We start from the raw sequence: 223,955 nt of genomic DNA, 5'->3' as shown, positions 1-223,955 counted from the left end.
GTTGTTGTGAATCCGGCTAACGATTGGGTGGATCATTTAACGGCTGAAGAATTAAAGTTAATTTGGAACCCGGAGAGCACCGTAAAGAACTGGTCTGATGTGCGTCCTGAATGGCCAAACGAACCAATCAAACTCTATGGACCGGGTACAGATTCCGGAACGTTTGATTACTTCACAGAAGCGATCATGGGAAAATCCGGACAGAGCCGTGCCGACTATACAGCTTCTGAGGATGACCATGTATTAGTTCAAGGGGTTTCTCAAGATAAATATTCTTTAGGCTACTTTGGTTTTGCTTACTATGTGGAGAACAAGGACAAGATGAAGATCGTGCCAATCAAAGCCAATGCGGATGCTCAAGCCATAGTGCCAACGCCTGAAAGCATCAATGACGGATCCTATACTCCGCTGTCTCGTCCGATGTTTATCCATGTAAATACCAAGGCTATGGCTGAAAAGCCACAAGTAAAGGCTTTTGTTGAATTTTATTTAGAAAATGTGCCTGAGCTTTCCGAGACTGTTGGCTATATTAAACTTCCGGATAATATGTATCAAGAAGCGGTTAAGTTGATTCAATAACCGACAAAGAAATAGACGCACCTTCGCCACAGGGTGCGTCTTTTGCCCATTTTAGACAGGGTAATCGATCTTGGAGTTGGCGTAAATGGTTAAGCGCTTGGTGGCGTGGTCATACTCCACGGAACCATCTCGCGTGTAGTACCAAGACTTTTGATTGGCCTGACCTTGTGCGACTTCAAAGATGTTCAGTTCATCACGATGCTTCAAAATATCGTGGGCTAAGTGATCATCCGGCACATGAATATGAAATTCCCAGCAACCGTCCTTTTCCACGATTTCGTAGCTAGCCTGGTGCAATTTCGTATCCAGAAATAATTTTCCACCTACGGTATGACGAATATACAGATGATTCATGGGTGCCCCTCCTATTCTTCAAGGAACTTGACAAAGCTAAGTATAGCACATTAAGATACTTACATAAAGTTAGTTATCTGGAAAGGGGAAAGGATATGATTAAACTATACCCTGCTGCTTCGAGGTATTCTGCCAATCATGGTTGGCTGCAATGTAATTTCAGCTTTTCTTTTGCCGATTATCATGATCCCACGAATATGAACTTTGGTCCCTTGCGTGTATTTAATGATGATTTCATTCAACCGGGGGAAGGCTTTGGCACCCATCCACACCGCGACATGGAAATTGTAACCTTTGCCTTGAAAGGTCAATTACAGCACAAGGATAACACCGGCGGGGAAGAGGTGCTTCGACCGGGTGAAGTTCAGCGTATGACGGCGGGGACGGGAATCTTGCATTCGGAGATTAATTCATCCCCAGATGAGGTGGCCAATACGCTGCAGCTCTGGTTTTTGCCATGGGAAAAAGGGCTCAAGCCATCCTATGAACAAAAAGCCTATAATGTAGAAGCAACGAAAAATCAACTGCTCCCTGTGGTGTCTAGCCGGATTAAGTCGGACGAGATTACCTATATCCACCAGGATTTGACCATTTTTATGGCTTCACTCGAAGCAGGAAACACTATCACCTTTCAGCAAGAGGTAGGCAGAAAAATCTACCTTTTTGTGACAGAGGGTCAACTGGAGCTAAACGGGGAGTATACGTTGAATAATCGTGACGCAGCCAGGATTACAGACCTAACGGAACTTACTATCCGTTCCCATGCAGGCGCATCCTTTATGCTGATGGATCTGCCCTAAACGTACATAATTGAGGAGGTTAACATGGAATACCGGAAATTAGGAAAAAGCGGTCTCGTGGTTTCCGAGCTTTGCTTAGGGACGATGACCTTTGGAAGAGAAGCGGACAAGGAAGAGTCTTTGAAAATGGTGGATTCATTTCTAGGGCAAGGTGGGAACTTCATTGACACCGCGGATGTGTATAACCGAGGGGTGGCGGAGGAGATCGTGGGAGAGGCGATCCAAAGCAGAAGATCGGAAGTGGTGTTGGCGACCAAGGTACGAATGAAGGTCGGACCGCATCCGAATGATGTTGGCTATTCCCGCAGACGGATCATGGAAGGAGTAGAGGCCAGCCTTCGCCGACTGAAGACGGACTATATTGATCTGTATCAATTGCACGTATGGGATCATATTACGCCGATCGAAGAGACGTTAAGAACGCTTGATGATCTTGTGTCTTCCGGAAAAGTCCGATACATCGGCTGCTCCAACTTTTTGGCTTGGCAGATGATGAAGGCTCTTGGCATCAGCGATTTCCGTAATTATGTCCGGTTCATCTCGATCCAGCCACAGTACAGCCTTGTCAATCGCGAGATGGACAGGGAAGTCATTCCTTTGTGTTTAGAAGAAGAAGTCGGCATTTTGCCATGGGCTCCGCTTGGCGGCGGTTTTCTGACCGGCAAGTATGAACCAGGGGATGCCCCTTCCTTTGGACGTTTTTCCATGGGCTTTACTGGAGAGTATGATTGGGAAAATAAAGCGCTAAGGAAGAATTTTGAGATCTTGGACAAAGTCAAGTCGATCGCGGCAGCCAATCAAAAAACGCCGGCCCAAGTCGCGTTGAACTGGTTACTGGAGCGAGAGGGCGTTACTTCTCCGATCTTTGGGGCTTCCACCATGGAACAGCTCGAAGAAAATATGGGCAGCGTGGGCTGGAGACTAAGTCAGGAACACTGGAACGAGCTTCATGAGACGAGCAAGCTGCCATCGGAATACCCGCAACGCTTTTTAGAAAAGTTCCGACGTCAAGTTTAATAAAAACGACTTTAAAGGTTGATTGCCTTTGAAGTCGTTTTTTTGTTTCAAAAAACGATGTAAGATTATGTAACACAAACTTAACTGATTTTGGAGAGAGTGGCTATAATTAAAAAATGTTAGTGAATATTACATAACTGTATAAAGGTGGAAGGGGGAGTTGGAAGATTATTTTTCAAGCTGGATGAATGTTAACAAAGATAAAGGGGGCTTCTACATTGTTAAAGGTAGTCAAAAACCGAATTGCACTTTCTATGCTCACCATTTCCCTTTTGCTGACGGCTTGTGGAGGGAAGGAGCCAGCATCCAATGCAGGAAGCTCAGAGCCAGCGGCACCCGCAGATACAGTAAAAGTTGGGATTCTTCACTCACTAAGCGGGACGATGTCGATCAGTGAGGTCTCCTTGAAGGATGCTGAGTTAATGGCGATTGAGGAAATCAATGAGGCCGGCGGCGTATTGGGCAAAAAAATTGAGCCTATTATCGAAGATGGAGCATCGGATTGGCCAACGTTCGCCGAGAAGGCGAAAAAGCTTTTACAAAAAGATCAGGTAGCGACCATCTTTGGCGGATGGACTTCTGCAAGCCGGAAAGCCATGCTGCCCGTTGTGGAGCAACAAAATGGACTGCTGTGGTACCCGGTTCAATACGAAGGAATGGAATCATCCCCTAATATCTTTTACACCGGGGCGACCACCAATCAGCAAATTGTTCCTGCTGTCACCTGGTTACTTGAGAATAAAGGAAAGAAGTTCTTTTTAATTGGGTCGGACTATGTTTTCCCTAGAACCGCTAATAAAATCATCAAGGCCCAGTTGGATGCGGAAGGCGGAGAACTGTTGGCAGAAGAATATACGCCGCTTGGTCATACGGACTACAATACGCTGATTAGTAAGATTAAGAGTGCCAAGCCCGATGTGGTTTTTAACACCTTGAATGGGGATAGTAATGTCGCTTTTTTCAAGCAATTAAAGGATGCAGGGATTACGCCTGACCAGTTGACGGTATTGTCTGTCAGTATCGCTGAGGAAGAGATTCGCGGGATTGGCGGAGATATTCTGGCAGGACACTTAGCCGCTTGGAACTACTTCCAAACCACAGATACTCCAGAAAACAAGGCCTTCGTAGAGAAGTATAAAGCCAAATATGGTCAGGACCGTGTCACCGACGATCCGATTGAAGCAGCCTACAATGCCGTTCATCTTTGGGCAGCTGCGGTAAACAAGGCTGGATCGTTTGAAGTGGATAAGGTGAAAGAAGCGGCTCCTGGCATTGAATTTAACGCACCAGGCGGAACCATCAAGATTGAAGGAGCCAATCAGCATGTATGGAAAACCGTTCGCATTGGAGAGATTCAGGCAGACGGTCAGTTTAAAGAGCTTTGGAACTCTGGTGAGGCGGTAAAGCCAGATCCTTACCTAGAGAGCTACCCATGGGGAAGCGGCCTTAGCCAAACAAAGTAGATAAAAAGGAAAGAGGGATATGGGGTCCCTCTTTCTCCTGATTAAGATAGGAAAGGAAGGTCAGAAACGATGGAAACGATCCTTACTCAAGTTTTTAATGGTATCAGCCTAGGTTCCATCATGCTGCTGATCGCATTGGGGCTAGCCATTACGTTTGGACTGATGAATGTGATCAATATGGCTCATGGAGAGCTGATTATGGTGGGTGCGTATATGACGTATGTTACCCAGATCATCTTTTCGCAATATTTACCCTCCTCCTTATTCGGAGCTTACTTCCTCGTTGCTATTCCCATTGCTTTTATCGTTGCTGCACTCATCGGACTTTTATTAGAACGTTACTTAATTCGCTATTTATATGGCCGTCCGTTAGATAGCTTACTCGCTACATGGGGTATCAGTTTAATATTGCAGCAGGTGGCCCGCAGCATTTTCGGTGCGTCGAATGTCGCCATCACTTCCCCAGAGTGGCTCAATGGAGGGCTGACGGTCATGGGAACCGTCACGTTCCCCTATAAGCGATTATTTATTTTATTTCTTGTTTTTTCCTGTCTCGCAGCCTTGTATCTGTACTTGTACCGAACTACAGCAGGACGTCGCATGCAGGCGGTCACCTTGAACCGAGGGATGGCTTCATGCTTAGGAATATCCACCCGAAAGGTGGATGCTTATGCGTTTGGCCTAGGATCGGGCCTTGCAGGGGTTGCCGGTTGTGCTTTAACGTTGATCGGTCCTATCGGGCCCATGATTGGATCCTATTATATTGTAGACTCCTTCATGGTCGTGGTCTTGGGTGGTGTCGGAAAATTAATCGGTACGGTGGCGGGAGGATTAAGCATGGGCTTACTTGGTACCTTCTTCGAATACACTACCAGCGCTACACTAGCTAAGGTCCTTGTTTTCACCCTGATTATTGCTTTTTTGCAATGGAAGCCATCCGGCATTGTCAGCGTGAGAACAAGAACATTAGATTAACAGGGGGAAACAGAACATGAACCGAGTATTTTCGTTTGGCTCTCGTGGTCAATGGTTGGCTTACGCTGCTGTGGTGTTGGTGCTTATGCATGCCCCGCTGTTCTTATCTGAATTCCGATTGAACCTATTAGGGAAGTTTTTATCCTTTGCCATTCTCGCGATCGGAATCTCGATGATCTGGGGGTATACGGGCATTCTGAGTCTGGGGCATGGTGTGTATTTTGGGCTAGGAGCGTATTGCATGGCCATGTACCTGAAGCTCGAATCGTCAGGAGGACGGCTACCTGACTTCATGGAATGGAGCGGTCTTACGGAATTGCCGTGGTTCTGGAAACCGTTCAGCAGCTCCATTTTTGCCTTAGCGGCTGCGGTTATTGTTCCTGTTGCACTCGCAGCGCTTTTAGGGTATTTAACCTTCCGCAATCGAATTCGCGGCGTTTATTTTTCTATTATTTCGCAAGCACTGGTGATTATTTTCGTGACCCTCTTTATCGGTAAGCAAGAATTAACCGGCGGAACCAATGGATTGACGAACTTTTCGACCCTGTGGGGGTTACCCATCGCGTCGACTGATGTTCAAAGAGGAATTTATTGGATCACGCTCGCCACCCTTGCTGTGTTATTTGTTTGCTGTTCTTGGCTCATTCACAGCCGGCTGGGCCGGGTGCTAATCGCCATTCGCGACGGGGAGAATCGAGTTCGTTTTACCGGCTTTAATCCTACTGTCTATAAAGTTTTTGTGTACTGCTTATCGGCGGCGTTGGCTGGAATCGCCGGTGTTCTCTTCGTTTTGCAGGTTGGCATTATTTCTCCTGCGATGATGGGCATTATCCCGTCGATTGAAATGGTGCTATGGGTAGCTGTAGGTGGACGACAATCGCTGAGCGGTGCCGTGCTTGGAGCGGTTTTAACGAACAGTGCCAAAAGTTATTTTAGTGAATCCTATCCGGAGATTTGGTCCATTTTCCTAGGTGCTTTGTTTGTGATTATCGTTTTGTTCCTACCTAACGGCATAGTTGGAATGGTAGAGAAATTGAGGGATAAGTTTTCACTGAAAAGAGAAGGGAGATCGAAGGATGAAAAATCAGCCCATACTGTCGTGTCGTGATGTAGTTGTGGATTTTGACGGCTTCAAGGCGATTCAAGGGGTTAATTTAACGATAGAAACGGGTGAAATTCGCTTTTTGATCGGACCCAATGGAGCAGGAAAAACGACGATGCTGGATGTGATTTGCGGGAAAACCAAGGCAGCCAGCGGGCAGATCCAATTTAAAGATCACCCGGATATTAGCGGCAGTCAAGAGCATGAAATCGTCAACTTAGGTATCGCGAGAAAATTTCAGGCCCCCTCTATTTTTTCTAATTTGACCGTATCCGAAAACCTCGAGCTGGCCCTCAAACAAGATCGCGGTTTATGGTCTCTTCTCCGCGCCAAATTAGGAGGGGCTGAGAGGGATAAGATGTGGGCGGTGATGGAGCAAACGGGGCTTCTGTATCACCGTGACGAGAAGGCAGGCTTATTATCTCATGGACAGAAACAGTGGTTGGAAATTGGCATGCAGCTCATGCAGGAGCCCGAGCTGTTGCTTCTTGATGAACCCATCGCCGGGATGACGGGAGTAGAGCGAGAAAAAACAGGGGAACTCATCCATGAAATTGCGGCATCTTGCTCGGTCGTGGTTGTCGAACATGACATGGATTTTGTTCGCCAATTTTCTAAGACGGTGACCGTGATGCATGAAGGCCAGATCCTCTGCGAAGGAACGATGGACGAAATTCAACAGAATCCTATGGTAGCAGAGGTCTATTTAGGAAGGAGGAAGGACCATGCTTAACATCTCTCAACTGGATGTCGGTTATGACGAGAGCATGGTATTGCGCGACATTGATCTAAGGGTCGAACCCGGAACCGTGGTGGCTCTACTGGGACGCAATGGGGTGGGAAAGACGACCCTGCTCAAAAGCATGATGGGATTGCGCCCTCCCCAAAAAGGGTCCATTCACTTCATGGGAGAGGAGATTACTTCTCTCCGGCCAGAGGAACGGGCCAAACGAGGTATCGGGTATGTGCCTCAGGGGCGAGACATTTTTTCGACGATGACCGTAGAGGAAAATCTCTTGCTAGGTCTGGAGGCTTTGCCTGGAAAACAACCGAACGGGACCATTCCAGAAGAAGTTTTCGATATGTTTCCGATTCTGCGGGAAATGCTTCATCGCAAGGGCGGGGATCTGAGCGGCGGACAACAGCAGCAGCTCGCCATTGCCAGAGCGTTAATTGGTAAACCCAAGCTGCTGCTGCTTGATGAACCAATGGAAGGCATTCAGCCTTCCATCGTGATGCTGATCGTGGACGTGATTAAACGGATTGCTGCGAGCAAAACGGTTTCTATTGTCCTTGTTGAACATAGCCTAGACTTGGCGCTAGAGTGTGCCGATTATTATTATGTTTTGGATAAAGCTCAGATTGTAGCGGAAGGTACAGCGGCAGATTTGAACCAGCAGGCCATTACGCAGCACCTCGTCGTTTAATAGTTGGAAGGAGTAAAAAGTATGAAATTATCCCCTCGAGAACAAGAAAAGCTACTGATCGTGGTAGCGGCCGATCTGGCCCGCCGCCGCAAAGAACGCGGATTGAAGCTGAACTATCCCGAAGCGGTAGCCATCATTACCTATGAAATAATGGAAGGTGCGCGGGACGGAAAGTCCGTGGCCGAATTAATGAGAGACGGTACCCAAATTTTAACGAGAGAAGATGTTATGGAAGGGATCGCTGACATGATTCCTGATATCCAGGTGGAAGCCACCTTCCCGGATGGAACCAAGCTGGTCACTGTCCATGAACCAATACGGTAAGAAAGGAGAAGAAAGCATGATTCCTGGAGAATATCGCTTAAGAAAAGAAGAAATTACCTGCAATGCAGGAAAAGCTGCCATCACGTTGTCCGTCCTCAATCGTGGTGACCGGCCGGTGCAAGTGGGCTCGCATTTTCACTTTTTTGAGGTGAACGCAGGGTTGGAGTTTGCAAGAGATCAGGCCTTTGGCATGCGTTTAAATATTCCAGCGGGCACGGCCGTTCGGTTTGAGCCAGGCGATGCTAAGGAAATTGAGCTGGTGCCATTTTCGGGTCGGCGAGAAGTGTATGGTTTAAATAATCGAACGGATGGACCATTGGACGGAGGGAAAAACCACCATGAGCTTTAAAATGTCAAGAAAGCAGTATGCCGATATGTTCGGTCCTACGACCGGAGATGCGATTCGGCTAGCCGATACCGAGTTATTCATTGAAATTGAAAAGGATTATACGGTCTATGGAGATGAGGTAAAGTTCGGCGGAGGAAAAGTCATTCGCGATGGCATGGGGCAGCATCCTTTAGCTACTCGGGCAGAGGGCGCGCTTGATCTGGTTTTGACCAATGCGGTGGTGGTCGATTATACAGGGATCTACAAAGCCGATATTGGCATCCGCGATGGCCGGATTGCTGGGATTGGAAAAGCGGGAAATCCTTTGCTGATGGACCATGTCGATTTGGTGATCGGCGCTTCAACGGAAGTGATTGCGGCAGAAGGAAAGATTGTCACTGCAGGCGGAATCGATGCCCATATCCATTTTATTTGCCCACAGCAAGTGGAAACCGCGCTCGCGTCAGGAGTTACCACGATGATTGGCGGGGGTACAGGTCCTGCGACCGGGACGAATGCCACGACATGCACACCAGGAGAATGGAATATCCATCGCATGCTGGAGGCGGCGGAAGCTTTTCCTATGAATCTAGGGTTCTTGGGGAAGGGAAATGCTTCAGCGGAAGAGCCTTTAAAGGAACAGATTCGGGCAGGGGCGATTGGACTCAAGCTGCACGAGGATTGGGGAACCACGGCCTCTGCCATTGATCATTGTCTTCACGTGGCGGATCAATATGATGTGCAGGTTGCGATCCACACCGATACGCTAAATGAAGGGGGATTTGTTGAAGACACCCTGGCAGCGATTAATGGCCGGGTCATCCATACCTATCATACCGAAGGAGCGGGAGGCGGGCATGCTCCAGACATTATCAAAGTGGCCAGCTACCCGCATATTTTGCCTTCTTCGACGAATCCCACTCGTCCTTATACCAAGAATACGCTTGATGAGCACTTGGACATGCTGATGGTCTGTCATCACCTGGATCCGGATGTGCCGGAGGATATTGCCTTTGCAGATTCCCGGATTCGAAAAGAAACCATTGCTGCCGAAGATATTTTGCATGATTTAGGGGTCTTTAGCATGATTAGCTCGGACTCCCAAGCGATGGGACGGGTCGGGGAAGTCATTACTCGTACGTGGCAGACCGCGGACAAGATGAAAAAGCAAAGAGGCAAGCTTCCGGAAGACACAGGGGTCGGAGATAACTTCCGAGTGAAGCGGTATGTGGCTAAGTACACGATTAATCCGGCCTTCACTCATGGAATTGCCGATGAGGTAGGCTCAGTCGAAGTGGGAAAATTAGCCGACTTGGTGCTGTGGGATCCCGCTTTCTTTGGGGTGAAGCCCGATCTCATGTTGAAGGGCGGGTTGATCGCCCACAGCTTGATGGGGGACCCCAATGCGTCGATTCCAACACCTCAGCCTGTTTTATATCGACCGATGTTTGCTTCGTTCGGTCAGGCAAGATACAAGACCTCCGTAACCTTCCTGTCTCAGGCCGCGATTGAGGAAGGCGTTCCGGAAAAATTAGGTTTAAAAAAGATGATTAAGCCCGTTAAAGGGATTCGCAAGTTATCTAAACGAGACATGAAATTCAACGGGGAAACCCCTTCCATTGAAGTGGATCCACAAACATACGAAGTTAAGGTGGAGGGGGAACTCATCACCTGCGAGCCTGTCGATATCGTACCGATGGCACAGAGATATTTTTTATTTTAGGGGGAGAAGAACGTGATTATTGAACGCATCGTAGGAAACCTAGCAGAGGTAGATTGCACAAAACGGCATATGGAAAAGGTTTACTTGGCTAGTGATGATCTCGTGAAGCGAATTCAACGAGTCACTACTGACCACGGTAAGGAAATTGGGATCCGTCTAAAGGAACCTAAAGATCTACTGGATGGAGATATTCTTTATATGGATGAACGAAACGTCATCGCCATCCAAGTTCGAGCAGACGATTTGTTGGTCATTCGCCCCACCTCCATCCGACAAATGGGCGAAATTGCTCACCAATTAGGCAATCGGCATTTGCCTGCACAGTTCGAGGGGGAAGAAATGCTGGTGCAATATGATTATCTAGTGGAGGAGTTGCTTTTACAGTTGGGGATTCCTTATGAGCGATCGAACCGAACGGTGAAGCAGGCGTTCCGCCATATCGGACATCACCATGGATAGGCCATTACTGACGCTTTTGCAACTTTGTGATTCTAACTTCCCATCTGGGGCGTTTTCTCATTCTTTTGGTCTCGAAACGTATATCCAAGAGGAGGCAGTCGTCAGCAGAGATTCGTTTGGCATGTGGTTGAGGGCTTATCTGTCAAGACAACTGGTGTACACAGACGGATTAGGGTGCCGTTTGGCTTATGAAGCGTTGGAACAAGGAGTAGTTGCAGAGCTCTGGTCCTTGGATGAGCAGTTGACCGTGCAAAACATTCCGCGTGAATCTCGTGAAGCTAGCAGAAGAATGGGGGAACGGCTCGTAAGGCTGGGATGGGATCTGTTCCAGATTCCGTTGCTCGAAGAATATCTGAAGCGAATCAAAGCAAAGGCGTCGTATGGTCATCCTTCCGTCGCATTTGCCATCATTGCCCATCATGTAGATATTGCGAGAGAACAGGCGCTCTTAGCTTTTCTTTATTCAAATCTAGCATCCCTCGTTCAAAATGGAGTCCGCGGGATTCCTTTAGGCCAAACCGATGGACAGCGGCTGCTGCTAGAGCTGCAGCCTAAATTACTAGAAGCTGTTCGAAAGATTGAGCTGCTGGATAAAGAGGACCTTGGGGCGGTATCTCCTGGGCTGGAATTGGCCCAGATGCGCCATGAGCGTCTTCATGTCCGGCTGTTTATGTCTTAAATATAGAAAAGGAAGGATATGAGGAGAATGGAACCCATTCGTATTGGTATAGGAGGTCCGGTGGGAGCCGGCAAAACGATGTTAGTGGAACGGTTAACAAGAAAGATGCATCAGGAATGGGACATGGCGGTGGTAACCAACGATATTTACACCAAAGAAGATGCCCAGTTTCTGATTAAAAATAGCGTCCTGCCTGCCGATCGCATTATCGGAGTGGAGACCGGCGGGTGCCCGCATACAGCCATCCGGGAAGATGCTTCGATGAACTTCGCGGCGATCGAGGAATTAAAGGAAAGGCATCCTGATCTCGATATCATCTTCGTGGAAAGCGGCGGAGACAACCTAGCAGCCACCTTCAGCCCGGAGTTGGTTGACTTTTCCATTTATATTATTGATGTAGCCCAAGGCGAAAAAATACCCCGTAAAGGGGGGCAAGGGATGATTAAGTCCGATCTCTTTATTATTAACAAGATTGACTTAGCACCCTATGTAGGGGCGAGTCTTGAGGTCATGGAAGCAGACACCAAGGTGGCGCGGGGAACAAAGCCCTCCATCTTTACGAACCTAAAAGAAGACACCGGTCTTGATCAGGTTGTAGACTGGATTAAGAAAAACGCCCTGCTGGTGGGCTTGAATTAGGATGAAGGGTTGGACCGGTTATTTAAAAGCAAGTTGTGAGAAAAAAGGACAGAGAACGATTTTGAAAGATTCCTACTATGAAGGGGCCTACAAGATTACCCGCCCCGTCTATCTGGATCAAACCGGCCAGGCTTGCCTGTATGTGATGAACCCTGGCGGTGGTTATGTGGACGGAGATACTTATCACATGGAAGTGGAACTGGAAGAAGGGGCTGAGGTTCTTCTTACGACGCAATCTTCAACTAAAATTTATAAGACAATGAAGCAGCCTGTTCTTCAATCGATGGAGGTGCATCTGGGGCAGGGGAGTCTTCTCGAGTATTTTCCGGATCCGGTCATTGCTTATCAACATGCGAAATTCAAGCAAGAGTTGGTGGTTCGGATGGAGAAACGAGCTGCTTTTATTGGTAGTGATATTTTTACGCCTGGGTGGGCTCCAGATGGCTCCTTGTTTCGCTATGACTTGCTTCAATCACGGATGAAGGTGTTGATCGAGGATAGGCTCGTCCTGCATGATTTGCTTCGCCTCGAACCAGATAGTGAAATCCACGGCCTAGGGAATATGGAAGGTTATACGCACTTAGGCTCGATGATCGTGATCCAGGAGTCAATGGATCAGGGGTGTGTGGATGAAATCTATGAGATACTATCCTCTTTATCCGGGATTCGAGTGGGAATCAGTTTGCTAGGTGTGCCGGGCGTGGTAATTCGGGTTATGGGACATCGGACGCAAGATATTGAAGCCGCCTTTGGGCGATGCAGTGGGTGGATAAGGGAAAATAAGTTTAATAGGGAAAAACTTTTTTTAAGAAAATATTAAGTCTGACAGTAAGACTCTCTACTCGGGAGTCTTTTTTTTCAGTATGGTTCAACTTGGAGCTATATTTTTATACCCCTTATACATTATTATAGGTATATACAGAGAGTACAGTGTTTGAGATGGAGAGGATTCGTTTGGCCGGTACAGAACAATTACTTCTGAATATATTAATTATTGTGTTATCTATACTTATTTATTTTTCACTAGGGCCCCAATACAAGTACAAAAAGGCAGTGGCTGTTTTATTGCCTGGAACAGCGATGCTCCTGTGCATGACCTTTCCGTTTAATGTATTAGGAGGCTATAAGTACGATCTGCGCGTCATTCCCTTATTGCTTGGCATACTATACGGAGGGTACGCCAGCGGCATTCTGCTCAGTACGGTGATGATTGGTTATCGATACTATCTAGGAGGACCAGGATTTATCTTAACGTTATATTCCTTCCCTCCAGTTATTTTGCTGGCATTCGCCCTGCTTAGAAGATTTGACCAAATGCAGAGTAAAACGAGATATTTAGTCGGAAGTGGATTGGCGCTATTATGGGCGTTTATTTGTACTCTAATCTCGTTTTTTGGGTCTAAGGGAGTTCCCGTTACGCAGGAAAACATTTTATTTTATGTTGCTTTTTGCTTTCTTCATGCCTTAGCTATGTGGATGTGCATGTATCTCATGGAAACCTTGAGAGAGAATGAACAGATGAAGGTAGAAATCCAGAGAACGGAAAAGTTAAATGCACTTAGTCATTTAGCGGCGTCGATTGCCCATGAAGTTCGAAATCCTCTAACCGTCGTCAGAGGTTTCATGCAACTATTAAAAGAAAAGAAAACCGATGAATCCGAACAAAGATATATCCGCTTGATGATCGATGAATTAGATCGAGCAGAGGAAATTATTCATAACTTCCTTACCCTGGCCAAGCCACAAAATGAAGATGTAAAATGCTTCGATGCGGCCGTTGAAGTACGCCATGTGGTGAGCGTAGCTTCCGCTTACGCTTCTCTGCGAAATGTGGAAATCCAATTAGATCTAGGCGCTCCCTTAATGATTAAAGGTAACCCCGCAAAATTTAGTCAGGTATTGCTAAATATCATTAAAAACGGAATTGAAGCCATGCCGAAAGGTGGGACCCTTCAGATTATCGGACTGCAGGAAGAAAACTCAGCTATTATCGACGTCATCGATATGGGAGTAGGAATGACGCAGCAGGAAGTTAACCGCCTAGGAACCCCATTTTTCTCCTCCAAAAGCGAGGGTACTGGGCTGGGGCTATTAACTAGTTTTCGTATCGTCCAAATGATGAATGGAACCATAAAAGTGACGAGCAAAAAAGGCAAGGGAACCCATTTTTCCATTCGCATCCCTATGGCTTCTTAGAGTGGGAGGAGGGGGATCGTCAACGCAGGTAGGTCATAATGCCCTGAAATCTGATTCTCTAGCTGTTCCTCTAAAGCCTGCTGAAGCCCCGATTAGGGCACCAAAGTCGAGGTTTGATGCCCTCCAAACGTGCCGCGGCCCGGATCAGGGCACCAAACCCGTCGTTTGATGCCCTCCAAGCGTGCTGAAGCCCGGATTTGGGCACCAAACCCGTCGTTTGATGCCCTCCAAGCGTGCGAGGGCGTGGATCAGGGCACCAAACCCATCGTTTGATGCCCTCAAAGGCTGCTGAAGCCCGGATCAGGGCACCAAACCCGTCGTTTGATGCCCTCCAAACGTGCTGAAGCCCGGATCAGGGCACCAAACCCGTCGTTTGATGCCCTCCAAGCGTGCTGAAGCCCGGATCAGGGCACAAAACCCGCCGTTTGATGCCCTCAAAGGCTGCTGAAGCCCGGATCAGGGCCCCAAACCCGCCGTTTGATGCCCTCCAAGCGTGCGAGGGCGTGGATCAGGGCACCAAAGTCGAGGTTTGATGCCCTCCAAGCGTGCTGAAGCCCGGATCAGGGCCCCAAACCCGTCGGTTCTCCGTCTTCGACCCCATCATCATGACCTTGATAGACCGTTGTCGAGAGAAGCATCCACCTCTACCATGACCTAATTCTCACTTTTGTGTATCTAGAGTTCCCTTCACACACTCAATCTCTCTATTCCATCACTCACGTACGTTTAGCCCCAATGATGTTATCATTGGGGCTAAAGTGCATATGCGTACCCTCATTCTATTAGCCTCCCACCTGGCCAGCGCCGGCCCCCAACGCCCAGCCCTCCATCCCCTTCCATCACTTACACCGATCAATAAAGTGCCTAAAAAGCGGGAGGTACGAAGCATCATGATGGACCATCATTTCAGGATGCCATTGGACTCCGATAATGAAGCGCTGTGGATCCAACCCTTCGATTCCTTCGAGTACACCATCAGGAGATGTCATGGTAACGCGCAAGTTTTCCCCGAGCTCCTTGATGGCTTGGTGATGGAAACTATTCACACGCAATCCAGTCTCATTGTAGATCCCATGGAGGATGGATCCCTCTACAATCTCTACTGGATGGGTGGGATGATGCTTGGGCGAATGTTTAGGAGCATGATTGAGGCTTCCGGCTCGTTCTCTTTCAAGGTCTTGGTATAGAGTTCCGCCATAAGCGACGTTTAGTAGTTGACAGCCGCGACAGATCGCCAGGATTGGGATAGTGGTTTGCTCGATTACCAATCTAAGTAACTCTAATTCATGGTGATCTCGCTCAGGGTCTGTAGCACCCAATCCGTAGCGGGGAAGTTCGCCGTATGTTTGAGGGTCTAGATCATGCCCACCGGAAAAGAGAATGCCATCTAGCAGAGGCACCAATCGAGCTGCTGTAGCTGGATCTCGCGTAATCGGAAGGATGAGTGGAATGCCTCCTGCTTTTTCAACCGCTTGGATATAGTCGTCTGCAAGAATTTGCCACTCTTGATTTTTAGCACCTATTCCTTCGTTTGTTCCAATCTGTTCATTGGTTGAATAGTTGGCTGTAATGCCAATGATGGGTTTCATAGTAGAGCCTCCAAAGCCGTGGTGTAGCAAACATTGAACTTATCATACCACGGCTAAGAAAGGACTTGAACAGCTTCGTTAACTTACTTACCAGTCCACTTTTTTTCGACCATTTCGGCCAACCGTTCCTTATGCTTTTGGGAAAGCTTTTCGATGAGCTCCTCTTTGCTGATTCCTTTTTCTGCGGCAATTTCAACCAGGCTCTTTCCTTCCTTGAGCTTAGCGCGCAGTTCGTCCACTTTCATGCCGAGTAGGGTTGCTGTATCTTCAATATAATGGTGCCCCTTATGCTTATGTCCTTTTCCTTTATGACCCAACCATCCTTTTTGCTCTACATGTTTCGGAATGTGCTCCCCTAGGTATGCTTTCTTCTCATTGGCCTGTTCCTGCGTTATCTTCCCTTCTTTTACGGCCTCATCTATACGACTGGAAGCTTCATTGAGGAGAAGGTCGATGACCTTTTGTTTCTCCACGCCTTGAGCAGCGGCAATATCAGTTAGGGATTTTCCGGCTTTAAGCTCCTGATGGAGAGTAGCACCATCCATCTTAAGTAACCTTAGCAGCTCTTGATTATCCTGGATATGGGCTTTATGCCCGTGAGGGTGCTCAAAAGCTACTGCCTGACCACTGTAATGAGTTGTTGAAGCCAAGCCGGACGTTGCCATCACAAGAACGGCAAATCCAGCCAAGCTAAGTGACACTAATTTTTTCATACGTTTTCACTCCTTATCAAAATGATGTTTGCTACACCTTTAATGTTCACAGGAAAAATGAAAATTTGGTGAAAAATAACCTGTTTTTGACATTTTTTATATGATGGGCAAAAAACTATGGTTTTCATTCTTTTTTCACCAAAGTCAGTTATGATGTAATATTAAAGAAAGGGGGCTTTTCGCATTGAATATCTTGTTGGCTGAAGACGATATGAGACTAGGTGAATTAATCGCTCATTTATTAAAGAAAAAAGGTGGCTATTACGTAGAGTGGTTGACTAAAGGGGATGAGGTTTATGCGCATGCCATGGAGTCCCACTATGATGTCTTGATTCTAGATTGGATGATGCCGGGTGAGGAAGGAGTTGCGATTTGCAGCAAGCTTCGCAGGAGGGGCTATAGCGGTGCCATTTTAATGCTGACTGCTAAGGATTCTTTAGAGGATCGCATTATTGGCTTGGATGCTGGTGCAGATGATTATTTAGTCAAACCCTTTGAGATGGATGAGCTTCTTGCGAGGGTACGGGCACTATCTCGTCGCAATTTTGCCCCTTTACAAGAACAAATGGTAGAACTCGATACGATGAAGGTGAACCTCACGAATCGAACCGTCGTTAATGGTGAAGAGGAAGTGGCGCTTACCCCGCGTGAGTTTCAATTGTTGGAGCTCCTGATACGTAATAAAGGACAGGTGTTATCTCGTGAGATCATATATGATCGCATATGGGGGTATGACGCTGATGTATCCATGAAAACCATTGATGCAACCGTAAAGCTATTGCGCAAAAAGCTTCAAGGTAATCGTGAGAAAGACTGGATTCAGAGCATTCGGGGAGTAGGTTATAAGCTTGAAATTTAAAAAGAGAGACTTATTTATTCGTACACAGAACCGATTAACCTTGCAATATAGTGTCTTGATCATGATCTTTATTACGCTATTTATTGTTATCGTTTATTTTTTAATGAGAATGATGGTTAGCTTTGAACAAGAGCGCCTTCTGTTTTCTAATACAGATCAACAACTTAAGGTGATTCAAGAGGTGTTTAAAGACAAAAAGGTGAATCAGCAGGAACTAGAGCAGTTAAGCACCATAAGGGAAAGTGGCAATCAATTCTTTTACCTTGTCCTGGCACCCAACGGCAGCCTACTGTTTGGAGACTCTTCGATTCCCCGAATTCAGCCGCGAATTGCGCGTCTCCTTGAGGGATGGGCACCTGAACCCTATGAAATACGATACGATAAACTCATCCTCTCTGCTCCTCCTCGAAGAGGACCCCAACCCGTTCCTCCTGAACGAGAGCTGCGTTTCATGATGATGGGCGTGCCCATCGTAGAAGGTGGACAGGTAGTCGGATATTTTTATACAGGAAGAGATATTACTTTTGTTTACGAGCTATTGAATCGGCTCATGATTATTCTCGTTGTGCTCGGCATCCTGTTTTGGGGAGTAGGTCTCCTGCTCAGCTACTTTATGTCAAAGAAAGCGATGGTCCCTATTCGAGGCTCTTTTCTACGACAGCGTGAATTTGTCGCCGACGCATCGCATGAGTTGCGAACACCCTTAAGTATTCTGCATACGTCTTTAGATGTTTTAGAGATGGAGGACGGAGAAAAGCTATCCGATTATTCACATAAAGTCCTGGACAATATGAGGGACGAAACGAGACGGATGACCAGCATGGTAGGAGATCTGTTGACACTAGCCCGTTCAGACTCTGGATCCCTGGGGCTTTCTTTTACAAGGTTTGATTTAATTCCCCGGATCCAGCAGCTGATTCAATCCGCCAACACACTGGCAAAAACGAAAAAGATTGACTTACAGTTAGAATCGCCTGTTTCCTTTATGGTACAAGCAGATGAAGAAAGGCTAACGCAGCTACTCTATATTCTTTTGGACAATGCCATTAAGTACACTCCAAATGGGGGGAAAGTCAGCTTGAGGGTTACTCCTGAGCCGCAGCATGTGAGACTGATTATCAAGGACACGGGCCTAGGGATCCCAGAAGAGGAACAGTCACGCATCTTTGAACGATTTTATCGTGTAAATAAAAATCGTTCACGAGAGATGGGGGGTACGGGCCTGGGGTTAGCGATTGCCAAATGGATTGTTGAGGCTCATGAGGGAAGCATTGAGGTTTCCAGCCAGCCAGGTGAAGGGGCAACCTTCACCGTGAGACTGCCGACGGCCAAGTAACAGGAAAAACTCCAGTTCATCCGCTTGGGATGTTAACTGGAGTTTTGTTTTATGCCCCTAACTCTCTGTCACCCAGTCTCGCTGCAAGGTTAACAGCTCCTTCAATTCTTCTCCTGAAAGCTCAGTAATCCACTGATCCCCAGAACCAATAATTTGCTCGCTAAGTCCCTTTTTTCGCTCCATCATCTCATCGATTTTTTCTTCAAGGGTACCGAGAGTAATAAATTTGTGTACCTGAACGCGACGAGACTGGCCAATCCGATAAGCGCGGTCTGTCGCTTGGCTTTCGATGGCCGGATTCCACCAGCGATCAATATGAAATACATGGTTGGCTGCGGTTAGGTTCAGCCCCGTCCCGCCGGCTTTTAGGGAGAGGATAAAAACAGATGCGCGCTCTTCTGGAACCACATCTGCTTCCTGAAAACGCCGAATCATCTCATCTCGCTTTTCTTTAGGAACGCCTCCGTGCAGGAAGAGAGCCCTTTCTCCCAATTCTTGTTCTAAGCTTTGCTGCAGCAGGTGACCCATTTCAACGTACTGAGTGAAAATGAGGCATTGGTCACCTTCCTGGCGGAGTTCATCGACCATCTCGAGCAATCGCTGGACTTTAGGTGAGCGGTCATCCTTCGCCCGTTCGCGTTCTTCTTTCAGAAATAGACTCGGGTGGTTACAAACCTGCTTCAGCTTGGTAAGAGAAGCCAGGATCATGCCTCTTCGCTCCATCGGTGTCGCGGTTTCAAGCTTCTCGAACATTTCTTGCAGCACGGTTTCATACAGAGAGGCTTGTTCCACAGTTAGGGCTAGGTATTCTTTCATTTCTAGCTTATCCGGCAGGTTGAGTTCAATGGCAGGGTCCGTCTTGACACGACGAAGTAGAAAAGGGCGGACCATACGCTGGACCTGTTCAATTAGACTGGTGTTCTGCTCTTTTTCAATGGGACTCACGAATCGCTGAGTGAACTCGCGAAGAGAGCCCAAGTAACCCGGGTTAATGAAATCAAAGATAGACCAAAGCTCGGTGAGCCGATTTTCGATCGGAGTTCCGGTCATGGCAATTCGGTGGTGGCTGTTGAGCTGGCGTGTTGCCATGGCTTGTTTCGTATAGGCGTTTTTAATGTTCTGTGCCTCGTCTAGGCCGATTGCATTCCACTCGATAGACTGAAGCTCTTCTTGGTCCAGATGGGTAAGCGTATAGGTAGATAAGACCACATCAACACCAGCTAGGGCTTGTTGAAATTCTTCGCCTTTTTTGCGCCTGGAACCATAATGGGCGTACACCTTTAAGGATGGTGCAAATCGCTTTAATTCCTTTTGCCAGTTGCCCAACACGGACGTCGGACAAATTAACAAGGAAGGAGGGGAATTCGGTTCATTTTGTTTAACGGCTAGGAGGTAACTAATCATTTGTACTGTTTTACCTAGCCCCATATCATCAGCTAAGCACGCCCCCAGTCCGAAACGACGAAGAAACATGAGCCAAGAAAATCCTTCCACCTGATAAGGCCGAAGGGTAGCTTGCAGAGACGCAGGCGGTTCGAGAAGAGGCAGAGACTGGATGCTTTGCAGTTGATGGAGCATAGATAGAATCGAACCATTCAGCTCGACCTGCAGCTCATTATCAGGCTCTTCTTCCTTCTGGAGAAAATGGGCTTCCAGAACCTCTCCAAGGGTAATACCTTGCTTTTTTTCGACTCTGCGCACAAGGTTTTGCAGCTTTTCAAGCATGGAGGCGTCCAGTTGGATCCATTGTCCATCGACCTGGATCAGCTGCTTTTTCTGTTTTAGGATCTCGGCGAACTGCTCTTCCGATAAGGATTTATTTCCAATCGACAGCTTCCAGTTGAAATCCATGAGCTGAGAAAGACCCACGGAACTTGGCCCGACCGTTGATTGAATGTTCGCAACTAAACGGGGCTTACGCTTCTCAACATGCGCCCACCAGGAAGGGAGGAGTACGCAAACACCTGCTTCTACGAGGCGAAGACTTCCTTCCGTCAAAAAAAACCAAGCCTCTTGATGGGTTAACGAACGATCCAATTCCTCCCAAGGGAGCAGCTCCTTCATTTTTTGCACCGCTTGTTCAGCGCGGCGCAAATATTCATTCCATTCTGGTGGAACATAAGGCAGTTCATCGGGGTAAGCATAGAGCTGCTCTGCTACCTGTCGGTTCGAAAGAACGACGCGAAGCTTCCAGTGGTCCTGTTGATCCGGTTCAAGCAATTGAAGCGCAGGACGAAAAGGGGCAGGATCTTCTTTCCACCCGATCGCAATCTGCCACTCTTCTTCCGTCCAAGCCTCCCGCTGGTCGAGACTGATCTTGAGAAGGGGATGTTCTTTGAGCGCTTGCCATTCACTTGGATTGGTTTCCTGCAGCCAGGCTTCTCCCCATTCTTGAATAAAGGGTGGTGCTGACTCCACGGATACAGGAAAAACCCACCCCCATTTTCCTTCCTGCCACTCCTTGAAATGAGGGTAGTAGGATTTTTCCTCTAGTATATTTCTTAATTCCGGTGCGATGGCTCGGATGCTTGATGCTTCCTCGTTCCATTGAAGATCCTGGTGGGCAAGCGGAGTGGGAAAAGAAAAGTAGTCAAGCGCCATCGCAGGAGAGAGCAGAATACCTTCCCATCCTCCAAAATTATGAATATCCAGGAAGGTCCCGTAAAAAGAAGCTTCATGCCAACTAAATAACCTTGTTTTCAGTTCGAAGGGATCGACGGCATACCCTCTCTCATCTCGGGCCCAGACAGCGAGTCCTTCTCCCGATAACCATTGGGCATGTAAGATTATGGTGCGACTGCTTCTCATGGAATTAACTTTCCTTTCCGTAGTTCTTCGTGCAAAGCTCGCAAGCGCTTATGTCGATCGGCGAGCTGAGAGATAAAACTCTCAAAGCGCTCTTGTTGCTTTAACCGTTTATAATAAGTCCGAAGCTTCTTTAGGAGTCTTACGGCATCCTTATATCCTGGACGGTTCTTTTCTCGTATCGATCCTTCCACAGCTCGGTGATAGAATGGGAGTAAGGCCGGTAAGTCGGCTCCTTCAATTTGCTTGAGCGTTTCCTTCGGAACCTGGAAAGGGGTGAACCCTTCCGCTAAGTGAAAATCAATCCAAGCCGCGTATTGCTGTCGACGAAGAAGGTAGTCCGTATAATAGCTTAGACTGCCTGGCAGGAGAGATAACAGGACCTCCAGCCATCGCTCATCATCAGGATGTTCATCAGCCCATAGGGACCAGTAACGTAAAATAAGATGCAAATCACGACGAGAGGCTTCCTTTAGGTAGGGATAAACCCAGTTCAGCCACTCCAGCATGCGTACCCAATTCTGCTCATCCACCATCATCCTGAGGTAGAAGTGAAACATCTCAAGGTCCTTTGCCGTCATGATCGGAGAAAGGTACCGGCGCGCGGTTTCATCATGTTCTTCTATTAGCTCGAGATGGGCCAGCGCAAAGCGTAAGGTCCGCTTCTGCAGAAGGGGCAAGGAGGGATGGTTCCATAAGCTTTCTAAGCGCAACCGCTCCTGCTGAAAGGATTCATTATCCTGCAGGAAATGTGACCAAGCAAAGCGATAAACCGTGAGCCAGTCCACATTGACTAGGTCCGAGGACAGCATTTGCAAGGTCAGTTGGGAAGCCCATTCTCTTCTTTCATCTAACGTAAGCAAGCTCTCTGGGCTACCAATGTCTTCTATTAAGATCTTGGTAAAATAACGAGTGGCATCTTGCACATAGCGATTGTTGGCATAAGATGCACGAGAGCCTTGCTCCTCAATTTTTTGTAGACAGAAAAAAAGCAGGTAAAGTCGATACAGATATTGATTAGATGAGGACCATCCTTCTGCGTGAAGAATCATCTTGTCATAGAATCTTTGGTACTGAGCGGTAAGATCATAGGAATAGCCTGAGAAGATCTGTGAAAAAGATTGCTCATAGGCTTGCAACCAATGGTCCGTTGTATCCTTCTCCGCAATGACCTCAACTTCAGAAAAAGGGATGGCGCTTGCATTATGGCCATTCCCTGACAAAAAGAATTCCAATGGATCACCTTCAGCGGATAAGGCTTGACAAAGTGTTGCTATGATATGTTTACAGATTACGCCATAGGGGCAAGAACATTCGCTGTTGAAAAAGTGATTCAGGTCAAGGAAAACCCGATAGGATTTCGTCCCTTGAACCACGGCTTCCACCGTATGGTCAGGATGCGACCACAACTCGGTGACTTTCCCGCGTTGGTAGTAGTTGAGACCCCTCTGTAAAATCACTTCATCGACCGCTTCGAGGGCCATTTCAGCGGTATGAAAAATTTTATCTTTGTCTAGTTCATGATTTATCATGGTTTCTTCCTCCACAAGGAAAAAGGTGCGTCTTATTACGTATACTTTATCAGAAAAAAGCAGGGCATGGAAAGGTAGAAGCGTTTCGAGCCGTTTTTAATATGGTAAAATAGGAAAAAAGAAGAAAAGAGGAATGATACATGGAGTTTATATGGAATCAATTAGCTTTTGTCCGAGGCGCAACACTAAAGGCCGTCGAAGACTTGGAAGAAGGTCAGGCAGACATTATTCCTCAAGGATTTAATAATCATATTCGCTGGAACTTAGGTCACATCTATCTCGTACAAGAAAAGTTTGGCTTGGGTTTTGCTGGAGAACCTATGCGGTTGCCAGAGGGTTTTGAGAGCTTGTTTGGCAATGGGACGAAGCCTGCCGATTGGAGGACTCCTGCACCACCTCTTTCTCAAATCGTGGACTTGCTCCAGGAACAGCCTAGGCGTATGGAGGAAGCCTTAAAGCATCGCCTAGCCGAACAAGTAGCCCAACCCTTTACTACCCGGAGCGGTTTAACCTTGTTGACGATTGGTGAGTGTGTGAATTTCACCCTCTATCATGAAGGGATGCATTTTGCCTCGATGAAAGCTATTCGGCGCTTAATATAACGGGAGGGGGTTACAGATGAGCATATATTCGTTCTCAGCCAAAACTCTACAAGGACAGGATATGTCGTTAGTCCAGTTCCAGGGTAAGGTCATCTTAATTGTCAATACAGCGAGCAAATGCGGCTTTACCCCGCAATACAAGGGACTTCAAGAGCTTTACGAGCAATATAAGGATCAGGGATTCGTTGTTTTAGGCTTTCCCTCCAATCAGTTTGGGGCCCAGGAACCGGGCAGTGAAGACGAAATCGCCCAATTCTGTGAGCAGAATTATGGTGTTTCTTTTCCAATGTTTGCAAAAGTAGAGGTAAAAGGGGACCAAGCACATCCTCTGTTTACCTACTTAAGTGAGAGGGCACCCGGCATTCTTGGAACGAAGCAGATTAAATGGAACTTTACAAAATTCCTTGTGAATAAACAAGGAGAAGTAGTTAACCGTTTTGCACCCAACACGAATCCACAGTCGCTGCAAAAGGAGATTGAGTCTTTATTATGATTAAAAATGAGAAAATCAAAGCAAGTGAAGTTCAACTAACCGGCTTGAACGGAGAGGATCTAGGAATTGTACCAACGAAAACGGCCCTTCAAATGGCAAAGGAACAACGTGTCGACTTGGTTTGCTTATCCCTAAACGCCAGTCCGCCTCCATGCCAGCTTGTGGGTTCAGCAGAGTTTAAAAAACAACAGGATCAAGACAAAAAGAAAGAGCGGGTAGCTGAAAAAGGGATTAAAACAAAGGAAATACGGTTAACCGCCTTTATTGAAGATCATGATTATGATACCAAGAAAAGACAAGCAGAGCGGATTTTAAAAGGTGGAGATGCCGTCCAGTTTGTGGTTCGTTTGGAAAAAAAGGAGAGCAAGGAAGCAACAGCCCTCGTCGAGCATCTTGTACAAGATTTAAAGCATTGCGGCAAAAAAGAAAAAGGAATTCAAGTCAGCGGTAAACAGGTGGCTGCTGTGTTATTGCCATTGTAGATGTATACAAGTTCAGCTGTTGATGCTCGTCGACAGTTTTTTATTTTTCTAAATTTTTTGACACATAGTTCTTCTAATTTTGCTATACTGGAATTAGTATCTAATTTTCTTTAGGCAAGAAAGGAGCCCCAATGCCGATCTACAATAAACTCGTACGGGATCGTATTCCAGAGATCATTGCCAGGTCAGGAAGAACATTTACGTTGAAGGTATTAGATGAAGAGGAGTATAGACGAGAGCTGCAGAAAAAAGTCCGGGAAGAGCTTGCCGAATATATGGGAGCTCTCTCCAACCAAGATGCATTAGAGGAATTGGCTGATATGTTAGAGCTCGTTCATGCTTTAGCTTCTGTACATGGGTTTACTGTAGAGGAGCTAGAGGAGGTTCGCAACGAAAAAATGGAGAAGCGTGGCGGGTTTCAGGAACGGCTGTATTTGATTGATGTAGAGGATAGATAGAATCATCTAATATCATGCACTCCTCCATTGAGAGGAGTTTTTTTGTCTTGGGGTGATCGTTATCACTGAATACTTTTATCATCTCCCTTACACTAAGATTATAAATCGTTGAGGAGGGATAAGGATGAATTCAGTATTTGGTTGTGGACATGCAGTGGAAAACCAAGAAGTAACGCTTTGTAAAGCACTACAACAGTTAAAAAATGAACATGGACCCTTACGGCAGCAGATGGATGCATTCTTTGTTAAGGCTAAGCAAGTAGTTGAGCTAGAGGAATCCAACAGCAGCATCCTAGGGGAAATGACAGAACTAAGAAAACTAGTGGTGGAATTCGAAAGGCAGCTGGGGCCTCATTCTGAGCGTGAAGAGGGCATTTTATTCCCGGCTATGGTGAAATACATTGGACGAGAAACAGGTCCCATTGCTGTCATGGAGTATGAGCATGACCAAGCGAAGAACAACTTAGCTTGTTTTCTAGCAAGTACGGAGGAACTAACCGCAGGTATGGATTATCGAAATGTCGCTCATTACGCCATCCAAGCCTATTTGATTTTAACCGATCATTTTATGAAGGAGGAACGTGTCCTCTTTCCCATGGCTCAGCAAATCTTAAGCCACGAAGAGAAAAAAGAGCTGCTACATCAGTTTGTCAAGAGCTAGAACCCATTAGTTTTGGGTTCTTTTTTATTTATTAGGGCATTGAGACTAGCGCAACAAGTCATTACACAAAAAGGAAAGATAAGGATATAATTGAGATGACATAACTTAAGGAGGGATTAGAAATGACATTACAAGCGTGGTTTGAAAAGGGCATGACCTTCGAACAATATCGCTCAAGCATGAAGGTAAATCAACAAGAGCTGACAAGAGTTTATGAGGGCTTGGAGCTTCTGCAAAAAGATTTAGCTTTTTTACAGGAACTGCGTGAGCGCAATTGGCGAGGAGTTGTACTTACCGCTGACTGGTGTGGAGATGCTGCGCTCTGCGTTCCAATCCTGCAGCGGATGGCTGAGGAAGCGAAGCTCGAATTGCGATATCTCATCCGTGATGAGAATCTGGAGCTGATGGATCAATATCTTACCAATGGAACAGCCCGCTCGATCCCGATGTTTATTTTCATCAACCAGGACGGAGAGGAAGCCCGAGTGTGGGGACCCAGATCTCCTGAGGTGCAAGCCATGGTGACAGAATTGCGTGCAGGACTTCCAGCCGCAGATGCACCTGATTTTGCCGATAAGCAACAGGCAATGTATCGCCAGTTTAGAGAAAAGATTACGTCCGAGCCAGCAATTTGGGAAACGGTTGTAAACAGTGTGAAAGAGAGATTAACTTAAATATTAAGCAGCCGATCTAATACAGCATGAGATCGGCTATTTCTTCTTTCTGAAATAGGGCATACTCTTTCTGATATCAAGAAGTAGGAGGCTAGTTTATGAGCAGCGTCAAGTTGACTCCATCCGATATTGAAATAGCATCCAATGCGAAGATGAAACCGATTACAGAAATTGCACAGGAGATCAAGCTAGAAGAAGTGGAGTGGGAGCCGATTGGGCGTTATAAAGCCAAACTAGATTTGGAATTATTGAAAAGACGGAAGGATCAAACAGATGGCCATCTCATTCTCGTAACGTCTATTAATCCTACCAGTGCTGGGGAAGGGAAGACGACGGTGACGGTCGGTTTAGGTGACGCTCTTCAACAGCTGGGCAAAAAATCCGTTATTGCCTTGCGGGAGCCGTCTTTAGGACCTGTTTTTGGGATGAAGGGAGGAGCGGCTGGTGGGGGGTATGCGCAAGTCGTCCCAATGGAAGATATCAATCTTCATTTCACAGGGGATTTTCATGCCATTTCAAGTGCACATAACCTATTGGCAGCGCTAATTGATAATCATATCCAGCAAGGAAACAGTCTAGGAATCGATCCGCGCCGCGTGGTTTGGAAACGTGTCCTAGACATCAACGACCGGGCATTGCGGGATATCATTATAGGGCTGGGTGGAAAAGCAAACGGGGTGCCGAGAGAGGATGGCTTTGATATTACCGTAGCCTCAGAGATAATGGCCATCTTATGCCTCGTGGAAGGGGTGGAGGAGCTAAAGCAGGCATTATCCCGCATGCTTATCGGATACACCAGTGAACAGACACCGGTGCACGTTAGGGATCTTAAAGCAGAGGGGGCTCTTACGGTCCTTCTGAAGGATGCCATCAAGCCCAATCTTGTGCAAACCCTGGAAAATACGCCAGCACTCATCCACGGTGGGCCGTTCGCTAATATTGCGCACGGGTGCAACAGCTTGCTCGCAACGAAAATGGCGTTGAAGCTAGGGGAGTATGTAGTTACGGAGGCCGGATTTGGGGCGGATCTGGGTGCGGAGAAATTTATACATATCAAAGCTAGAAAAGGGAATTTGCGTCCTTCGGCCGTTGTAATTGTAGCAACGATCCGTGCGCTTAAGCTGCATGGCGGGGTGGCTAAGAGCCAATTGGCTCAAGAAAATTTGGCCGCATTGGAGGGCGGGTTTGAGAATTTAGTGAAGCATGCAGAGACGATAAGACGCTTTGGCTTGCCTTTTGTTGTGGCCTTGAACCAATTTCCAACAGACACAGACTCAGAATTACAACGTTTTCTGAAGTTGTGCCAGCAACAGGGGATTCTCGTAAGTCAAACGCAGGTCTGGGAACAGGGCGGGGCCGGGGGAAAGGATCTAGCTGAGAAGGTGGTCCAATTGGCGAAAGAAGGAGGATCTGTTGCGGATTTCCGTTTTCTGTATGGGACGGAAGATTCAGTGGAGGCCAAGATGGCGGCCATCGCCAAAGAGGTTTATGGCGCAGAAGGTGTGATTTTTAGCGATAAAGCCCAAAAGCAGATACTAGAATATGAGCAAAGAGGCTGGAGTGACCTACCCATTTGTGTGGCCAAAACCCAATACTCTCTATCGGATGATCCACAAAAAGGGGGGAGACCCGCAGGATTTTATATTACTGTACGTGAATTTAAACCTTCTTTGGGAGCGGGTTTTTTAGTAGCATTAACTGGCTCCATCATGACAATGCCGGGTTTGCCTAAAGAACCGGCCGCACTTTACATGGATGTGGATGGGGATGGAAAGATTAAGGGGTTATTTTAAGTCGCCACGCTAAACCTCCTTTAGCCGTAGAAAAAACTCCCCACGAAGTTCGTGGGGAGTTTTACTACACATACATATTATTTTCATGTCTAGCCAAATACCGGATAGACAAACACCAGCTCATGAGATCTTCTCGCTCTTTGTCTGTTTGGGCCAAGAGGATAAAGGAAGGGAAGGTACATTGATAGCGTTCTTCCATGAGGGATATCGTGCGGCGATGGAGGTTTGCGGAGTCTTCACGACGTGCCTCTTCGTAGTCTTCTTCATCCAAGTATTCGATCTCATAATAGCAATCATCATCGTAATACATGCGTGAATCCTCTCCTCATCTTAAAAGATCTGAATATAAAATCATTTTATTACAAAGGGACTAAAAATGCAAGTATGGACTTTTTTTGTCCCGAAAGAGTATTCATCAACCTTCTTTCCTTGCATCCGAGGCCTTAACCAAGTATATTTTGGGGAGCAAGGATTTCTGTTAGGGGGAAATTTGATGAGTAATAAGCTGCCTCCAGGGCAATTTGAAACCGATTCATGGCCCATTCTCCATGAAGGTGATGTATATCGATTTGAGGAGGACCAGTGGAGCTTCCGGCTTTTTGGGCAAGTAAAGGAAGAACGCGTCTTGTCCTATTCTGAGGTAATGACTCTTCCGAAGACGACATCAACGATTGATATGCATTGTGTAACCACCTGGTCAAAATTCGATACCCATTTTGAGGGAATCGCCTTCAGGGAGTTTTTGAATCTGGTCGAGTTAAACCCAGGTGTAAAATATGTAAAAATATATGGTTACCTAGAAGGACATCGTTTCGGGTACTCAGCGAACCTGCCGCTGGCCCCGTTACAAGGAGATGACGCCTTGTTCGTTTACCGATGGAAAGACGAGAATCATGAGTGGCAAGATTTATCGCCGAAGCATGGCTATCCGCTTAGATTTATTCCTCCTGCCAGCTTTTACCTATGGAAAGGCTCGAAGTGGGTATCGGGAATTGAGTTTTTAACCGAAGATGAAGCAGGGTATTGGGAAGAAAGAGGATACTCAATGACCGCTGATCCGTTTAAAGAAGAACGCTTCTCTGATCCAAGAATGAGTTTCTAGCACACTTAACAAACCCATCGACTAGCAGATGGGTTTTATTTTGTGTATGATAGGACAATATCCTAGAAAAAGGAGAGGGAAGCCTTGCTAAGATCGATGGGAAGGATGCTATTAATATTAGCCGTAGTCGTATTAACCGCGTGTGGAAACTCGAATGCAACGGATGAACCGAAGAAGGTCTTCCAGCTAAAAACGCACGAGAATCAGGAAGTGACGATACCAGGGGATAAGCCTGTTCTATTATTTTTCTTTACGACTTATACCTGAGGCACCTGCCAACAGCAACTCGTGGAGTTGCATCACCATTTAGATCACTTAGCCGAGTTTAATACTGATATCTATGCTATAAGTGTGGATGAGCCAGATGAGCTTAAGCTTCTGTCAGATGCGATTAAGAAGGAATACCCTAGAACAGACAATCTTGAAATTCAATTTTTATCCGATCCCCAGTTCCAATTGATTGGTCACATGAATATGAAAAATGTGGACGTCGCCCATCGCGGGTACGGATTGTTAGATGCATCAGGTAAACCTGTCTTTGTCCAAATTAACGACCACTTTGGCGAGGAATTTGACCAAACCGCAGAACGAATTCACAAAGAACTTGAAAGGCTACAGAAATAAATCATTCCAAAGTAGGTGAAGACTTATGAAGCTAACGGACAGGCAGTATGAGAAATTGGCCGAAGGCGGGTCCAGACGACTTTTTGATTTTGAAGGCTACCGTTTACTCGATACGATGGATGCAGAAGACAACCAGTCTTACATCATGATTAACTATGATGAGGATGAGTTCTATTCGATTTCTTTACAAGAGGCTTATGGTTTATTGGCTTTATACGTAACGGCACAAAATGGGGAGATCCTCGAGGTAGCCATAGCAGAAGCTATTGAACAAGTTTTAAAAAAGCATAAGGAATAAAAGGAAAAGCTGTCCCTTGATGAATAGGGGCAGCTTTTTAATCATATGTACAACAAAGGAGGCGATTACAGACATGATTTTCCTGGGGGCGATCGGGATTTTACTTGTGCTCGTCGGTATTTACACTTTATTTCGAGTAGGCAGGCCGGCAACAAGCAGTAGTCAGGCGATGGCAGGAACGGGATTAGCTGGTGGAACACCCTCTTTATTAAAGGATGATGGATCAGCGGACCTTGGAGAATGATGAGTATTCTTACTTACCTGGGAGTATCTGTTGGGAATTGTTTATCTCTAGGAGGTGAGTAGCTCTCTGCATTCTATACCCTTAATCCTCCTTGTTAATCGTGCCTCAGGCAGTTTGCTCAAAAGTGCTCTAGCATGGGAAAATAAAGGGAACAAAAGAAGGAGGCGATTCACATCGGATTCAGGAAAGAAAAGACGACCCCCATGTTAGAAGCTTCTCTTTTTCGGGCACGTGGAGTAGTTTATGCGGAGTATGCAGCAGATTTTGAAAAAAAGCTGCAGGTAGCGAAAGAACGCGAGAAGGAATATTATGAGCTTAAAGCCAAGGGCTTTGCATAAGTCAAAAAAGAAGAATCGGGTTCTTTCGATTCTTCTTTTTTTAATTGCCTACTACCTACCGGTTTCCATTTGCAAATTATAAGATAGGATTTCATTCGGTGTCGTGAGCTTAAAACCGAAGGATCCGTAATCCATGGTCACTTGTTCTCCGAGGACTGCTCGCGAAGGTCCGTCAATCATGAGGACGACCCCCTCTTCTTCTGCAACTACTTCTTCTCTATTGGGCTCATCCAGAGCCAATGTCAGCCGAAGCCCTCCACCTCAGCCATTAGTGAAAATCGCTGTTAGTCGAACCGCAAGTCCCGAGTTTCCTATTTTATCCTTCAATTTCTGAATGGCGGCCTCTCTTAGGTTAAATTTCATAACAACCACCTACCCTCTTATTTCTTTTTGTTATGGTAGCAGGAAAAAAAACAAGCGTCAAATGATGAAATCAGAATATGGTTGGAAGATAATATGCCACATTTGTAGTCGTAACCTAATAGGTGTCGTAAAATATGGTAAATCCGAACGTGTTTTATGGAATTTGGAGGGAGAATTCACCCCGTGAGTAATCTACTAATCAAGCAGGGCCACATTGTCACTGGAGATAACCAAGAAAAATGAAAAAGCTAGAGACTTGTCCTCTGTGCCAAGCCCCACTTGTGAGCCATACTTTACTAGATAAAAAAGACAAGGTGAGATATTTATGGTGTTCCAAGCAGCCATTGCACTTCCGCTGGGAGTATCCTGTTGAGCGCTCACAGAAAGAAGGGGGAGGAGGAAAAAGGTGAATCCCATTTACGATTTGTGAACCATCGAAAAAACCGATGCATATCATCCGAAACCTCTATTTTTTAGATGGAGAGCGAGCTGATATGATAAGTGTAATCACACTTATTGGAGGTTTGAAAGGATGTTTCTCTCGAAAATGGCTGCACTCATCATTGTTGATGTACAAAAGGCGTTTGACGATCCGTCTTGGGGGCAACGCAACAACCCTCAAGCGGAGACGAATATTAAGCAACTATTAAAGAAGTGGAGGGAGACGGAACGGCCTGTTTATCATATTCAGCATGTTTCGAAGCGGAGTCCATCCTCCCTGTTTTATTTTGAAAAAGAGACCTGTGAGATCAAAGAAGAAGCGAAGCCATTAGAGGGTGAGCCCGTTCTAACGAAAAGTGTTAATAGCAGCTTTATTGGGACTCACCTAGAAGAGTTTCTTCGAGAAAGAGGCTGTGACACTGTGGTGGTCGTGGGATTAACCACCAATCACTGTGTGGAAACCACAACGCGCATGGCGGGTAATCTAGGTTTTAATACCTATCTGGTATCAGATGCAACCGCTACATTTGATCGGGTGGGTCCGGATGGACGGAAATATCGAGCCGCCGATATTCATCAGATGACGCTTGTGAACCTTCATGAGGAATTTGCAACGATTGTAGACACAAGAAGCATAATCGAAATGCTCTAAAAACCAAGGAAAGGCTAGCTCTCGTAAAAAGAGCTAGCCTTTCCTTGACTCTCATTTTGATTTAAAGTGTTCCTTCAGAATCTCCAGAAAGTTTTCAGCGCGTTCTTTATAGCAGAGCTTGCCGTACTGTTGATGCAGTTTGATGTTTTCATTATAAGAATCTAAAAGTGAGTCAATTAATGAGTACCTTTCATCATCTAGTTTTAGCTTTTCCATACTAATCGACCTCCTTTTATTCCGCGGTTTACCTTATTAATTCCATATTACGATAAGAACAAGCTATAATCAATCAGAATTATTAGATAATTAGTTACAAGAATCGAGGAAAATACCCAAAATAATAGAGTATAGGACAACAAGGAGGAATATTCCTCCTTGTTGTTCAATTTAATTTAATAATCTCATCAGGATATGCTCAATGATTTCTGCATCAGAACCTTCGATAGATAGTTTTAGCTGATCCTCGGGGTGTAAAGATAAGGTGACTAACCCCATGAGATTTCTTCCATTCACTATATAATCATCCTTCACGATCAGAACTTCCGATTCAAAGCGGGAGCATTGAGAAGCGATCTCCTCTAACAGGTGATATGGGATGGACTTATGAAGGGTTACAGACATCATCTTCATCTACTCCTTTCGAAGAATAGGTTTAATTTAGTAATTTAAATATATAGCATGGAAAGAAAGGATACATGGATTGTGGAATATAATCTAACATAGAAGTTTGGAGAGTTGATACCTAAGTGAGAGATTATTTTACATGTCAAAGGTAGAGCTTTTTCACCAAAGGATTCGACACCGCCTGATGTCGAATATATTAGAAGAGGCAGATATCTAACAAAGGGAGGAATCAATTCGATGAAACGTGTGGTGTTAACAGATGAACTCCTAGAACAATGGGCTTCGGATTATTATGATCACTTGGTTCGGATTAGCTCAAAGGGTATCACCTTTGAACAATTTATTGAGCGTAAGCTAGGTCAACTGCGAAAAAGGCTGGTTTGTTTTTAGTTCTGACAAAAAAATGCGTGCTTTCCAGCAGGAAATCCTATATATTGAGGTCATCTAGACTAGACAAGAGGACTGGAGAGAGGCATAACATGATTTTCTGGAATGTGGGGAAATTAGCGGAGCAGATAAAACAGGGGGATCTCTCCTCGAAGCAAAAGGTTAAGTATCTCATAGTAGTATTTGTGTTTTTGGGTATTACCCCTTATGCCTATTTGGGTGAAGCCTACAGTTCGGCATACGGATTAGAGGTCCTGGTGGTATTATTTGCAACGATATGGGGCATTTTATATTGTCATGAAGCGAATGAAGAAGGTGACGGCAAAGATTTTTTTGAACGATTTATCTGTATTGGTGTGCCGGTAGGGGTAAGGATCATGGTATTTAGCTTGCCTTTCTATCTCATTTTATCTAGCCTATTTGCTTTTTTTACGCCTATTGAGTATGATACAGCCTTTCAATATGATTATGGGGACGTCCTGTTTACGGTTATCATTGAAGTCGTGTTTTATTTGCAGGTTAGGAAATGGATCTGCTTTATCTCAACACCCCAAAAGACCAATGTCGAGTGACGTTGGTCTTTTTGTCAACAGTTTTCTCACCGTCCATTAGAGGTCCTAGCGTGTCTTTTAAGATTTTCAAATGGCTTCATAGTGGGCACTCCAAGAATTAGATTTTGGTTTTAGAATGAACCTTTTTATTTCTAGCTATACATATGATGTGGGAGAGAATAGAGGGGAAAGGAGGAGAAATTCTTACCATAATCCTGACGTAATCGCTTAAATCAACGGAAATAACTTAACATAGCATTTGAAATATTTCCCTTTTTTGTTTATATTTAAGCAAAGATCATCTTCGCTTGCATTCAAATAAGAGGGAGGAGGGCGCATGTGATCTATTGGTCGTTGCCGTTTGTGGTGATCATTAGCCAGTCCCTATATGACCTTGCGAAGTATTATAGCGAAAAAGGAATCGACGACTTTCCATTATGGTATAAGATCTATTTTGTGTTAGGAACGGTTCTCATAATTGGAATACCAAATTTTCTTGTGTATGACGTTTATATGCATTCCAATGTTTCTTTCTGGCGAGTATTTATCCTTATCCTGTTCTTGAATACCATCATTTTTTACTGGCTAGTAAAGCTATTTAGCTCCTGTCGGATATCAAGAGATGAATATAATGAGGACTAAATCGAAGGGTACTTAAAGCTAGTACCCTTTTTCCATCTGCAGAATCCATTCTACGCATTCCTTCCCGAAGCTTTGTTCAAGAAGTTCTTGACTCCAGGTCCATGCTGGTTTGAAATTTTTTAAGGAGAAAAGCTCAGGGCTCAGCTCAGCTTCCTTCCTTTTTTGGTAATTCACGCAGAAAAAGTGTTCATAGTCTTTGCCCCACCGTGAAAAAGGAGCCGTTTCTGGAGTAATCGCTGTGATCAGGAGTTTCTCCCCATCTTCGATGATATCAAGAGGAAAAAGAGAACAGCTAAAAGGCTTGAGAAGCCATGGGCTCAGTTTGTTCTCCAAGGCGTAGCGATGGATGCTGCAAAAAGATTGACTTTCTTGCTTGCCAAGGAAAAAGCAGTCCCCCTCGCAGTCTTTGATGGTTGGGGAGAAGGTTTCAGATACTGATTCAATATACCCTGTTTCCTGCGCTTCTTTTTGCCGTTTGGGATCTAAGTGAGTCTGGATAATCTCCTGTGCATGCAAATGGAGGCGGTTGAGGTTATCTGGTTTCATGGAGTAGGGCTGACCGCCTTCACAACAGGTCGTTGAATGAACGAGCTTGCAATTAAGACAATCCAGGTTCACTGGAGTGAATAGCACGGGGTCAAAGTGGAAGCGGCCCATGGTTTGGATGTTCGCCCGTTTCATGTACTTTTTGTAGTGGTAGGCCTCTTTCGAGGATAGGGCATCGTTTGTGCCATAATAATTAAGGGATGGCATAAAACCTCCTGAATGTTTTAAGAGGGTGTCCGATAAGCCTTAAGCCTACGGACACCCTCTTCGATTTATTGTAAGTTTTTTTATTTTGCTAGGCTTAGAAAAGAGCGTTCAACCACTTCAAATTCGCCCGTACCACGGATCAACTTTTTAGCATGGGTTGTTTCCGGCTTAAGAACGCGTACCATGTATTCAATCGCTACTTCTGGATCCACGGTTTCCCCACAGGTATAGCAATCTAACGCAGCGAAGCCGCGCTCAGGGTAAGTATGGATAGAAAGATGGCTCTCGGATAAGAGGACTAATACTGTTGCCCCTTGAGGGTCGAATTGCTGGGCTTGTACGGAAAGCACTGTTGCGCCACAGGCTTCAGCTGCTTCAACCATCTGTTTTTGAAGACGCTCTGCGTTGTTAATAAGTTGGAAATCTACACCCCAGCAATCGATTGCTACATGTCTTCCAAAAGTTGAATATTCCATCTTTCTATCTCCTCTCTGAATATCTTAATGAACGAATCATTTTTCACAACGTTAGTAACTATAGCATGTTTCGACACGGTCTTCAATCGTAATTTTTGCATAAAAAAATAAATACCCCCAACCGCAGTTGGAGATATTATTTTTTATATAGTTAAAGAGCCTCTAGGACAAATAATTCATGAGATAGAGCTTTTAGCTTTTGATCAATTTCGGCAACGAACTCTCCCTTCAAGCGCTGGTCAAGCAGTTGATTGATCTGCAGCTGGATCCATGCAATTTCATCCTCAACGGTGCGATCCGCATACATGCGTGTGATTTCACCTAAGGTGTCCTTATACTCATAAATCAGACGGGTATGCTCGCCACGACATTCTTGAATTTTCGTGACATTACCATAAGCATAGCAATATTCCATATGATAGCCTTCATACATCCTGCGGACCTGTGCATGTCCCTCGAATTGCTGTACAGCAGCGCGGAAAGTATTGGCTAGCTTTACGTCCTTTAGGATAAAGGATCCCTCAAAGACATAGCGCTGACCATAAGGATGGAAGGTCAAAGGTATCTCAAGCCCTTGATCTTGGATGATAAGCTCCTGATCTCCGTTCTCTAATACAAGAACTTGAGTAGGAGTTTGTTGTGTGTCAAAAAGCTTTAAAAAAGATTGCACCTGGGACCGTGTTAAATCTAGCTTCAAGAATAAGTAATGAGTGGCTAACCGCTTAGCCATAGTATCTCTCTCCTAATTAACCGGATATCTATATTATATATCATTTGCCCAAGAACTGCTTGTGAACAGAGTGTGTGGATTTGCAAGGAGAGCGAATCTAGGAACAAATTTTGTGAGGAGCTCGTGGAGATAAATAGAATCCTCGCGATTTCTTTGTTTTGCTCTTGATCTCTCGATAAATGAAGAAACCAGCACATTACCTCGTCCATGGATTTATAAACTTTCCGAATTACGATGACGCGTGTGTATAGATTGCCTCTCTTTTTATTCGTTGTTGGAGCATGATGACATAGAGGATATCAAAGAAGAATGTAGCGACATAGAGAAAGGTAAGCAAGGAGGAGGCTGGATAGAAAGAGTAGCTCACAATGGAAGCAAAAATCGTCCCGATTAGCTTAAAGACGGCAATATACATGGATTGTCCTCTTATATCATCCCTGCGAAGAAGCATGAAAACAAAAAGAATCGACATGAGGAGGTTCAAGCCATAGGCTGAGTAACCGCCATCCTGATTGGCGAACTCGATGGCGATAAAATAATGCAAAGAGAAGGCAATCACAAAAGCGCTAACGAGTGTAGGCAGAAACCAACGATCGGATAGAGGGTTTGGGAGATCATCTCTGGAATAAAGAATAAATTGATAAAGAATGATCATATCGAGTCCTAGCCATAGATAAATAATGTAGTTAGCGGGTGGGGCATGTGGAAAAAGAAAAGAATAGATATATTCCCATGTGACATTTCCGCACAAAGCAGCAAAGGGCATTCCACAACGCTTATCAATAAACCCTCTGTAAATAATCATCCCATACGTTAGGATCCAAAAAATCCCAACCATGATCGTGAACAATAACTCCAATTCCGGCGGGAGCAGATGCTGTCTAGTCAACCCCATAAAACCCCTCCTTATTGTTCATGAAGAAGCAATTACTCCAGTATACAAGAGAAAATAAGGAAATATGTTCATCCTTGTCCTAAACTTCTATTTTAAGAATAGATTGGTGGGAGGAGGGGAGAGTATGGATTGGAAAAGAGTATGCTATTGTGGGCTTACGATCGCTGCTGGGGGAATGGTTTATGTTCTGACGGATTCCCTCCCAGTAGCTATCCGGATTACGCTTGGTATTTTTACAATTGCCTTGATCTTATGGCTGACGGAGTGGGCTCCTTTTTTCGTCACTTCGTTTCTTATCTTATTTTTGGAAGTCGTGTTTCTCCAGCCCTCTCTCCATAATAAAGGCAGTGAATTGTTTTTTGAGCCTTTTTTTAGTCCGGTAGTAACTCTTTTCCTTGGCGGATTTTCCCTTAGTTATGCAATACATAAGTACAAGCTTGATCATGTGCTGGCCGTGTGGTTGCTTAAAAAAAGCGAAGGAAACCCAGAGAGGCTCCTAAGCTTTCTCCTTGTGTTCAGTGCAGCCGTTTCGATGTGGTTTTCGAACACAGCCACGACCCTTTTACTCATGACGCTCATGCTCCCAATTATCAAGCAAGGCCTTTCCCCGATGCTGATACGATCGATTCTACTGGCCATACCGATTGGATCCACGGTTGGTGGTATGGCCACTCCCGTGGGCACACCGCCCAATGCCATTGCAATGGGCGTGCTGGTAAAGTATCAGATCTCGTTCTCCTTTTTGGAATGGATGGTTGCAACGGTACCCATTTGTGTAATCACCTTACTTCTGGTGAGGCTTGGATTGAGTGTGCTGTTTCCCCTAGAGAAAGGGGCGTCCTTACGAATTGAGCTTACCCAGCCTCCTCGTTTGGCTATTGAAGCATGGGGAGTATTGGTGATTTTTCTGATTACTGTCGCCTTATGGTTAAGCGCTCCTTTTCACCATATATCTGAAGGGGTGGTTGCCCTGGTACCGTTTATCCTTCTGTTCCTGTCCGGTCTATTGCAACCAAGGGAATTTAAAGAAATGGGCTGGGATACGTTGTTTTTAGTCGGGGGTGGAATGAGTCTTGGAGTGGCGATGAAGGAATCCGGCCTAGTGGATTGGGTGGTTGTCGTTGTATCCGATGGACTTCTTCCTTTTTCTATGCTTATTGTATCCCTAGGTGTGCTGACGCTTGTCTTATCAACGGTGATGAGTAATACAGGAGTTACAAGCTTAGTCATTCCCTTAGCCATCGTGCTAGGTAACGAGGGAACGATTTTATCTAGTGTCATTTTTATTGCACTTTCCTCTTCTCTCGCCTTAGCTTTGCCTGTTTCCACACCTGCTAATGCCATTATTTTTTCCACGGGCTACGTAAGATCGATGGACATGATGAAAATGGGAGGATTGGCTTCGCTTGTCGGATTGCTCACTTTATATTTGGCCTCCGTTCTCTATTGGCCGTGGTTGTGATAAGAGAAAAGCGGAATATGGTACAATAGGTAAGAGAATCTCCAACAAATTTAACAACGGAGCGAGACAGAATGGACGAGCAAAGAACGAAAGAGATGGTGGAACCCATCGAGGAAGAGGATGATCTAACCCAGGAACTCCTTGAACGAAGCCAGCGTCGGAGAAGGCGCGTAAGACAAGTGGTATCGGTGGTGTTAGTATTCGCTCTTACCATCAATATTCTTGCTATATGGCCGCATGTCCTCAAGTGGGAAGCCGTAGAATTTCTTCGAATCTCATACGGGCTATACCAGGATGAGCAGATGCAAGCCAAAAAGCAAGCCGTGGTATCCGTGGTTGGACGTGACCGCAAGGGAACCGGATTTGTAATCGATCCTTCCGGGATCGTTATAACGAATCATCATGTGATAGAAAATGAGTCGGGGCTCTATCTGAATTTTGCTAATGGAACTACACTAGTACCAAAGATAGAGCAGTCATTACCTGAGCATGATTTAGCGATCTTGCGCATAGAAGAATCCCACTTGCCTTCTCTAACACCAAATTACGAGTATGTATGGGAAGAGGGGGAGCCAGTCACGTTTATTGGAAATCCGCTGGGCTTTCCTTGGGTGGCGAATGCGGGAGAGCTGATCGGTGAGATTAGAGTAAGAGACATAGAGCATCCGGTCATGATGATCAGAGCTCCTGTTTATCAAGGCAACAGCGGCAGTCCTGTCTTTAATCGAGAAGGAGAAGTAATTGCTGTCCTTTTTGCCACGTTGCCTCAAGGAAAAGAAACCGTGGGATTAGCGGTTTCTATTCGTCATTTAAGAGGCAAGTTAAAGTGAAAATAAGATCATCGATTCTGAAGGCCCATAAGAAGTTCGTAGGATCGCAGCCTGTCCTGATGATCATAGATGTGGCTGGCGACCATTAGTTCATCAGCCTGAGTATCGTCTAGAAAGGCTTGCAATTTTTCCTGCACCGTGGCGGGGCTTCCCGCAATCGTGGATTTTAGCTGCTTATGGACAATGTATTTTTCTTGTTCATTCCAAAGGTCGTCCATTCCTTTTACAGGAGGCTGTAACAAGCTAGGTCTGCCTCGAATAAGATTTAAAAAACTTTGTTCTAGTGAGGTGGAGAGCCAAGCTGCTTTCTCGTCCGTGTCTGCCACGATTACATTTAACCCTACCATCGCATAAGGTTCTTGGAGATAGGCTGATGGTTTGAAGCTTCTGCGGTATTGGGCAAGTGCGGGAAGGGTGTAATCGGGTGAAAAATGGCTGGCAAAAGCAAACGGTAAACCCAATTGTCCTGCTAATTGGGCGCTGAAGTCGCTTGAGCCTAATAACCAAATCGGGATAGATAGACCTTCTCCAGGTATCGCCCTGACTTGCAGATGTGCCTCCATGGCTGATGGGTTAAGATAGGAGCGAAGCTCATGCAGAAGTTCCGGGAATTCCTCTCCTCCACTCATGAAGTCGCGGCGGAGCGCACGAGCGGTGGTGGGATCTGAACCTGGAGCCCTTCCGAGTCCAAGATCGATTCGACCAGGGAACATAGATTCCAATGTTCCAAACTGTTCAGCAATCACTAAAGGAGCATGGTTAGGAAGCATAATACCCCCGGCTCCAATTTGAAGGGTTGAGGTACCTGCAGCTAAATAGCCGATTACGACTGAAGTGGCTGAGCTAGCAATTCCAGGCATATTGTGATGCTCGGCTACCCAGTAACGCCGGTACCCCCATTTTTCCGCATGCTGGGCGAGATCTAGACTATCTCGGAATGTGTCCGCTGCCGTCCCGCCTTCCACAATGGGACACAAGTCCAGGATGGATAATGGAATGTCTTGTAGCCGATTGGTATTAGACATAAGTTACCTCCGTAACGTGAATTCAAGATCTATATTATTATAATCCTAGAGGCGCTATGTTAGTAAGAAAGGATAGAGAACTGATGCAAGTAGGTCAAAAATTGTTGTAGGGAGTATGTGTGATGTCAAAGATAGCCAAAACCAATGCCATGCGTATATTGGATCAGAAAAAGGTTGTGTATCAAGTTTTAACCTATGATTCTGAAGATGGAAGAATCGATGGTCTAGCTGTGGCTGAAAAAGTAGGGAAAGATCCTGATCAAGTATACAAAACTCTCGTCGCTCATGGGATAGGTGCAAATATTTATGTATTCGTGATTCCCGTTGCCGATGAACTCGATCTAAAAAAGGCAGCGAAGGCTTGTGGGGAAAAAAAGCTTGAGATGCTCCCAGTAAAGGACATTTTAAAATGGACAGGCTATATCCGCGGGGGATGTTCTCCGGTTGGCATGAAGAAGCTGTATCCTACTTTTGTTGATCGAAAGGCGGAAGCTTTAAACGTGATTATTGTTAGCGGCGGGAAGATTGGAGTTCAAGTGGAGTTAAGTGTACAAGACCTCTGTCGCATCACGGATGCGAGGGTGGGGGACGTGGTGAAGGAGTGACGGGGGCCTTCCGAAGTATTCATAATCATCATGAGCGTCAGAAAAACGCTCATGATGTGAAAAAGTTGGCATCTACAAATCCGTCACTGCCCCTTGAGACGCCGATGATACAAGTCTTGCGTATTTATTGAGCACCCCTCTTGGATAGCGTAGGGGAGGTTCTTTCCAATCTTTGCGCCTATTGGCCATTTCCTCTTCCGAGACGTCCATGCTCAGTTCCTGGGTTTCGCTGTCAATGGTTATGAGATCCCCGTCACGAAGAAGGGCGATCGGTCCGCCGACCTGAGCTTCTGGAGCAACATGGCCAACCACTAAACCGTGGGTTCCGCCGGAGAAACGGCCATCGGTGAGTAAGCCAACTTTTTCCCCAAGTCCCTTTCCGACAATAATGGCCGAGATGGAGAGCATCTCCGACATACCTGGGCCGCCTTTAGGGCCTGCATAACGAATCACCACGACATCCCCAGGCTGGATGTTGTCTTTTAAAACGGCATCTGTTGCTTCTTGCTCGGAGTCGAAAACGCGGGCTGGTCCCGTAATTTTCTTGACTTTTAAGCCAGACATCTTGGCGATTCCGCCCTCAGGAGCCAGATTTCCTCTAAGCACGTAAAGCGGTCCTGTTTCGCGGATCGGATTGTCCATGGGTCGGATAATGACCTGGCCTTCTTTTAGTGGAGCTACTTCTGTCAGGTTTTCTTCCAATGTTTTTCCGGTTACGGTTAAACAGTCTCCATGGAGTAAGCCGGCCTCAAGAAGCTGTTTCATGACCGCGGCAACGCCGCCAACATGGTGGAGGTCCTGCATGACATAGCGACCGCTCGGCTTCAAGTCTGCCAAGTGCGGGACCTTAAGGCGGATGCGCTCAAAGTCATCGTATGACAGCTCTATACCCACGGAATGCGCCATGGCGATAAGGTGAAGAAAAGCATTCGTTGAGCCTCCTAGCGCCATGACTACCGTAATGGCATTTTCAAACGCTTTTTTTGTCATAATATCTTTTGGATAAATCCCTTTTCTGAGAAGTTCCACGACGGCTTTTCCTGCTTTTTCACAGTCCTCTAGCTTAAGTGGGGTTTCCGCGGGATTGGAAGCACTACCAGGCAAACTCATCCCCATGGCTTCAATGGCTGAGGCCATCGTATTGGCTGTATACATTCCTCCACAGGAGCCCGCTCCTGGACAAGCGTGGCATTCAATATCCTTTAACTGCTCTTGGTCAATCGTACCTGCACTATACTGACCTACGGCTTCGAAAATAGAGACAATATCAATATCTTTTCCTTCTCTTGACTTTCCTGGGGCAATGGTTCCCCCATAGACAAAGACTGCCGGCACATTCAGTCTACCGATAGCAATCATGCAGCCGGGCATGTTTTTATCACAGCCGCCAATCGCCACGAGGCCATCAAGCCGCTCAGCACCCATCACGGTTTCAATCGAATCAGCGATAACCTCCCGACTTGGCAAGGAGTAGCGCATTCCCTCATGGCCCATGGAGATGCCATCTGATACTGTAATGGTGTTAAAGATAATGGGAGCACCCCCATTGGACTTTGCGCCTTCTTTGGCCTTAGTCGCTAAAGCGTCTATATGTACATTGCAAGGGGTTACTTCGCTCCATGTACTTGCGATGCCGATCATGGGCTTTTTGAAGTCCTCATCCTTGAAGCCTACGGCTCGAAGCATTGCTCGATTGGGGGCGCGGTGCTCGCCTTCACTAATATCGATACTGCGAATTCTTAAATCCTTGTTTTCTTGATCAGCCAATTAGAACCCTCCAGTTGGATATTTTTACCTCTCACTTGTATAGTATCCACTTAATTCAATGGATTTAAAGCATCCTGTAAAAGAAATTAACGTGAAAGGAGGGGCCCAGTCGGGCCCCTCTGCTTCTTATCGATAAACTCCCCATGGTGGTCTTGGTCCCCATGGCGGTCTACCCCACGGAGGTCTATGTCCCCACGGAGGCCTAGGGTAGCCCCACCCTGGAGGATAGGCCCCCCAAGGCGGCGGATAGCCTCCCCACGGCGGAGGCGGGGGATAATAACCACCCCAAGGAGGTGGTGGCGGATACCCACCCCAAGTTGGAGGGGGATAGCCGCCAACCTGTGGACTAACGCCTGCTTGCTGCCTGACACTTTCCTTTTTCCATTGGCCCATTCGCATTCTCCTCTCTTTAACTTCAAAGACAGGATATTCATCTAAAGTGGGTTTTGATTTAGACGATCGCCTGTTTATTCATCACTGTTAGATTCGTTCACTAGAGTAGTGTGAGATTATATAACCATAAAAAGGTAAAATTACACTCGAAGGAGAGATCACTCTTTAAACGGGGATGTAATCGTTTAATTGATGTTAATTTAACTGCCATAAGTTTTGTTGTTTTTTCCAAAATGTTCTATAGTTGAACTTATCAAAGAACATGGAGGGATGATATGAAGCTTTTATTTGAAGTTCTCATCCTCAGTGTTTTATATCAGGTTAGTGTTTCGATTACTAATCTGCTTAACCTGCCTATACCTCCAGTCCTTGTTGGGATGGGATTATTGTTCATTCTGCTTGCGACTGGGATCATTCGTCCTAAACACATGGATCGGTCTAGCCAATTTTTCTCCAGGCACCTCTTCTTCTTTTTTATACCGGTGGTCGTGGGAATCTTGCCCTACTGGGAGGTCATGAAGCAAGGAGGATGGTATCTGCTCATTACGGTGATCATTAGTACGACTGTTGTACTTCTTTCCACGGCTTTCGTTACCATGCTGTTTAAGAAAGGGGAGAAAATGTAGATGATGGTTTATCTGTTTTGGTTGATTGTGACGCTGATTATCTATATAAGTGTTGTTCTTCTAAAAAAACGATATCCTAATGCATGGCTTAATCCCATTGTCGTTTGTCCGATTGCGCTCATCCTTTTGCTATGGTTAACACACACTGATTATCTCGTGTATCATTCGGCTACGCAACCCATTACTTTTTTTCTAGGACCGGTGGAAATTGCACTCGTCATCCCATTGTATAAGTACCTTTCGGTGTTAAAACGGCATTTTTTTCAGGTGATTACAGGGGTTTTAGTTGGTACGGTTGCTGGCGTTTTTATTGTCATTTGGGTGGCAAACTTTTTTGACTTGAGTCCGTCCACGGTGGTTTCGCTGGCCCCTAAATCCACCACAGCACCCATGGCCATGTCGGTATCTCAATTCATAGGAGGATATCCTGAGCTAACGGCTATTTTTGCTATGATGACAGCCTTGATAGGGATGATGATTGGGCCGCCTCTTATTAGTTGGTTGGGTATTAAGAACAAGGTTGTTAAGGGCTTGGCTATGGGTACAGCGGCATCGATGGTCGGTGCTGTCAAGGCTGCGCAATGGGGTGAACTCGAAGGAGCCATGGGCGTATTGGGCATGACCTTAGTAGCCATCATCATGCCGATCATTGCGGGACTACTATTTGTATATTTATAAAAGCAAAAAGTACATCGTTAGGATGTACTTTTTTCATGAGCAACTTTAGGAATCGATCGTAAAGTCAAAGTAGGGATGCTTATAGACCCGAATAAACTCAGGGTGTTTTTCCAGGGTGACTTCCAAATCTTCAGGGGAAAATAGGAAGTGATCGTTTTCTAGTTTAATCTTAGGTCCGTAGGCATAAGCGATCCAAACCAGCTTAGAGCAATAGGTAGATCTCCGAAGGTCATCTAGCGGGATACTCTCGGAAAAGGAGAACGAAGGTCTTTCAATTCCTTTTTTGCGATTCCTTCGATAGTAATTTAGGTACTTTTCTGCAGTGTTCCTAGCGATTAACCCAACTTTCGGATCCTTGGGCCGATAGTGGGCATGTAAGGGATGCTCTTCGAGAAAACTAGCGACAGAATATTTACGAATGTACGGCTTGGTAGAGACGGCTTCAATTATTGTTTTCTCATCATAAACAATGGCGGAATGTCCCATCAGACCAGGAGGAAGGGATCCTACGTTGTCGCAGGCGACTAAAACATCTCCTGGTAAAAAAGTACGATCTCCAGGCTCGATATGATCCCCCTGTACGATAAATTCTCTGGTTAGGGTCGATTCATCTTGCAGAACTCCTTTACAGAGAACCTTGCTTTTTTGATTTTGCGGTAAGCTTAAGGGAAATTGAAAGGTCCGCGCCGTGCCAGGAAGCGCGCCAATATAACGTTCATCTAAATAAAATTCGACTCTTGTTAAAGGGGGATTGGTAGTATTAATGCTTACTTCCAGTAATCTTCCTTTTCTAGATATATCCACAAACATACTCGTCACTTTTATTTCACCTCCATTATAGCCTATTCCTAGTCAGGTGGAGGTGTGAGAAAGGAATGAGTACATGAAAACAGTATCCCTGCACAAAATATCCAAAAGGAGGCTTGATCTACAAATGGAATGGATTTGGAAGGCAGTTCTTATGGTGGTTGGAGGAACCATTCTTCTAAGAATAGCTGGTAGAAAATCGATTGCCCAGATGACCTTGGCTCAAACGGTTATCATGATCGCCATCGGTTCCTTGCTTATACAACCTGTTGCCGGAGAAAATATATGGATAACATTCGGAGTTGGAGCCGTGTTGGTTCTTACCCTCATTGTGTTGGAATATGCACAGATAAAATCAGATCTGTTGGAAAAATGGATCACCGGAAAGTCTGTCGTCTTGATTGAAAACGGCCAACTAGTTGTAAAGAACCTGAAAAAATATAGACTAACGGTGGATCAGCTTGAGATGCAGTTAAGGAAGTCAAGTATAGGGAAAATCAGTGATGTTCAGTGGGCTACGATCGAACCGAATGGTCAGCTGGGCTATATGCTCAAAGAGCCTAAGCAGACGGCGACGAAGGAAGATATTAAAAAAATAATGGATATATTGGAAACCCGCTTGCCTGCTATGAACTTTATGGCCACCCAGTCTCAAGCACAGACCCAAGCTCAAACACAGGCCTCTCTTTTTAGTGAGGTTGCCAACAATGGTCATAAAGATTCACCCCCTCAAAAATTGCAATAGAAGAGGTGCGTGTTACATTTCCTCTTCTTTTTTGTTATGCGGAAAGAGATGATGATTTTCTTCCCTTGCGAGGGGGTTCTTGCACTAGGATGACGGCAGTAATAACCAACACCACACCACCATATTGCCAGAATGTTAAAGTCTCTCCAAATAAAAGGAAGGACATGAATGCAGCGATAACCGGTTCAAGTGTCGCCATGATGGAGGCCCGGCTGGACTCAAGCATCTGTAAGCCTTTAGTGTAGAAAATAAAAGCTAACGTAGTCGAGAAAAAGCCAAGCCCTCCGATATAGAGCCAGACTTCTCCATTTAAAAGTAAAGGAAACACCTTCCATACCTCACTGAAAGGAGTGATGGCTATAGCTGCAAAAACAAAGGTGTAGACGGTAATGGTTAGTGAATCTAATTTGCGTAAGGCCATTTTTCCAAACACACTGTAGAGAGCATAGAACAGCCCTGAACCTAGGCCAAGAATAAGGCCATAGAGGGAAATGCCCTCGGTGGTATGAGGGAAGATTCCAATAACTAAGGTACATCCTAGTAAGGTCACGAAGAGTGCTATCATCTTTCTGGTCGTTAAAGCCTCTTTAAAGAAAAGCTTAGAAAACAGTGTCACAAACGCAGGTGCTGTATACAGCAGAATGGCGGCGATTGAAATTGAAGTCTCCTGTATCGCATGGAATAAGCACAAATTAAAGAAAACAATGCTTACAATCCCTGTGCCTACAAAATATTTGGCATCCGTAAGTTTAATTATTAGTAGGCTTCGATTTTTATAGAGAACATAGACAATAAGGAATAGGCTCGCAGAAAGGGCTCGAACGGACACGACTTGAGTAGGTGTAAAGCCTATTTCATACAGATAGGTTACGAATACCCCGATAATTCCCCAAAAAAATGTTGCGATCATAATATAGACATAAGCTAGGTTTTTATTCATTTCAATTCTCCTGTTTCAGTTATTCGTATAGGAAAGTGTAAAACGACCAGAGTGGTTTGTCCATCTGTATTTAAGGTCTTTTTTGTTGTAGCAGTTTGTGCTACTGTTTAAGTTATCTCAAATCAAAGGAAAAAGGAACATGGCTATCTATATTACGATCCTCATCAATACATTCCTTATGATAACTACAAGCGGCATCAAGCCGGTTGTTTCCCTATATGCTTTCACGCTAGGTCAATCTCCAGCAGAGATTAGTGTCATCATCGCCAGTTATGCTTTGCTACCGGCTTTCTTAGCCTTGCAAATTGGAAGGTGGGCAGACCATTACGGGACACGTCCGGTGGTGACAGTCGGTAATGGTATGTACATCATAGCTTTATATGTGAGCGCCTTGCATCCCGGTTTTATAACTTTTTTATTCCAACAAGCGATGTTAGGGGTTGCTTTTACCTGTATCGTTCTGTGTCTTCAAAAAAGGATGGGGAACTTTGGAGGGAACGTTGACCGTAATGTAGCTAATTTCACGTTGTTTGCCTCAGTAGGGACCATGATTGGACCGATTTTAAGTACCTATTTGTATGAACACTACGGGTACTTCATCTGCAGCACGGTGAATATGGTGTTTATGTGCATTGCTCTGGGAAGTGAGTTCCTAATAAAGAATCCAGATGGTGAAACAACTACCCCTCGTGCTTTAGAGCTTGAACAGGACTTAGCAAATCGGGATTCAATCTGGACATTAATGAAAGACCGTACCTTAAGAAATTCAATTTTAATCGGGGGACTGGTTCTAACAAATCGTGAGTTGTTTTCGGCGTACTTCCCGCTACTTGCCGATAATATGGGAATTAATCCAACAATGACAGGGCTGATCTTATCTTTTAGTGGACTCACGATGCTCTTAATTCGATTCAGCCAAACGAGACTGGTTGAATCCTTTGGACGAATGAAGGTATTAACCTGGTCCCTCTACATCAGTGGTATCGTCTATTTCCTTATTCCTTATTCTAACTGGCTTCTCGTTTTATTCGTATTAGTGGGGATATTAGGCGGAGGCTTGGGGCTTGGACAACCCTTGAGTATTGCCTCCGTGTTAGAAGTAAGCCCGCCTGAACGACGCGGGGAGGTGCTAGGCGTTAGACTTACGGTTAACCGGATCTCCCAATTCAGCATTCCCCTAGTGTTTGGCGGAATTGGCGGGGTGCTCGGTGTTTCTTTTATCTTTTGGGTCAGCGGCTTGGTATTAATGGGCTTTGGTTATTTTACGCGAGCGAAGCCGGTGATTGTCTCTTATGATTCTTCAGAAAAGCAGATACTTTAAATGATAGGGATAAATATAAAGAAAATGGGTTATCATAAGAGGGCAAGAATAATTTACCATCTAAACGTATGGGTACATCTTAGGAGGAAAGAAATGGAACACGGCAAGGTGAAATGGTTTAACAGCGAAAAAGGATTTGGGTTTATTGAGCGTGAAGGCGGAGACGATGTATTTGTTCATTTTTCCGCAATTCAAGGTGAAGGGTACAAGTCGCTAGATGAGGGTCAAGAAGTGACCTTTGATATCGAGCAAGGCCAACGTGGTCCCCAGGCAACTAATGTACGCAAAGCATAAGGATAAAAAAACAGACTCCTAGCGGGGTCTGTTTTTATTTACTTTACCTGGTCTTTTTAATACTTTTCTTGGTTAAAGGTTTCATGGTTGAATTCTGTCTTTTAATTTCCAGGATGCGACGAAGCATAGTCTTGTCTTCAAGCTTTCTGAACAAAGAAAGACCAGGATATACGTTGGCTTCAATCAGCCAGAGTCCTCCACTCTCATCTACGCCAATATCAAAGCCAATGATTACGATTTCGGGATAGTACCTTTCAAGAAGCTGTACGGCCTTGATGGCTAATGTTTCCATTCGCTCAATGACTGTTTCCTTCTTTGAAGGATTAATATTAGATCTCTCTACGGCTTCTTCTACAGGAACTGCGGTTCCGTTGCTTTGGCAATTATTTGTGACAAAGTAGCCTACTCCTGCAATTTTTGCTACTTTCCCTGTGACCTGCCAAGGTGTTTCCTTGGTTCGCTGAACCATGACTCGAAAATCAATTGGGCGGTCTTCAACGGTTGCTAGGGTAATATAACGTTGAATAATATAAGCTGTAGTCCCTATTTTTTGGGAGATCTTGTCGTAGGCTTTCTGGACCCCATTCACGATCACTTTCATATCATTATAATGTATCTCTAAAGCCTGTTTCCCAAGAGCCGCAACCTTGATGATACCTCGTCCTTTGGCTCCTCCTGTTGGCTTTAAGACAATAGTTTTATGCAATTGAAGCATGCTAAGGAAGTTTTGTTCGTTAAAAACGCGGGTATCTGGTAAACTTCCAGCAATCTGAGGATCTTGTTGAAACAAAGCATGCTTGGTCCACTTCGATTTATTTATTTTGCGCTGCATACCAATCCTCCTCAAAAGGTAAAATCTATCTCTTCCTAAGGTATGAGATGGTAGAGAGGATGGTTTGGATTTTGGGTAAAAATGGTTGAGTAACATCTAGGTATGTTTGGGGATAAGAGAGAAGGCAATGGAGGGATGTATGAGAGTCCTTCTATAAGAATAGGATTCCCATGCAAATTGACGATAAATAAGGAAAAAGTATCTATTCATTCCAATGATCAACTAATGCAATGGCCGAGACAGTATGATAAATTAAGTCTTGTCGCTAAGACAAACGTGAACAAACATGAGATGGTGCGTAGTTGCGCTAACCTGGATGTAGGTTGGTGAGGAAAGTCCAGGCTCGCATGACCTGAGATGGTTATAGTGATCGTGCCTGCCGCAAGGCAGGGCAATTCGGCGGAACGCTGAGTTGACGGCGGGAAAACAAGCCTAAGGCTCACGCTAAGGCTGGAGTACCCTGAAAGTGCCACAGAAACGGTGCAGCTTCCGAAAGGAAGCTGATGGAACGGGTAAACCCCACGAGCGAGCAACCCAAATATGTTCCCAGAATGGGAATTGGTAGGGGCATCATCCGGAGGGAACATAGAACTGATGGATGGCAGGGGAGTAATCTCCTGAGTCAAATGACTACACCTAACGTGCGAGGCCAAGGCGGTCGTAAGCAGCACAATAGGAACAAAACCTGGCTTACAGCCATTTCATGAAGCCTTTTGATTCACTACAACACTTGGCGCTTGTCGTTCAATGGATAGGACACCAGATTCCGGTTCTGGCAATGGGGGTTCGAATCCCTCCAAGCGCGCCACATAATTGTTTAACCAAAATTACATACCGTGCTAGATGGGGAGATGGCGGTGCCCTGTAACCTGCAATCCGCCTTAGCAGGATTGAATTCCCATCTAAGGTACAATGGTGTAAGGTCTGCCTTGTGCAGATTCGTGTTGACAGTCAGGTCCTGCGCAACAGAAACCCATTAACCTGGTCAGATCCGGAAGGAAGCAGCCATAAGTGGATCATTCTGTGTGCCGCAGGGCAGCCTGATTCGAGCGAATGCTCACAAGTAGCGCTTGGATCATTGGAATCGAAGGTGGGTGCACGGTGTTATTACATAGTATGTAGAAAAATGGATATGGAAAAAAGCCTCTTTTGGATGAAGGGGCTTTTTTTATGTAAAAAATCACTCAGGCCCTACGGGCAGGCGGTTCGCGGCGGGTTGAATTTGGGAAAATGGGTACCTTCATTCATACTGTTTCCAGCACGTCACATGGTACGGCCACCCTAATACGCCATAAATTTAACCTCCTTCCTTCGGTTTCCCATTCCGCCATCCATTCCCTTGGTACGACAGGGATATCCTCGTAGAGATGGAGGGAGTTTAAGATTACACACTGAAGCATATCATTGGAGGAAAAGCCAAATGTATATACAACAAGTTCAAGAAAATAACAATAATCAAAAGTTGGTCCCAAGTGCTGGATTGGCATTGGATGCAATGAAGTTCGAGATCGCCCAAGAGTTTGGCATTCAGTTGGGGGCTGAACAAACGGCGAGAGCGAATGGAGCGGTTGGAGGAGAGATCACTAAACGGTTAGTGCAGTTTGCTGAACAAGCACTTGCGAGTAGTCATATAGTTCACTAAAGGGGTGTGTTTTACCCCTTTTTGCTTTGTTTTAAAATGATGTAGATCGAATGAGTAAGAATGCCTTGTCCTACAATCATGGAGATCACAAACAAAATCCAGATGGTGATGACTACGGCTTGGCTTGGTCCGTTCCCAATGGGCCCAACCTTAGGGGCAAAGAAATGATGGAGTTTCCAGAATGAATAAGCCAAAAAAAATATCGCTGCGACGAGATTGATATAAGGATTCATAAAAGGTAAGACTCTCCTGACCGTTATTTTGTATAATTATAGCAAAATAATACCTGGTGGAGGACGGAGATTTCCGATTATTCCTAGACTCATTATTATCATTATTGATATTGATAATGATGAGTCTATGGTGTATACTAGAAATAATATCACTTTTGATAATGAAGGGGCTAACGATGAAAAAGAATGCTGATATTATCCTTCATCCGATACGTATGAAAATTATACAGGTGCTTGGCGGAGGAAAGGCGTTGAGTATCCAACAAATTGGTTCCGTACTTTCCGATGTGCCTCCCGCTACGCTATACAGACATGTAAATAAACTGCTTGAGCATGGGTTTCTAGAGGTTGTACAGGAAAATCAAGTACGCGGAACGGTGGAGAAGATTTTAAAGATCAACGATACCGCCTTTAGCAACCAAAACTTAGGTGAACTCTCGCCACAGGAACATCTTTCGCTATTTACCACTTTTATGACCAATCTTGTCGGCGAATTTAGTCAGTATGTAGAACACCCTGATTTTTCCCCCGTCGAAGACGGCGCGATGTACAGGCAAGCCTTGGTGCACTTGAACGAGACCGAGTGGCAGGAATTCTTGAGTGAGCTGACTCAGGTGTTACGAAAAGCGATAGAAAAAGAGCCGCGAGAGGATCGGAGCGTACGAACGATTTCAACTATCATTATCCCACAAAAGAAGAAGAAGGAAGGATCTAAATGAATAACTTTACCGAACTAGAGGTTATATTCGAAAGCAGTGTTGAGTTATACGGTACCATAACATTGCCTCAAGACGAAGACACAGAGCACCCTGCCGTCATTATAATCCCGGGGAGCGGTCCGGTGGATCGGAATGGAAATATTGGTCAGGGTAAGCTCACTACAAACCTGTATCAAGAACTAGCCCATTTGTTTGCCGACCAAGGGTATGTTACGCTCCGCTATGATAAGCGTGGAACAGGAAAAAGTGGGGGTGAATATCTAAGCACAGGATTTTGGGACCTGGTCCATGACGCAGAAGAGGCGCTATTGTTTCTCCAGCAACATCCCCAAGTAGACTCTTCCAAGATCGTATTAGCTGGACATAGCGAAGGAACCGTTATTGTGACTGCTGTTGCAGAGAGGAAAAGCCAGGTTGCCGGTATCATGCTTCTAAGCGGGGGAGTAGATAATCTGGGAGAGGCTCTTGTTCATCAACGCAAGCGATCCTATAAGGAGCTGAAAAGCAAGAAGGGCGTTATGGGCTGGTTTTTTCGGAGAGTCATTGATGAAGAAAAGCAAGAAAAAAAGGTGTTTAAGCAAATGAAGCCTGTCTTTGAATCGGATAAAGATGTAGTAAAAATCCAGGGGTTTTTTAAGCAACCGGCAAAATGGCTACGTGAACACTACGCTTACAATACAAGGGAAGCGTTATCCAAGATCAGCTGCCCTATACTAGCCATTCAGGGAGATAAGGATCCTCTTGTGGAAAATGAGGTGCTAAAGGAACTTGCTGAGCTTGCAGCAGGACCTTCTGAATACTACATTATTCCGGATATGGAGCATGCTTTGAAAGAGCAGCAAGAACCACGAACGATCTTAAACTATAAGAAAGTAGTGAAGGATACGATCAACAAGCCCATTCACCCCCTAGCCAAAGAGAAAATGTTAAGTTGGTTAGAACGAATCTAAAGAGTCTCTTCAGGACTCTTTTTTTGTATAGAAAAGAAGCGAATCGCACACCCTTTAATTGGAAAGAGGTGGCAGCATGGACTCTGGGGATTCTGATCGTGAACAGCATAAGCTTACCCATAATCTAAGAAAAAACTTGGAAACCCTTAAAGAGGTTTTTAAAGATAGTTCTGATTTTATCGTTCGAGAATTTACATTTGCTGAAGAAAGTCGTGCGTTTCTCGTTTATCTTGACGGTATGGTTAATTCAGACGCAATCAGTGACTATGCTCTAGGACCACTCTTGATGCGTTTAAGGCTGCCGTTGGATAATGGCTACGAACCAGATTGCCGACTGAAGAAAATGCTAGAAAACAATGTTTGGGTAACCGAAGTAGTCGAAACCGTGGATTTGGATCAAGTTACGGTGGGGATCTTAACCGGTAACGCTGCGTTGTTCGTCGAACGTTATGAAAAGGCTATTTTGTTGACCGTTCGGGGTGGGACAAGACGAGGAGTACAGGAACCAACCACCGAATCGGTTATTCGTGGCCCGCGGGAGGGCTTTACAGAAAATCTCCGAACCAATACGGCTTTGGTTCGCTTTAAGTTAAAGACGACAAAGCTTAAGCTCATTAACCACTCCTTAGGAGAGCACACCCAAACCGTGGTTACATTGGCTTACATAGACGGACTTGCCGACCCGAAAGTGATTGAAGAGGTTCAGAAGAGATTGCGTGACATCGAGATTGATGCTGTGTTAGAGACTGGTTATATTGAAGAATTAATTGAAGACAATCCTTATTCTCCTTTTCCTCAGTTGCAATATACAGAGAGACCCGATACCGTAACCGCACAGCTGCTAGAGGGACGGTTTGCGATTTTTGTAGATGGAACTCCGTTTGTTTTGATCGGGCCGGTTACATTTGGCCAATTCATGCAAGCATCAGAAGACTTTTATGAAAGATATATGATTGGAAACTTTATTCGTTGGCTTCGCTATCTTTTTTTATTTGTGTCGCTGCTCTTGCCTTCCATCTATATTGCGGTGATCACCTATCATCATGATATGTTGCCTACGAACTTGCTGTATAGTATAGCAGCAGCTCGCGAAGCGATTCCTTTTCCCGCCCTTATTGAGGGGTTGATTATGGAAGTATCCTTTGAAGCGCTGCGTGAGGCAGGTATACGACTTCCGAAAACCATCGGGCAAGCGGTAAGTATCCTTGGTGCGCTGGTCATAGGTCAAGCGGCAGTAGAGGCTGGCATTGTCTCTGCGCCGATGGTTATCATTGTTTCTCTGACAGGGATAGCTTCCTTTACCATTCCTCGCTATAACTTTGCCATATCTATGCGGATTTTGCGGTTTCCACTGATGATCTTGTCTGGAATATTTGGTTTGTTAGGCATCGTGGTGGGCGTAATGTGGGTGGTAATTCACTTATGCCATCTTCGTTCTTTTGGTGTTCCTTATCTTTCCGGTATTGCCCCCTATAGTCAATCTGCAATGAAGGATATCTTTATCAGAGTGCCGTGGTGGAAAATGATTCTGCGACCTAGATTTTACAGCCGTCAAGAAAATTATAAGAGAATGAAAAAAGGGATGAAACCCACACCTCCGGCAGAAGAGAATGGGGGTCTTTCATGAAAAGCCGAGTACGAACTTGTCTTATTTCTCTATGTCTGTTAATCATTCTTCCTGGCTGTTGGGATCGAGTAGAAATCAATGATGTGGCTTTAGTTGCAGGGACAGCTATAGATAAGCAGGGTGGGGAATACGAGGTCACCATTCAAATTCCTTTACCGGGACAGATGGGCGGCAGTTCGGGCGGCGGAGGCGGAGGAACGGCGGGCAGCGGTATGTGGTATGCCGAGTCTAGTCGTGCTCCGACTATTCGAGAAGCGAATGAACAGCACCAGAAGCGAGTTTCTCGAGAACTAAACTTTTCTCACCGGAGAATTTTTATTATTGGAGAAGAGGTAGCCAAAGAGGGAGTGGCCCCTATCATGGATGTAACGGTCCGGGTTCCTCAGAACCGGCTCAGCTCGCTCATTGCCGTTACTAAAGGAAAGGCGCAGGAAGTACTAGGTGCGGACGCTCCGATCGAAAACCTGCCATCGGAAATGATTCGGGAACTCACTCAGAATTCAATGGTTCACCCTCCCATTATTAAAAACTTTGTGCGAATCCTTTTAAGAGAAGGGATTGACCCCATCATTCCTTACCTTTCCGTCGTCCAAACCGCACCAGGAGCAGAAGGCAAGACACAAACCACGATCCAGTTGGAAGGTATGGCTGTATTTAATGGAGACCAAATGACAGGAGTATTAAAAGGTGAGCAGGCTAACGCATTAATGATGGTGATGGATGAGGCCCCCAACCCGAGTGTCAAGGTGAAGCCACCGAGAGGGGAGGGGGAAATTGTCATACAGCTGCAGGAAATAAAGGTGAAGCTGTTGCCGCAAAAAAAAGGTCCCCATTACCATATGAATATTCGACTCCAGGCTCGAGGTAGGATTACGGAAAATGAATCTAATTTTGTGATTTCCAACCACCGAGAAATGGAACAACTCTTTAACCAAACGATCCAGAAGAATATTGAAAAGAGCATAGACGTGCTACAGCATGAATATCATTCTGATCCCATAGGGATGGGCCAGTTGATACGCCATCGCTACAAAGAAGATTGGGAAAGCTTAAAGACAGACTGGAAAGAGCATTATGCAAGAGTCAAGACCAACGTGGACGTCCAGATTACCATCGAAAATACAGGATCGATTACATCGAAGCCTTTTGGGTACAAAGAAGGAGAATTGATACGATGACAGTGAGCTTGGCCTACGGCGTAGCAATCGCATTAGTAATCTTGGTGGCTCAATGGTCTTCTCTAAAAAAAGCCTCAAAGGCGACCCGCTGGATGTGCGGCATCTTTCTTGGTATCCACTTGCTGATTTGGGGATATCTTTCCTTGATGCAAGAGCATGTTCGACCTGCCCTTGTGCTTGAAGCTATTTTAAACTGGTTTAGTCCTGTTTAAGGAGGGAGGGATTCATGGAGAGAATTTCTTCAAGACAACTCATGATCATAGGCTCAGCAGTGGTCATGGATGCAACCTTAATCAGTGTTCCGGGCCAAATGGTTGGGGTCGCAGGCCAGGATGCTTGGATGGGATATTTATTTGCTCTAGCGGTCCCCGTTGTCATTTGGTGGACGATTACAAGGGTGTTGAAAAGATTCCCGGGGGAGGATTTATTCTCCATCCTGGTGAACCAGCTGCCTGTGTGGGGACGAATGCTCTCGGTCGCTTATCTTTTGTTTTTCTTTTTCATCCTTGTTCGGGATTTAAGAATGTTAACTGATTTTATTGATATCTCGCTTCTTCAGCGAACGCCAACTGTAGCAATCGCTCTTCTCATTATTGTCACTGCGATGTTTATTGCCCAAGGCGGAATCGAGATCATAGGTCGAATGTCAGAGATCTATCAGACGATACTCATACTTTTGGTTTTTAGCTTGCCTATAACGCTAGCACGAGATTTTGATCCGAGTGAACTGCTCCCGTTCCTGGAGAATGGGCTGCAACCTGTGGTTGTAGCCAGTTGGTATGCCTCTTCCTACCTAGGAGAAGTCGTTGTGCTTGGTTTTTTATTTGCTAGCCAGACCGTTCCTTTTCGCAAAGGGTTGCTTGGAATTTTTCTAGGTGTTGCTTGTCTGGAAACACTCATCGTCATGAATCTCTTCGTGTTAGGTGCTGAGCTGGCACCTCGGTTTGTTTATCCGAATTACGAACTGGTTAGGGAGATTAGACTGACAGATTTTCTTGACCGTCTGGACATTCCTATCGTGGGGGTGTGGCTCCCGGCGTTAATCATTAAAATTGGTATCTTTTTGTATGTGGTTATTCATGGAATCAGCAGGCTGTTGCCATCTTCCTCCCCTAAATTGCTGGCGGGGCCTGTTAGTTTAGTCGCATACAGCTGCTCTTTTTGGTTTTTTCCAGACACCAGTCAGATATTGAATTTTAATCGTCCCTGGCCGGTCATGGCTCTCTTCTTTGAGTTCGTTCTTCCTGTTCTTTTATACATAATCCTATGGTCTAAACCAATAAAGCAACAAAACGAAGGGCGTTCCAAAAGTGTCTGATAAACACTCTAGGAATACCCTTTTTTTAATTCTGTTCTGTGAGGATCAGGGGTCCATTGGAAGTAATGGCAATCGTGTGCTCATACTGGGCGGATAGTTGGCCGTCCAGAGTTCGAGCAGTCCAGCCATTAGAATCTAGCGATGACAACCAGGTTCCTACATTCACCATGGGTTCAATGGTGATGACCATACCTTCCTTTAAACGGAGACCTTTTCCTGGAAGACCATAGTGAGGAATATTGGGAGGTTCATGAAGGGTAGGACCAATTCCATGTCCAGCAAAATCTCGTACAACAGAATAGCCCTTCCCTTCTACGTAGGTTTGGATGGCGTGACCAATATCTCCAATTCGGTTCCCTACTTGTGCTTGTTTGATACCCAAATAGAGCGATTCCTTCGTTACTTTGAGCAAGTTCCTCGCTTGTTCTGATATAGTCCCTACGGCATAAGTCCAAGCCGAATCTGCTAGTCCGCCCTTGAGATTTACTACCATATCAATGGTAACAATGTCTCCATCTCTTAGAGGGGTAGCGGTTGGAAAACCATGGCAGATTTCATCGTTTAAGGAGGCGCATGTGGCATACTCGTAGCTCCGAAATCCTTTCTGCTCAGGGGTGGCCCCATTCTTGGCGAGATATTCTTCAACAAACGTATTGATTTCTAGAGTGGTAACGCCCGGCCTGATTCTTTTCGCGATTTCTCTATGACAAGAAGCTAATAACTTTCCAGCTTGGTGCATCAGCAAAATTTCACGTTCGCTTTTTATGGTAATCACAATGGGATTCGCTCCTCTGCACGGAATTTTTTATTTACTTGGGAAAGATTGGGTGTTAGTATGTATTTTATTATTCTATACGAACTATACGAAAAGGAGTGAGGAATATGCCTATCGCTCGGGTACGAGAATTTCTTAAGCCCCATGGACTAGAGCCGATCGTTTTTGATGAGAGGCTAAATACGTCTGAAGAGGCGGCTAATAAACTAGGGGTTGAATTAGGGCAAATTGCGAAGTCCATTTTATTTCGTTCCAATGAAGATCAGTTTGGTTTATTTGTAGCGGCAGGAGATGTTCGCATTCACCCGAAACAGGTAAAAGCTCTGATCGGTGGAAAAAAGCAAAAGATGGCGAATCCGGAAGAAGTAACAGCAGTGACTGGATTTCAAGTGGGGGCGGTTTGTCCTTTTGCGTTGCTGCAGGATATCCCTGTGTTTATTGATGAGTCCATCCAACGCTTTGACGTGGTTTATACAGCAGCGGGTATTGCCGAATCTCTTCAGCCCATTTCGTTCGATCAGCTAGTCAGCATTACAAGCGGCACTTTGTTTAAAGCAAGCGGGGAAGAATAGATGATAACCATTCATAAAATGTACGAGCACTTAACTTGGTCTAATCATCGGATCTTACAAGCTTTACAACAAGAAAGCCAACTCAATCTAGAGGTGTTACGTTTATTTTCTCATATCCTGCAGGCTGAGCAGGTATGGATCGCACGCATAAAAGGGAAGGACAGCTCTCGTTTGCCGATCTGGTCTGATAGCAATCTAGCCCATTGTGAACAGCTTATCGAACAAAATCAAAAAGACTTGCAGAACATTCTAGCTGGGATTACAGAGGTGTCGTTGGCGAGGCTCATACCTTATAAGAACAGTAAAGGTAGTGAATTCAGTACTTCACTCGAGGATATTCTGGTTCATGTTGCTCTACATGGTCAATACCATCGGGGTCAAATCAATTCCAAGCTTCGGTTGGCAGGACTGGAGCCGGTAAACACGGATTATATTACCTTTGTGAGGTGACAATAGGATGTTATCTTTGTATGTTTTGGGCATGGGTCTTATCCTATGTCTATCTTTTGTATGGGGAATTTTTCTACTTTATCGGCGCCGATGGGTGAGCGGGGGGATTACCGTGGGACTTCCAATTCTTGCCGTTGTTTCGGTCATGGGGTTGTACCAATGGGCGTTTTATGAGTCGGACCCTTCGGCCGTGGACCTGACGGTTCAAGAGGATGGTGACGAGTTCATCATTCAAGGAAAGTGGAATACGCGGTTAGAGCCCTATCAGTTTGGAACAGATTTTCTCGTGTTCTACACACCTAGCGATGAACCGGTTGAACCGATTCAATACAACAAAGGAGAATGGCAGCCTAACTATTGGAACTTCCAAGAGGAGATTGTAGCGGCGGTGAAGGAAAGTGCTCCTCTAGATCGCAAAGCCCAGCTGTTTGATATCAAGGCGGAGGAGGAGTTTCAATTCCGCTTCCGGGTGAATGAGAGGACCCCGTTAGACCTAGTGCAGATCCGTTATGTTCACGTTCATTCTGCACCGATGAGCTCCTTTACCTACTGGGTAAAAGAGGTGCAATAAGGAGCAAAATGCGATATATTGGTTAAGAGGTGATTGATCTTATGCGTCCCATTATCTTAGGGATCCTTGCTGCGTTCTTTTTTGCGTTTACGTTCGTACTGAATCGAGAAATGGAGTTGTCGGGGGGAAGCTGGTTATGGAGTGCTTCATTGCGCTACTTTTTTATGATCCCCTTTCTTGTGCTGATCGTTATGGGGCGCAAGAATCTTCGACCGCTCTTTCAAGAGATGAAAGGGAATCCTAGAGCTTGGCTGCTGTGGAGCTTTGTAGGCTTCGGTCTTTTTTATGCCCCCTTGTGCTATGCCGCGGCCTATGGTCCAGGTTGGCTGATCGCAGGAACCTGGCAAATCACGATTATTTCTGGTTCTTTGCTTATTCCCTTGTTTTTTAGAGGAAACATCCCGCTTAAGGGATTAGCGATGTCGATGATTATATTGCTAGGTGTGGCTCTGATGCAGTTGGAGCATGCAACCGATTTAGCACCTAAAGAAATCCTTTTAGGCGTGTTGCCTGTGGTGGTGGCTTCTTTTGCTTATCCGCTAGGCAACAGAAAAATGATGGAGTTGTGTGAGGGGCGTCTAGATGCCTATCAACGAGTCTTGGGAATGACTTTGGCTAGCTTACCCATTTGGTTGGTTCTTGCCGTCATTGCCTTGTCAACGGCCGGCTTGCCTAGCAGCGGACAGGTTACGCAATCGCTGCTGGTCGCGATATGCTCAGGTGTGATCGCAACGGTTCTCTTTTTCCAAGCTACGGATATGGCGAGAGGAAGCTTGGCCAAACTAGCAGCGATCGAAGCGACTCAATCGATGGAAGTATTATTCGCTGTTGCGGGCGAAGTATTATGGCTAGCGAGTCCTTTGCCAGCTGCGCTCTCTTGGCTGGGGATGCTCTTGGTGGTAGTCGGAATGGTCTTGCACAGCTATGTTTCTCATGTCAAGAAGCCGATACAGGCGTCGGCCCAGGATATCTCTTCTAGTGCAGCGCCTTAATCGTATCTAAAATAACCGGAATTCTCCGGTTATTTTATTATTTACGGACAGAGACCGAAAGGGCATCTTCCAAGTGGGAGTTGGTACTTTCTACACGAGATAGAAAAGAAGGATAAGTCCATTTTTAAAGCTGTTCTACTTAAAACATGAAGCACCACAATTTCTGTGTGAACCAAGAAGATTTGAAACTGAGATAAAAAATATGATTTATGTTTATTTGATGTTGTTCTCATGAAAAGAGTAATGGGGATAATAAGATCAACGCTAATTTAGGAGTGCGCACCATGGAAAAAAAGCATCCCAAACAAAGCTTTCTCAGAGCGGTGTGGGTCGAGATTAGGGATTCCTTGATCGCTTCCTTACTCTGGAATATGATATCCTTTATACCTAGAATTATTCTTCGTTTAATCAAGATGATGTTCTAACGATAGGAGTATAAACATGGAAGACGGAAAAAGAATTAGCTTTGACAGAGGTATAGAAATCCTTCAGGAGGTGCGTGAGTTATGTAAGGAACTTCCCCAAGTAGAAGAGATCATAGATGGCTTTGGTCACGTGAGCTTTAAAGTCAATCGTAAATCGTTTATTATCATGGGTGAAGATGAGCAAGGTCAACTTGGGCTATCTTTTAAATCTGACCTAGAAACACAACAGCTGCTCATCCAACAAGGAGGGTTCGTAAAAACGCCTTACATTGGACGACACGGTTGGGTTTCGGTGAAATCATCCGATCTAGATTTAGATAAGGATGGACTCTGTGATTTATTAAAAGAAGCTTATTACCGGGCTGCACCTAAACGGTTGAGGTCTAAGTGAGTCTTCATACGAAGTCAATGATGCCCTGAATACAGGAAAAACACGAGGTGAGGGAATCAAACGAGGTCAATGATGCCTTAACCACAGGAAGATTGCAAGGTGAGGGAATCAAACGAAGTCTATGATGCCCTGAACACAGGAAAATCGCAAGGTGAGGGAATCAAACGAGGTCTATAATGCCCTGAATACAGTAAAATCACAAGGTGAGAGAATCAAACGAAGACTATAATGCCCTGAACACAGGAAAATCAAGAGGTGAGGGAATCAAACGAGGTCCATGATGCCCTGAACACAGGAAAATCACGAGGTGAGGGAATCAAACGAGGTCCATGATGCCTTAACCACAGGAAAATCACGAGGTGAGGGAATCAAACGAAATCTTATTCGGTGCCACCTAGCTTTTTCACGCTCTGTTCCCATTCATCGCCTAATGCATCATACCCACGGATATGATAAATTAGTTCTTGTAAGCGAGACGACATAAACAACACAACATGAAATGGTGCGTAGTCGCGCCAACCTGATGAGGTTGGTGAGGAAAGTCCAGGCTCGTACGACCTGGGATGGTCGTAGTGATCGTGCCTGCCGCAAGGCAGGGCAACTTGGCGGACGCTGAGTTGACGGCGGAGAAACAGCCTAAGGCCTATGTGCTACGGCTGGAGTACCCTGAAAGTGCCACAGAAACGGTGCAGCGCCCGAAAGGGAGCTGATGGAACGGGTAAACCCCACGAACGAGCAACCCAAACTTGGTAGGGGCATCATCTGGAGGGAAAAAGGAACCAAAGGATGGCAGGAGTCTTCATGACTCTTGAGTTAAATGACTACACCTGAAGTGCAAGGTTAGGCGACCGAAGCAGCACGACAGGAACAAAACCTGGCTTACAGCCATTTCATGAGCCATATACATACCGTGCTAGATGGGGAGATGGCGGTGCCCTGTAACCTGCAACCCGCCTTAGCAGGATTGAACTCCCATCGAAGGTGTGTATCATGTAGGGTCAGTCTTAGTCAAGCGTGTGTTGACCAATCGGGTCCTGCGCAACAGAAATTCATGAATCTGGTCAGATCCGGAAGGAAGCAGCCATAAGTGAAACCTTCTGTGTGCCGCAGGTTCGCCTGATTCGAGCGAGCTTGCCTAAGAAACGCTTGGATGATCATATCGAGGATGGGTGCACGGTGTTTAAAAAACACTAACGAAAAATTTCGTTAGTGTTTTTTATTTGGGTTAGAAGCTCACGAAGCCCCCTGGCCACCGTCTCCAGTGAAAATTTCCTGCTTTCGTTTTCTCTCTAAGGGAATTTTCATATAAAACTCGATTAACTTGCTTTCAAACCGGTAATGATTCCAAGAAGTTGGAGCACTTGAGGTACCGCGAGCTTGCGGTTCGTGCCCTGAACCTAGCGGACCGCTCGTTTGAGGTACCGCAAGCCCACGGTTCGTGCCTTGAACTTGGTGGACCGCTCGAATGAGGTACCGCAAGCCCGCGGTTCGTGCCCTGACCCGGGTGGATCTCTCGGATGAGGTACCGCAAGCTCGCGGTTCGTGCCCTGACCCGGGTGGATCGCTCGTTTGAGGTACCGCAAGCCCGCGGTTCGTGCCCTGACCCGGGTGGATCTCTCGGATGAGGTACCGCAAGCTCGCGGTTCGTGCCCTGACCCGGGTGGATCGCTCGTTTGAGGTACCGCAAGCCCGCGGTTCGTGCCCTGACCCGGGTGGATCTCTCGGATGAGGTACCGCAAGCTCGCGGTTCGTGCCCTGACCCGGGTGGATCGCTCGTTTGAGGTACCGCAAGCCCGCGGTTCGTGCCCTGACCCGGGTGGATCTCTCGGATGAGGTACCGCAAGCTCGCGGTTCGTGCCCTGACCCGGGTGGATCGCTCGTTTGAGGTACCGCAAGCCCGCGGTTCGTGCCCTGACCCGGGTGGATCACTCGTTTGAGGTACCGCAAGCCCGCGGTTCGTGCCCTGACCCGGGTGGATCGCTCGGATGAGGTACCGCAAGCTCGCGGTTCGTGCCCTGACCCGGGTGGATCGCTCGGATGAGATACCGCAAGCTCGCGCTTCGTACCCTGAACCTAGCGGACCGCTCCGATGAGGTACTGCCTGGCCGAAGTTTTTTCAAGGTTTGGGTAATTTTAATTCTAGTTTTTTTGAGTGCTATCTAAACTTACGTTTAGAGCCTTTAATATGAAGCTGATTTTAAGTAATTACGCTCCTTTATTTTCCTGACCGAAATTCAGACCCATTCGCTTGCGTTCGCTCTGGATGCTCACGAAGAGGTACCGTCTCCAATGAAAATTCCCCTGTTTTCACCAGTTATAAGTATATAGCTTGTTATTAATGTCCATAGCCAATTTTTCTCTTCTGGGGGATTTTTATATAAAATCAAGCAACTTGATCCCCAACCGGTAATGACTCCAAGTAAGTCTAGCCCCCACTGCTCAATCTGCTTCTATCCAAAGTAGGGATCCCAACCATCATCTAGGAATTAATAACCATTTTTTTACATCGCGTGAAACATCCCATCCTTTCCCAACGTCAAACAATCAGAAGGCATGAGGAGGGAAAATGATGAAGGGTTATTGTCGTGCAGTTTATGTAGTTTGGTCTGTGTTGATCTTTACTTTTATGGTTATGGGGGCTGTTCATGCGAACCATGAAGCGGTTACCGGGATCACGTTGAATCCGGCTCAACTCACATTAACAGTAGGAGATGCACCTTATCCTATAACAGCTACTGTTACCCCTAACCACTCTAATCAGGAGGTGCGATGGACCTCAAGCGCTCCATCTGTAGCTACGGTAGATGAAACGGGTAAGGTAAAGGCTGTAGCAGAAGGAACAGCTACGATCATTGCATCTACCGTTCAGGGAGGAATGACGGCGGTAAGCACGGTTACGGTTAAACCGCAAGAGAAGAAGGTAACCGGATTAGCTTTAGAACAAACCTCCATCAGCTTAACTCTAGGGAAACAGACGGCAACGCTAAAACCAAAATTTACACCGACAGATGCAACGAATCAACAAATCAATTGGACCAGTTTACATCCGCAAATTGCAAAAGTAGACAGTAATGGGAAAGTCACAACTGTAGGTGTAGGGACAGCTACGATTATTGCTACCAGTGTGGACGGTGGGTATACGGCTACGTGTCAAGTCAAGGTGGTAGGTGTGGCGGTAACGGGCATCTCATTAGAACGTACGAAGATGACACTGTATGCAAATGGAGATGCGTTCACACTCAAAGCGACGATTACGCCAGCCGACGCAACGGACAAAAAAGTTTCGTGGCATTCCAGTGATACGGCGGTCGCAACGGTCAATGCAAATGGCGTGGTTACACCTAAAAAAGCAGGAACGGCAACCATAACCGTGACATCGGCAGATGGAGGAAAGAAAGCCACTTGCGTTGTGACGGTACTACCTCAATTTACCGATGTTTTCGTGGATCGGGATAGCGACAGCAAAGTTACGATTACATGGGAAGGTTCTTCAGGTTCAGTAAAGGCGGAGCTGAAAAAAGGCTCCACCCTCGTTCAGACGGCTTCGACCACCCAAAGAAAAGTGAGCTTCTCTAAACTAGATAAAGGCACAGAGTATAAATTGTATTTAGACGGTCAACATGTGAAGACCTTTGTCATTTCGCAATTGATCCATACTCAAGTAAAAGACTTGCAATATACGAAAGAAAGCTCAACAACAGTATCCATTACCTGGACGGGGACTTCAGGATCCGTGCCGGTTGACCTCATCAAGGATAGCCGAAAGGTGGATGCGCTCACGACGAGCCAGCGTACGGCTACTTTTTATAACCTTCAAGAAGGGGTAGAGTACAAAATCTACATCAGTGGAAAACTAGCAGGGACTTTTAAGATCGAAAACATTAATCAAGTGAAAAATTTTACAGTGGAAGAAAGAACGACTTCTACAATTAAGGTAGCATGGACGGGTACCTCGGGAACGGTCTATGTAGAGCTAAGAAAAGACGGACGCAGAATCGATGCGATGTCAACAAGCAATCGAAGAGCGAGCTTTACCGATCTAGACCGAGATACGGATTATGATGTATACATTGATGGTAGTTATATTCGAACCATCCGCACAGAAAAAAACCAAATCGTTCGGGATTTTACTGTTACAAGGAAAGCAAAAGGTTCAGTCGAGATGGGCTGGAGTGGGACGACGGGGCAAGTAGAGGTCACCTTGCGAAGAGAAGGGATCTACTTTGATTCCCAAACTACAAAGGATCGAAAAGTAACCTTTTCCGGCTTGGATGCGAACCGTGAATACGCCATCTACATCGATGGCCAGCACATTCGCTCGTTCACGTTGGATGAAAAAACGTTCCGAGATGTTCAGCAGCATTGGGCCCAAACGGCAATTGAGCGTTTGGCGTATTACGGGATCCTGAATGGATTTGCAGATGGAACCTTTAGGCCAGATCAGTCGGTCACTAGAGAACAGTTTGTAACGATGCTAATTTCCGCTAAACAAACGACCTTGAAAAAAGCGCAAAGTTCGTTCACGGATGTGCCTGCCAATCATTGGTCCGCTGCATTTATTACTACGGCAATGGAACAAGGCATCATTGTAAAGAGTGACTATGGCACTCATTTCCATCCGCAGCAAGCGATTTCTCGTGAAGAAATGGCGATTATGATTGCCCGTTCCTTGAAGCTTAAGGCTGATGCAAGTGTGATTCGATTTACGGATAAGCAACAAATCTCGAATCACGGTTTAGTCGGTGCTGTAGTGATAGAAGGGATCATTCTAGGATACCCAGACCAAACCTTCCGCCCGAAGTCTCCGTTAACTCGAGCAGCGGCCTCTGTTGTGATTAACCAAATCTTCAAGCCTTAACATGAGAAAAGACTCCCTCTCGGAGTCTTTTTCTAGTTTACATAGTGAATAAAATCATTCATCTTTGTCCACGGGTAAATCCCGTAACGAGGCATTTCAAACCGCTGAACTTTAGGAGTCACTTTGCTATTCTTTGTGGTAAAAGCCATTCGATATCCGCTTTCCTTGAGCAATTTCGTCGTTGTTTGGTTGTATTGTCCATACGGGTAGGCAAAATACGAAGCGTTTAATTTACTCTTTGAAAGGGCTAGGTCTGCTAGAATTTCTTGGTTAGGCTTAAAGAGTAAATATCCCTTCAGATTCACTTGCCGGTGCATATCGTAGGTATGACATTCAATGGAAAATACATCGCTATGTTGGTTAATCTCAGGCCAACTGATATAGTTTAACTGATCCGGATGAAAGCGCTCAGGCTGCTCGCGAATAAGAGAGGTAACAGCAAAAATGGTAGCAGAGAAGCCATAATTTTTTAGAATCGTGTATCCATAATGATAGTTGCTCAAGTATCCATCGTCAAAGGTAATGATCACGCTTTTTTGGGGGAGATGAATTTTTCCGTCTAGGTACTGCTCCAGTTCTTGTAAGGTAAAGGTGGAGAAACCATTTTCGTATAAATATTTCATGTGCTGTTCAAACATCTCTACGGAAGTGACAGCAGAGTTCGTGCGATACAGTTGATTTTCCTGATCACGCAGAAGGTGATGGTAGGTGAGCACGGGAACACTGTCTGCAAGGTGACGGTTGTAAATCTTAGAGGGAATCGGAGTTGGAGCTGTGTTCCGGTTTTTAGCAAAGGCTTGCTCATTGATAATAATATTTACGATTCTAGCGGATGAGTCCCAATGAATGGTACCGTTTAAATTTTCAACAATCGCACGTAGAGGGAGGTAGGTTCGTTGATGAGTTAGTTCAGCAGGTGCATCAATTCGGATAAAGTGTTGATTCAGCCCTAGGTAAGGACTTCCAATGTTTAAGTGCAACATATTAGCTGCTTGGATCACCACGAGTTTAGTCGCTGGATCCCAATGAATGTTTTCTTCCTTGACTCCCAATTGATTAGAGATAAATCTCAAGGGAACCATCGTCCGTCCGCTTTTAAGGTAATAGGGCTGAAGGTCTCCATCTGGAACGGTAAAGGGAACGCCGTTGATTTGGATGGTGAAGTCTGGTTGCGCGGCGTCTATGTCTTGGTGATAGCATAGAAAAATGAAAAAGAAGAATAAGAACGATCGATAGTAGGTATGCATTCTATACTCCTTGCTTCTATTAAAATAACTATTTTAGTATACATGAAGGATAATAGATTGACAGCGAAAATGTTTGGCAGAAAAAATAATCGGCCCGCTGAGGAGAGGGGGCCGATTCGTCATTCGCTTTGGGTACGTTCTTTTCCTGTATTAGTGACGGCAAATTTTCTAACCATAGTCTTGATATGTTCTACCTTTTTGAAGCGCAACGCAGACCAGTCTTCGTCAATGGCCACTTGGCGAACAGGCTCAAACCCTTCATTGGCAAGCATGCCGGCTACAGTGTCTCGGCTGCAGTCCGATCCTTTATAGACCTTGGATGATTTTTTAGGGTAACAGAGCCAGAGCAGCCCGTTTTCCTTTACCAGCTGGGAGGCCTTCCTTCCAAGTAGTTGAAGCTCCTCATTGGAGGTTCCAAACACTTGAACAAAATCATAGCTTTCCAGTTGAGGTTCTTGATGAACGTCCCCCTGGAAGGTGGCCATGATTTCCTCATATACTTTAGGGGCGTTTAAGATGAGTACCGGCTGCCCCTGATCTTTAAAGTTTAATTTCTTTACCACAGGATGGATTTCCATGGTTTACATCCTTTCAATTGAATTGTAATACCCTTACTATAGTAGACTTTTTTGGAGGTCTCAAGTATAGTCAAGGCATTAGATAAAAGAGATAGGAGTACCGATATGGAGTTGAGGGAGAAAACGGAAGTTCAACAGGAACGGAATGCAGGGTTGTTCGCCGATGTGACAATTCAGAGTGTGTCTACCGGATTGATTTCAGCCACGCTGCTTATTGCTGGGACCGCACTGATTATACTGGAAGCTGCTGCATATGGAGGCTTTACCTCTGAACAGACCATCAGCTGGATGTTTGCTGTTTACTTCTTCGGAGGATTATTTGGCGTGGTTATGCCCTTGTGGTTGCGAATTCCCATTACTGGGGGTCATTCTTTAACTGGGGTCGCTTTTTTAGCTACAGTAACGGCTCAATTTACCTACCCCGAGTTAATTGGCGGATATGTCATGTCGGGGTTGTTTATTTTTTTTGTTGGAATTTCAGGCCTTTTTACCAAGATGGTGGAGTGGGTTCCGAAGGAAGTCATCTCCGCTATGCTGGCAGGTTTGGTCGCTAGTTATGTGGTTCGTCTCGTTCCTTCCGTAAAGGAGCTTCCACTAGTGGGAGGAATTGCCCTCTTAAGCTACTTTATTTTTACTCGATATCGCAAGCGATTTCCTCCGGCATTAGGGGCCATTGTAATTGCCATTATCACTTGGTTGTTGACACAAGGAACTTTTGCGACGGAAACGTCACAGGTATCCTTTATGCCTTCTGTGCAGATACCAGAATTTTCTTGGCTATCCTTTGTGACGCTCGCGTTGCCATTGGCCATGCTGATCCTAAGCAACGATGCAGCGGTGGGAATAGGGGCATTAGAAAGCACGGGCTATAAGCCCCCGATCCGAAAAATCGTCACAATGAGCGGCGTTTTTTCTACCATTACTAGCTTGTTTGGAGGGCAATGTGCGAATATCGCGGGGATGATGACGGCGATTTGTTCAAGTAGAGATTCGGGGGAAAGAGCGAGACGTTATACAGCTCCGGTAGTTTGTGGAGTGGTAACGATGATCTTTGGCATCTTTGCGTGGAAGATTGTTCCGTTTATCCAATCGTTGCCGCAGGCGATGATTTCCATGCTGGCTGGCTTTTCCCTGATCGGCGTTCTATTGGCCAACTTGCAATTTTCTTTTTCGGCTAAGAATTATTCAATGGCGTCGTTGACCGCCTTCATTGTGGCTTTGTCCAATGTTTCTTTCCTGCACATTAGTGCGCCGGTCTGGGCGTTATTACTAGGGGCTCTGTTATCCAGAGCCATGCCAAAATGACCACCTCAGCTGAGGTGGTCATTTTACTTCCATCAGCCATTCTTCATCCGTTGCAAAACTGGAGCCAGGACGTGATTTCGCCAGTTTCTTGACTTTGGCGGCGAGAGCGGCTATTTCCGAGACATGGCGGAATTGCCCCGGTTCACATTGAATGCCTGCCATCGAAAGGGAGAGGCAAACGCGTTCACAATCAGTCTCTTCGCATACAAAATCCTGCATATGGAACATAAACTGCTCCTTTATCCGCTCTGCTAAATGATGCACAAGTGCTGGGCACGTGATAAACAGAAAATCGTCCCCTCCAATATGCCCTACAAAATCACGGGGATGACCGTGTTGAATGACGTTTCGTTGAATGAGATGAGCTGTCCGGAGGATGATCTCGTCCCCGCGCTCGAAGCCGTAGGTATCATTAAATAGCTTGAAATGATCCAAGTCACAATACACGATATGGAAAGGCTGCCCTTGCTGAATCCGTCTTTCCATCTCCCGTTCAATGAGGATATTGCCTGGCAGCTGGGTGAGGGGATTTGTTAATGTGGCCCACTCGAGTTTGGCTTGCGCAATTTGCTCTAGCAGCCGTTGGATCGTAATGGAACCGCAATAATCCCCTTCTTTTGTAATAATCACCGCATCATAAAGCTTCTGAGGGTCTCTTGCCATAGCGGCCTTGGATGCCTCCTCAATGGGGGTATACTGGTCTACCTTAAGCGGAGTACTGTCCATAATGGTGTGGATCTCCTTTTCCCGATAAAGAGGAACCCCATACTGCCCACCCAATAAACCATAGAGATGCTGCCTCATCACAAGACCTGCGGCTTTTTTTCCATCCAGAATGATGACGTGATCAAGCAAAGGTTGTTCCTCAAAAATCTGGTGTATTTTTTTGACTTTCGTGTCAATCGGAAACGTTGGCGGAAACATAGTGAAGTGTCTGACCAAATGTCTAGGCTCATAGGGATGATCTTGTTGTGTACGTGTTTCAAAAAAGGTCATGGCTTGTCCTGAAGCTTGACAGAGCTGATGAGCTGGACGGCCTAAAAAATAACCTTGTCCAATATCCACTTGAAGTTCGAGAAGTGATTCTAATTCGCTCTTGGTTTCAATGCCTTCCGCAATGATTTTACAGCCGACTTTTCGGGCAAAGGTTACGAAAGCCTCTACGATCGCTTTTTTCACGGGGTCAGCATCTACACTTCGGGTGAGAGACATATCTAGCTTGATGAAATCTGGATAAGTTTGCACAATCGTTTCTAAGCTTGAATAGCCGGCACCAGCATCATCAACAGCGATGAGATAGCCTAGCTTACGGTATGTCCCAATCAATTCTCGGAATCTAGTGAAGTTTGTAATGGCATGGCGCTCCGTAATTTCAAGTACAATATTCTGAGGTGAGAGTCCGTGCCGGTCAAGTTGGTAGAGGGCTTCCCTTTGGAAGAAGTTGGTATCCTCGATACTTCTTGGATCCACATTGATGAAGATTTTCTGATCAGCTGAGATTTCAGCAAGCCTTCCTAAAACTTTCCTCCTGCAGATGGAATCTAGCATAAGGCTTCGACCGGTTTTCTCCGCATAGTCAAATAGGCGGGAGGGTAAAAAGAACTCTGAATTTTCGGGCCCTCGGATCAAGCCTTCCCAACCGTAGACAGAGCCGTCCTTTAAAGTAACCAAGGGTTGATAGTAGCTATTTAGGTTTTCCGCCTGCAGGATCTGAAAAAAATGACGATGCTGTAGAAATTCTTTGGTCCTCACATCGTACTTTGCCATTTGACTCGCGGACTTCACTGCTTGGTAGATTTCCTTGTTCACATCTTTTCCCGTAAGCTTGGAGAAGCCGATATGGAGTCGTATGCTATCTTTGGCGGGCAAGGAAATTTGTTTGTTCAGGTGTAATTCTATACGATCTTTCAGTTGTATGCAGAGCTCATGGATTTTATCTTGCATGTGTTCCGGGGCATGATCAGCTTCCCATGACATACAGAGACAATAGTCATCCCCCCATAAGCGGTGATGGTGGATATACTTAATGGGATGAAAAGCCAAGCTGGAGACAGCGCGCGCAATGGATTGATCGAGTGCATGAATGATGTTGCTGGACTGATCAAAGCCGTATTGGAGCTCGATTTCGGAAAGCTTGGCGACATCTATATAAAATAGGAAAATGGGGTAGTGTTTAGTCATTTCTTTTTCAAGCAGATATTTTAATTTCATTCGAGGATCACGAATGAACCATTTTCGCATTATGTTATTCTTGAAGAATTTCATTACCTGTTCACACTCCAACTCTAGTTCTCTCTAACGATACCTAAATAGCAGGCTGTAAAGGTTAAGAGTGTGTAAATTTAATGTGAGATATTGGTATAATGAATTCATACAAAAACAAGTGGAGTTGAGCTTATGGAGTTTCTACAAGAAACGTTAAGAGAGTCCGTCCGGAAGCTAGCCAATATCGGGGAGAGTCATTTCTTAAAAGGTGCACTGTCCTTAAAGCGATTTCATGAACGGTTCGGCTGGAATGAGGAGATGCTTTCTGTTTTAAAAGCTCGAAGCAAGTGGCAGGAGTATCCTTTGGTACAAGGTCAATTTAGTCCTTTAGTCAACAAACAGGCCATCCAACCCACTCCCCAAATGGCAAAAAGAATGATAGGAAGAGGTATGTTCCCCCAAGCCTATTTTACTTCTTTTGCATGGTATCAACAGGAAGGTTTAGAAGCTATCATAATGAGCTTTAGGGACCGTGCCATTCATGAAATGAGCTATTTAGGCCATAGCTGGAGTGTCTGGTGCAGTTTCTTTGAAATCATTCAAGGAGATTTAACAGAGGAAGATCGTTTATATACCCTGGAGCGGTTCGTAGAATTTGCTGCAAAGACCTTTCCTGGCTATCCTACGTCTGACTCGAAGTGGGTACCACCTGTCCAAGAAGATCCAGGTCCATTGCACTTTAGTGAAGTACTCGATCAAGTGCTAGAGAAGCCAGGCTTCTATGGGCATCATTTATTAACCTTAGGCTATCTTTATCGTCATCAATCCCTTTTAGAGGAGAGGGAATGGAATGTTGGGCTTCATGAAGTGAAAAGGATGACAGAAAAGGTTTACATAGATAATGAAGATAATGTATGGGTTCCTCGAGATCAGGTGCAGATAACAGTGGTGACAGAAGAGGATTTGCTAGAGTCGATACAACAGCTGCTACAGAATGGCCCCAAGGATCTGCATGCTTTAACGGTGGCAGATATCTCCTATGACATCTGGCAAGTGGCTGATGATAGGCAACGAAACCATTTGCTAGCATTCCTTCAATCTTTAACTTAGGTATATCTTTCTTCTCCCCCCTTAAATCAAGCTATCCGTTCGAATTTATGGGTAAAGAGGGGGATATCAGATATGAAAACGAAACTAGGTTATATTAGTATTGGTATGGTCTTTACGCTCATTCTATCCTTTGCTTGGTTGACTTTTGCGGATAAAAAAGCTGATCCATCAACCGCGGAAGAACAGGTGGCAGACCCGTCAGTCCAAGCAGAACCACCCAAAGAAGTGGTGGGTCAACCGGTCTTTATCGATCAAGATGCAAATAAAATTGCAGTTTTTGATGGTGCAAAGAAGTGGGAATACACCATTGATTCTGGAACGACCATTTATAGGAACGATCAAAAGGTAGAGCTTGCCGATATCCAATTCACGGATGAGGTTCAAGTCATCTTAAACTCAGGGCAGCAAGTTCGGTACATTCGTGCGATAGGGGAAGCTCAGGCTGAGGTAGCTGCTGCGGCACCTGCGCCTACATCTGCCCCTGCGTCTGTTCAACCAGCAGTCCAAGCAGCGGCTCCAGTGCAGAAGACTAGTGTTGGTCAACACGGAGTCAAGCCAGAGGAGATTGAGGAATTAAAAATTAAATTAGAAATCGGAAACAAAAAATACAAGCTAGAATACAAGCAAGATGACGATGATATCGAAAGCGAAATCGAGATCGAAGAGGGCAAAAATAAAACCAAGATTACCGGATCTAGGGCCGTGTCCTCGGCAGAAGAAATACTGAGCAGAATGGTATTAACAAGTGATATGGACAGCCAAGCCATCCTACAAAGTATACTCGCGGCGATTGGCGAAGAGGATGGGCAGGTACGAAAAGTAGAGATCGAAATCGAATTTGCTAATGGGGCTAAACTTAAGGTGGATTCTGAAGGAAAGAAAGCAAAAGGGCTGTCTAGAGCCATGGAGAATGTGCAAGGAACACCGGCAGAGGCTGTGATTGCTGAGCTGCTGAAAAAGTAGAATGATAAGAGAGAAAAGACTTCTTCCGAAGGGAAGGAGTCTTTTGTTGTTTGCCCCCATTTTCCTCATTAGAGCACCTTGCTAAGTTTTTTGAGGTTTATGTGTGATATTAATTGAACCGTATGGCTACTATGAGGGACTGAATGCTGACAAAACTCCCAAGCCCTCCTGGCCACGTAGCCTGAACCTAACGGATCGCTAAGATGAGGTACCGCAAGCTCGCGATTCGTGCCCTGAACTTAACGGATCGCTAAGATGAGGTACCGCAAGCTCGCGTTTCGTGCCTTGAACTTGGCGGATCGCTAAGATGAGGTACCGTAAGCTCGCGATTCGTGCCCAGAACCTGGTGGATCGCTCGGATGAGGTACCGCAAGCTCGCGATTTGTGCCCTGAACCTAGCGGATCGCTCGGATACTCACGAAGAAATGACGTTTGCTCATGTGCCTGGTATCTTTCCATAAAGTAAAAATCCTTTACCTGGAAAAACTAACAAGGAACGTTCATTTTTCCACGAGGAGTTCCGAAAAAAATGAAAAAAGTGTTCCTGATGTTCACTCTGTTTTGTTTTCTGCTTGTTATGAGTGGCTGTGGGCTAGAACCACGACCTTTCCACATTCAGACTGAAGCAACGGGTTCGAAAAAAGTCATCCTTATCATTGTTGATTCTCTCATAAAGAACCCTTTGACTACGATGATGGAGGAAAGGAAGCTGCCTGCGTTCCGTTTCCTAAAAGAGAAGGGGTGGTATACGGATGAGTTGGTTAGCGTTTTTCCAACGATGTCGGTGGTCATTGAGAGCACCTTATTAACCGGTCATTATCCTAATCATCATGGTGTTCCTGGATTGCGCTGGTATGATGTTGAGGAGAGAAAGCTCGTTAATTACGGGGACGGTACTGTTTCTTCAATAAGAAGCGGGGCGGTTCAGACGGCCATGAATGGTCTTCTTCACCTCAATAATACGCATCTTAATCAGGACCTGCCCACGATCCATGAGGAATTAGCAAGCATGGGAAAGCCAACGGCTTCGATTAATGCTTTGGTTTATCGGGGAAGTGAGCAAAAGACTCTCCATGTTCCAGGAATGGCTCCCCTTGCGACGATGGCACCTCCTTATTTTGTGCTAGGCAGCTTTCATCATTATGTTCAAACCGGCTTTACCCATCGCTTTTTCCCTTCTTATGGTGTGAATGATCGGGTGTCGGTCGATCATCTGCTGGATCTTATTCAAAATAAAGCTTTACCCGACTTTACCATTATGTACATGCCTGATTTGGACAAGGAGTCTCATGAGGAGGGAATCAATACTAAGGACACCATTGTGAAGGTCGATCAGCTGCTTCAGGAAGTATTGCATGCTTTTGGTACATGGGAAGAGGCTTTGAGGGATCATGTATTTATTGTCATGGGGGATAGTGGCTTTTCGCGCATCGGGGAGGATAAGGCTAAGTCGGTGATTCCATTAGACACGTTGTTTCAACCTCTGAAGATTGCGGAGCCAGATCAAACCACTGCTGCTGATGACTTAGCGGTTGCTGTCAACTCCAGGATGGCTTATGTTTACCCTTTGCGGCAAGATCTTGATATGGATCAGGTAGTGGAGATGGTGAAAAAGGACGCTCGTGTGGATATGATAACGAGAAGACGCGGAGAATGGATAGAAGTGATGCACCCAGAATCCGGTCAACAGCTTCGCTACCGCCCAGGGTTATCCTTTACCGATGTCTACTCCCAAACGTGGGATATCGAGGGGGAAGAGAGTGTACTGGACTTAGATATCGATACAAGAAAGAAGCAGATTGGGTTTGGGAAATATCCAGATGCCCTTATGCAGTTGTATGCCGCGGCTCATTCTCATTCCGGTGATTATTTCATCATGACGACAGCTCCTGGTTATGAGATGGAGGGGGCCCATTCGCCTATTCACCCCGGGGGCGGAAATCATGGTTCGTTGCACAAGGAGGATCTATTGATTCCTATGTTTGTCGCGGGAACGGACAAAAGACCGAAGACGCTGCGCGTCGTCGATCTTAAGCCTTTTATCTTAGGGTTACTTAAACAAGAAGGCTAGGGATGCGGTCAAGATCCACGTTTCCGCCTGACACGACGGCAACGATTCGTTTGCCTTCCGGTGGGTGGGCTAAGGCCGCTGCCACGGCCACCGCCGCGGAAGGTTCGATGAGCTGTTTCATTCGGCTCAGCACAAGCGAAAACGCTTGTTTAATCTGATCTTCCGATACGAGTACGATATCATTGACAAAGCGCTGGACAAGAGGGAAGGTTAATTCTCCCGGTATGGAGGTTCTCAAACCATCGGCGATGGTTTGGGTAGGCGGTATAGAGGTCCTTTCTCCTTTTTGAATGGAAAGATAGGTATCTTGGGCAAGGGCTGGCTCCACCCCAATCACTTGAATGGTAGGTTTTAACTCTTTAAGCGCCACGGCTACACCGGAGATCAGCCCGCCGCCACCAACGGGAACATACACAATATCCACATCAGAAAGCTGTTCTATAATCTCTAGACCAATGGTTCCTTGCCCAGCCATGATAGCAGGGTCGTCATAAGGAGGGATAAAAACGGCTCCATTCTCCTCGCTAATTTGCGCGGCTCTTTGTAAGCGTTCCGGAGAGTTGGTGCCGAAGAGTTCCACTTTTCCCCCATAAGCTTGAATGGCTGCCTGCTTACACAGGGCGGCGTCCTCGGGAACCACGATAGTGGATTGCAGGCCCAGCTGACGGGCGATGTAGGCGACGGCCTGTCCATGATTGCCAGAGGAGGCAGCGACGACGTGCTGGGCACCTTCATTGGCTGTTAGTAAAACTTTATGAGTTGCTCCTCGAATCTTAAAGGAGCCCGTTTTTTGTAAGTGCTCTGATTTAAGGAAAAGTTGGTTGCCGTGCTCAGCTGAAATGGTTTGGGACGTAAGAAGGGGTGTCCTCACGACTAGACTGGCTATCCACTCTTGTGCCTTTTGAATATCGTTTAATGAGATCATTTTGGAACTCCTCATGTTTGTCGTAATGGGATTATTCCTATATAGTATAAGAGTTTCCATTATTTTTCTACAGCTAGGAGGTATTTATATGATTGAAGCAAGAATCGACGAATTAGGACTGAGCCTTCCTCCCGCAGCGGCCCCACTTTTTCAGTATGTTCCCGTGGTTGTTCATCAAGGGGTTGCTTATGTGAGTGGGCAGCTGCCAAGAAAAGATGGTGAGCTCCTTCATACGGGTAAAGTAGGGGAGGATGTCACGGTCGAACAAGCCCAAGAAGCGGCAAGGGTATGTATCCTAAATGGGTTGGCCAGCTTAAAGCAAGAGCTCGGCTCCTTAGACCGAATCGAGCGCATTCTTAAAATTACAGGGTTTGTGAATTCCGCGTCTGGATTTACTAAACAGCCCGTAGTCATGAACGCAGCTTCTGAGCTGTTGGTTGAGATTTTTGGAGAAATGGGGAGACATTCTCGTTCTGCCGTGGGAGTAGCCGAACTTCCAAGCAATACGCCGGTCGAAATTGAGATGATTGTGGCCGTAAAGTAGGAGAAGAAAGTCTGGGTCTTGATATCAAGGTGCAGACTTTTTTCCTATTTTTCAATTCTAGTATTCATCATCATTGCTCTTGTAATATATTTCTAGTAATATATTACCAATAATAGTTTAAGGAGGAAGATGATGGTTAAATTAAAGAGTTTTGTGATTGCTAGTTTTACCTTCTTCTCCTTGGTAACGCCAGCACTAGCTCACGTGCCAGGTGTAGATCCTACCATGGAGGCAGCTACGAAGGGAATTGTGGCAGTTGCTCATCCGCTAGCTGCAGAAGTAGGGAAGGAAATTCTAGCTAATGGAGGTAACGCGGTAGATGCTGCCGCGGCCATTCAACTATCGCTAATGGTCGTGGAGCCTATGATGTCAGGTATTGGCGGCGGTGGTTTTTTGATGGTCTACCTCAAGGATCAGAACAAAATCACCATCATCGATAGCCGTGAGATGGCACCTAAGGACGTTACGCCTAACTATTTCTTAGGGGAAGATGGGAAGCCTATTCCATGGTTTGAGCGTCATACTAGCGGAAAAGCAGTAGGAGTCCCGGGTACCCTTAAAGGTGTAGAGGTTGCTTTAGAGAAGTACGGAACAAAGAAGTTAGCTGAAGTGATCCAGCCAGCCATTGAACAAGCGGAGAAAGGGATTACTGTGAATTGGTCTATGGCTCAATACATAGGTGAAAACGCTGACAAGCTTAAGCAGTACGGTACAGCTGCCGAAGTGTTTTATCCAGGCGGGGTTGCGAAGAAGGAAGGTGATTTCCTCGTACAGCCTAATCTAGCCAAAACTTTAAAGCTGATCCAAGAAAAAGGGACGGATGTATTTTATAAAGGGGAAGTGGGAGAAGCCTTGGTTGCGGAAGTGCAAAAGCGCGGCGGCACGATGACGATCGAGGATTTGAACAACTATGTGGTCAAAGAAAGAGAGCCTGTTCTAGGAGAGTACCGGGGTTATCAGGTAGCCTCAATGTCACCACCTAGCTCTGGAGGTCTTACCGTTCTTCAAATCTTGCAATTAATGGAAGGCTATGATGTGAAGAAAATGGGGGTAAACTCTGCAGATTACCTACACCGTTTGATTGAGTCCATACATTTGGCTTATGCTGATCGCGCAGCTTACATGGCGGATGAGGACTTCTACCCGGTTCCGAAAAAGGGGCTGATTGATAAAACTTATATTGACGAGAGAAGGCAACTCATCAACCCTGCAGAAGCGAATGCGGTTGTTAAAGAAGGAAATCCGTGGAAGTATGAGGACGAAGATCTATCTGCTTTAGCAAAAGTGAAAGAGAAAGAAAACCCAACGGGTGAGACGACTCATTTTTCCGTAATGGATCAATGGGGTAATCTTGTATCTTATACAACGACCATTGAGGCTGTATTTGGTTCGGGGATCATGGTTCCGGGATATGGCTTCATGCTTAACAATGAGATGACAGACTTTGATGCGACACCTGGCGGTGTAAACCAAGTGGAACCAGGAAAGCGCCCTCGTAGTAGCATGACGCCTACGCTCGTAATTAAGGATGGTCAGCCTTTTATGGCTGTAGGCTCACCAGGCGGTCCAACGATTATTACGTCGGTAGCTCAGACGATTATGAATGTCATCGACCATGATCTAAATATTCAAGATGCTATCTTAACACCTAGAATCTATTCTAGTAATTATCCGGATGTTCGCTGGGAGTCGGGTATTAATCAAGACGTTATTCTTGAATTACTCGGTAAAGGACATCGATTTGACGAAGCACCACAAAATATCGGAAATGTACAAGCAGTCATGTATGACTTTGAAACAGGAAAAATGTACGGTGGCGCGGATAATACACGCGAAGGTTCGGTGTTGGGCGTAGATGCGGTGAAGATCGTGATGGATAAGCCAAAAGCCGCTGAACCAACAGAAAAAGGGTCATTTACTCTGAAGGTGAACGGTCTATCCTATCCATTTACAGCTTCTCAACTGCATATTCAAGATGGTACAAGCTATGTTGAAGCCGGAAAGCTTCTATTAGGTTTAGGTGCGGAAGCAAAGAATCTAGCAGTTGACTCTATCCAGGTGAATGGAATTGAGGTCTTGCCTGTAAGAGCGGTTGCGGAAGCTCTAGGCTATCAGGTTTCTTGGAACAAGGAAGAGCGCGCTGTACTCCTTGCCAAGGAAAAAGCACAAACGTCTACACCTGTTCAAAACCACTACAGCGAGGATAAGTTTAAGATTACAAATTAATAGTGCCTGTCACTCCCCGAATCTTGTCGATTCGATCGGAGTGACAGTTTTTTTGTATAGCTGAAACTTTACCTTTGATAGACTCGTCTATTGCAATAAGATAATAGGATAGAAAAGTTGAGAGTTTCATGTCACTAAACGCTTTGTTATTTGCAGTCGTCGCGGGAGTACTTTCGTTTCCTTGTATGGATGCTGTACTCATATTCAGGGAATCAAAGCCCTTGAATGATGCCCTCATTTTGCGAATATCCTGTTTCGGGTGCATCAAACCTCTGTTTGATTTTGTAGTTGGCAGTCAGCCGCGTGAGAAAGACCTGTTGCCTATACTATGAATTGACCTCCACGGAGGAGTTTTTGTGCAGGTGTCCTAAGAATGCAAAAACCAAGTAACCTCACGAAAGGCTACTTGGTTTTTTCTTTTTTGGCAAACAGACGCATAGGGGGAAAGGACGGTTGCTCTTCCTGCTGTCTGAAATGGATAAAAATATTGATGACCCACTTAGAAAGCACCACCCCGGAAAAATACCATAAAAAAATATGGAAAAAGGTGGTTCCCTCGAATATGACAAACAAACCGAGGACGGATAATAAGGGCTTCAGGCCGAAGGCGAAAACGACACTAAGAAGGGTTAAATAGAGGTAGTAGTTCTTATTGCGATTTAGTGTCCATTGATACGTTAACATAAAGGATACGGGGATTAAAACGGCATCTATAGAAAAGCTTGCGGGCAGCACAGGTACGGCTTTGTAAGGAAATCCCCAGAGACCCTTACTGGTACCGAAAGCATCAATATAAGCTGCAAGCATGTGCACGCAAAAACCGTAGAAACCTAAAAAATAAGCTTTCTTCCGATCAAGATAAAAATAGAGAACGACAAGGGGAACGATGATAAACGCGACGTAAACCCAGAATTGCCAAGTCCCTGCTACATATTGGAACCAGTAATCGGTCCACATGTCATAGGTCTTTTTTTGAAGTCCATATAGTTCCAAGAACTGTTTTTCTTGCCCACTGGTCATGAAAGATCCCTCGATTCCTGGTTACTAAAATGTTTATTTAGTTTGTGATTTGATAAGGAATATTATTCCGATGTGAAAGAATCAGCTAACGAGTCTCGTCGTAACTTCGGTGATGAAGAAATTTTTAATAAAAATCGAACGAAAAAATAAGATCCTACCAATATACAGTGAAACCGATGAGAGGAGGGAAAACAAGTTGGATCAGGCAAGTGATTTACATGAGCTTATTAACCGTGCGATATCCGGAAACCGGGCAGCTTTTGGTGAGTTGTATGAGCAAACAATAAAGCAAGTCTATCAGACCATTCATTTTCTTGTGGAAGAGAAATCAGAGGCGGAGGATATTGTTCAAGAAGTTTACATTCAATTGCACAAGTCTTTACCCAAATACGATGTTCAGCGCCCTTTCCAGCCCTGGTTAATGGGGATTGTAATGAAACAAATACATTCTTATCGCCGAAAGAGATGGATGAACTTCCGAATCTTGTATAAGTCAGCTGTTTATGAGAAGGAACCTGTTGCTGGTGATTTTTCGGAGAGGATCGTTGAAGATCTATCTCATGGAGACCTACTAGAAGGAATCTATGCACTGCCCTTTAAACTAAAGCAGATCATCATTCTTCATTATTTTAACGAGTATAAGCAAGACGAAATGGCTGAGATACTTGATATTCCGATTGGAACGGTAAAGTCACGCACTCATTCCGCACTAAAGAAGCTTCGTCAAGAGAACGAGGAAAAGAAGATTACGATTAGAAAGGTGGAAGAGCGGCATGAGTATTAATCACCAGATTCGCCAGGCTTTGCAATGGGAGGCTGAACGGGTGCAACCTAAACCTGAGATGAAAGAACGGGTCCTGCAAAATATAGACTTTTCATCTCCGACGGGAAAATGGAAACGAAGACTGGTTCCCACGGTGTTAGCCACATGTCTACTCCTTCCCACGGCGGCTTTTGCGGGTTATACTTACTTGTCTGATAAAGTTTGGGGATCTGTTGAAAATTTGGAACGGGTGGGTGGTACCCAGGAGGATTACCAACACTTTGAATCCAAATTAGTGCATGCTCAAGCTACGCTAGGACCAAAGGAGTTTGCTCAATTTCTTCTCTTACTCAAGGACTTAACCTATTATAATATTAAAATGGCGGATTTGAAGGGGAATCTACATCCCGAGAAGCTAAACCCTGAGGATAAAGTTGCCTATGAGAGGCTTTTAACTCAGATTCAGCCTTATTTCGATAAACTTAATGAAGCATTGTCTTCTGGTAAATAATTTTGAGCCACTGTTCCTTCATATGAGAACAGTGGTTTTTCACGTTATCTTATTTCTTTGCAAAAAAACTCATTATAGGATATATTATATTTAGATATTTATCTAAATATCTAAATAGGGGGCGCATGATGAACGATTCATTTAAGGCTTTGTCCGATCCTACGAGACGGGAAATGATCAATCTGCTCAAGGAAAAGAATATGACAGCGGGCGACATTGCGGCCCATTTCAACATTTCAAAACCGAGTATTTCGCACCATCTTAATATCTTAAAGCAGGCCAGACTTGTCATAGATGAGCGACAAGGTCAGCATATCGTGTATTCGCTAAATACAACGGTGGTTCAGGAGCTAATGGGCTGGTTTTTTGATATCTTGGATAAAAAAAAGGAACGGGGGAGTTAGCATGACGAAGATGAATCGGACGGATGGATTGATTATCTTGGTATCTGCGATACCTATCATCCTATTTTTGGTCTTTTTTGGTGACTTGCCTGATCAGATGGCTGTACACTTTGGTGTGGACGGAAGTCCCAATCGCTATCAAGGTAAAATTTCTTTCTTATTAATATTTAGTTTGTTCTTATTAGCTTATCCTTTTTTGTTTAAGGGATTTAGAAAGATTGATCCGAAAAGTGAGAATTACAAGAAGTTCGGTCGTACCTATGAAATCTTTCGATTTTCCTTATCTGTTTTGTTAAGCGGCGCTTTTACCTTTATCATTCTGTATAACTTAGGATATCCAATCAACATTCAACTGTTTACTTTATTGGGTATAGGACTCCTGTTTCTCATTATCGGGAACTATATGGGACAAATCCGTCCGACGTACTTTATTGGCATTCGAACGCCGTGGACCATGGCGAATGATGAAGTATGGAGGAAAACCCATCGAATTGGCGGTCCATTATTCATGGTGACTGGCGTCGTGTTTCTGGTTGCGGCTTTTTTGCCTGGGCCTGTGACAGTTTGGCTATGCAGTTTCTTCCTGTTTATAACGGTAGCTGTGCCTGTAATTTTTTCGTATATCCAGTTTAAAAAGGTAGAAGGGAAAGGTTAAGGCTATTCTCGTCGTGAGAATAGTTTTTCTTGTTGTTCAAAATTAAACACTTATTTCAGAAAAATAAATATGTACAAAGTTGTTTAATTCATTGTATAATCAAAATACAAAGAACAACAACGAGTTGAACAAACCAATAATGTTTAATTTTGAACAGGAGGATACCCTCATGGAACTATTAATGCGAAATATGTTTCAGGCGTTAGGAAAAAACCGTTCCGCCAACAAATGGGCGAAAAAATATGGGCTTAAATTTGGTGCAAGTCGCTTTGTAGCCGGCGAATCAATAGAAAAAGCGATCAACGCGGTGAGCCAATTGAATAAGCAAGGAAGAGTGGCAACCTTAGACCACCTTGGGGAATTTGTGTTTACGAAGGAGGAGGCGAATGAGTCGGCTTCCATGTGTATTCAAACGCTTGATGCGATTGCAAAAGCAGGAGTGAACTCCAACCTTTCCCTGAAAATGACTTCCCTTGGATTGGATATTAGCAAGGAGTTGTGTATGGCCAATATGCGACGAATCTTGGATCGTGCGAAAATGCACGGGAATTTTGTCCGCATCGACATGGAAGATTATGCTCACTGTCAGATTTCTTTGGATATCTACAGAGAACTTCGCCAAGAGTATGATAATGTTGGATTGGTTATCCAAGCCTACCTCTTCCGTACAGAACAAGATATGAAAGATTTAAACGAAATCAACGCCAATCTGCGTTTAGTAAAAGGAGCTTACAAAGAGTCTCCAGAGGTCGCTTACCCGGAGAAAGCAGATGTGGATGACAACTATAAAAAGATCATCAAGACTCATCTGTTAAACGGTAACTACTCCGCAATTGCCAGCCATGATGAAAGCATCATTAATTATACGAAGCAAATCGTTCGCGAGCATAACATCTCCAAGGAACAATTTGAGTTCCAGATGCTTTACGGAATTTGTGTGGATTTGCAAAAACGCCTGGTTGATGAAGGATATAAAGTGCGTGTCTATGTCCCTTATGGGATGGATTGGTTTGGTTACTTTATGCGCCGCCTAGCGGAAAGGCCAGCGAATGTTTGGTTCGTATTAAAGAATTTATTTAAATAAAATATTCAATTGAGAGAGGATAAACCGAAATGACAACATTAACTAAGATCACTCCATTTGTAAACGAAGCTTTTGTGGATTTTACTCAGGAAGCAAACAAGCAAGCTATGCTGGCGGCTCTTGATAAAGTAAAGAAAGAACTAGGCCAAGAGATCCCGTTACATATTGGTACAGAAAAGGTGATGACAGAAGACAAAATCGTCTCCATCAACCCTGGTCAAGTTGATATGATAATTGGCCGAGTGAGCAAGGCAACGCAAGAACTAGCTGAGCGTGCCATGCAGGTGGCGCTAGCTACTTTTGAAACGTGGAAAAAGGTTCCAGCTCGCGAACGTGCGGAGTACCTATTTAAGGCTGCTCAATTAATGAGAGAGCGTAAGCATGAGTTCTCTGCCACGATGGTCTATGAAGCAGGAAAGAACTGGGGCGAGGCAGATGCGGATACAGCTGAAGCCATTGATTTTATGGAGTTCTATGCTCGTGAAATGATCCGATTAAGCGAAGTGAATGAGCATCAGCCATTAGTGAAGATCCCTGGTGAAGACAATCAATTAAGCTACATTCCATTAGGAGTAGGGGTTGTGATCCCGCCTTGGAACTTCCCGCTTGCGATTACTGTAGGGATGGCAACAGCTGCGATTGTTTCCGGAAACACCGTGTTGCTTAAGCCAGCTTCCATTACTCCTGTAATTGCTTATAAGTTCGTAGCGCTAATGGAAGAAGTAGGATTACCTGGTGGGGTCCTTAACTTTATCCCCGGAAGTGGAGCGGAAGTAGGGGATTACCTCACGACACATCCGAAAACTCGCTTTATTAGCTTCACAGGTTCAAAAGAAGTAGGCTTACGCATCAATCGCTTAGCAGCACAAACAGCAGAGGGCCAGATCTGGATTAAGCGTGTCATTGCGGAAATGGGTGGAAAAGACGGAATCGTTGTGGATGAAACAGCGGATCTCGATGCTGCTGCAGCAGGAATTGTGGCGTCAGCCTTCGGTTTCCAAGGTCAGAAGTGCTCCGCCGGTTCTCGAGCGGTTATCGTGGAATCCGTTTACGATCAAGTGGTTGAAAAGGTAGCTGAGCTTACCAAACAGTTGCAGATCGGATTGCCTGAACAGAATTTTGCGGTAGGTCCAGTTGCAGAGAAGAACGCGTATGAGAAAATCCTAGAATACATTGAAATTGGAAAGTCAGAAGGACGTTTGATCGCTGGTGGAGGAAAAGCGGAAGGAAACGGATATTATATCCAGCCAACTGTTTTTGCCGATGTGGACGGGAAAGCTCGCATCATGCAGGAAGAAATTTTCGGACCCGTCTTAGCGATTGCTAAAGCAAAGGATTGGAAAGAAGCGATCGCGCTCTACAACGATACTGAGTTTGGTCTAACAGGGGCATTCTATTCGAACATAGAAGATCGTATTGAGTATGCTCTTGACACCATGCACTGTGGAAACCTTTATATTAATAGAAAATGTACGGGAGCATTAGTAGGCGTACATCCGTTTGGTGGATTCAATATGTCTGGTACCGATTCTAAAGCGGGTGGATATGATTATTTGCTATTATTTACCCAAGCCAAAATGACTTCTCGTAAAGTAAACTAGTATAATGACAGGATGACTCTCTTTTTTGAGAGGGTCATTCTTTGTTTCATATTTTTTGGAAGGAAAGAAAGCGCTTTACATCAGGAGGGAGATATGCAATGGATTATCAATTACTCATTTCGATTGTAATTTATATGTTGGGGATGTTATATATAGGATATTTCGCTTATAAGCGGACATCTAACTTATCTGATTATGTCTTAGGAGGAAGGACGCTGGGTCCTGCGGTTACTGCGCTAAGTGCAGGAGCCTCTGATATGAGTGGATGGCTCCTAATGGGATTGCCGGGAGCCATGTTCGCGCAAGGCTTGAGTGCATCCTGGATCGCAATTGGACTGGTGATCGGGGCATGGGCCAATTGGATCTATGTAGCCCCAAGATTAAGGGTGTATTCGGAAGTTACCAATTCGATTACGATCCCGTCATTTTTAGAAAATCGCTTTGGAGATGGGTCGAATATATTGAGACTTATTTCAGGGTTGGTTATCCTAGTATTCTTTACTTTCTATGTATCGGCTGGGATGGTATCCGGAGGCGTAATGTTCGAGAATACGTTTCAATTGGAATATCATACGGGTGTTTGGTTAATTACAGCGGTGGTTGTGGCTTATACCCTATTTGGAGGGTTTCTGGCCGTTAGCTGGACAGACTTTGTACAAGGACTTATTATGTTTATTGCCTTAATTCTCGTGCCTGCTGTAACGATCATGCATGTGGGTGGAATTGGACCTTCCTTTGAGACGATTCAAGCTGTGGATCCAGCTCTATTTGATATGTGGAAGGGAACAACGGCGATTGGAATTATCTCTTTGTTTGCTTGGGGACTTGGATACTTTGGGCAACCGCATATTATCGTCCGCTTTATGGCCATTTCTTCGGTAGGGGAGATTAAGAAAGCGAGACGTATCGGTATGGGGTGGATGATCTTCTCTATCATTGGCGCCATGTTTACAGGTCTAGTCGGAATTTCTTACTACAATCAGGGTGGATTGAGCTTATCCGATCCGGAAACCGTGTTTATTCAATTAAGTGAAATCTTATTCCATCCGATCATTACTGGATTTTTATTAGCTGCAATTCTCGCTGCAATTATGAGTACGATTTCTTCCCAACTGCTTGTTACTTCTAGTTCTTTAACAGAAGATCTGTACAAAACGTTCTTCCGTCGATCCGCATCCGATCGCGAGCTGGTGTTGATTGGTCGTCTATCGGTCTTATTGGTATCCCTGTTCGCCCTCTCATTGGCTTGGTCGAAAAACGGAACAATCCTATCGTTAGTAGGGTATGCATGGGCAGGCTTCGGTGCCTCTTTTGGACCGGTGATTCTACTCAGCTTATATTGGAAAAGGATGACAAGATGGGGGGCATTAGCTGGAATGTTGGCTGGGGCTGCTACGGTCATTATCTGGACTCAATTCCCTGCGCTAAAAGATATTTATGAAATGATCCCAGGCTTTGCCGCAAGCTTGATTGCTATCGTGATTGTAAGCTTGCTTACGCCTCAGCCGAAAGGATCCATACAAGAACAGTTTGAAAAATATAGCAAAGCGGCATAATAGCCCTAAAATAAAAAAGCGTGTGTTCTCCTTTCGGAAGAATACACGCTTTTTTACTGTTTAAGAAAGTTTAAGTTCACTAAAGCATTAAAGTGAACAATCTCTAAAGGCGGTCTGGCTACCCTGAAAATCGATAGAAGTTTTTTTATTATGATAAATTATAGTCCCTCATTTTGTTATATAGCGTTCCTCGAGAGATGCCTAGAAGCTTGGCAGCAGCACTTTTATTACCATAGGTTTTGCGTAAGGCTTCTTCAATAATGGAAGCTTCTTCTTCTGTTGACACCTTAGCCTTCAAAACAACTTCCTGAGGTTCAGGAGCAACGGCAGGGGCTTTGTCTGCGATGTTTCGCGGCAGTTGCTGTATTGTTACTCGGTCACTGTCGACTAATAAGATACAGCGCTCCATCACGTTGCGAAGCTGACTGATGTTGCCTGGCCACTCATAGTTCAGCAAAGCGGTCATGACTTCAGGTGGCAGGGTTGGCTGAGGTTTCTCGTATTTAATGGAGAACTCCTTTATAAATTGATGAACGAGCTCTGGGATATCTTCTTTTCGTTCACGTAGAGGAGGGATCTCTATGGTCATCATATTTAAATGGTAATAAAGATCATGATGGAATTCACCCTGTCCCACCTGCTTCTCAAGGGAAGGGGGAGCTGCAGCAATAATCCGCGTTTGCAGTGGTAAGGCTTCTGTACTACCAACCGGGTAGAAGGACTGTTCGACTAAACATTGAAAGAATTTGATCTGGACATCCATGGGCATGTGGTCAAGGTCTTCAATGAACAAGGTACCATTTGCGGCTTGCTCGAGTTTGCCTGCTTTACCAGAGGCTTCCCGACTAAAGGCCCCCCCCTGGTAGCCGAACAGCTCCGCTTCGAGGAGTCCAGAAGGAAGGGCTGAGCAATTTAACGTTAGAAAAGGACCATCATTTCGCATACTGTTGTAATGGATCGTTTGGGCAAGCATTTCTTTTCCCGTGCCGGGTTCGCCTAACAGCAACACAGGAATATCCTTGTTGGCTGTCATTTCGGCAATTTTTAATGCTTGTTGTATCTCGAATCCGACTCCGATATACGACGAAAAAGATTTATCTTGTTGGAGTTGATCCGGGAGGAAGGAATATAGCTCTTCGTTAAGTTTCACAATGCGCGTAATATCATGTTCCGTTGCAATACCACCGATAACGGAGTGTCCTTCAATAATGGGAGAAGCATTAATCAGCACATGGGTATCGGGAGTGGGCTGATGGTATGCTCCCCGGACGGGACGGCCTTCATCGAGGATTCGGTGCAATACAATCGATTCCATTTGAAAGTGTTCTCCGATTTTGCGGCCAATAATGGTGTCCCGCTTGATACCATACGTCTGCTCCGCGGCACTATTCCAGCTAATGACACGTCCCTCTTGGTCTACAGCCGTTACCGCATCATTAACGGTCTCGAGAAGGGTGTGAAAATAAGCCATTATTCGTTGATTTTCTAGTGCTAGGTGTTCAACCCAGGCTTCAGCTGTCACGACCCCGCAAATCTGATCTTGGTGGCTAATAATGGCAGGGCGCCGCCAATCAGCAAAGGCAAGTTTACTTTCCGTACACAAGGAAGAGGGTGGCCACTTGGTTTTCTCCAGCCATTCTTTTAAAGTGAGTTCCTCATGATCGAAGAGGAGCTCTTTCTCATTGGATTTGATAACATAGTGCTGTTGGTTGGTGATGATAACACATGATACCTGATCTAATTGTTTTTTTATTTCCGCTAAGGATGGAGTCGGAGGGAAGATCCGTATATCATCAATTATTTTCAGTTGTCCAAATTTGAACATCGTAAAAACCCTTTCCTGTATTCTCTTCCCTTACTGTATCATGTTTTGTAACGAATCGCTAATATGACGTTGTCTTGTACAGGTGTGTGCATAGTAATGTGACATTTTTTACATTCCCTCTCCCTTTTTCTTAGTAAGATATTCGTAGGAAGGTGGGAGACCATGAATATTCTATCTAGTGTAGTGGGCGGAATTGGCTTATTTTTGCTAGGGATGACGCTGATGACCGATGGATTAAAAGCCATGGCAGGAGAATCGCTAAAAAGATGGATGAGCCGATTGACGGGTGGGACGTTTTCCTCTATTGCTTCTGGGGCATTGATCACAGCCTTGGTTCAATCTTCAAGTGCCGCAACCTTAATGACGATCGGGTTTGTGAGTGCAGGAATACTTTCCCTGACACAAGCGATCGGACTCATCATTGGAGCAAACATTGGGAGCACGAGTACGGGGTGGATGGTATCCCTGCTCGGACTCAAGATAAATATTAGCATCTTGGCCATGCCTATGATTGGTCTTGGAGTCTTTATGAAGCTTTTTTCAGGAGGGAGGTATACGTCACAGGGCTTAACAGTGGCGGGATTTGGACTCATCTTTGTTGGGATTGACCTGATGCAAGCTGGAATGAAGGGACTGGCTGATGCCTTTGACTTAATCGGCCTGCAGGGAGATGCCTTAGGGATTCGCATCTTGCTTGTTTTTATTGGAATTGCCATGACGGTAGTCATGCAGTCATCGAGCGCAGCGGTGGCTGTTACGCTGACAGCGCTATATACACAAACGATAGATTTATCCCAAGCTGCTGCTCTCGTTATCGGTCAGAATGTTGGAACGACGGTAACCGCTGCTTTAGCGTCTTTAGGCGCTGCATTGACAGCCAAGCGTGCTGCATTGGCTCATATTTTGTTTAATTTGGTTACGGGTATAGTTGCCTTTCTCCTATTGCCATTATTCATCCTGAGTGTTCGAACGATGGCGTCCGCTTTTGGATTTTCAGATGAGGTGTCTTTAGCCGCTTTTCATACTTTATTCAATCTTGTTGGTTTAATCATATTTGCACCGATGTTAAAGGGATTTGCCAGGTTGATCATGCGCGTAATGCCAGATCGAGGGGATAATTATCTAAAGGATTTGGACCCGACAGTAGCCGCGGTAGTGCCGGTCGCACTTGAAGCGGCTAGGAGAACGGTTTTGCAATTGACTGCTGAGACTTACCGGGTCATTTACACAGAGATTCAAACCAGCAGTCATCGCCATGGTTTGAAAATCAGATTAGAGAAAGTGGAAGAAGCTATACGGAAAGTCCGTCAATTTCTAGCCACATTGCAAAATGATCCGAAGCAGCAGGAAACCTATGAATCGCATGTAGCTATTCTGCAAAGTTTAGATCACTTATCGAGGTTAATCCGTGTAACCAAAGAGGGCTTTTTGTTAGAGGGGTTGACAGAGAAGCCCAAGGTAGCCTGCTTAGTGACATCGGCTCATTCTGCGCTGTTAGAAGCAGAAAAAGAGCTTGCGTTCTCAAGAGTCGGTGGGCATGTAGGCAAGCTAGAACAGCTATCCACCTCTATTGCAGAGGTTCGCCGGACTCAAAGACGGGAAGCATTAAAAGAGATGGCACAAGGCAGGGAAGACGTAGAAGAGGGGTTAAGGTATATCGACTTCTTATTGTGGATTGATCGGTTAGTGTTTCACGCGTGGAGAACACTACATCATGTGTCTGTTGGGAAGGAAGCTCCCAAGTCCTCACACGAGGACTTGAGAAAGAGATAACTAAGCAGGTGGAAATAAGCTCTTGAGATCTTCCCTAAACTCAGGAGGTATTTTTACCTGAGGGCGTATAGCTTGAATCATGGCTTCCGCTTCGTCAATTGAATGTGCCTTTTTAAGGGCAAGCAATACACCCGCTGCCACGCTACCTGCGCGGCCTGCTCCGCCTTTTCAATGAAGGACGGCTTTTTCTCCTTTATGATAGGCATCAACAAGCTGATCAATGGCTTGTTTTAATTCGTGGGATTGGTGGGTTTTGCCGCTTTCAAGTGGGATATTTACCCAATTGCCGCTACCTGAACCTGCGCTCTGTTTAGCATCGGCTCTCACGTCCACAATGAGGGTTGCTTTTTCATTGGCTTGAACAAGAGGGACATCGGCCTCCCCGCAAATAAATAATCCTTCTAGAAATGATTGATATGATTGCAAAATTTGTCACTCCCATTCTTTTGAAGATCATCCTTATGATAGCGAGTTTAAGGGTGAAAAGCTAGGGTGTATAAATTCGACAGATAAGTAGGAAAATAATACTTGGATTTGTGATGTTGGTACGAAGGGTGCGAAATTGTAGATTTAAAGAAGCTATTGAAACCACCTACCAAGGTGGTTTTTTCGAGATCGCAAAAAATTAGTCGTTTTATGCGCAAAATTGATTTGCAGCGCAAAGGTTTTAAGCACCTAAATACAGTTAAAAGAACCGGAATGCAACTCTTTGTGGTTTGGTATGATTCTTGCTTTAAAATACAATGTATACGCTATCAAAGGAAATGTCATCGAGATGGAGAGGGTGGGTATAACTCATGGGAGCACCACAAGTAAGAGTAAAACAAGATCACAAAGAGCAGGCTTATGGCTTGCGAGATTATTTAAAGTTTATCATACCTTCGCTTATCGGAATCTTTCTCTTTATGATTCCTATTCCCTACCAAGACGGATGGACGATTCCGGTTGCGATCATGGCTAAGGAGCTAGAGGGAGCGCTGTCTGGTATTCTAACGGGACTGGTAACCTTAGTCATGGGTTTGGCTTTGGCTGGGACTATCTTAAGTAAGGGATTTAAATGGCGAGTCATTCAAAAATCGGGCTTTTTGTCTAAATTGTTTGATGTTGATGCCATATTTGTTGTATCACGTATTCTGGGCTTTGTCTTTGCTTTGTTAACGTATTTACAGTTCGGTCCAGAATGGATCTGGTCTGAAAATACAGGTGGCCTTCTCCTGACAAGCTTAATTCCAGTTTTGTTTACGGTGTTTTTATTTGCAGGCTTATTTTTGCCCCTATTATTAGATTTTGGTTTGCTCGAGCTTACTGGAGCCTTGTTTGCTAAAATTATGAGACCTATCTTCACTCTGCCTGGGCGTTCCTCCATTGACTGTTTAGCTTCCTGGCTGGGTGACGGAACAATCGGGGTTTTGCTAACCAACAAGCAGTATGAGGATGGATACTATACGAAGCGTGAGGCTGCTGTGATTGGGACCACGTTTTCAGTCGTTTCCATTACCTTTTCCATCGTTGTCTTAGCCCAGCTTGGACTTAGTCATATGTTTTTTCAATATTATTTAACGATCCTGGCAGCGGGATTAGTACTGGCTATCGTCATGCCTCGGATTCCGCCACTCTCACGGAAATCGGACAGCTATTATCAAGGGAAAGAAAAGCAAGAGGAGTCCATTCCTCCTAATGTTACCCCATTCCGTTGGGGAGTACGTCAAGCTGTTACTCAAGCAAGTCGTAACGAAGGAGCAGGCGGATATTTTCGGAATGGTTTTCAAAACGTTGTTGATATGTGGCTTGGTGTTCTCCCTATTGTAATGGCGATTGGAACCCTCTCGCTGTTGATTGCCGAGTACACGTCCTTCTTTACCTGGTTAGGAACGCCCTTTATTCCTCTTCTTACTTTATTGCAGGTACCCGAAGCAGCAGCTGCAGCACCCTCCGTCGTTGTAGGTTTTGCCGATATGTTCTTGCCGGCAATTCTAGGAAGTAGCATTGAGAGTGAATTGACGCGATTTGTTATCGCTTGTCTTTCGGTTACTCAATTAATTTATATGTCAGAGGTTGGAGGGTTATTGCTTGGATCTAAGCTTCCCATTAGCTTTAAAGATTTAGTGCTGATTTTCCTGCTTCGTACCTTTATTTCACTTCCTATTATTGTATTTATGGCGCACTTGTTTTTCTAAATGAAAAAGCCCTGCTTTTAGCAGGGCAGGCATTTACCTCTAAGCCCATATGCTTGTCATTTGGGCTTCTTATATTTCTTCACAAGCTCAGGTAAGTGTTTCACGCTTCGAATCGTCGGTCCATTACACAAAGGACAGGCAGGTGAGGGAGAAGCAGCCAGCTCTTCCCGCACGAATGCCTTACATTCGCTGTTTCTGCATCGCCAAATGGGTACTGGCACCAGGTTTTGCTTAGGTTCCTGCGTAAGCAATTCAAACACCCCCCGCTTTAATCTGCCCGGGAAAATCCCTCTTCATGCCAAGAGAGACAATTAGGATTCCGCTCTTGTATAACCCCGATGACAGACCATTCTTTTCCCTTATAAGCGTTGTAGCCTTTGGTACGGCAAAAGGCGAAAATCTTTTCCCTGCCAGCCTGTCTTTCAATGGTATAGCCAAACTTCTCGCCTATGAGAAGTTTTTTTACTGCTCGTAGCGAGCTTAAGTCTGTTTCCAGTATGCCTTTTTTGGTTCTAGAACCCTAATCCTTTTATATTGTGGAATCATATCATAATTCGCTAGACCATTGCGAGGTTTGTGAGAAAGTCTAACAACTTATAGTCTGTACAAAGGGAAGATAGCTAGGCTAAAATGAGTCTTGAAAAATTTATGCGGCAAGGAGACAAAGTATATCAAAATGAAATTCGTTTCTTGGAATGTAAATGGACTGCGGGCATGTGTGGCGAAAGGCTTTTTGGATTATTTTAAGGATGTAGATGCAGATATCTTCTGCCTGCAAGAAACCAAATTGCAAGAGGGACAGATCTCTCTCGATCTTGAGGACTACTTTCAGTTTTGGAACTATGCGGTTAAAAAAGGATATTCCGGCACAGCGATTTTTACGAAGAAAGAGCCAATCTCGGTTCGGTATGGGATAGGCTCTGAGGAATATGATGCTGAGGGAAGGGCTATTACTTTAGAGTTTGAGGATTTTTACATGGTAAATGTGTATACTCCAAATGCCCAAAGAGACCTAGCCAGGCTCCCTTATCGCTTGAGATGGGAAGATCTATTTCGTAACTATTTGCTTGAACTGGACGCGAAAAAGCCTGTAATCCTTTGCGGGGATCTTAATGTGGCCCATCAGGAGATCGACTTGAAAAACCCAAAAACCAATAGAGGAAATTCAGGTTTTACGGAAGAAGAGAGGGGGAAAATGACCCACCTGCTGGAGTCCGGATTTACAGACACTTTCCGTTATCTGTATCCAGACCGTGCAGAAGTTTATTCCTGGTGGTCCTACATGGCCAAAGTTAGAGAGCGGAATATAGGCTGGCGCATCGATTATTTTATTCTATCTGACCGCTGGAAAGAAAAGGTGAGGGATTCCCACATACACTCGCAGGTGATGGGGAGTGATCATTGTCCTATTATGCTTGAATTGGAGTTGGAGTGTGGCAGCGGCCGAGAGGAGTCTGTTTGATACACTGAAATTGCTCATATCTTAATGTCAATTGTTTGCCCAACTATAGAATTAGCAACTTTGAGCTGAAATAGTGAAGAAGCAGCTTGATTGGAAGTCTTGGGGATATGTCGTGGTGGTTTTGAATTGGATTGGCGTGGTTTAGATAATGAATCCCAGAGATGGGGTATACGATTTACTGGTGGTACCATAGTGATCCCCTTCCTTGTTTGTTGTTAGGATAAGATTCGATGGCTCGGATGGGGGAATGTCCGTCTACTGCCAGTTTGTCCATAAAATGGTATGATAGAACTATGTGGGACTTTAGAATCGGGTGCAGCCATGCAAGACATATTAAGGTTAATCCCTATCGAAGAATGGTTTGGGACGGTGTCTGTACCGAAGCTTAAAAAGGAGGATCCAATGCCAAAAAAGAAAGTGGAAGTAGATGTCCGGCTTGAAGAGGACAGAACTTGGGATGTTGAGGTTTATTCCTCAGATAAAAATGAGTGGGTACTCGATGAAGATTTGTCGGATGCCCACTTCCCGACGAAGGAAGCAGCGTATCGTTACATAGACGACTTAAAGAAAAATCCTACGATAGAAGTAGGCAAAATATCAGAGACAAAATAAAAAAATAAAAAACTCATGAGATTGGCTCATGAGTTTTCACATCTATATCGGGTATTAATTTTCTTGGCAGCAGGAACACTTACCATAAAGAGTAGCTACCTTTTCATCCTGCATAAAGTCAATGGTTGTTTCGCATTCTTGGCAGATTAAAATTGTCATGGTTTGAGCTCCTTTTTTAAATTAGTATCGTTTATTTACCGTTTAGTATGTCATATTTGTATTATAAAGGGGATCTATTAAGCTGCACAGACTGCATTTTATGTCTTGGTTGGTCAATTTTCGTCCACTCTGAAAGTCTTGTATCTGGATGGAGGAAGATATGGTAAAATCAAGAAAATGCTTAGGTGTGGAGGCGATGGAATTGATCCCTAAAAAAGAGTTAATTGCCCATTTCGAAGGAGTTCGGAAACGCACCTTGAATTACGCGAGAGAAATACCGGAAGAGCTAATAGACTGGCGGCCGGGGGAAGATAAGTTTTCGATCGGCGATATCATTCGTCACCTAGGCTCTGCAGAGCTTATGTTTTTACATGCTATCACCGAGAAGGAGTGGAAGTATCCTGGACATGGTCTAGATAAGGGACGAACAAAGCAAGAGGTCCTACACTATCTTCAGGCCTGTCATAGCGCGGTTATGAGCGGACTCCATGCATTGGAAGAAGAACATTTAACAGCCAAGGTAAAGAATGGCTTAGGCTACGAAATTAGTGCTTGGCGTTTAATTATGGCAATGGCAGAGCATGAAATTCACCATCGAGGGCAGCTTTCCGCGTACATGCAAGCCAATCAGGTAAATCCTCCGCAGATCTTTGGGTTAAGGATTGAGCAGATTCCTCAATAAAACAAATAGCCCCCGTCTATTCAATAGGCGGGGTTGTTTTGTTTGTTCTTAAGTATAGAAAATAGAGTAATGGTACTTACATGTGCACAAATAGCAATGACCGAAAGGACCTTTTGGTCATGATTCATCAAGAGAAACCCCAGTCCAATCACTAGAAAATCTAGAATAAAAATAATGAGGCCGAGATTGACATTGAGAGAATGGGAGATGAACAAGGCAAAAAGATCAAGGCTATCTGTGCTGATATTAAATAGAAACATCAGTCCGACTCCGCATCCTAAGAGCAATCCACCTAAAATGGCCGACAACAAAGGAGAAGGATCGAAGGGGAAAGGAACATCATGGAGAACATTGACCATCAGCGAAGTCATGGAAATGCCTAGAACTCCCTTATAAACAAAGGACTGTTTATAAAACCAAACGATAATAAAGATAGGAACACTAAAGACTAAGAGTGCACTCCCTATTTTGACATCCCAGATATAGTTAAGAATTAAGGCAAGCCCAATCATCCCGCCATCTACAAGTTGGCTGGGGACAATGAAGAAGTTCAGTCCGATACTAATCAGGGTACTTCCACACAATAATAGAAGGAGAATTTTGATTAGGTGCATAGTTATCCTCGATTGATTTGATGTTTATATTTATGTGGTACAAGGCCAAATTAGACATGAGAGAAATTTGCAGGATCAGTATTGACGGAAACTAATCCCATTAGTTATAATAAAACTAATAGGATTAGTTTTTGTGGGGAGCGTGTTAAATTTATGAAAGTAACAAAAAACGGAATGGTTTATCAGCTCGCTTTTCTGCCGCGTTTTTTCCCAGTGAATTGTTATTTGGTAGAAGAGGAGCATACTCTTACGCTTGTGGATGCAGCTCTACCTTATAGTTCAAAGGCCATCCTCGCCACAGCTGCTGCCATCGGAAAGCCCATTACTGAAATTCTTTTGACACATGGGCACCAAGATCATGTGGGTGCTCTTGATGAATTAAAGAGATCTTTGCCTGAAGTTGTGGTTCGTATTTCCGCTAGAGATGCACGATTGTTGGCTGGTGATCGGAGCTTGCTTCCCGATGAAGGGGAAGCGCCTATTCGCGGTGGGGTTCCGAAACGAGTTCAAACCCGCCCCGATTGTTTGTTACAGGAAGGCGAAGGAATCGGATCCTTGCAAGTGATCGCGTCGCCTGGTCATACACCTGGGTCTATGGCTTTTTTGGATTTGCGCAGTCGAGCACTTCTAGCAGGAGATGCATTTCAAACAAGAGGAGGTACAGCAGTTTCGGGGACGTTCAAGCTATGGTTTCCGTTTCCAGCAATGGCGACATGGGATAAGGAAAAGGCAATGGAAAGTGCGGAAAAATTGCTTGCGCTTGAACCTTCTTTACTTGCAGTCGGTCACGGAGCGATGCTCAATCAGCCTCAATCGGTGATGCAACATGTTATTGAAGAAGGAAGGAGAGGGGCTTAAGATGTCACCAAGAATGGGTCTGGACTTAACAGGATTACTGCAAACTGCTGCCGAATTGGTGGATGAGCAAGGGATAGATTCGCTTTCGCTAGGCGAGCTGGCAAAAAAGCTGAACATCCGAACGCCTTCTTTATACAACCACATTGACGGTTTGCCTGACTTGAGGCAAAAGCTAGCGCTGCATGGGCTTCATAAACTTTACGATCGGATGTCGGAAGCAGTACGCGATGTGACAGGGGACGAGGCTGTTCGTTCGCTGAGCTATGCTTATGTGAATTTTGCCAGACAGCATCCTGGGTTGTATGATGCCACCTTTCGTGCTCCCCGCTCTGCTGATCCTGAACTTCAGGCTGCCCAGCGACGTGTGGTTGAGATAGTAGTCGATGTGCTGGCAGCCTATGGATTGAAGGATGAGCTCGCACTTCATATGGTGCGTGGTCTGCGGAGTCTGCTGCACGGATTTGCGGCCATTGAGCAAGCGGGAGGCTTTGGATTACCTTTAGACTTGGATATCAGCTTTCGTCTATTGGTCGACACTTTTCTTGCAGGAGTCCATGCAAAATGATGATCCTTCAAATGAGCAATATTGCCCTGCGATTTGCGATAGAGTTAGTTGCATTAGGGATTTATGGCTACTGGGCGGCCCAGATCGGAAGTACGTGGTTTAGTAAGTTTCTATGGGGCTTAAATGTGCCCCTTGGGATTGCCTTACTTTGGGGAGTATTTGGCTCGCCCAAAGCGATGGTCCTTTTATCAGGAGGGTTGCACATGGTATTGGAACTTATGGTGTTTGGACTCCCGGCACTTCTCCTGTGGACGGTTGCTAAGCCGAACTGGGCGATTGGGTACGGTGTCGTCGTTATGCTCAATAAGGTGTTGATGACGATTTGGCAGCAATGAACTCGGCTCATTACCTGAAATAAAACATGCCCCAGTGACCAATGTCTTGAAATCCTAGTCGCTTATAGATGGCCCCTGCTAAGGGGTTATCGTAGAATAAACATAGGGTTTTCCCCTCGGAAAGCAAGTCATGGCATAGCTTATTCAAGCACAAGCTAGCGAGACCTCTATTTCTTGCTTGAGTAAGAGTACAAACACCAACGATCATGGCTGAAAAAGAATTTTCTGCAGTTGTTGAGGCACTAGAGAGCACTTGTCCCTCCTCTTCATAGAAGTACGTTCGCCCCGTTCCGGAGCCGATGGTTTGGCGGAAGCTCGCGCGGGCGGTCTGGCTCAGGTTGAACTCCTCTATGCTTTCCTGGAGTTGGAAGACTCGATCACAGTTTTCTATAGTAGCTTGTTGAATTGGTGCGGACTCTGAAACGCTCTGTAAGCTTTGTGGTTCGGTTAACTCCGCGAAAAAAAGCTGCTTTCTGTTGGAGAAGGACAGTGATGAAGAAAATTGGTTGAGTACTTCTAGCTTTCCGGAGAGCATTTCTGCTTCCTCATTTCCTAAAATGATCTGGCTAAAGGCTTCGACATCGAAGTTTCCTTTCGTGTAAGGAAGATAGCTATTATAGTAGCGAAGGAGAACGGCCTGCAGCTCCCCTTGTTCATTAAATTGACCCCACAGTTCTTGAAACTCCTGCTCAAACCCAAAGTTTTCGATATCCCCGATGATAAAAAGATTAAAAGAAGCTTCTTCTCCTAGGTAGGAAAGCAGGGGCTCCCTGTCCTGCTCGAATAGTTTTCTAATCATGTGACAAAATCCTCCAAAAAATGAATTTGTCTATTAGACGCGACTATAGTCTAAAAGGTTTCTATTGCTAGGAATGTGCATTTCACTATAATTAAAGTTATATTAATACGAAGGCGGAGTATCATGAATTTTCAGGATTACTTTGTAAACCTCGCTGTTTTTTCTCTGTTGGTCAGTACACCTTTAGTCATTCGATCTTTTGTAGCCCCTAAATCTATTGATCTGAAACCCAACCATATCGTTTGGATTTCATTGTATACAGGGTTTATTGCCTTTATTCTGATGCATTTTTCTATCCAGTCCGAGGGATTCGTTTATGATATTCGCAGCATGCAGAAGAACTTTTAAGAAGAACAGAAAAATTTTCGGTAGTGGGGGAGTTGGCAGCGGGCATTGCCCATGAAATTCGGAATCCTTTGACTACGCTTAAAGGCTTTATTCAATTGCTCAAACAAGAACACCCTAGCATGTCCCACTCCAAACTTTTATTGGAGGAGCTTGAACGTATTGAAGGAATCACTAATCAGCTGCTATCTCTGGCCAAGCCACAAGCAATTCAACTGATGCGGACTGACCTTGTCATGCTACTGCAAAACACGATTGAGATCTTGACTCCACAGGCCCATTTGAATAATGTTCTCGTAAAGATAAACTTAGGAGAAATGGATGAGTCTCTGTATATCTTATGTGAAGCGAATCAGCTGAAGCAAGCCTTTATCAATCTGCTAAAGAATGCGATCGAGTCCATGCCAAACGGGGGATTAGTACAACTTACTCTTAATAAGGAAAGCAATACGCATGTACGGCTTACGATGCAAGATCAAGGCTGTGGTATTCCTCAAGAGCTCTTGCCTCGCTTAGGCGAACCGTTTTATACCCTAAAGGAAAAAGGGACAGGCTTGGGATTAATGATTTGCTATAAGATTATTAAAGAACACCAGGGCACCATTCTTTTAGAAAGTAAAGTCGGAGAAGGAACGAAGGTTCGAATTGAGCTTCCATTACTAGTGTAAGAGGCTGTTTCCCAAAGGTCAATTACGATCGACTCTTCGGGAACAGCCTTTTTATTATTACTTCTTGCTCTTGAACTCCTTAATGACCTCGTTTAAGCGATCAGGGTAGTTGGTGAACATTCCGTTCACGCCCCATTCCAATAGTCGTCTCATGTCTTCTTTTTCGTTCACCGTATAAGGGTGGATCATAAGCCCCATGTCCCGGACTTGCTTAACATAATTTGCGTCGATCTGTTTAAAATTGGGACCGACTCCAATGGCATATTGCTGCACTTCCGCTAACTGTCCGGGTTGTACAACTCCTAGTTGAACGAGTGGGAGGGTTGGGTTTAAGGCGTGAAGCTTTTTCAGGCTTGCAGGGCTGAAGGACTGTAATAGAACATGTCCAGCACGGGCATTTGGCCCAATGAGTTTGTAATGAGACAAGACTTGAACCAGCTTTTCTTCCATACCCTCCACTGTGGTGTTTCCAGCATTCTGGGCTTTCGTTTCGATATAGTAGTGTGTGTTCAGTCCAAACTCCTCAATTATTTCCTCCAAGGTTTGTACCTGTAAACCGACATAGGAAGGGTTGGCATATTCAGGGTATGTGTTGTTAAACCATGTTCCCACATCCAATTGCTTAAGCTCCTCTAACGTCATATCCTTGACTAGCTTGTCGACGCTACCCGTACGTTTAACATTCGTATCATGGAAGGAGACAAGATGTCCGTCTTTCGTCATCTGCAGATCCAACTCAATATAATCGGCCTTCATTTCCTTACCCAACTGGTATGATAGGAGGGTATGCTCCGGGGCATATCCCGAAGCTCCGCGATGGGCAACATTAACGATTTTTTGTTCAGATACGGGGAGATGGGATTGATTTTTGGCTTGTGCAGGTGGAACTGCAGTTAACATGAAGGCTCCAAGCGTTAATGAGGCAAGAGAAAGCGTAATGCCTTTGAATAAAGGTTTCATTTTACCACTCCTATTTGATAGACTTATATTTTCATAACCAAATATAAAATAGTAGTTTTAAGCTGAAGTACAGATTGTGTAAAAAATGGATAAATACTCTAATTGATACTTAGGGCCTATTGAAAAATGATTTATTGAAAAAAGAATTCATAGTAAGTCTTTTGGATTAGAATATTCGTTGCGTAAGGGGAAGTAGGGCCTGACTCGAGAGAGTTGTGAAGATCTCGATAGACCTATTTTTATGGATTAATGAAAAATTAATAATTGGTCTTCTAGAAGCGAACGTAGTATCATGATATCGATAGCTTTTGACCGTGAAAGGATGAAATGGAATGGTTGATACAGAACAACTTTCCCTTTTTGGAGGAGAGGACGAACCGATAGAGGAGAAAAAAACAGAAGCTAAAGTGGCTCCCATTGTGGAGAGGAAATCTACTGGCTGGCATGCTGTAGATATTCTGCTGGAGAACGGTCTGCAGAGTGCAAGAGAGATATCAGAACAGCTCTTAAGGGATGCTGGATCATCGGAGGATCGATATGTGACGGGGAAACCCAGGGTATTTGTAAAGGTATGCCGATATCTAGATAGCAGGGAAGACCTAACGGTGTTGGAAGCGAAAGAGGACAAGAGTGACCGTGTGTATAAGGCGAAGTTTGTTTAGCGCCAGTTTGGGGAAAATAAATTCTATATTTACATTTTCAGGAGGCAATATCTATGGAAACAGGCTTACCTTATCGAATTCTTCTTTATTATAAATTTGTACCGATTGAGAATCCGGAGGAGTTTGCAGCGGAGCACTTAAAGTTCTGCAATGAATTGGGGTTAAAAGGTCGGATCTTGGTGGCGAGTGAAGGGATTAATGGGACGGTATCCGGGACGATTGAACAAACGCAGAAATATATGGACCATATGCATGCGGATCCTCGTTTTGCTGATCTGTGGTTTAAAATTGATGAGGCAGAGGAGCCTGCCTTTCATAAGATGTTTGTTCGTCATAAGGAGGAGCTCGTCACGTTTCGCGTGGAGGATGCTCCCAAGCCTTTTGAAAAAACAGGAAAGTATCTTAGTCCCAAGGAATTTCATGAAGCCCTCCAAAATGAAGATGTGATTGTGATTGACGGGCGTAATGATTATGAATATGACATTGGCCATTTTCGAGGAGCGATTCGTCCAGACGTGAAGTCGTTCCGGGAGTTTCCAGAATGGATCCGTGAAAACCTAAGTCAATATAAGGATAAACCGATTATTACCTATTGCACGGGCGGCGTTCGTTGCGAGAAGCTGACGGGATGGATGATGGAAGAAGGTTTTGAGAATGTGGCTCAGCTGCATGGCGGAGTCGTTACTTATGGAAAAGATGCTGAGGTTCAGGGACGCTTATGGGATGGAAAGCTGTATGTATTTGATGAGCGAATTTCAGTCCCGGTGAATCGCACAGAAGAAGACAAGGTGATTGGAAAATGTCATTACTGTGGCGATCCCGAGGATCGGTATATCAATTGTGCTTATCCGAAGTGTAACCGCAAAACGATTGCCCACACGCACTGTGAAGAAGAACATCGCGGCTATTGCTCCGAGGAGTGCGAAAAGCATCATGCGGCACAGCAAGATATGGAAGAGGTAGTGGGTTAAGATGACCAACCCTTTGTTCGACAGGAACAGAGGGTTTTTTTTATGCAAAATAGAGGAAGGTATATCCATATCTCCTAGCGAATAGTAATTAATACTAAAATTAGGTCCCGTAAGTGGAGGAGTCTATGACGATGTCTGTCCCGTTAACCAAATCGTTGAAGGTAAGTCAGGGATCCCATATCCTGTATTTTTATAACTCGTTGGAAGGATATATCGAGAACGCTGTATCTTATATTTTAACCGGAATCGAATTGGGTCATCATATTGCCTTCATTGACAGTGAAGAGAGATACCATATGATCCTAGAGAAGCTCGGTCCTGTGGATATGAGCCAGGTGCATTATGTGAGCAACTATGACTTTTATGAAATGTATCAAGACTTTCACTTTGAGCGGATCCTATCGAACCTAAAGAGTATTGTTGAACCTTATCTTTTAGAAGAACGAATGGTGCGTATCTGGGGTCATGTAGATTGGATCGAGCAAGACAACATGGTATGTAAGCTACATGCCTACGAAAGCAAAGCGGATATTTCCTTAGCTGGGCTAGGTTACACCACCGTATGCGCTTATAACGGGGAAACGGTACCCTCAAATATCCTGATTCAGATGACTAGATCTCATGAATATCTAATGACGGACGAGGAGCTTGTTCGAAGTACCTTATATAAGACTTCAAACCAATTCAATCCCACAGTATTTCCATCGCTTTCTGTACAGACCTCCATAGATTCCGAGATGGATTTGTATAAGAAGAAACTTGACTTTGTCCATGTGGTGTCGCACGAGGTGCGAAATCCTCTAACCGTAATTAAGGCTTATGCTTCGCTTCTCATGAAGGAAGAATGTGGAGAAGAGCAAAGGAAGAGGCTTGAGGCGATCCGGAATTACGCCGTTGTTATCGATAATGAGATCTCGCACATCATTAATACGGAACAAATGCTTTCTACGGATGCCCTGTGGCAAAAAAAGCTGATCTTAGTGAGCCCAGCTGTTGCTGAAGTGTTTGATATAATGAAGGTCAAAGCGCATACGCAAAACATCGAGCTAGTAGCTGATATTCAGCTTAATGGTAAAGAAATTATACTGAGCAATTTAATGGGCTTTAAGATGGTTCTTTCCAACCTGTTAAGCAATGCGATCAAATATAGTTTAGAAGGCCAGAGCGTTTACTTGAAAGTATATAAGGAGCATGATTTTTTATTCTTGCAGGTTCAAGACGAAGGGGTAGGCATGTCCGAAGAACAGCTGGAAAAGTTGTATCAGAAGTATGAGAAAATGAACCAAGAACAAAGCGGTCAGGGAATTGGATTGTTTATGGTAAAGAAGCTGGTGGATCATTTTGATGGGGAGATTGAGGTGCAAAGTCAGATAAATAAGGGAACCACCTTCCTCGTTAAGCTTCCAATCCATCCGTAGAGAGTAGGGTTGCAGATCGGTTTAACTGGAGTATAATAGGAATGAATTGCCAAATTATCCACTCTAGGAGCTGTTAATATGACGTTGCGAATGAACCCCTATCTTATCATGGATGGTAATGCGAAGGAAGCGATTGACTTTTATCAAAAGGCGTTGGGGGCTACCATTTTTGGTATTCAAACCTTTGGGGAAATGCCCGCGAATCCGGAGTTCCCGATTCCTGAAGAGGCCAAGGCTCGTGTTTCTCATGCGATGCTAAAGGTTGGAGAAACGGACTTGATGCTTTCGGATACCTTCCCAGGTCAACCGTTGCAGGTCGGTAATCATGTCACAATCTGCATTACAACGGCAGGAGCGGATCACTCAATGGAAATCTATGGGGCTCTGCAGGATGGAGGTAGTGTCGTCATGCCGCTTCAAGAGACGTTTTGGAGCCCAGCCTATGGGATTGTTACGGATAAGTTCGGCGTGACGTTTCATATTACTACGGAAACGAAATAAACTAAAGAAAAAAAGCCTGACAGGGAGTCAGGCTTTCTCCTATGTATTAAGCGTTCAAAGCTGCTTTAGCTGCTTCAACGGCTGCTTCATAGTTAGGATGGTTCGTTGCTTCAGATACATATTCCGCATAAGTCACTTTATCATTTTTGTCAATGACGAAGACAGCACGAGCAAGCAAACGCAATTCCTTGATGGCTACACCATAAGCTTCGCCGAAGGAAAGATCACGATGGTCAGACAAAGTTTGGACCTTATCAATGTCAGCAGCACCGCACCAGCGCTTCTGGGCAAACGGTAAATCTACACTAACGGTAAGAATGGTAGCATTCTCTAGGTTAGCCGCTTCTTCATTGAATCGACGAGTTTGCTGGTCGCAAACGCCGGTGTCGATGGAAGGTACCACACTGATGATGCGAACGGTTCCTTTTGAATTCTCAAGCGTAACAGGAGACAGATCGTTAGCCAAAACCGTGAAATTTGGGGCTTGATCTCCTACCTTGACTTCATTTCCTAGAAGGGTAATTAGGTTTCCTTTAAACGTAACTTGTGCCATGTGGATAAGACCTCCAGATTAGGAATTATTATTGATGCCATAAAGTTACTTTATCACATTATCTATAGGGTTTAAAGGGAGAAAGCACATTTCTGTTTTGATTTTTGGAGGGAATTCGGCGAAAATAATGGTAAGGAACTTCTGGAAAGGTGCTCGATGGAATGAAATCGATAGAGTTAGAAAAGGTTCAACTCGCCTTGGATGGGTTTGTCGGGACGGCTTGCTATATTCACTTAGAGACGACGCAAGGGGCCTATGTGAATCGACCAACAGGTGCATTCATCCGCAATGCACAAGTACAGATCGAACGCGCTCAAATTCGTGGGTCAGATCCATATCGGGTCGGGTTAAAAATAACTTTGGGCTGGATTTATGCCGAGGGGTTAAATGTTTATGATCTCGATGAGCATGGACGGTTGCTGTTAGAAGGTCATGATGAAGATGGAAAGCTGCAGGTCGCTCTTCATCTAAGCCATCAGCCACTGTAGCTAAAGGGAGGGCTCTATGAAGAAGGAACACGTTATACTGGTATTCCCTCATCCTGATGATGAGGCTTTTTTCTGTTCAGGTACGGTGATGGATTTTGTGAGTAGAGGGGTCCCGGTCACTTATGTCTGCTTGACTATGGGAGAGTTGGGAAGAGGCTTAGGGGGAGCGAATCGGCAGACTCTGCCCGAGCTCCGGTTGAAGGAGTTTAAGAAATCCTGTAGTATTCTTGGGATTACCGATATTCGGCTTTGGGGGTATCTGGATAAGACGATTGAATTTGAAGAGCCTGAGCGGATTCTTCAGCGTCTTCTAAGGCTTATGGAAGAGGTGCAGCCGACCCTTGTGATTACGTTTTATCCGGGTCACAGCCGTCATCCGGACCACGATGCTACGGGAGAACTGGTGGTGAAGGCGGTGAGGCGTCTGCCTGAGGAGTTGCGCCCTACGGTCTATGGTTCTGCCATTTTCAAGAAATTTATCGAACATGTAGGGGCCGCTGATGTCGCCAACGATGTTACGCCGTATCTTGATCGGAAAACGGCCTCTATTAAGGCTTATCCCTCTCAGTTTATGAAGTATATCAAGAGCATCGATGCAGGGCATATGGAAGGTGTGCCAGATTATCGGATCGAAAGATTTTGGATTTTGGAGTAGATGGGAGACTGAACATGAACATCATGAATACAACGCATTGTGACGTACTTATTCTCGGGGCGGGCTCCATGGGGATGGCGGCAGGGAATTATTTAGCGAGAAAAGGGATTCGGACGATCCTATTGGACGCTTATGATCCGCCTCATATTCATGGGAGTCATCATGGGGATACCCGTTTATTCCGTTACGCTTACTCCGAGCATGATCCTTATGTTCCGCTCGCCTTGCGAGCGTTAGAGCTGTGGAAGGAGCTTGAAGAGGAGAGTGGGATGTCCATTTTCGAACAAACGGGTGTTCTGAGTATTGGAATTGATGGGCCGGATTCACTGGAAGATAAACTGGAAGCGGCAAGAATTTATTCCCTTCCGGTAGAACGCTTTTCAAGAGAGGAGCTTATTCGCCGGTGGACTGGATTGGTGCTGCCAGATGGAGCGGAAGGGTTGCTAGAAACGAAGGCGGGGATCTTATCTCCGGAGAAGGCCATCCGAGCTTATCGACAGCTAGCAGTGGAAGCAGGGGCCATACTATATACGAATACAGTGGCAGAAAAAATAATCTATCATCAGGATGGGGTCACAGTCCAAACCAAGAATGGGAAATTTACGGCAGGCAAATTATTAGTTTGTTCCGGGGCAGGCAATGCAACCTTATTTCCAGAGTGGCAACTCCCGTTGAGGGTAGTACGAAAAACGGTAGGATGGTTCGAAACCAGAGGTGATCAATTCCGCTCACCGGCTTTTCCTGGCTTTGTCATAACGAAAGGGAGTATCGACTACTATGGCTTTCCTGATTTTGAGGGAGGAGGACTAAAAATTGGGCGCCATGATGGTGGACAAGAAGTGAAGTGGGGCGAAGAGATTGCGCCGTTTGGAAGTTATGCGCAAGATGAGCACGAGCTACGTGACGCCCTGGATTGCTACATGCCACAAGCATCTGGTCAGCTGCTGCGTGGGTCAACATGTCTCTATACCGTAACGCCAGATGAGGATTTTATTATTGATCATCATCCTTCCTTTCCTCATGTGTTGATTGCAGCCGGTTTTTCTGGGCATGGATTTAAATTTGTCAGTTCGCTGGGTGAAGTACTAGGTCAGCTTCTGATAAATGGGAAATCAGATATCAATCTTCATCGGTTTAAGTTGAACCGATTTAAGTAATCGAAGAGCCTTCTCAAGGGAGAGAAGGCTCTTCGACATGTTTCGAGCAATTTCGGGGAGTGACAGGCACTCTAGGTGGTCCACTCGTCGTGTATGATGCCGACTACAAACCATTGTCCGTTGTATTGTTCAAGTACAATTCTCAGGCTTCTCCAGTCCATGCCCTCATACTGGGGATCAAAGCCAGAAAAGTGATATTCAATGATCGTGGCATTAGGGTAGAACTGAGCACTATTGTCGATGGAATTGCCCTGGCCGAGGCGCTGGTTCGTAGATATCTGCTCGGGTTGAGCATAGTCTTGGTCATAGATGAATCTGGCAAAGTAATCGGCAAAGGTTAAATCCAGGGGGTCTCCACTACCATCGTACTCCCCCCAGTGATACAGCGTAGAGTCGCTCATGATGACGGCGATCTGCTGTGAGCTGAACGTTAAGTCGGTGCTCTGAACATAACTATAAGGGGTAAAGCGGACACCCTTGGATGGATGAACAGATTGAGAAAACTGGTTCATATCCTGATTTTTCAACGCATGAACAACTAAATTTGCAAACTCCTCAGGGCTAGCAGCCTGTTGATCTTCATCTGGGAGTTGGATTGGTTCCTGGTTTGGCTCTTTGACCGGCTCTTTTACCGGCTCATCGATTGGCATTCCAACTGAATTTTCAGCGGGAACTTCAACTGGATTGACAGGGGGCGAAGCAGGTTGGTTTACCTGACATGCTGATAGGACTAAACTCGCCATCAGAACGAGACACGTAATTAACTTTTTCACTTTTACAACCTCCCTTATATACATATAAACGAACAAAAGGAGGGAGATGTTGCGCCTAAAAAAAATACCTTCCAGTTAAGCTTGGAAGATAAACCAAGACTGGAAGGTAAACGCTCTCAACCTAGTACTTATGTACTGGTCACACCATTATATACTAAGTTTAATATACTGTCATCTAGCACTTATTAAATTGTGGATACCGTGGTATAATGTGGATAACTTCTTGGAAACGGTTTATGTGAGAGTTAAATTGACGATCCTTTACAGGATCGTCAATTTTTTGGGTGAATTCATAAGGCATTTACTCTGAATTTTCCTCCCGCCACCAATCATAACAAGCATTATGGAATAAAAGAGAGGGATTCTCACCATGGGTTTCGTAGTATTCATCTGGTTTAAATGTGGCATTACAGTAGGTGCATTTGTTTGAAGAGTTAACATCGAGTGGCATTGGACTTCCCCCTTTCATGGTATGTTTCTATTTTACCATTTTCTTCAAAATTTTGCTCTACATCCCTCAGAATTTGGGTAAATTATTATTATTGTATAACCTACTAAAATGATCTTAGAATTATGTTCATATTTTGAATAAAAAATAGCATGTCCAACCCGATATCAGAATAAGTATAAAGGTAAAGCTCACCCTAGGAAGGCGGTGCAACAATGGGACTAGTAAGATGGATGGTAGTTTTACTGTGTGTATTGTTTATCCCCATTTCGAATGTCCAGGCGCAAAGCCAGGATTGGGATGTTCAGCCGTTTATCGACATTCAGAGTAAACGTACAATGGTACCAGTGCGATTTATTAGTGAAGCGCTAGGTGCCGAGGTGAAATGGGATGCGCAAACTCGAATTGTCACACTTGAGGCCTCAGGGAAATCAATTCGCCTCAAGATTGGCGACCACCAAGCATGGGTGAACGAGAAGCAAGAGATGTTGGACTCTAAAGCGATCATTCGAAATGATCGAACATTCGTGCCTCTACGGTTTATTAGTGAAACCTTTGGGGCCAAGGTAGATTGGATCGGTACAGAAAATAAGGTAGTAGTTAAAACCGAAAAGAAAACGATTGAAATGGTTATCCGCCAATGGGAAGCAACGATGGCAGGACAAGTGATAGGTCAAATTGATCCTCATTCCATCGAAGTAGAAACCAGTGAGGGTACCAAGGTTATTCAGCTTTCGTCGGATGTAATGAAGCAGATGCCAACCTGGCGAGAAGGAGCTATTATTTTCTTTAAATCTTATAAAGACTCCCACAATAGACAGATCATGACTGAATTGATTCAACGGATCCTACCTGAGAGTCTGAGTGAGAAGGAGAAAAACGATCGTTTTTCCCATGTTCATGTCCTGCAATATGAAGGTCAGTATTGGGTAATGGGGAAGGCTAGAGTATTTGAAGCGGTGTTAGGCTATGTAGTGGAGGATGGTCATTACGAGCTGGCAGAAGGCTTTGCGAACGCTAGCCAAGGCGCACCGGGATGGGGTTTTTTCCTTTTCAGCCTGGACGTGAAGAAAGTGAACCCTAACTCCACTCTGATGCTCATCTTATTTGAGTCCAGTCCAAAGGACGGTAGTCGTCAGCATCAGCTGTTTAAAGTGTTACCATAACAAAAAGTTCGTCACGACCTCAAGGGGCTCTTGCTGATATGCATAATTATTTCCTTTAGTGGAAGGTTAATACTAATTTCTCTAAAGGAGGCAATACCCATGCAACAGCAAAACAGAAATTCTAATCAAAAGCTGGTGCCAGCGGCAGCAAGCGCCTTAGATCAAATGAAGTTTGAAATTGCACAAGAATTTGGAATTCAGCTTGGTGCGGATCAGACTTCTCGTGCGAACGGCTCCGTGGGTGGTGAAATGACAAAGCGCTTAGTGCAATTTGCTGAACAGCAACTAGCTGGTATGAATCGAGTACAATAAAAGCCCGTATTAACGGGCTTTTCTTTCTGTTTGGGTCATGAGGGCAGGCAGCTTTAATTCTACTAGTGTGCCTTCTCCTTCTTTGCTTTCAATCTGGATTAACCCATTATGTCCTTCCATGATCTTAAACGTCATCATCATGCCTAGACCCGTTCCTTTTTCCTTAGTGGTGTAGAAAGGTTCTCCTATTTTCTGAAGACGTTCCTCGGAAATTCCACAGCCTTTATCTTGAATGGCTATCGAGATGTATTGTTCTTGTTGAGTTAAAGTCACGGATATTTTTCCGCCATGCTCTTCCATGGAATCACTCGCGTTACGGAGGATATTAATAAAGACTTGCTTTAATTGATTTGCGTCTCCCTTCACAAAAGCAGAGGAGGAGTCACCGACCCAATCCACATCCACGTTTTTAAGGAGGAATTGGGGTTGAAGAAATTGAATCACTTGTTGGCTCACTTCTGCAATATTAAGAATCTCTTCTTTTTTCTCCTGAGGCGGTCTGGCCAAAAAAAGAAATTCGCTTACAATTTCATTGATTCGGTCGAGTTCATTTAACATGATGATAAATGAGGGGTGGGTGTGCTCTGGGCAGTCGGCTTGAATAAATTGTAGAAATCCGCGAATAGAGGTCAGCGGATTCCGAATTTCATGGGCGATACCAGCGGCTAAATTGCCTGCAAGAGATAGCTTTTTTGTTTTTTTCAATTGATTCATAGCCCATTTGGTTTCGCTGATATCCCGAATGACGGCCGAATACCCTATGATCTCACTTGCTTGATTGCGTATGACTGAAAAGGTAATACTAGCATCTATTATTCTTCCATCCGAAGTTTCTAGAGTCCGCTCGATATTCCCTACAGATTCTCCCTTATTGACTCTATAGACGAAGTTTGTAAAATCCTGTGCCTGCTCAGAATCTAGTATATTTCTACCGATGACACTCTCTGCTTTACAGCCTAATATCCTTTCGAAAGACGGATTGGCCTGAGTGATCATTCCATGCTGGTCTGTTAAGATCACGATATCCGCCGTATAGCGAAAAAAGGATTCAAACAGGTCTTTGGTATAAGAGTACTGTTTCTCTTCTTCTTTTTGCTTCGTGATGTCTTGGGCCATGCTAAAAATTCGAATTTCACCGTCTTCATTCGATATCGTAGAAGCGGAAAAGGTCACATGAATCTCTCGGCCATCCTTTGTCAGGCCAATGGTATCAACGTTGCGAAAAGATTCTCCCGCCACCAAACGCAGGTTCCATTGCTTTACATCAGGGTGCATCGTAGGAGGAACCATGGGCAAGACTTTGTCTCTTGCTTCCTCAAGGTTAAAGCCATAGATTTGGGTAAACGCAGGATTAACATCTAACACGCGGCCTTCAATATCCGTCACTGCTATCGCATAGGGACTGTTATTGAAAATGGAACAGTACCATTCTTGACTTTTATGCAGAAGCTGCTCCATCTTCTTGCTTTGGGTAATATCTCGACCAATTGTAAGCATCGATTGTAGGGAACCATCCTTGTTCCATAAGGGGGCTTTAATGATATCATAACAAATCTCTTTCCCATTTCCCGATGGAAAGCTGATTTCGGTTCGTTCAAGGCTTCGGGATGCTATGGCCTTAGCTTCTGCCGCCAGACAACTAGGGGTAAGCGGAACCTTAAATGGAGTGGTTTGCGATATCTGAAACAGATCGAGTGCAACCTTGCTTCCACTGATCCACTGGTTATCAGCATCCTTAATTACGAGCAAATCGGGGAACGTATCAAGAATCGTTTGTAGTTCCTCCGCTTTTTTTTGCCATTTCAGTTTCTCTAATTCTACCTTTCTTAAATATGAGTAAGTGAGAAGGAACAGGCTTAAGCCAGAAAAGACGATGAACGTCCCTAGGTTAGATAGCCAAGTGATCCAGGCCCAAGCGATTATAGAATATGCAAGAGGTATCCAAATATATGGCTTGATATATTGCATCATGAGTATAGTCCCCTATGTATAAATATGAAGTACAACTTTAATGATATACCAATTATCGTAATATTAAAACATTATTTTGCAAAGGAAACAAACAGCCCTTCATAAGGCCTAGAGCTTACCTGGCCTTTATTGTGTTGAAAAAATATTAAATTTTTCAAAACATATAATGTGAAAGAAAGGGGCGTGTAGTGAATGAAAGAGAAGGTGTTTTTGATAACAGGAGGAAGTAGTGGGATGGGGTTAGCAATGGCTAAGAAATTTGCCATTGAGGGTTCTTATGTTGTCATAACGGGGCGCAACAGGGAAAGACTTGAGAAAGCGAAGGAGGATGTGCAGCAATTTAACGGTCAGGTTCTTTCCATTTCGATGGATGTCCGCGAGCCGGATCAAGTTCAAAAAACGGTATGTCAAACGCTAGAGAGGTTTGGCCGAATTGATGGATTAATTAATAACGCTGCCGGAAATTTTTTGGTTCGGGCGGAGGAACTGTCGATCAATGGGTGGAATTCGGTGGTGGATATTGTCTTGAACGGAACCTGGTACTGCTCTCAGGCCGTAGCCAAGGAATGGATTAAGGAAGGATTTAAGGGATCGATTGTCAATATCATTGCTACCTATGCTTGGACAGGTTGTCCTGGAGTGGTGCATTCGGCTGCAGCTAAGGCAGGTGTCCTAGCCATGAGCAAGTCATTAGCGGTCGAATGGGGCAGAAATTATGGGATTCGTGTGAACTGTATTGCTCCCGGTTTTGTAGAGGATACAGGAGGAGCAAAAAAGCTGATACCTGATAAGCAAACCTTTGAACAAGTTGTCAAAATGATTCCTAATAAACGATTCGCCAGAAGTGCGGAAATTGCTGATGTTGCCTATTTTCTCCTTTCTCCACAGGCGGAGTATATCAATGGAGAAGTCATTACGGTGGATGCAGGAGCAAGCCTAGGGCAAGGGTTATTCTAGGGATGCAATAAAAAAACGAACGAAAAATCGTTCGTTAAAAATCTTCTTCCGTTGGGAACATACTAGGGTGTTCAAGGGTATCCGGAAGATCTTTTCCCACTCCTCTACGAAGCAGTTCTTTCATGATTTCAAAATTTTCGTGCTCATAGTAAGCACTCAGTCTTTCAAGCTCTTCGATGGTTTGCTGACGATAATCCTGCATTTTAAGCCCACCTTACCATAAGATATTTGTTACTATAACCGAAAAACAAGAATCAAATGAGTTGGTTTTTATTGGAATGAGAAAAACCGGCGACATTAGTAGCCGGTTCTTTCTCAATTTAACTGTAAGAACGAATCACGTTATGAAGACGAGTAGCCGTCGCTGAGACGCCCTGGTTAATTTCATCAAAAGAAAGGAATAAAGATACCTTGGATTCATCAAGGTCTAGACTCTCAGCAAGAAGAGAAACAAGGCCGCGAGCCTTACGGTCAATTTCCATCATGATTCGAATCCCACGTGGTTCAAGAAAGAAAACCAATTCCATCTCATCGAGCTTCCCTCTGAAGGACCCGCTTGTTGGTACAAACTCAAACTCTTGGATTAATCCAATCGGACTGCGCCGATAGGGTAAGTTCTCAACTTTTCTTAAAACAAAACCAAGGGAACGTGTGGCTTCCAATAAAGTATGAACAGCAGGGTGAGGTTTAATCGTGATAAAGTCCTGGTCTGTTGGATCTAATGCGAGTGAGATATCTAAAGCAGTCTCCAGCCAAATTTTACTATTACCTAGAGTAATGGGTGTGTCAGTAGGTATCGGAAAGGAGAAGGGCAACTGCTTTTTTTCACCTTTTCGAATCAGGAAGCCGGAAGCAACTCGATAGGTTACAAAGGATGTGTGCTGTTTGACCTTTTTGTCATCGACTTCCCGGATCACTTCCGTAACAAGGTGAAGATCGATTCCATTTATCTCTTGTTCAATAGTTCCACCCTGAATAAGCAAAGTGCCTGTTAGGTTTTCCCCTGCGGTGAATGAACTTTGATCTAGCTTCGCATCCACTTTAGCCGATCCAATTCCGATACTCGCTTTAACCTTATCAAATAACGACATGCTTTTGTTCCTCCCCGTTGCTATGGAATCTTCTTCCTTTTGATAGTACCATTTTGCGTTGCTTTTCGTCACTAAGTTTCACGATCGAGCTTTCGGTAGATCCAGGCTTTCTCCTCGTCAAGGATTAATCTTTTCTTCCATAAATGATCCATGATGACCTTTAGGTCGTTTCCCCTGACATTTACCCCATTGAAGCGAATGCGTTTGATTCGGATACGTCTCGAGACGGAAAGCAAAAGTTCCCGAACGTAGTCTAACTCCTCTGGGGTTAAGCTTCGTCCGTTCCAGTGAATATCTTCTTGTATCGGAAAAGGTATAACTTGTCCCATCTTACCTACCTCTTTATGCATGGTTGTATTTGAATTGTACAATAAGAAGGCTAAAGCTGTTAAGCCTAGATGCTTTTTTTCGTTAGCGAAATCACCTTTAGAGTCACCGGTGAATATACCTATTCCAGTAAGATTTCAAAGGGAAGAAAGTGGGTATGCATATCAATTGAAAAAAAATTCCGACTTGACAGATAAGAATAGTGCAAATAAGATGGTAACAGGAGTAGTAATTGGTTTTTTTTCTTAAATCTTGACTGGTTCACTCGGGTTTAAAGGAGGAGGAAAGGGTGAAGGTATCAAGTAGAGGTGAATATGCCCTACGGGCACTCTTGGTTCTAGGTCAACATGAAGGGCAAGTCATTTCTATTAGCGATATTTCAGAGAAGACGCTAATTACAGTAAGCTATCTAGAACAAATTCTTCTTCAGCTTAAGAAGCTCGGTTATGTCAAGAGTAAACGAGGAGCACAAGGGGGTTACAGTTTAAAGCTAACCCCAGCAGAGATTAATATTGGAGAGGTAATCCGCAATATTGAAGGTCCGCTTTCACCGATGGGCTGTGCCAGTATTACTGCCTACGAGCCATGCTCGCTTGAGCCCAAGTGTTTATTGAAGCCTCTATGGACGCTGGTGCGGGATACGATTAGCCATGTGTTGGAGCAGACGACCTTACACGATTTACTTAATCAGAATATTGGGGAGTGGAATGGAGGAAAATTCCTTGTCAAAACGTAACATTGATGAGGCCTTAGTGGAGAAAATAATACGCTCTCTTGAAGGGCTCGAATATGGCTCAGTTCATATTACCGTACATGATTCCAACATTACTCAAATTGAAAGAGTGGAAAAACAACGCTTTCCTGTGGAGAAGAAGGTGTTGAAAAAGGAAGTGTAAGCTATTATTATTCTAAACTCATACAGTTGCCGATCGGGTCACCGAAGATTCCTTTAACTTAGCGATAACTCGTCGCGGGATTATAGGAGTCTTTTTTGTTGTGACGGCGAATTAATTTGTAAAGGGAAAAGGAAAGTAGCCCTTCCGTTGGAAGGGCTACTTCTCGGTTTATCCACGGCGTTGTTGTTGCATACGAGTATATATAGCATCTTGTATGCTTTTGGGGGTAAATATCAGATACCGAATGATAATAGCCGGGGGAAGAAGATAGCCAATAGTGGCCTCTAAGATGGCAACGGCTTTAGATAAACCAAAAGGGGTAACATCTCCGTACCCTACGGAATATAAGGTGATAAAACTAAAATACAGGGAGCGGGTAAATCGGTCAAGGGGTTGTTGTTGATGGTTTGCTGAAGAGTTGTGGTCAATAATAGGACCAAGCTCATAATAATCCAGGATCATATAGGCGATGGAAAAGAAAAAAGCGACTAATACATAGATAAGAGATATAACCACGAGATTAGAAAAAATAATTTTCCCCTTTTGTCCCAAGACAAGTCATCTCCCTCATTTTGGGAATGCTTGTATCAACTATATGCGAAGAGGAGTCATTTCATTACGATTGGATTTACCTCCAAACATGGTGAAATCCAAAACAAAAGAGACAGCATGGACTGTCTCTTTTTGTTCAAGGTACAAGCGAACTCATATTTTTTAATGTCCGGAAGGAGCAGATAATCCTACTTGGTTGACTAGCTGCTGACTCTCTTCGTTTAATCCGATAATCTTAACGTGCTTATTAAGCTTCTGATATTTATATATGACCTTTGCGATGGCAGTAACGGCCGAGTGATCCCATATATGGGATCTGCTAAAGTCAATGACGATACGCTCAGGGTCTTCGCTAAACTGGAACTGGTCAACAAAGTGGCTCATTGTTCCAAAAAACATCTGACCAGAAACTTGATATATTTTTGATCCATTGTCTATGCGAGTGGTTGTCTTCATTCGAGCCATCTTCCAGCCGAAGATTAAGGCACTTAAGATTACCCCAGCAATAACACCTTTAGCTAGGTCATGCGTAGCAACGACGATGGCTACCGTCACGATCATCACAAGAGCATCAGCTCGTGGGGTTTTTGGAAGACTTTTGAGTGATTGCCAGTCAAAAGTTCCAATGGAAACCATAATCATGACCCCGACTAACGCTGCCATTGGAATCTGTCTCACGATATCACCTAAAACCATAATCAGGAATAAGAGGAAGACTCCGGCGACGAGAGATGACAAGCGTCCTCTAGCTCCAGATTTAACATTGATAACCGACTGACCGATCATGGCACAGCCAGCCATCCCCCCGAAAAATCCCGTGATTACATTGGCAATCCCTTGACCTTTCACCTCTTGGTCCTTAGAGCTCTTGGTTTCTGTCATTTCGTCGATGATAGTCGCTGTTAATAGGGATTCTAGTAAGCCGACAATAGCTAGTGTTACCGAATAAGGAAGGATAATCCATAACGTTTGGAGGGACAATTCAATATTAGGTAGATGGAACACAGGCAGTGCTCGCGTAATCTCTCCCATATCTCCAACCGTGCGTCCATTGAAGCCGCCATAGATGGCAATTACGGTCATCACGATGATCGCAATAAGAGGGGAGGGCACGGCTTTGGTGAAGCGAGGCAAGATATAGATAATCGCCAGAGTCGCTGCAACCATGACATACATCTGCCAGGACTCTCCCACAAAGTGTGGAAGTTGCGCCATAAAGATGAGAATCGCTAAAGCATTCACGAATCCAATCATGACGGAGTGAGGCACAAAGGTGATGAATCGGCCCACCTTCAAGGAACCGAGGATCAATTGAATAATCCCTGTTAAAACCGTAGCGGCAAGGAGATACTCCAGGCCGTGTTCCTTAACGAGGTTCACCATTACGAGTGCCATCGCGCCCGTCGCGGCGGAAATCATCGCTGGACGACCACCTACAAAAGCAATCACAACCGCGATACAGAATGATGCGTAGAGTCCCACCATGGGGTCTACGCCAGCAATGATGGAAAACGCAATCGCCTCCGGGATCAAGGCTAATGCGACAGTTATTCCTGCCAATACATCACCTCGAATATTGGAGAACCATTCTTGTTTGTAAGTCATAAATAACCTCTTTCTATTCAATTTTAATTGTGACTTTCCTCTCTCAGAAAAGTCGGAGCCGTTGTACCTAATTGTGAATTATACGTGAACATTTAGAACTTGGCTACATAAAGAAAACGGGATGTAAGCATATTCATTAGGGGGAAGGTCTCTATTGCTGTTAAATTCTCTGGTATTAACCAACTTAAGATCTGATTAGTGCGCATGTAAGATGGATAAATCCGTAATACGAGTTCTCATATGATTTGCCACTCGTAAGGTGTGCTCATGGTCCCAATCTAGCGGAATGAGCTTGAAATTCTTCCAATTCTTATATTGGGTTAACGTAGGAATGAAAAAAGGATCCTTCAGCTCGATCGAGACATTTCCCTCGAGTTCCGTTTTCACCACATGGATCCCGCCGATTCCACCCAGTAAGCGGTCAATGCCTTGTTGAGCGGATATAAAATTTCCTAAGGAATACATGACATAGGTTGAGTGTCCTTTGGCGTTCGTCACCCATGCCGGAGGCTGAAGCACATGGGGATGGTGCCCGATAATAATATGAACGCCTAAATCAGAGAGTCTCTGAGCAAGGTCCTGCTGCAAGGTATTAGGATGAAGTTCATATTCATTTCCCCAATGCATGGAGACGACAATGACATCAGAGATCTGTCTCGCTCGCTCAACATCAAGTTGGATTTGTTTCCAATCTATTAAATTGACATAATAGGGTTTGTCTTTAGGTATGGGAATTCCGTTGGTTCCATAGGTATAGCTAAGGAATGAAAAGACAATGCTATTTCTTGTCAGTGTTCGAATGTGGTCTCTGTCCTCAGTAGAAGCGTAGCTACCGGTATAAGGGATTTCAATTTGGTCCCAGTAAGCTAAGGCTCTCTCAATGGCCCCGTCTTTATAGCGATCAATCGTATGATTATTAGCCAAGGTGACAAGATCGAAGCCTGTATCTTTTAGAGCATCTGCCACTTCAAAAGGGCTGTTAAAAAGAGGGTAGCTCGACAGTCCAATTTCTTTTCCGCCAATCATTGTTTCCTGGTTGGCGATAGCCAGATCCGCTGATTCAATGAAGGGCTTTACTTGTTCAAACATGGGAGTAAAGTCAAAGGTACCATCGGGCATAGCAGCATCTTGATAAACCGAACTGTGAACAAGGATATCACCTACGGCAACCAATTTAGCGGTTGTAAGGGTAGGCACGGGTGCTGGTTCTGTTTCTGGTGGCGGAGGTTCAACTGTCACTTCAGTCGGTTCCGTAACGACAGCTTCTGCAGTCGGTGGTGTAATCTCGTACTGGCTGAGCTCTTGTTGGAAATGGCGGATAGAAAGTATGAGGACTAGTAGAATGCTAAGAGAAAGTAATAGTTTATATCTCATAGATGACTCCTTTGTTTACAGTAAATTACTTATTATATTATATCTGTAAATAAAGGAAAATGGGGAAAAACTTCGAAAATTGTTTCATAGGGAAGATAAAAAGCCGAAGGAACCTTGACATTACGACTGTTTTTATGTTATTAAAATAGATGTTAGCACTCTCTTTATAAGAGTGCTAATCTGTAGGCTTCGTTTTACATATCATTTCAATATAGAAATAAGAAGGGAGAACCATCCATATGGCGATCAAACAAGAATTCAAAGCCGAATCGAAACGTTTGTTAGAAATGATGATCAACTCCATCTACTCACAGCGAGAGATTTTTTTACGAGAATTAATTTCCAATGCAAGTGATGCCATTGATAAAATCTACTACCGCGCTTTAACGGATGACAGCTTAACTTTTGATAAGGACAGTTATTTTATTAAGGTAGTTCCCGAGAAGGAAAACCGCACTTTGAAGCTTATTGATACAGGGATTGGGATGACCCAAGAGGAATTAGAGACCAATCTGGGTGTGATCGCCAAGAGCGGTTCTTTAGCCTTTAAAAAAGAAAATGAAATTAAGGATGGCCATGATATTATTGGTCAGTTTGGTGTAGGATTCTATTCTGCATTTATGGTGGCGGACCAAGTCACAGTCATCAGTAAAGCGCTAGGGCAGGATCAAGCGTACAAATGGGAATCGCAGGGAGCCGATGGGTACACCATTGAGCCGGTAGAAAAGGATTCCGTTGGAACGGAAATTATTCTTAAGATTAAAGAGAATACCGAAGATGAAAGCTTCGATGAGTATCTAGATGAGTATCGCTTAAAGGGAATTATTAAAAAGTATTCTGACTTTATTCGTTATCCAATCAAAATGGATATAACCACCAGCAAGCTCAAGGAAGGCACGGAAAATGAATTCGAGAGCGTGAAAGAAGAGCAGGTTATCAACAGCATGGTTCCGATCTGGCGAAAGAATAAGAGCGAGCTGACTCCGGAGGATTACGAGAACTTTTATATGGAAAAGCATTACGGCTTTGATAAGCCGATTAAGCATATCCACATTAGTGTGGATGGGGCCGTTCGCTACAATGCCATCCTCTTTATTCCGGAGAATATTCCGTTTGACTACTACACCAAGGAGTTCGAGAAGGGGCTAGAATTATACTCTAATGGAGTCCTTATCATGAACAAATGTGGAGACCTCCTGCCTGATTACTATAGCTTCGTTAAAGGGATGGTGGATTCGGAAGATCTTTCGCTAAATATCTCTCGAGAAATCTTACAGCACGATAAACAACTAAAGCTGATTGCAAAGAACATTAAGACGAAGATTACGAATGAGTTGCAAAACCTTTTGAAGAACGATCGTGAGAAGTATGAGCAATTCTTTAACTCTTTTGGCCGACAACTAAAGTATGGTGTATACAGCGATTACGGTACCAATAAAGATACTTTGCAAGACCTGCTGCTGTTCTATTCCTCAAAGGAGAAGAAGCTCGTGAGCCTAGACGAGTATGTGTCTCGTATGCCTGAAGATCAAAAGTATATTTACTATGCTTCAGGGGAGACCAATGAGCGCATCGAGAAAATGCCCCAAACCGAGCTGGTAGCAGATAAAGGCTATGAAATTCTTTACTTTACAGATGAGATCGATGAGTTTGCGATTCGTATGCTGATGACTTATAAAGAGAAGGAGTTCAAGTCTGTTTCTAGTGGGGATTTAGGCATTGAAGCGGATGAGAAAAATACGGATGCAGAGCAGAAGGAACATCAAGAGCTATTTGACCATATGAAACAAACGCTGGCAGGAAAGGTCAAAGATGTTCGCGTTTCAAAACGCTTGAAGTCCCATCCGGTTTGTTTGTCTACGGAAGGCGAAGTGTCGATCGAAATGGAGAAAATCCTTAAGGCGATGCCAAATAATCAAAACATCCAAGCAGATAAGGTATTGGAAATCAATAGTAACCATGACGTGTTTAAGTCGTTAAAAAATGCCTTTGAACAGGATAAGGAAAAACTAGATCTCTATACCAACCTTTTATATAATCAAGCGTTGCTCATCGAAGGATTGCCGATTCAAGATCCAGTGGAGTTCACTAATGATATTTGCAAGATGATGGTCTAGAAAAAAGGAAGGAGGTGCCTAATAAAGGCTCCTCCTTTTTATACGAGTGGAAAAGCGTGAATCAACACGCCGCAATTGATAGGATTAACCCTGATATAGTACAATGAAAAACAGAGAGAAGATAGGCCAAAGGGGATGAAGTGGGACCATGAGTTTTAGGGAAATCTTGCTGCAAGAAGCTAATGAGCTAATAGAAAGAATTAAAGCTGAAGAAGAACCGGCCAAGAAGCATAGCTTCTGTAGTCAGCTTCTAGAGATATTGGAAGAGTTGGATATTGATTATGTAAGAGATTCCGTTTTTTGGGATGAATTACAGTTGGATTATCGTGATTTTCTAGTTTCATAGCGCATAATGTTTAAGCCCTCCGATAAGTGTTTCGGAGGGCTGTTTTATTAGGCGGACATTTCTTTTGGGATAGGTCTTTTCGCTTGCGTTTTCCAGGTACTAAAGCTATAAATCGCTAGCGAAACCCAGATAAGGGAAAAGCTGAATAGCTCCGTTTGGGTAAACGGTTCATGAAAGAGAAAGATGGCTAACAGTAGGCTTGTTGTGGGTGCCAAATATTGAATGAAACCGACGGTACTTAGCGGCAATCGCTTGGCAGCCTCGGCAAACCACAGCAGGGGCAGCAATGTCGCGATTCCAGCAGCAGCTAAGGCAAGCTGAATCGGTAAGGATAGATGAAAGAAGGTTTCTGTGCCCTGTGATTGAAGATACATCAGATAAATGAGGGCAAGAGGAAAGACAATTAAAGTTTCCCAGAGTAACCCTACCATCGGAGCCACCTGAAGCGACTTTTTAAAATAACCATATAAAGCAAAGCTAACCGCTAAGGATAAGGAGACCCACGGAACCTGCCCATATTCAAAGGCCATGATAGAGACGCCCAGCCCTGCTACTGTGATCGCTACCCATTGGCCTTTATGGAGTTTTTCCTTCAGGAGAAGCACGCCTGCCACTACATTAATTAGCGGGTTGATATAATAGCCCAAACTGGTCTCAATGACGCGATCTACATTAACAGCCCAGATAAAAATCACCCAATTCATGGCAATTAGGAATGAACAAGCCACAATAGCTAGGATTTGTTTGCGGTTGGTAATTGATTGTTTGATCTTTTCCCAGCCTATGGTTAGGGTTACGACAATGCTTATGGATAGAAAAGACCAAAAAATTCGATGTGATAATATCTCCCAAGCCGATAATGAGGCAAATAGCTTCCAATACAACGGCAATAACCCCCACATAAAGTAGGCGCAAATAGCATAGATGAATCCTTGTTTCATGGAGCTCTCCTAAATTTTGAAAGTTAAGTTCGACTATACTATAATCCTGCGTTGAATTTTTGTCAAAGGTTGTAAATGGGAGCAAGTTCATACGCCAATCAGGTTAGGGGATAGGGTGCATTGACGACTAGCAGCTGCTTAGAAAGGGGATACCTGAAAGTAAAACGATAAAGAGGGATGTTCATTGGATTATCCATTGGAATCAATTTTCGTCGAAACAAATGGGATTCGACTTCATGTAATGCAAGCTGGTCCAGCTGATGGGACGGTTTTGCTCCTGCTGCACGGATTCCCCGAATTTTGGTATAGCTGGAAGAGGCAGATTCCTTTCTTTGCAGAGAAGGGATACCGGGTGTGGGCGCCGGACTTGCGGGGGTATAACAAAAGTGATAAACCTAGAGGCATTCGGGCTTATCGAATGAACCACTTGACCGCAGATGTGGTGGGGCTTATTGAGGCCACAGGGGCGAAAAAGGTGATTCTAGTTGGTCATGACTGGGGAGGTTTTCTCGCATGGCATGTTGCTGAACAGTACCCTCATTTAGTGGAAAAGTTAATCATTTGTAATGTCCCCTTGATGCCCGTGATGCAGCGTAATTTGCGCCGAAACCCTTTGCAGATGATGCGGAGCTCGTATATTCTGTTTTTCCAGCTGCCTTGGATACCTGAATGGTCGGCTAGGGTATCGGATTGGAAGCTACTTGTGGGAGTGATGAGGGGCAGCAGCCGTGAAGGAACGTTTACAGACGGAGATTTTGAGCGGTATCGGGAAGCGTGGTCACAGCCGGGAGCCTACCCTTCCATGTTGAATTGGTATCGGGCATTCGTACAGCTTAAACGAAAGAAAAGTGCGAGCGAAAGAATCAAGCCACCCGTGTTGTTGCTGTGGGGAAAACAGGATGCATTTCTGGGAGCGAACATGGCGGAGGAAAGCATTGTTTTGTGCGACGAAGGTCGATTAGTTTACTTTGAGAATGCTACACACTGGATTCAGCATGAGGAAGCGGAGCGGGTGAATGAGTTGATTTTTGAGTTTTTGGGTAAAGGGGAAAAGGATGAGGGCGTGATTGGGGTAGGGTTGGGTGATGGTGCAGTCATAGGGGCCCACGATCAACTTCAATGAATCTTATGCACTCGATGATTCACTCATTCGTCTCACGTTCAGATTTGAGTGAATCATCCGCCTCACCCATCCATCTATCTCAACCGATGCATTTGATCATTTTCAAAGATTTGCGTGCCTGGAAGGAAGGTCTGGGCCATTCTATGCATGATTTCGGCTACTTTTGCTCCTTGTATCGGGCGGTACTTTAAGAAAGAACCTGTAAACAAAAACGAGAGAGGCTGGCTGATCCAGGCTGAAAGTTTTTCGCCAAAGCGAAACTCTGCGCGCTCTCCGAGTAGAAGAGAAGGGCGAAAGATCAGGAACGAGCGAAGTCCAAGGTTTTGGATTGCTTTTTCCAGTTCGCCCTTTACTTGGTTATAGAAAAAGCGAGAGTGCTCGTCTGCTCCCATAGAGGAGACGAGCAGATAGCGTTCGGCTCCTTGCTCTTTCGCAAGCTTAGCCGCGAGCAGCGGAAAGATGAAGTCTACTTCTTTGAACCGTTCTTGTGTTTTAGCTTTTTTAATGGTCGTGCCTAGACAACAGAACACATCGTTTACGCCAAATTCATTCTGATATTGACTCATCTGATGAAAATCTTCTAATTGAATTTGACGAAGTTTCGGATGTGAATGTGTTAAATTCCTACGCACAAAGACAACCACCTCTTCGTAGTTATCGTCTTGTAATAACTGCTTGAGTAATTGGCTTCCGATTAAACCCGTTGCTCCGAGTAGTAGTGCTTTTTTCATGAGCTTTCCCTGCCTTACACTGGAATACGATCGTTTAATCATGACATGACGCTAGGGAGAAGTCAATTCAACCTGCTTGGAGGCTGTTGCTCTTACCTTGACTCCAAATAACCAGCGCATCACGGCGGTTCGTTTAATGATCCATTCGTAAAGGAGAACGGAAAGAACAAGCGTGAGTACCATGATCAAGATAAACATGGGGTATACTCCTAAATTAAGCGGCAGAACATAGTAGCCTACAACGACTAAGACCGTTTGGTGCAGGATGTAGACCGGGAATGCGGCTTCATTGAAATAAGCAAGGCACTTATGGGGAAAATTCATCCATTGGTGGCCATAACCCAGGATAACAATGAGCGTGAGCCAAGTATTTAGCGAACGTAAATAAGGGAGAAGAATTCCGGCATAAGGCAAAGTTTCTCTTTGTTGCATGAACGCGAACATCAGAGGCACTAAAATCAAGGTGGCTAGAAAGGATCGGAAGCGAATCCGATTAAACAGGTCTTGATAGCGAGCATCGCTGCAAGAGATAAATCCCATAATTAACAGAGCTAGAAAAAAGAAAGGGTTTTGCCCACCGGGAGCAGGTAAGGCTTGGAGTAATACCAAGACGATAAAAAAGGAGATAAAGGTCGTCGGTTGGCTAAAAACATGGTGAAACCTTTGAACGGTCTCTGCTCTTTTGGGGTCTGTAAAAAAGGTAAAGAAAGGCAGAGCGACAAGTGATAAGACAAACAAGTAAAGAATAAACCACAGATGCGCAGGGGTGAAGGTGCCAAAATACCCGGATAAGTCGCTAAAATCAGTAAAAAAGGTGCCTAAGAAGGTAAGGTAAGAGCCTGCTTCACCGGTGTGAGCTAATTTAGCATAGTAGCCTTGTGGCGGTATGACTAGGAGTAGACCAAAAACGAACGGGATGAACAGCCGCTGTATTCGGTCCTGACGAATCTGTTTATTGGACCTTACACGAAGCGCATACCAACACGATGCTCCAGCGAGCCAAAACAATAACGGCATAAACCAGTAGCTGGTTAACGCGATAAACCAGCTTAGTCCCCAATCGAGCTGCTCGCTTTTTACATAAAAGGGATTCCAGTGATCAAACACACGAGCGGAATGGAAGGGGAAAAGGAGTAAAATTCCAAAATTTCTTAGCCAATCGATATCATATCTTCTTTCCATATGTACTCTCCCATATTTTACCGACGTATAACATAACACCCATTTTGGATTATCGGCTAAAAGCAAGATTTTGTAAATACATAAAAAACCACCTTTCGGTGGCTTTTACGTTTTATCCCGCAGTTCACTGTTCATGGTTCGGTTGGACATTTCCTCAGCGACTCCTTTGGCATCCATCATTTCTTCGATTCGCTCTTCGATGTTGTTTTCTCCACGGATGTGCTTCGGTTGCATTTCTTTGCGGTTTCTTGTTGGCATGTTCGATCCCTCCTTTTCCTAATGAAGATCCATTGTTAGTATGAGGAGGAATCTGGAACGATATGTACAGATTAGAAATTACTACGGGATTGACCGCCGTCTACATTGAGGGTGGCTCCAACAACCCAGGAAGCCTTTTCGGAAGCGAGGAAAACGACCACGTTCGCGACTTCCTCAACGGTGCCAAAACGACCGGCAGGGATTTCCTGTTCGACAAACCGATGGATTTTTTCTGGATCTTGCTCAAGACGCTTTTGCCAATTGCCTGTGGGGTGCAGGATGGAACCGGGGGCGACTCCGTTTACGCGAATGCCTTCTTTAATCATTTCATCGGCAAATGACTTGGTAAAGCTGATAAGAGCAGCTTTGCTATTATTATAAGTGACCTTACCTCCGGACTCTCTTCCGAAGATGGAGGAGATGTTGATGATTGACCCTCCGCCTGTTTGTTTCATCTGTTCAGCAGCGAGTTGGCTAAGATGTACGGCAGAGAAGTAGTTCAACTGCATCGCTTGTTCAAATAAGGACAGATCGGTTTCCATCGCTTGTCCGCCATTGCTGCCTCCCACATTATTGATGAGGATATCCATTCGTCCGAAGTCTTCAAGCAGCGCATGAAAGACCCGTGCTCGCTCCTTGACATCGGTTAAATCGCCTGCGTACGTACGGATTTCTCCGAGCTCGTGCCGTGCGCTTTCTAAGTCTTCTTGGCTCCTTGCAGCGATAGCTACAAGGGCTCCTTCCTCTACAAAGGCTCGGGCGATCGCTTTGCCAATTCCTTTTGAACCGCCTGTAATCAATACAATTTTTCCAGATAAACCAAGATGCATAAGGTGTCCTCCTGCTTTTCTAATAGTATTATTCTATTGGAATTAACTTGAAAGATAAATTTTCTAAAAATTGTGTATAATTTCGACTGATACTATAGTAAAATATAATCGATGGTAAAATGATGCAAGAGGAGAGGATCCTATTGGCACGGATTGACGAAATTGCTCCTGATGTTTTTCGAATCTCCATTTACGCCCCCCAACAAGAGATGCAGTATAACCAGTTTTTAATTCGCGATGAGGAACCGCTCCTGTTTACAACAGGATTGAATGCGTTTTTTCCCGAAATGAAGGAGGCCGTAGAGCGCCTGATGAAACCAACCGATTTGAGATGGATTGGGTTTAGCCACTTTGAGTCGGATGAATGCGGTTCACTGAATAAGTGGTTGGAGTTAGCCCCTCAATCGGAGGCGATTACAGGAATTGTGAGTGCGTTTGTGAATATCAACGATTTTGCCCTTCGGCCAGCCCGCATTTTACAGAACCAAGAAGTGTTTAGAACAGGCAAAAAGCAATACCGCTACATAAGTACACCGCACGTCCCGCATGGATGGGACGCAGGTTTGTTCTTTGAAGAAACGGACCACACACTCTTGACCTCTGATCTATTCCATCATAACGGTGATGTTGTTCCCCTAACGAAAGAGAGCTTGGCAGATCATTGCCGTGAAACCTTAATTCAATTTCAACAAAGCCCCTTCGCCAATTACATTCCTTATAATGCCAAGACCGGACAGATTTTAAAAGATCTTGCTGAGCTGCGTCCCGTTACGTTAGCGATCATGCATGGCTCATCCTACTATGGAGATGGAAAAAAGGCCATTGAAGAGCTCGACGAAGTATGGAAGGAAGTACTAAAAGATTGATAGGAAGTGTCCCCGGTCAAGGGGACATTTTTTTTCTGGGATCTAATGCCAACAGGATGAGGGCTAGGAGAGAACCTTTGAAGCTTAGAGCGGCATAGAGGATGGGATACATGAAGAACAATTCCATGCTGAGGGAAGCCTTCAAGTGAAATAGAAGAATCACAGGAGTGAGTAAAAAGCTCCCTAGAGGAATGAAAAAACGCAGGTGTCTCTTAAATAAAATCAGTTGCAGGGCAAATCCCAGAATGAAAAAGATCAATGGATAGTAGATTAGCAGAAGCTTAAATTCCAAAGCGTTCCCTCCGTGTGTTAGACTTAAGTTTAGTTTAGCAACCCGTAGGTCAACTCAAAAGTACCTACTTTTTTTGGTACCTCTGAAAGGTTGTCAAAAGGCTACCTGTCTACTAAAATAGCAGAATGAGAAACGATAAACCGACCGTATTAATGATGAAGACGTTATACTCTCTTCTTTTGGAAGTAGGGGAAAACCTGGAAGCGGCTAGCCTTTCCCAGCTTACACATGAAGAAGCCAAGCAGTGGATTGCAAGGTTAAAGCAGCTGGCACGAGTGAAGGCCAAGAGTTTTATGGATTCTGACGTCTTTCATGAGAAAGCCATTCGAAGTTTGGATACAAGGGATAATAAGGAACTCGATTGGGTTGGCAATCAGCTAAGCTTACAGTATTTTGGACGTCCCTGTAAGGTGCCGATTGAGTGGGATAAGTCGTTGAAAAATGCTGCAGGGTATTTTTCTTTTGACCTTCGTACACAGAGACCACTGCGCATTGTGCAGAGCATGTGGCAATATAATCAATTCGGTGCTCAGCATGTGATCGGGACCCTTAAACATGAGTTAGCTCACTTTCATTTATTCATGGAGGGAAGGCCTTTTCGTGATGAAGATGAAGAATTTAAGCAGCTTTGTCACCAGATTGGAGCTCCCCTGTACGCTTTGGCGATGAAAGAGGGCTATGTGACTTCCTGTTCGGCTTGCGGTGGCTTTGCGGGATTAGAGAAAAAACCGAAGAAAAAGCTCATCAGCCGCTGCTGTAAGAGTTCGTTAGACTTTGGTTCATTTGTCTTAATCTTTCCCAATGGTCAAGTGGTGGAAGTGGAGAAAGAATAGTAGTTCGGAGGAAACGGCATGCTTCATCAAGCAAGGGGATTGTTAAAACGAATTTATGGATACGATGATTTTCGCCCGGGACAGGAGCGGGTGATTCACGATATATTGAGCGGGCAGGATACGGTAGGGATCATGCCGACGGGAGGCGGGAAGTCGATTTGCTATCAAATTCCCGCCTTGCTTTTGCCTGGCACGACACTGGTTATCTCTCCGCTTATTTCCCTTATGAAGGATCAAGTGGATGCGTTGGCGGAAGTGGGCGTTTCGGCTGCTTATTTAAACAGCTCGCTCGGCTGGAAGGATACAAGGGAAACGATGGCAAAGGCTGTTGCCGGGAAGTATAAATTGCTCTATATTGCGCCGGAAAGGTTGGAGGCTGACAATTTTGGTGCGCTTGTACAGGGATTGACCATTCCGTTCATCGCCATTGATGAAGCGCACTGTGTATCGCAGTGGGGTCATGATTTTCGGACGAGTTACGTAAGGATTGCGTCATTTATTGAGAGTCTGCCGACTCGTCCTAAGGTTGGTGCGTTTACGGCAACGGCAACGGATGAGGTTCGCCAAGATATTTGTAAGCAACTTGGGTTGCAGCAGCCTTGCGTACATATCACGGGCTTTGATCGGCCGAACTTGACGTTCTCGGTATTGCGGGGGGTCAACCGAGAAGCGTATTTGCGCCAGTATATAAAAGAGCATCGGGACGAAGCCGGGATTATCTATACCGCGACTCGAAAGGTGACGGACCAGGTGCATGGCTTATTGTCAGAGATGGGCATTGCCGTTGGCAAATATCATGCTGGTATGAGCGACCAGGAGCGGGAGCAGCAGCAGCAAGCGTTTTTGCAGGATGATGTTCGTGTCATGGTAGCTACTAACGCTTTTGGGATGGGGATTGATAAGTCCAATGTGCGCTATGTGTTCCATTGGAATATGCCGAAAAACATGGAAGCTTACTATCAGGAAGCGGGCCGCGCAGGTCGAGATGGAGAGCCTGGGGAATGTATCCTATTCTTTCAGCCGCAAGACATCCTGACGCAGAAATTTTTGATCGAGCAGTCCGTATCCTCCCCGGAGAGGAAGGCATTGGAGCTTAGCCGTCTGCGTCGAACCGCAGATTATTGTCATACGAGGCATTGTTTGCGCCGATATATTTTGGAGTATTTTGGACAGGCGGTGGAGCAGGCGGACTGTGGTCGTTGCGGGAACTGCAACGATGACGGGGAGCTTGAGGATATTACGATTGAAGCGCAGAAGATTATTTCCTGTGTACGGAGAATGAATGAGCGGTTTGGCATCACGTTGGTGGCACAGGTGTTAAAAGGCTCGTCCAACAAACGCGTGTTGGAGCTTGGATTGGAGAAGCTGTCCACTTACGGCCTGATGAAGGAACGAACGGAGAAAGAAGTGTATGACTTAATTCAACTGCTTGTTGCGGACGGCTATTTGGGTTTGTCAGACAGCCAGTATCCGATTCTCAGCTTGCAGCCCTCTGCTGTGGGTGTGATTAAAGGGGAAGAAAAGGTTTTTCGACGTTCCCATAAGGTTCGCAGCCATACGCAGGAAGGGGAAGACATGTTCCAGTTGCTCCGTTCCCTTCGTAAGAAGCTGGCTGATGAGCAAGGCGTTCCGCCTTATGTGGTTTTCTCGGACAGCACCTTGCGCGAGATGGCGATTCGAAAGCCGATTACCCTGCATGAGTTACTGCAAATCAAGGGAGTCGGGGAGTCCAAGCTGGAGCGATATGGTGATGCCTTCTTGGCGGTGTTACGGGGAGAATTGGAAACGTCGGTGGGGTGAGTGTCACTGGGGGATGGGCGGGTATCGGGTATCTAAAGCAGAGGCAGTAGATGGAAAAGCTCCTCTTATGTTGGTATCGCTCCTAGGTACGCTGCTATCCCTCCTATATACGCACCCGATACCTAACAGCAGATTTGAAACAGAAAAAAAGGCTTTTTCCCTTTTAGAAGGGAAAAAGCCTTTTGTATGTTCACAGCCAATTCAGGTATAATTAGGTAATGCTTTCGACAAAAACCGGGGAGTGACAGTGGCACTTATGATTTATCAGCTGAAGATTACACTGAAGAAATCTGGGTGAAGAAGGAGGAAGCTTACGTCATTTTAGCTCCCCTGACAAAAAAACTCGGCATTGAACTTCGCTTAGTAGATGAACTGCCTATGCTGCAAGAAGCGGCAGACGAGGTGAAAAGTCAATTTGCATTTTAAAGGAGAGGAAACAAAACCATGATCAAAAAAGTAGAACATACCGCCTTAATTGTAAAGGATATGGATCAATCCATTGAGTATTATCAGCGCCTATTCCATTTTCAGCTTCGTATACGTGGAACAACCCAAGCAAGAGAGCTGGCCTTTCTTTTCCACCCCAACCAGCCCAGCTTTGAAATTGAGCTGATCCGAGACATCGAGTCCACTAACGACTATGCTAGCAAAGGGATCGTGAACCACTTGGCTTTTACCGTAGAAAATATTGAAGAATGTATAGATAAACTTAAACAAGAAGGAGTCACCTTTTTAACAGAAACGCCCAACTCCTCGATCGACGGAGGAAAAACTATTTTCTTCTACGGTCCGAATGAAGAATTACTCCAGCTGGTCCAACCGGTAGGTAGATAAGAGAGGGTAGGGCAGTCCCTATGGTGGCTGCCCTATCCTCTTTTTATCGATTGAAAATCTTATTTTCGTAACACCCCTTATTGCCGGACTCATGATACACTAGAATTACGGCAGGAAGAGAAATTACGGCCAATCGCCTGGAGGCAGGTCGGATTATTATTGGTACGCAATACGAAGATATATTTGAAGAGATGACGCTGGTGCGGGCCTTCCTTGATGAGGAGGGAAAACTAAGGCTGAAAGGAAAGAAAGGCTGATCCCCTGTTCATGTGAGGGTCAGCCTTTAAGTTTGTCTTTTACGATTTGTTTAGGGCTCCAGCAATCAAATTGATATTTCGGATGGGTGCGGTAGCCTAGCCTTGCGCACTGATAGTCAACCTTTTGTCCAGACTCTTTGATCACCTTAAAATGTTCACAGCTTGCACAGCAATGATACCGCGTGTTTTTCACATTCCAGTCCACCAATACAGGTTATTTATCTATATTATAGGAAGAATCTGTTAGAATAGGAAGGGTAAAAAGATGAAAAGAGGTGCAGCAATGATTACCTTAAGTATATTGGACCAATCGCCGGTAATTGAAGGCGGGACGGCGATAGAGGCCCTAACTCGTACGGTTCGACTGGCGCAAGAAGCAGAAAAGTGGGGTTATCACCGCTTTTGGGTGGCTGAGCATCACCATACCTATAGTCTAGCGGGATCAAGTCCAGAGGTGCTCCTGGGTTATATAGCTGCGAAAACCAATCAAATTCGCATCGGTTCTGGTGGGGTCATGCTGCCGCACTACAGTGCTTATAAGGTGGCCGAGAATTTTCGTGTGTTAGAAGCGTTAGCTCCAGGAAGGGTAGATCTGGGGTTAGGCAGAGCGCCTGGCGGTATGCCGATCGCAACCAGTGCGCTTCAAGAAGGAAAGATGCAGCAAGGGGACCCCTATCCTGAGCAACTAGATGATTTAATGGGATATCTTCATGATCAACTCGATCCCCATCACCGTTTTTCTGGCCTCTACGCCACACCAGTTGTTGCGACCGCACCGGACGTTTGGTTGCTCGGTTCAAGCGATTATAGTGCGCAATTAGCGGCGGAAAAAGGAGCAGGGTTTGCTTTTGCCCAATTTATCAATGGAGAAGGAGGGGCAGGGGCGACAAGAGCATACCGGAAATTTTTCAAGCCTTCTCTCTTAGGAGAGATCCCTCGTACTCTCGTCTCCATCTTTGTGATCTGTAGTGAATCCGAAGAGGTAGCAGAACAGTTAGCAGCGAGCTTAGATCTTATGTTATTGCAGTTCCGCAGAGGAATCCGCAATGTAGGGATCCCAACTCGAGAAACTGCCCTTCAATATACGTATAGTCCGTTGGAACGCGAGGTGGTTCGAGAAAACCGCAAGCGCATGATTGTGGGCACTCAAGAGCAGGTGAAAGCACGCATTTTAGCCTTGAGTGAAGAATATGAAACCAAAGAATTTATGATTATCACGAGGACCCCTGACTTTGAGGCGACGCTGAAGTCGTATCGGTTGCTGGCGGAGGCGTTTGCCATGATTCCATAATTTCCGTAACTCTAGAGCGGTCCGTGATGCTTGCTGCATAGTAGGTGAGGTCATGAATTTTCATTTTCCGAATGTGGAACAAAGGGACGTGGTGAAGGTCACACAGTACCATGATGTCATTAAACGACAAGGCAACAAGAATAATCCAGGGCTCACCGTTCATCCCCCAGCCCCCCTTCGTTCCCATGATAAGAGGCAAGGGCTTGTCCTTGTTCTTGACATAACGATAAACCCATTCTTGTTCAGTCAGGGGTTTTTGCTTCATCATCGTACGGACCTCCGTCATTATTGGCTCGTCTCAGTTTTTGCCGGAACGAAATTTCGAATACAAAGGAGATTGAACTCATGAACATCAAAATCCTCACGGTCGGGACGAGAGGAGATGTGCAGCCCTTTGTCGCTTTAGGAAGGGAGCTTAGGAGAAGGGGTCACGAGGTGACGATTTGCACAGGGGAGAATTTTAAAGCGATTGTGGAAGGGTATGGGGTTTCTTTTTCGCCGGTTCGTGTGGACTATCTTAAGCTTACGCAATCCGAGGAAGGCCAAAAAATGATGAACGGAAATCCGCTGGCCGTCTTGAAAAATATGAAAACGTTGGTCTACCCCTTGATGGAGCAGATGCTGGAGGATTTATGGGAAGCTGCCCAAGACGCGGAGGTGCTGATCTACCATCCTAAAGCCTTTGGGGGATATGACATAACCGAAAAACTGCAAATTCCCGTGTTTGCAGCGCATCCCATTCCCGTGATTGCTCCCACCGGCTTATTTACTAATCCGGCTTTGCCCGTTTCAGCGTCGATAGGCTGGATCAATCAGTTAAGTTTTAGAATGAATCGGTTGTTTATGGCTGCGTTTTTCAGTATCATTAACCGCTGGAGGCAGGATACATTAGGGCTAACAACGAAGCGAACGCTATTATCGGATGATCTTAAGATTAAAGGGAAACAGATTCCTGTTTTGTATGGGTGTAGTCCCCGGGTAATTCCCTATGATCCGACCTGGAAGGATCAGGTGTCGATGTCAGGATTCTGGTTTTTGGAAGAGGAGGAAGGCTGGAAGCCGTCTGCAGAGGTGTTGCAATTCCTAGAAGAAGGTCCACCGCCTCTTGCGATCAGCTTTAGCAGCATGCCGCTAAAGGATCCCAACCGAGTCCGGGAAATGCTGGTCGAAGCATTGGAGAAAACGAACCAGCGAGGGGTACTGATGACCGGTTGGAGTGGGATGGAAAGCAGCCCTCTTTCGCCGCGTATCTTTACCATTAATGCTCTTCCCCATACGTGGTTATTTCCGAGAACCTGCGGGGTGATTCACCATGGAGGGGCAGGGACTACCGCTGCGGTTCTCAAGTCGGGCAAGCCGATGATCATTTGTCCCTTTTCCGCAGACCAGCCGTTTTGGGCGAAGAGAATGAAAGAGCTAGGGATCGCCACTTCCCCTCTTAAGGAAAAGGAAATGTCGGTAGAGAGCTTTGTTCATCGCATCCAGGAGTTGACCTCGAATCCTTTGTTAAGCAGGAAAGCAGCCATGTTAGCCAACGATCTGAACCGAGAAACTGCCCTGGAAGACACCGCGCAATTTATCGAGAAAAAAGTAGAGAGATGGAGGGAAAGAGGATGAACTCGAATGAGGCGTTATTAGCTTCGTGGATAAAGCAATCACAGCGAACCGTAGTTCTAACGGGAGCTGGTATGTCGACGGAGAGCGGTCTCCCCGATTTTCGCTCGAAGAGTGGCTGGTGGAAAAACATAGACCCTACTACGGTGGCTACTGTCGAAGCCTTGGAGAGAAACTACGAGCTGTTTCACGAGTTTTATAAAACGAGAATGGAAAATCTTCAGGATTGTCAGCCTCATGAGGGTCACGCTATTCTTGCAGAGTGGGAAGCAAAAGGTTGGGTCCACGCGGTTGCCACCCAAAACGTAGATGGCTTCCACCAAAAGGCGGGGAGTCAACTCGTCTTTGAACTGCATGGTTCGATTCGCTCTGCGCGCTGTCATCGGTGTTCGACAAAGGTTAAGATCGAGTCTTTTCTATCGGGGCAGACCTGCGAACGTTGCGGGGGAAAATTGCGGCCGAATGTCGTCTTGTTTGGAGAAGCCCTACCAGAGGTGGCCTGGGACCAGTCTTTATCTGCCATAAGATCCGCCGATCTAATCCTTGTCATTGGAACCAGCCTACAAGTTTATCCGGTGAACCAATTGCCGCGGATGACGAAGGGGAAGATCGCGATCATCAATATGGAGCCAACGGATCAGGATGACCAATTTGACCTAGCGATTTATAATCAAGCCGGCCAAGCGCTGAAGGTAGTGGACCATTACCTGGCTGCTGACTAGAAATAAGCAGGAATCTGTTGAACAGGCAGCTTGGAAACTTCCTTGAATATCGCAGGCTCTGCACGCAACATACACACAGATTTAGCATACCGCTGCTGATATGCGGGCAGCTCTTTAAATTGAAAAGAGTAGTAAAAACTGGGATCAATATCACTATAAAGAAGAAAGGCCGGGACTTGCTTTTGGAAGGTGGAGAAGCAGCTGTCCAGCATTTGTTTCCCATAGCCCAATCCTCTTTTTTCGGGGATGATAACGAAGGAACCAAGCCCAAACACTGGGAGACTCAGGTCAGCTAAACAAATTTCATAGGAGATCAAAATGAGCGACCCAATCAAGTTGTCCGATCCATCCACGAGCACGTATCGGGTTCCTTTATCCTCTTCTTTTTGATTTTCTTTTACATATTGTTTATAGGTTCTTCCTTTAGACCATTCTCTATAGCCCATCTGGTAAACCGGGGTGGTTTCATCCGGTGCGATCTTTCGAAATAACATAGGACGAGTTCTCCTCAAGTCAAGCAGTTTAGTAATGACAAATTTATGACAACTAACAGTAAACTATCGACAAATGGCCAGATGTTCGTATAAGCTATAGACTATCTCTTTAGTATTGATTCAATATATGTTATTCTCCGTATACCCCTTAACGGTGAATCCTACTGACTTGTCAGTGGGATCTTTTTTTGTCTATAGCTTACGATACTTATCTTATCAGAGGCCCCTTCAAAAAAGAAGAGCTTTTATGAATAGGTAGATAATGGCATCATAATGCCAAGACTCTTCATACATTCTACATATTTTTTGTCTATACTCATATTGTAACGAGCTTTTTCCAGCTTAATCATGCATGGCTGACAGGAACCATGGCAGTCACGGTGGGCATTAAAAATACTCTTTAGTCAAAAGCTTGGTTGAGTGAGCAGCCAAGTTTTTTGGCCATTTATAGGATGGTGAGATTCATGAAAAGCGAAGAAATCAGTATCTTGATTGTCGATGATGAGTGGAATATGCGAAATCTCATCAAAGCTTATCTTCAGTCCGAGAACTGGAAGATTAGCGAAGCGGAAAGCGGCAATCAAGCGCTCCAACGGTTTCAACAGGAGCCGTTTGACCTGATCATCTTAGATATTATGATGCCGGGACTAAATGGGTGGGAAGTGTGTAAAATGATTCGGGAGAAAAGCCATGTCCCCATTTTATTGCTCACGGCCATTAATGAGACGAAAGATAAAGTTTATGGTTTAAATATCGGGGCAGATGACTATTTAACCAAGCCGTTTGATCAAGAGGAGTTAATTGCCAGAGTGAAAGCTTTAATCCGTAGAAGCAGTGTATCGAAGGAAACTCGGTTTACGCTTCCTGAGATTGAGATTAACCCCCTTTCAAGAGAAGTTCGAGTAGGTGAAAAACCTGTTATGTTGACAGCAAAAGAATTTGATTTGTTTTGTATCTTTGTAAAAAAGCCGAATCAAGTTTTTAGCCGAGAGGTGTTGCTTGAGCAAGTATGGGGTGCAGAATTTTACGGGGATGACAGAACGGTCGATCAGCACATTAAAAATATTCGGGAAAAGATGAAAAAAGCAGGTTGCACGTATAATCCCATACAAACGGTTTGGGGAGTGGGTTATAAGCTACATGCTCAAAAATAGCTTGAATTCAATTGTCGTTAAACTAGGAATGGCCATGGTGATTCTTCTATTTGTTGTGTTACTGCCCTTGGGGTATGTCGTGAACCAAGTTTTTTTAACTTTTTATTATCAAGAATCCCTTCAAGCACTGGACCGTCAAAGTGATAAAATAGTCAATATTATCGTGGAATCCCAGGAAAGGGGGATGGCGAACCAAGTGGTCATAGCTATGCAAATGATAGATGACGGGGTCGCTATCCTTAATTCCCACCGGCAAGTGGTGATCGAAAGAAACGTCGAAACAAATCTGCAGAAATTATTAAATGATCAGGATTGGACCCAGCTCATTGCCGGAAACAGATTGATCAAGGAAGAAGGAGGGGGATCTGGGCAACTTATTTTAATGGGAAAACCGATTAACCTCAACCAGCAATTCCATGGGGCTGTCGTAATAATGACGGGGATGGATGCGATTGAACATTCCGCATCCCAAATTCGAAACGTATTAATGTTGTCAGGGGTAGGAGCCCTTTTGCTCGCTTTGGGGTTTACCATCTTGATGGTACGAAAGCTTTCGATTCCAATGCTTAACATGGTCGATGCAGCCAAGGCTATGGCCAAAGGAGACTTAAACGTTCGAGTCACGGTGGAGTCCCATGATGAAATTGGATCCTTAGCTCAAGCTATTAATGAGCTAGCATCTGATTTAAAACGCTTTGAAGATAGTCGAAAAGAGTTTTTTGTGAATATTTCCCATGAGCTGCGTACGCCTCTTACCTATATTCAAGGGTATGTAGGACTTCTTGAAGGGCAATCGGGGAATGAGGAGCATATCCGAATTATAAAAAATGAAACGCAGAGGCTTAAACGTTTAGTCGATGATCTTTTTGACTTATCTCAGCTTGAAGAAGGGAAGATGGCTCTTACTCTAGAATGGGTGGATTTGCCCGAGGTATTGCAAGGCGCGTTAGACAGTGTACACCTGAGAATGAGGGAAAAGAACATTTCCTTGGTCGTGGAAGAAGAAGAAACTCCTTTGCTCTTATTGGATGGGTATCGGATGCAGCAGGTGTTAATCAACCTGCTTGATAATGCCATTCGTTATACGAAGGAAGGAACCATATTGGTAACCACCCAAAAAGTGGATGATGAGGTTCACATCTTGATCCGCGATACAGGGATCGGGATCCCTCAGCAAGAATTGCCGTACATCTTTGAACGGTTTCATCGGGTTGAAAAGTCTCGCTCTCGAGCTTTTGGGGGGACGGGCTTAGGACTCGCAATCGTGAAAAAGCTGGTAGAGCATCAAGGAGGCACGATATCCGTCCAAAGTAACGTTGGGCAAGGTACGGAATTTAGAATTAGCTTTCCTATTGGAAAAGAGGAGAGGGATTTATGAAATATCTGGTTAGGGCCGTGGCAGGGAGTCTCATTGTGGCGGGTTTAATTTGTTTATCAATGGCCCCTGCCGCCATGGCAGGATTCCCAATGGGGACTTTCATTCATTCGTTTGTTGTTGTCTGTTTTTGGACGGCGGTACCCGTTCTTATCCTCGGATTGCTGTATTATATGGTGACGCGGAAGAAGAAATAAAGAAGGTGTAGGCTCTTTTTCTGGTGCATTTGGCATTTCCTAACATATTTTCATCCCAATTGAGAAACCCTATGGTTATCAGAAAGAGGGGATGAATCGAATGTACTGGAGAAGCAAAGTGCTCTACGATGCTTTATGGGAGCAGTTTCATCCTTCACAAGATGCTAAGTTATTAATCTCCAAGAACGAGTATGAGGAAATCCGGCTGATTTATTTTAAATCGTTAACAGATGAAGCTAAAATCCAAACTTTAATCTTAAAGCCTTTTTATGAACTAGTGAGCAGGAAAGACTTCTCGCGCTATATTTGCTCCCTACCCAATACGTCTGAATATCAAGAAACCGATGATCTGTCCAAAAAAATCTTAGAGGGCAACCTCATCTTATTCTGTGGGCTCCATATTTTAATTATCGATGTGAAGAAGGCGGTCAATAACGCGACAACCCAATCCACAGTAGAAAGTGTAATTCAGGGACCCCAATATGGATTTAGTGAAAATGTGGAAGTGAACTTAAATCTGATTCGTCATCGCTATCCTCAAGAAACCTTGATTGTAGAAGCGCATCTCCTCAACACTCAAATCCCTCAAACGGTACACCTAGTTTATGATTCTCAATTTGTCAATGAGGATCGTCTGCAAAAAATTAAGGAGCGCTTAGGAAAAGTAACTGGGAAAACCTTACAAGCGATTGGGGAATTAGAGCAAAAGCTAAACCTCCAGAAGATTACTTTATTTCCAACATCGATGATAACCGAACGACCGGATCGGGTGGCCTTAAATTTATCTCAAGGCAAAGTGGCTTTAATGATTAACGGGACGCCATTTGTACTTCTAGCCCCTGCTGTTTTTTATGACTTTATATCGTCGATGGAAGACATTTATCAGTCATGGGGCGTGAGTCGCTTTATAATTATGCTGCGTTATATAGGGCTTTTTATCAGTTTAATCTTGCCGTCTATGTACGTCGGGGTTACTTCTTTTAATCCTGAGCTGTTCCAAGTACAGTTAGCGCTGTCTATCGCAGGAAGCCGAGTAGGAGTTCCTTACCCTTCCTATCTCGAGGTGCTATTCATGCTGATTATGATGGAATTGCTTACTGAGGCCTCGATTCGTTTGCCTAAGACGATAGGCTCAACAGCCACGACGGTAGGGGGGTTGATCCTAGGTCAAGCGGCAACCGATGCGGGGTTAGTTTCCAATATCATGATTATCCTCGTAGCAGCTGTTGCGATCTCCAATTTCGTCATCCCGATTAATGCCATGGGCTTTGCGCTCCGAGTCTCTAAGTACTTCGTGTTGCTCTTAACCACCTTCTTCGGCTTAGTGGGAATGGTAATCGGGCTAATTTTCTTGATTGGCTACCTATGTAAACTTGATAGCTTTGGCCAGCCTTACCTTCGATTATTTTTAGGGGCTAATGATAAGGATCTGTTTAATGAAAAGGAAACCTCCTCATGAAAACCCGCTATATCTACTATATTATTATCTTGAACATGCTATCAAACGTTGTGGCCTATGTACCTGTTATTCTGATTAGACACCGTTTTGACGGAGCAGTTATGTCCATTGCTGTTGGCTGCATCTTAAGTACACTTATCGCCATGGTTTTTTTTAAGAGTTTTCAGGTATTTCCCGAGCAAGGCTTTCCAGAGATTCTGCAGCAGCATACCACCTCGTGGGTAAGGCTTACGATTCTGATTTATTTTAGCATAACATGGTTTTTGGCTGGATTTATCACCATTGCTTCCTATAGTGATATAACGGTTCGGTTTATTAATCCGGACATATCAGAATGGCTAACCAACCTTCTATTTGTTCTGGTTGTCATTTTTCTTGCGAACTCTACGACGAAACAAGTGCTTTACATACTAGAAATTCTTCTGATAGTAAACGTTCCGTTGATCATTTTAATTTTCATACATGGATTGAGAAGTCCATATATGGATTGGACTGCGGTAAGGCAAATTCTTTCCTACGCTTGGGATTGGCCAGCCTGGGATACGGTGGCAGCTACAACTTATATTTTTACGGGTTACGCGAACATGGTTATTTTTCATCGGGTGTTTACCCAGCACATCTCTTTAAAATGGTTTCCATTAGTAGGTGTCGTTGGGTTCTTGAACCTTGCCACGACCTTTTTTCTTCCTATTGGATACCATGGGACCGAAGGAGTTGGCTCTTATATTTACCCTTGGATCGCAACGGCTGACTCGATCAGAATGGAGTTGGGCCCTGTTGAGCGGATGGTGTTTATATTTCTTTTACTGTATTTAAGCATTTCACTCTTAAGTACCTTGGTTCATTGGCATGTCGGCTTAAGAATTATCCAAAGCCTATTACCTCCCCCGAGCTCAACTAAAAAGAAAGCTTGGTATCCTTTACTCGTCCTAGGAAGCTTTGGCGGAATTACCATTGTTGCAGATATCTTACTAAATGAGGTTGATCTCTATAATTTGTCAGTATGGTGGTTGCGCATTCGTTTGCCGAGTGAGATCATCCTTGTGTGCTTATTGTATTGGATTGCTAGGAAGGTGAAGCATGAAGCGAAGTCGACTTCTTCTGCTGCTAATCGTCGCTAACGTCATTTTCTTATCTGGGTGTGGGTTCAAAGATATCGATAAGCGTTTTTTCGTTGTCAATATTGGAATCGACAAGCCAGATGATGACAAGCAAAAATATAAGGTTATTCTAAAGCTAGCTATTCCTACAGGGGATATAAAGAGTGGTGACAGTGAATTTATTCTAGTAGAGCAGGAAGCCAGAACCATTGCGGATGCGGTACGTATCATGAAGTCAAGAGTAGATAAAGAGTTTGATTTTAGCCAGGCAAAGGTCATTGTTATCGGTGAAAAAATGCTTGATCAAAATATGCTTGACATAACCGATTGGATGATTCGACGCCGCGACATACAAAAGATTGCTTATATGGCAGCAGGGGTGCCAGATGCGAAAACGATCTTAGAAATTAAACCAAAATCGGAGAGACTTCCTTCCAATTCCTTGTTTTTAACCTTCGGTGGTGAGGGATCGGAGTCGATCTTCACGGTAACCTCCTTTCTCTTTGACTTCAGAAGGAGATTGTATGAAAAAGGATTGGATGCCTTTCTGCCTGTGATTGAGCAAGGGGGAAAAGACTTGTTTCAAATTAACAAGCTCGCGATGTTTAATCCCGATGGATTTCAAGGATTTCTTAATCCACAAGATACAAAGTTTTTTCATCCATTACTTTCTTCGGCTTTTATTCGCAGAACCAGTGTAACCGTTCAAGAAGAGGATTGGGAATTTGTCGTTGATGTCGGGGGAATTCAGGCAGGTTTTCAAGTGAACGAAGGAGAAAAAGGGAAGGTAAAGATATTAGTAAACTATGAGATACAAGGGATCATTGAAGAATCAACGAGAAACGTGGAAAGTCAAGAACTAGGGAAGATTGGGGCTATTGTAGAAAAAGAAGTAGAGAAAAAGGTTCGCGACATGCTATCCAACCTACAAAAAAACGAGTGGGACCCAGCAGGATTTGGTCTGGCATATATGGCTCAGCGCTTTGACAACGAAGGGGAATGGGAGGATTGGAGAGAACGTCTGTATCCTAACGCAACCTTTGACATTCAAGTGAAAGCGGACATCCTCGGGACAGGCTTTACGCATTGATGGAACAAGGGAGTGGCTTAACAGCTGTTCCTCTTTTTTGTGTGTGAGTTTAATCACTCCGGGTACTTTCCCTTTTTTGGTATTCTGAAATCAGAAGAGGCTTTATACCAGAGGGGGATGAGGATGGACGAGAAACATGAGTATGCTTGGCATGAAATGAAGAGCGAGGAAGTGAGCAGGAGGTTAGAAACCTCAACCCAAGGCTTAACCGCGGAGCGGGTGGATCATTTGAAGAAGCAGTATGGAAAAAACGGTCTACCTGAGAAAAAGCCACCGACCACGTTGATGATATTTCTACACCAGTTCTTTAACCCATTGATTTATATTCTTGTCGTAGCGGGAGTCCTATGCATCTTGATCGGAGAGACAGCCGATTCCGTATTTATCTTTGTGGTGATTTTATTGAATGCTTTATTAGGGACCTTCCAGGAGTGGAAGGCTGAAAAGAATGCAGCAGCTCTGCAAAATTTGCTAAAAGGGATGGCACGGGTTAAAAGAAATGGGCAAGAGTTCACCGTTCCGGCTGAAGACCTTGTACCCGGTGACTTGGTATTCCTAGAATCAGGCAGCCGTGTAGCCGCAGATCTCCGTTTGGTTCAAGCGAGTAAACTAACCATTGATGAAGCTCTTTTGACGGGTGAGTCTATCGCCAACACTAAAGGGGAAGAGTTAGTCGCACGGGATACGCCATTAAGTGAGCGGGTCAATATGGCTTACGCGGGTACCACTGTGTTATCGGGTCGAGGATGGGGTTATGTAACAGATACCGGATTAAAAACAGAGCTCGGCAAGATTGCTGTTGAGGTTTCCGGTTCCACGGTCAGTAAGCCTCCCTTGATCATCCGAATGGAAAAGTTCTCTAAACAAGTAAGCTATATTGTACTGGCAGCTTGTATCTTGCTGGTCGCCGTCGCTGTATCGAGAGGGATGCCTTTCACGGAAGTGTTCTTCATTGCCATTGCCTTGGCCGTCGCCGTAATTCCAGAAGGACTTCCCATTGCGATGACAATCGTGCTCTCCATTGCCACCAGTCGAATGCTGAAGCGGCATGTGATCGTGCGCAAGCTTACGGCGGTTGAGAGTTTAGGAAGCTGCACGTATATCGCCAGTGATAAAACAGGGACTTTGACAGTCAATAAACAAACGGTCAAGATGATCAAGCTTCCCTCCGGAGAGTCTTTTTCGGTAACGGGTGAAGGCTATGATGGGGAAGGAAGGATCGTTGCAACTAGAGACGAGTCGCCGTCCGAATCGGAACGGCAGATGGTAGAGAGATTAGTACGCGCAGTGGTTTGGTGTAATGAAGCCCAGCTGACTAAAAAGGACGATCAATGGCAAGCAGATGGGGATGCTGTGGATGTGGCCTTGTTAGCTTTGGGTTATAAAGCTGATCTTTCTTCCGAAAGGGTCAAGGAGAAAGGAACGTTTCTTAGCGCGATTCCTTATGAATCGGAGAATCGCTATGCTGCGGTATTTTACCAGCAGGGTGAGAAGGGTTATGCGGCTGTGAAGGGAGCAGTAGAAACCTTGCTCCCCTACTGTGAAACAATAGCGACGAATCACGGTATACAGGCGATTGATCCAGCTGTTGTCTTGGAAGAAGCCAAACGGATGGCGGAGGGAGGCTATCGGGTATTGGCAGTAGCTGATGCGGTCACGGATCATCCGGATTCTTTAGTAAAGGACCCGAAACTACCCGTACTAACGCTCGTCGGGTTAGTGGGACTGATTGATCCTCTTCGTCCGGAAGCGAAAGAGGCGGTAGCAGATTGCCACCGCGCAGGGGTCAAGGTCTCCATGGTCACTGGCGATCACCCAGCCACCGCTTATGCTATTGCGAAGGAGCTAGGCATTGTCAGCACTCCCTATGAGGTTGTTACGGGCGAGCAGTTAGAGAAGCTGGGAAAGCCAGCTTCTCCCGCCTTCATTGAAGCGGTCAATAGGGGGCGGGTGTTTGCTCGTGTAACTCCATTACAGAAGCTGCAGATTGTAGATACACTTATGAACTCGGGTCACTTTGTTGCCGTAACGGGAGATGGAGCGAATGATGCACCGGCCATTCGCAGGGCCAGTATCGGGGTTGCGATGGGGTCCGGGACGGATATTGCAAAGGACACAGCTTCCATTATCGTCACGAATGATAACTTTACGGCTATCCGAGCAGGAATTGAAGAGGGGCGAGTCGCTTATGATAACCTGCGTAAAGTCGTGTATCTTCTCATTGCTACAGGATTAGCTGAGGTCCTTCTCTTTACGTTATCGATGTTGTTTGCCTTGCCGTTGCCTTTGGTTGCTGCCCAGCTGCTCTGGCTCAACCTTGTGACAAACGGAATTCAGGATGTAGCTTTAGCCTTTGAAGGAAAAGAAGAAGGAGCCATGGATCGTCCTCCGAGAGATCCTTCTGAGGGCATTATCGACAAGAGAATGATCCAACAAGTACTCGTGTCGGGCCTTACCATGGGTGGAATCAGCTTCGCTGCTTGGTACGGCATGTTATCTGCCGGCTGGGAGGAATCTGCCGCTCGTAACCTCCTATTGCTGCTGATGGTGCTGTCCCTTAACTTCCATGTTTTAAACTGTCGTTCCGAGCGCAAGTCGGTGTTTAGTATTCCGATAAAACGTAATGTTTTCTTGATTGTAGGTGTATTCGTTGCATTGACCCTTCATCTCATGTCGATGCAGATCCCGCTCATGCAACAAGTACTTAAGGCGGGTCCTGTGAGTGTCACGGAGTTTATTGTCATTGTTATTCTTGCATCGAGCGTTTTGCTGGTCACAGAACTGTTTAAGCTTAGCCAGAGAATGAAAGGCAAGAGTAAGTCGTTAGAATCACCCCAAAGCAAAAAAATGGCGAGTTAGAAAAAGAACCAGGGTGAGAATTTCTCGTCCTGGTTCTTACTTTTTGGTGAATAAAGAAGGTACTAAAAATTTTTGGTACTCCCTCATTACCAACGATTACGTTAGACTTAAGGAGGGAGGGGGTAAGGCTATGGATGAATTTGAACGCTTGTTCCAAGATCATTTTTACGCTACCTACGACTATGTGTATTACATGCTGGGTAATCCAGCGGACACCCAAAACATAACCGAAAAGGTTTTTCATAAGATTGCCTTATCGTATCACCAGTGGCAAGAGGATGAACCCGTGCATGCATCGGTGTTTAAGCTTGCTAGAAGGACGACTGTTGATTTTTTGGGCAAAGGAAAACATCATGCTACAACAATTACACCCCTATCAGAAAATATGCGCTCCGTACTTTATCTTCGCTTTATTAAAGGGTTATCTGTGCAGGAAACTGCCAAATATATGGATGTGACTCCAAAACTCGTAAGTGCTATAGAGAATGAAGCACTTGCAAAGCTACCCAATGAAGCCAACACAACAGAAGCACCCTCTCGGCTAAACGGACGAGTCTGAGAGAAATGGATTAGCTAGATAGAAAGGGTCCCCAAAGAGTAGGGGGCCTTTTTAGCATCCTACTGAGTTTTTTCGGTAATTAGGGTTTTATTTTTCATCAAGCCTGGTCCAGCACGGCATGACTATTGCTCGGGTCGACCCACAACTTAGTTCTAAACCATTTCAATTAATTCACGCTCTTTGATCACGAAACCAAGTTACTTGCTCCCAAAACGGTAATGCTTTCAAATAGGTTTAGATCTTGCAAAGTTTGAAAAGAGCTTCTTCCTAATGATGCTTTGAAGAAGTTTTGCCAAGGGAGTGAGCATCAGGGCACCGGAGGGGCCAGTGTTGGTAGGGCAATGTTGGGTCAAATAGTCCTTCCCAAGATTCAGAAAGTATGATACAAATAAAGCATGAAGCATTTCATGCTTCAAACAACTTATTTTGAAGTTTTTAATTCTTTTTTGGTGGACAGATGCTTCGTTCGCCCTATGGCAGGGTGTTAGCTATTAAGCAATCTATAGTGGGGTGGACAATGAACAGTCTGGAGAAGATCATTAAGGAGAAATATAACAAGCTTTCTCCTGGCCAGAAGAAGGTAGCGGAATATTTGATTCAGAGCAAAGATGAATTTGCTTTTAAGACAGCTTCACAGATTGGGCGCCAGGTAGAGGTGAGTGAGACGACTGTGATCCGGTTGTCGTATGCACTAGGGTTTAACGGTTTTAGCGAGCTGCAGTCCAGCGTTCAACAATGGGTATTGAATCAGACTTATCGCAGCAGCAATGAGGAGCAGCCTCTTCATGATGCGTCTGTTTCCCCTTTCGCGAAGTGTATGGAAAAAGATATCACGGCGATGCAGCAGACGCTTCATCAGTTGGATGAAGAGGAGTTGTGGAAGGTGGTTTCAACCCTGATTGAGGCGGACCGGGTGTTAGTGATTGGGATGAGGGCATCCTATGCTGCGGCCTACTGGTTGTCCCTTCAATTAAATACGCTTCGTGATCACGTTGCCCTTTGTGCAACAAGTGGGAATGTGAACGAACAGCTTTGTGACTTGACGGAACGCTCTGCAGTTGTGATGCTTTCTTTTCCACGTTACTTGAAGGAAACACTGCACTTAGCAGAGTGCATCAAACAACAAGGTGTACCTTTAATCTGTATCACCGATCGATTGTTGTCGCCGGTAGGCCGACTCGCGGATTTAACTTTGACCACAGAGGAAAATGTGGACTCGAATTCCCTGTCGATTACACCTGCCATAAGTGTCATTGACATGATCATTCATGGTATGACCCTAAAGGACCGAGATCGCATTCAAGCCCGCCAGCAAAAACTAGAGGAGCTATATTCTGCGCACGGGGTATTTATTGAATAGATTCAAGTAAAGGAGAGGGTGTCCTTGATTTCCATTCGAACGATCCATACGGTAGAAGAATTGGGACTAGTCAGGGATTTGGAGAATCTGATTTGGGCTGGCGATGATGCCGTGCCAGTTCACCAAACCCTGACGGCAGTGAAAAATGGCGGAATGGTGATTGGGGCATTTCTAAGTGAACAATTAATTGGGTTCCAGTACAGCTTTCCTGGATTTAACGGAAAGGAAGCCTATCTTTGCTCTCATAGCATGGGAATTCACCCTGATTTTCGCAAGGCAGGGATTGGAGAAAAGCTCAAGCTGCGTCAGCGAGAAGAAGCGCATCAGATGGGGTATCGCTTGATTACATGGACGTATGACCCTTTAGAAACCGTCAATGGATATCTAAATTTAACAAAGCTTGGGGCCTACTGCAGAACTTATGTGGAAAACTGTTACGGAGAAATGACAGATCTGTTTAACGCTGGGCTTCCGTCTGATCGCTTTTTGGTCGAGTGGGACACAGCAGGGGATTCTCCCTGTGAACGGGTAGAGAGGCATCCAGCGGATCTCGTTGCCATTGAAGTAGATACGGTGTCGCTTCCCTATCCACTCCCAGTCCAAACGAAACTACATACAACGGACCAGGCAACGGTCATTTGGGTTCCCGTACCCAGCCAGTTTCAAGAGATCAAAGCCCTCGATATGAAGACCGCTATTGAGTGGAGGATGAAAACCCGTGAGGTGTTTACCACATATTTCGACCGGGGGTGGAAAGCCACACAATTGAGCAAAGGCGAAGGTTCAGGGCTGCATTATTATGGTTTAGTCAAGCAAAGGGGGGAATAAGATGAAACTTGATCGTGTGGTTCTGCGACATATGAAGCTACAGTTGCTTCATCCATTTACGACTAGCGTTGGAACGGAATATGATAAGGATTTTATCTTGGTAGAGGTACGAACAAAGGATGGTTTGGTGGGATGGGCCGAGTCTGTAGCAGCTGGTGATCCTTTTTATAAAGAAGAAACGGTAAAGACGAACTGGCATATGCTTCAAGATTTTCTGATCCCGATGTTGGCGAAGGCCCCTATTGACCATCCAGACCAAATATCCGAGCTGTTTGCCCCAATTCGCGGCAATTATATGGCAAAATCCGCTTTAGAGGGCGCGATTTGGGATCTTTATGCGAAAAAGCAAGGACTTTCCTTGGCGAAAGCGTTAGGGGGAAGCAAAGAAAAGATTGATGTCGGGATTAGCATCGGGATCCAGGATCACGTAGAGCAAGTGTTGGATATTATCGACGAGTATGTAGACAAGGGTTATAAGCGGATGAAGGTGAAGATTCAGCCAGGGTGGGACCTTCATGTACTCGAAGCGATCAGAAAAAAATACCCGAAGATTCCTCTTATGGCCGATGCCAACTGTGCCTATACCCTTAAGGATATCGAGACCTTAAAAGCGATGGATGAGTTTCATTTGACGATGATCGAGCAGCCGCTTGGGTTTGATGATATTGTGGATCATGCCCAACTGCAAGCTCAAATTCAGACGCCCATTTGCTTGGATGAAAGTATCCACTCCGCGGAGGATGTTAGAAAAGCATTATATTTAGGCAGCTGCAAGGTTGTCAATATTAAGATCGGCCGCGTCGGTGGTCTGACAGAGTCCAAGAAAATTCATGATCTTTGCGAAGCGCATGGAATTCCCATTTGGTGTGGAGGGATGTTGGAAGCTGGAGTGGGAAGAGCGCATAACGTCGCCATGACCAGTCTGTCGAACTTTACCCTTCCTGGAGATACGGCGGCATCCTCACGTTACTGGAAGGAAGATATTATTGACCCTGAAGTCACCGTGGAGGATGGGGTGATCACGGTTCCACAAACGCCTGGAATCGGTTATGAGCCGAATCGGGAGCGAATAGAAAAATATACGTTGTATAGCCAGACGTTTCGATTGTAATCCCAGTCGTTAACAAAGGAGTTCGATCCATGAACATTGAAAAATTCGTTTTCAGAAAAATGAAGCTTCAACTGAAAGCCCCTTTCCAAACTAGCTTCGGCACGCAAACGGACCGTGAATTCATTCTTGTGGAAGCTCATAGCGGAGGGCAGATTGGATATGGGGAATGCGTGGCGATGACTGAGCCTATTTATAATGAAGAAACGGTTAAAACATGCTGGCATGTGATGGAGGATTTTCTGATTCCTATGTTGTACCGCCAGGAAACGCTGGAACATCCTGATCAAGTGAGTGAAGTGTTTGCCCCGATACGCCGCAACAATATGGCTAAGGCTGCAATTGAGGGAGCGGTGTGGGATTTGTATGCGAAGCAGCAAAACCAGCCTCTAGCAAAGGCTTTGGGTGGAACGAAGTCGGAGATTGGAGTGGGCGTGAGCATTGGGATTCAGGAAAGTCCTGAAGATCTATTGAAGGTGGTTGAAGGGTTTATAGCGGAAGGCTATCAGCGGATGAAGATTAAGATTAAGCCAGGCAAAGATGTGGAAATGATTCGGGCCGTTCGAGAGCGGTTCCCTGATGTTCCGATGATGGCGGATGCAAATTCAGCGTACACACTGAACGATGTGGCGGTATTCAAAGAATTGGATCAGTTTAATCTAATGATGATTGAGCAGCCGTTAGCTCATGATGATATTATCGATCACGCCAAGCTGCAAGCACAGATTCAGACTCCGATTTGTCTTGATGAAAGTATTCATTCCTTAGAGGACGCTAGAAAAGCAGTGGAGCTTGGCAGTTGCAAAATTATCAACATAAAAGTAGGTCGTGTAGGCGGTCTAACGGAATCGAATAAGATTCATGACTACTGCTTGAGTCAAAATATTCCCCTATGGTGTGGAGGGATGCTAGAATCGGGAGTGGGTCGTGCACATAATATTGCGATTACCAGTCTAGCCAATTTCGTCATGCCCGGGGATACGTCGGGGTCCTCACGCTATTGGCATGAGGACATCATTGAACCGGAAGTCGTCGTGAGTGCAAAGGGAACGATTGAAATTCCGGCTACGTCAGGGATTGGCTACCAGCCTGTACCTTCTTTACTTGAGAAGTATACACTAGAGAAAAAAGAAATTCGTAGATAGGGGGAGAGAACATGAGGGAAAGTGCGGAACAGCTTAGGGCATCTATACTAGAGATCTTTGAGCATCTTCACCAGCATCCGGAGGTCAGCTGGAAGGAGTATAATACCACCAAGTACCTGGCTCATCGTTTGGAAGAACTGGGGTGCAAAGTGACAACCTTTGACGATTGTACGGGCGTCGTGGCTGAGATGGGCTCCGGCCCGTTGACCGTGGCCTTGCGTGCGGATATCGATGCCTTGTGGCAGGAGGTGGATGGAGAGTTTCGAGCCAATCACTCCTGCGGGCATGATGCGCATATGACACTCGTATTAGGAACATTGATGCTATTAAAATCAATGGACTATGAGCCGAAAGGGAAACTCAAGCTAATTTTTCAGCCGGCAGAGGAAAAAGGCACGGGAGCGCTCAAACTGGTAGACAAGGGCGTGATTGATGACGTTGATTTCCTGTATGGAGTCCATCTTCGTCCGTTCCAGGAAGTCGTACAGGGTAAAGCCGCACCGGCCATTATCAATGGGGCTGGCGTGTTTATCGAGGGAGAAATCCGAGGAGCAGATGCTCACGGAGCCCGTCCACATTTAAATGTCAATGCCATAGAAGTCGGAGCAGCCATCGTACATGAGCTCAATCGCATTCATCTCAATCCGATGGTTCCCTACTCGGCCAAAGTGACGAAGTTTATGGCAGGTGGCGAAAACAGCAATACCATCCCAGGAAATGCCAAGTTCTCCATCGATATGCGCGCGCAAACGAATGAAGTGATGAAAGAGCTCGTTCGGCGAGTGGATCATATGATTCAATCCCTTGCCCAGCTGTATGGAGCAGATATTCGAATCCAATATGAATCGCAAGTCGCTGCAGCGGAAGTTCACGAAAAAGCAAAAGCTTACATGGCGGAGGCGATTGCGGAGGTGCTAGGTCATGAGAATCTAGTAGACCCCGTGATTACCCCTGGCGGGGAAGATTTTCACTACTATACGATCAAACGCCCCCAGGTCAAAGCAACGATGCTGGGTTTAGGCTGTGGACTGAAGCCTGGTCTCCATCATCCTCATATGACCTTTGAACGGGAAGCTTTGCTAGATGGGAGTCAAATCTTGGCTAGAGCAGTCATGACCACCTTTGATCAAGAAGCATAAGTTAAGAAAAAACACTAGAGTAGGACGATCTGCTCTAGTGTTTTTTTACCCATTCAAGGTGATTGATCTTCCAGGTGTTATCGGTGAAGGCAAGGGTGATGATTTCAAGGTGAGGAGCATACAAGCCATCTCCTACGGGATTGGTAACAGTCATGGTTTTGCCGTCAAAGGACACTTCAACTTTTAGCCCTTCAAGATTAGGTTCATTAATAAAGCTCCCCTCGACAAGCTCTCCACCCCGATAAGCAAATATCCATTTCTCGTTTTCTCTTTTGAAGTTTCCGGTTCCAAGAATGATGCGGTCCACGTACTGTTGGGTATAAACCGACTGGAAATGGGCGTAGACCTCATCTGTTGTTAGGGATTCTGTGTCATAAAACACTTGTTCAAGTATTGCTGCTTCGCTTAATAGGGATACAACTTGTGCTTTTGTAAGTGGATTTATATCTTCTTTGGCTTGGCTGGGCGGTGCCGGCGGGGTGTCCACGGGGCTTGTGCAGCCACTAAGGAGTAAGGCTGCCGTCATGATAGGAACGGCAAAAATTTTAAGGTGTGTCATGGTTCCACCATCCTTTGGAAGGTATCTAATGTTTTGACGTATAAGGGACTCCTTTTGTTTCAAGATGGTTAATGTTAGTATGGAAGAAGTTTACAAATTGTCCTGAAAGGAGGAAAATGAGTGGCGAAGTGGAAATATCTTCTTATTGGTTTAGTGGTCACACTCCAGCTGCTCGCGCCAATTTTCTTTATATTCAAGCTGCCTTATGCTTTTTTTGTATTATTGGGGTACTTAGCTTCGATCGTAGTGTTAGTGGTCATCCTGATTATGGAAAGAAGAAAAGAAAAGAAGGAGGAAGATGGAAATGATTATCGTGACTACTGAATTTGTACCTGGAAAAGAGGTTAAAGAACTAAAGGGGTTTGTCCGAGGCAGTACAATCCAATCCAAACACGTAGGTAAAGATATACTAGCCGGGCTGAAGACCATTGTGGGCGGGGAAATCAAAGAGTATAACGAGATGATGGAAAAAGCCCGGCAGGTGGCGATAGGAAGAATGGTAGAGGATGCTGAAGCCAAGGGGGCCAATGCGATTCTCGCTTTCCGCCTGCAATCCTCGGCTGTTATGGCTGGGGCAGCTGAGATTATTGCTTACGGAACTGCTGTTGTCGTGGAATAATAAATCCCCTTAAGAAAATAAATTAGGGTATACGGATGCTTGGGTGAAAGGGAGAGTTTAATGAATGGTCTGGAACCGCTTTTATTAAATGTATTGTTCTTAATTGTGCTCTTGTTATTTGTCCCCTTTCTACTGGAAAATAAGTTTTACGCTTCTGGCACAACCCATAAGAAAAAATGGATCATGACCCTGGCGGGTGGTCTAGCCATTCTTAGTTGTATATCGTTTCCCATTACCATGATTGAAGGTTATATTTTTGATTTGCGGTTGGTTGCACTCGTCATTGTTGGTCTCTACGGAGGCGCTCCAACCATCCTCTTCTTGGGTGTACTCACGATTACTTATCGTTTTTTGCTCGGGGGCTTGGGCGCCTATGCGACCATTATCGTTGTACCAGCCACTTGCATTCTGTTGTTGCTTTTAACTAAACGCCATCTAGCATCGTCAAGGAAGAAGAAGATTCTTATTGGTAGCAGTCTATCAACGTTCGCAGCCATATTTGCTGTTCTGAACTCCGTCTTTCTTTTTGGAGTCCCCTTCAATGGACAATTTTTGTTTATGTATGTAGTCATAACGTTCGTGACGACGGTCTTCATCTTATATGCTTTTGAATGGATCACAGAAACGATCATGGTAAATCAACGCATACTTAAAGCAGAAAAACTAGAGATTGTGAGTCATCTAGCATCTTCTATTTCCCATGAGGTTCGAAATCCACTGGCGGTAATCAAAGGCTTCTTACAAATGATGGAACAAACCGATATTCCTGCCAATAAAAGGAAAGAGTTCTTAAAGATTTGTCTTGAGGAGATTGATCGAGCGACGGACATTATTCGTAATTATCTTACGTTTGCAAAGCCTGCACCGGAAAATTTTGAAGTGTTGAATGTGCAACAAGAGCTGCAACGAGCAATCAGTGTGATTACACCGCTAGCCAACATGAACAGCATCGAAATCGAAACCACAATTGAACCATGTTTTATTAAGGGGGAAGCACAGTTCTTTCAGCAATGCGTATTAAATCTTACTAAAAATTGCATTGAAGCCATGCCAGATAGCGGCAAGCTTTCGATTCATACAAGAGTAGAGCAGGGACAGCTATGTATCGTTGTATCTGATACCGGAAAGGGCATGACAACGGAGCAGCTTTCTCGTATAGGGGAGCCATATTTTACAACCAAGGGAAGAGAAGGCACTGGATTAGGAATGATGACGGCCATACGGATCATTGAGATGATGAATGGAAAGCTTACCGTAACCAGTGAAATAAATGAAGGAACGAAGTTCTATATTCGGTTGCCTTTAATTGATAAGGGATTAATGGTTAAAGACAAAACTCCAGTCGCATGACTGGAGTTCAGGTTAAAAAAAAGCGCGAACAGATTTAAGATAAATGATAAATTCTTGTAAATTTATCATCAAAATAACGAACCAGATACTCCGCATTCAATTTCTCCCCTGTTGCACGCTCAATCAGCTCGCTAGGCGTATACAGCTTACCGTGCTGGTGTATATGGGTATGCAGCCAATCCAGTATCGGTTGCAAGTTGCCCTCCACTACCAGCTGGTCGAAATGAGGGAATTCTTTCCGAACCTTCTGATACAGCTGTGCAGAATAAAGATTGCCTAATGTATAAGAAGGGAAATAGCCGATAGCAAAGCACCAGTGGATATCTTGGAGCACCCCCACCGTATCGGTCGGAGGGACTAAGCCAAGATACTCCTCTACCTTCTGGTTCCAGGCTTGCGGCAAGTCTTTGGCATTCAACTCGCCTGCCATCATCGCTTTTTCCAATTCATAGCGAAGCATGATGTGCAAGTTGTAAGTGAGTTCATCGGCTTCGATACGGATTAGGGAAGGTTCAACAATATTTAAGGAACGCTGAAACTGTTCCATAGAAACTGAACCAAGCTCGTCAGGGAATTGTTCTTGTAGAGCTGGATACAGGTGTTGCCAAAAAGCTTCGCTTCTTCCGATCATGTTTTCGAAAAATCTGGACTGAGATTCATGGATGCCCATCGAAGCTCCATCTCGGACAAAGGTGCCTTCGTACTCCTTCAAGATATTTTGTTCGTACACGGCATGACCCAGCTCGTGGATGACACTGGTGACTGCAGAACGAATATCATCCTCATGGTAATTGGTCGTAATACGGACATTTTGCAAAGAGATCCCTGTGGCAAAAGGATGGGCACTTTCTGCAAGTAAGCCTGCATCCGTTTGATAACCAAGCTTGTGGAGGAGACTCTGGCAAAACTCCTTTTGCTTGGCTTTTGGATAGGTTTTACTGAGGAACCCCGTCTCTGGTCGATAAGAGGATTGTTGGATTCGGTGGAGCAAATCTAAGGTTTTAGTACGCAAATTGTTAAACAGCTCATCGAGAACCTTGACCGTATAGCCTGGTTCGAATTGGTCGAGCAAAGCATCATAGGGATGTTCTTCATAGCCATAATAGTTCGCAAATTCGCGGTTGATTTCGATAATCCGCTGTAGGCTCGGCTCAAACAAAGAAAACTCGTTTTTCGCTTTGGCTTCTTGCCAAATGCGCTGGGCGTTCGCCGTCAGGATGGAGTATTCTTTATACAGTGCTTCCGGAATTTTCTTGGTCTGATCGTATTGACGCTTGGCTTCTCGCAAGGAGGCTTGAGTGGCCTGATCAAGCTGCTCGTAGGTGCCTTGGGCAGTGAGTATGCCTAGATACTCCTTCATCTCGTCGGAAGTCGTGAGACGGAATATTTCTAATGCTAGCGTGCCTACTGCTTCAGACATATAGGGAAGGCCGAGCTTGGGGGAAGTCGTCTCCATATCCCAGTGGACAAGAGATGAAATACTATTTAAGTGGCAGATTCTTTGTTCTAGTTCTTTATAGCTTAGCAGCGTTTGTTCGATCGTCATATCCATGTTCCTTTCGTTTTAGGGGGTATGGCTTTATTTTATAGCAATTGGAATATTTAGGCAAATGGTTCATTCCATGTTATATTGTCAGAATACTATAATAGTAGTTTAATAGACTGAAGCTAGGGGGGATTCTTCTATGAGAAGTCGTTCGAAGTATCTGAACCTAAGCAACTTAAAAGCAATTCATGCATGGATAAAGAAATTAGAACAACGTAAGTATAAACCTAAAAAATCATTATGGGAAAAAGCGCATAAGAAACTAAAACTTCCTTATCCTATAGTAGGTCATGGAAAAAAACGGCTGGTTTATGATTTGAAGAACGGTTTGGTGTTAAAGGTTGCGATTTCTGTTAATGGAAATGAAAATAATAGGACAGAAGTAGATCTCTATCAAAATGTACCATCTAAGCTAAAAAAGCATCTTGCTAAAGTAAAAGAATATGGTCATGGTTGGCTAATCATGAAGAAGATAGAAAAAGCGCTCCCAAGGACGAAGCAGAGTGTACTAGTCGTAAAAGAGCTACAGAGAAAATTCAAAAAATGTAAAATAGACCCAGTTGACTTGATTTCTAAGAATAAAAAGATAAGATGGAACAATATGGGGTTAAATAAAAGAGGGAAATTTGTCATACTGGATTATGGTAATTTTATTATGACCAGGTGAATGAAAAGTTGGAAGGATGAAAAGGAAATGTCACTTGACAGTGTAAAAGCTCATTTCCAGCAATGGAATCGGCAACAAGATGTAATGGAGTTTGAAACCTCAAGCGCAACGGTGGAACAAGCGGCGGAGACGATTGGAGTAGAGGGTGCTCGCATTGCGAAGACCTTGTCTTTTCGAGGAGAAGGGGAACTCGCTATCCTCATCGTTGCAGCAGGCGATGCTAAAATTGATAATAAAAGGTTTCGTGAGTTCTTTGGCTTCAAAGCGCGCATGCTTACACCGGATGAAGTGTTAGATCAAACAGGACATGCTATCGGTGGTGTTTGTCCCTTTGGTCTAAAGAACCCGCTCGAAGTCTATCTAGATGTTTCGATGAAGCGGTTTGATACGGTATTCCCAGCTTGCGGCAGCACTAACTCAGCAATTGAACTCACCAGTGAAGAACTTTACTTGTATTCATTGGCCAAAGATTGGGTGGATGTCTGTAAAGGATGGCGAGAAGAGGAAACGATGGAATAGGAATGCGAAAGACCAAACAACGGGTACATGTTGTTTGGTCTTTTCTTTTAGCCTTTACTTTTGATATTGAAAATGGTTCTAAGTTTATGAGACATTCTCCATTCTTTGTTTCGAATTACACCGCTTTCCTCTAAGCCGAGTTGGTGCTGTTCATAGTTGCGTTGTGCTTCAAAATCATTCACCCACATTAACATGAGGAACACCTGCCTATTAAATGTTATAAATTCTTATATGTAACTATTATAATTAAATAACATTTAGTTGTCAATATTAGGAAGGGAATTTAGTCTTTTGTCTCGAAAAAGGTAGACAAATAGGAAAAAAGTGTATAGAATACAGTAATAATCATTATCAATGATAAAATTTGTCATTGGTAAGCTGTATGGACGTGGTGATCATTCAAAAGAGGGAGCATTAACGTATGAATATCTTTGAGGCGATAAGAAACCGAAGAAGTATAGGGAAGGTAAAACCAGATCCGGTAAGTCGAGAGATGATTGAACAATTATTGGAGGCAGCATCTTGGGCTCCATCCCATCGTAAGACGGAGCCTTGGAAATTCTTTGTCTTAACCGGGGAGGGCCGAAGACCGCTTGGTCGGGCATTGGCTGAAATTTCCAAGGAAAAAATGGAAGAACCGTTAACCGATGAGAACCAGGTGATGCTGAGAAAGCAGGAAGAAAAGCCGTTCCGCGCTCCCCTTATTATTGCGGTTGCTGTTACTCCTTCCGATGATCCGAAGGTGATCCCGATTGAGGAGATTGGAGCTGTCAATGCAGCTATCCAGAATATGCTGCTCGCAGCACATGCACTTGGCTTAGGTGCTATCTGGCGTACGGGGAAACCAACCTATCATGCGAAAATGAAGGAGCTTTTCGGACTACGTGAACAAGACGAGATGCTTGGGTTTATCTATGTCGGCTATCCGGATATGGAACAGCCGCAAGGACGGAGAAATCCTTTTGAGGAAAAGACCGTTTGGATTAATTCGGATAAGAGTTACTGTTAATGAAAGAAGAGGCTGTCTCCCTTTGGGGAATTAGTCTCTTCTTTTTTTGCGAAAAACGTGCATCTTTGGCAAAAACCACACCCTGTTTGGCAAAAAAACTTACTTCTTTGGCAAAAACGGCCCCATCTTTGGCTTATCCACCACCTGAACTATTAGAAGCTTCTTTTTAGTACAAAACGACGAAAGCACACTCAAAATTCGCGCTTTTATTTCTATATTCAGAAAATACCAGAGGTTAAAATAAGTATACGCTTACAACAAACCATAACAAGGGGCTGATGTGTAATGAGTATTATGCGAATTGGTCGTGCTGAATTAAGAGTCATGGATTTGGACAAGTCGGTAGATTATTATACCAATATTATTGGGTTAGATGTAGTGGCGCGGGACGAAAATCGTGTGTACTTGAAGGCGTGGGATGAGTGGGACCATCATAGTTTAATTCTGCAAAAGGCAGACTCGGCGGGGTTGGATCACTTGGCGTTTAAGGTAGAGAAGGTGGAAGACTTATCCGTGTTGGAAAAACGAATTGAACAATTCGGCTGTACTATCAAGAGGATGTCCAAGGGAACAAGAGTGGGCGAAGGAGAGGCTCTGCGCTTTGAGATCCCGAGCGGTCACCAAGTTGAGCTGTATCATGACATTGAAAAAGTAGGAACGAGAACAGGAGTCCTGAACCCTCATCCTTGGCCGGCTGAATTAAGAGGGATTGCTCCTCATCGCTTAGACCACTGTTTGTTGACAGGGGATGATTTAGAAACGACAACCAGATTTTTTACGGAAGTATTAGATCTTCATCAGAGCGAGAAAATCATGACCGTAGACGGCGAAGTTATGGTGGGAAGTTTCCTGCATGCAAGAAACGGGAAGCCCCATGACATTGCTTTTGTAAAAGGTCCGGATAAAAAACTACACCATGCTGCCTTTTTTGTAGATAACTGGTATGACGTGCTAAAGGCCGCGGATATTTTGACGCGCCATGATGTCACCATTGAGGTGACTCCAACCAGACACGGAATCACTCGAGGTCAAACGGTTTATTTCTTCGATCCATCTGGCAATCGAAACGAAGCTTTTGCAAGTGGTTATATTACGTATCAGGATTTCCCGACCATTACATGGACGGAGGATAAGATTGGCCAAGGGATTTTTTATCATCGTAGAGAGTTGATCGAATCGTTTGGAAAAGCCTTAACTTAATTTGAGGAAGGGGTGATCAAGATGTCGGCAGAAGCTTCTTTTAAGAAAATGATCCGTGAACAGCCGTGGGATTGGAAAACCAAAAATGAATATGAAGAAGTCACTTTAAGGCAGCAGCCTTATTTGCATGGCCACTATCGCCATATTTACGATCAGAGAGACTATGATATCTATGATCCTCGTTATACCAAGTTGAAATGCTCGGACTGGGAGGGTTTTCGAGATCCGAAGAAGTTCTGGTATACGACATATGTCAGCAATCGTAAGAAGCTGGCAGAAGAAGTGGAAAAAGGCTTTGAGTATGCCAAAGAGCTTCAAGTCATTGAAAATCTGTCTCCTCAGTGGGTCAATGCCCTAAGGGATGTGTATACACCCTTGCGACATCTCGAGTATGGAGAAAATGTACAAATGCAATACGTCATCCGCTATGCATTAGGAACGCCGATAGAGCAGTGTGCGACATTCCAAGCCTATGATAAAACAGGAAGGGCGCAGTGGATCTCGCTATGGGGCATGAACATGGAAGAGGAACATGGAGATTTTCTCGCACATGGCAAGCAGGTCTTAATGGAAGAGCCGGCTTTCCAGCCGTTGCGAAGCTATGTGGAGGAGATCTTGGTGACTGAGGATTGGGCCGAAGTGCTGGTCGCCGAGAATCTTACGTTTGATTTGCTGTTAGGCAACCTCATGTACCGTGAGCTGAATAAAGAAGCAATGAAAAATGGGGATACGCATCTGTCGATTCTCAATCTAACGATTAGCAAACAAATGGATTGGCATCGAGATTGGGCGTTTGGGCTATTCAGTTATCTAGCAAAGGATTCAGCCCTGAGTCGTTGGGATTATCTGAAGTCGCTAGGATACGAGAGTTGGCCAGGAGACTATCGATGGGGACTGGTACTAAGCGACCCGCGCGAAACGCCGGAAGAGGAGCAGTCCAATGAGGAGATCATCGCCGGATGGATCGAAAAATGGTACCCCAAAGCTTATGAGGCCGTTCTTTCCCTATCTACTCTGTTTGAGAAGCATGGTCTGGGGATCCACGTCCCTTCAACGCTAAGGAAAATAGAAGAGGAAGTGATTATTCCAACCTTTAAGAAGCATAAGCTGCCGTTTAAAAGCTATCAATTCGTGGAGTAAAGGAGAGAAAGCCGATGACAGTCAAGCAGGCCTATGTTGGAATGGATTTGGACACAAGTGGCGGCGATATCGTACGTGCCATCATAGAGGCCGTTCAAGCCGACAACGAAGGGGTAGTGGTCGAGGATTACACGGTATATAAAAAAGTAAAATCTCCTGGGCACATGGTGTTACGCCGAGAGACGGTAGAAGAGTGCCTAGGCAGGGATTGGGATATGGACGGGGTTCATTTGTATATGACTTCGTACTTTGGATTTATTGAGGATTGGGACGAAGAACAGCTCATTATTAGCTGGGACAACAAAGAATAGAAGGAGGCGATGGAATTGGCAAAAATGGGAGTCAAACAGCAGTATCATGCGATGACCCGGGATTTAATGTGGAATCCAAAGGACTTTGACATGAATCGAGTATACCCCTTGCTAGAAAAGGAAGGGATCATCTTGAAGGACCCGAGTCGCTGGGAAGATCCCTTCCGGATGACCTACAATCAATATGTAAAGGTGCAAGCAGAAAAAGACCTTCTCTATCATGCGGTTCGCAATGCTTTCGAAGCGAATGACGGACACGCCAAGGTGGTCGATGCCCGCTGGTATGAAGGGGTGAAGGCGTTTGCTGTTGCGGTTCAGCCTGCGGAGTATCAAGCCCATCGCTTAATGGCCTATGTGGGACGCAATATTCCCATTGAAGCGATTCGTTTTGCCACGTTTAATCAGTGCATTGATGAGCTGCGCCATGCGCAGATCGAAATCAAGCATTATGCGCACATGAGCCGTCAAATTGATGGTCTGCATGCTTATGCCCAAACCAATGAAAACAACTGGTTCAATACGGTACCGAAGTCGTTTTTTGATGATGCCCTAACCTCAGGTCCGTTCGAAGCCTTGATGGCGATCTCATTCTCCTTTGAATATGTATTTACCAACATTCTTTTCTTGCCATTTGCCCAGTCTGCAGGAGCGGTTGGGGATGACAGCTTTGTGGCGATCGGAAGAAGTGTACAATCGGATGAGTCGCGACACATGGCGCTAGGGATGTCTGCGCTCAAGATGCTACTGGAGGAAGATGACCGAAACATCCCGATTATCCAAAAGTGGCTGGATAAATGGTACTGGAGAGCGTATCGCATTTTCTCCGTGATTGCGACTCTAGTAGACTACTATCCGAGAATTCGCCCGATCTCCTGGAAGAAGGCGTTTGAGATCTATGTAGAGGATCAGGTGTTTGATGGCTTATTTAAGGATCTTAGAAAATATGGCATTCGTCCGCCGTTACACGCCGAAGACAGCATCAAGGAGAAAAACCACTATTCTCACGTGACCATGCGCATCTTGGATCACTACAAGCACGCCAATGTCTTTAGAGGATTCAAGTTGCAGGAAGATGATTACGAGTGGCTGTCCAATGAGTATCCGGATACCTTTGAGCGATACTATGCACCGTTCTATCGCCGGATGGATGATCATGTTCTGGCGGTTGCAAGCCCAGGAATACCGGCGGTCTGCTGCGTGTGCCAAATACCAAACGAATTCCCGGATCCGGACCATCCGACGAGATTGTGGACGCAGTACAGCGAATACAACAATAAAACGTACATGACCTGCTCGCCAGGATGCAAGCATATTTTTGATCAGGAGCCAACGAAATACATGCAGTTCTGGTGGCCGGCCGAAGCGTATATCAGCGGGGAGTTTGGTGAGAATCTGCCTGGAGACCTCTTTAAATACTTGGGCTTCTCTCCTGACGAAGCGAATGAATACTATTCATCGAGAGATTATGAACGCTGGAAAGAGCACCGGAAGCATCTCGGCATGGAGAAAATCTTTGTCACACGTTAAAGAAGAAAAGAGGGGAGAATCATGGCTAATTATTTGAAGGATCCGAATCACTTATTGGTATGGCCAGTATGGAAGGAAGTCACGCAAAACGATTTGTTCTTCTGTAACATTGGAATTCGAGCGCGCTACGATATGACTGGCAAAGAACTGCTGGATGCTTGCGTTGATGCGTGGCAACTTGCCAAGGATCGGAGCTATAAGTTATCCCTCATTCGGGCGGATGGACAACGGGTGATCCCGCTGGATACCAATCAAAGCATTCGAGAGATCGGATTGCGAAATGGAGACCCTATCGAAATCGATATCGCGTAAAAATGAGTCTGCTCCCCTCTTTTAGGATGGCGGTCCTAAAGGAGGGGCTTCACAACCATGCTTGAAAGGAGAATAACCATGAGTTTATCTCAAACAAGGCTAGAGACTTACGAGGTTACCTTAGAACCCAGCGGTAAGACTATTATAGCAAAAGAAGGGCAAACCCTGCTAGACGCAGCCATTCGTAACGGCATACAAATCCCTTACGGCTGTCGACATGGAAGCTGTTCGGCTTGCAAAGCGCAAGTGATTGAAGGCGACTATAAGCTCATGGATCGGGTGTCTGAGTATTCCCTCATGAGCTTTGAAAGAGAAGAAGGCTTTGTCTTATTATGCAGTACAGTTGCGGAAAGTGATTTGGTCGTAGAGATTGAGGAAGAAGAATCCGATGTACCTTTCTTTCCCGTATACGATTTTCAAGCTGCTGTTGTAGACAATGTCCCCTCCACCCCAGACATTCATATCATCACCTTAAAGCTGACAGAACCCACTACGCTGCGGTACGCAGCCGGTCAGTTTTTTGAGTTCGATATTCCGGGTTTAGAAGACACGAGAGCTTATTCCATGGCTAATCCATGTAGGGAGGATGGCACCGTTCAATTTCACGTCAAGCGTATTCCAAATGGTAAAGGCTCTAACTACATGTGCGACTTGAAGCCGGGGGATTTCGTCACCGGTTCTGCACCCTATGGAAAAATGCAGCTTCGAGATCGCTCACGAGATATGGTTTTTGTAGCCGGTGGATCGGGAATGGCACCGATCAAAGCTTTGATTGAGGAATTGTTCTCTTCTCCTTATGAAGGAAAGGCTTATTTCTTCTATGGTGCCCGTACAGTAAAGGATTTGTACCTAGTAGAGGAATGGAAAGAGCTAGAGAAGAAGCATCCGAACTTTCGATTTATTCCGGCCCTATCGCATTTGGATCTAGCCGAAGGCTGGGCGGGCGAGACGGGATTTATTGCCGATGTGGTCAAGCGTACGCTTCCAAGTATGAAGGGAATGGATGCCTTTTTATGCGGTCCTCCTATCATGATTGAGACTACAGTCGATGCTTTGAGCCAGGGCGGAATCAAGGGATCCGATATACTCTATGACGAATTCTAGTTGGGGGGTTATAATATGTTTAAGGTGAGAATCACCGATGCAGAGCAGGATATTACTTGCAGCGACTCTCAAACTCTATTAGATGCTGCCCTTCGTCAAGGAACCCGTATCCCTTATGCCTGTAAGGGCGGGGGATGCGGTATGTGCAAGATCGCCATTGAAGCAGGAGAATTCGAGAGAGGGGCAAGTTCTAAGGAAGTATTGCCTGACGAGGAACGAAGGATGAATTATACCTTGGCGTGTAAAACCTACCCAAGGAGCGACATGATGGTACGCATTCAAATCGGATAAAATCGAATCTTCTTTGGGGTGAGACTGTAAATGAAAGCTTTGGATCTTAGTCTAAGAGAATTCTATCCACAGCAAGGTCACGAGCCTAGTTATGAACGCGTCATTACCGTGCCAACCTCAGCGTTAGGGACCTTGCGAAGAGAACTGATGGAGACGATTGGCCATGAACGCGCCAAGGGGTTCCTGCTTCGCTATGGATGGCATTGTGGGGTAAGCGACGGTGTTCAAGCGAAGCAAAAGCCTTGGGTGAATGAGCTGGAACTGATTTTGGCAGGGCCGCGTCTTCATTCCCTTCATGGCCATGTGGAAGTCATCCCGATGATTTCAGAGGTGGATGTGAAGCAAGGGTTGTTGCACTTTGAAGGGCATTGGAAGAATTCGTATGAAGCGAGAGAGCACGTCAGGCTGTTCGGTCCTAGTGAAGAGCCGGTTTGTTATTCGCTCGCGGGCTATGCAAGCGGTTACCTTACCGTGGTTATGGGAAAAAAGGTGATTGCTAAAGAGGTTCATTGCGAGGGGATGGGTCACTCCCATTGTCATTGGGTCTGCAAAACCGAAGAAGAATGGGATGCGGAAATCGAGAAAGAGCTTAAGTATTATGAGGCGAATCATATTATTGATGAGCTGGATCAAACCTACCAAAAACTGAAGATTGAGCGAGATAATTTGACTAAAGCTCATGATGTCCATCAAAAACTGATGAAGGAAATTCTTCGTGAAAACGAGTTGAAGTCTATAGCGAACACGTTGTTTCAACATATAGGAAGGCCCGTTCTAATTGAAGACAGCAACTTTCACCTGTTATCGGTGGGGGGGATGAGCCATAAAGAGGCACTGGCTTATTCCGAGGAGCTGAAGGGATATCACCAGGAGATTGAAAAAACCTGTTTGGTGGAGGTGTCTACCGAGCATCGACGGGCGATTACCCCCATATACCGGAGACAAAAAGTGATCGGCTATTGTTCCTTTCTCTACAAGGAGCCTACGTTAGAAGAAATTGATAGTTTAATTCTGGAGCATGCTTCCATGGCTTGTTCTCTATATCTGCTGAACGAGCGGACTCGGATACAGGCCGAGCAGCGGATGCGCGGAAGTCTTCTGGAAGATATTTTGAGTAAGCGAATCGCTCATGAGGAAGTGTTGAAGCGCGCTCATCATATTGATTTTAAATGGAAAGATTCTGGCTTTTTTATGCTAGCCTTTAATCGACTGACGAACCATCGGACGATCAAAGAAGAACTGGAGTTTAATGACCAGTTTATTAATGACATGACCCATTTTTTCCAAAGCCGAAAGCTGAATGCCTTGATCGGTCAAAAGTCCGGCCATGTCATCGTCCTTTTGACAGAAGGAAAAAAAGAAGAGATCGGTGCGAGCTTGCACCAGTTTTGTGCGAAAAAATATCGGAATTACCGAATCAATATAGGAGTAAGCTCGACCTCAGAGTCGATCGACGACGCTTCGAACCTCTATGAAGAAACCTTAGCTTGCTTGAAGATTGCGGGTCAAAATCAACATATCGTCTTTTTTGATTCTTTGGGAATTGTGGGTATTCTTTTCCAAACGAGGAATCAGGATGGCTTACACCGTTTTGCCCATAAAATGCTAGGCAGCTTACTCAAAGAAGATAAGCCTAGGAATATGGAGTTAACAAAAACACTCTACCACTATATAAATAACGCTTGTAATGTCAATAAAACGGCTCGTGCCTTAAATTTTTCCGCTAGCGGTTTACGATATCGCTTACAACGGCTTTCTGATATTTTAAAAGTAGATATAAATGAGTCGGCAGTCATGCATCAGATCTATCTGGCCTTGCAGTCTTTGATCGTATTGGGAGAGTTGGAAATTGATGGAGTAAAGGAGGATGGGACTCATGAAGAAGTTCTATGAGAAAAAGGCGATTTCTCAGCAGGTCGTCATGAGAATGCTTGAGGCGGCTTGCCAAAAGGCAGAAGAGCTAGGGATTCGTGTCAATGTAGCCATTACGGATGATGGCGGAAACTTAAAGGGGTTTATTCGGATGGACGGAGCTCCGTTGCTTAGTTCAGAGATTTCCCAAAATAAGGCATATACCGCTTCCGCCTTCGGGATTCCCACTTCTGAATGGTATCCTTTAATTAAAAATCAGCCGGAGCTCCTGCATGGGATTGTTCACACGCCCAAACTGACGATATTTGGTGGGGGAGTGCCCATCTATATCGAAGATCAGCTGGCTGGAGGCATTGGTGTTTCGGGTGGTTCTGCAGAGCAGGATATGGTTTGTGCAGAAGCGGCTTTTGCTGTTTGGAATCCGTCATGGACGGGCGGGGAAGAAAGATGATTACAGTTTGTAAGGGGCATGTTGTCAAAGGCTTACGAGCCATTTCTGTTCCGCATGTTCAATCATTAGGGATGTATACCACAAAAACGTATTGCTATTGCGGGAAGAAAGCAGAAGTGAAGCTCTTTCTTCCAACGATGATTACGGCGAAAGCGATGTGATTGAGATGGCAGAAAACAGTAAATTTATCTTAGCCGGTGGAATCGAGACACACTATCATGAAGCGGGGCAGGGAGAACCCTTGCTATTAATTCATGGGTCTGGTCCGGGTGTATCGGCTTGGGCGAATTGGCGGTTGGTTTTTCCAATCCTATCTGAGCACTTTCATGTGATGGCACCAGATGTGGTAGGGTTTGGGTATACGAAAAGACCTGAGGGCATTCATTATTCAGTGGATCGCTGGGTCACGCATATGATAGATTTCATCGAAGCCATGAGGCTGGAGAGGGTTTCCATTGTGGGAAATTCCATGGGAGGAGCCTTGGCGCTGCAGATTGCTCATCGTCGGCCAGACCTCGTAGATAAACTCATTCTTATGGGCAGTGTTGGGGTATCTTTCCCGATTACGAAGGAGCTGGATCAAGTGTGGGGATACACGCCAAGCTTTGAAAATATGAAAGCGCTCATTCGGACGTTTTCTTATGATCAATCGATGGCAGAGAACGATGATCTCGTAGAGCTACGCTATCAGGCTAGCATGCAGGAAGGGTTTCAAGAAGCTTTTTCTGCGATGTTCCCTGCTCCGCGACAACGGCATGTGGATGCTTTAGCCTTGCCTGAAAAAGCCTTAAGAGATATTCAGATTCCTACTCTCCTTATTCATGGGCGAGAGGATCGCGTCATTCCGATAGAACAAACGAGCTGGAAGCTGGCCGGACTTCTGCCCCATGTGCAGTTGCATGTATTTTCACAATGCGGCCATTGGACGCAGATTGAACAAACGCAGGGGTTTGTGGATCAGGTCATGGGGTTTTTGAAAAGCGGCCCTGTGAAGAGATGACATGAACCGGATCGTGAATATACTGCCTAGAGAGGGCCAAATAATCGGAGTAGAATCCGCTTATTTGGCCCTCTTTGAGCTTATGGTCTGGAAACAGAGCTACAACACAATACCCAAATGCACCACAATCGCGATGACGAAGACGAAAGCAATCCACCGGTGAACTTTTCGGCTGAGGAATGGGCTAACCATAAGACCGATTCCATCAATCGCTAGTAACAACAGAGTAGTCAGACTAATGGCACCTGTAATAGCCGTCCAGTTCCACTTCCATAGACCTGTAAAGGAGATCGCATGAAAGATAGCCAGTCCAAGACCAACCATTCCTGTCATCATATGTAGAGGACGGACGATACGGATGGAATGGGACAGGAAGCGCTTGATGGGAGGTGTTAGCGGAAGAAACGCCCGCGTCAATACCCACCATAGGATTCCGTGAAGGCTTGTCAAGGCAATAAAGACCAACGCGGCGAAGCCAAAGGCTGTTGCATTGGGCGACCAATTGGGACTAGGAAGGGGGGAGAGCTGCCAGGCGGACAAAGCGATGATGCCTAGCAGCAGGTAAAGAGCCACACTGTTCCCAAGTTCTTCTATACGAAAAATCATTTTTTCCCATTTCCCTTGAGGCTGAATCATCATTTTTGAATCTGCTCCTTTTCTTTTTCAGGACCATCGTCTACCAAACCATTGACGGAAGACTTGAATTCCCTTAGTGTCCTTCCTACTGCCTTGCCAAGTTCAGGTAGTTTACTGGGGCCAAAGATGATCAGAGCAATCGTTAAGATAAGAATTAAGCCTGGGATGCCGATGTTATTGAACATTAAAATCACCACCTTTGAACGGGATGTTTCTACTAGGTATATTCTGCCTAAAGGATATTAATCTCAATTTTATAAATAGTTAAAAATATATTACATACTGGAATAGCCATTTGGGTGCGAGCATATCTTTTAGGAGAATTGAAAGCGTTTGCTTAATTGCATCCTATCATAGATTGGAAGATGGGTGATGTCGTGTGCTGAATAAGCAGTGTCCTGAAGAGCTTTCCGTGACGCTTTATCTCAATCGCTTTGAATTGGCTACGTTGCAGCTCAGTTCAACGGATTGGGAGGATTGGACTATAGGTTACTTGTTTTCCGAAGGATTCGTTCAATCGCCCCACGACCTTAAGAGGTTAATTATAGATGATCATCGCCAGAAGGTTTGGGCTGACCTGTTACCAGGCATTGATGTGGAAAGTTATTTGAAGCGCCGTCGTCATTTAACGGCCGGCTGTGGGAAGGGGGTTACCTTTCATTCCGAATCCGATGTTCGAAATTTCAAGCCTGTAGTGGGCAACAGAAAAGTAACCCTACCGGAGATCCAAGAGTATATGCGGCAATTTGCTAAACTAACTCCACTGTACCATCAAACCGGCGGAGTTCATGCCGCATGCTTGGTGGATGAAGAGGGAGGTTTCGTGGCGGTACGAGAGGATATCGGTCGTCATAATGCCGTAGATAAAGTGATTGGGTATGCGCTCAAAGCCGAACAATCACCGAGTTCCTTGATTCTGATGACCTCTGGGCGTATCTCCTATGAGATGCTGGCGAAAGCAGCACGCTTCGGAGTGGGAATTGTGGTTTCACGTACGGCAGCTACGAATCAGGCGGTCAAATTGGCCCAAGAACTTCAAGTGGAAGTGATCGGTTACATAAGGGGTCAAATGGCTACTGTTTACACATCCGTGGGGCGCATTCATGATGGCGATGAACAATGGGTTGGCGGGGACGATCAGCAAAGAAAACTCCAATAAAGGAGGAAAGGTGAAAAATGGGTCAGATTTCACGCCGTGATTTTCTCAAGCGAACGGGGGTAACTGTAGCTGGATTGACCGTCGCCTCGATGGCCGGTGTAGACCTAAAGCCTGTTCGGGCACAAGTCACCCGAATTAAGCTAGAGGTCAGAAAGGGCAAGCAAGTGCCAAGTGTATGTCCGTATTGCGCAGTGGGCTGTGGCATGATTATTACGGAATCTGGAGGCAAGATCATCAATATTGAGGGCAATCCGGATAGCCCGGTGAACCTAGGGTCTCTTTGTCCGAAAGGGGCAGCTGCCTATCAAATGGTTGATAATGCGGAACGACAGACGAAGGTCTTGTACCGAGCCCCGTATAGGGACAAGTGGGAGGAAAAGCCACTGGACTGGGCGATGCAGCGGGTGGCGGAAAAGGTAAAAGAAACCCGCGACAAGTACTTTATTGATACCGCAGATGGAAAAACGGTGAATATGAATCCCGCCATCGCTTCCCTTGGCGGGTCGACGATGGAAAACGAATGGAACTATATTCATCAGAAGCTCATGCGTTCCATCGGCGTTGTCTATATGGAAAATCAGGCCCGTATTTGACACAGCTCTACAGTGCCCGGGCTGGGTACTTCATTTGGTCGTGGCGGGGCTACGACGACGCCAAGAGATTTGGCAGAGAGCGATTGTATTGTGATCATGGGCTCAAATTTTGCAGAGAATCATCCCGTAGGTTTCCGATGGGTGATTCAGGCGAAGAACAAAGGAGCAAAAGTGATCCATGTGGACCCTCGGTTTACGCGTACGTCCGCACTGGCTACCGATTACATACCGATGCGGTCAGGATCAGATATTGTTTTTCTAGGTGCGCTGATCCATTACATGATCCAACATGAAAAATATTTTAAAGAATATGTGGTTCATTACACCAATGCGCCTTTTATTGTAAATGAGAATTATCAGGATACCGAAGACCTGGAAGGGCTGTTCTCCGGCTATAACCCAGATACCCAAACCTATGATCGTTCCACTTGGGATTATGAACGGGAGGAAGTGGAGCTGCCGGAGGGAGAGGGGGCTACATTAACCGACCAATTAGCTCGGCAGAGAAAGGTGGGCCGACCGAAGCGGGATGAGACGCTTCAGCATCCGCGTAGTGTGTTCCAAATTATGAAAAGGCACTATGCCCGCTATACTCCTGAGCTAGTAGAGGAAGTATGCGGAACGCCAAAGGCCGACTTCTTGAAGGTGGCAGAGGCGCTAGCGGCCAATTCAGGCAAAGAACGAACCAGTTCGTTCTGCTATGCCATGGGGTGGACGCAACATACGCTTGGCGTGCAAACGATCCGTGCTGCAGGGCTCTTACAGTCTTTGCTGGGCAATATGGGACGTCCAGGCGGAGGGATTATGGCCTTGCGTGGCCATGCCAATGTACAAGGGGCGACCGATTTAGCGACACTTTACGATGTGCTTCCGGGATATTTAGCGGTGCCATCTGCCAAGAAAAAGCACGATACGCTTCAAGACTACTTGTTGATGGAAACGCGTCCAACCGGTTGGTGGGTGAACTACCCTAAATATATGATCAGTCAGCTCAAGGCCTTTTTCGGAGATGCAGCCACACCGGAAAATGATTTCGGGTATGATGCGCTGCCGAAGTTGGTGGGCAATCATTCCCATTACAACATGTTCCAGAGTATGTATCAGGGCAAGATTAAAGGCTTTTTCGTGATGGGTCAAAATCCGGCAGCGGGAGGGCAAAATGCACGCTTCCACCGGGAAGCGATGGCAAAGCTCGATTGGCTGGTCATTCGCGATCCATTCTTGACCGAAACCGCGACCTTCTGGTACCAAGCACCGGAAGTGGTCAATGGGGAGGTTCAGGCAAAGGATATCGGGACGGAGATCTTCTTCTTCCCAACCGCGGTGTTTGCTGAAACCGGTGGCAGCTTCACCAATACGAACCGTATGGCGCAGTGGAAGGAAAAAGCAGCCGATCCGCCAGGTGACTGTCGATCAGATATGTGGTTTACCTATGAACTAGGCAAAAGTCTGAAGGATCTTTACCGAGGCAGTACACAACAACGCGACTGGCCGATTCAAAATCTACTGTGGAATTATGAGCCAGATCTTCATGACGGGTTTCGGGTTCATGAGCCGGATGACCATGCCATCCTTAAGGAAATCAATGGATACGAAGCGGATACAGGAAAACCGATTGCCAGTTTCGCGAATCTGAAGGATGATGGGTCGACGGTTTCGGGAGCTTGGATCTATACCGGTATTATGCCGGATGACAAGACTAACCGTGCAGCGGCTCGAGAGGGAGATGACTATGTCAGCTTAGGCTGGGGATTTTGCTGGCCAGCTAACCGGCATATCCTTTATAATCGGGCCTCGGCTGCTCCGGATGGTCGCCCGTGGTCTGAACGGAAGAAATATGTATGGTGGGATGCGGCGGAGAAGAAATGGACCGGTCTGGATGTCCCTGACTTTGCTGCTACAAAAGCTCCCGATACGCCGGCGAAGCCGGAAGGATTGGGTCTGGATGCTCATTCCGGGTCTGAGCCGTTTATTATGAATTTGGATGGCCGAATTCAGCTGTTTGGCCCGTTGGCCGATGGTCCGTTGCCAACGCATTATGAACCGGTAGACACTCCGATTGCTAATAAGCTTTACCCTAAATATCCCCATAACCCTGTGGCTGTGTATTACAAGGATTTGCCGCATAACGAAGTACATGGCATTGGAAATCCGCAATATCCGTATGTCATGACAACGTATCGGGTGACAGAACATCATTTGAGTGGCCCAATGTCACGCTGGCTTCCGTGGCTTGCAGAGATTATGCCGGAGGTGTTCTTGGAAATTAGCCCAGAATTGGCGGGACAGCTGGGAGTTCGAAATGGAGAATGGGTAACCATTACAACGGCTCGCGGCCAAGCAGAAGCCAAAGCGCTGGTCACTCGTAGAATGAGGCCGTTTAGGTTGGGCGGCGAATTGGTCCATCAAGTCGGAATGCCGATTCACTGGGGCTATGCGGGCATCGCTACAGGATCTGCGTCCAATGAATTGACGGCGATTGTTGCGGATCCGAATGTATTCATTCACGAATCCAAGGCGTTCACGTGCGATGTGCGAAAAGGCCGAATTCGGATGGGGGTGTAAGGGGTGGCCGGAAGTAAAGGGATGTTTATTGATACATCCACCTGTACAGGTTGCAAAGCCTGTCAGGTGGGGTGTAAAGAATGGAACCAGCTGCCGATGGGTGAAATGGCGTTTACCGCCAATAGCTATGATAACACGGGAGCCTTAAGTGCAGAGAACTGGCGTCACGTGAAGTTTATTGAGCAATTTTCCGATGACCGCTCGAAGCAACGCTGGCTTTTTTTGAGTGACTCCTGTAAACACTGTCAGGATGCCGGTTGTATGGAGGTTTGTCCGACCAACGCCATTATCCGGACGGAGTTCGATACCGTGTATATTGACCATGACGTCTGTATCGGTTGCCGCTATTGCATCTCAGGCTGTCCTTTCGGGGTAATTGGAATTGATCATATTACCGGAACGGCGCAGAAATGCACGCTATGCTATGACCGTCTTCAAGAGGGAGAGCAGCCCGCTTGTGCTCAAGTCTGTCCGACGGATTGCATTCAATTCGGCGAAGTAGATGAATTGCAGGCGATGGCGGATGAAAGGATGGATCAGCTGAAAGTAAATGGGGAAGAGGAGGTCTCCATCTACGGGAAAAAAGATGTGCTTGGTGGCTTGAATGTATTTTATCTGCTCTTGGATAAGCCGGAGGTGTACGGTTTACCTTCGAATCCGCAGCTCCCGAGCAAAAAGCAAGGAATGGGCTATTTCAGCAGCTTACTTGGGTTTCTCGGGGTGGGACTGGTCGGGCTGTTAAGTTTTCGAGCGAATCGCATGAAAGAGCGGGCGGAAGAACAACACAAGGACGATCGCTAGGGGGGACGTCAGATGGGACCGATAGGATACGTGTATGAAAGCGGGCTGCAGAATCCCCTCTGGAAATGGGAGATCGTCGTGTACTTCTTTGTAGCTGGGATTGCGGTGGGGACGTACTTGTTTGCAGCCTTTGGCCAGCTGTGGGGAAGCCGTTTAGATCGACAGCATTCGATTTCAGGCTATTATTTCGCCATGCCGATGATGATGATCAGCGGCTTGATGCTCATTCTGGATTTATCCGTACCGGATAAGTTCAGCAAATTTCTTCATATGATGTGGAACCCGAGAGAAGGGATGCTGACTTTCAAGGCGGAATCGGTCATGTCCTTGGGCTCCTGGGTCATAATGCTGTTTAGTATCATCGCGACGATTTCTTTTGCCTACGCTCTCATTAAGCATAGGCAGTGGGAAGACCGAGTTCCTTTTGCACGATGGTTGGTTGGTTTGCATGAAGGGCGGGTTAAAGGTTTGTTTCTGGGCATCGGAATTTTATCTGCGGCTTATATCGGGACCTACACAGGCATATTACTTTCCACCACGCATTGGCCGGTCTGGTCTACGAGCTCCTTGATTCCTCTTCTGTTCTTAATATCGGGGGTATCTACGGGGTTGGCGGCTATGGTGCTTTCTTTGTCCAAGAGGTTGGAACAGGAACAGACCAAAGGGTACATCCACCGACTGGAAAAAGCCGATACCTACATCATGGTGGGAGAGATTGTCATCCTAGCTGTTTTTTTAATCAGCTTAGGACCGTGGGCCAGTGTGCTATTGAGCGGAAGCAATGCCTTCCTCTTGATTGGCGGGGTAGTCGTAGCGGGCTTACTGGTGCCTCTGTATCTCCGCTACAGACCCGTCCTTGGGGAGAAAAACAGTTTAATACTATCTAGCTCCTTGATTTTATTCGGCGGATTAATACTGCGGTACATTATGGTCGTCGGGGTTCAATAGAGTGCCTGTCACTCCCCGAAATTTGTCGAGTGGTGAAGCCTTGTTCACCACTCTTTTCCTATACGAGAGGAGAGAGTTGCGATGCTGACCGATGTGGAACAACGCGTGAAGAAGCTGAAGTCTCAACATAAATCCATAAAGGGGCTTGCCGATATCCAGCTGGACTTGATCAAGCGGATGTTGAAGTGGAGTCCAGACCAAAGTATCGTCCCGTCCGTGGAAGAGGAACTAAAGGCCGATAAGCTCGCCTGCGGAGACTATCTCATAAAAGGATGGGAGGACCGAGTGGATCTTTCGTTTGCTCGCTGCCTTTTTTACGAACTACTGCAATGGGATGGGGTGGGGAAGGCCAAGCGAGGGTTGAAAAAGTTTGGTAAAACCATTGCGGATGAAGAAGTGGATGCCCTCTTGTGGTCTGGGTTAACGAATGATGAACCGCTTTTTGCTTCTTTTACTCATCGATATGAATTAGAACCGGACATGCTTGCGCTCTTGGTGCAATACAGCTTGTTGCCTACCTTAAACCAGATCAATAAAGAGTGGACGAGAGGTTTTTCAATCGATGACTGGAATCAAGGGTATTGTCCCGTGTGCGGTTCTCATCCTATCATGGCAGAGTACCGGGACTCGGAGAAGTTCAGGTTTTTGCGCTGCGGATCCTGTGCTTGTGACTGGGTGTTCTCCCGAGTCGGTTGTCCGCAGTGTCACAATCGCGATTATCATACATTAGATTATTTATACCGAGAAGGGGAGTCTAAATATCGTGTCGATGTATGCGAGAAGTGCCATAGCTATGTAAAAGGAGTGAATGCCCTGTCTGCGCAAGAATATCCTCACCTCTTAATAGAGGATGTCGCAACCATCCACCTAGATTTGATGGCTCAGGAGCATGGATATAGTCGTTATTGAAGAGTCCTTTAAATTAAAATGTTGAAAGATTGGAAAAATGCGGTACAATCATTAAGATGGTAATTTCTGCACAGATCTAAGGAGGGAACTCAGCATGGAACTAACATTGAATCTAGCTAAGAAGTTGATAGAGATCGGGAAAGCAAAAGCCATTCAAGATTTTGGCCGTCCGATTTGTATCGCAGTTTGTGATCCAACAGGCGCTCTCCTAACTTTTGACCGCATGGATGGTGCTCCGCTCCGCAGTATCCGCATTTCTCAATCTAAAGCTTACACAGCTGCCCGTATGGGGATCCCAACAGATGCCTTCCTAGCGAGATTGCGTCAAGACAACCTAGATATTGGTTATTTTTGTGACCCTGAATTTACCGCCCTTCCTGGTGGAAACCCATTGAAGGATAGCAGTGGGAAGATTCTCGGTTGTGTAGGTGTCAGCGGTCTCGCGGCCAGCGAGGATCAGGCCATTACAGAGTATATCGCGCAACTTGTGGTTGATGGGGGCATTGAATAATAGGGTTGGTAGACGTGCACTGGGGTAATAAGAGCCCAGTGCTTTTTCTTTGTAATGATCACTGGATTGTGAGTAAAACCATTCATTGTGTGAGCAAAAGGTAATTCCTATAGTATGTGAGTAAGGCTTATGGCTCTATGAGTATACCCGGCACCAAAGTTGGAACTTAATCAAATGCCCGGCCGTTTCATTCATACAAAAACCGCACAGTCTTGCGGTACCTCAACCGAGCGATCTGCCAGGTTCAAGTTGGTTTTAACGATAAAATGCAGAGTTCCGTTTGACTAATTCCTTAACTCCAGTTAACTTATAACTATCATTAGAATAAAGGAGTTAACGACTTTGAAGGAGTATTCCTTACGCGAGATAAAGAAAGCTAGAGGCAAGATTTCACTGTTAGAAGCAGGGCTTAGTCTAATCGGTGAAAATACCTTTAGGGAAGTTAATTTAGAAGAATTGTGCAGGAAAGCGGAAATTTCTAAAGTTACGTTTTTTAAGTTTTTTCCTCAGAAGGAGGACCTGCTGGTTTACTTCATGAGGATCTGGTTGTCTCAACGCTTGCTTGAACTTCATCTCGAACCAAGGAAGGGCGTGGCCGCCATCGAATATTTGTTTCAATCCATTGCAGATGGGTCGGAGGAACGACCAGGCTTGATGTTGAGCTTAATTAGTTTTCTAGCGGAACAAAGGATGCACCCCCATATGCCAACGTTGAGTGAAGCTGAAATACACCTCTTTTTCCCGGGACATGAGGACCTAGTACATGCAGAGCCTCCCGATTTAGCTGCGTTTTTCTTTCATTATGTAGAAGAGGGGAAGGCCGCTCATGAACTAAGGACTGATCTAACTTCGGATGAGATGGTTAATGTGTTGTTCACTATCTTTTATGGGGCGTTTCTCACCTCGCATCTTTGCCAAACGAAGGATATCATGGAGATGTATCGGCTTCACCTCAAATTAATCAAAATCTAAAGCAGAGCCCCTGGGGTTCTGTTTTTTTCTGTTGACACAAAACGTGTATTGAAGTTAAATTATTAACAACAGTTAACTTATTTGGAGGTGCGGACATGAAGAAAGCATTAGTCGTAGGGGCTTCCGGAGGAATGGGTTATGCCTTAACTTGTGAGCTTGCTTCAAGAGGAGTGGACGTGGTGGCTTTTGCAAGGAGAAAGGAGAGGCTCGAGACACTTTTTCAAAATCAACGAAAAGTCACTCTTATCCCCGGGGATGTCTTGAATCAGAGTTCGCTACACCAGGCCGCCAAAGGGGCGGATGTTATTTTTCACGCTGTAAGCTTTCCGTATCCGGAGTGGGAAACGAAGCATGTAGCCTGTCTTGAGAACGTGCTAAACGCAGCGAAAACCGAGCAAGCGAGGGTTGCTTATGTAGACAATATTTATGCCTATGGTAAGCAAAACACGCCACGGGTGACAGAAGAAGCCGTAAAAGAGCCTCATACGAAAAAAGGAAAGCTTCGGTTAAGCATGGAGAACAAGCTGAAGGACAGTTCTGTACCGACTCTCATCGTTCATCTACCCGATCTTTATGGTCCCAATGCAGAGAATACGATCCTTCACGAAACGCTAAAAGGCGTCGTTCAGAATAAAACCGCCAATTTTGTCGGCAGTACCAAAGTGGCGAGAGAATTTCTCTTTACTTTTGACGGAGCGAAGGTGATGGTGGATTTGGCATTCGATCCTCAAGCCTATAACCAAAACTGGAACATTCCGGCCGCACATCCGGTCACAGGAGAAGAGTTGATGGATATCCTACGTGATATTACGGGATTCAAAGGAAGCGTGCGATCGGTATCCACTATGCTTATTCGCTTGATGGGATTGTTTTCGCCTGCGATGAGAGAGGTTGTCGAGATGATGTATTTAACTGAAAGCCCCGTCGTTTTAAGTGGGGAAAAGTTTGAAAGAGAAGTAGGACCTCTGCCGCGAACACCCTATCGTTTAGGATTAGAACAAACCATTGCCTGGATGAAACTTTAGGCCGATCACCCTCGTCTAATCATCGAAATGTGTTAACTAGAGGAGGTGAAAACGTTTATGCTTAAAAAATGTATAGGGTCCTTGGCCCTGATGTTAACCTTAACCGTATTCATCCATTATGCTCAGGCTGCAGACGTCAAGGGATCACCTTCTGTCCAGATCAATGGGCAAAAGCTGAGCACGAGTGCCCTCATCGAAAAGGGGTCCACCATGGTCCCGTTAAGAGCCATTTTTGAACGCTTTGGTGCAGAGGTCCAATACGAGGCTACGACGAAAACCATTGTGGCGACGAAGGGAACGACTCAAGTCACGTATAAGATAGGGGAATTAACGGCGAAGGAAAATGATCAAACCATTACATTGAAAACTTTACCCATCATACGCAATGGGGTGACCTATATACCCTTGCGAATGGTAGCGGAGGCCTTCGATGCCAATCTTCTCTGGAACGGAACGGCGAAAAGTGTCATTATTCGTTCACCAGAAAACAATGTACATACCCCAGCATCCGAAATCCTAAAGAGTTATGCTTCCGATCCGATGAGTAATGTAAGTAAGGCACTAGGGTTCCCAGGTCAACCCCGTCTGATGTTTATTAACGCGGATCCACTGCAGAAAATGATCACCCTGACCAATGTCTCAGATAAGGAGCTGGATTTATCTGGCTGGTACCTAAAAGAGTTTCAGAAAAATGGAAGCTATGTGTTCCCCATGGGTTTCATCCTGCCTATAGGCCAAAATGTGAGGATTGCCGTAGGAAATGACAGAGGGGATCTGAATTGGAATTCAAAAGGGATCTTTCGAGAAGGGGCACCAAACCGAATCGATCTGTATAAGCCAACAGATAAAAATGTGCCAGTTTTGATGTGGGAAGGGTAAACGCATGGTTTTTAAGGAAGCAGCTGCACTTAGGCAGCTGCTCGCTTGTTCGCAGAAGACTTGAACGGAAGATCTGAGATCAAGAATATACTAGATAAAATGATGATCAGTCCGCCAACCATGCCTGCAGTAATTTCCTCTTTCAAAAAAATCACACCCCATATCATCCCGAACAAGGGAATGAGAAATGTAACGCTTAAGGTTTTGGTTGGCCCAACGCTTTCTATTAGATAGAAGTAAAGAAGGTAGGCTATGGCTGTGCAGAAGAGTGCCAAACCTAAGACGGAAAAGACAACCACACCTGTCACATGCTCTGTGGAAGAAGGTAAATACCCCAACGTGAAGGGGAAAAGCAACAGGGCGGCCCCTGCTTGTTGTCCAATCGCCAGTGATAGGGGTGGCACCCCGGCAAACGTTTTTTTAGCATACACCCCTGCAAACCCATACGAAATGGTGGATAAAATGGATAACCCGATCGCCATCATAACTTCAGGCGTAAAGGGGATGGGGCTCCATCCCACAAGAACCATCACTCCAATAATACCAGTCAGAATGCCCATCCATTTGCGGAGGGAGAGCTTCTCTTTCATCCAGACCCAAACCACAAGGGCCGTAAATAATGGTGTCAATGAGTTCAGTATGGCGGACATCGATGCGTTCAGATAAAGCGCCGCTGCAGCGATGAGCATAAACGGAATGGCGGCATTAAGGGCTCCGATCATGAGATATTGCTTCCAGCGCTGTCTAAAACCTGCAGAATTCCCTAGCAGCGTCAGGTAAAGGAGAAGGGCAAGAACAGCGAGAGTCACCCGGCCTTGAATCGTAAGGAAGGGGCCTAATACGGGTGAAGCGATGCGAATGAATAAAAAGGATGCGCCCCATAAGGCAGCAAGTGCAAAAAGGGCGGTGATGTCTTTGATTTTCATAGGAACCTACCTTCTCTATAAGTGGTTGGGGACATCCCGATATGCTGAAGAAAGAGGCTTGCGAAATGAGCGGAGCTCTTATACCCCAACAAATGGGCGATGTCCGTAATGGTGTGATCCGTGGAATGCAGCAGCACAGATGCTTCTTGCAATCGTAAAGCCGTGATATACTCCAATGGCGTTTTTCCTGTTGCTTTCTTGAACAGGCGCTGCAGGTGAAACTTACTCATGCCAACTTCTGCTGCGATCCTGTCTAAAGTTAAAGTGGTTCGGTATTCTCGCTCTATCAGCTGAATCGTAGCCTCAATAAGCCTATCATTGCTAGGGGGATCGATTAGATCAGGACGACATCGTTTGCACGGACGATAGCCCTTCTGGATGGCTTGGTATAAATTGGAGAAGAATGACACATTTCTTCTCAAGGGTGTACGAGATTTACAAGATGGGCGACAGCAAATTTTCGTGGATCGGACTGCGTAGAAAAAGATCCCGTCATACTCCTGACTACAGTTCTTGACGGCTGACCACTTGATCTCATCATTTAATGGGTTCATCAGCTCACCTCTCTTTCTTTGTTTTATCATAAAGGAATTGGTTTGTGCATTCGGTTTATTGCTTTTTAATTCGAAGGAGGTCGCCATGAAATGTAAGGACTGCGGGTACGAGCATCACTTGAATACGCAAAAATGGGTATATATCGGTGATGAATGTTATGTCATTCAAGCGAATTATTTGGATGAACCCAAGTTAACGGAAATTGCCGACCATGCCTTGTCGCTCAATCCAGAACAAGATGCCATTTACATTGATAGAGGATACATTGACATTCTGAGTTGTGAGGCTTGCTTCTTAACGAATACAAGAAATCAGCTGTTAAGGATTGAACAGAAGTATTTTGAGAATAATGGCTTAAGTATAATCTATTATTTCTAGCATAGGGGAAGTGATCTCATGTACGAGCTAAAAACCAAAGAGAATGACAATAGTGTCCTTGCGTTTATTGAACAAGTGGAAAATCCGAAGAAACGGGAGGATGCTTATCGGTTACTAGATATCTTCACGGAAACGACCGGCTATCCAGCGAAGATGTGGGGAACAAGCATCATCGGATTTGGAGCTTATCATTATAAATATGAATCCGGTCATGAAGGCGATGCACCTTTAGTAGGCTTTTCCCCTCGAAAGGCCAATTTCAGCTTGTACCTTGCACCGGGAGACATCGAAAGAGAAGAATGGCTCGCTCGTCTTGGAAAACATAAAGCGGGTAAAGGCTGTGTATATATTAATAAGGTAGCAGATATTGATGTGGAGGTACTAAGAGCACTGATTATTCACTCTATGGATCTGTTGCAACATCGATATTCGAGTAAAGCTCGGGAATGAAAAAGGCACGACTAGTCTTTCTACTTCTACCCCTACTTCTTCTGGTGAATTTTTCATATAATAGAATTCAAGCGTATGGACCTGAACAAACCATCGTAAGAGCTTTTGAGTCAGTTAAACTGGGAACAGATACTGCTCTCCATCAAGAAGCTAGGGAACAGATGAGATTGATTCTTGACCATATTGACGTTCCGGGCTTTTCAGAAGCAACCTTTAATTTTCAAAAAGTTAGTGAGCAGCCGCTTCAGTTGCGACATTGTTCCCTCCTACTCACTTTGGAAAAAGCCGGAGTATGGAAATGGGAGATTGGGAGCGTGGAAGGTAAAGCTCACTGTTTTAGGGAGGGAGACAAAAAGTGATACAAGACCTTAAGCTGATTGCATTAGATATTGACGGTACGTTGCTCAATGATCGAGGGGTGATTCCAGAGGAGAATCATCAGGCCATCCAACTAGCGAAGCAAAAAGGAATCCATGTCGTGTTGAGTACGGGGAGATCTATCATCACTTGCCGGGAGTATGCTAAGTCTCTGCAGTTGGATTCCTACCTGGTGACCTCCAATGGTGCAGAAGTCTGGGACAATAAAGGGAACCTGCTACAGCAGCATATCTTGACAGCTTCTCTTGTCGGCCAAATGTACGAAATGGCACAAGCTTACGAAACGCGTTTTTGGGCGATCTCTACGGACCGCATCTGGTCCGGTGAAATGCCAGAAGATATTTTTTCTCGACATTGGCTGAAGTTTGGTTTTGAATTGGATACCATGCAAAAGAAAGAAAAAATAGCCAGTCTTCTTGCAGATACTGGTGAACTGGAGATCACAAGCTCCACTCCAATGAATTTGGAAATTAATACAAGGGGCGTTCATAAGGCCAGAGGACTTCAGTATGTTTGCGAGCAGCTAGGAATTGGAATGAAACAGGTTATCGCCATGGGGGACAGTCTTAATGATTTGGAGATGATCAAGGCAGTCGGTTGCGGAATTGCCATGGGCAATGCTCAAGAAGAACTCAAGCGAGCGGCAGATTGGATTACCGACACCAATGAGGAAGCTGGGGTAGCGAATGCGATTAAGCATTGGGTTCTATAGATTTACATGAAGTAGAGAAAGATTTTACAAAAAAGTTACATAAAAGAGATTCTCTTGTATGGTTTCCATTACCTTAGTCACAGTTTTATTTTTATGGGTAATTTTCATCTTCCTAAAAGTCCATATCATCCAGGTCCACTAACCTATAAGTCTAAGGATATATCCCCTTTTATCTTCATGATATAGGTACTATTTTACTATTTTTCTACCACTAACAATATCTTAATAGTTTTTATATAAGTGTTTAAACTTCATTTGTTAGCCTTTTATATAGGAGTTAGCATCCTAAATAAAAGGAGGAGGCAATGCAAATGAAAAATAGTGGTATGAACAGACGGGATTTTCTAAGAGTGGGTGGAATGAGTACGCTGGCCTTAACCTTAGGCTCAACGGGCTTATTCTCTCTAGGTGGACAAGCTAGTATTCTAGCTGCTGAAGGAAAAGCAAACAATCCCACGAGCGGTGCGGGCGGGTATGGTCCCTTAGTTAAAGACCCCATGGGTTTTCTTGACCTCCCGCAAGGCTTCCAGTACAAAATCATATCGACAACCGGACAACCTATGGCAAATGGAAATGGTGATCTGGTTCCCGGTCTGCTGGATGGAATGGCCGCGTATCAAGGGGCAAAAAATACAACGATCCTTGTGCGAAATCATGAGTGTGGGACGAATCACCAATTCCCGGTAAATGGTAAAAACCCCTGGAGCAAAGGGGCAGCAGGTGGAACAACAGCTCTCATTGTTACTCCTGACCGCGAAGTGGTGGAGGAGTACGTCACCAACTCAGGAAACATCCGTAACTGTGCAGGCGGTGCTTCCACTTGGGGAACCTGGTTAACCTGTGAAGAAACGAGAGAGATGGGACATGGCTTCGTTTTTGAAGTTAACCCACTTGACCCAGAAAATGAAATGTCTAGAACGCCTATTCGCGACATGGGATATTTCTCCCATGAAGCATGCAGTGTAGATCCATCTACAGGAATATGGTACTTAACGGAAGATAGTGAGCCTTCCTTTTTATACCGTTTTACCCCTCATAACCGCAGTCAAAAGCTAGGCTCCCTTCAAGAAGGAGGAATTTTGGAAGCTGCTGCGTTGGATGAACTTCCAAACAACTCAGCAAGTAACTTTACACCAGGACAAACGGTGGGAGTGGTTTGGAAGCAAGTCAATCCTGAGCGTGCGAAAGAAGATGCGAGAGATCTTGGCTGTATTCGATTTACTCGTCTCGAAGGCTCTTGGTTTGGAGGAGGGGCACTCTGGTTTGATGATACCAGTGCAAGAACCACAACCGCGTCAGGAAGGTTTGGACGAGTGTATCGTTATTTCCCAGCGACGAACACATTAGAGCTTTTCTTTGAGTCTCAAGATACGAATCAATTGCATGCACCGGATAATGTAACGATTACGCCTTGGGGAGACCTATGGATTGCTGAAGATGGCAACCCACGCGGGGACCGGATTATCGGTTTAACGCCAGAGGGCAACGTGTATGAGTTTGCACAAAATGTATTTAACAACTCGGAATTCGCTGGGGTTTGTTTCTCCCCTGACGGAAAAACCATGTTCGTGAATATGCAAAGTCCTGGTTTTACAATTGCGGTTTGGGGACCCTTTGCTCGGAGAAATTCGGCTCGCCAGTTTTCCATGAGTCATGCTGCGCCTCCTGCTGGATTTGCACCGCAAATTTCGGACAAAGTTGCTCAGTATGCGGAAGAAAAAGGAATCTCTCCTTTGGCAGCTGCTGTTCTTGATCGCCATGGTGTCACGATTTAATCGTGTAAATAAGCTCTCTTCGAACGATTGAAGAGAGCTTATTTGTATACTTTTTGGACCTTCAAAGACGGCGTGGATATTCGGAAATGGCCAAAACAGATGATGCGCCAGCATATGGGGATCGTGCTCCAAGATCCGTTCTTATTCACTGGAACGATCGCTTCCAATGTGTCTTTGAATGATCCTACAATTACTCGTGAGCAGGTAGAAGAAGCTTTAGCCTCTGTGGGGGCCACTCGCTTGCTCGTACATCTGCCGCAAGGGATCGATGAGCCAGTGATGGAGAAAGGAAGCACCCTGTCTGCGGGTCAGCGGCAGCTAATTTCCTTTGCCCGGGCTCTTGCCTTTGACCCAGCCATTTTAATCTTAGATGAAGCCACTTCGAATATTGATACGGAAACGGAAGCGTTAATTCAAGATGCGTTGGAGGTTGTGAAGAAAGGGCGAACGACTTTTGTTATCGCGCATCGACTGTCGACGATTAAAAGCGCCGACTTGATCCTTGTCCTAGATCGTGGAGAAATTGTGGAGCGAGGAGATCATGAGTCGTTGATGCAGCAGTTACCTTGTTAGCATCCGGAGGTCCGTTATTGGCGAGAATCGGTAGTTTACCGGCGACTTTGGTAGGTTTATCAGCAACTCTGGCATGTCTACCGGCTATTTTTCCTGTAATACCGTCAACTAGAAAAGAAGAATGTGCATTCAAGCGGAAGGGGGAGGGGGTATCTGATCAACTAATGTGGAAATGGTTCAGTCAGTGTTAAAAATTCTTCATGCCGTATTCGAGCCGAGGAGAAATACCGGCAACTTTCTTCATTTACCAGCGACTCCGTTCCTCTTACCAGCAACTGAAGCCTCTTTACCGGCAACTCGAATTGTAGGTGGTTGAGAATAGGTGGTAGGGTATGTTTTAATCAGACACCCTCTATCCTTCATCCACTAATTCCTTTCGCGCCATCCGCACCAGCCCCAACAAAAGAATCATAGCCGAAAACAGGAGGATGACCAGAGGAAACATAACGAGGTTAAAAGCCGGCTCTACGTTGATGGAAAAAGGGGTATAAACGAGCATTACGGCAGTTGCGAGGAAGTAGAATTTCCATCGATATTCTGCTTTTTCCTGGAGTTGTTTAAGTTCTCTTTGCATAGCAAGCTCGCCAATTCCTTTACACAACCAGTAGAGCATAAAAAGGTCGAGTACAATTAGGACTTGCCCCAACAAAGACCAACCCAGATCTTGGCTGGAGGGCGGATCCTCTAATAGATTCATGCCAGGGGTGACGACTAAGGACGTTAGTGACAAGAAAATCAAGGTTAGGGTAAAAGGACGGGCTTTCAAAAAATAGGAGTGCTGTCCGGCTAGTGTACCCAAGGCCCGAAAAACGAGGATGTACCCAATAAAGTCCGGGAGGATATCAACATATTGTAAACGAAAGTCTAGTAACACAAGCAGCAATCCTATGAAAATGCGTTGAAAGGCATCTGCCATCATTTTAGCTCTCTCTCCTTTCATCGAGGATCGCTCGTATGTCATCTATACTCCAATTGGGGGTATAGTTGATAAACATCAGCCCTTCTTTTAGCTGCCCATCTTCTGTTTGTACTTCGACGACAGACATGCTTCCATAGATATGTTGCGCTCTCGGGTCATCCTTGGAAAACTTGAAAGCATAGTTCACTTCTAGGTATGGCTTAAAATCGAAATGAATGGGATCGACCTCGCCTCCAAGATCTTGACCGTTGACTCTAAAGGTTAAAACGTTGGAATCGAGACCAGGTGGTAAATGCTTGATACGAATCGGCTTCAAGGTTTCTTTTTCTCTAAAATGTGAAAAGCCGGTGTTATCCGAGGATCCCCCACTGGACTGAGTATGGATATAGGGGTCTTCACCTTCTATTCGGCGGATCAAGATTTCACCAATGTCCACGAGTTGACGAGTACCATCGGAGAATTGCACTTCGAGCTCCGTGATCTTTTCCTGAGCGCCAAGATCGTTTAGCATCGCTTCATTCCATTCGAATCGTACGCTCTTGACTTTATGGTACCGTGACCGGCTGCGTTCGTGTTCCCACGTCGGGTAGAGATCGTGGTTAAGCGAAGGTATCCTTACATTGTAGATTCCTACGTCTTCATTATGATTCACCAAGTAATACAGCTCAACATTCAGTTGATCTCCTAAAGTCCCTATATCGTAATAATGCTTCATAAAAAGGGGCTCATTGAGTTGATGGCGTTGGAAGTAGGCAAGATTACCAACCCATAGCAGAACAAGGACAAAGAGGCCGAGTCCTATTTTTGTGCGATTCATCTGCATCCCTCACTTTCTTAGGGTTAGACGAGAACCGGTGTCGATATGTTTCACTTACTTGAAATTAGTCAGGCAAAACGGCAAAATAAGGATAGAAGTTAAGGGCGACATAAGGGGGCATACAAAATGGAAATAGGGATTAGTACGTTCGTAGAGACGACACCGGACGTTCGGACCGGCGAAGTCTTGAGTCATGCAGAGCGGTTGCGTCATGTTGTAGAAGAAATTATTCTTGCCGACCAAGTCGGGTTGGATGTTTTTGGCGTAGGTGAGCATCATCGTCAAGATTTTGCGGCATCGAATCCGGCGGTGGTCTTAGCTGCAGCAGCTTCTCAAACCAAGCGAATCCGGCTGACAAGTGCCGTTACGGTCCTTTCGTCGGCGGATCCTGTACGGGTATTTCAGGATTTCGCTACGGTAGACGGGATATCCAATGGACGGGCAGAGATCATGGCAGGACGCGGGTCGTTTATCGAATCCTTTCCTTTGTTTGGATACGATCTAAAGGATTATGATGCGCTGTTCGAAGAAAAGCTCGAACTGTTATTGAAGATTCGGGCTTCAGAAAAGGTGACCTGGAAGGGTGGGCATCGGCCGGCCATTAATACTTTAGGGGTATATCCGCGACCGGTGCAGAACCCTTTGCCGATCTGGATTGGCAGTGGCGGTAACGCGGAATCTGTCATTCGCGCAGGCTTGCTCGGGTTACCGCTCGTCCTAGCCATCATTGGTGGAAGTCCTCTACAGTTTGCTCCGTTAGTGCAGCTTTATAAGAAAGCAGCAGCCCAGGCGGGTCATGATCCATCTAAGCTCCCGGTTGGTTCTCATTCGCACGGCTTCATTGCAGAGGATACGGCAACCGCAGCGGACAAGTTTTTCCCATCGACTCAGTATGTGATGAACGTACTCGGAAAAGAGCGAGGATGGGGGCATTACGACCGAAGAGCGTTTGATGCTGCGCGAAGATTTGAAGGAGCGCTATATGTAGGGGATCCGGAAACGGTGGCGGAAAAAATTATCCACCTGCGCAAGCAGGTGGGCATTACGCGTTTTATGCTTCATTTACCCGTCGGTTCGATGCCTCATCAAGAGGTCATGAACGCCATTGAGCTGTTGGGGAAGGAAGTTGCGCCTCGCGTGAGAGCCGAGGTTTCTCGCTGGGAAGCCGAAGGGAATTAATTGAAAAGAGAAGGAGCATCGACACTCATTCGATGCTCTTTTCTTTTTAAGGCTTAAGTTTTTCATAAAGCTTACGCAACACAATAGCCACTGCCCAGAGCGGGAGAGCTTGGTCGATTGTTTTCTTCCAGGCTGGATCGGTTAATAAGCCTTCGTCGTACATCCACTCTACGGAATCGATTTTCCATTGGGGTGTATTCGGCGGATAGAGATCAGCCGGGGAAGTCTTGGGGTGGAATAAAATGGCGGCTCCAAGCTTTCGTTGATCTTTATTGGCGCTGATAGGTTGGCCATATTGGACCATAACACTGGATTCACCGCCATCAGCATTCAGTGCTTCCACTGCTCCCAAGTAGATCATCACGGCAGCCAATTCATCCACCCGCAGCCCTGCGTCCCATGTGGAATCGCCATCTACAACGATAACAAGCAAACGTTGGTCCTGGGTAAAGCCCAGTCCTGTTCTTGGCCTGCGATTCGCATAAACGTCAGGTGGTGTTCCTTCGCCAGCTGTGTTCACATAAATTTTACCATTCTTTACAAGCTGAGGGGTAGAAGAAAAGGCTATTTTAATGCCTTGCAGGGCATTTCGATTGAGTTGATCCACCTTCATACTATGGTCTTGATAAAGGATAAAGTCGGCCCATTTCTCGGCGGATACGGTGTCATTGATTAGTTTTCCGTCTTTAACGATGAAGCCAATCGGTCGGACGTTATAGGAGAAGGGACCATTAATGGCCAGTTCTGCTCCCGCATCCGAAGCGATTTGAGGAACGGTATGGTCGGGTTTAATTACAATATCCATTTCGTAATTTTTAAAATCAACATAAAAATACCGGATGTCCGTCCAACCATTGGATGCGGCATAGTCTCCGCTATAGGGGAGTTTTCCATCGGCTTGTTTTGGTGCGACTTGCACTCCATGCTGAGAGGTCCATCGTACTCGTGTATGGGTTACAGTAATGGCCATTTCTATTTTATCACCAGCTTTCTTTTTAATAGAGTATGCAATCCCGTTAGTTTAGGGTTGTGTCATTGTACTACTCTTTTTTTCGAACACGGATGGAGTAGAAGAAAATGGCAAAATCTATAATAAATTGTAAACTGAGGACTGACGAGCCATGCATATTATTTATAATGTCTTGCTGTTATTGGCTGCTTACCGATGGGGCGATTGGCGAAATGGGGAGAAGTATTATCCCACCATTCTCTTTATCATCCTATGTGATTTTCTACATAACTTCTTGTCCTATGATCATCAATTGTGGACTTTCCATGAGAAAATGCTTCAAGGGCTTCTTCCTAATCATACTATTATTTCTTTACTCATCATGTTTGTTGGTTACCCTTCAACGATCTTAATATATCTATACAAGTTTTTTAAGACGAATTCTTGGTGGAAACGAACCGCCCATTTTCTATTTTGGGTGATCCTCTACTTGTCCATAGAATTTATTGGGTTTCGGACTGGGTATATTACTTATCACAACGGGTGGGAATTTTGGCATTCGATACCCTTTGTTTTCGCCATGTTCATTATCATTCCACTTCACCATAAGAATCCGCGCCTAGCCTGGGGGTTAGCGATAGGGATTACAACTTTGATTCTTCATTATTATGGATTTAGCATAGATAAGATGAAGTAGTTCAAGGAACAATATTACTGAGATCTTTAAACTTTCAATTCAACCTACAACCAGAAAAGGAAGATGTCACTTATGCCGCAAAAACGTGCGATTACGATTGCAAGAGGAGATGGAATCGGTCCTGAGATTATGGATGCCACGCTAAAAATCTTAGAACAAGCGGGAGCCATGATTGAGCCGGAGTTTATTGATATAGGGGAAAAAGTGTATTTAGCTGGTCATTCGTCGGGGATTACCGAAGACGATTGGGAATCATTAAGACGAACCAAGGTTTTTTTCAAAGGACCGATTACGACCCCACAAGGGGGCGGTTACAAGAGCCTTAACGTAACAATTCGAAAAACCTTGGGATTGTATGCTAATGTGAGGCCGAATGTTTCGTATGCGCCATTTGTCAAAACCAAGCACCCTAATATGAACATCGTCATTATTCGTGAAAATGAAGAAGATCTCTATGCAGGTATTGAACATCAGCAAACCCCAGAGGTCGTTCAGTGTCTGAAGCTCATTACTCGTCCAGGCTGCGAAAAGATTATTCGATATGCTTTTGAATATGCAAGAAAGAACAATCGGAAGAAAGTCACCTGCTTTACCAAAGATAATATCATGAAGCTAACTGATGGCCTTTTTCACAAGGTGTTTAACGAGGTTGCGAAAGAATACCCTCAGCTGGAAACTGAGCATTGGATCATAGATATTGGAATGGCAAAAATTGCGGATACTCCACAGGACTTTGATGTGATCGTGATGCCTAATCTTTATGGAGATATTGCCTCTGATGTAGCAGCTCAAATCACAGGCAGTGTGGGATTGGCAGGTTCAGCAAATATCGGGGACCATGTTGCCATGTTTGAGGCGATTCATGGCAGTGCTCCTGACATAGCCGGGAAAGGAATCGCTAACCCGTCAGGGTTGATTCATGGTGCGATAATGATGCTCGTCCACATTGGACAACCAGAAGTAGCCGCGCGCATTCACAATGCCTGGCTGAAAACGATCGAAGATGGGGTTCACACGGGGGATATCGCCAAAGGAGGCACTTCCGTGGGGACTATGGAATTTGCTGAAGCCGTAATTGCACGACTCGGGCAGAAGCCTACAAGCTTTGAACCTGTGAATTATACTCTTGAAAAAGAGCCGGAAGGTGCAACAGAATTCCAGCTAGCTCCGATGGTCAAGGATCGCCCGCCGGCGGATGTCGTCCGGGAATTAGATGGGGTCGATGTTTTTTTATTCAATAATGAGCTCACCCCCGATGAGATGGGTGAAAAAATGACAGAGCTTGCTGGTGATGATTTTGAACTCGCTGTGATTACCAATCGAGGTGTCAAGGTTTATCCCAACAGCTTTCCGGAAACTTTTACGACAGATCACTGGCGTTGTCGTTTTCAGAAAAGCGAGGAACAGGAAGCTGTTACCAATGAAGATATCCTTGGACTATTAAGTCGAGTAGAGCAAGCAGGACTCGATTTTATAAAAGTGGAGAACTTGTACCGTTTCGACGGAGAGTTGGGATATTCGTTAGGGCAAGGGCAATAGGGATTTATAAAAGAAGGTGTCCTAAAAGGGCACCTTCACTTTTGGATTGACATATAGAATCTTTGAAATTTGCAAAATATTTGTTTGATTTTATGTTAAGTACAAGGTATCATTTTTGGTATATATACCAACCTTTGTGCAGTATTAAGGGGAAATCAGCGATGTTGAAGTGGAGAGCTACACAGTTTTATGCTCCCTTCGTTTTTTGGGGGACTTTATTTACGGTTTTCATTATTACGAGTCATACTTATATGCTGCATGTGATTGAAAAGGAAAAAATGCTACAGAAAGAGATTAATGACATCCATCGTGATATAAATGAACTGTACATCTCTGTCCTAAACCAACAGAGCGGGCAAAGAGGGTTTAATTTAACGGGGGACCCTAGGTTTTTAGAGCCATTTCATGAAGGGAAACAAGCTTTTGACGAGATCGAGAAAGGCTTGTCGCTGAAGCTCCAAGCGTATCCCTCTCTTGCGGAACATGTAGAGGGTCTAGTCCAGAGGGGGGAACATTGGTATTCCCATTATGGAAACTATCAGGTGCAATTAACACACCAAGGGATCCATCCTAGCCAAGAGTCAATGGAGAAAGGAAAAGAAGCTTTTGATTTTTTTAAACAATCCTTTACGGATACCCACATCATAATAGAAGCAAAGCGAAGACAAATTGAAGAGAAGTATACCGAAACGATTAGCTTGCTTATCTTTTTCCGTTCCATTCTCCTCGTTTTTCTATTCATTATCATTTTATATTTCATTTTTAGGCAATTCAGTTCTATCCGCGTGTCGAAGCAAAAGTATCAGTCTATTTTTGACTATAATAATGTGGGGATGCTGGAAGTGGATTTGAAGCAGAAGATTATAAAGGGCAATGACTTGATCGAAAAAATTGTGGGATACACGGTAGCTGAGCTCAAGTCGCTCGGATTTTCCTCTCTCATTGTGCCAAAGGATATGAAAATTAGAACAGAACATCATCAAAAAGCCCTTGAGGGGCATACGCAAGAATACGAGATTTCTGTCATTCACAAGGATGGTCATATTGTAGACATCGATATTAAAGTCATTCCGATCATCATCGATCACCAGGTGATTGGCCTGTTTGAGGTCATCAAGGACCTGACCGAATCGAAACAATTAGAAATGTATCTCCGCCAATCAGAAAAGCTATCTGCCATAGGGCAATTAGCGGCTGGTGTGGCTCATGAAATACGTAATCCATTAACAACGATCAAGGGATTTATTCAGCTGCTGGAGTCTAGTCTTGATCAGCGCCATACGAAAGTTTTACTTGAAGAGGTCAGTCGAATTAACTTAATCGTAAGCGAATTTCTCATGCTATCTAAACCGCAGAGCGTCTCGTTCAAAGCTACAGATCTTACTCAAATCATAAAAAACGTCGTTTACTTCATAGAGGCAGAAGCAAATTTAAAAAATATTCAGGTCTCGGTCATTGATCATTCTGATTTAAAAACCGTGAATACTGAAGAAAATCAAATGAAACAGCTATTTATTAATCTTCTAAAAAATGCAATGGAGTCGATGACTCAAGGAGGAAAAATTACCATAGAAGTAAGCAACAGAGATTACACAGGGATTTCTGTTGTTGTGCGAGACGAAGGTTGCGGCATTCCTCAAGACGTAATCGAAAGGTTAGGTGAGCCTTTTTTTACCACTAAGAAAGAAGGAACAGGTTTGGGCGTCATGATTTGCCGGCAAATCGTTAAAAATCACGGAGGGACTTTCGAGATCATGAGCGAATTAAACAAAGGAACGTCCGTTCAACTTGAGTTTCCTTTGTTAAGGGAAGAAACGGAGTAAATATGTTCAAAAAACAGAAGAAATGTAGGTAGCAAGCATGCAAAAGATGTAAAATTATTGTATATTATGATCGAGGGGGGTGGTTTAGATGGCAAATCCATTCGAATTTGTCCACATCAGTATCGTCTCATGCAAAGCCTAATGAGGGGCGATTCTTTGCATGGGTGGATGGATTAATATTATCGTATCGCCCAATAGCGCTTATTTCGTTCCTAATATTTGGCTTTGCCCCTTATTAAACTTATCTATTAAGAATAAGGAGCTGGACCTGATGTGTAAACCATTTATTAGGAATCACCAATATAATCTTATTAAGAAGCAAGCGCGCAATGTTCAGTATGCTTCCAAGACGGTGGCGGACCCAAGAGTAATGGAAGCTATAAGATACAGTGCAGAGACCCAAATACTTGAAGGATTTCCAAGCCTTACGTCAGATCAAAGGCAACTATTAGAAAAGGTGTCGGTTTTGCATGAAGCAGAAGACCTTCAGCAATACCTGAATTCTTTAACCCCGAATAGAGTGGCTTTTTCACAAGTGACGGAAACGCAGCTTCGGAAATTGTTCCCGAAAAACAAAAAGCTTAAGCTTCCTGATTTTTCGTCTATTGATTTCCTATCATTCACTTACTTGAGTTGGCTGGATATAGCCTTGAATAAAATGTTCTTGGTGTATAACCTCGATGATCAGATCGTGGGGATCGAAGGGAAGTATATCCCAACTAATAAGAAGGATGTATGTTCTTTATGTAAAGGGCATGGGGAAGTTGCATTAGTGACGGCTCTAACCAAATCAAAGCCTGCCAACGCTTCTGTTGATTATTATAAAGCTGTAGGCAACTATATGTGTATAAACAGTGAGAAATGCAATGATAATATAACGGATGTTACGTACCTAGAAAGGTTCATTAAAAGTATCATTCGTTAAAACAAATGAACCCCCTCTGGCTGTAACCTAAGCCTAGGGGGTTTAATAGTTGTTCATGATCTTCTCCTTTACTTGATTTTGTGAATCCGGCTGTAATTCATTGTCTTAAATAGATTCTTCGCTTTCTTAGCTGCCAACTTTTCCGCCTTTCCTCCAAAAAGCCAATTCAACCAGTTTAACATAGAGCAATCCCCCTTATTTGTGATTCTTACTATAATTCATGGTTTTGCTTAAGGATTTTTCCTTTCTTGCTACCAATTTTTCTACTTGATTTCCAAATATCCATTTTAACATCTTTGATTCCTCCTGATTGTTGTATTATTTTCTTATATCTATGGTATACAGTATACCAATTAATGATAATCATTGTCAACTGGTATTTTACAGGTACTTGTGAAATTATATGTGGCAAGTACGGGTTGTGTCTGATTAGGGGTTGTCTTGACATGAAACCCAAAGGTTTCATATAATTAAAAAGGAAACCTTTTGGTTACATATTTACTATTGGAGGAATGAAACATGCCATTACAGGATATACGAAAAACCACGATATTTAATGCACCGATTCAGAAGGTATGGGAAGCGGTATCCACATCTGACGGTATTGCTTCTTGGTTTATGCCTAATGATTTTAAAGCCGAACTCGGCTATGAGTTTACGATTCAGTCTCCTTTTGGGCCGACTCCCTGTAAGGTATTGGAACTTGCAGCTCCGCATCGACTGGCTTTTTCTTGGGGAGGTAATGGATGGGAAGTATCGTTTGAATTGAAAGAGACAGACGGCAAAACAGAATTTACCCTGACTCATTCTGGGTGGGGCGAACCTGACGATCTTATGCCGCCAGTGCAAGAAAAACAATCTGTTATCCGTGACAGAATGGGGAATGGATGGGAGACGATTGTTACCGTTAGGCTTCGAGAAGTGGTTGAAGGATAATGTCAGCGCTGCACAAGCATGATGTATTCGATGCGATTGCTGATCCAACCAGGCGAGAAATGCTTAAACTTCTTGCTTATGAGGAAATGCCTGTTACCATGATCAGCCATCACTTTCCAATCAGTCGAACGGCTGTGTCTAAACATCTGCGCATCTTATCAGAGTCGAAGCTTGTGAGTATGACTAAAGTGGGACGAGAGACACGCTATAAGCTACACCCCGAGGCATTGTTGGAACTCAAGGATTGGTTATCGTTTTTTGAGCAGTTTTGGGACAACAAGCTTTCCATGCTCAGGCATGTTGTGGAGACTTCTACAGATGGTGAAGAATAAGCTTAAGGAGCAGCTCAGTGTGGCTGCTCCTTAAGCTTATTTACTATCGACGTGAATTTGACCTTATAGGTACAATTTGACCTCTCATCTCTCCAGGCGCAGGGTTTTGCTCGGTATGCGCATTAACGTAGGTTAATCCTCTTCTCATAGCCCTTAGCAAGTCCCTGACTGTTCGAATACCAAGGTCATTAGGTACGATGTCCCGATCTGTGATTGTACCTGTGATCACCCCTCTGTTTGTGGTAATCCCATTTTGCTGTTCGAGTGTCTCTAGGTCTGCCCCGAAGAGGAAGACGACTACGGGTCCATTGACTCCTCGTTGACCCACGTGAATGTGTGCTTGAACAAAATTCCGAATATTTCTTACATCTAGGGCAAACCTTATTCGGGTGTGGTTTCTATTTGTTACAAATTGGGCAAAGCCAAAGGCATTGGTTTGTACAGGAGGGACTTCATTCCTCCCTCTCAATCTCGCACGAAATATTCTCAATATCTTCACCTCGTTTTGTCTGAATCGTACATAATATGTAAATTTATGTGGTTTGTATGGTTATCAAACCAAGTACTGAAAGAAATAGGTAGTAAAAAGAGATCATCCACAGTGTTTCTTTCCCTAATCGAGAACGGTATAATATAGTGTGACTAAAAAATAAGGGGAGCCACGCTTTGAAAACATTTAAGAAAGTTTATATCGAAATTACAAGCGTATGTAACCTTGCTTGCACCTTTTGCCCGCAGACGGCTCGAAAGGCGAATTTTATTAAACTAGATACGTTCAATCATATATTGGATCAAATTAAGCCGCATACGAACCATATTTATCTCCATGTGAAAGGGGAGCCACTTCTCCATCCCAAAATTGATGAGCTGCTTGACCTAAGCCATGAAAAAGGCTTCAAGGTCAACATCACCACGAATGGAACGCTGATCGCTAAGACGAAGCATAAGTTATTAGGAAAACCAGCGCTGCGCCAAATGAACTTCTCGCTTCATAGCTTTGATGGGCATGAAGGTTCAGAGGATCGGGAAGGTTATTTGTCTCATATTTTATCCTTTGTTAGGGAAGCGGCGGAGCATAAGGTGATCTTTTCCTTTAGACTATGGAATTTAGATCAGGACAACGCAACGAACCTGCAAAAAAGCAGAAACCGAGAAACCCTCGAAGTCCTTGAGAAGGAGTTTAACCTTGACTTTAGAATCGAAGAAAAAGTAGTGCCGGGCAGCGGGGTTAAAATAGCTGAACGGATTTATTTAAATCAAGATCATGAATTTCAATGGCCGAGCCTAGAGGCCCCTGAAGACGATGGAAAAGGATTTTGCCATGCGCTGCGCAGCCAAGCGGCGATTCTCGTGGATGGAACGGTGGTTCCATGCTGTCTGGATGGCGAGGGTGTCATCAATTTAGGAAACGTACACAGCACACCGTTCTCTGACATTGTGGAAAGCGAAAGAGCGAACAACTTATTCTATGGATTTTCCAAGAGAGAAGCGGTGGAGGAATTGTGCAGGAAGTGCGGGTATAGAAAGAGATTTGGCGCTTAAGGATTGAGTCTGAAGCATCTACTGACACCGGGGTAGATGCTTTTTTTGGTATGGATTTAGCATGGACAGGGGGCTTGAAATAGGATAAAGTGAGGAAAAGCTAAACACAACATGGGTGAGATTAATGTTTGTTCATAATTTTATATCCAATTTCTCTATCTTAGTGGCCTTTCTTTTCGTCGGACACCAGCTCGTAAAACGGTTTCCAAGGCTTGTAGAACCCCAAACCAGCCTAAAACAGCTTGTTCATGGTGTTATGTATGGTTTCTTGGGAATTGTCCTTATGGGGTTTGGGTTTAAGACGATTGATGGCTCCCTCTTGGACTTACGTCATGTTCCCATCATTTTATGTTTAATCTTTGTGGGAGCGATGGCTGCCTTTACGGCTGCTTCCCTGATTGCGATAGCAAGAATCTTATTATTTGGATGGAGTGAAGCGGCGTTTTTCGCCGTCGTCGCTATTATTCTCGTTTATATTTTTGGCATGATCTTATCCAAGAAAGTAAGAGGGGTATGGAATCAATGGGCGATGGCAACGTTGTTTTCCTGTATCATTCTGACGATTACTAAATATTTTGTTCTTGTTCATCATAGCTTAGAGTTATATATAGGGGTTATTGCGGAATATTGGTTTTTCTCCTTTTTTGGAGGATACGTATCCGTATCTTTGATTACAACCCTCCGCAGAAACGAAGAAATTTTAAAAGATCTTGAGATGCGAGTCAAGAAAGACTATCTGACGGGGGTTCATAATGTACATTATTTCGAGGATTCGTATCGGCAATTGGTGAATCAATCCAGAGAACTGCATCAGTCATTAAGTCTGATTGTTCTAGATATCGTTTTTTCAAGAAGATAAATGATACATATGGGCATAGTACAGGCGACGAAGTGCTCAGACAATTTGCAAGTATCCTTCAAAAATCTGTTCGTAAAGAGGACACCGTATCAAGAAACGGTGGAGAGGAATTCTCAGTCATTATGGCGAAGACAACGAGCACCGAGGCCTTTGAGATAGCTGAACGAATTCGGAAGAATGTGATGGATCAACGGATCCAGCTTGCTGATGGGACGATTCTAAGCATCACGGTCTCCATCGGGATCGCCACCTATCCGGAAAATGTGGAAGATGGATTCAAGCTTTATCATGAAGCGGACAAAGCTTTGTACCAAGCAAAAGCTCAGGGTAGGAACTGTACGATGGTGGCTGGATGAAAATCTATAAAGGGACCATTGAGATTACTGGTTAGTTATGGTAGTGTATAATCTATAATTAAATATTTTTGCTTTTATGGTGCTGTTAGTAGGTTAACAGCTTAATAGGGAAGCTCGGTGCAATTCCGACACGGACCCGCCACTGTAATGCTGACATCTATTTTAGGATACCACTGGTTGTTGCAACTGGGAAGGAGAAATAGATGGTTGAAGCGAAGTCAGGAGACCTGCCACAAGAGTATAACACTGTGCAAAACCTTACGGGAATTAGGGGAGGTGTTACGTAACTAATATTGTTATTGTGCGTAATGCATCTTTCGTTTAGAAGGATGCTTTTTTTATTTTTCTATTTTGGGGGTTACGACGTGGAAGAAGTAGGATTACTGTCTATTCTAGTTTTTGGATTTATTTTAGGTATTAAGCACGCCATTGAGCCGGATCACGTAATAGCCGTTTCAACGATTGCCAGCCAGAGCAAAAAGCTATGGAGATCTTCTTTAGCGGGTGTGTTTTGGGGTGTGGGACATACGGCTACTCTATTTGTTGTTGGGATCGTCCTGATTCTCATGAAAGGTGAGCTACCGGAAAAGTGGGCGATGTCGTTGGAGTTCTTAGTCGGGATTATGCTGGTTTACTTTGGGGTTGCTGCCGTGCGATCGGTGAAAACCGCACGCAATCAGGGGCATGAGCATGTTCATCAGCCAAGAGATGTTTCTTACACGAAGTCGATGTTCATGGGCCTTATTCATGGACTGGCTGGAAGTGCTGCCATGGTTTTGCTCACGATGAGTACAGTTAATACCGTTTGGGAAGGCGCCGCCTATATATTCATATTTGGCGCGGGCACGGTAGTGGGAATGCTGTTCTTTACTACTATCATCGGCATTCCGTTTGTTTTTAGTGCAGGCAAGATGAGAATTAACAAGGCTCTTACGCAAGCGACCGGTGTGATCAGTACGGGTTTTGGGTTTTATTATATGTACAACCTTGGCATCACGGAGGGTTTGTTTCAGCTTTGGATGCAGTAGCGAATCGAAGAAAGAGCAGTGGAATCACTGCTCTTTTTTTCCTAGCCATAGAAGTATCGTAATCAAAGTAAAGGCGATCAAAGCTAGAAAAGGAATGGTGATAAAACCTAACCAATTGATATACTGTCCACTACAGGGTACGCCTACGGTACAAGGAAGCACCTGATCAAACATCGGCACCTTTTGTTTAAGATAATGGAATAGAGAAACTCCCATTCCGATGATGCTTAAAGGCATCGTATAAGGGATAATTCCACGGTCACTCCTAAAGGTTGCAATTCCTAATTGAATAACAAGAGGGTACATAAAAATGCGCTGAACCCAGCATAGTGAACAAGGAATAAAGCCTACAATTTCACTAAAATAAAGGCTGCCTCCCGTGCCAATAAGGGAGACAAGCCAGGCTAAATAAAGGCTGTACTGTCTGATCATTGTGAACCGTTTTGAGCCTCGAGAATGGCTGCTTTAAAGGCTTCATAATTAAAGGTATCTTGGATGGGAAGCTCTTTACCGTTGATAAACAGGGTTGGGGTGCCTCTTACACCAGCTCGGTTCCCAATGGCGATATCTCCTTTAACTTGCTCGGCAAATTGGCTGTCCTCGATGTCCTTTTTTAATTGATCGAAGTTAATCGGGAGGTTGGCCTTGCGTGCAATCTGCACTAGGGTATCTGGAGTAGCCCAAGTTGTTTTCTCATCTTGCTGGTTGGCAAAAACGGCATCATAAAACGACCAAAATGCTTCTGGATTCTGATTATAAACTGCTTCGCCAGCTATCGCTGCGGTGGTAGAATCACCATTCGGACTCACGATGGGATAATTGATAAAGTAGAATTGGGCGATGCCGGTATCGATAAAATCTTTCTTTACCAAGGGAAGGATGTCTTGATCAAATAGCCTGCAAGAAGGACATTTGAAATCGGCAAATTCTACAATTCTAACAGGTGCATCCTTTGACCCCAGAAGAGGCTGCTGGTCATACTGAAACACGGCTTCATCTAAGGCAGACTTGGTCTTCGGACCGGAAAAAGCACTGTATAAGATCGCTCCTACGCATAGGAGAAGGATAAGGCCAAGGGTCCACCCCATTAATCGCTGCGATTGCTTTGCTTTTTCAGCTTCGACTTGTTTCTTCGTTTTTTTCTTTCCCATTTACTTGTTCCTTTCTATAAGTCTGATATCCTTCAAGTCTAGGTTATTTGGTCAAGCCTTGTCAATGAATGGAGTTTTTTGTGGAAGAAAATAAACTAGGCTGTTATAAGCCTAGTTTTAAAATGCTGTTATCGGAGTTTTTATTGCGTCTAATATGCTCCATACGTGTGCCCGGTAAATAGGGTACTCTAGGCCTTCATAGGTGAGGATCTGGCCATGGTGTTGGTAGCCAATTCGTTCTAGCAGTTGTTTCCCTTCCTTGGAGACAACAATGGCCCCTAATTCTTTTATGCTCACTCCTGCTTCCATTAAGGAGTTAAAGAAACGAGGCATGTCTTGTACAAGTGCTTTACTATAAAGTTTCTTCTGCTCATCCTCAATATCAACAATGATAGAAACACTGTATATGTAAACTTCTTTATGGTGTCGGTAATGCAGAACATACTCGGATAGCTCGCCTTCTTTAAGTTCTCCACACAACACCTTTTCATAGGCATCCTTGTTTAGAGGGAGTGCAGCATAATATCCCTTGATGCCTTCCGCGGTACCTACCACTCGTGCGAGCTGGGTTCCCTTGCGGAAGGTTTGTTTCACGGCTTCTAAGTCTATATGCCATTTCTGTGGATAGTAACGATAATCTAACTGCATCATCTGATCTACATCTTCTACGGTAGCTGTTCGAACCCATAACATTGTTTATCACCCCTCCCTATCATTAAACCCTGAGTTCGGGGAGAATGCAAGAAGGTGTCGAATTCGAAGTCCTCTCTTGACCTTTCAAGAGGGGCTTTTTTTTAGAAGAAAGCCATTGCTGAGCTGTCTAACTAGTGTATAATAATAATTATTCATTTTTGAATATTTTATTTATTATTTGATAAATGCCAAACGCTAATAGAACCAATGTTCAATCAAAAAACCAACTCGATTATCCATTTTTGAATAATGAAGGCGGGATATCCATGACGAAACCTTTTGCAAGGGAATGGAATGAGCATGAAGCCATTCTTCTTTCCCTAAAAGACGATATTTTAGTGACGAATGTCGACGGGACGATCTTAAAAGTAAGTGAAGCGACGGGTTCCATATACGGTGTAAAGTCGGAGGAGCTAATCGGCAAGTCTGTGTACGACCTAGAGAAAAAAGGCCTTTTTACGCCACTAGCCACTCCAATGGTCGTGAAAGAAAAGAAAAAAGTAACGTTCGTCCAATCCACAGGAGAAGGAAAGAAGCTTTTGGTTACAGCGATTCCCGTATATGATCCAACAGGAGTGCTGGCTCGGATCGTGAGTTATTCTCACGATGTAACGGAATTGCTGGAGATGAGGAAGTATTTAAACGTCATGGAAGAAGAAATGCAGCGAGTAAAAACAGAACTGGAAATCTTGCGTCAACGCCAGTTTGATACAGATGGAGTCATAGCTCATAGTGTCGAGATGTCACAAGTGCTGCGGACCGCGCTGCAGGTGGCAGAAGTGGATGCTAACGTACTGTTGCTTGGAGAATCCGGAGTAGGCAAAACCTTGATTGCCAAATTCATACACAATAGAAGTACACGAAAGAGCGGTCCATTTATCGAGGTGAACTGCGGCGCCATTCCAGAAAGCTTATTTGAGGCTGAGCTTTTTGGGTATGAAGCAGGGTCTTTCACAGGTTCAAGTAAAAAAGGAAAACCTGGCCTCGTGGAGCTGGCGGAAGGAGGAACCTTGTTTCTTGATGAAGTTGGTGAACTGAGCCTAGCTAATCAAGTGAAAGTCCTCAAATTTATCCAAGAAAAACAGTTTTATCGTGTGGGAGGAACCCAGCCACGAACGGTGGATTTTCGACTGATCTCCGCGACGAATCGGGATTTGGAAAAATCGGTTGAAACAAAGGAATTCCGTGAGGATCTATTTTTTCGACTTAATGTCGTTCCCTTGCTGATTCCGCCGTTACGCCAACGGACAGAAGATATTATACCGCTCGTAGATCATCTGCTTAAGCATTTTTCCGTGAAGTATAAGCGAACACGTGAATTGCAAGCAGATGCACTGCAAGTGTTGTTGAACCAAGAGTGGAAAGGGAACGTGAGGGAGTTAATTAATCTGATGGAACGCCTCGTGGTGACCTCGTCTGTGACGCTGATTACAGTCGATAACCTTCCTGCCTCCTACCGGCAGTCTTCTTCAAATGATCCTCTTACTCAGGACAGACTGCGCCCTTTAAATGACATGATCGATGAGTTTGAGCGAGGCGTCCTCATGCAAGCGAAGAAGCGTTATCGGACCCAAATGGAGATGGCGAAAGTACTAGGTATTAGTCAACCTTCCATCGTCAGAAAACTGAAGAAATATCGTATTGAAGAATAGAGATTGGCATGAGTTTTGCAGGAATAATAGACGAAATCAAAATTAATCTCTAAACGAAGGGGTGTTGTCATGCAGCCACAACCACAAAAAGAAGTGGTATTACAGGAACCAGTAATGACGAAATCTGCCGAACGTTGGTCCCTTGGGGATCTGATGAAATTTATCATTCCGTCGTTATTGGGTATTCTCCTTTTCCTCGTTCCGATTTCTTACAATGGGAAAACCACCATCATCATCGGTATCGTAGCAGAACTTACGCAAGACTTTATTGGCAGCGCTTTACCAGGTCTGATGACGGCCGTACTTGTCATTTCTGCCGTATTTTCTCTTTTGGCGATTGTGTTAAAACCGGCATGGATCACAAAGTCCTATGTGATGAGCAGCTTATTCCACGTCGGGAAAGGCTGGGCTTTTATTCGTTTGTTAGGAGCGGTATTTGCCCTTCTTACCGTATTTAGGGTCGGCCCTGAATGGATCTGGTCGGAATATACAGGCGGTACCGTATTGAATGCCCTAATTCCAGTATTGGCTACGTGGTTTTTCTTTTCAGCTCTATTTATGCCTTTTTTGATGGAATTTGGTTTGATGGATTTTATTGGGACCGCCGTCCGCAAAATCATGAGGCCCTTATTTAAGCTACCCGGTCGTTCCTCCATTGATGCCATGGCATCTTGGATGGGAAGTGGGACCGTAGGGGTCCTCATTACCACACAGCAATATGAAAAGGGTTACTATACTCAGCGTGAAGCTTCGGTTATTGCCACGAACTTCTCGATTGCCTCTATTGCCTCTATTGCCTTTAGCTTAGTGATAGCCACGTTTATGGGAATCGGGGATATGTTTGTCCCATTTTATATCACGGTGGTGGTGGCTGGACTATTCGCAGCTATTGTATGCCCAAGAATTCCACCGTTATCCCGCAAGAAAGACATCTACTACGAAAAGGCTGGTAAACAAATCTCAGAAGAGGTTCCTGCGGGAGTATCTGATTTTCACTGGGGATTAAAGACGGCGGTGGAGCAGGCTCGTTCTGTAAAGAGTTATAGGCAAGTCGCAAAGAACGGGATCCATAACGTGATGGACATCTATTTTGGCTTGATTCCATTAGTCATGGGATTAGGAACCATCGCCTTGGTTATTGCCGAATTCACACCAGTTTTCCGTTATCTTTCTTATCCCCTTGTCCCGATCTTGGAGTTATTGCAGATTCCTGAAGCACGCGCTGCGGCACCTGCCATGATTGTCGGGTTTGCGGATATGTTTCTACCAGCTGTAGTCGGAAAAAGCATTGAAAGTGAACTCACGAGATTTGTCATTGCCTGTTTATCGTTGACCCAGTTGATTTATATGTCGGAAATTGGAATCTTGTTAATGAAATCTAAGATCCCATTAAACTTCGGTGAATTACTGCTTATTTTTTTACAGCGAACCCTGATTACGCTGCCGGTTATTGCTCTTATAGCTCACTTATTTTTCTTTTAGATACTGGAGGAGGAACACAATATGACAAACGATTGGAGCAATCTCGTAAAGAAAATGCCAGAGCGTCTGGCACCTAGTATGGCCAAAGACCATCCGAATCTTCCGGTGGTGAAAGAGGAAGGCTGTTATTATTATGGACTGGACGGAAAGCGTTATTTGGATTTTACTTCTGGAATTGCCGTGGCCAATACGGGACACAGACATCCGAAGGTGGTAAAAGCGATTAAGGATGCCGCTGATCATTTAATCCATGGTCCCTCTGGTGTCATCATCTATGAATCCATTTTGAAGTTGGCTGACGAGCTGGCTGCGGTTCTTCCAGGAAATCTCGATTGTTTCTTCTTTGCCAACAGTGGAACGGAAGCCATTGAGGGGGCAATCAAACTAGCTAAGCATGTGACCAGAAGACCATATGTGGTTTCCTTTATCGGATGCTTTCATGGACGTTCCCTTGGTGCCTTGAGCGTGACGACTTCCAAAAGCAAATACCGGAAGTTTATCCAGCCGTCTGGGCTGACCTACCAGCTGCCTTACGCCAATATTAAAGAATGCCCTGAGCATATGAATCCCGCCGTTTACACCGTGGAAAAGCTTGAGAAAGATTTTGAAACCCTATTCCAGCACCAAGTGACTCCAGAAGAGGTAGCGGCTGTGATTGTTGAGCCTGTTTTAGGTGAGGGGGGCTATATTATTCCTCCTAAAGAGTGGCTTCAAAAAATTCGCCAAATCTGCGATCAGCACGGGATCTTGCTCATCTTTGATGAGGTGCAAACTGGGTTTGGACGAACAGGAGAATGGTTTGCCGCCCAAAGCTTTGGCGTGACCCCAGATATTATGGCTATAGCCAAAGGGATCGCTTCCGGTCTTCCGCTAAGTGCAACGGTGGCGTCGAAGGAACTTATGCAACAATGGCCGCTAGGTTCCCATGGAACGACGTTTGGAGGAAATCCCATGGCTTGCTCAGCTGGTATGGCTACTTTAGAAGTCCTAAAGGAAGAGAAGCTGATTGAGAATTCAAAGAAGTTGGGTGTCTATGCCCTTGAGCAGTTGGAGAAAATCAAAGCTAAACATTCGGTTATTGGCGATGTACGGGGGATAGGGCTAATGATCGGGATTGAAGTGGTGGATCCTCAAACCAAGAAGCCGGATGGTAAGGGACTCAAACGGATTCTGGATATCGCCTTGGATAAAGGAGTTTTGTTTTATCTTTGCGGAAATTACGGAGAAGTAATTCGAATGATCCCCCCTCTGACTGTGAGTAAAGAGCAGATTGACGAAGGATTGAAGGTACTCGAGGAGTCTCTTGTAGAGTTTGAAAAGGAGATGCTGATTTGCAATTGACAAATCGCCGTTAATGGAGTATGATTTCAGAAATATCAATTTAAAATACGTTGAAGAGGAATAGTAAGATTTTATCGACGTTCAGAGAGCTGTTGGGTGGTGCGAAACAGCCGTAAGTAAAATCCGAACTCGCCTTGGAGTAGCTCGCTGAACATAATTAGTAGGTGGAGCCGGAGCCTAACCGTTACAGTAGGTGGATATAAGGTTCGTTAGAACCCGTATCTGTTAAAGGGCATACCCTTATTGGGTATGAATTAGAGTGGTACCGCGTAAGCTGTTAACAGCCTTTCGTCTCTAGGTTTTAGGGATGGAAGGCTTTTTTGTTTTTCAAAAAAACATAAAGAAAAGGGTGGATGAAAATGAAAAGTCATACTAAATATGCTAGAGGGTACTTTATGCCTCCGGTACCAAGCTTAAAATGGACAGAGAAAGAGTATATTACAGAACCCCCAACGTGGTGCAGTGTCGATCTTCGGGACGGTAACCAGGCCTTAATCATTCCCATGAACTTAGAAGAGAAGCTGGAGTATTTCCAGTTACTGTTGAAAATTGGCTTTAAAGAAATCGAGGTTGGTTTCCCTGCTGCATCAGAAACGGAATTTGCATTCTTACGTACGTTAATCGAACAAAACTTAATTCCAGATGATGTCACCATCCAAGTGTTGACGCAATCCAGAGATCATATTATTGAAAAAACGTTTGAAGCCCTGCGCGGCGTAAAAGGTACAGCTGTCGTACATCTTTACAATTCTACTTCCGTTGCTCAGCGTGAACAGGTGTTTAGAAAGTCCAAAGAAGAAATCATCGATATCGCCGTCTCAGGAGCGAAGCTGGTTCAGAAGTTCGCTGCCCAAACCGAAGGGAACTTCCGATTCCAGTATTCTCCGGAGAGCTTTACGGGGACCGAGATTGAATTTGCTTTAGAAATCTGTAATGCTGTTTTAGATGTATGGCAGCCGACAGCAGATAATAAAGTGATTATCAACCTTCCGGCAACCGTGTCGATGTCTATGCCGCATGTGTACGCAAGTCAAATTGAATATATGAGCGACCACCTCAATTACCGTGATAACGTGATCGTTTCGGTTCATCCTCATAATGACCGCGGAACAGGGGTAGCCGATGCGGAGCTTGCGATGCTGGCAGGAGCGCAAAGAGTGGAAGGTACACTGTTTGGAAACGGAGAAAGAACAGGGAACGTGGACATCGTCACTCTTGCTCTAAACATGTTATCTCACGGAGTCAATCCTCAGCTTGATTTTTCTCATGTCCCAGAGATCATCGCCATCCACGAAAGGCTGACCAGAATGAAGGTGGGCGAGAGACACCCTTATGGTGGCGAGCTAGTCTTTACCGCATTCTCTGGTTCGCATCAGGATGCGATTGCCAAAGGCATGAAGTGGCGTGAGGATGAGGAGTGCCAGTACTGGACCGTTCCTTATCTATTAATCGATCCAAAGGATATCGGCCGAGAGTATGAAGGAGATATCATCCGAATCAATAGCCAATCGGGTAAAGGCGGAATCGGTTATATCCTCGAGCAGTCCTATGGACTGGATTTGCCACAGCAAATGCGCGAGAGCTTTGGCTACCATGTGAAAAACGTATCGGATCAGCTGCACAAGGAGCTTATGCCTGATGAAATCTATAACATATTCCAAACGGAATATGTAAATGTGACAACGCCAGTAGAGTTCATGAACTATAGATCTACCCAACAAGCTGGGTTTGAAACCATTGTTTCCATCCGTAATCAGGATCAGGTCGTGGAATATGTCGGTACAGGAAACGGAAGTTTGGATGCCATTAGTAACGGTCTGCAAAAAGCACTCGGCATTAGCTTTAGCAACTTGACTTATAAGGAGCACGCACTAGAGATTGGTTCTGGATCTCAAGCGGTCACCTTCATTAGTATTACGGCGGCAGACGGTACGATCTATTGGGGCTGTGGTATGGATGTCGATATTATGACTTGTACGGTAAAAGCATTGTTTAGTGCCGTGAACAGGATGTTGAAAGGCGAATAAATAGAAACGTTGACTACTAAGTGACGGAATAACCGGAGATTTCTCCGGTTTTTCTGTGTTATAATTAGGTATACAATATACCAAAAGGAGTTAATGGCATGCTTACTCAACTTCAATCTACCAGCATTTTGCTGTTAGCTCTGTTTTATGTAGTTTATTTCCTTTTTCCATCCAGCGTCTTGTTTGGCTTGATTCTGTTGCTATTGGGAATCAGCTTTATCTTCGGCTTTGGACTGATTAACAGAACTTCTAGAACGCTTTGTGTCCTCATGCTCATCATTGGGCATGTATTGTTTTTTATTTCTGGAGGGACCTGGAGCCTCTGGGTGGAAAGCTTGACGAAAAATATGCCGCTGGTGACGTTTCTCATTCTTATTCCTCTGTTATCGATCCCGTTTCGGGTGGAGGGGCATTTTCAGGCAGTTCAAGTGATGGCAGCAGGGAAACTGGATGGCAGGCAGAAGTTTTATGCGACCGTTGCCACTCTTACGTTTATGTTGTGTACCCTGTTAAATGTAGGTGGGATGCGTCTTAACTACGAGATGTTCGATAGCTATTTTAAAAGGTATACGAGAACAGGGATCCAGGCCATGCTGCGGGGGTATGGAGCAACGATGTTGTGGGCGCCCTATTTTCCGACGGTCATCCTCATTCTCTATTACCTGGATATCCCAAGCTATGTGTATCTTGGACCAGCTTTGATCTTCGGTTTGGTGAGCCTTGGATTGATTATCCTTTACGGGTGGCTTGTTCATCGCAACATGAAAGAGAACGAAGAGCTAGCTGTCAGACCCCATACGCATGACATGGACCCTACGGGGAAACAAAAACTCATGGTACTCATCTCTTTAGTGCTCATGATCATCTTTCTTTCCCTCGTATTAGAGCGGTGGGCTGGTTTTCCCATCATGATGGTGATCGCGCTGATTTCTATAGCATTCCCTATAGTAATGTGGGGTTTTTCACGTCGGAAAGGGGCTTATCGAGTAGCTGCCGGGGAATATCGGGTTCAAACGCTGCCTCGTATGATAAACGAAGTAAGCTTGTTCATCAGTGCGGGGTTTTTAGGGGAAATGGTGGCAAGAACAGAAATTGGGGAGATGTTCCCCGTTCTTTTTAGTGCTGTAAGCACAGTGTCGCTATGGGGAATGATTTTTCTATTGATTGTGATCATCCCTCTTCTCGCTATTTTAGGTATACATCCACTGGTTACGGGTTCAATCCTTGGTACTAGTCTTTCTCCTGCAATACTTGGAATAGAACCTGTCTCGTTAGCCGGTGCCCTAATCGGAGGGTGGGCTATGGCCCTGATGCTGTCTCCGATCTCCGCCATTAATATCATTGTAGGGGGAATGGTGGAAAAGCCCCCGTATGTTGTCGGATTAAAGTGGAACGGGGTGTACGGACTATGCTGGGCTATTTTGCTTAGTACTGTGCTTTATGGATATCATCTCTTCTAAGAAGAAATCACTTCCTGATCGCGATAACTCTTATTTAAGAACCTTCATTGCTTCTGCCACTTTTCGAGCAAAGCTTAAGGGAGGCTCTATGGATTGAAAATGAATGTAGAGGATGTTTGGTTTGGCGAACAACCAGTGATTATGGAGGGCACTTATGAGAATCCCGTTTCTCACCAGCAGGTTTACGAAATAGGGGACTTCCTCTTCCAAAATGACGGTTTCCCCCATATTCAGAGCGTTTCCTTTGGAGTCTAAGGATTCGAACATGACTTCTGCATGGAGTTCACCGCGGCTAGGACGACCTTGTATCGTGACCTTAAGATCTCGGTGTAGTTCTACCGAGCAAACTCCATGTTCGATATTTGGTTCTGCATTCAGGATTTGACCGAATTGTTCACAAAGTGTATGGAAATCCATTCCAAACACCCTCCCTCATTTTTTTATAAATTATGCAAGGGGCAGTTGTCTAGTGATTCATTGTTGCATGAAAACACCCACCACTCTAAAACCGAATGGTGGGTGTTTTCGTTACTGTAAGCTTTTGATCTCAGCATCAATGATGTCTTTTTGCTTCTTCATGAGGGTAATGGCCTGATCGCTAACATGGCTTAATTCCTTGTACAACGCAAGGGATGTAGAGCGATCTCCCTGGTCCACTTCCGATAGGATTTTTTCTACTAGTTCACGTCGGTGATGTCCTAGACCTCGCAAAGCTTCACCGATATCTTCTAACGGGTTCACTTCGACGACCTCCTTTAACTGGCTAATCCTTCATATCATGCTTGAATGCTGTTGTTCCTATGCAAACATTGCCGCCAAACGACCCATGCACTGATTCCATATAACAGGGCACTGGCGTAGAACAGAGCATGAATGGTGAGCCAATCAATGACATAGCCGCCAATGAGAACAGCGAATCCGGAAGCGACAGAGGTCCAAAAATGGTAAGAGCCTATGAGCTCCCCGCGGGCTCCTCGTTCCGTAAAGTCGGCCAACAGCTGTCTTTCACTCATTTTTTGCATCGCGTTGCAAGCACCCATGACAATCTGGAGCAGAAGAACCCATCCATAGGACGCAACAAGCGGAAAAGCAAGCATAGCTGCCATCATTCCTAAAGAGCTGAGAGCAAGCAACTGTTGACTCCCTTGATCCAACCGACGGCCAATCCATTGTGACATGATAGCCGAGCTTATCGTAAACACAGCGAACGCTAGGCCGTACTTGGAATAGCTATTGCCCAGGTTCTTGAGAAAGAGTAGGTAATAGGGATAGATCATCCCTGCTGACAAGGTAAAAATACTTTGGGACCGAATCAGCCATGGAACCGGCATATGTTATTCCCCCTTATAATGTTCATAAAAGTTGTTAGTAAAAAGCTCGTTGGGATCATATACAAGTTTCTTTTCGAAAAATTCTTTGGATCTTGGATAAACGGTCTGAAACTGCTCGATGCTCGGGTAGGCTGCGTAGGGTAGATAGTACGATCCTTGGTGAGCAATGACGGCATCAAGAACACGTTGAATGCTATGTTTGAATTCGACTTGCGCTTGATTAGACAGAGAAACGTTAAATAAACAAACGAGGGCGAGCATATCGTCCTTTGCATAGGACAGTACGGCTTCCTCATCGTGATTTACATACCGGACGGTAATGTTCAACAAATTCAGGTCTTCTTCCTGCAAGATCTGCTTATATTGAGAGACAAAATCTGGAAACTGTTGAACAGGGATAAAATACTCTTGGAGTAAGTCATTCTGACCAACTTTACTGTATTCCATAAAGGCGGACTCGGAGCCCATGGCCTGATTTCGGCTGATTACCGTCTGTTGCTGGGTGTGGAAGTACTGCTTTTGCGCCTGCCAGAAAACATCCTTTCCCCAGTCAAAGCTTCGATTTAAGTTGAAAAAGAACTTGGTTGGAATGACTCCCTTTTCATGGAAATCAAGCTTGCGATCGAACTCTAAGGGAATAGAGGGCTCTAAGACATAGTTAACGGCATACATCTCTTCTAGAAAGCTGCCCGGCGCAATGGATAAACGAGCGATATGCATATGAATATCGGGGTTTGCGAGTACTTCCTCTATGAAATAACGGCTATAATCCTTGACGGAAAGCTCCTCGCTGGTGACCACGTACATCGCATCATCGGTTAGGGCTAAGGTCACGTCTAAAATCACCCCAAACAAACCATAGCCTCCAAGCGCTAACGGGAATAATTCGGCATTTTGAGTGCGACTGACTTCTTTTATCTCTCCCTCGGCTGTCAGCAGACGAAACGACTCTACACTCGAAATCATCGATCCTTGGCGGATGTCTCGTCCATGAGCGTTGATACTGATGGAACCCCCTATGGTAAAAATATTTTGAGATTGTGTGGTTTTTAGCGATAATCCATAAGGGTGGATGGTGTCTTGCACCTCTCGCCAGGTAGCGCCTGACTGAACGCGTATTGTTTTGCCTTGGGGATCAAAGTCTAGAATCTGATTGTAGGAGGTCATGTCGATCACGATCCCATCTTTGTAGTAGGTATGTCCACCTTGACTATGACGCTGTCCGGCGATGGAGATCTTCAGCTTTTTTTCGCTCGCTTCTTTTACGAGCTTGATCAATTGCTCTTCTTGCTTCCCTTGAACTAAGCGCTCCACTTTGACGGGGTGTAGACGGCTAAAATCGGTAATCAGATAGGGATCTTGATCGGGCGTGTCGCTATAGACATACTGGAAAAAGCATAAAAGGATTAAGGTCGCTAACGACAATCCTTTTTTCATAAGAAAACCTCCCGTGTAACGTTCATGCGATCAGTATACGGGAAGATGGCAAAGAAAAAAGGTACCAACTTTTTGTGGTACCTTGGTGGGAGTTTATTTCATTTTCTCAAGTGAATCGGAAACGGCGGATGGGAGAGTTTTGTATAGAGCAATCCACTTTCCCCTACGGTTTCTAGAACCGGGTAGAGGCCGATAGCCGCTGCGCTGGTAAAACGCTCGAAGAGTGGCGTGCTGCTTTAAAGTCTGCAGCATGACTCTGCTCCAACCACTTGCCTTCGCTTTGTTTTCTGCGAATGTTAAAAGCTTTTTTCCAAAACCTTGTCCTCGGTATTGATCCAATACTGTTAGGGAGCAAATCTCTAGACTATGATTTCGTCTCCTTAATGCTACGGTTCCTATTATTTCGTCATGATATCTTAAGACATAGAATTGGTCACGTCTCATTCTAAGAAGTAGATTGCGTTGGCTGATTCTAGAAATAGGAAAGTAATAGCCATTTCTTCTGTTTTTTGCATGGGCTAAGTGTATGACTCTATGAATTTTCGCCAAATCTTTTTCCTCGGCAGCTTGAATAGAGATACTCATAAAGTGATCACCTCTTTTATATATTCTATTCTTCTGTTAGTAGAAAGGGTTGGACGATTGGCAAAAAGAAAAAAGACTGACGAAAGTTTCGTCAGTCTATTCCTCTATTTAACGGCTTCAGAAAGATTTAATAATTCTTTTAATTGCTTCCAATTTTCTTCGGACCATTGGCCACCGCCAATCACCACATCATCGCCAACTTCGACTACAGGTGCTTTACGAATACCGTATTTGGCCTCAATGATATCTCGAAGAGAATCATCTTTTTTCATATCTTGATTCTCATACGTAATTTGATGCTCCTCGAAGAATAGCTTGAGATCAGTGCAAAGCTGGCAAGTATAAGAGCTCCAAAGTACGACTTTCTTTTCCATGAGAAGTACCTCCATTGTGTAATTAATTTTGTCTATTGTATACAATATACCATAAAAACCAACTAATAAACAGAGGTAAACAGCATTTTGGTAGAGTTTAATGATAGGCGTGGTAAAATTAGGATAAATAACGGAGGCGAGGGTGGATATGACCGCGGGTAGCGCTGGTGGTTATGCTGCGGGGGAAGTTGCCAAACCTTGGAGCAGCAAGAGAGTTTGTAGATTGCAAAGGGACTCTCTACTGCGAACCTAGTGTTCAAGCGCTAGGAATACTGCACCACATCGAGAGTCTTGTTACTAGCGGTTGCCGGTAGGCTGCCTAGGGAAACTCCTTATACTAAATTTTTGACCATCAAAACATGCGGAATGCCGTCCTCCATAAATACTGGGGACTTGGTTTCATAGCCTAGTTTGTGGTAAAACCCCTCTGCATGGGTTTGACCATGTAATTTTGTCTTGGTTAAGCCTTTCTCGCTAGCCAACTGTTCAAGTGTCTTTATGATTAATTTGCCTAATCCATATTTTCGATAGGGAGCGAGGAGGCAAATACGTTCTAGTTTGGCGATATCGTCTACTACTCGCATTCTTCCTGTACCCACGGCTTGGCCTTCAAAATAGACCAAGATATGTTCAGCATGGGCTTCATGCTCATCAAATTCATCTTCTAAAGGAACTCCTTGTTCTTCTACAAAAACAGCTTTTCTAATATTAAAGGCTTCATCTAATTCTTCTTGACTTGTAACACGTAAGGCTTCCACTGATATCATCTCTTTTCTCTTTTATTTCCATTACCAGTATGGTCGTCAGGTGAATATAACATCTCTTGCCAAAGAAATCAATTAGGGAGAAAAGCATGAATGTTAAAGTAGTAATGCGTTAAGATGACAGTTGTGGAATATCGATGTAGAATAGGTAGGTATTACATTTTCTGGAATGGAAGTGGCTGTGGCTGCCACAAAGGCAGCCCTTTTTAAGTAGACAATGGAAGCTGAACATAGAGAGCGATTTCTCCATGGCTAGGCCAAGGCGTGGCCTCCTTGGATGCGTATGGAAAGGTGTGATTATAACAAGGAGGAGCTATGGACCGTTTTTTTAAATTAAATGAATTAGGAACAACAATCCGAACAGAAATCATAGCAGGGGTTACAACGTTTTTAACCATGGTATATATTATTGTAGTTAATCCTGCTATTCTCTCGGCTGCAGGTGTACCGTTCGAGCAAGTCTTTATCGCGACGATTGCATCAGCTGTTGTAGGCACCTTGATCATGTCTTTATTTGCCAAATACCCGATCGCTATTGCTCCGGGTATGGGGATGAATGCTTATTTTACGAGTGTTGTCGCCACAAACGGTATAAGTTATCAAGTGGTATTCGGTACCGTCTTTTTGGCGGGAGTCTTGTTTCTTTTATTATCCCTAACCCCGATTCGTGAGACGTTGATTCATTCCATTCCCTCTTCCTTAAATATGGAATTACCTCAGGGATTGGCTTATTCATTGCCTTTATTGGACTAAAAATGGCTGGAATTGTGGTTGCTAATCCTGCAACCATGGTCTCCTTCGGAGACTTACATCAGCCTGTTACTGTTTTATCTTTGGTTGGGTTGTTTATTACGCTGATCCTCATATCAAGAAAGGTAAACGGGGCATTGTTTCTAGGAATGCTTGTGACCGCGGTGATAGGCTATTTTACAGGTTATCTAAAATTTGAAGGCATTATTGCCGCACCACCGCCTGCTGTCTTCTTTGACCTAGATATTGGCGGTGTATTTTCAAACGGTTTATATACCGTTGTCTTTGCCTTTTTACTTGTTACTATTTTTGACACGACCGGCACCATGCTAGGGGTGGCAGAGCAAGCTGGACTGATGAAGGATGGGAAATTCCCAAGAGTAAAGTCTGCCCTGATGGGGGATGCAGTGGCTACAACCGTCGGAGCGACGCTCGGAACAAGTCCTTCTAGTTCTTATATTGAGTCATCTGCAGGAGTTGCTGCAGGAGGACGCTCAGGGTTAACAGCACTCGTAGTGGCGGTCTTATTCTTGATTGCTTTATTCTTTTCACCTTTTGTATCGGCTATATCTGCTCTTCCAGCGATAACGGCTCCTATCTTAATCATTGTGGGATGCTTCATGATGGAAGGGTTGGCTAAGGTGAATTGGACGGACTTCGATGATGCCTTTCCCGCCTTTGCTATTATATTAACCATGCCTTTAACCTCTAGCATTGCAACCGGAATTGCCATTGGCTTCATTACCTATCCTTTAATGAAGCTGGTAAATGGAAAAGGCAGAGAAGTTCATCCCATTCTTTATTTTTTTGGAGTGATTTTTATCCTTCAAATGATCTACTTTCCTGCACATTAGAGAATGCTTGACCGATCCTACTCTTGAGTAGGATTTTTTTTAGATATTTCTAATGTGGGTAAATAAATATAAAAGTAATGAATGAATATTCATTCTGTATCTGGTATAATTTTCAAAAAAGAGTAGAGGTGAGATTGATGAAATCTTTGACTATTGGTGACTATCGTTTGACCTGGCTTAACGGTGGTAAAATTGCGTTAGATGGGGGAGGCATGTTTGGCGTCGTCCCTAAAATGATGTGGAGTAAAAAATATCCCTGTAACGAGTCCAATATGATAGAGCTTCGTACGGATCCAATCCTAGTTCAAGCCAATGGACAAAATTTGCTCATCGACACCGGGATGGGTAGCGGTAAGCTTGATGATAAGCAAAAGGCAAGGCATGGGATTGTGGAAGAATCGGACTTGGAGAAATCTTTGGCTGAAATGGGTCTGACTTTAAAGGATATCCATCATGTTCTGTTAACTCACTTTCACAACGATCATGCGGCAGGTTTGACTAAACTTGAACAAAGTCAATATCTACCCGTGTTTACGAAAGCAATCCACCACGTGAACGTTACAGAGTGGGAGGAAGTGCGTTTTCCTAACATCCGCTCTCGCAATACTTACTTTAAAGAAAATTGGCAACCAGTTGAAAGCATGGTTCGTCCTTTTAAAGAAAGGGTGGAAGTAACGGAAGGAGTCGAGTTGATTCATACGGGTGGCCATTCGGCAGGACACGCGATCGTTAGAATCGAGAGTGCTGGCGAAATTGCCTATCACTTGGGGGATATCATGCCAACACACGCTCACAAAAACCCGCTGTGGGTCTTAGCTTTTGATGATTATCCAATGGATTCTATTTTTGCCAAGGAAAAGTGGATTCATCAAGCGATTGAGGAAAAGGCTTGGTTTATCTTCTATCACGATAACCTGTGCCGCGCGATCAAGTGGGATACGGAGGGAAATGTGGTGGATCAAGTGAGGGTGTTGTAGCTCGTGCTCGAGAGGTAGAAACGGTTACTGGGGATAGTTGGAAGCCAAGAGATGCTCTTGGCTTTTTTTACAGACTAAGAAAGTATAAACTTCGTTGATTTATCCTCCTTATTCTGCATAAAAAACTTCCTCTAAACGCGGTCTGGCTTCTTTGAATTTACTCCGATAGGAGTTTTTTTTATTCCCCAATCTAGTCAGGCAAGCTCTTAAGCCCGTTTCAGGGCCTTTTCACCATTGTCTAGGGACAAATAATGTCCATGGTTTACAAATATAGTCCCGATGTAATATAATGAATTTACACAATATACCTTCAATTCCAACCACATAGCAGAGGAGAGAATGAAATAGATGGGAATTCAGTCGTTTGAGAAGCAGGTACAATACCAGACGTTGGTAAATGGAGAATGGAAAGACAGTAGTACTGGTCGATGGATTAGTATCGTGTCTCCATCGACTCAACAAACGGTGGGTGAGATTCCTGCTATGACAGCAGAGGAAGCCGAAGCAGCAATTCAAGGGGCGGTGAAGGGCCAGAAGAAATGGGCGGACTTCCCTGTTCATGAACGAGGAAGAATTCTTTTGGCGTGGGCGGATCGATTAGTTGAGAATGTTGAGCCCATTGCAGAGATGATCATGAAGGAAGTAGGGAAGAAAAAATCGGCTGCGCGAGACGAGGTAATCCGTACAGCGGACTTAATTCGATACAATGTGGAAGAAGGGAAGAGACTGCACGGGGAAATGATGAAAGGAGATTCGTTTTACGGGGGGAATGCCAAGAAAATGGCTGTGATTGAAAAGGAGCCTCTCGGTGTTGTGTTGGCGATTTCTCCCTTTAACTATCCGGTTAATTTATCAGCAGCTAAAATTGCACCTGCTCTTATTTGCGGTAACGCCGTCGTGCTGAAGCCAGCCACGCAAGGAGCGATAAGTGCGTTGATGATGGTTGAAGCTTTACATCAAGTGGGTCTTCCAGAAGGGGTTTTGAATGTTGTTACCGGAAAAGGATCAGAGATTGGAGACTATCTTGTTACGCATCGCTCCATCGACTTCATCTCGTTTACGGGGGGAACACAAACCGGAACAGATATCGCAAAAAAGGCGAAGATGATCCCACTTGTTCTCGAGCTTGGCGGGAAAGATCCTGCGATTGTGCTGGAGGACGCGGATCTTGATTTGGCTGCGAATCAGATCGTTAGCGGTGCATTCTCCTATTCTGGTCAGCGTTGTACGGCAATTAAGAGAGTGCTGGTGATGGACCAGGTGGCGGATGAGCTTGTATTGAAAATCAAGGAAAAGGTGTCCCAACTGAGCGTGGGTCTTCCTGAAGACAATGCTGATATTACTCCTTTGATCGATTCGGCTTCTGCCGATTTTGTACATGGGCTAATTTTGGATGCGTTGTGGAAGGGTGCCAAGTTAGTGATCGGAAATCAGCGTGAAGGTAATTTAATAGCTCCTTCCGTACTCGATGGAGTAACGAAGGAAATGCGTGTGGCGTGGGAAGAGCCGTTCGGACCGGTATTGCCGATCATTCGGGTGCACAGCGAAGAGGAAGCAGTAGAGTTGGCCAATGAATCGGAGTATGGCTTGCAGGCAAGTATTTTCACGAAAAACCTGGATAAGGCCTTCCTCTTGGCTGCCAAGCTTGAGGTGGGAAGCGTCCAGCTCAATGGCAGAACGGAGCGCGGACCGGATCATTTTCCATTCTTAGGAGTGAAAAACTCAGGGATGGGCGTACAGGGGGTTCGCCGAAGTATTGAATCGATGACGAGAGATAAAGTGGTCGTGTTAAATCTTTAATGAGAAGAGCCCTATTCTTTTACCAAGAGTGGGGCTCTTTGTTTGCTAGAAATCAAGAAATTGGTAGAATATAAGGTAGTGCAAAATAGAGGAGGTTTTAGAACATGACTATGGAATTGGCGCAAGTGGCGCCGGACTTTACCCTGCCTGCGAGTAATGGAGAAAACGTGACACTGTGCGATTTTAAAGGAAAAAACGTAGTCCTTTACTTTTATCCAAAGGATATGACCCCTGGCTGCACTACGGAAGCTTGTGACTTTCGCGACGATTATGAAGCCTTTCAATCTTTAGATACTATCGTAATCGGGGTAAGTCCGGATCCGATTACTCAGCATCAAAAGTTTATTGCCAAGCATAACCTAAACTTTATCCTCCTTGCTGATGAAAATCACGAGGTGGCTGAGACCTATGGCGTTTGGAAGCTTAAGAAAAACTATGGCAAGGAATATATGGGCATTGAAAGAACGACATTTGTGATAGATCAGGAAGGGAAAATAGCGAAAGTCTTTCCAAAAGTAAAGGTAAAGGGTCATGTGCAAGAGGTTTTGGCATTTATTAAAGACAACCTTCAATGAAGCTTAAGCCACTGAAGCTGTATAGTTCATTTAACTTTTTTCAAGATACTCAAGTACTCTTTCCAAGGCCCTACGTCCATTTGGTATCTCAGGGCCATAACTCTTACGATCTGGGCGATATGCGTTAAATCATGAACAACCCAAGTGGAAAGCAGCTCTCTTAGCTTCACTACGCCTAGTGCGGGGTGTGAGCCGGTTAATTCAAGATGCAGATCAGGGTTGACAAGATGCTTCAGCCTCGCGATACTTTGGAGTCTAATGATTCTAAATTCGTGCAAGCTTTGTTCGATGGATTTTTCCATCTGATTGTTTAAGTGTGAAAAGCGGTCAAATGGGGGGAAGGTTCGGCTTTCTCCCTCTACTAAAAGAAATTCTACCCTCGGGATCCAATTGGTTTTTTCCCCTTCAATGAGGTGTTTGATCACCTCAAAGACGTTCCACGTTCCCTCACCTTCGTTCGTTTGAAGCCAACTATTCGATAAACCGCTCAAAAAGTATTCTAATGTTTGGGGGGTACGTTCCAGCACCTCGATGGCTTCTTTCATTTGAAAGTTCAATCTAGACTCCCCTTTCCTACAAAAGTCCAAAGTTTGTTTATATTTATTTCTATGTTTGTTGTTCATCATTAAGATTCTCATGACAAAAAACGACATAATATCTTCTGAGGATGTAGTAATATAGTAATATATTGCACCTATATTGAAAAAAAGGGAGTCATTTATTATGCTCGAAGCCACAACTGCTAAATTTGATTTTGTCCCCGAAGAAGGCAAGGAGAAAAGCCCCTTTTACATCCTTGCAGGGGTTTTGTCGCTACTCTTAGGATTAACACTTGACTTGTATGTTTTTCCAGAAAACATGTTAACTTTAGCCTATATACCTTGCATGATTATGACTGGATTAATTTTTCGACACGCGATCACTATTTTCATCCTCTCTGGGGCTGTTATCATTTCACTTCTGGTTCATTCTACAACTGAAGTCTGGACTATTGAATTATTCCTGCTGAGGTGGTTTATTTATTTTTTCTTAGCGATTGTTATACGGGTGTTGGTAGTGAATTTTCAGAAGGAAAGAGAGCATATTGTTAATCTTACTTCTACCTTGGCGGAAGCGTTAGATGCAAGAGACAAATATACCTCTTTTCATTCTCAAAATGTCGCAACGTATTCAAGAAAGATTGCAAAAGAAATGGGGCTGTCCAACAAGCAATGTCAACATATCTATATAGGGGGGTTGCTCCATGATATAGGAAAAATTGGTGTACCTGAGCAGATTTTAAATAAACCCTCCCGTTTAACGAAGGAAGAGTTTCAAGTTATCAAGAAACATCCTGAAATCGGCTATAAAATGTTAAGCTATATACCGTTTTTCAAGAACAACAGTATATTGGACATGGTGCGGTATCATCACGAACACTATGATGGAAAAGGATATCCACTCGGTCTAGTAGGTGATGAAATTCCTTTGGTTGCCCGGATCATGGCGCTTGCAGACGCTTTTGATGCGATGACTTCAAGAAGGGCTTATCGTGAAGATATAGACTTGGAATATGCTGTTGCCGAAATTAAAAGGAATAAAGGATCCCAGTTTGACCCGGAGGTTACAGATGTTTTCTTAGAGCTAATTAAAGAAGGTAAAATAAAGATAGTAGGTTCAAAGAGGGATTGAGTTTTCTCCAAAAATGATTTCCGGTAATGTGGTAAATACTGATAAGGTAACCCGAAACCAACCGGAAAGTGAGGGACAAATATGAAGGAAGTGACAAAGGTCTTCTGGATCTCACTTGCAATTTCTTTAGGATTTGTTCTCTGGGGAGTGATTACCCCTGAGCACCTTGGTCGAGTGATGAACGTATGGCAACAATTTTTCTTGGTAAACTTTGGATGGTATTATCAGATTGTCGCTACTTTCTTTCTCCTCTTTGCTCTGTTTCTGATCTTTAGTCCCTATGGGAAAATTAAACTAGGCAAGGATGACGACAAGCCAGAGTTTAATCGCGCTTCTTGGTTTGCAATGCTCTTTAGTGCTGGAATGGGGATTGGGCTACTTTTCTTTGGAGTCTCGGAACCGATCTCTCATTTTTCTAGTCCACCTCTAGGCGAAGCGGCGACGAGCGATGCTGCCAACATTGCCATGAGATACACTTATCTGCATTGGGGTTTTCACGCGTGGGCGATCTATGCAACGATTGCACTTGCGCTTGCTTACTACAAGTTTCGCAAGGGACTCCCAGGGCTGATGAGCGCCGCTCTCTATCCAGTTCTCGGGGAGAGGGCTAAAGGTCCTATCGGGATCTTCATCGATATAGTAGCCGTATTTGCCACGATTTTTGGGGTAGCCGCTTCCCTTGGCTTAGGAGCAACTCAAATCAATGGGGGATTGAATTATGTTTTTGGTATCCCGAATACGTTTACGGTTCAACTGGTGATCATTTCGGTCGTGACGATCCTATTCCTGCTTTCGGCAGGTACCGGAATTAACAAAGGAATCAAGTATCTCAGTAATACCAATATGGTTCTTGCTGTTGTCCTGTTTTTTGTATTCCTTTTTATGGGGCCGACTGTTTTCTTGTTGAACCTGTTTGTATCCACTTTTGGATCGTATTTGCAAAATCTCCCGAGTATGGGACTTCGCCTGGCCCCTTTTAATGAAGAAAGAGCCGCATGGGTGCAAGGGTGGACGATATTCTATTGGGCTTGGTGGATTGCCTGGGCCCCTTTTGTAGGAACCTTTATTGCTCGCGTCTCCAAAGGAAGGACGGTTCGGGAATTTGTCATTGCTGTTTTGGTGATTCCAACCGTTGTCTGTTCTCTATGGTTTGCGGTGTTTGGCGGGACGGGTATTCATATGGAGTATTTTGGAGGACTTCCTGTTTCGGCTCAATCTCTTGAAACGGCGTTGTTCTACGTGTATCAGCATCTTCCTTTAACCATGGTGTTGATTGTGTTGACATTGTTCTTGATTTCCACTTTCTTCATTACCTCAGCAGACTCAGCAACTTTTGTATTGGGCATGCAAACCACTAACGGTAGTCTTAATCCGCCTACCTTCGTCAAGCTTGTGTGGGGCATCATTCTATCGGCTTCCGCTGTGGTTCTGATGGTATCCGGAGGACTTAGCGCGATGCAGACTGCGATCATTGTGAGCGCATTTCCCTTATCGTTTGTACTCGTACTGATTGCCATTTCTATGCTGAGATCGTTTAAAGGAGAGGTAGCGAGCAAGAAGAAGAAAGAAGATAAGGAGCGGAAGGAATTTAGGCTTTGGAAAGAGAAAGTGAAAGGAAAATAAGTAGGTCTTAGCCCAGCTACGTAATGGTAGCTGGGCTTTTTTGTGGGTCGTCGACAAAATTCGGGGAGTGACAGGCACTCTCTGCCCAGCATAGAGTGTTGAAGAGAGATTTTTTTGAACACCTTTAGCTTTTTTATTTCGATAGGTTGGTGAAGCCAATGTACTCACAGGTTGTAGCTTCTGCAAGAGGGGATGTAAATGGCGATCGAATTCCCGATTATGTCTATTTATCAGGAATAAAGACGGCAGATAGCCCGTTTACACAAAACATCTCCCTTCACGTACAAGATGGGAAAACTGGCAGGACGATGAGTGTAGCGCTTCGTCCGAATGTAGGCTATGCGCCGTCGTTATTTTTAGGGGACTTTACGGGGAATCAGGTGAATGACATTTTAGTTAGTATTGCTACGGGAGGAAGCGGGGCTATCATGAATCACTTTATTTATTCCTTCCTCAATAATGCTCCCCAGTTGTTGTTTCATTCCGATCGATATAACGAGCAATACAAGTACCGGGTAACCTATAAAGACTACTATAAAGTCGAGGTGGTAAGTGAGCGGAATAATAATATGTTCATGATCGACATCTCGACAAGGGATGCCGATTATTTAAACGAAATCTATGATACCAACGGGAAGTTAATTTCTCCTATTCAAGGCTTTGTCAACCCACTAAGTGGGCTCTATCCTGTGGACTTCGACTCGAATGGAGTTTATGAGCTGCTTGCTTATCAGAAGATAGCGGGAAGATATAATGCGGATTCGTTAGGCTATGTACTAAACACGTTAAAATGGCAAGGCAATCACTTTGGGTTGGATAATCAACAAGTGGCAATTTGGGGAAGTTGATAGCCCTCTAGCGAGGATAGAGCCAGGACATCGATCCTGGCTCATTACTTTAAGTATTTCGATGTCGATGTTACAAAAACAAAGCGAAGCTGGGATAACAATAAACGACCAAACAAGTAACCAAACGGCAGCCCTAACCGTCTAATGAAGTAAGATTAAACGGAGGTGTCGGATGAAACGGGTCGTTCTTTTCATTTTCCTTATCGTAATGATTCAATCAGGTTGCTCTAACCATTCAAATCCACTCGAGATCGGAGAAGCAAGTCCCCCTTTTACGATTATGAAGTCTGGATCAGACGGTAGGGACGTACCCTATGGGCTTCGAGGAGTGGAAGGGAAGCTTGCGATCGTGGATGCTCCCGTTAGGGAGGGTGCCGATAATAAGCAACTCCTTCATTTATGGGGCGACTCAGCGGAAAAAACAGAGCAATTATTTGATAGACCGGTAACTGTAGTCGGGACGAGTCAAGAGGGCAAGACGATTACCGCTTTTGAAGGGGTGGTTGGTTTTCCCAACGAAGACATCATCAAGCCTCCTCATTTCTATGCGGAATCGGTAGGCTACTTGACGTTACCTTCAACAGGTACATGGAAGCTGGATGCGTACATTGATGAAGTGTGGTTCGGCAGTATCGTCGTGGAGGTCCAACCGGGTGAATAAGTAAAGGTTACGTCAAGGGTGCTGGTAGAGCGTATAACAATGTATAGATCCTAGTGGGACTTTTGTGCTTTAATAGAAGTAAGGAAAATGTTAAAGATTGGATGTGTTAAGATGCTTACTTCGTTTTGGCTAACCCTTTACCAGGTGTTTTTGCCCCTGTCCTTTCCTGTCATAGGAGGTGCCCTGCTGTATCGGTTCCATAAGTTGGATACTAAGGGCCTCGCTCTTCTAGCCCTCTACATTCTTAGTCCGGCCTTGATCTTTGACTCGATTTACAAGGCGGAGATCTCGGTCCACGATGTTTCTACGATTCTCTTTTTTTCCATTACCAATCTATTGGTTCTCTGGGGGATTGCTAGCTTTCTGGGTAGGGTATTTACGTTATCAGCCGCGGAAACGGCGGGCTTGACGATGGTTTCGACCTTTACGAACTGTGTGAATTATGGATTACCGTTGGTTCTGCTTGCCTTTGGAAAGAGTGGAATGCATGTGGCAGCCATCTATGTAATTGTACAAATAATAATCGTCAACACCATAGGGGTATATTTTGCTGCACGTTCTCAATTTACAATTAGGCAAGCGTTAATCAGTGTGTTTCGTATGCCCGCTATCTATGCGGCTATTCTAGCCTTCGGGTTCCGCAGCTTCCATCTAGACATTCCTTTAGCAGTAGAGAAAGGACTTCTGATGCTGTCAACCGCTTATGCTCCTGTTGTACTTGCCATTCTGGGGGTTCAAATGATGAGTGCAAGGCAGATGGAGATTGGGGAAACTTATCGAAAAGCGTTTAAGGCAGGAATCGGAATTCGTTTAATTGCGGCTCCAGTGATCGCTTACTTGATCTTGGTCGTTTTAGGAGCGAAGGGTGTGCTTTTTTCCGTTTTATTGCTGCTGGCCTCCATGCCCGCTGCTGTTAATGCGGTTATTCTAGCGGAAAGATTTAATGCTGCACCACAATTTGTTAGCAGGTGTGTATTATGGACGACGGTTTGTTCCTTCTTTGTGCTTCCTATTTTTTTGCGATTATTAAACTAAAAATTGAATAAATATTGACTATTTATTAAAATATTGCTATTATAAAAATGTCGACAATCGACTACAGGGTGGAACGCAGAAAAAAGGAGTGAGCTTGGATGCAGGTCCTCATTAAGAGAGTGGAAGACGGGAAAATTACCTTCCAACAAACCTCCAAAATTGCTATTGTGACGTTCAATCGTACGGCGTCCAGGAATGCACTGAAGGCAGACATGTGGAAGGAGCTTGCCTTGATCGGCAAGGAAATCAGTCAATCCAAGAAAATGAAAGTCGTGGTATTAAGAGGGGCGACGGGGCAGTTTACGGCAGGTTCCGATATCAAAGAATTTGCAGAAATGTCCCTTGAGGAGGCGAATGCGGCATTCCGCACAATGGAAGAGGCCATTTCCACATTTGAAAACCTTTCCATTCCGGTGATCGGAGCAATTGATGGTCCAGCCATGGGCGCAGGTTTTGTACTATCTCTTGCCTGTGATATGCGGGTGGGAACATCTCAAACCAAAATGGGCATCCCGGTAGGGCGGTTAGGCATTACGTTAGGTCCCTCTTTTATGAGGCGCATTGTCAGGGAGCTAGGTCCAAGCCGAGCCAAGGAACTGGTTTTTACGGGTAAGATTTATCAGGCGAAAGAGGCTTATCAGTTTGGGCTACTGAATCAGCTTGTTGAACCAGAGGAGCTGGACCGAACGGTCTTGAATCTAGCCCGAGTTATGATGCGTCAGTCTACCGCATCTCTGCAAGCTGTCAAAAAAGCGGTAGAAGTGTGTGAATTACGTCCGGATCTTCCCTGGAGTTATGTCGATCCCATTGATTTTCCAGAAGGATGTCGGGCTTTCTCAGAAAAGAGACAACCAAGATTTCAGTCCTAATAAATATAAAGAGATAAATAATAGAGTGGATTTAACCATTACTTCTTTGTAACTTATACTGTAAGCGGAAACATAACGTGCATAAGCAAGGTGAATATCTTTGGGGGTGTATTGGATTGGTCATTTATGGTGTAGCCTTGCTGGCAGGGTGTATGTTGGTTGGCGTTTTCTTAGGCGATCTGCTTGGCATGGTGGTAGGAGTGAATTCCAATGTCGGTGGCGTTGGTATTGCCATGCTGCTATTGGTCCTGCTTGTCGACTATTTAACCAAGAAAAAGAAATTAGCGATTAAATCACAGGAAGGGATTGCGTTTTGGAGTGCGATGTACATACCGATCGTCATTGCGATGACGGCAGGACAAAATGTGGTAGCTGCGGTTAAAGGAGGCCCACTAGCGATTTTGGCGGGTGTGATGGCTACCGTTGTGAGCTTTGCCCTCGTGCCCTTAGTCGCTAAGATTGGAATGAAGAAAGAAGATGCGGAGCAAGCAAGTGAATGGAAGGAGGCTAAACAGGCATGATGGAGACGTTAATAGGTATTTTGGAGAAAAACGGATTAGTTACCGCCTTTGTTGTGGTGGGGATCACGATGTATGTCTCCTATCTCATTTCTGACAAACTGACAAAAGGAAGAATACACGGTTCTGCAATCGCTATCATCCTTGGGTTGGTTCTAGCCTATCTAGGTGGGATTAGTACGGGAGGAAACAAAGGGCTGGCCGATCTACAGATGTTTTCCGGCATTGGATTAATGGGCGGCGGTATGCTGCGGGATTTGGCCATCGTATCTACGGCGTTCGGTGCAAGTTTCGATGAAGTGAAAAAAGCAGGAATCAGCGGAGTGATCTCTCTGTTCCTAGGTGTAATCGTATCCTTTGTCGTTGGTGTTTTGGTTGCATTGAGCTTCGGGTATACGGATGCAGTGAGCTTAACCACGATTGGTGCAGGAGCGGTTACCTATATTGTTGGACCTGTCACTGGGGCCGCTGTTGGGGCCAGCTCCGAGGTTATTGCTTTAAGTATTGCAGCTGGACTCGTCAAGTCGATTATCGTTATGGTGGGGACGCCCTTTGTCGCAAAATACATTGGATTAGACAACCCTCGCAGCGCGATTGTATTCGGTGGACTCATGGGGACGACCAGCGGAGTAGCTGGTGGGTTAGCAGCGACCGATCCCAAGCTGGTTCCTTATGGAGCCATGACGGCTACCTTTTACACAGGATTAGGCTGCCTGATGGTTCCCTCCGTTTTATTCTTGGCAACAAAAGTGTTCTTTAATTA

General features: G+C 44.9%; 248 protein-coding genes, 1 tRNA gene, 4 other RNA genes, 3 pseudogenes, 1 riboswitch and 1 other annotated feature (2 of these 258 only partly in view). Of the genes and pseudogenes, 183 read left to right on the top strand and 73 right to left on the bottom strand.

Translation table 11 applies throughout. The features are described 5' to 3' along the window. On the top strand, nt 1-579 hold the 3' portion of the coding sequence (locus EIZ58_RS24350; protein ID WP_240689363.1) for a PstS family phosphate ABC transporter substrate-binding protein. 414 nt of this gene lie to the left of the window's left edge; only the last 579 of its 993 coding nucleotides appear in the window; its start codon lies beyond the left edge, outside the window; it ends in the stop codon at nt 577-579. Between the two features lie 51 nt (nt 580-630). Here EIZ58_RS24350 and EIZ58_RS24345 read toward each other — a convergent pair whose 3' ends face one another. Continuing rightward, nucleotides 631-933 (bottom strand): hypothetical protein, encoded by a 303-nt coding sequence (locus EIZ58_RS24345; RefSeq protein ID WP_134703535.1) that lies wholly within the window; start codon nt 931-933, stop codon nt 631-633. A 95-nt stretch (nt 934-1,028) separates the two neighbouring features. Here EIZ58_RS24345 and EIZ58_RS24340 point away from each other — a divergent pair, with 95 nt between their 5' ends. The 15 genes from EIZ58_RS24340 to EIZ58_RS24270 all read left to right on the top strand — a co-directional run bounded on the left by EIZ58_RS24340 (nt 1,029) and on the right by EIZ58_RS24270 (nt 14,065). After that, a complete protein-coding gene (locus EIZ58_RS24340; RefSeq protein WP_134703534.1) occupies nt 1,029-1,733 on the top strand; it encodes a pirin family protein in 705 nt (234 codons plus the stop codon). Nucleotides 1,734-1,757: 24 nt separating this feature from the next. Continuing rightward, entirely contained in the window at nt 1,758-2,750 is a 993-nt protein-coding gene (locus tag EIZ58_RS24335) for an aldo/keto reductase (protein WP_134703533.1), read from the top strand. A 254-nt stretch (nt 2,751-3,004) separates the two neighbouring features. After that, the gene (urtA, locus tag EIZ58_RS24330) at nt 3,005-4,213 is read left to right on the top strand and encodes an urea ABC transporter substrate-binding protein (RefSeq protein ID WP_240689398.1); all 1,209 of its coding nucleotides are present in this window, start codon (nt 3,005-3,007) and stop codon (nt 4,211-4,213) included. A gap of 69 nt (nt 4,214-4,282) precedes the next feature. Further along, complete coding sequence (urtB, locus tag EIZ58_RS24325) at nt 4,283-5,188, top strand: urea ABC transporter permease subunit UrtB (RefSeq protein WP_134703531.1); 906 nt, start codon at nt 4,283-4,285, stop codon at nt 5,186-5,188. A gap of 16 nt (nt 5,189-5,204) precedes the next feature. Next, nucleotides 5,205-6,296, top strand: coding sequence for an urea ABC transporter permease subunit UrtC (gene urtC / locus EIZ58_RS24320; protein WP_134703530.1), 1,092 nt, complete (start codon nt 5,205-5,207; stop codon nt 6,294-6,296). Continuing rightward, nucleotides 6,265-7,023 (top strand): urea ABC transporter ATP-binding protein UrtD, encoded by a 759-nt coding sequence (urtD, locus tag EIZ58_RS24315; RefSeq protein WP_134703529.1) that lies wholly within the window; start codon nt 6,265-6,267, stop codon nt 7,021-7,023. The genes urtC and urtD overlap by 32 nt, the downstream gene beginning before the upstream one ends. After that, nucleotides 7,016-7,717 (top strand): urea ABC transporter ATP-binding subunit UrtE, encoded by a 702-nt coding sequence (urtE, locus tag EIZ58_RS24310; RefSeq protein WP_134703528.1) that lies wholly within the window; start codon nt 7,016-7,018, stop codon nt 7,715-7,717. Before urtD ends, urtE begins: the two co-directional genes overlap by 8 nt. 21 nt (nt 7,718-7,738) lie before the next feature. Continuing rightward, nucleotides 7,739-8,041, top strand: coding sequence for an urease subunit gamma (locus EIZ58_RS24305; protein ID WP_134703527.1), 303 nt, complete (start codon nt 7,739-7,741; stop codon nt 8,039-8,041). A 16-nt stretch (nt 8,042-8,057) separates the two neighbouring features. Then, nucleotides 8,058-8,390 carry an urease subunit beta gene (locus tag EIZ58_RS24300; RefSeq protein WP_134703526.1) on the top strand — a complete coding sequence of 111 codons (333 nt, stop codon included), beginning with the start codon at nt 8,058-8,060 and terminating at the stop codon, nt 8,388-8,390. Further along, the gene (gene ureC, locus EIZ58_RS24295; RefSeq protein ID WP_134703525.1) at nt 8,380-10,092 is read left to right on the top strand and encodes an urease subunit alpha; all 1,713 of its coding nucleotides are present in this window, start codon (nt 8,380-8,382) and stop codon (nt 10,090-10,092) included. The genes EIZ58_RS24300 and ureC overlap by 11 nt, the downstream gene beginning before the upstream one ends. 12 nt (nt 10,093-10,104) lie before the next feature. Then, entirely contained in the window at nt 10,105-10,551 is a 447-nt protein-coding gene (gene ureE, locus EIZ58_RS24290; protein WP_134703524.1) for an urease accessory protein UreE, read from the top strand. Then, on the top strand, nt 10,544-11,230 hold the full coding sequence (locus EIZ58_RS24285) for an urease accessory protein UreF (RefSeq protein ID WP_134703523.1): 687 nt from the start codon (nt 10,544-10,546) through the stop codon (nt 11,228-11,230). The genes ureE and EIZ58_RS24285 overlap by 8 nt, the downstream gene beginning before the upstream one ends. A gap of 27 nt (nt 11,231-11,257) precedes the next feature. Then, nucleotides 11,258-11,869 carry an urease accessory protein UreG gene (gene ureG, locus EIZ58_RS24280; RefSeq protein WP_134703522.1) on the top strand — a complete coding sequence of 204 codons (612 nt, stop codon included), beginning with the start codon at nt 11,258-11,260 and terminating at the stop codon, nt 11,867-11,869. Nucleotide 11,870: 1 nt separating this feature from the next. Then, on the top strand, nt 11,871-12,689 hold the full coding sequence (locus tag EIZ58_RS24275) for an urease accessory protein UreD (protein ID WP_134703521.1): 819 nt from the start codon (nt 11,871-11,873) through the stop codon (nt 12,687-12,689). 134 nt (nt 12,690-12,823) lie between these two features. Then, nucleotides 12,824-14,065: an ATP-binding protein gene (locus tag EIZ58_RS24270; protein ID WP_167577932.1), complete on the top strand. Its 1,242-nt coding sequence runs from the start codon at nt 12,824-12,826 to the stop codon at nt 14,063-14,065. A gap of 839 nt (nt 14,066-14,904) precedes the next feature. Here EIZ58_RS24270 and EIZ58_RS24265 read toward each other — a convergent pair. Together EIZ58_RS24265 and EIZ58_RS24260 are read right to left on the bottom strand one after the other, a co-directional pair. After that, nucleotides 14,905-15,654: a gamma-glutamyl-gamma-aminobutyrate hydrolase family protein gene (locus EIZ58_RS24265; protein ID WP_134703519.1), complete on the bottom strand. Its 750-nt coding sequence runs from the start codon at nt 15,652-15,654 to the stop codon at nt 14,905-14,907. 83 nt (nt 15,655-15,737) lie between these two features. Continuing rightward, on the bottom strand, nt 15,738-16,367 hold the full coding sequence (locus tag EIZ58_RS24260) for a hypothetical protein (protein WP_134703518.1): 630 nt from the start codon (nt 16,365-16,367) through the stop codon (nt 15,738-15,740). A gap of 184 nt (nt 16,368-16,551) precedes the next feature. Between EIZ58_RS24260 and EIZ58_RS24255 the strand changes: the two genes are divergently transcribed. Both EIZ58_RS24255 and EIZ58_RS24250 read left to right on the top strand, forming a co-directional pair. Next, on the top strand, nt 16,552-17,226 hold the full coding sequence (locus tag EIZ58_RS24255; protein WP_134703517.1) for a response regulator transcription factor: 675 nt from the start codon (nt 16,552-16,554) through the stop codon (nt 17,224-17,226). After that, nucleotides 17,216-18,562 (top strand): sensor histidine kinase, encoded by a 1,347-nt coding sequence (locus tag EIZ58_RS24250; protein WP_134703516.1) that lies wholly within the window; start codon nt 17,216-17,218, stop codon nt 18,560-18,562. The genes EIZ58_RS24255 and EIZ58_RS24250 overlap by 11 nt, the downstream gene beginning before the upstream one ends. Nucleotides 18,563-18,619: 57 nt before the next feature. Here the strand turns inward: EIZ58_RS24250 and EIZ58_RS24245 are convergent, their stop codons facing one another. Both EIZ58_RS24245 and EIZ58_RS24240 read right to left on the bottom strand, forming a co-directional pair. Continuing rightward, complete coding sequence (locus EIZ58_RS24245; protein ID WP_134703515.1) at nt 18,620-21,370, bottom strand: DEAD/DEAH box helicase; 2,751 nt, start codon at nt 21,368-21,370, stop codon at nt 18,620-18,622. Further along, on the bottom strand, nt 21,367-22,899 hold the full coding sequence (locus EIZ58_RS24240) for an SWIM zinc finger family protein (protein ID WP_134703514.1): 1,533 nt from the start codon (nt 22,897-22,899) through the stop codon (nt 21,367-21,369). Before EIZ58_RS24240 ends, EIZ58_RS24245 begins: the two co-directional genes overlap by 4 nt. 140 nt (nt 22,900-23,039) lie before the next feature. Between EIZ58_RS24240 and EIZ58_RS24235 the strand changes: the two genes are divergently transcribed. The 7 genes from EIZ58_RS24235 (at nt 23,040) to EIZ58_RS24205 (ending at nt 28,062) form a co-directional block, all read left to right on the top strand. Continuing rightward, complete coding sequence (locus EIZ58_RS24235) at nt 23,040-23,501, top strand: DinB family protein (RefSeq protein ID WP_134703513.1); 462 nt, start codon at nt 23,040-23,042, stop codon at nt 23,499-23,501. 16 nt (nt 23,502-23,517) lie between these two features. Next, nucleotides 23,518-23,994 (top strand): glutathione peroxidase, encoded by a 477-nt coding sequence (locus tag EIZ58_RS24230; protein WP_134703512.1) that lies wholly within the window; start codon nt 23,518-23,520, stop codon nt 23,992-23,994. Beyond that, the gene (gene infC, locus EIZ58_RS24225; RefSeq protein WP_134703511.1) at nt 23,991-24,476 is read left to right on the top strand and encodes a translation initiation factor IF-3; all 486 of its coding nucleotides are present in this window, start codon (nt 23,991-23,993) and stop codon (nt 24,474-24,476) included. The genes EIZ58_RS24230 and infC overlap by 4 nt, the downstream gene beginning before the upstream one ends. A 131-nt stretch (nt 24,477-24,607) precedes the next feature. Beyond that, nucleotides 24,608-24,934, top strand: coding sequence for a nucleoside triphosphate pyrophosphohydrolase (locus EIZ58_RS24220; RefSeq protein ID WP_134703510.1), 327 nt, complete (start codon nt 24,608-24,610; stop codon nt 24,932-24,934). Nucleotides 24,935-25,058: 124 nt separating this feature from the next. Next, on the top strand, nt 25,059-25,595 hold the full coding sequence (locus tag EIZ58_RS24215) for a hemerythrin domain-containing protein (protein WP_134703509.1): 537 nt from the start codon (nt 25,059-25,061) through the stop codon (nt 25,593-25,595). Between the two features lie 122 nt (nt 25,596-25,717). Further along, a complete protein-coding gene (locus tag EIZ58_RS24210; RefSeq protein ID WP_134703508.1) occupies nt 25,718-26,269 on the top strand; it encodes a thioredoxin family protein in 552 nt (183 codons plus the stop codon). A gap of 98 nt (nt 26,270-26,367) precedes the next feature. After that, nucleotides 26,368-28,062 (top strand): formate--tetrahydrofolate ligase, encoded by a 1,695-nt coding sequence (locus EIZ58_RS24205; RefSeq protein WP_134703507.1) that lies wholly within the window; start codon nt 26,368-26,370, stop codon nt 28,060-28,062. A 64-nt stretch (nt 28,063-28,126) separates the two neighbouring features. On the opposite strand, the gene EIZ58_RS24200 is transcribed toward EIZ58_RS24205, so the two are convergent. Beyond that, nucleotides 28,127-28,372, bottom strand: coding sequence for a hypothetical protein (locus EIZ58_RS24200; RefSeq protein ID WP_134703506.1), 246 nt, complete (start codon nt 28,370-28,372; stop codon nt 28,127-28,129). A gap of 183 nt (nt 28,373-28,555) precedes the next feature. On the opposite strand from EIZ58_RS24200, the gene EIZ58_RS24195 reads away from it, so the two are divergent. From EIZ58_RS24195 to EIZ58_RS34930, 6 genes and pseudogenes are all read left to right on the top strand, one after another. Continuing rightward, the gene (locus EIZ58_RS24195; protein WP_134703505.1) at nt 28,556-29,164 is read left to right on the top strand and encodes a molybdopterin-dependent oxidoreductase; all 609 of its coding nucleotides are present in this window, start codon (nt 28,556-28,558) and stop codon (nt 29,162-29,164) included. Between the two features lie 84 nt (nt 29,165-29,248). Beyond that, nucleotides 29,249-29,431: a hypothetical protein gene (locus tag EIZ58_RS24190; protein ID WP_134703504.1), complete on the top strand. Its 183-nt coding sequence runs from the start codon at nt 29,249-29,251 to the stop codon at nt 29,429-29,431. Between the two features lie 15 nt (nt 29,432-29,446). Next, nucleotides 29,447-29,788, top strand: a pseudogene (locus EIZ58_RS24185) (hypothetical protein); the annotation flags it as partial. 25 nt (nt 29,789-29,813) lie between these two features. Then, nucleotides 29,814-30,086, top strand: a complete 273-nt coding sequence (locus EIZ58_RS24180) for a hypothetical protein (RefSeq protein ID WP_134703502.1) — start codon at nt 29,814-29,816, stop codon at nt 30,084-30,086. 73 nt (nt 30,087-30,159) lie between these two features. Continuing rightward, nucleotides 30,160-30,330, top strand: a complete 171-nt coding sequence (locus EIZ58_RS33810) for a hypothetical protein (RefSeq protein ID WP_167577931.1) — start codon at nt 30,160-30,162, stop codon at nt 30,328-30,330. Between the two features lie 203 nt (nt 30,331-30,533). Beyond that, entirely contained in the window at nt 30,534-30,668 is a 135-nt protein-coding gene (locus EIZ58_RS34930; protein WP_255438395.1) for a YuzK family famiily protein, read from the top strand. A gap of 51 nt (nt 30,669-30,719) precedes the next feature. Here EIZ58_RS34930 and EIZ58_RS24175 read toward each other — a convergent pair whose 3' ends face one another. Continuing rightward, nucleotides 30,720-30,908 carry a hypothetical protein gene (locus tag EIZ58_RS24175; protein ID WP_134703501.1) on the bottom strand — a complete coding sequence of 63 codons (189 nt, stop codon included), beginning with the start codon at nt 30,906-30,908 and terminating at the stop codon, nt 30,720-30,722. Nucleotides 30,909-31,563: 655 nt separating this feature from the next. Here EIZ58_RS24175 and EIZ58_RS24170 point away from each other — a divergent pair. Further along, entirely contained in the window at nt 31,564-32,124 is a 561-nt protein-coding gene (locus tag EIZ58_RS24170) for a cysteine hydrolase family protein (RefSeq protein ID WP_134703500.1), read from the top strand. Between the two features lie 51 nt (nt 32,125-32,175). Here EIZ58_RS24170 and EIZ58_RS33805 read toward each other — a convergent pair whose 3' ends face one another. After that, nucleotides 32,176-32,340: a hypothetical protein gene (locus tag EIZ58_RS33805; protein WP_167577930.1), complete on the bottom strand. Its 165-nt coding sequence runs from the start codon at nt 32,338-32,340 to the stop codon at nt 32,176-32,178. A 171-nt stretch (nt 32,341-32,511) separates the two neighbouring features. Next, nucleotides 32,512-32,748, bottom strand: a complete 237-nt coding sequence (locus EIZ58_RS24165; protein ID WP_167577929.1) for an HPr family phosphocarrier protein — start codon at nt 32,746-32,748, stop codon at nt 32,512-32,514. Between the two features lie 237 nt (nt 32,749-32,985). On the opposite strand from EIZ58_RS24165, the gene EIZ58_RS33800 reads away from it, so the two are divergent. The 3 genes from EIZ58_RS33800 to EIZ58_RS24155 all read left to right on the top strand — a co-directional run bounded on the left by EIZ58_RS33800 (nt 32,986) and on the right by EIZ58_RS24155 (nt 34,328). Beyond that, on the top strand, nt 32,986-33,138 hold the full coding sequence (locus EIZ58_RS33800) for a hypothetical protein (RefSeq protein ID WP_167577928.1): 153 nt from the start codon (nt 32,986-32,988) through the stop codon (nt 33,136-33,138). A gap of 89 nt (nt 33,139-33,227) precedes the next feature. Further along, nucleotides 33,228-33,707, top strand: a complete 480-nt coding sequence (locus tag EIZ58_RS24160) for a hypothetical protein (protein WP_134703498.1) — start codon at nt 33,228-33,230, stop codon at nt 33,705-33,707. 318 nt (nt 33,708-34,025) lie between these two features. Continuing rightward, the gene (locus EIZ58_RS24155) at nt 34,026-34,328 is read left to right on the top strand and encodes a hypothetical protein (protein WP_134703497.1); all 303 of its coding nucleotides are present in this window, start codon (nt 34,026-34,028) and stop codon (nt 34,326-34,328) included. Nucleotides 34,329-34,346: 18 nt separating this feature from the next. Here EIZ58_RS24155 and EIZ58_RS24150 read toward each other — a convergent pair whose 3' ends face one another. The 4 genes from EIZ58_RS24150 to EIZ58_RS24135 all read right to left on the bottom strand — a co-directional run bounded on the left by EIZ58_RS24150 (nt 34,347) and on the right by EIZ58_RS24135 (nt 37,182). Beyond that, nucleotides 34,347-35,081 carry a DUF3109 family protein gene (locus EIZ58_RS24150; RefSeq protein WP_134703496.1) on the bottom strand — a complete coding sequence of 245 codons (735 nt, stop codon included), beginning with the start codon at nt 35,079-35,081 and terminating at the stop codon, nt 34,347-34,349. Between the two features lie 80 nt (nt 35,082-35,161). After that, nucleotides 35,162-35,557, bottom strand: coding sequence for an adenosylmethionine decarboxylase (gene speD / locus EIZ58_RS24145; RefSeq protein WP_134703495.1), 396 nt, complete (start codon nt 35,555-35,557; stop codon nt 35,162-35,164). 151 nt (nt 35,558-35,708) lie between these two features. Next, complete coding sequence (locus EIZ58_RS24140) at nt 35,709-36,287, bottom strand: non-ribosomal peptide synthetase module (RefSeq protein ID WP_134703494.1); 579 nt, start codon at nt 36,285-36,287, stop codon at nt 35,709-35,711. Between the two features lie 229 nt (nt 36,288-36,516). Then, nucleotides 36,517-37,182 (bottom strand): transmembrane-type terpene cyclase, encoded by a 666-nt coding sequence (locus EIZ58_RS24135; protein WP_134703493.1) that lies wholly within the window; start codon nt 37,180-37,182, stop codon nt 36,517-36,519. Between the two features lie 124 nt (nt 37,183-37,306). Here EIZ58_RS24135 and EIZ58_RS24130 point away from each other — a divergent pair, with 124 nt between their 5' ends. Together EIZ58_RS24130 and EIZ58_RS24125 are read left to right on the top strand one after the other, a co-directional pair. Continuing rightward, nucleotides 37,307-38,644: an SLC13 family permease gene (locus EIZ58_RS24130; protein WP_167577927.1), complete on the top strand. Its 1,338-nt coding sequence runs from the start codon at nt 37,307-37,309 to the stop codon at nt 38,642-38,644. Between the two features lie 71 nt (nt 38,645-38,715). Beyond that, nucleotides 38,716-39,474, top strand: a complete 759-nt coding sequence (locus tag EIZ58_RS24125; protein WP_134703491.1) for a S1C family serine protease — start codon at nt 38,716-38,718, stop codon at nt 39,472-39,474. Between the two features lie 8 nt (nt 39,475-39,482). Here EIZ58_RS24125 and EIZ58_RS24120 read toward each other — a convergent pair whose 3' ends face one another. Continuing rightward, nucleotides 39,483-40,499 carry an LLM class flavin-dependent oxidoreductase gene (locus tag EIZ58_RS24120; RefSeq protein ID WP_134703490.1) on the bottom strand — a complete coding sequence of 339 codons (1,017 nt, stop codon included), beginning with the start codon at nt 40,497-40,499 and terminating at the stop codon, nt 39,483-39,485. A gap of 122 nt (nt 40,500-40,621) precedes the next feature. On the opposite strand from EIZ58_RS24120, the gene ybaK reads away from it, so the two are divergent. Then, nucleotides 40,622-41,104 (top strand): Cys-tRNA(Pro) deacylase, encoded by a 483-nt coding sequence (ybaK, locus tag EIZ58_RS24115; RefSeq protein ID WP_134703489.1) that lies wholly within the window; start codon nt 40,622-40,624, stop codon nt 41,102-41,104. 72 nt (nt 41,105-41,176) lie between these two features. Here ybaK and ilvD read toward each other — a convergent pair whose 3' ends face one another. Beyond that, nucleotides 41,177-42,871 (bottom strand): dihydroxy-acid dehydratase, encoded by a 1,695-nt coding sequence (gene ilvD, locus EIZ58_RS24110; RefSeq protein ID WP_134703488.1) that lies wholly within the window; start codon nt 42,869-42,871, stop codon nt 41,177-41,179. 668 nt (nt 42,872-43,539) lie between these two features. Between ilvD and EIZ58_RS24100 the strand changes: the two genes are divergently transcribed. Next, complete coding sequence (locus EIZ58_RS24100) at nt 43,540-43,890, top strand: CidA/LrgA family protein (protein WP_134703487.1); 351 nt, start codon at nt 43,540-43,542, stop codon at nt 43,888-43,890. Continuing rightward, complete coding sequence (locus EIZ58_RS24095) at nt 43,891-44,568, top strand: LrgB family protein (RefSeq protein ID WP_134703486.1); 678 nt, start codon at nt 43,891-43,893, stop codon at nt 44,566-44,568. A gap of 45 nt (nt 44,569-44,613) precedes the next feature. Here the strand turns inward: EIZ58_RS24095 and EIZ58_RS24090 are convergent, their stop codons facing one another. Continuing rightward, nucleotides 44,614-45,387: a hypothetical protein gene (locus EIZ58_RS24090; protein WP_240689361.1), complete on the bottom strand. Its 774-nt coding sequence runs from the start codon at nt 45,385-45,387 to the stop codon at nt 44,614-44,616. A gap of 115 nt (nt 45,388-45,502) precedes the next feature. Between EIZ58_RS24090 and EIZ58_RS24085 the strand changes: the two genes are divergently transcribed. Continuing rightward, nucleotides 45,503-46,120, top strand: a complete 618-nt coding sequence (locus EIZ58_RS24085; protein WP_134703485.1) for a DUF421 domain-containing protein — start codon at nt 45,503-45,505, stop codon at nt 46,118-46,120. 34 nt (nt 46,121-46,154) lie between these two features. Here EIZ58_RS24085 and EIZ58_RS24080 read toward each other — a convergent pair whose 3' ends face one another. Then, nucleotides 46,155-47,060 carry a DMT family transporter gene (locus tag EIZ58_RS24080; protein ID WP_134703484.1) on the bottom strand — a complete coding sequence of 302 codons (906 nt, stop codon included), beginning with the start codon at nt 47,058-47,060 and terminating at the stop codon, nt 46,155-46,157. 139 nt (nt 47,061-47,199) lie between these two features. Between EIZ58_RS24080 and EIZ58_RS24075 the strand changes: the two genes are divergently transcribed. Continuing rightward, a complete protein-coding gene (locus EIZ58_RS24075) occupies nt 47,200-48,381 on the top strand; it encodes an MFS transporter (RefSeq protein ID WP_134703483.1) in 1,182 nt (393 codons plus the stop codon). Nucleotides 48,382-48,474: 93 nt separating this feature from the next. After that, on the top strand, nt 48,475-48,675 hold the full coding sequence (locus EIZ58_RS24070) for a cold-shock protein (protein ID WP_134703482.1): 201 nt from the start codon (nt 48,475-48,477) through the stop codon (nt 48,673-48,675). Nucleotides 48,676-48,718: 43 nt separating this feature from the next. Here EIZ58_RS24070 and EIZ58_RS24065 read toward each other — a convergent pair whose 3' ends face one another. Further along, nucleotides 48,719-49,507: a YheC/YheD family protein gene (locus EIZ58_RS24065; protein ID WP_167577926.1), complete on the bottom strand. Its 789-nt coding sequence runs from the start codon at nt 49,505-49,507 to the stop codon at nt 48,719-48,721. Between the two features lie 290 nt (nt 49,508-49,797). On the opposite strand from EIZ58_RS24065, the gene rnpB (EIZ58_RS24060) reads away from it, so the two are divergent. The 4 genes from rnpB (EIZ58_RS24060) to EIZ58_RS24045 all read left to right on the top strand — a co-directional run bounded on the left by rnpB (EIZ58_RS24060) (nt 49,798) and on the right by EIZ58_RS24045 (nt 51,149). Continuing rightward, nucleotides 49,798-50,205: RNase P RNA component class B (gene rnpB / locus EIZ58_RS24060), an RNA gene on the top strand. 35 nt (nt 50,206-50,240) lie between these two features. Continuing rightward, a tRNA-Arg gene (locus EIZ58_RS24055) sits at nt 50,241-50,315 on the top strand. A gap of 26 nt (nt 50,316-50,341) precedes the next feature. Continuing rightward, nucleotides 50,342-50,609, top strand: an RNA gene (gene ffs, locus EIZ58_RS24050) — signal recognition particle sRNA large type. 318 nt (nt 50,610-50,927) lie between these two features. Next, complete coding sequence (locus EIZ58_RS24045; protein WP_134703480.1) at nt 50,928-51,149, top strand: alpha/beta-type small acid-soluble spore protein; 222 nt, start codon at nt 50,928-50,930, stop codon at nt 51,147-51,149. 11 nt (nt 51,150-51,160) lie between these two features. Here EIZ58_RS24045 and EIZ58_RS24040 read toward each other — a convergent pair whose 3' ends face one another. Continuing rightward, nucleotides 51,161-51,382, bottom strand: a complete 222-nt coding sequence (locus EIZ58_RS24040; protein WP_134703479.1) for a hypothetical protein — start codon at nt 51,380-51,382, stop codon at nt 51,161-51,163. Between the two features lie 176 nt (nt 51,383-51,558). On the opposite strand from EIZ58_RS24040, the gene EIZ58_RS24035 reads away from it, so the two are divergent. The 6 genes from EIZ58_RS24035 (at nt 51,559) to EIZ58_RS24010 (ending at nt 57,174) form a co-directional block, all read left to right on the top strand. Beyond that, nucleotides 51,559-52,101, top strand: coding sequence for a helix-turn-helix domain-containing protein (locus tag EIZ58_RS24035; RefSeq protein WP_167577925.1), 543 nt, complete (start codon nt 51,559-51,561; stop codon nt 52,099-52,101). Further along, nucleotides 52,098-53,051, top strand: coding sequence for an alpha/beta hydrolase (locus EIZ58_RS24030; RefSeq protein ID WP_134703477.1), 954 nt, complete (start codon nt 52,098-52,100; stop codon nt 53,049-53,051). Before EIZ58_RS24035 ends, EIZ58_RS24030 begins: the two co-directional genes overlap by 4 nt. Nucleotides 53,052-53,127: 76 nt before the next feature. Further along, on the top strand, nt 53,128-54,678 hold the full coding sequence (locus EIZ58_RS24025; RefSeq protein WP_134703476.1) for a spore germination protein: 1,551 nt from the start codon (nt 53,128-53,130) through the stop codon (nt 54,676-54,678). Further along, nucleotides 54,675-55,856, top strand: coding sequence for a Ger(x)C family spore germination protein (locus tag EIZ58_RS24020; protein ID WP_134703475.1), 1,182 nt, complete (start codon nt 54,675-54,677; stop codon nt 55,854-55,856). Before EIZ58_RS24025 ends, EIZ58_RS24020 begins: the two co-directional genes overlap by 4 nt. Continuing rightward, nucleotides 55,853-56,068, top strand: a complete 216-nt coding sequence (locus EIZ58_RS24015) for a hypothetical protein (protein WP_134703474.1) — start codon at nt 55,853-55,855, stop codon at nt 56,066-56,068. The genes EIZ58_RS24020 and EIZ58_RS24015 overlap by 4 nt, the downstream gene beginning before the upstream one ends. A gap of 14 nt (nt 56,069-56,082) precedes the next feature. Beyond that, a complete protein-coding gene (locus tag EIZ58_RS24010; RefSeq protein ID WP_134703473.1) occupies nt 56,083-57,174 on the top strand; it encodes a GerAB/ArcD/ProY family transporter in 1,092 nt (363 codons plus the stop codon). A 25-nt stretch (nt 57,175-57,199) separates the two neighbouring features. Here EIZ58_RS24010 and map read toward each other — a convergent pair whose 3' ends face one another. Next, nucleotides 57,200-57,949 (bottom strand): type I methionyl aminopeptidase, encoded by a 750-nt coding sequence (map, locus tag EIZ58_RS24005; RefSeq protein WP_134703472.1) that lies wholly within the window; start codon nt 57,947-57,949, stop codon nt 57,200-57,202. Nucleotides 57,950-58,056: 107 nt separating this feature from the next. Here map and EIZ58_RS24000 point away from each other — a divergent pair, with 107 nt between their 5' ends. From EIZ58_RS24000 to ffs (EIZ58_RS23970), 8 genes are all read left to right on the top strand, one after another. Continuing rightward, the gene (locus tag EIZ58_RS24000) at nt 58,057-58,521 is read left to right on the top strand and encodes a YbaK/EbsC family protein (RefSeq protein ID WP_134703471.1); all 465 of its coding nucleotides are present in this window, start codon (nt 58,057-58,059) and stop codon (nt 58,519-58,521) included. Then, nucleotides 58,522-58,971, top strand: coding sequence for a DinB family protein (locus EIZ58_RS23995; protein WP_134703470.1), 450 nt, complete (start codon nt 58,522-58,524; stop codon nt 58,969-58,971). Nucleotides 58,972-58,978: 7 nt separating this feature from the next. Further along, nucleotides 58,979-59,542, top strand: a complete 564-nt coding sequence (locus tag EIZ58_RS23990) for a hypothetical protein (RefSeq protein WP_134703469.1) — start codon at nt 58,979-58,981, stop codon at nt 59,540-59,542. A 41-nt stretch (nt 59,543-59,583) separates the two neighbouring features. Then, entirely contained in the window at nt 59,584-60,534 is a 951-nt protein-coding gene (locus EIZ58_RS23985) for a DMT family transporter (protein WP_134703468.1), read from the top strand. A 284-nt stretch (nt 60,535-60,818) separates the two neighbouring features. Then, on the top strand, nt 60,819-60,959 hold the full coding sequence (locus EIZ58_RS33795; protein ID WP_167577924.1) for a hypothetical protein: 141 nt from the start codon (nt 60,819-60,821) through the stop codon (nt 60,957-60,959). A gap of 16 nt (nt 60,960-60,975) precedes the next feature. Further along, the gene (locus EIZ58_RS23980; RefSeq protein ID WP_134703467.1) at nt 60,976-61,350 is read left to right on the top strand and encodes an MmcQ/YjbR family DNA-binding protein; all 375 of its coding nucleotides are present in this window, start codon (nt 60,976-60,978) and stop codon (nt 61,348-61,350) included. A gap of 498 nt (nt 61,351-61,848) precedes the next feature. After that, an RNA gene (rnpB, locus tag EIZ58_RS23975) (RNase P RNA component class B) lies at nt 61,849-62,237 on the top strand. 21 nt (nt 62,238-62,258) lie between these two features. Next, nucleotides 62,259-62,527: signal recognition particle sRNA large type (ffs, locus tag EIZ58_RS23970), an RNA gene on the top strand. Between the two features lie 56 nt (nt 62,528-62,583). On the opposite strand, the gene EIZ58_RS23965 is transcribed toward ffs (EIZ58_RS23970), so the two are convergent. After that, nucleotides 62,584-63,279, bottom strand: coding sequence for a hypothetical protein (locus EIZ58_RS23965; RefSeq protein ID WP_167577923.1), 696 nt, complete (start codon nt 63,277-63,279; stop codon nt 62,584-62,586). 640 nt (nt 63,280-63,919) lie between these two features. Between EIZ58_RS23965 and EIZ58_RS23960 the strand changes: the two genes are divergently transcribed. Beyond that, nucleotides 63,920-66,208, top strand: a complete 2,289-nt coding sequence (locus EIZ58_RS23960) for an Ig-like domain-containing protein (RefSeq protein ID WP_167577922.1) — start codon at nt 63,920-63,922, stop codon at nt 66,206-66,208. Nucleotides 66,209-66,240: 32 nt separating this feature from the next. Here EIZ58_RS23960 and EIZ58_RS23955 read toward each other — a convergent pair whose 3' ends face one another. Then, complete coding sequence (locus EIZ58_RS23955; protein WP_134703464.1) at nt 66,241-67,455, bottom strand: stalk domain-containing protein; 1,215 nt, start codon at nt 67,453-67,455, stop codon at nt 66,241-66,243. Nucleotides 67,456-67,574: 119 nt separating this feature from the next. Then, complete coding sequence (locus tag EIZ58_RS23950; RefSeq protein WP_134703463.1) at nt 67,575-68,033, bottom strand: DUF3052 domain-containing protein; 459 nt, start codon at nt 68,031-68,033, stop codon at nt 67,575-67,577. 105 nt (nt 68,034-68,138) lie between these two features. Here EIZ58_RS23950 and EIZ58_RS23945 point away from each other — a divergent pair, with 105 nt between their 5' ends. Further along, nucleotides 68,139-69,338 carry a benzoate/H(+) symporter BenE family transporter gene (locus EIZ58_RS23945; RefSeq protein WP_134703462.1) on the top strand — a complete coding sequence of 400 codons (1,200 nt, stop codon included), beginning with the start codon at nt 68,139-68,141 and terminating at the stop codon, nt 69,336-69,338. A gap of 18 nt (nt 69,339-69,356) precedes the next feature. On the opposite strand, the gene EIZ58_RS23940 is transcribed toward EIZ58_RS23945, so the two are convergent. Then, entirely contained in the window at nt 69,357-71,579 is a 2,223-nt protein-coding gene (locus EIZ58_RS23940) for a GGDEF domain-containing protein (RefSeq protein WP_167577921.1), read from the bottom strand. 156 nt (nt 71,580-71,735) lie between these two features. Between EIZ58_RS23940 and EIZ58_RS23935 the strand changes: the two genes are divergently transcribed. Next, nucleotides 71,736-72,653: a hypothetical protein gene (locus EIZ58_RS23935; RefSeq protein ID WP_134703460.1), complete on the top strand. Its 918-nt coding sequence runs from the start codon at nt 71,736-71,738 to the stop codon at nt 72,651-72,653. A 72-nt stretch (nt 72,654-72,725) separates the two neighbouring features. After that, complete coding sequence (locus EIZ58_RS23930; RefSeq protein ID WP_134703459.1) at nt 72,726-73,616, top strand: YusW family protein; 891 nt, start codon at nt 72,726-72,728, stop codon at nt 73,614-73,616. A gap of 198 nt (nt 73,617-73,814) precedes the next feature. Here the strand turns inward: EIZ58_RS23930 and EIZ58_RS23925 are convergent, their stop codons facing one another. Next, a complete protein-coding gene (locus EIZ58_RS23925) occupies nt 73,815-74,075 on the bottom strand; it encodes a hypothetical protein (protein WP_134703458.1) in 261 nt (86 codons plus the stop codon). Nucleotides 74,076-74,145: 70 nt separating this feature from the next. Between EIZ58_RS23925 and EIZ58_RS23920 the strand changes: the two genes are divergently transcribed. After that, on the top strand, nt 74,146-75,687 hold the full coding sequence (locus tag EIZ58_RS23920; protein ID WP_134703457.1) for an alkaline phosphatase family protein: 1,542 nt from the start codon (nt 74,146-74,148) through the stop codon (nt 75,685-75,687). On the opposite strand, the gene EIZ58_RS23915 is transcribed toward EIZ58_RS23920, so the two are convergent. Next, nucleotides 75,671-76,612 (bottom strand): threonine ammonia-lyase, encoded by a 942-nt coding sequence (locus EIZ58_RS23915; protein ID WP_134703456.1) that lies wholly within the window; start codon nt 76,610-76,612, stop codon nt 75,671-75,673. The two genes, EIZ58_RS23920 and EIZ58_RS23915, sit on opposite strands and share 17 nt — an antisense overlap. Before the next feature lie 88 nt (nt 76,613-76,700). Between EIZ58_RS23915 and EIZ58_RS23910 the strand changes: the two genes are divergently transcribed. Together EIZ58_RS23910 and ggt are read left to right on the top strand one after the other, a co-directional pair. After that, a complete protein-coding gene (locus tag EIZ58_RS23910; protein WP_370297791.1) occupies nt 76,701-77,156 on the top strand; it encodes a RidA family protein in 456 nt (151 codons plus the stop codon). Nucleotides 77,157-77,288: 132 nt separating this feature from the next. Beyond that, nucleotides 77,289-79,382: a gamma-glutamyltransferase gene (gene ggt / locus EIZ58_RS23905; RefSeq protein ID WP_134703455.1), complete on the top strand. Its 2,094-nt coding sequence runs from the start codon at nt 77,289-77,291 to the stop codon at nt 79,380-79,382. Between the two features lie 402 nt (nt 79,383-79,784). Here the strand turns inward: ggt and EIZ58_RS23900 are convergent, their stop codons facing one another. Beyond that, nucleotides 79,785-80,402 (bottom strand): CBO0543 family protein, encoded by a 618-nt coding sequence (locus tag EIZ58_RS23900; protein WP_134703454.1) that lies wholly within the window; start codon nt 80,400-80,402, stop codon nt 79,785-79,787. A 196-nt stretch (nt 80,403-80,598) separates the two neighbouring features. On the opposite strand from EIZ58_RS23900, the gene EIZ58_RS23895 reads away from it, so the two are divergent. The 7 genes from EIZ58_RS23895 to putP all read left to right on the top strand — a co-directional run bounded on the left by EIZ58_RS23895 (nt 80,599) and on the right by putP (nt 86,976). Continuing rightward, on the top strand, nt 80,599-81,186 hold the full coding sequence (locus EIZ58_RS23895; RefSeq protein ID WP_240689359.1) for a sigma-70 family RNA polymerase sigma factor: 588 nt from the start codon (nt 80,599-80,601) through the stop codon (nt 81,184-81,186). Further along, the gene (locus tag EIZ58_RS23890; protein WP_134703452.1) at nt 81,176-81,676 is read left to right on the top strand and encodes a DUF3600 domain-containing protein; all 501 of its coding nucleotides are present in this window, start codon (nt 81,176-81,178) and stop codon (nt 81,674-81,676) included. Before EIZ58_RS23895 ends, EIZ58_RS23890 begins: the two co-directional genes overlap by 11 nt. Before the next feature lie 128 nt (nt 81,677-81,804). Continuing rightward, nucleotides 81,805-82,080: an autorepressor SdpR family transcription factor gene (locus tag EIZ58_RS23885; RefSeq protein ID WP_134703451.1), complete on the top strand. Its 276-nt coding sequence runs from the start codon at nt 81,805-81,807 to the stop codon at nt 82,078-82,080. Nucleotide 82,081: 1 nt separating this feature from the next. After that, complete coding sequence (locus EIZ58_RS23880) at nt 82,082-82,735, top strand: SdpI family protein (RefSeq protein ID WP_134703450.1); 654 nt, start codon at nt 82,082-82,084, stop codon at nt 82,733-82,735. Nucleotides 82,736-82,904: 169 nt separating this feature from the next. Continuing rightward, nucleotides 82,905-83,819, top strand: coding sequence for a proline dehydrogenase family protein (locus tag EIZ58_RS23875; protein WP_134703449.1), 915 nt, complete (start codon nt 82,905-82,907; stop codon nt 83,817-83,819). A 29-nt stretch (nt 83,820-83,848) separates the two neighbouring features. Further along, nucleotides 83,849-85,420 (top strand): L-glutamate gamma-semialdehyde dehydrogenase, encoded by a 1,572-nt coding sequence (gene pruA / locus EIZ58_RS23870; protein ID WP_134703448.1) that lies wholly within the window; start codon nt 83,849-83,851, stop codon nt 85,418-85,420. A 98-nt stretch (nt 85,421-85,518) separates the two neighbouring features. Continuing rightward, nucleotides 85,519-86,976, top strand: a complete 1,458-nt coding sequence (putP, locus tag EIZ58_RS23865) for a sodium/proline symporter PutP (RefSeq protein ID WP_134703447.1) — start codon at nt 85,519-85,521, stop codon at nt 86,974-86,976. Nucleotides 86,977-87,124: 148 nt separating this feature from the next. On the opposite strand, the gene EIZ58_RS23860 is transcribed toward putP, so the two are convergent. Beyond that, nucleotides 87,125-88,801: a sigma-54 interaction domain-containing protein gene (locus tag EIZ58_RS23860; RefSeq protein ID WP_134703446.1), complete on the bottom strand. Its 1,677-nt coding sequence runs from the start codon at nt 88,799-88,801 to the stop codon at nt 87,125-87,127. A gap of 162 nt (nt 88,802-88,963) precedes the next feature. On the opposite strand from EIZ58_RS23860, the gene EIZ58_RS23855 reads away from it, so the two are divergent. Then, nucleotides 88,964-90,574 carry a Na/Pi cotransporter family protein gene (locus EIZ58_RS23855; RefSeq protein ID WP_134703445.1) on the top strand — a complete coding sequence of 537 codons (1,611 nt, stop codon included), beginning with the start codon at nt 88,964-88,966 and terminating at the stop codon, nt 90,572-90,574. Here EIZ58_RS23855 and EIZ58_RS33790 read toward each other — a convergent pair whose 3' ends face one another. Both EIZ58_RS33790 and EIZ58_RS23850 read right to left on the bottom strand, forming a co-directional pair. Then, entirely contained in the window at nt 90,575-90,715 is a 141-nt protein-coding gene (locus tag EIZ58_RS33790; RefSeq protein WP_167577920.1) for a protein-tyrosine phosphatase family protein, read from the bottom strand. 27 nt (nt 90,716-90,742) lie between these two features. After that, nucleotides 90,743-91,000 carry a hypothetical protein gene (locus EIZ58_RS23850; protein ID WP_134703444.1) on the bottom strand — a complete coding sequence of 86 codons (258 nt, stop codon included), beginning with the start codon at nt 90,998-91,000 and terminating at the stop codon, nt 90,743-90,745. Nucleotides 91,001-91,371: 371 nt separating this feature from the next. On the opposite strand from EIZ58_RS23850, the gene EIZ58_RS23845 reads away from it, so the two are divergent. Next, on the top strand, nt 91,372-92,751 hold the full coding sequence (locus EIZ58_RS23845; RefSeq protein WP_134703443.1) for a YjiH family protein: 1,380 nt from the start codon (nt 91,372-91,374) through the stop codon (nt 92,749-92,751). Nucleotides 92,752-92,807: 56 nt separating this feature from the next. On the opposite strand, the gene EIZ58_RS23840 is transcribed toward EIZ58_RS23845, so the two are convergent. Next, nucleotides 92,808-93,002 (bottom strand): cold-inducible protein YdjO-related protein, encoded by a 195-nt coding sequence (locus EIZ58_RS23840; RefSeq protein ID WP_370297790.1) that lies wholly within the window; start codon nt 93,000-93,002, stop codon nt 92,808-92,810. A 425-nt stretch (nt 93,003-93,427) separates the two neighbouring features. Between EIZ58_RS23840 and EIZ58_RS23835 the strand changes: the two genes are divergently transcribed. Together EIZ58_RS23835 and EIZ58_RS33785 are read left to right on the top strand one after the other, a co-directional pair. Next, nucleotides 93,428-94,213, top strand: coding sequence for an exodeoxyribonuclease III (locus tag EIZ58_RS23835; RefSeq protein WP_134703441.1), 786 nt, complete (start codon nt 93,428-93,430; stop codon nt 94,211-94,213). Between the two features lie 282 nt (nt 94,214-94,495). Next, nucleotides 94,496-94,825 (top strand): hypothetical protein, encoded by a 330-nt coding sequence (locus tag EIZ58_RS33785; protein WP_167577919.1) that lies wholly within the window; start codon nt 94,496-94,498, stop codon nt 94,823-94,825. Nucleotides 94,826-94,879: 54 nt separating this feature from the next. On the opposite strand, the gene EIZ58_RS23825 is transcribed toward EIZ58_RS33785, so the two are convergent. Beyond that, complete coding sequence (locus EIZ58_RS23825; protein ID WP_134703439.1) at nt 94,880-94,984, bottom strand: GapA-binding peptide SR1P; 105 nt, start codon at nt 94,982-94,984, stop codon at nt 94,880-94,882. 160 nt (nt 94,985-95,144) lie between these two features. On the opposite strand from EIZ58_RS23825, the gene EIZ58_RS23820 reads away from it, so the two are divergent. Continuing rightward, nucleotides 95,145-95,666: a DinB family protein gene (locus tag EIZ58_RS23820; RefSeq protein ID WP_240689357.1), complete on the top strand. Its 522-nt coding sequence runs from the start codon at nt 95,145-95,147 to the stop codon at nt 95,664-95,666. A 20-nt stretch (nt 95,667-95,686) separates the two neighbouring features. Here EIZ58_RS23820 and EIZ58_RS23815 read toward each other — a convergent pair whose 3' ends face one another. Continuing rightward, complete coding sequence (locus tag EIZ58_RS23815) at nt 95,687-96,250, bottom strand: YitT family protein (protein ID WP_167577918.1); 564 nt, start codon at nt 96,248-96,250, stop codon at nt 95,687-95,689. Nucleotides 96,251-96,433: 183 nt separating this feature from the next. Between EIZ58_RS23815 and EIZ58_RS23810 the strand changes: the two genes are divergently transcribed. Genes EIZ58_RS23810 through EIZ58_RS23800 form a run of 3 tightly spaced genes read left to right on the top strand, consistent with a single transcriptional unit; the run spans nt 96,434 to nt 98,038 of the window. Beyond that, nucleotides 96,434-97,138, top strand: coding sequence for an MBL fold metallo-hydrolase (locus EIZ58_RS23810; RefSeq protein ID WP_134703437.1), 705 nt, complete (start codon nt 96,434-96,436; stop codon nt 97,136-97,138). A 1-nt stretch (nt 97,139) separates the two neighbouring features. After that, complete coding sequence (locus EIZ58_RS23805) at nt 97,140-97,703, top strand: TetR/AcrR family transcriptional regulator (protein ID WP_134703436.1); 564 nt, start codon at nt 97,140-97,142, stop codon at nt 97,701-97,703. Then, nucleotides 97,700-98,038 carry a YrdB family protein gene (locus EIZ58_RS23800; protein WP_134703435.1) on the top strand — a complete coding sequence of 113 codons (339 nt, stop codon included), beginning with the start codon at nt 97,700-97,702 and terminating at the stop codon, nt 98,036-98,038. The genes EIZ58_RS23805 and EIZ58_RS23800 overlap by 4 nt, the downstream gene beginning before the upstream one ends. A 10-nt stretch (nt 98,039-98,048) precedes the next feature. Here the strand turns inward: EIZ58_RS23800 and EIZ58_RS23795 are convergent, their stop codons facing one another. Next, entirely contained in the window at nt 98,049-98,837 is a 789-nt protein-coding gene (locus EIZ58_RS23795; protein WP_134703434.1) for a GNAT family N-acetyltransferase, read from the bottom strand. Nucleotides 98,838-98,960: 123 nt separating this feature from the next. Here EIZ58_RS23795 and EIZ58_RS23790 point away from each other — a divergent pair, with 123 nt between their 5' ends. Both EIZ58_RS23790 and EIZ58_RS23785 read left to right on the top strand, forming a co-directional pair. After that, a complete protein-coding gene (locus EIZ58_RS23790; RefSeq protein ID WP_134703433.1) occupies nt 98,961-99,185 on the top strand; it encodes a hypothetical protein in 225 nt (74 codons plus the stop codon). A 23-nt stretch (nt 99,186-99,208) separates the two neighbouring features. Then, nucleotides 99,209-99,850, top strand: coding sequence for an ATP-binding protein (locus EIZ58_RS23785; RefSeq protein ID WP_134703432.1), 642 nt, complete (start codon nt 99,209-99,211; stop codon nt 99,848-99,850). Nucleotides 99,851-99,907: 57 nt separating this feature from the next. Here the strand turns inward: EIZ58_RS23785 and EIZ58_RS23780 are convergent, their stop codons facing one another. Further along, complete coding sequence (locus EIZ58_RS23780) at nt 99,908-100,810, bottom strand: glycerophosphodiester phosphodiesterase (RefSeq protein WP_134703431.1); 903 nt, start codon at nt 100,808-100,810, stop codon at nt 99,908-99,910. Between the two features lie 332 nt (nt 100,811-101,142). On the opposite strand from EIZ58_RS23780, the gene EIZ58_RS23775 reads away from it, so the two are divergent. From EIZ58_RS23775 to EIZ58_RS23760, 4 genes are all read left to right on the top strand, one after another. After that, nucleotides 101,143-101,472 carry a DUF3895 domain-containing protein gene (locus EIZ58_RS23775; protein WP_134703430.1) on the top strand — a complete coding sequence of 110 codons (330 nt, stop codon included), beginning with the start codon at nt 101,143-101,145 and terminating at the stop codon, nt 101,470-101,472. A gap of 53 nt (nt 101,473-101,525) precedes the next feature. Beyond that, nucleotides 101,526-102,443, top strand: a complete 918-nt coding sequence (gene trhO / locus EIZ58_RS23770) for an oxygen-dependent tRNA uridine(34) hydroxylase TrhO (protein WP_134703429.1) — start codon at nt 101,526-101,528, stop codon at nt 102,441-102,443. A 125-nt stretch (nt 102,444-102,568) separates the two neighbouring features. Beyond that, on the top strand, nt 102,569-103,861 hold the full coding sequence (locus EIZ58_RS23765; protein ID WP_134703428.1) for an MEDS domain-containing protein: 1,293 nt from the start codon (nt 102,569-102,571) through the stop codon (nt 103,859-103,861). Nucleotides 103,862-103,939: 78 nt separating this feature from the next. Beyond that, on the top strand, nt 103,940-104,362 hold the full coding sequence (locus EIZ58_RS23760) for a VOC family protein (RefSeq protein ID WP_134703427.1): 423 nt from the start codon (nt 103,940-103,942) through the stop codon (nt 104,360-104,362). Nucleotides 104,363-104,408: 46 nt separating this feature from the next. Here the strand turns inward: EIZ58_RS23760 and tpx are convergent, their stop codons facing one another. Continuing rightward, the gene (gene tpx, locus EIZ58_RS23755) at nt 104,409-104,915 is read right to left on the bottom strand and encodes a thiol peroxidase (protein ID WP_134703426.1); all 507 of its coding nucleotides are present in this window, start codon (nt 104,913-104,915) and stop codon (nt 104,409-104,411) included. 161 nt (nt 104,916-105,076) lie between these two features. Here tpx and EIZ58_RS23750 point away from each other — a divergent pair, with 161 nt between their 5' ends. From EIZ58_RS23750 to solA, 3 genes are read left to right on the top strand one after another with little or no spacing between them, the layout of a single operon-like run. After that, a complete protein-coding gene (locus tag EIZ58_RS23750; protein ID WP_134703425.1) occupies nt 105,077-105,403 on the top strand; it encodes a DUF1806 family protein in 327 nt (108 codons plus the stop codon). A gap of 16 nt (nt 105,404-105,419) precedes the next feature. Further along, a complete protein-coding gene (gene bshB2, locus EIZ58_RS23745) occupies nt 105,420-106,058 on the top strand; it encodes a bacillithiol biosynthesis deacetylase BshB2 (RefSeq protein WP_134703424.1) in 639 nt (212 codons plus the stop codon). Nucleotides 106,059-106,072: 14 nt separating this feature from the next. Further along, nucleotides 106,073-107,215, top strand: coding sequence for an N-methyl-L-tryptophan oxidase (gene solA / locus EIZ58_RS23740; RefSeq protein ID WP_240689355.1), 1,143 nt, complete (start codon nt 106,073-106,075; stop codon nt 107,213-107,215). Between the two features lie 71 nt (nt 107,216-107,286). Here the strand turns inward: solA and EIZ58_RS23735 are convergent, their stop codons facing one another. Next, entirely contained in the window at nt 107,287-108,024 is a 738-nt protein-coding gene (locus EIZ58_RS23735; protein WP_167577917.1) for a hypothetical protein, read from the bottom strand. A 627-nt stretch (nt 108,025-108,651) separates the two neighbouring features. Between EIZ58_RS23735 and EIZ58_RS23730 the strand changes: the two genes are divergently transcribed. Further along, nucleotides 108,652-109,602: a stalk domain-containing protein gene (locus EIZ58_RS23730; protein WP_134703422.1), complete on the top strand. Its 951-nt coding sequence runs from the start codon at nt 108,652-108,654 to the stop codon at nt 109,600-109,602. Nucleotides 109,603-109,701: 99 nt separating this feature from the next. Beyond that, entirely contained in the window at nt 109,702-109,914 is a 213-nt protein-coding gene (locus EIZ58_RS23725; protein WP_134703421.1) for an alpha/beta-type small acid-soluble spore protein, read from the top strand. Between the two features lie 9 nt (nt 109,915-109,923). On the opposite strand, the gene EIZ58_RS23720 is transcribed toward EIZ58_RS23725, so the two are convergent. After that, the gene (locus EIZ58_RS23720) at nt 109,924-111,885 is read right to left on the bottom strand and encodes a PAS domain S-box protein (protein WP_134703420.1); all 1,962 of its coding nucleotides are present in this window, start codon (nt 111,883-111,885) and stop codon (nt 109,924-109,926) included. Between the two features lie 192 nt (nt 111,886-112,077). Here EIZ58_RS23720 and fadH point away from each other — a divergent pair, with 192 nt between their 5' ends. After that, the gene (gene fadH / locus EIZ58_RS23715; protein WP_134703419.1) at nt 112,078-112,842 is read left to right on the top strand and encodes a 2,4-dienoyl-CoA reductase; all 765 of its coding nucleotides are present in this window, start codon (nt 112,078-112,080) and stop codon (nt 112,840-112,842) included. 34 nt (nt 112,843-112,876) lie between these two features. Here the strand turns inward: fadH and EIZ58_RS33780 are convergent, their stop codons facing one another. From EIZ58_RS33780 to EIZ58_RS23705, 3 genes are all read right to left on the bottom strand, one after another. Beyond that, complete coding sequence (locus EIZ58_RS33780; protein ID WP_167577916.1) at nt 112,877-113,044, bottom strand: hypothetical protein; 168 nt, start codon at nt 113,042-113,044, stop codon at nt 112,877-112,879. Nucleotides 113,045-113,162: 118 nt separating this feature from the next. Beyond that, on the bottom strand, nt 113,163-113,933 hold the full coding sequence (locus EIZ58_RS23710; protein WP_134703418.1) for a sporulation protein: 771 nt from the start codon (nt 113,931-113,933) through the stop codon (nt 113,163-113,165). 71 nt (nt 113,934-114,004) lie between these two features. Beyond that, nucleotides 114,005-114,262 (bottom strand): hypothetical protein, encoded by a 258-nt coding sequence (locus EIZ58_RS23705; protein ID WP_134703417.1) that lies wholly within the window; start codon nt 114,260-114,262, stop codon nt 114,005-114,007. Between the two features lie 19 nt (nt 114,263-114,281). On the opposite strand from EIZ58_RS23705, the gene EIZ58_RS33775 reads away from it, so the two are divergent. From EIZ58_RS33775 to EIZ58_RS23695, 3 genes are read left to right on the top strand one after another with little or no spacing between them, the layout of a single operon-like run. Beyond that, nucleotides 114,282-114,509 carry a hypothetical protein gene (locus EIZ58_RS33775; protein ID WP_167577915.1) on the top strand — a complete coding sequence of 76 codons (228 nt, stop codon included), beginning with the start codon at nt 114,282-114,284 and terminating at the stop codon, nt 114,507-114,509. Between the two features lie 40 nt (nt 114,510-114,549). Next, entirely contained in the window at nt 114,550-114,996 is a 447-nt protein-coding gene (locus EIZ58_RS23700; protein ID WP_134703416.1) for an RrF2 family transcriptional regulator, read from the top strand. After that, on the top strand, nt 114,968-115,156 hold the full coding sequence (locus EIZ58_RS23695; RefSeq protein WP_134703415.1) for a YezD family protein: 189 nt from the start codon (nt 114,968-114,970) through the stop codon (nt 115,154-115,156). Before EIZ58_RS23700 ends, EIZ58_RS23695 begins: the two co-directional genes overlap by 29 nt. Before the next feature lie 168 nt (nt 115,157-115,324). Here EIZ58_RS23695 and EIZ58_RS23690 read toward each other — a convergent pair whose 3' ends face one another. The 3 genes from EIZ58_RS23690 to EIZ58_RS23680 form a co-directional block, all read right to left on the bottom strand. Further along, on the bottom strand, nt 115,325-115,708 hold the full coding sequence (locus EIZ58_RS23690; RefSeq protein WP_134703414.1) for an ion channel: 384 nt from the start codon (nt 115,706-115,708) through the stop codon (nt 115,325-115,327). Between the two features lie 162 nt (nt 115,709-115,870). Then, a complete protein-coding gene (locus tag EIZ58_RS23685; RefSeq protein WP_134703413.1) occupies nt 115,871-117,313 on the bottom strand; it encodes a SulP family inorganic anion transporter in 1,443 nt (480 codons plus the stop codon). A gap of 195 nt (nt 117,314-117,508) precedes the next feature. Then, nucleotides 117,509-118,687, bottom strand: coding sequence for a CapA family protein (locus EIZ58_RS23680; protein ID WP_134703412.1), 1,179 nt, complete (start codon nt 118,685-118,687; stop codon nt 117,509-117,511). 239 nt (nt 118,688-118,926) lie between these two features. On the opposite strand from EIZ58_RS23680, the gene htpG reads away from it, so the two are divergent. After that, nucleotides 118,927-120,804 carry a molecular chaperone HtpG gene (htpG, locus tag EIZ58_RS23675; protein WP_134703411.1) on the top strand — a complete coding sequence of 626 codons (1,878 nt, stop codon included), beginning with the start codon at nt 118,927-118,929 and terminating at the stop codon, nt 120,802-120,804. Between the two features lie 148 nt (nt 120,805-120,952). Continuing rightward, the gene (locus EIZ58_RS23670) at nt 120,953-121,150 is read left to right on the top strand and encodes a hypothetical protein (protein WP_134703410.1); all 198 of its coding nucleotides are present in this window, start codon (nt 120,953-120,955) and stop codon (nt 121,148-121,150) included. 47 nt (nt 121,151-121,197) lie between these two features. On the opposite strand, the gene rarD is transcribed toward EIZ58_RS23670, so the two are convergent. Further along, entirely contained in the window at nt 121,198-122,091 is an 894-nt protein-coding gene (rarD, locus tag EIZ58_RS23665; protein WP_134703409.1) for an EamA family transporter RarD, read from the bottom strand. A 184-nt stretch (nt 122,092-122,275) separates the two neighbouring features. Here rarD and EIZ58_RS23660 point away from each other — a divergent pair, with 184 nt between their 5' ends. After that, nucleotides 122,276-123,214, top strand: coding sequence for an alpha/beta fold hydrolase (locus EIZ58_RS23660; RefSeq protein ID WP_240689354.1), 939 nt, complete (start codon nt 122,276-122,278; stop codon nt 123,212-123,214). Between the two features lie 74 nt (nt 123,215-123,288). Here EIZ58_RS23660 and EIZ58_RS23655 read toward each other — a convergent pair whose 3' ends face one another. From EIZ58_RS23655 to EIZ58_RS23645, 4 genes are all read right to left on the bottom strand, one after another. Next, complete coding sequence (locus EIZ58_RS23655; RefSeq protein ID WP_167577914.1) at nt 123,289-123,945, bottom strand: oxidoreductase; 657 nt, start codon at nt 123,943-123,945, stop codon at nt 123,289-123,291. Between the two features lie 51 nt (nt 123,946-123,996). Continuing rightward, nucleotides 123,997-125,127 (bottom strand): acyltransferase family protein, encoded by a 1,131-nt coding sequence (locus EIZ58_RS23650; protein ID WP_134703407.1) that lies wholly within the window; start codon nt 125,125-125,127, stop codon nt 123,997-123,999. Between the two features lie 105 nt (nt 125,128-125,232). Further along, nucleotides 125,233-125,385: a hypothetical protein gene (locus EIZ58_RS33770; RefSeq protein ID WP_167577913.1), complete on the bottom strand. Its 153-nt coding sequence runs from the start codon at nt 125,383-125,385 to the stop codon at nt 125,233-125,235. Between the two features lie 71 nt (nt 125,386-125,456). After that, complete coding sequence (locus EIZ58_RS23645) at nt 125,457-126,215, bottom strand: SDR family NAD(P)-dependent oxidoreductase (protein WP_134703406.1); 759 nt, start codon at nt 126,213-126,215, stop codon at nt 125,457-125,459. A gap of 143 nt (nt 126,216-126,358) precedes the next feature. Between EIZ58_RS23645 and EIZ58_RS23640 the strand changes: the two genes are divergently transcribed. After that, nucleotides 126,359-127,081, top strand: coding sequence for an oxygen-binding di-iron domain-containing protein (locus EIZ58_RS23640; RefSeq protein ID WP_134703405.1), 723 nt, complete (start codon nt 126,359-126,361; stop codon nt 127,079-127,081). Nucleotides 127,082-127,097: 16 nt separating this feature from the next. Here the strand turns inward: EIZ58_RS23640 and EIZ58_RS23635 are convergent, their stop codons facing one another. Beyond that, the gene (locus tag EIZ58_RS23635) at nt 127,098-127,373 is read right to left on the bottom strand and encodes a hypothetical protein (RefSeq protein WP_134703404.1); all 276 of its coding nucleotides are present in this window, start codon (nt 127,371-127,373) and stop codon (nt 127,098-127,100) included. Between the two features lie 125 nt (nt 127,374-127,498). Here EIZ58_RS23635 and EIZ58_RS23630 point away from each other — a divergent pair, with 125 nt between their 5' ends. The 5 genes from EIZ58_RS23630 to EIZ58_RS23615 all read left to right on the top strand — a co-directional run bounded on the left by EIZ58_RS23630 (nt 127,499) and on the right by EIZ58_RS23615 (nt 132,388). Continuing rightward, nucleotides 127,499-128,206 (top strand): SprT-like domain-containing protein, encoded by a 708-nt coding sequence (locus EIZ58_RS23630; RefSeq protein WP_240689352.1) that lies wholly within the window; start codon nt 127,499-127,501, stop codon nt 128,204-128,206. An 18-nt stretch (nt 128,207-128,224) separates the two neighbouring features. Continuing rightward, entirely contained in the window at nt 128,225-130,006 is a 1,782-nt protein-coding gene (recQ, locus tag EIZ58_RS23625; protein WP_134703403.1) for a DNA helicase RecQ, read from the top strand. A gap of 294 nt (nt 130,007-130,300) precedes the next feature. Next, the gene (locus tag EIZ58_RS34925; protein WP_255438385.1) at nt 130,301-130,432 is read left to right on the top strand and encodes a DUF6930 domain-containing protein; all 132 of its coding nucleotides are present in this window, start codon (nt 130,301-130,303) and stop codon (nt 130,430-130,432) included. Between the two features lie 18 nt (nt 130,433-130,450). Then, a complete protein-coding gene (locus EIZ58_RS23620; RefSeq protein ID WP_134703402.1) occupies nt 130,451-130,840 on the top strand; it encodes a VOC family protein in 390 nt (129 codons plus the stop codon). Between the two features lie 540 nt (nt 130,841-131,380). Continuing rightward, entirely contained in the window at nt 131,381-132,388 is a 1,008-nt protein-coding gene (locus EIZ58_RS23615; RefSeq protein WP_134703644.1) for an LLM class flavin-dependent oxidoreductase, read from the top strand. On the opposite strand, the gene EIZ58_RS23610 is transcribed toward EIZ58_RS23615, so the two are convergent. Next, a complete protein-coding gene (locus EIZ58_RS23610; protein WP_134703401.1) occupies nt 132,312-132,656 on the bottom strand; it encodes a hypothetical protein in 345 nt (114 codons plus the stop codon). The genes EIZ58_RS23615 and EIZ58_RS23610 overlap by 77 nt on opposite strands. A gap of 77 nt (nt 132,657-132,733) precedes the next feature. Between EIZ58_RS23610 and EIZ58_RS23605 the strand changes: the two genes are divergently transcribed. Together EIZ58_RS23605 and EIZ58_RS23600 are read left to right on the top strand one after the other, a co-directional pair. Continuing rightward, a complete protein-coding gene (locus EIZ58_RS23605; protein ID WP_134703400.1) occupies nt 132,734-134,005 on the top strand; it encodes a glycosyltransferase in 1,272 nt (423 codons plus the stop codon). Then, nucleotides 134,002-134,724, top strand: coding sequence for an SIR2 family NAD-dependent protein deacylase (locus EIZ58_RS23600; RefSeq protein WP_134703399.1), 723 nt, complete (start codon nt 134,002-134,004; stop codon nt 134,722-134,724). Before EIZ58_RS23605 ends, EIZ58_RS23600 begins: the two co-directional genes overlap by 4 nt. Here EIZ58_RS23600 and EIZ58_RS23595 read toward each other — a convergent pair. Beyond that, nucleotides 134,721-135,218, bottom strand: a complete 498-nt coding sequence (locus EIZ58_RS23595) for a GNAT family N-acetyltransferase (RefSeq protein ID WP_134703398.1) — start codon at nt 135,216-135,218, stop codon at nt 134,721-134,723. The genes EIZ58_RS23600 and EIZ58_RS23595 overlap by 4 nt on opposite strands. A gap of 464 nt (nt 135,219-135,682) precedes the next feature. Here EIZ58_RS23595 and EIZ58_RS23590 point away from each other — a divergent pair, with 464 nt between their 5' ends. The 13 genes from EIZ58_RS23590 (at nt 135,683) to EIZ58_RS23530 (ending at nt 150,591) form a co-directional block, all read left to right on the top strand. Further along, nucleotides 135,683-136,372 carry a response regulator transcription factor gene (locus EIZ58_RS23590; protein ID WP_134703397.1) on the top strand — a complete coding sequence of 230 codons (690 nt, stop codon included), beginning with the start codon at nt 135,683-135,685 and terminating at the stop codon, nt 136,370-136,372. Nucleotide 136,373: 1 nt separating this feature from the next. Further along, complete coding sequence (locus tag EIZ58_RS23585; RefSeq protein ID WP_167577912.1) at nt 136,374-137,750, top strand: sensor histidine kinase; 1,377 nt, start codon at nt 136,374-136,376, stop codon at nt 137,748-137,750. Beyond that, nucleotides 137,747-137,944: a hypothetical protein gene (locus EIZ58_RS23580; protein WP_134703395.1), complete on the top strand. Its 198-nt coding sequence runs from the start codon at nt 137,747-137,749 to the stop codon at nt 137,942-137,944. Before EIZ58_RS23585 ends, EIZ58_RS23580 begins: the two co-directional genes overlap by 4 nt. Nucleotides 137,945-138,044: 100 nt before the next feature. After that, complete coding sequence (locus EIZ58_RS23575; RefSeq protein ID WP_134703394.1) at nt 138,045-139,403, top strand: spore germination protein; 1,359 nt, start codon at nt 138,045-138,047, stop codon at nt 139,401-139,403. After that, entirely contained in the window at nt 139,400-140,524 is a 1,125-nt protein-coding gene (locus tag EIZ58_RS23570) for a GerAB/ArcD/ProY family transporter (protein WP_134703393.1), read from the top strand. Before EIZ58_RS23575 ends, EIZ58_RS23570 begins: the two co-directional genes overlap by 4 nt. Then, complete coding sequence (locus EIZ58_RS23565; RefSeq protein ID WP_134703392.1) at nt 140,484-141,593, top strand: Ger(x)C family spore germination protein; 1,110 nt, start codon at nt 140,484-140,486, stop codon at nt 141,591-141,593. Before EIZ58_RS23570 ends, EIZ58_RS23565 begins: the two co-directional genes overlap by 41 nt. Nucleotides 141,594-141,716: 123 nt before the next feature. Further along, a complete protein-coding gene (locus EIZ58_RS23560; RefSeq protein WP_205672322.1) occupies nt 141,717-144,452 on the top strand; it encodes a cation-translocating P-type ATPase in 2,736 nt (911 codons plus the stop codon). A 130-nt stretch (nt 144,453-144,582) separates the two neighbouring features. Continuing rightward, entirely contained in the window at nt 144,583-145,011 is a 429-nt protein-coding gene (locus tag EIZ58_RS23555; protein ID WP_134703390.1) for an RNA polymerase sigma factor, read from the top strand. Nucleotides 145,012-145,528: 517 nt separating this feature from the next. Continuing rightward, nucleotides 145,529-146,371 (top strand): MurR/RpiR family transcriptional regulator, encoded by an 843-nt coding sequence (locus EIZ58_RS23550; RefSeq protein ID WP_134703389.1) that lies wholly within the window; start codon nt 145,529-145,531, stop codon nt 146,369-146,371. 18 nt (nt 146,372-146,389) lie between these two features. Continuing rightward, a complete protein-coding gene (locus EIZ58_RS23545) occupies nt 146,390-147,199 on the top strand; it encodes a GNAT family N-acetyltransferase (RefSeq protein ID WP_134703388.1) in 810 nt (269 codons plus the stop codon). A 1-nt stretch (nt 147,200) separates the two neighbouring features. Continuing rightward, entirely contained in the window at nt 147,201-148,310 is a 1,110-nt protein-coding gene (menC, locus tag EIZ58_RS23540; RefSeq protein ID WP_134703387.1) for an o-succinylbenzoate synthase, read from the top strand. A 29-nt stretch (nt 148,311-148,339) separates the two neighbouring features. After that, nucleotides 148,340-149,452: an o-succinylbenzoate synthase gene (gene menC / locus EIZ58_RS23535; RefSeq protein ID WP_134703386.1), complete on the top strand. Its 1,113-nt coding sequence runs from the start codon at nt 148,340-148,342 to the stop codon at nt 149,450-149,452. Nucleotides 149,453-149,463: 11 nt separating this feature from the next. Beyond that, nucleotides 149,464-150,591 (top strand): M20 peptidase aminoacylase family protein, encoded by a 1,128-nt coding sequence (locus EIZ58_RS23530; protein WP_134703385.1) that lies wholly within the window; start codon nt 149,464-149,466, stop codon nt 150,589-150,591. Between the two features lie 34 nt (nt 150,592-150,625). Here the strand turns inward: EIZ58_RS23530 and EIZ58_RS23525 are convergent, their stop codons facing one another. Beyond that, complete coding sequence (locus EIZ58_RS23525; RefSeq protein WP_134703384.1) at nt 150,626-151,150, bottom strand: hypothetical protein; 525 nt, start codon at nt 151,148-151,150, stop codon at nt 150,626-150,628. Nucleotides 151,151-151,270: 120 nt separating this feature from the next. Here EIZ58_RS23525 and EIZ58_RS23520 point away from each other — a divergent pair, with 120 nt between their 5' ends. Genes EIZ58_RS23520 through EIZ58_RS23510 form a run of 3 tightly spaced genes read left to right on the top strand, consistent with a single transcriptional unit; the run spans nt 151,271 to nt 153,119 of the window. Further along, complete coding sequence (locus EIZ58_RS23520; RefSeq protein ID WP_134703383.1) at nt 151,271-151,474, top strand: hypothetical protein; 204 nt, start codon at nt 151,271-151,273, stop codon at nt 151,472-151,474. Beyond that, nucleotides 151,455-151,769, top strand: coding sequence for a YbjQ family protein (locus tag EIZ58_RS23515; protein WP_134703382.1), 315 nt, complete (start codon nt 151,455-151,457; stop codon nt 151,767-151,769). Before EIZ58_RS23520 ends, EIZ58_RS23515 begins: the two co-directional genes overlap by 20 nt. Before the next feature lie 60 nt (nt 151,770-151,829). After that, nucleotides 151,830-153,119 (top strand): ATP-binding protein, encoded by a 1,290-nt coding sequence (locus EIZ58_RS23510; RefSeq protein WP_134703381.1) that lies wholly within the window; start codon nt 151,830-151,832, stop codon nt 153,117-153,119. A gap of 34 nt (nt 153,120-153,153) precedes the next feature. On the opposite strand, the gene EIZ58_RS23505 is transcribed toward EIZ58_RS23510, so the two are convergent. After that, nucleotides 153,154-154,665, bottom strand: a complete 1,512-nt coding sequence (locus tag EIZ58_RS23505; RefSeq protein WP_240689350.1) for a carboxypeptidase M32 — start codon at nt 154,663-154,665, stop codon at nt 153,154-153,156. Nucleotides 154,666-154,804: 139 nt separating this feature from the next. Between EIZ58_RS23505 and EIZ58_RS23500 the strand changes: the two genes are divergently transcribed. The 15 genes from EIZ58_RS23500 to EIZ58_RS23440 all read left to right on the top strand — a co-directional run bounded on the left by EIZ58_RS23500 (nt 154,805) and on the right by EIZ58_RS23440 (nt 166,068). Further along, the gene (locus tag EIZ58_RS23500) at nt 154,805-155,332 is read left to right on the top strand and encodes a hypothetical protein (protein WP_134703379.1); all 528 of its coding nucleotides are present in this window, start codon (nt 154,805-154,807) and stop codon (nt 155,330-155,332) included. 27 nt (nt 155,333-155,359) lie between these two features. Beyond that, complete coding sequence (locus EIZ58_RS23495) at nt 155,360-155,851, top strand: YbaK/EbsC family protein (RefSeq protein WP_134703378.1); 492 nt, start codon at nt 155,360-155,362, stop codon at nt 155,849-155,851. Nucleotides 155,852-156,272: 421 nt separating this feature from the next. Next, nucleotides 156,273-156,860 carry a nitroreductase family protein gene (locus EIZ58_RS23490; RefSeq protein ID WP_134703377.1) on the top strand — a complete coding sequence of 196 codons (588 nt, stop codon included), beginning with the start codon at nt 156,273-156,275 and terminating at the stop codon, nt 156,858-156,860. After that, nucleotides 156,860-157,030, top strand: a complete 171-nt coding sequence (locus EIZ58_RS33765) for a hypothetical protein (RefSeq protein WP_167577910.1) — start codon at nt 156,860-156,862, stop codon at nt 157,028-157,030. The genes EIZ58_RS23490 and EIZ58_RS33765 overlap by 1 nt, the downstream gene beginning before the upstream one ends. A gap of 115 nt (nt 157,031-157,145) precedes the next feature. Further along, nucleotides 157,146-158,060, top strand: coding sequence for a catechol 2,3-dioxygenase (locus EIZ58_RS23485; RefSeq protein ID WP_134703376.1), 915 nt, complete (start codon nt 157,146-157,148; stop codon nt 158,058-158,060). Between the two features lie 21 nt (nt 158,061-158,081). Further along, nucleotides 158,082-159,200 (top strand): ferritin family protein, encoded by a 1,119-nt coding sequence (locus EIZ58_RS23480; protein ID WP_134703375.1) that lies wholly within the window; start codon nt 158,082-158,084, stop codon nt 159,198-159,200. Between the two features lie 14 nt (nt 159,201-159,214). Further along, entirely contained in the window at nt 159,215-159,511 is a 297-nt protein-coding gene (locus EIZ58_RS23475; RefSeq protein WP_134703374.1) for an MmoB/DmpM family protein, read from the top strand. A 24-nt stretch (nt 159,512-159,535) separates the two neighbouring features. After that, on the top strand, nt 159,536-161,038 hold the full coding sequence (locus EIZ58_RS23470) for a ferritin family protein (protein WP_240689394.1): 1,503 nt from the start codon (nt 159,536-159,538) through the stop codon (nt 161,036-161,038). A gap of 21 nt (nt 161,039-161,059) precedes the next feature. After that, nucleotides 161,060-161,350: a hypothetical protein gene (locus tag EIZ58_RS23465; protein WP_134703372.1), complete on the top strand. Its 291-nt coding sequence runs from the start codon at nt 161,060-161,062 to the stop codon at nt 161,348-161,350. Between the two features lie 78 nt (nt 161,351-161,428). Continuing rightward, nucleotides 161,429-162,454, top strand: coding sequence for an NADH:ubiquinone reductase (Na(+)-transporting) subunit F (locus tag EIZ58_RS23460; protein ID WP_240689348.1), 1,026 nt, complete (start codon nt 161,429-161,431; stop codon nt 162,452-162,454). 15 nt (nt 162,455-162,469) lie between these two features. Further along, nucleotides 162,470-162,745 (top strand): 2Fe-2S iron-sulfur cluster-binding protein, encoded by a 276-nt coding sequence (locus tag EIZ58_RS23455; protein WP_134703370.1) that lies wholly within the window; start codon nt 162,470-162,472, stop codon nt 162,743-162,745. A 30-nt stretch (nt 162,746-162,775) separates the two neighbouring features. Continuing rightward, a complete protein-coding gene (locus tag EIZ58_RS23450; RefSeq protein WP_134703369.1) occupies nt 162,776-164,638 on the top strand; it encodes a XylR N-terminal domain-containing protein in 1,863 nt (620 codons plus the stop codon). Beyond that, nucleotides 164,622-165,068, top strand: a complete 447-nt coding sequence (locus tag EIZ58_RS23445) for a GlcG/HbpS family heme-binding protein (protein WP_134703368.1) — start codon at nt 164,622-164,624, stop codon at nt 165,066-165,068. The genes EIZ58_RS23450 and EIZ58_RS23445 overlap by 17 nt, the downstream gene beginning before the upstream one ends. Continuing rightward, nucleotides 165,065-165,229 carry a hypothetical protein gene (locus EIZ58_RS33760; RefSeq protein ID WP_167577909.1) on the top strand — a complete coding sequence of 55 codons (165 nt, stop codon included), beginning with the start codon at nt 165,065-165,067 and terminating at the stop codon, nt 165,227-165,229. Before EIZ58_RS23445 ends, EIZ58_RS33760 begins: the two co-directional genes overlap by 4 nt. 5 nt (nt 165,230-165,234) lie before the next feature. Further along, a complete protein-coding gene (locus EIZ58_RS23440; RefSeq protein ID WP_134703367.1) occupies nt 165,235-166,068 on the top strand; it encodes an alpha/beta fold hydrolase in 834 nt (277 codons plus the stop codon). Between the two features lie 99 nt (nt 166,069-166,167). On the opposite strand, the gene EIZ58_RS23435 is transcribed toward EIZ58_RS23440, so the two are convergent. Both EIZ58_RS23435 and tatA read right to left on the bottom strand, forming a co-directional pair. Further along, nucleotides 166,168-166,707, bottom strand: a complete 540-nt coding sequence (locus EIZ58_RS23435; RefSeq protein ID WP_134703366.1) for a hypothetical protein — start codon at nt 166,705-166,707, stop codon at nt 166,168-166,170. Beyond that, nucleotides 166,704-166,889, bottom strand: coding sequence for a twin-arginine translocase TatA/TatE family subunit (tatA, locus tag EIZ58_RS23430; RefSeq protein WP_134703365.1), 186 nt, complete (start codon nt 166,887-166,889; stop codon nt 166,704-166,706). Before tatA ends, EIZ58_RS23435 begins: the two co-directional genes overlap by 4 nt. Nucleotides 166,890-167,083: 194 nt before the next feature. On the opposite strand from tatA, the gene fdhD reads away from it, so the two are divergent. From fdhD to EIZ58_RS23385, 10 genes are all read left to right on the top strand, one after another. Next, the gene (fdhD, locus tag EIZ58_RS23425; RefSeq protein ID WP_134703364.1) at nt 167,084-167,863 is read left to right on the top strand and encodes a formate dehydrogenase accessory sulfurtransferase FdhD; all 780 of its coding nucleotides are present in this window, start codon (nt 167,084-167,086) and stop codon (nt 167,861-167,863) included. Nucleotides 167,864-167,880: 17 nt separating this feature from the next. Then, nucleotides 167,881-168,456, top strand: a complete 576-nt coding sequence (locus EIZ58_RS35375; RefSeq protein WP_205672334.1) for a twin-arginine translocation signal domain-containing protein — start codon at nt 167,881-167,883, stop codon at nt 168,454-168,456. Nucleotides 168,457-168,468: 12 nt separating this feature from the next. Continuing rightward, the gene (gene fdnG, locus EIZ58_RS23420) at nt 168,469-171,021 is read left to right on the top strand and encodes a formate dehydrogenase-N subunit alpha (protein WP_205672320.1); all 2,553 of its coding nucleotides are present in this window, start codon (nt 168,469-168,471) and stop codon (nt 171,019-171,021) included. 3 nt (nt 171,022-171,024) lie between these two features. After that, entirely contained in the window at nt 171,025-171,822 is a 798-nt protein-coding gene (locus tag EIZ58_RS23415; protein ID WP_240689346.1) for a 4Fe-4S dicluster domain-containing protein, read from the top strand. A 12-nt stretch (nt 171,823-171,834) separates the two neighbouring features. Continuing rightward, nucleotides 171,835-172,770, top strand: coding sequence for an NrfD/PsrC family molybdoenzyme membrane anchor subunit (gene nrfD, locus EIZ58_RS23410; protein ID WP_134703362.1), 936 nt, complete (start codon nt 171,835-171,837; stop codon nt 172,768-172,770). 81 nt (nt 172,771-172,851) lie between these two features. Then, on the top strand, nt 172,852-173,679 hold the full coding sequence (locus EIZ58_RS23405) for a formate dehydrogenase accessory protein FdhE (protein ID WP_134703361.1): 828 nt from the start codon (nt 172,852-172,854) through the stop codon (nt 173,677-173,679). A 94-nt stretch (nt 173,680-173,773) separates the two neighbouring features. Beyond that, nucleotides 173,774-174,190 (top strand): GlcG/HbpS family heme-binding protein, encoded by a 417-nt coding sequence (locus EIZ58_RS23400; RefSeq protein WP_134703360.1) that lies wholly within the window; start codon nt 173,774-173,776, stop codon nt 174,188-174,190. Between the two features lie 342 nt (nt 174,191-174,532). Next, nucleotides 174,533-175,162, top strand: a complete 630-nt coding sequence (locus EIZ58_RS23395; RefSeq protein ID WP_134703359.1) for a TetR/AcrR family transcriptional regulator — start codon at nt 174,533-174,535, stop codon at nt 175,160-175,162. 95 nt (nt 175,163-175,257) lie between these two features. After that, nucleotides 175,258-176,187, top strand: coding sequence for an SDR family NAD(P)-dependent oxidoreductase (locus EIZ58_RS23390; RefSeq protein WP_134703358.1), 930 nt, complete (start codon nt 175,258-175,260; stop codon nt 176,185-176,187). 57 nt (nt 176,188-176,244) lie between these two features. Further along, nucleotides 176,245-177,066, top strand: a complete 822-nt coding sequence (locus tag EIZ58_RS23385) for a stalk domain-containing protein (protein ID WP_134703357.1) — start codon at nt 176,245-176,247, stop codon at nt 177,064-177,066. Nucleotides 177,067-177,095: 29 nt separating this feature from the next. On the opposite strand, the gene EIZ58_RS23380 is transcribed toward EIZ58_RS23385, so the two are convergent. Both EIZ58_RS23380 and EIZ58_RS23375 read right to left on the bottom strand, forming a co-directional pair. Further along, the gene (locus tag EIZ58_RS23380) at nt 177,096-177,992 is read right to left on the bottom strand and encodes a DMT family transporter (protein WP_134703356.1); all 897 of its coding nucleotides are present in this window, start codon (nt 177,990-177,992) and stop codon (nt 177,096-177,098) included. Beyond that, the gene (locus EIZ58_RS23375; protein ID WP_167577908.1) at nt 177,989-178,546 is read right to left on the bottom strand and encodes a bifunctional transcriptional activator/DNA repair enzyme AdaA; all 558 of its coding nucleotides are present in this window, start codon (nt 178,544-178,546) and stop codon (nt 177,989-177,991) included. Before EIZ58_RS23375 ends, EIZ58_RS23380 begins: the two co-directional genes overlap by 4 nt. An 85-nt stretch (nt 178,547-178,631) precedes the next feature. Here EIZ58_RS23375 and EIZ58_RS23370 point away from each other — a divergent pair, with 85 nt between their 5' ends. The 5 genes and pseudogenes from EIZ58_RS23370 to EIZ58_RS23350 form a co-directional block, all read left to right on the top strand. Then, nucleotides 178,632-178,925, top strand: coding sequence for a hypothetical protein (locus EIZ58_RS23370; protein ID WP_134703354.1), 294 nt, complete (start codon nt 178,632-178,634; stop codon nt 178,923-178,925). Nucleotides 178,926-178,943: 18 nt separating this feature from the next. Next, nucleotides 178,944-179,375, top strand: a complete 432-nt coding sequence (locus tag EIZ58_RS23365; RefSeq protein ID WP_134703353.1) for a DUF1801 domain-containing protein — start codon at nt 178,944-178,946, stop codon at nt 179,373-179,375. A 355-nt stretch (nt 179,376-179,730) separates the two neighbouring features. Next, nucleotides 179,731-180,465 carry a Cof-type HAD-IIB family hydrolase gene (locus EIZ58_RS23360; protein ID WP_134703352.1) on the top strand — a complete coding sequence of 245 codons (735 nt, stop codon included), beginning with the start codon at nt 179,731-179,733 and terminating at the stop codon, nt 180,463-180,465. 311 nt (nt 180,466-180,776) lie between these two features. Continuing rightward, entirely contained in the window at nt 180,777-182,240 is a 1,464-nt protein-coding gene (locus EIZ58_RS23355) for an alkaline phosphatase PhoX (RefSeq protein WP_134703351.1), read from the top strand. 66 nt (nt 182,241-182,306) lie between these two features. Then, nucleotides 182,307-182,813, top strand: a pseudogene (locus EIZ58_RS23350) (ATP-binding cassette domain-containing protein); the annotation flags it as partial. Nucleotides 182,814-183,165: 352 nt separating this feature from the next. Here EIZ58_RS23350 and EIZ58_RS23345 read toward each other — a convergent pair. Further along, the gene (locus EIZ58_RS23345; RefSeq protein ID WP_167577907.1) at nt 183,166-183,753 is read right to left on the bottom strand and encodes a hypothetical protein; all 588 of its coding nucleotides are present in this window, start codon (nt 183,751-183,753) and stop codon (nt 183,166-183,168) included. Beyond that, the gene (locus EIZ58_RS23340) at nt 183,734-184,549 is read right to left on the bottom strand and encodes a hypothetical protein (RefSeq protein ID WP_134703349.1); all 816 of its coding nucleotides are present in this window, start codon (nt 184,547-184,549) and stop codon (nt 183,734-183,736) included. Before EIZ58_RS23340 ends, EIZ58_RS23345 begins: the two co-directional genes overlap by 20 nt. 126 nt (nt 184,550-184,675) lie before the next feature. On the opposite strand from EIZ58_RS23340, the gene EIZ58_RS23335 reads away from it, so the two are divergent. Next, complete coding sequence (locus EIZ58_RS23335; protein ID WP_134703348.1) at nt 184,676-185,728, top strand: LLM class flavin-dependent oxidoreductase; 1,053 nt, start codon at nt 184,676-184,678, stop codon at nt 185,726-185,728. A 46-nt stretch (nt 185,729-185,774) separates the two neighbouring features. On the opposite strand, the gene EIZ58_RS23330 is transcribed toward EIZ58_RS23335, so the two are convergent. Further along, entirely contained in the window at nt 185,775-186,698 is a 924-nt protein-coding gene (locus EIZ58_RS23330; RefSeq protein ID WP_134703347.1) for a phosphodiester glycosidase family protein, read from the bottom strand. Nucleotides 186,699-186,849: 151 nt separating this feature from the next. Here EIZ58_RS23330 and EIZ58_RS23325 point away from each other — a divergent pair, with 151 nt between their 5' ends. The 6 genes from EIZ58_RS23325 to EIZ58_RS23300 all read left to right on the top strand — a co-directional run bounded on the left by EIZ58_RS23325 (nt 186,850) and on the right by EIZ58_RS23300 (nt 192,929). After that, the gene (locus EIZ58_RS23325; protein WP_134703346.1) at nt 186,850-187,374 is read left to right on the top strand and encodes a CBO0543 family protein; all 525 of its coding nucleotides are present in this window, start codon (nt 186,850-186,852) and stop codon (nt 187,372-187,374) included. Nucleotides 187,375-187,446: 72 nt separating this feature from the next. After that, nucleotides 187,447-188,913 carry an NADP-dependent isocitrate dehydrogenase gene (locus EIZ58_RS23320; RefSeq protein WP_134703345.1) on the top strand — a complete coding sequence of 489 codons (1,467 nt, stop codon included), beginning with the start codon at nt 187,447-187,449 and terminating at the stop codon, nt 188,911-188,913. Nucleotides 188,914-189,074: 161 nt separating this feature from the next. Further along, the gene (locus tag EIZ58_RS23315) at nt 189,075-190,736 is read left to right on the top strand and encodes an ATP-binding protein (protein ID WP_167577906.1); all 1,662 of its coding nucleotides are present in this window, start codon (nt 189,075-189,077) and stop codon (nt 190,734-190,736) included. Between the two features lie 160 nt (nt 190,737-190,896). After that, nucleotides 190,897-191,661, top strand: a complete 765-nt coding sequence (locus tag EIZ58_RS23310; protein WP_370297789.1) for a FusB/FusC family EF-G-binding protein — start codon at nt 190,897-190,899, stop codon at nt 191,659-191,661. Nucleotides 191,662-192,180: 519 nt separating this feature from the next. Further along, a complete protein-coding gene (locus EIZ58_RS23305; RefSeq protein WP_134703342.1) occupies nt 192,181-192,597 on the top strand; it encodes an SRPBCC family protein in 417 nt (138 codons plus the stop codon). Beyond that, nucleotides 192,597-192,929 (top strand): ArsR/SmtB family transcription factor, encoded by a 333-nt coding sequence (locus EIZ58_RS23300; RefSeq protein ID WP_134703341.1) that lies wholly within the window; start codon nt 192,597-192,599, stop codon nt 192,927-192,929. Before EIZ58_RS23305 ends, EIZ58_RS23300 begins: the two co-directional genes overlap by 1 nt. Nucleotides 192,930-192,972: 43 nt before the next feature. Here EIZ58_RS23300 and EIZ58_RS23295 read toward each other — a convergent pair whose 3' ends face one another. After that, nucleotides 192,973-193,428: a CHRD domain-containing protein gene (locus EIZ58_RS23295; RefSeq protein WP_240689344.1), complete on the bottom strand. Its 456-nt coding sequence runs from the start codon at nt 193,426-193,428 to the stop codon at nt 192,973-192,975. Nucleotides 193,429-193,595: 167 nt separating this feature from the next. Between EIZ58_RS23295 and EIZ58_RS23290 the strand changes: the two genes are divergently transcribed. The 4 genes from EIZ58_RS23290 to EIZ58_RS23275 all read left to right on the top strand — a co-directional run bounded on the left by EIZ58_RS23290 (nt 193,596) and on the right by EIZ58_RS23275 (nt 196,714). Next, on the top strand, nt 193,596-194,471 hold the full coding sequence (locus EIZ58_RS23290) for a radical SAM/SPASM domain-containing protein (RefSeq protein ID WP_134703340.1): 876 nt from the start codon (nt 193,596-193,598) through the stop codon (nt 194,469-194,471). A 124-nt stretch (nt 194,472-194,595) separates the two neighbouring features. Next, nucleotides 194,596-195,330: a LytS/YhcK type 5TM receptor domain-containing protein gene (locus tag EIZ58_RS23285; protein ID WP_134703339.1), complete on the top strand. Its 735-nt coding sequence runs from the start codon at nt 194,596-194,598 to the stop codon at nt 195,328-195,330. Continuing rightward, the gene (locus tag EIZ58_RS23280) at nt 195,255-195,686 is read left to right on the top strand and encodes a GGDEF domain-containing protein (RefSeq protein ID WP_134703338.1); all 432 of its coding nucleotides are present in this window, start codon (nt 195,255-195,257) and stop codon (nt 195,684-195,686) included. The genes EIZ58_RS23285 and EIZ58_RS23280 overlap by 76 nt, the downstream gene beginning before the upstream one ends. Nucleotides 195,687-195,746: 60 nt before the next feature. Further along, nucleotides 195,747-195,935, top strand: a riboswitch (cobalamin riboswitch). A gap of 116 nt (nt 195,936-196,051) precedes the next feature. After that, entirely contained in the window at nt 196,052-196,714 is a 663-nt protein-coding gene (locus EIZ58_RS23275) for a LysE family transporter (protein WP_240689343.1), read from the top strand. Nucleotides 196,715-196,738: 24 nt separating this feature from the next. Here EIZ58_RS23275 and EIZ58_RS23270 read toward each other — a convergent pair whose 3' ends face one another. The 3 genes from EIZ58_RS23270 to EIZ58_RS23260 form a co-directional block, all read right to left on the bottom strand. Then, nucleotides 196,739-197,146, bottom strand: a complete 408-nt coding sequence (locus EIZ58_RS23270; RefSeq protein WP_134703336.1) for a disulfide oxidoreductase — start codon at nt 197,144-197,146, stop codon at nt 196,739-196,741. Then, nucleotides 197,143-197,865, bottom strand: a complete 723-nt coding sequence (locus tag EIZ58_RS23265) for a DsbA family protein (RefSeq protein ID WP_134703335.1) — start codon at nt 197,863-197,865, stop codon at nt 197,143-197,145. Before EIZ58_RS23265 ends, EIZ58_RS23270 begins: the two co-directional genes overlap by 4 nt. 117 nt (nt 197,866-197,982) lie before the next feature. Then, nucleotides 197,983-198,558 (bottom strand): hypothetical protein, encoded by a 576-nt coding sequence (locus tag EIZ58_RS23260; protein WP_134703334.1) that lies wholly within the window; start codon nt 198,556-198,558, stop codon nt 197,983-197,985. Between the two features lie 266 nt (nt 198,559-198,824). Here EIZ58_RS23260 and EIZ58_RS23255 point away from each other — a divergent pair, with 266 nt between their 5' ends. The 5 genes from EIZ58_RS23255 to EIZ58_RS23235 all read left to right on the top strand — a co-directional run bounded on the left by EIZ58_RS23255 (nt 198,825) and on the right by EIZ58_RS23235 (nt 206,520). Continuing rightward, the gene (locus EIZ58_RS23255) at nt 198,825-200,210 is read left to right on the top strand and encodes a sigma-54 interaction domain-containing protein (RefSeq protein WP_134703333.1); all 1,386 of its coding nucleotides are present in this window, start codon (nt 198,825-198,827) and stop codon (nt 200,208-200,210) included. 69 nt (nt 200,211-200,279) lie between these two features. After that, nucleotides 200,280-201,692, top strand: coding sequence for a YjiH family protein (locus tag EIZ58_RS23250; RefSeq protein ID WP_370297788.1), 1,413 nt, complete (start codon nt 200,280-200,282; stop codon nt 201,690-201,692). Between the two features lie 21 nt (nt 201,693-201,713). Continuing rightward, on the top strand, nt 201,714-203,033 hold the full coding sequence (locus EIZ58_RS23245) for an aspartate aminotransferase family protein (protein WP_134703332.1): 1,320 nt from the start codon (nt 201,714-201,716) through the stop codon (nt 203,031-203,033). A 41-nt stretch (nt 203,034-203,074) separates the two neighbouring features. After that, nucleotides 203,075-203,332: a binding site (T-box leader), on the top strand. A gap of 60 nt (nt 203,333-203,392) precedes the next feature. Next, a complete protein-coding gene (locus EIZ58_RS23240) occupies nt 203,393-205,060 on the top strand; it encodes a 2-isopropylmalate synthase (RefSeq protein WP_134703331.1) in 1,668 nt (555 codons plus the stop codon). A 98-nt stretch (nt 205,061-205,158) separates the two neighbouring features. Beyond that, nucleotides 205,159-206,520: a hypothetical protein gene (locus EIZ58_RS23235; RefSeq protein ID WP_134703330.1), complete on the top strand. Its 1,362-nt coding sequence runs from the start codon at nt 205,159-205,161 to the stop codon at nt 206,518-206,520. Between the two features lie 30 nt (nt 206,521-206,550). Here the strand turns inward: EIZ58_RS23235 and EIZ58_RS23230 are convergent, their stop codons facing one another. The 7 genes from EIZ58_RS23230 to EIZ58_RS23200 all read right to left on the bottom strand — a co-directional run bounded on the left by EIZ58_RS23230 (nt 206,551) and on the right by EIZ58_RS23200 (nt 211,005). Then, nucleotides 206,551-206,937 carry a DUF1259 domain-containing protein gene (locus tag EIZ58_RS23230; RefSeq protein ID WP_134703329.1) on the bottom strand — a complete coding sequence of 129 codons (387 nt, stop codon included), beginning with the start codon at nt 206,935-206,937 and terminating at the stop codon, nt 206,551-206,553. Nucleotides 206,938-207,048: 111 nt separating this feature from the next. Next, complete coding sequence (locus EIZ58_RS23225; RefSeq protein WP_240689342.1) at nt 207,049-207,261, bottom strand: hypothetical protein; 213 nt, start codon at nt 207,259-207,261, stop codon at nt 207,049-207,051. A gap of 35 nt (nt 207,262-207,296) precedes the next feature. Next, nucleotides 207,297-207,851, bottom strand: coding sequence for an MFS transporter (locus EIZ58_RS23220; protein ID WP_134703327.1), 555 nt, complete (start codon nt 207,849-207,851; stop codon nt 207,297-207,299). Between the two features lie 3 nt (nt 207,852-207,854). Continuing rightward, nucleotides 207,855-209,288, bottom strand: coding sequence for an FAD-binding oxidoreductase (locus tag EIZ58_RS23215; RefSeq protein WP_134703326.1), 1,434 nt, complete (start codon nt 209,286-209,288; stop codon nt 207,855-207,857). Between the two features lie 93 nt (nt 209,289-209,381). Beyond that, the gene (locus tag EIZ58_RS23210; RefSeq protein WP_134703325.1) at nt 209,382-209,873 is read right to left on the bottom strand and encodes a GNAT family N-acetyltransferase; all 492 of its coding nucleotides are present in this window, start codon (nt 209,871-209,873) and stop codon (nt 209,382-209,384) included. Nucleotides 209,874-209,977: 104 nt separating this feature from the next. Further along, on the bottom strand, nt 209,978-210,247 hold the full coding sequence (locus EIZ58_RS23205; RefSeq protein ID WP_167577905.1) for a glutaredoxin family protein: 270 nt from the start codon (nt 210,245-210,247) through the stop codon (nt 209,978-209,980). Between the two features lie 332 nt (nt 210,248-210,579). Then, nucleotides 210,580-211,005: a GNAT family N-acetyltransferase gene (locus tag EIZ58_RS23200; RefSeq protein ID WP_134703640.1), complete on the bottom strand. Its 426-nt coding sequence runs from the start codon at nt 211,003-211,005 to the stop codon at nt 210,580-210,582. A gap of 321 nt (nt 211,006-211,326) precedes the next feature. Here EIZ58_RS23200 and EIZ58_RS23195 point away from each other — a divergent pair. The 4 genes and pseudogenes from EIZ58_RS23195 (at nt 211,327) to bcp (ending at nt 215,967) form a co-directional block, all read left to right on the top strand. Further along, nucleotides 211,327-212,615, top strand: a pseudogene (locus EIZ58_RS23195) (NCS2 family permease). Nucleotides 212,616-212,752: 137 nt separating this feature from the next. Beyond that, on the top strand, nt 212,753-213,592 hold the full coding sequence (locus EIZ58_RS23190) for an MBL fold metallo-hydrolase (RefSeq protein WP_134703323.1): 840 nt from the start codon (nt 212,753-212,755) through the stop codon (nt 213,590-213,592). A 348-nt stretch (nt 213,593-213,940) separates the two neighbouring features. Further along, on the top strand, nt 213,941-215,392 hold the full coding sequence (locus EIZ58_RS23185; protein WP_134703322.1) for an NADP-dependent glyceraldehyde-3-phosphate dehydrogenase: 1,452 nt from the start codon (nt 213,941-213,943) through the stop codon (nt 215,390-215,392). Between the two features lie 104 nt (nt 215,393-215,496). Further along, nucleotides 215,497-215,967 carry a thioredoxin-dependent thiol peroxidase gene (gene bcp / locus EIZ58_RS23180; protein WP_134703321.1) on the top strand — a complete coding sequence of 157 codons (471 nt, stop codon included), beginning with the start codon at nt 215,497-215,499 and terminating at the stop codon, nt 215,965-215,967. Between the two features lie 26 nt (nt 215,968-215,993). Here the strand turns inward: bcp and EIZ58_RS23175 are convergent, their stop codons facing one another. Continuing rightward, a complete protein-coding gene (locus tag EIZ58_RS23175; protein WP_134703320.1) occupies nt 215,994-216,524 on the bottom strand; it encodes a DinB family protein in 531 nt (176 codons plus the stop codon). 166 nt (nt 216,525-216,690) lie between these two features. Between EIZ58_RS23175 and EIZ58_RS23170 the strand changes: the two genes are divergently transcribed. The 8 genes from EIZ58_RS23170 to madM form a co-directional block, all read left to right on the top strand. Then, nucleotides 216,691-217,638 carry an HD-GYP domain-containing protein gene (locus EIZ58_RS23170; protein WP_134703319.1) on the top strand — a complete coding sequence of 316 codons (948 nt, stop codon included), beginning with the start codon at nt 216,691-216,693 and terminating at the stop codon, nt 217,636-217,638. A gap of 81 nt (nt 217,639-217,719) precedes the next feature. After that, nucleotides 217,720-219,261 (top strand): glycine betaine uptake BCCT transporter, encoded by a 1,542-nt coding sequence (locus tag EIZ58_RS23165; RefSeq protein ID WP_134703318.1) that lies wholly within the window; start codon nt 217,720-217,722, stop codon nt 219,259-219,261. Between the two features lie 158 nt (nt 219,262-219,419). Further along, nucleotides 219,420-220,109 (top strand): VCBS repeat-containing protein, encoded by a 690-nt coding sequence (locus tag EIZ58_RS23160; protein WP_134703317.1) that lies wholly within the window; start codon nt 219,420-219,422, stop codon nt 220,107-220,109. 172 nt (nt 220,110-220,281) lie between these two features. Beyond that, entirely contained in the window at nt 220,282-220,770 is a 489-nt protein-coding gene (locus tag EIZ58_RS23155) for a hypothetical protein (RefSeq protein WP_134703316.1), read from the top strand. 111 nt (nt 220,771-220,881) lie between these two features. Further along, complete coding sequence (locus EIZ58_RS23150) at nt 220,882-221,805, top strand: AEC family transporter (protein WP_134703639.1); 924 nt, start codon at nt 220,882-220,884, stop codon at nt 221,803-221,805. 98 nt (nt 221,806-221,903) lie between these two features. Beyond that, entirely contained in the window at nt 221,904-222,674 is a 771-nt protein-coding gene (locus EIZ58_RS23145) for an enoyl-CoA hydratase/isomerase family protein (RefSeq protein ID WP_134703315.1), read from the top strand. A gap of 116 nt (nt 222,675-222,790) precedes the next feature. Beyond that, nucleotides 222,791-223,195, top strand: a complete 405-nt coding sequence (gene madL, locus EIZ58_RS23140; protein WP_134703638.1) for a malonate transporter subunit MadL — start codon at nt 222,791-222,793, stop codon at nt 223,193-223,195. Further along, nucleotides 223,192-223,955, top strand: partial view of a malonate transporter subunit MadM gene (gene madM / locus EIZ58_RS23135; protein ID WP_134703314.1) — the 5' portion only. Its footprint extends 1 nt past the window's final position; 764 of the gene's 765 nt are visible here — the first part of the coding sequence; it begins with the start codon at nt 223,192-223,194; the stop codon is cut by the window's right edge — 2 of its three bases fall inside, at nt 223,954-223,955. Before madL ends, madM begins: the two co-directional genes overlap by 4 nt.

The sequence above is a fragment of the Ammoniphilus sp. YIM 78166 genome, assembly GCF_004522215.1.
Taxonomy (GTDB): Bacteria; Bacillota; Bacilli; order Aneurinibacillales; family RAOX-1; genus YIM-78166.
The sequence above is the reverse complement of the archived record's forward strand: the minus strand, read 5'-3'. Positions and strand labels throughout refer to the sequence as shown.

Coding starts and splice junctions, on each gene's coding strand:
- EIZ58_RS24345 (WP_134703535.1), bottom strand. CDS start 933: ATGAATCATCTGTATATTCGTCATACCGTAGGTGGAAAATTATTTCTG.
- EIZ58_RS24340 (WP_134703534.1), top strand. CDS start 1,029: ATGATTAAACTATACCCTGCTGCTTCGAGGTATTCTGCCAATCATGGT.
- EIZ58_RS24335 (WP_134703533.1), top strand. CDS start 1,758: ATGGAATACCGGAAATTAGGAAAAAGCGGTCTCGTGGTTTCCGAGCTT.
- urtA (WP_240689398.1), top strand. CDS start 3,005: ATGCTCACCATTTCCCTTTTGCTGACGGCTTGTGGAGGGAAGGAGCCA.
- urtB (WP_134703531.1), top strand. CDS start 4,283: ATGGAAACGATCCTTACTCAAGTTTTTAATGGTATCAGCCTAGGTTCC.
- urtC (WP_134703530.1), top strand. CDS start 5,205: ATGAACCGAGTATTTTCGTTTGGCTCTCGTGGTCAATGGTTGGCTTAC.
- urtD (WP_134703529.1), top strand. CDS start 6,265: ATGAAAAATCAGCCCATACTGTCGTGTCGTGATGTAGTTGTGGATTTT.
- urtE (WP_134703528.1), top strand. CDS start 7,016: ATGCTTAACATCTCTCAACTGGATGTCGGTTATGACGAGAGCATGGTA.
- EIZ58_RS24305 (WP_134703527.1), top strand. CDS start 7,739: ATGAAATTATCCCCTCGAGAACAAGAAAAGCTACTGATCGTGGTAGCG.
- EIZ58_RS24300 (WP_134703526.1), top strand. CDS start 8,058: ATGATTCCTGGAGAATATCGCTTAAGAAAAGAAGAAATTACCTGCAAT.
- ureC (WP_134703525.1), top strand. CDS start 8,380: ATGAGCTTTAAAATGTCAAGAAAGCAGTATGCCGATATGTTCGGTCCT.
- EIZ58_RS24285 (WP_134703523.1), top strand. CDS start 10,544: ATGGATAGGCCATTACTGACGCTTTTGCAACTTTGTGATTCTAACTTC.
- ureG (WP_134703522.1), top strand. CDS start 11,258: ATGGAACCCATTCGTATTGGTATAGGAGGTCCGGTGGGAGCCGGCAAA.
- EIZ58_RS24275 (WP_134703521.1), top strand. CDS start 11,871: ATGAAGGGTTGGACCGGTTATTTAAAAGCAAGTTGTGAGAAAAAAGGA.
- EIZ58_RS24265 (WP_134703519.1), bottom strand. CDS start 15,654: ATGAAACCCATCATTGGCATTACAGCCAACTATTCAACCAATGAACAG.
- EIZ58_RS24260 (WP_134703518.1), bottom strand. CDS start 16,367: ATGAAAAAATTAGTGTCACTTAGCTTGGCTGGATTTGCCGTTCTTGTG.
- EIZ58_RS24245 (WP_134703515.1), bottom strand. CDS start 21,370: ATGAGAAGCAGTCGCACCATAATCTTACATGCCCAATGGTTATCGGGA.
- EIZ58_RS24240 (WP_134703514.1), bottom strand. CDS start 22,899: ATGATAAATCATGAACTAGACAAAGATAAAATTTTTCATACCGCTGAA.
- EIZ58_RS24235 (WP_134703513.1), top strand. CDS start 23,040: ATGGAGTTTATATGGAATCAATTAGCTTTTGTCCGAGGCGCAACACTA.
- EIZ58_RS24230 (WP_134703512.1), top strand. CDS start 23,518: ATGAGCATATATTCGTTCTCAGCCAAAACTCTACAAGGACAGGATATG.
- infC (WP_134703511.1), top strand. CDS start 23,991: ATGATTAAAAATGAGAAAATCAAAGCAAGTGAAGTTCAACTAACCGGC.
- EIZ58_RS24220 (WP_134703510.1), top strand. CDS start 24,608: ATGCCGATCTACAATAAACTCGTACGGGATCGTATTCCAGAGATCATT.
- EIZ58_RS24215 (WP_134703509.1), top strand. CDS start 25,059: ATGAATTCAGTATTTGGTTGTGGACATGCAGTGGAAAACCAAGAAGTA.
- EIZ58_RS24210 (WP_134703508.1), top strand. CDS start 25,718: ATGACATTACAAGCGTGGTTTGAAAAGGGCATGACCTTCGAACAATAT.
- EIZ58_RS24205 (WP_134703507.1), top strand. CDS start 26,368: ATGAGCAGCGTCAAGTTGACTCCATCCGATATTGAAATAGCATCCAAT.
- EIZ58_RS24200 (WP_134703506.1), bottom strand. CDS start 28,372: ATGTATTACGATGATGATTGCTATTATGAGATCGAATACTTGGATGAA.
- EIZ58_RS24195 (WP_134703505.1), top strand. CDS start 28,556: ATGAGTAATAAGCTGCCTCCAGGGCAATTTGAAACCGATTCATGGCCC.
- EIZ58_RS24180 (WP_134703502.1), top strand. CDS start 29,814: ATGAAGCTAACGGACAGGCAGTATGAGAAATTGGCCGAAGGCGGGTCC.
- EIZ58_RS33810 (WP_167577931.1), top strand. CDS start 30,160: ATGATTTTCCTGGGGGCGATCGGGATTTTACTTGTGCTCGTCGGTATT.
- EIZ58_RS34930 (WP_255438395.1), top strand. CDS start 30,534: ATGTTAGAAGCTTCTCTTTTTCGGGCACGTGGAGTAGTTTATGCGGAG.
- EIZ58_RS24170 (WP_134703500.1), top strand. CDS start 31,564: ATGTTTCTCTCGAAAATGGCTGCACTCATCATTGTTGATGTACAAAAG.
- EIZ58_RS33805 (WP_167577930.1), bottom strand. CDS start 32,340: ATGGAAAAGCTAAAACTAGATGATGAAAGGTACTCATTAATTGACTCA.
- EIZ58_RS24165 (WP_167577929.1), bottom strand. CDS start 32,748: ATGATGTCTGTAACCCTTCATAAGTCCATCCCATATCACCTGTTAGAG.
- EIZ58_RS33800 (WP_167577928.1), top strand. CDS start 32,986: ATGAAACGTGTGGTGTTAACAGATGAACTCCTAGAACAATGGGCTTCG.
- EIZ58_RS24160 (WP_134703498.1), top strand. CDS start 33,228: ATGATTTTCTGGAATGTGGGGAAATTAGCGGAGCAGATAAAACAGGGG.
- EIZ58_RS24150 (WP_134703496.1), bottom strand. CDS start 35,081: ATGCCATCCCTTAATTATTATGGCACAAACGATGCCCTATCCTCGAAA.
- speD (WP_134703495.1), bottom strand. CDS start 35,557: ATGGAATATTCAACTTTTGGAAGACATGTAGCAATCGATTGCTGGGGT.
- EIZ58_RS24140 (WP_134703494.1), bottom strand. CDS start 36,287: ATGGCTAAGCGGTTAGCCACTCATTACTTATTCTTGAAGCTAGATTTA.
- EIZ58_RS24135 (WP_134703493.1), bottom strand. CDS start 37,182: ATGGGGTTGACTAGACAGCATCTGCTCCCGCCGGAATTGGAGTTATTG.
- EIZ58_RS24130 (WP_167577927.1), top strand. CDS start 37,307: ATGGATTGGAAAAGAGTATGCTATTGTGGGCTTACGATCGCTGCTGGG.
- EIZ58_RS24125 (WP_134703491.1), top strand. CDS start 38,716: ATGGACGAGCAAAGAACGAAAGAGATGGTGGAACCCATCGAGGAAGAG.
- EIZ58_RS24120 (WP_134703490.1), bottom strand. CDS start 40,499: ATGTCTAATACCAATCGGCTACAAGACATTCCATTATCCATCCTGGAC.
- ybaK (WP_134703489.1), top strand. CDS start 40,622: ATGTCAAAGATAGCCAAAACCAATGCCATGCGTATATTGGATCAGAAA.
- EIZ58_RS24100 (WP_134703487.1), top strand. CDS start 43,540: ATGAAGCTTTTATTTGAAGTTCTCATCCTCAGTGTTTTATATCAGGTT.
- EIZ58_RS24095 (WP_134703486.1), top strand. CDS start 43,891: ATGATGGTTTATCTGTTTTGGTTGATTGTGACGCTGATTATCTATATA.
- EIZ58_RS24085 (WP_134703485.1), top strand. CDS start 45,503: ATGGAATGGATTTGGAAGGCAGTTCTTATGGTGGTTGGAGGAACCATT.
- EIZ58_RS24080 (WP_134703484.1), bottom strand. CDS start 47,060: ATGAATAAAAACCTAGCTTATGTCTATATTATGATCGCAACATTTTTT.
- EIZ58_RS24075 (WP_134703483.1), top strand. CDS start 47,200: ATGGCTATCTATATTACGATCCTCATCAATACATTCCTTATGATAACT.
- EIZ58_RS24070 (WP_134703482.1), top strand. CDS start 48,475: ATGGAACACGGCAAGGTGAAATGGTTTAACAGCGAAAAAGGATTTGGG.
- EIZ58_RS24065 (WP_167577926.1), bottom strand. CDS start 49,507: ATGCAGCGCAAAATAAATAAATCGAAGTGGACCAAGCATGCTTTGTTT.
- EIZ58_RS24045 (WP_134703480.1), top strand. CDS start 50,928: ATGTATATACAACAAGTTCAAGAAAATAACAATAATCAAAAGTTGGTC.
- EIZ58_RS24040 (WP_134703479.1), bottom strand. CDS start 51,382: ATGAATCCTTATATCAATCTCGTCGCAGCGATATTTTTTTTGGCTTAT.
- EIZ58_RS24035 (WP_167577925.1), top strand. CDS start 51,559: ATGAAAAAGAATGCTGATATTATCCTTCATCCGATACGTATGAAAATT.
- EIZ58_RS24030 (WP_134703477.1), top strand. CDS start 52,098: ATGAATAACTTTACCGAACTAGAGGTTATATTCGAAAGCAGTGTTGAG.
- EIZ58_RS24025 (WP_134703476.1), top strand. CDS start 53,128: ATGGACTCTGGGGATTCTGATCGTGAACAGCATAAGCTTACCCATAAT.
- EIZ58_RS24020 (WP_134703475.1), top strand. CDS start 54,675: ATGAAAAGCCGAGTACGAACTTGTCTTATTTCTCTATGTCTGTTAATC.
- EIZ58_RS24015 (WP_134703474.1), top strand. CDS start 55,853: ATGACAGTGAGCTTGGCCTACGGCGTAGCAATCGCATTAGTAATCTTG.
- EIZ58_RS24010 (WP_134703473.1), top strand. CDS start 56,083: ATGGAGAGAATTTCTTCAAGACAACTCATGATCATAGGCTCAGCAGTG.
- EIZ58_RS24000 (WP_134703471.1), top strand. CDS start 58,057: ATGCCTATCGCTCGGGTACGAGAATTTCTTAAGCCCCATGGACTAGAG.
- EIZ58_RS23995 (WP_134703470.1), top strand. CDS start 58,522: ATGATAACCATTCATAAAATGTACGAGCACTTAACTTGGTCTAATCAT.
- EIZ58_RS23990 (WP_134703469.1), top strand. CDS start 58,979: ATGTTATCTTTGTATGTTTTGGGCATGGGTCTTATCCTATGTCTATCT.
- EIZ58_RS23985 (WP_134703468.1), top strand. CDS start 59,584: ATGCGTCCCATTATCTTAGGGATCCTTGCTGCGTTCTTTTTTGCGTTT.
- EIZ58_RS33795 (WP_167577924.1), top strand. CDS start 60,819: ATGGAAAAAAAGCATCCCAAACAAAGCTTTCTCAGAGCGGTGTGGGTC.
- EIZ58_RS23980 (WP_134703467.1), top strand. CDS start 60,976: ATGGAAGACGGAAAAAGAATTAGCTTTGACAGAGGTATAGAAATCCTT.
- EIZ58_RS23960 (WP_167577922.1), top strand. CDS start 63,920: ATGAAGGGTTATTGTCGTGCAGTTTATGTAGTTTGGTCTGTGTTGATC.
- EIZ58_RS23955 (WP_134703464.1), bottom strand. CDS start 67,455: ATGCATACCTACTATCGATCGTTCTTATTCTTCTTTTTCATTTTTCTA.
- EIZ58_RS23950 (WP_134703463.1), bottom strand. CDS start 68,033: ATGGAAATCCATCCTGTGGTAAAGAAATTAAACTTTAAAGATCAGGGG.
- EIZ58_RS23945 (WP_134703462.1), top strand. CDS start 68,139: ATGGAGTTGAGGGAGAAAACGGAAGTTCAACAGGAACGGAATGCAGGG.
- EIZ58_RS23940 (WP_167577921.1), bottom strand. CDS start 71,579: ATGCGAAAATGGTTCATTCGTGATCCTCGAATGAAATTAAAATATCTG.
- EIZ58_RS23935 (WP_134703460.1), top strand. CDS start 71,736: ATGGAGTTTCTACAAGAAACGTTAAGAGAGTCCGTCCGGAAGCTAGCC.
- EIZ58_RS23930 (WP_134703459.1), top strand. CDS start 72,726: ATGAAAACGAAACTAGGTTATATTAGTATTGGTATGGTCTTTACGCTC.
- EIZ58_RS23925 (WP_134703458.1), bottom strand. CDS start 74,075: ATGGAAAGATACCAGGCACATGAGCAAACGTCATTTCTTCGTGAGTAT.
- EIZ58_RS23920 (WP_134703457.1), top strand. CDS start 74,146: ATGAAAAAAGTGTTCCTGATGTTCACTCTGTTTTGTTTTCTGCTTGTT.
- EIZ58_RS23915 (WP_134703456.1), bottom strand. CDS start 76,612: ATGATCTCATTAAACGATATTCAAAAGGCACAAGAGTGGATAGCCAGT.
- EIZ58_RS23910 (WP_370297791.1), top strand. CDS start 76,701: ATGATTGAAGCAAGAATCGACGAATTAGGACTGAGCCTTCCTCCCGCA.
- ggt (WP_134703455.1), top strand. CDS start 77,289: ATGGTTAAATTAAAGAGTTTTGTGATTGCTAGTTTTACCTTCTTCTCC.
- EIZ58_RS23900 (WP_134703454.1), bottom strand. CDS start 80,402: ATGACCAGTGGGCAAGAAAAACAGTTCTTGGAACTATATGGACTTCAA.
- EIZ58_RS23890 (WP_134703452.1), top strand. CDS start 81,176: ATGAGTATTAATCACCAGATTCGCCAGGCTTTGCAATGGGAGGCTGAA.
- EIZ58_RS23885 (WP_134703451.1), top strand. CDS start 81,805: ATGAACGATTCATTTAAGGCTTTGTCCGATCCTACGAGACGGGAAATG.
- EIZ58_RS23880 (WP_134703450.1), top strand. CDS start 82,082: ATGACGAAGATGAATCGGACGGATGGATTGATTATCTTGGTATCTGCG.
- EIZ58_RS23875 (WP_134703449.1), top strand. CDS start 82,905: ATGGAACTATTAATGCGAAATATGTTTCAGGCGTTAGGAAAAAACCGT.
- pruA (WP_134703448.1), top strand. CDS start 83,849: ATGACAACATTAACTAAGATCACTCCATTTGTAAACGAAGCTTTTGTG.
- putP (WP_134703447.1), top strand. CDS start 85,519: ATGGATTATCAATTACTCATTTCGATTGTAATTTATATGTTGGGGATG.
- EIZ58_RS23860 (WP_134703446.1), bottom strand. CDS start 88,801: ATGTTCAAATTTGGACAACTGAAAATAATTGATGATATACGGATCTTC.
- EIZ58_RS23855 (WP_134703445.1), top strand. CDS start 88,964: ATGAATATTCTATCTAGTGTAGTGGGCGGAATTGGCTTATTTTTGCTA.
- EIZ58_RS23845 (WP_134703443.1), top strand. CDS start 91,372: ATGGGAGCACCACAAGTAAGAGTAAAACAAGATCACAAAGAGCAGGCT.
- EIZ58_RS23835 (WP_134703441.1), top strand. CDS start 93,428: ATGAAATTCGTTTCTTGGAATGTAAATGGACTGCGGGCATGTGTGGCG.
- EIZ58_RS33785 (WP_167577919.1), top strand. CDS start 94,496: ATGATAGAACTATGTGGGACTTTAGAATCGGGTGCAGCCATGCAAGAC.
- EIZ58_RS23825 (WP_134703439.1), bottom strand. CDS start 94,984: ATGACAATTTTAATCTGCCAAGAATGCGAAACAACCATTGACTTTATG.
- EIZ58_RS23820 (WP_240689357.1), top strand. CDS start 95,145: ATGGTAAAATCAAGAAAATGCTTAGGTGTGGAGGCGATGGAATTGATC.
- EIZ58_RS23810 (WP_134703437.1), top strand. CDS start 96,434: ATGAAAGTAACAAAAAACGGAATGGTTTATCAGCTCGCTTTTCTGCCG.
- EIZ58_RS23805 (WP_134703436.1), top strand. CDS start 97,140: ATGTCACCAAGAATGGGTCTGGACTTAACAGGATTACTGCAAACTGCT.
- EIZ58_RS23800 (WP_134703435.1), top strand. CDS start 97,700: ATGATGATCCTTCAAATGAGCAATATTGCCCTGCGATTTGCGATAGAG.
- EIZ58_RS23795 (WP_134703434.1), bottom strand. CDS start 98,837: ATGATTAGAAAACTATTCGAGCAGGACAGGGAGCCCCTGCTTTCCTAC.
- EIZ58_RS23790 (WP_134703433.1), top strand. CDS start 98,961: ATGAATTTTCAGGATTACTTTGTAAACCTCGCTGTTTTTTCTCTGTTG.
- EIZ58_RS23780 (WP_134703431.1), bottom strand. CDS start 100,810: ATGAAACCTTTATTCAAAGGCATTACGCTTTCTCTTGCCTCATTAACG.
- EIZ58_RS23775 (WP_134703430.1), top strand. CDS start 101,143: ATGGTTGATACAGAACAACTTTCCCTTTTTGGAGGAGAGGACGAACCG.
- trhO (WP_134703429.1), top strand. CDS start 101,526: ATGGAAACAGGCTTACCTTATCGAATTCTTCTTTATTATAAATTTGTA.
- EIZ58_RS23765 (WP_134703428.1), top strand. CDS start 102,569: ATGACGATGTCTGTCCCGTTAACCAAATCGTTGAAGGTAAGTCAGGGA.
- EIZ58_RS23760 (WP_134703427.1), top strand. CDS start 103,940: ATGACGTTGCGAATGAACCCCTATCTTATCATGGATGGTAATGCGAAG.
- tpx (WP_134703426.1), bottom strand. CDS start 104,915: ATGGCACAAGTTACGTTTAAAGGAAACCTAATTACCCTTCTAGGAAAT.
- EIZ58_RS23750 (WP_134703425.1), top strand. CDS start 105,077: ATGAAATCGATAGAGTTAGAAAAGGTTCAACTCGCCTTGGATGGGTTT.
- bshB2 (WP_134703424.1), top strand. CDS start 105,420: ATGAAGAAGGAACACGTTATACTGGTATTCCCTCATCCTGATGATGAG.
- solA (WP_240689355.1), top strand. CDS start 106,073: ATGAACATCATGAATACAACGCATTGTGACGTACTTATTCTCGGGGCG.
- EIZ58_RS23730 (WP_134703422.1), top strand. CDS start 108,652: ATGGGACTAGTAAGATGGATGGTAGTTTTACTGTGTGTATTGTTTATC.
- EIZ58_RS23725 (WP_134703421.1), top strand. CDS start 109,702: ATGCAACAGCAAAACAGAAATTCTAATCAAAAGCTGGTGCCAGCGGCA.
- EIZ58_RS23720 (WP_134703420.1), bottom strand. CDS start 111,885: ATGATGCAATATATCAAGCCATATATTTGGATACCTCTTGCATATTCT.
- fadH (WP_134703419.1), top strand. CDS start 112,078: ATGAAAGAGAAGGTGTTTTTGATAACAGGAGGAAGTAGTGGGATGGGG.
- EIZ58_RS33780 (WP_167577916.1), bottom strand. CDS start 113,044: ATGCAGGATTATCGTCAGCAAACCATCGAAGAGCTTGAAAGACTGAGT.
- EIZ58_RS23710 (WP_134703418.1), bottom strand. CDS start 113,933: ATGTCGTTATTTGATAAGGTTAAAGCGAGTATCGGAATTGGATCGGCT.
- EIZ58_RS23705 (WP_134703417.1), bottom strand. CDS start 114,262: ATGGGACAAGTTATACCTTTTCCGATACAAGAAGATATTCACTGGAAC.
- EIZ58_RS33775 (WP_167577915.1), top strand. CDS start 114,282: ATGGTTGTATTTGAATTGTACAATAAGAAGGCTAAAGCTGTTAAGCCT.
- EIZ58_RS23695 (WP_134703415.1), top strand. CDS start 114,968: ATGGAGGAAAATTCCTTGTCAAAACGTAACATTGATGAGGCCTTAGTG.
- EIZ58_RS23685 (WP_134703413.1), bottom strand. CDS start 117,313: ATGACTTACAAACAAGAATGGTTCTCCAATATTCGAGGTGATGTATTG.
- EIZ58_RS23680 (WP_134703412.1), bottom strand. CDS start 118,687: ATGAGATATAAACTATTACTTTCTCTTAGCATTCTACTAGTCCTCATA.
- htpG (WP_134703411.1), top strand. CDS start 118,927: ATGGCGATCAAACAAGAATTCAAAGCCGAATCGAAACGTTTGTTAGAA.
- EIZ58_RS23670 (WP_134703410.1), top strand. CDS start 120,953: ATGAGTTTTAGGGAAATCTTGCTGCAAGAAGCTAATGAGCTAATAGAA.
- rarD (WP_134703409.1), bottom strand. CDS start 122,091: ATGAAACAAGGATTCATCTATGCTATTTGCGCCTACTTTATGTGGGGG.
- EIZ58_RS23655 (WP_167577914.1), bottom strand. CDS start 123,945: ATGAAAAAAGCACTACTACTCGGAGCAACGGGTTTAATCGGAAGCCAA.
- EIZ58_RS23650 (WP_134703407.1), bottom strand. CDS start 125,127: ATGGAAAGAAGATATGATATCGATTGGCTAAGAAATTTTGGAATTTTA.
- EIZ58_RS33770 (WP_167577913.1), bottom strand. CDS start 125,385: ATGCCAACAAGAAACCGCAAAGAAATGCAACCGAAGCACATCCGTGGA.
- EIZ58_RS23645 (WP_134703406.1), bottom strand. CDS start 126,215: ATGCATCTTGGTTTATCTGGAAAAATTGTATTGATTACAGGCGGTTCA.
- EIZ58_RS23630 (WP_240689352.1), top strand. CDS start 127,499: ATGAGAAACGATAAACCGACCGTATTAATGATGAAGACGTTATACTCT.
- recQ (WP_134703403.1), top strand. CDS start 128,225: ATGCTTCATCAAGCAAGGGGATTGTTAAAACGAATTTATGGATACGAT.
- EIZ58_RS23620 (WP_134703402.1), top strand. CDS start 130,451: ATGATCAAAAAAGTAGAACATACCGCCTTAATTGTAAAGGATATGGAT.
- EIZ58_RS23615 (WP_134703644.1), top strand. CDS start 131,381: ATGATTACCTTAAGTATATTGGACCAATCGCCGGTAATTGAAGGCGGG.
- EIZ58_RS23610 (WP_134703401.1), bottom strand. CDS start 132,656: ATGATGAAGCAAAAACCCCTGACTGAACAAGAATGGGTTTATCGTTAT.
- EIZ58_RS23605 (WP_134703400.1), top strand. CDS start 132,734: ATGAACATCAAAATCCTCACGGTCGGGACGAGAGGAGATGTGCAGCCC.
- EIZ58_RS23600 (WP_134703399.1), top strand. CDS start 134,002: ATGAACTCGAATGAGGCGTTATTAGCTTCGTGGATAAAGCAATCACAG.
- EIZ58_RS23595 (WP_134703398.1), bottom strand. CDS start 135,218: ATGTTATTTCGAAAGATCGCACCGGATGAAACCACCCCGGTTTACCAG.
- EIZ58_RS23590 (WP_134703397.1), top strand. CDS start 135,683: ATGAAAAGCGAAGAAATCAGTATCTTGATTGTCGATGATGAGTGGAAT.
- EIZ58_RS23580 (WP_134703395.1), top strand. CDS start 137,747: ATGAAATATCTGGTTAGGGCCGTGGCAGGGAGTCTCATTGTGGCGGGT.
- EIZ58_RS23575 (WP_134703394.1), top strand. CDS start 138,045: ATGTACTGGAGAAGCAAAGTGCTCTACGATGCTTTATGGGAGCAGTTT.
- EIZ58_RS23570 (WP_134703393.1), top strand. CDS start 139,400: ATGAAAACCCGCTATATCTACTATATTATTATCTTGAACATGCTATCA.
- EIZ58_RS23565 (WP_134703392.1), top strand. CDS start 140,484: ATGAAGCGAAGTCGACTTCTTCTGCTGCTAATCGTCGCTAACGTCATT.
- EIZ58_RS23560 (WP_205672322.1), top strand. CDS start 141,717: ATGGACGAGAAACATGAGTATGCTTGGCATGAAATGAAGAGCGAGGAA.
- EIZ58_RS23555 (WP_134703390.1), top strand. CDS start 144,583: ATGGATGAATTTGAACGCTTGTTCCAAGATCATTTTTACGCTACCTAC.
- EIZ58_RS23550 (WP_134703389.1), top strand. CDS start 145,529: ATGAACAGTCTGGAGAAGATCATTAAGGAGAAATATAACAAGCTTTCT.
- menC (WP_134703387.1), top strand. CDS start 147,201: ATGAAACTTGATCGTGTGGTTCTGCGACATATGAAGCTACAGTTGCTT.
- menC (WP_134703386.1), top strand. CDS start 148,340: ATGAACATTGAAAAATTCGTTTTCAGAAAAATGAAGCTTCAACTGAAA.
- EIZ58_RS23530 (WP_134703385.1), top strand. CDS start 149,464: ATGAGGGAAAGTGCGGAACAGCTTAGGGCATCTATACTAGAGATCTTT.
- EIZ58_RS23525 (WP_134703384.1), bottom strand. CDS start 151,150: ATGACACACCTTAAAATTTTTGCCGTTCCTATCATGACGGCAGCCTTA.
- EIZ58_RS23515 (WP_134703382.1), top strand. CDS start 151,455: ATGATTATCGTGACTACTGAATTTGTACCTGGAAAAGAGGTTAAAGAA.
- EIZ58_RS23510 (WP_134703381.1), top strand. CDS start 151,830: ATGAATGGTCTGGAACCGCTTTTATTAAATGTATTGTTCTTAATTGTG.
- EIZ58_RS23505 (WP_240689350.1), bottom strand. CDS start 154,665: ATGACGATCGAACAAACGCTGCTAAGCTATAAAGAACTAGAACAAAGA.
- EIZ58_RS23500 (WP_134703379.1), top strand. CDS start 154,805: ATGAGAAGTCGTTCGAAGTATCTGAACCTAAGCAACTTAAAAGCAATT.
- EIZ58_RS23495 (WP_134703378.1), top strand. CDS start 155,360: ATGTCACTTGACAGTGTAAAAGCTCATTTCCAGCAATGGAATCGGCAA.
- EIZ58_RS23490 (WP_134703377.1), top strand. CDS start 156,273: ATGAATATCTTTGAGGCGATAAGAAACCGAAGAAGTATAGGGAAGGTA.
- EIZ58_RS33765 (WP_167577910.1), top strand. CDS start 156,860: ATGAAAGAAGAGGCTGTCTCCCTTTGGGGAATTAGTCTCTTCTTTTTT.
- EIZ58_RS23485 (WP_134703376.1), top strand. CDS start 157,146: ATGAGTATTATGCGAATTGGTCGTGCTGAATTAAGAGTCATGGATTTG.
- EIZ58_RS23480 (WP_134703375.1), top strand. CDS start 158,082: ATGTCGGCAGAAGCTTCTTTTAAGAAAATGATCCGTGAACAGCCGTGG.
- EIZ58_RS23475 (WP_134703374.1), top strand. CDS start 159,215: ATGACAGTCAAGCAGGCCTATGTTGGAATGGATTTGGACACAAGTGGC.
- EIZ58_RS23470 (WP_240689394.1), top strand. CDS start 159,536: ATGGGAGTCAAACAGCAGTATCATGCGATGACCCGGGATTTAATGTGG.
- EIZ58_RS23465 (WP_134703372.1), top strand. CDS start 161,060: ATGGCTAATTATTTGAAGGATCCGAATCACTTATTGGTATGGCCAGTA.
- EIZ58_RS23460 (WP_240689348.1), top strand. CDS start 161,429: ATGAGTTTATCTCAAACAAGGCTAGAGACTTACGAGGTTACCTTAGAA.
- EIZ58_RS23455 (WP_134703370.1), top strand. CDS start 162,470: ATGTTTAAGGTGAGAATCACCGATGCAGAGCAGGATATTACTTGCAGC.
- EIZ58_RS23450 (WP_134703369.1), top strand. CDS start 162,776: ATGAAAGCTTTGGATCTTAGTCTAAGAGAATTCTATCCACAGCAAGGT.
- EIZ58_RS23445 (WP_134703368.1), top strand. CDS start 164,622: ATGAAGAAGTTCTATGAGAAAAAGGCGATTTCTCAGCAGGTCGTCATG.
- EIZ58_RS33760 (WP_167577909.1), top strand. CDS start 165,065: ATGATTACAGTTTGTAAGGGGCATGTTGTCAAAGGCTTACGAGCCATT.
- EIZ58_RS23440 (WP_134703367.1), top strand. CDS start 165,235: ATGGCAGAAAACAGTAAATTTATCTTAGCCGGTGGAATCGAGACACAC.
- EIZ58_RS23435 (WP_134703366.1), bottom strand. CDS start 166,707: ATGATGATTCAGCCTCAAGGGAAATGGGAAAAAATGATTTTTCGTATA.
- tatA (WP_134703365.1), bottom strand. CDS start 166,889: ATGTTCAATAACATCGGCATCCCAGGCTTAATTCTTATCTTAACGATT.
- EIZ58_RS35375 (WP_205672334.1), top strand. CDS start 167,881: ATGGGTCAGATTTCACGCCGTGATTTTCTCAAGCGAACGGGGGTAACT.
- nrfD (WP_134703362.1), top strand. CDS start 171,835: ATGGGACCGATAGGATACGTGTATGAAAGCGGGCTGCAGAATCCCCTC.
- EIZ58_RS23405 (WP_134703361.1), top strand. CDS start 172,852: ATGCTGACCGATGTGGAACAACGCGTGAAGAAGCTGAAGTCTCAACAT.
- EIZ58_RS23400 (WP_134703360.1), top strand. CDS start 173,774: ATGGAACTAACATTGAATCTAGCTAAGAAGTTGATAGAGATCGGGAAA.
- EIZ58_RS23390 (WP_134703358.1), top strand. CDS start 175,258: ATGAAGAAAGCATTAGTCGTAGGGGCTTCCGGAGGAATGGGTTATGCC.
- EIZ58_RS23385 (WP_134703357.1), top strand. CDS start 176,245: ATGCTTAAAAAATGTATAGGGTCCTTGGCCCTGATGTTAACCTTAACC.
- EIZ58_RS23380 (WP_134703356.1), bottom strand. CDS start 177,992: ATGAAAATCAAAGACATCACCGCCCTTTTTGCACTTGCTGCCTTATGG.
- EIZ58_RS23375 (WP_167577908.1), bottom strand. CDS start 178,546: ATGAACCCATTAAATGATGAGATCAAGTGGTCAGCCGTCAAGAACTGT.
- EIZ58_RS23370 (WP_134703354.1), top strand. CDS start 178,632: ATGAAATGTAAGGACTGCGGGTACGAGCATCACTTGAATACGCAAAAA.
- EIZ58_RS23365 (WP_134703353.1), top strand. CDS start 178,944: ATGTACGAGCTAAAAACCAAAGAGAATGACAATAGTGTCCTTGCGTTT.
- EIZ58_RS23355 (WP_134703351.1), top strand. CDS start 180,777: ATGAAAAATAGTGGTATGAACAGACGGGATTTTCTAAGAGTGGGTGGA.
- EIZ58_RS23345 (WP_167577907.1), bottom strand. CDS start 183,753: ATGAAAGGAGAGAGAGCTAAAATGATGGCAGATGCCTTTCAACGCATT.
- EIZ58_RS23340 (WP_134703349.1), bottom strand. CDS start 184,549: ATGAATCGCACAAAAATAGGACTCGGCCTCTTTGTCCTTGTTCTGCTA.
- EIZ58_RS23335 (WP_134703348.1), top strand. CDS start 184,676: ATGGAAATAGGGATTAGTACGTTCGTAGAGACGACACCGGACGTTCGG.
- EIZ58_RS23330 (WP_134703347.1), bottom strand. CDS start 186,698: ATGGCCATTACTGTAACCCATACACGAGTACGATGGACCTCTCAGCAT.
- EIZ58_RS23325 (WP_134703346.1), top strand. CDS start 186,850: ATGCATATTATTTATAATGTCTTGCTGTTATTGGCTGCTTACCGATGG.
- EIZ58_RS23320 (WP_134703345.1), top strand. CDS start 187,447: ATGCCGCAAAAACGTGCGATTACGATTGCAAGAGGAGATGGAATCGGT.
- EIZ58_RS23315 (WP_167577906.1), top strand. CDS start 189,075: ATGTTGAAGTGGAGAGCTACACAGTTTTATGCTCCCTTCGTTTTTTGG.
- EIZ58_RS23310 (WP_370297789.1), top strand. CDS start 190,897: ATGGGTGGATGGATTAATATTATCGTATCGCCCAATAGCGCTTATTTC.
- EIZ58_RS23305 (WP_134703342.1), top strand. CDS start 192,181: ATGCCATTACAGGATATACGAAAAACCACGATATTTAATGCACCGATT.
- EIZ58_RS23300 (WP_134703341.1), top strand. CDS start 192,597: ATGTCAGCGCTGCACAAGCATGATGTATTCGATGCGATTGCTGATCCA.
- EIZ58_RS23285 (WP_134703339.1), top strand. CDS start 194,596: ATGTTTGTTCATAATTTTATATCCAATTTCTCTATCTTAGTGGCCTTT.
- EIZ58_RS23270 (WP_134703336.1), bottom strand. CDS start 197,146: ATGATCAGACAGTACAGCCTTTATTTAGCCTGGCTTGTCTCCCTTATT.
- EIZ58_RS23265 (WP_134703335.1), bottom strand. CDS start 197,865: ATGGGAAAGAAAAAAACGAAGAAACAAGTCGAAGCTGAAAAAGCAAAG.
- EIZ58_RS23260 (WP_134703334.1), bottom strand. CDS start 198,558: ATGTTATGGGTTCGAACAGCTACCGTAGAAGATGTAGATCAGATGATG.
- EIZ58_RS23255 (WP_134703333.1), top strand. CDS start 198,825: ATGACGAAACCTTTTGCAAGGGAATGGAATGAGCATGAAGCCATTCTT.
- EIZ58_RS23250 (WP_370297788.1), top strand. CDS start 200,280: ATGCAGCCACAACCACAAAAAGAAGTGGTATTACAGGAACCAGTAATG.
- EIZ58_RS23245 (WP_134703332.1), top strand. CDS start 201,714: ATGACAAACGATTGGAGCAATCTCGTAAAGAAAATGCCAGAGCGTCTG.
- EIZ58_RS23240 (WP_134703331.1), top strand. CDS start 203,393: ATGAAAAGTCATACTAAATATGCTAGAGGGTACTTTATGCCTCCGGTA.
- EIZ58_RS23235 (WP_134703330.1), top strand. CDS start 205,159: ATGCTTACTCAACTTCAATCTACCAGCATTTTGCTGTTAGCTCTGTTT.
- EIZ58_RS23230 (WP_134703329.1), bottom strand. CDS start 206,937: ATGGATTTCCATACACTTTGTGAACAATTCGGTCAAATCCTGAATGCA.
- EIZ58_RS23220 (WP_134703327.1), bottom strand. CDS start 207,851: ATGCCGGTTCCATGGCTGATTCGGTCCCAAAGTATTTTTACCTTGTCA.
- EIZ58_RS23215 (WP_134703326.1), bottom strand. CDS start 209,288: ATGAAAAAAGGATTGTCGTTAGCGACCTTAATCCTTTTATGCTTTTTC.
- EIZ58_RS23210 (WP_134703325.1), bottom strand. CDS start 209,873: ATGAGTATCTCTATTCAAGCTGCCGAGGAAAAAGATTTGGCGAAAATT.
- EIZ58_RS23205 (WP_167577905.1), bottom strand. CDS start 210,247: ATGGAAAAGAAAGTCGTACTTTGGAGCTCTTATACTTGCCAGCTTTGC.
- EIZ58_RS23190 (WP_134703323.1), top strand. CDS start 212,753: ATGAAATCTTTGACTATTGGTGACTATCGTTTGACCTGGCTTAACGGT.
- EIZ58_RS23185 (WP_134703322.1), top strand. CDS start 213,941: ATGGGAATTCAGTCGTTTGAGAAGCAGGTACAATACCAGACGTTGGTA.
- bcp (WP_134703321.1), top strand. CDS start 215,497: ATGACTATGGAATTGGCGCAAGTGGCGCCGGACTTTACCCTGCCTGCG.
- EIZ58_RS23170 (WP_134703319.1), top strand. CDS start 216,691: ATGCTCGAAGCCACAACTGCTAAATTTGATTTTGTCCCCGAAGAAGGC.
- EIZ58_RS23165 (WP_134703318.1), top strand. CDS start 217,720: ATGAAGGAAGTGACAAAGGTCTTCTGGATCTCACTTGCAATTTCTTTA.
- EIZ58_RS23160 (WP_134703317.1), top strand. CDS start 219,420: ATGTACTCACAGGTTGTAGCTTCTGCAAGAGGGGATGTAAATGGCGAT.
- EIZ58_RS23155 (WP_134703316.1), top strand. CDS start 220,282: ATGAAACGGGTCGTTCTTTTCATTTTCCTTATCGTAATGATTCAATCA.
- EIZ58_RS23150 (WP_134703639.1), top strand. CDS start 220,882: ATGCTTACTTCGTTTTGGCTAACCCTTTACCAGGTGTTTTTGCCCCTG.
- EIZ58_RS23145 (WP_134703315.1), top strand. CDS start 221,904: ATGCAGGTCCTCATTAAGAGAGTGGAAGACGGGAAAATTACCTTCCAA.